Genomic DNA, 185,992 nt, shown 5'->3' with positions numbered 1-185,992 from the left:
AAAATCATTTTCCCAATTAGAAGAGGTCTGACCACTGCTTCTTTACGAAACTGTCAGGTGAATACTATACTAGCACAATCTATTCCAGCGCCATCGGATCGCAGCGTAAATCCTTTCCTGGAAGGAAAGATTGGAGCGAAGAGCCGGTTCGATTGTTTAAATAAATTGTTTATCATAAAAATCATTGCGAGGCGCCCATACTAAAGTATAGAATGTTCATATAATGAATCTTAATCGGGAGAGAAAGCTTCTAGCGGTGACGAAGGCCAAGGATGGCCGAAGTTCGTTTGTCATGACAGGAGGTCATGCAAACGAGAGCTGGAAGCGAATCTCGACTTTTTTTGTGTTGCCAAATGACTACAGATAAATATATAGTCAAATGGCTACGTAATGAATTTAAGAAGAGATGCATTTCAGGCAATTGCTGATCCTACAAGAAGGGCCATCCTTCTATTGGTGGCTTCGCAGTCTATGACTGCTGGCGCGATTGCCTCCAATTTTGACACGGCAAGGCCGACCGTTTCCAAACATTTACAGATTCTCACGGAATGCGAACTGCTGAAGCAGGAGCAGAACGGCAGGGAAGTTTATTACCATTTGAATCCAGGAAAGATGAAAGAAATTGCCGATTTTGTGGAGCCGTTCCGTAAAATGTGGGATGATCGATTCAATGCGTTAGAAGCTGTGATGAAAAAATACAAATCTAAGAAGTGAAGCACTATGGAACGTAAAACAAAAATCAACGCGGAAGACGGCAAACAAGAATTAAGTATTGTTAGGGAATTCGATCTGCCGGTGGATTTACTTTTTAAGGCACATGTAGATCCTGAAATCGTTACTCTGTGGATGGGAACGAAGGTGTTGAAGCTGGAAAGTAAAAAACACGGAAGTTGGCAATTTGAGACTTCCGATCCGGATGGAAACGTGATGTTTCGAGCACACGGTGTCTTTCATGATGTGATTCCTAACGATAAAATCACTAGAACCTTTGAAATGGAGAATGCGCCTTTCGGAGTACAAATCGAATTTTTCGAATTCGAATCATTGGGTGAGGAAAAAAGCAGGCTGTCGATTCATACCGTGTTTCAATCCGTTTCTCATCGGGATCAGATGTTGAAACTTCCTTTTGCGCATGGTTTGAATATGGCGCATAACAGACTAGAGGAGATTGTAAAATCTCTTTGATCCGCAAACGAAGGAAACGTAAGAAAGACATTCACGATTTATAAAGATAAGGAATCATAAAGATAGGAGAAAGATATGTCTGAAAAAGTAAAAAAAATAATTTATTGGATTTCTACCCTTTGGTTGGCATTGGGAATGACTTCTACAGGGATCGTGCAGTTGCTTCGAGTGAAGGAAGATGTAGAATTCGTTTTGAATCTGGGTTATCCTGTTTATTTTCTTACCATACTTGGAGTATGGAAACTTTTGGGTACTGTTGCAGTGTTGGTTCCTCGATTTCCTCTCATCAAAGAATGGGCCTATGCAGGTTTTTTCTTTTCTATGTCGGGAGCGGCTTTTTCCCATATCGCAATGAACAATTGGAGTGAAATATTTCCCTCGTTGTTGCTTCTTAGTTTAACTGTGGTATCCTGGTATTTCAGACCTGCGGATCGAAAAACATCTTCGCCCGTATTCAAATAAGGCAAAATTACTACGAGTTTAGAAATATAACTTTAATTCTGCGGAGATAAAACGAGAGATATGAGCAAAGGCAAAAGCGGCAAAAAGAAACTTTCACAGGAAGAAATCGCTGATTTATTCAAAATATGTAAGGCTCGTTTTGAGAAAAATAAAAACCGTCATAAAGGTTTGGATTGGTCGAAAGTTCAGGCGAAATTAGAAGCTAACACGGATAAACTTTGGTCCCTTTTTGAAATGGAAAGAACCGGAGGCGAACCTGATGTAGTCGGTTTCGACCAAAAGAAAGGAGAGTTTATTTTTTTCGACTGCTCTGCTGAAACTCCCAAAGGCCGCAGAAGTCTTTGTTTTGATCGGGAAGCTTTGGAATCCAGAAAAGATCATCCTCCCGAAGGCAATGTTTTGGATATGGCTGACTCGATGGGAATCGAACTTCTATCGGAAGAAGAATACAGGGACTTACAGAAGTTGGGAAACTTCGATGGTAAAACATCCAGTTGGATCCAAACTCCTGCGGCGATTCGAAAACTTGGCGGTGCTCTCTTTGCCGATTTTCGTTATGACACCGTTTTTGTCTATCACAACGGAGCTCAGTCGTATTACGCTGTTAGGGGATTTAGAGGTTCTTTAAGAGTTTAGTTTTCCGATAGAACAATCTATTTGAGTTCTTTGGAACCGTTCCTTGCGAAAGGGATGTGCAGGGCTTGGTCCCGTATAACGGGACGGTAGCGAAGCGCACCCCGAAGCAGCCCGACCCGAACGTGATAGATGAGCTGCGAATATCTTGCAATGTTCGTTCGGGGTTCGCCCATTTTTATTGATTTGTCATTTTTGCCTGCTTATCTTAGGATATGTACCCTTTCTTTTCCCGTTAAAAACTTCAAGCCACATGAACTCGTCCTCATAGAGTTGTTTAAAATGCTATTTTCTAACAAGGCCTGGCTATGATCGAAAGACTTGTAGAGTTCTCCATCCGTAGAAAAGGAACCGTTTTACTCATCACATCCGCTCTTTGTCTGATCGGACTGATCAATGCTCTGAAACTTCCTATCGATGCGGTTCCCGATGTAACAAACGTTCAAGTTACTGCTGTGACTTCTTCTCCCGCTCTCACTCCTTTCGAAGTGGAACAGTTCATCACTTATCCGATCGAATTGGAATTGAACGGGATTCCCGGTGCGAAAGAGATTCGCTCCATTTCCAGAGCGGGTGTAAGTTCCGTTTCCGTGATCTTCGAAGACGGCACGGATGTTTGGTTTGCCAGACAATTGGTGAACGAACGTTTGAAGATTGTAGATGCTTTGATTCCTCCCGAATACGGCAGTCCTGAACTGGCTCCTGTCGCCACTGCCTTGGGAGATATTTATGAATTCGTTCTTACTTCCGATAAACATTCTCCTGACGAATTAAGAAGTTATATGGACTGGGATTTGTCCAAAAAACTCAAATCCATTCCAGGTGTGATCGAGATCAATACGTTAGGTGGAACGCTTCGTCAGTATCAGATCCTTATCGATCCGAAACGAATGGTCGCCAATCATTTGACTGTTTCCGAAATCCTGGAAGACATTAAAGCCGCCAATTTCAATACGGGAGGCGGTTATGTTCAGAAAGGTGCGGAACAACTTGTCATTCGAGGTGAAGGTCAGTTCGAAAGTATAGAAGAGATCAAACGGGTTGCCGTTCGCACTTCTTCCGACGGAATTCCTCTTCTGCTCGGCCAAATTGCTAAGGTGGAAGTGGGTCCTGCTCTTCGTTTCGGAATCGCAACTCAGAGAGGTAAAGAAGTTGTTGCCGCGACGGTGATTATGCTTCTCGGTCAAAACTCCCGAGAAGTAGTGGACAGTGTCAGGGAAAAAATCAAGACCATTCAAGCGGGACTTCCCGAGGGAATGAAACTTGAGCCTTTTTATGATCGTTCCGAATTCATCAACAGAGCTTTGAAGACTGTGTTTATGAATCTAAGTGAAGGCGCTCTTCTCGTATTTTTAGCCTTGGTTCTCACTTTAGGTACTGCAAAAGGCGGTGCACTCGTCGCTGCCGCTATCCCCATCTCCATGTTAGTTGCTGTTATCTTTATGAGACAGATGGGTGTTGTGGGAAATTTAATGTCTCTTGGTGCGCTTGATTTCGGTCTGCTTGTGGACGGCTCCATAGTGATGCTCGAATCGGTTCTTGCCGGTTTTTATCTGGGGCGTATGAAATTCGACCGCCCTATGAATGAGGAAGAACTTAGGATCGCTACGGAAGAAATCATTTTGGATCGATGCAAAAGAGTTGCAAAGGCTGCCGTTTTTTCCGTCGCAATCATCATGTTAGTTTATCTTCCTTTGATGGTTTTGGAAGGTGTGGAAGGGAGAATGTTTCGTCCTATGGCGATCACTGTCGCTTTGGCTTTGGCGAGTGCTCTCGTATTTTCCATAACCGTTTTTCCTGCCAGCCTTGCGTATGCATACAAACGTCCTTTCATTCATAAAGCGCATGCTTGGGAAAAAATTGAACAATACTATGTTAAATTATTGGATTGGGGTTGGAGCCGAAAGAAACAAATCTTGATTTTTTCTTCCGGCTTAGTCGTTGTTTCGTTTCTATTGGGAAATTTTTTAGGCTCGGAGTTTTTACCTAGGATCGATGAAGGAGAATTGGAGATCGATGCGAAACGTCTTCCTTCCACTGCCATCAATCATTCCAGAGATTTGAATATTGAAATCGAAAGGGTTCTTGCCGGTTTTCCCGAGATTGCAAGTGTCGTTTCCAGAGTCGGTAGAGGCGAGTCCGCTGCAGAGCCTTTGGGAACGGAAGAAACCTCGGTGATGGTGAAATTAAAACCTAAGAGCGAATGGGTGAATGCGGATTCCAGGGAAGAGTTGATGGATCAGATCAAAGCCAAGTTGGTTTCCGTCATTCCTTCCACTTATTTCAGTATGTCTCAGCCCATTGAAAATCGAATCAATTCCCTTCTGACCGGCTCCAAAGCGGATGTAGTCGTTAAAATTTACGGAGACGATCTGAAGGTCATCAAAGCGCAAGGCGATAAAATCGCTTCCGTGCTTTCCAAGATACAAGGTACGGGGGATCTTCGCGTACAGCGTGTGTTAGGTCTTCCTATGCTTCAGATCAATACGAACTACGATAAGATGGCAAGATACGGAGTGTCCGCTTCCGAAATTTTAAGAACAGTGGAAATGTTGAGAGTGGGTGCGAATGCGGGAAAGATCTTCGAAGGAATGAGAAGATACGATCTTGTGCTTCGGTTGGATTTGGAAGCGGATGAGATAGGAGAAGTCGAGAATATTCCCATTATGTCCGCTTCGGGAATGACCATTCCTCTGGGGCAGGTTGCGGACGTGGATGTTCTGGATTCCGCTTCCGCCATTTACAGGGAAGATCTGAAGAGACGTATCTTTGTGGAAGTGAACATCCGAGGCAGGGATTTGGGAGGTTATGTGGGAGAAGCGAAGAAAAAAGTGAAACCGATCATCGATGCTCTTCCTCCCGGTTACGAAGTGGAATGGGGCGGTCAGTTCGATAACTTTATACGTGCTAGGGACCGTTTGATTTTGGTCGTTCCTGTGGCGCTTGCGATCATCTTTATTATGTTAATCGCAGCATTCGAAAGCGTTTACTATGCATTAGGTGTTTTTGCTGTGGTCCCTTTGGCGGCGGCAGGCGGAATTTTAGGCCTATTTTTGAGAGACCTTCCTTTTAGTATTCCTGCCGCAGTGGGTTTTATCGCTGTGAGCGGGATTGCTGTTTTGAACGGAGTCGTGTATGCATCCACTTTAAAAGAAGAAATTCGCTCTGGAAAACAGATCGGAGATGCGGTTCTTTCCGCTGGGATTCTTTCTCTTCGTCCCGTCCTAACGACTGAGCTGATTGCCGCAATCGGATTTTTGCCTATGGCTCTTTCCAGTATGGCAGGTGCGGAAGTGCAAAGACCTTTGGCAACAGTAGTGATCGCAGGAGTTCTGGTTGCCACTGCTTTGTCTCGTTTGGTACTTCCTATCGTAATGGAAACATTGTTAGGTTGGGACGAATCCAGACAAAGAAAACAGGAAGAAATCCGTGAGAAAAAAAAGAACACTTATATTCGAATCGATATAGGGCATCACGATCCTTCTCACAAACAAACCGGTTCTTCCGAAGATTCGAATCCTACGGATAAAACGATAAAAAATAGAAAGAAAAAAGGCGAAAGCGAGTCATAATTTTTTTTCTTGAAGGGAATGAGCGACTCTCTTATTTCATCAGTTGCGAGGTGATTTTCGGATATGAATAAATTTTGGGGCGGATCCGCTAAGAAGATGTTGGGCCATTGCCTTGCCGTAGGTATATTTATTTCTGAAGAAGGAAGCGATGTTTGGACGGAAGAAGAAAAAAAAGAAAGTTGGGCCAATTTAGAGAAAGCCTTAGCTTGGCTTACGAAACAAGCGGAAGAATACGGAGTTACCGTTCAATTTGAAACACATTGTCCCAATTGGGAAGAAGATATCGTATTGGAAAAAATTCCCGGATACGAAGATTACGATCCGGAAGAAACCAAAGTCGTCGTCAATGAGATTGCCAGCCAATTAGGATACGATGATATCACCGCAATGTATCATGGCATCAAAGAAGAATATGAAGGTTATAATATTCATTTTATGTTTTTTGCGAATGCGGACGACCGGGCTCACATGAGTTCCGTGGATGTAGCGGACGAAATCAGACTTTTAGAATACAATATGTTATATAGAGCTCCAGGAGAGCCGATCGATAGTTTTACCTTCGCACATGAGTCTCTTCATGCATACAGCGCGATGGATCTTTATAACGTTTATCAAACGAAACAAGGAGCCGCTTCCGAAAAGATCGCAAAAAAAAGATTTGAAAGCGAAGTAATGTTAGTTGATACGGGAGAAGGGATTGAAAAATCGGAACTTTCCGAATTTACAGCTTTTCTTGTAGGATGGCATGACGATCCTAAATCCTGGTATGCCGCTATGGTGCAGCCTCATGACGAGGAGGCATTTGCCGAATTTTTAAAAAACCATCAGCATTTCGACGAATCCGGCAATGTGATCATTGAGGAAGAAGAGGAGGTCCTTCGATACAGTTTCGAAGAAGGAACAATCGTTCGTTATACGATTAACGGGAGCGAAGATTTGATCCATTGGAGAAGATTCGATGCGGAAGGTGAGGAAGAATACGGATATTGGGAAAGTTATACGGATGAAAATTATTATTGTTTGACCGATAAAAATTCCGCGGAAGAACTTGCCATTCCTTTCGAAGGAGGAATGGCTCTCATCAAATACAGTCCGGATCAGGAATATGAAGATTGGCTCGAAGTATCCGAAGAAGAGGAAGAGTGATTTTCTAAAACCGATACAGCCAGTTTTTGATTCGTTTTGTATAGATCGGCATAATGAGATAGACCATTAAGGAAACGATCGTTCCCGTGATAAGTAGAGAATCCAAAAGTTGGTTTTGGGGAATTTTAGAAAACCTTAATATGGGAAGAAGCCCTAAAGGAACCAAATTGACCAAGGGAAAGATGGCAGACCAAGTCACTAGAAATTGTTTCCATCGAACAGGAACTTTAGGTGTCTCTTCGCTGGGTGCTGCAAAGAGGAAATCTAATCCTTTTTGTATCGAATAACGATCTACTGTTGTTAGAAGAGAGGACACCTCTTCAATCAGCTTGCTTCTTTCCAAAGAAGTCATCCATCCTGACAAATTTTCAACCGAATCAAAACGAATCACCACCGTATATGTTGTTGTTAAATGAGAAATGGGGCGGATGATTTGCCAGTCCAAATGTCCTTTCGATTGTTTGCAAATCGGTGCGATTCGATTCAGCCAGGCTTCGTACTCGTTTTCTTTTCCTTCCAGTATCTGATGAGTGATGACTGCGGATGCACCGGACGTTTTTTTTTCCTCATATTGTTTTGTCATATAAAACCTTTTTTATGGTTCTAGGAATCTACTTACATTCTGCAAGTCCAATTGTGGCGCTTGTTTCAGGTTATTATTTTTTTATTGAATTCTGCTTCTATCTCTGTAGCATTTGCAAAATCGAAATATAATGCACTGTTTTCGTTTTTCCTCGGAAAACAATGAGCCATCTTGGGCTCACAGTGAGAGAAGGAGATAAGAATGCCGATCAGAATGACAGATGACGATGATGACGGACAAGAGGAAGAGAAGAAGAAAGGGGACGATAGTTCCGGCTCTGGTGGTTGGATCTTTGCGATTCTTGCACTTGTAGGAGGGCTTATCTTTCGTTATCCGAAAGTAATGATCCCTATTTTGCTCCTTGGCGGTTTGAGTTTTATTTGCCTTGCTGATTTTGACGATAACACGAACGATTCCGACGATGTGGAAGTGGAAGAATCCTATAATGATGAGGATGAGGGAGTGGAGCGTAAGTCCAGTTCCTCCGGAAGGTTAGGTGCTAAGTTTGACGATAAAAAATACAGAGCCACTCCCGTTTACGAACAATTGGCGAGCAGTTACAACGAACTTCCTGCAAAGTCTTCCATGTTGAAGTATGCTCCCAAGAGAAAGAACCAAGGGGATCAAGGTTCTTGCACTGGTTGGGCGATCTCTTACGCCGCTAGAACCATTCTACAGGCAAAAATGACGGGGGAAAATCCCGATAAAATCGCATTTAGCCCCGCTTATCTTTTCAATCAAAATACGGATTCCGAGTGCGACGGCGCTTATCCGATCGATCTTTTGACTACTTTGAAAAAGGAAGGAAGTCTCCCTTTTTCTGATTTTCCATATAACGAAGAAAGCTGTAGAAAAAAACCAAGTTCTTCCGAACGATCCAGAGCGGGCGAATTTAGGATAGAAGGGTTTCAGCGCCTAACAGAAGACGGTGAAAAATACGATACTGATTTGGAATCCGTAAAACAATATTTGGCGAACGGCTCTCCCGTAGTGATCTCGATGGAAGTGGGCGGATCGTTTATGGGACTTGAGGAAGCCGTTTGGCATCCGTCTAAACAAGATTATTCGGAAATCAAAAAATATAAAAAAGGAAAAGAGGTAGGGGATTGGGGGGGACACGCCATGACAGCCATCGGTTACGATGACGATAAGGACGGCGGTGCCATTCAAATCATGAATTCTTGGGGAGAAGAGTTCGGAAGTAAGGGTGTGTTCTGGCTTCGTTATGAAGACTTTAATACATTCGTTCGGGAAGCATACTCCGTGTATCCTCCAGTGCAATCTTCTAGAAAAGATGTCCGTAAGTTAAAATTCGGCCTCATCGAAAATAAATCCGAAGAATACATTCAACTTTCCAAAGAAGACAACTTCACGTATAGAACAACTGATCCGATTAAAAAGGGGACTAGGTTTAAGGTTTCCGTAGAGAACGATTCTCCTACCTATGTTTATATCTTCGGAAAAGAAACGGATGGAAGTTCTTACGTATTGTTTCCTTACAACGACAACCATTCCCCTTATTGCGGAACCAGTGGTGTGAGAGTGTTTCCTAGAAAACAAAGTTTGGAAGCGGACAATGTAGGAAAAAGAGATTCGATCGCAGTCGTTTTTTCATCCGAAAACCTGGATTATAAAAAATTGAATTCTCAAATCAACTCCAGCAGCGGAAAAACATACGGAGATAAAATCAAAAAAGCGCTTTCTTCCCGACTTAGCACCTCAGCGAAGTTAGGTAGCGGAGGCGATTTCATCGAACTGACTAGTAAAGAAAAAGACGCATCCAAAGTGGATGCATTGATCATAGAATTCGATAAAGAATAATCGATTCTATGATCTAAGAAAAATTCATTCGAGCCTGAATCATCCCGCAGGAAGACCGGCTCGGATGAATATCTTTTTTAAATCCTCCGGGATCGGCATAGGAGTTAATATTCCCACATTTGCGCCTCCCGTATTTCCCATAGGTGCTCTTCCTAAAATAGAACCGATCCCTGCCACTGCAATCCTAACGATCTGACCTAAAACTTCCGTATGATCTTTGTTACGAACTCCTACTTTCAACATCCACCAATGATTGATTGTATGAGGAACCGCATCTCTTTGACCTAGGATGTGCGCTCTTTCCAAATGAAGGAAAGATTTTTCCCAATCTTGGGAACGATATGATTCTTTTGCATGATGCATCTCAGTTTCAAATGCTTCTTTGAGAATCGGATTCATAATCGTAGTTTGTCGGGAGAGATGATAAATTTCATTCTTTTTTTAGTAAATATATTATCTTTTTTTCTACTGAATGAGTCTATAACTCCATATGTGCATTTCAGAGTTAAAAGGCCAGAACGTTCCCATCAAACTATGGACTGATTATAACGAAGTAGAGTATTCTGCGTTAACTCAGTTGAAGAACATAGCAGCGCTTCCTTGGACGTTCAAACATGTCGCTGTAATGCCTGATGTGCATTACGGTAAAGGGGCAACTGTGGGTTCCGTCATCGCAATGAAGAATGCGGTAAGCCCTGCGGCCGTAGGCGTGGATATCGGCTGCGGTATGGCTGCAGTGAAAACGAATTTGAAAGCGGACAGGCTTCCCGATTCCTTAAAAGAGATTCGCAGCCAAGTGGAACGTGATATTCCTGTAGGTTTCAGCGGACATTCTAAGGAAGTTTTCGCTTCCTTATTCAAACACGGTCCTAACTTTACTTTTTGGCGCGATCTATTCAATGAGTTCAAGACCCTTTCCGAGATCGTTCAAAAACAATATTCTAAGGCAACACAGCAAGTTGGTACACTCGGAGGAGGAAATCATTTTATCGAGCTTTGTTTGGATACGAACGATACCGTATGGATGATGTTACACTCCGGTTCCAGAAATATAGGGAAAGAATTGGCTGAATACCACATAGGCATTGCCAAAAATTTATCTCATAATGTGTATTTGCCGGACAAAGAACTCTCCGTCTTTCTTGCAAAAACGAAGGAGATGGATTCTTATCGAAGAGATTTATTTTGGGCACAGAGATACGCTTATTTGAATCGAATCACTATGCTTGAACTTTATAAAAATGCGTTAAAAAGATTTTTGCCCGATTTGGAAGAGGTCGATCGAGTTGTTTGTCATCATAACTATGTATCCGAAGAAAATTATTTCGGAGAAGATTTGGTGATCACTCGTAAAGGAGCCATCTCTGCAAAGAAGGATGAAAGGGGAATCATTCCCGGTTCCATGGGAGCAAAGTCTTTTATCGTAAAGGGTTTAGGGAATGAAAATTCTTTTTGTTCCGCTTCTCATGGCGCAGGAAGAAAGATGAGTCGTTCCGAGGCAAAGAGAATTTTCTCAGAGGATGATCTTGCGATTCAAACGAAAGGGATCGAATGCAGAAAAGATAAAGCTGTGATCGATGAAATTCCCGGAGCCTATAAAGACATCGAGCAGGTGATGGATTACCAAAAGGAATTGGTAACGATCGAGTATGAATTGAGGCAGGTGATGTGCATCAAAGGATAGACGATAGGGAAGAGAAAATCATTTTTGAATCGGTAGATAGATGTCCGTGATTTTTTCTTCCTTTTCCTTTCCTAAAGGATTCATATAAATTTCGAACGGGGGAGAGTTACGAAGATGGATTTTTTCCGCAGGAATATAATCTTGCATTAAAAATTCATAAATCGAAGGAAGGTTCGTATAACTTCCCCTATATCGAACCTGTAAGTATTTCCCGCCCGTTACCGTTTGTTTTCCTAAATGAGGAACGGAATGGATCTTATTTCCTACAGTGATTCCCAAATCGAATCTGATCTTATCTTCCGGAGAAATATTAGGATCGTCCAAAGAAATTCCCACCCATTTGTGATTTTCAGGTAAGGAAGAAATCGTATTTATGAACGTTAACAAAAGTTTAACTTCCTTGGAATCGGAAAGAGGGCCGGGGAGATCGGAATAGGATCCTATATGGCGGACATAAACGATTTCAAACGGAGCAATTTCTTTTTTCCTAAATTCTTTCTGTTGTATTCCCTCAGGAAAAACCAACCCTTTTAGATTCACCTTAGGTTTGTTTGTTTTCTTTAATTTGGATCTGTATTGGGAAGGAGTCGCTCCCATATATCTTTTGAAGGCTCTTGTAAACGCTTCGTTGGATTCGTATCCTGCTTCCATTGCGATTTCCAAAATAGGGAAGTCGGATATTTTCAGTTCATAGGCCGCCTTTTCTATCTTCAGCCTTTTGATATAGTTTTGAACGTTTTCTTTTTGGTGTTTTTTGAAGAAACGATGGAAGTGCCAGGGAGATAAATTGCTGAAAAAGGCAATTTGGTTCAGTCCGAATTGCCCTTCCAGGTTTTGTTCAATGTATTCCCAAACGGGATACAGCCTTTCCCTTCCTAGTTTTGTCACTCATACACATAGGACGGGAGGCGTTCTCTGATTTCAAGAACGTAATTGCACTATATCGATTCCGATTCCGTTGGGATCAACCAAAGTAAAATGCACATCTCCCCATTCTTCTTCCGTCAAAGGCAGATCAATGGGTGCTCCTTTTCGTTTCATTTCTTCATAGAGGGAGTGAACATTTTCCGATTCGAAGATCAACCAAACACCTTTTCCGGAGTATTCCTCTTGAAAGTATCTTTTTCGAACCGCTTCCATTCCTGGCAGCATAAATGCAATTTCTTGACTAGGATCATCGGGAAGATGCATAAGAAGAAACCAATCCGTTTCGAATTTGATTTCCATTCCGAACCAGGCTTGGTAAAACTCTTTGTTCTCCGATAGTTTTTTAGTGATGATTCCCTTTTGAATTTTGCTTACTTTCATATTCAATTCCTTATGAAATCAGTATATACCGCTTCGAATCTCAGATTGGATCGTTTTTGCTATTTTTACCGTTATCCATCCGCAATTTCCGTATTTGTTTTTGTAGGTTCGATCAAGATTACATTTCCATTTCTCATCTCACCGGGAAGATTTTTCTTGCGACGATTCATTCCCCAAAAATGATTTCATTACCGGCGGTCGGATTTGCCCGAAAGACGATTCCCTGGTTTTCCATTCTCTTTGTTTTTTCTGACAGTCATTCTGAAACGTTTTTAATAATAAAATTCAAGGAAATCTAAGTGAATTTCAAATTCAATTCCTACCAAATTTTCGTAATCGCCCTTTTGGCGTTTTTACAGTTCACAATCGTTCTCGATTTCATGATATTGTCTCCGTTAGGTGTGATGGTTCTCGAAGAACTTAGAATCACCACCACCCAATTCGGACTGGTAGTATCCGCCTATGCATTCAGTGCGGGGGCATCCGGAGTGATTGCGGCAGGTTTTGCGGATCGTTTCGATAGAAAAAGACTACTTCTGTTTTTTTATACTGGTTTCGTTCTGGGAACGGTATTCTGCGGAGTCGCTCCCAATTACAAATTCTTATTAGCTGCCCGCATCATTACGGGGATTTTCGGAGGAGTGATCTCTTCCATCAGCTTCGCTATCATCGCCGACCTATTTCCTTTGGAAGTCAGAGGAAGGGTGATGGGGTTTGTGATGACTGCATTTGCGGCAAGCCAGGTATTCGGGCTTCCGTTGGGAGTTTATATTTCTAACTTATGGGGATGGCATTCTCCTTTTTTGATGATCGCAGGAGTGAGCGGAATCGTTGGAATCATCGCATTCGTATATTTACAGCCGATCAATTCCCATTTGGAAGCAGCCAGACATCAAAATGCATTTTTGCATCTTTGGAACACTTTGACCAATGTGGGTTACTTTCCCGGGTTTTTGGCAACGACTCTTCTTGCAACAGGAGGGTTTATGTTGATGCCTTTCGGAAGTGCATTCACAGTTCATAATTTAGGAATTTCTTTGGAGAAACTTCCTCTGATTTATATGATCACCGGAATCGTTTCCATTGCAGGAGGACCTCTCATTGGAAGATTGAGCGATTCCATCGGAAAGTATAAAATGTTCGCAATCGCATCTTTTTTAGCGACTACAATCATACTCTACTACACCCAGTTGGGAATTTCCCCTCTTTGGTTAGTGATAGGGATCAACAGTTTGTTGTTTGTGTTCATTACAGGAAGGATGATTTCTGCGAACGCATTGACTTCTGCGGTTCCCGAACCGAAAGATAGAGGAGCGTATATGGCGATCAGTTCTTCCCTGCAACAGTTGTCAGGTGGGATTGCGGCAACTTGCGCAGGGCTTATCGTGGTTCAGACACCCAGCGGATATTTGGAAGGATACGAAGAACTTGGTTTTGTAGTGGGTCTTGCGATTTTAGCAACTGTCGTTTTTATGGGGAATGTGAATTCTCTCGTGGAAAAAAAGAAAAAACAGCACAAACCCCTTTAATGATGGTGATGTTCGTGGTGGTGGTGCATTTCCTCCTGAGAGGAAGTGCCTGCCGCAGGAGAATGGCCGGAGTGATCGTGTCCGAACCGAAATAGAATCATAAAAATGGATACCATCACCACGACTCCTCCCGCATAACGAACCAACTTTCCTCTCCATTTTGAAAATACTGTTTTAAAACCAACCCCGAAGAGAAACAATAGGGGAAAGGTTCCCAGAAAAAAACACATCATGATTCCTGCACCTAACAAAGGATTTCCGCTGGCAAAAGCGGTCACAAATGCAGGATACAAAACACCGCAGGGAAGAAAGCCCGTTACGAATCCGAATCCGAACCCTAGAAGTATTGTTTTGGAAAGGCCAGGTTTGGAGGAGGTAAGTTCACCTAAAAATGGTTTTGCGATTTTACCTATGATTTTTCCTAGGAAACCTGCGGAAAGAGGTGTTTTCCCGAAAAGAAGAGAGATTCCCAAAAACATCAATACGGAAATTCCGATCCATGCTGTAACTTCCTGAACAGGAAGTAAAAAAGAAAAAGTCAGATTGGTTCTTTCCCCTAAAGCCCCCAAAAGCATTCCTATTAAGGAATAGGAAAAAAGTCTGCCGGAATTGTATGCAAATTGGAGGAAGATGTTTTTGGATTTGTCCGAGGAAAACAGGGAAATTGTTCCTGCAAGAGGTCCGCACATTCCCACACAATGCAGGGAACCTACCAAACCAGTGACAAATGCGGATCCTAAAAGTGTAAGTGTGATGTCCATTTAAGTTTCCTTCTTTTGGCTGGGAGAATCATCGTCGAATAACATTCTATATTTGGGGCCTTCGATGTCTTCGTATTGTCCGGAGCGATAGGCTTTATAGAATACATAAAATGCTCCCATCGCAATGAGAAGTGCTATGGGAATGGTAAGATACAATGCGTTCATAAAGAGACCCTCCTTTTCATGGAAACGGAATTTAGAACTACTGTAAAGGAGCTTAATGTCATAAACCCGGCACAGATGACAGGAAGCATATACCCGAATGCCGCCAAAGGGATCATGATCGAATTATAGATCAAAGACAATACTATATTTTGAAGTATGATTGTTCTTGTTTTGCGGGAGATGGCAATGGAACCGGGAAGGGAATCCAAACGGTTTTGGATGAGTATCATATCGGAACGATCCAAAGAAAGATCGGAACCCATTCCCATCGAAATTCCCAGATTCGATTGAGCGATACAGGCAGAGTCGTTGATCCCGTCTCCCAACATAACAACTATTTCTCCATTGTCCTGTGCTTCTAGTATGCGATCCCTTTTTTCAGAAGGAGAAAGTTGAGAGGAGTAGTTTGCGATTTCCAGTTCGTCTGCGAGAGATTTCACTTTGGGTTCTATATCTCCCGATAGAATTTCCAAATGAGGGATCATTTCTTTGAGTTTGCGGATCGTTTCTTTCGCATCAGTTCTAGGTTTGTCGCCGAATTCCCAGGAGAGAAGGGGAATTCGATTTTTACTGAAATAAATTTTACCGTCATTTTTGTAGTTCGATTCCGTTGCGAAATTTTTAGTTCCTATATGGTAAGTATTTCCTTCCCGATCCTTCGCAGACATTCCTTGCCCTGCAATCTCTTCCAGATGCTGCCAATCAAAATTAGAAGAAGATCTGTTTTGTGAGAAAGTTTTTACGAATGCTTTTGCTATCGGGTGACTGGAATGTGTTTCCAAGTCTATCGCTAAATCCAAGTAATGTTCCTTGTTTTCCGAATCTGCTATAACGATTTCTTCCTTTAATTCCAGTTTGCCGGTGGTTAAGGTTCCCGTTTTGTCGAAGAAGATGCGATCCGCTTTGGCAAGTATTTCCGCAGTCTCCGGGTTTTTGACTAAAACTCCCTTTTTCGATTGGAGCAGGTGGCCTACTACGAGAGCGGCAGGAACACTCAAACCTAATGCACAAGGACAGGCTACGATGAGTATGCTGATCGTATTGAGAATGGCAGTTTCCAAAGAACTTACATAAAACCAATAGATGAACGTTCCTATTGCAAACAGAAGAACGATTTTGATAAATACGGATGCGAGTTTGTCTGTGAGTCTTTGGATTTTCGGTTTGGCGAGAAGAGAATCTTCCAGTAGTTTTCCTATTTGTGCCAAAGAACTTTCTTTGGCAGTTCCGTAGGATAGAAGTAAAACCCCGGAAGAAAGAGAGAGGGAGCCTGCCTTTACCGTATCTCCTTTTTCTTTACGGATGGGATTACTTTCTCCAGTCAGAAAAGATTCATCGAAGAAAGATTCTTCCGTTAAAAGTTTCCCGTCTACGGGAACTCTGTTTCCGTGCACCAAACGAACCGTATCTTCCTTTCGGATGGATGAGGTAGCTTTTTTTTCCCAACCGTCTTCCGTTTTCACATCATATTCTTCCGGAAGAGAAGAAAGCAGTTCTCCCATCTTCGCACCCGCCTGATAACGAATCATCGCTTCCAAATACTTTCCCAACAGAATGAAAAAATAAATCGTGCAGACTGAGTCGAAATAAACTTCACCTTTTCCTGTTAGGGTCACATAAACGCTGTAAAAATAAGCAAGGCTCACTCCTGCAAAAAGCAGAGTATCCATGGAAAGAATTTTCCTTTTCCAGGATTCATAAGCTCCCTTCCAGAAAGGATAACCGGAATAAAAGTAAACAGGTGTGGCTAAAATCCAAGAAAGATAATGAAATAAGTTTTTGATATTCCACTCCATCCCTTCGAAATAACCCACATAGAGACTTGCGGAAAATAACATGATATTCCCCCAGCAAAAACCTGCAGTGGCCATACGAAATGCCAGATCTCTAAAAGGCTGAGAAACCTTTGATTCTTTCAGACGGGAATATAAATGGGGAGTGTAGCCAAGGGAACGGATTTGGGAAAAAATCTCACCTAGGGTGGCGAAGCCGTTTCGGAAAACCAATTTCAATCTTCCTGTCCCGAAGTTGATTCTGGCTTCGGAAATTCCTTGGGTCTGTGTCATTGCGGTTTCGATTAACCATACACAGGCGGAACAATGGATCCCTGAGATTGTGATCAGAACGGAACTTTCCGTTTCAGAAACCTTATCCACAAACTCTTCATAAACGGAAGCAGTATCTACATCTTCCGAATCTTTCTCCTGGTTTGTGCGTTTCGGTTCCAATACTTGAGTGCCTCGGATTTGATAAAATTGATCCAATCCGTTTTCCAACAGTAAGGCGGATACAGTGGCACATCCCTGGCAGCAATACTCCCTTCTGACACCTTCCTTTTCTACGGAAACAAGAGTTTCGATGGGAGAATTGCAGTGAAAGCAGGACTGTAAGGTAGATACTGTCAAGGTTCGATCCGAAGTTGTCTTGTCTTTTCCAGACTGCCATCTTTCGTATTCGCAGTGAGAACCGCTCTCCAAGAACCTGCAAAAGGAATTTCAATCTCTCCCGTATATTTACCGTTAGATGTTTCTTTTAATACTGAATTCACGTTGAAAGAATCAGTAGCACTTCTTTCCCATCTGAGTTTGACCTCAGCTCCTGAAACAGGATTTTCATTTTGTTTCAAACGGACTGTTATGACTTGTTTTCCCTGTCGCAAGCTGCTTTGGTTTTGAAACCAATCCGCTTCGAAATCGTATCCTTTTGCGATCATTTCCTTTTGGCTGGCAACCGCTTTGTCGTAGTTCAAACCTTTTTCGTAATAATTTGCATCCATAGGAGGAGTGTGCCCGCTCAATGCGATCTTGATGGTAACCGCAGTCGCTAGGAACAATGTCAGAAATGTGAGGCCTATGAAAAAAAACGCTCTCTTTAGACTAACGTGCATATACGATCCTCTCTTTCAATTGAATTTTATTTTGGACGATTCCTTCCGGCAAAAGGAAAGGAACTTCATTGACTTTAAAAAAACGGGAATCTTCGGTGTCTGTGACTTTTAAGAAAATGGAATGGCTTCTTTTTTTAGAGTCTTCCTTCGTAGGGCGAAGTTCGATGAACAGTCTGTATCTTTGGTTCGAATTCGCAGGCAGTTCAATGACTGCTTCCTCCGTTCCTCCTATTAGGATTTTTCCTTCTCCTTCCAAATCTTTCTTTTGGATTTCGAATTTAAGAGACCTGTTTGTCATCGTTAGGTTTTGCATCTGTACTTCGTAAAAATTACGGATGGTTCCCTCTCCGAGAGAAATGGGTTGGATGTTTCTATCCGGCAGAACGGAAAGATACAAAGGTACTCTGTTCCATAAAAGCAGACTGAGTGAGGATAAAACGAGTAGAAGTCCGCTTGCATAGATGATCGTTCTGGGACGTATCCAACGCACTGAAAAATCCCTGGTTTCGATTTGGTTTTCGGAAGAGTAACCGATCAATGTTTTTTTGTTTTCTTTTGCCATCACTCCCGTGCAGGCATCGGAACATTTACCGCAGGCGATACATCCTACATTGGTTCCTTCCCGAATATCGATTCCCGTAGGGCATACCACAAGACACATATTACACGAGATACAGTCTCCGATTTTGACTTTACCGTCTCTTCTAGGTTCTCCTCTTTTATGGTCGTAAGTGATGTTGATTGAATGAGCATCCATCATCACTGTTTGAAATCGAGCGTAAGGACATGCATATTTGCAGAATTGTTCCCGAATGAATGCCATATCCGCATACATCGCCAAACTAAAAAAAGCGAGATAGGGGCTCCATGAAGGCAAACCGCTTCCTAAGTCGGACAGATCGTTCCACATCAGATAAGGGTCTGCAAAGTAAGAGATCCATGCGGAGGAGGCGATGGCACTCACCAGAATCCAGCAGACGTGGGTGATGATTTTTAGAAAAACAGAGGCATCTTTTTTGCCGTATTTGTTTCCTTGGATTTTCCTTCCGATGAAATCGAATAAATCTGTATAGATGGTTTGAGGACAAGCCCATCCGCACCAAACCCTTCCTACTAAAGTTGTAAAAAAGAATAGGGCCAATCCCATTCCTATCAGGAACAAATGTAGAAAATAACCTTCTTGAGGTGTGAATATGTTTCCTAAGAGAAAAAATTTCCTTTCGGGAATATCCAATCGGATGAGAGGCATATTTTCCCATCGGAGCCAGGGGGCCGTGAAAAAAAGCAGTATCAGGAAGAACTGCACGTAGTTACGTGCAGTTCTGATCTTTCCTGTAATCGGGCGTGAGATAATCATTTATTTCTCTGCCTTTCCCGGAAAAATCCGGGAGTTCGTTTAATTACCGGACAAAACGTTCGGGTTTTTAGAAGCAATCCAAGCTAACACTTGATATACTTTTTCGGAACCTAGGCTCATTTCATGAGGAGGCATTGGTCCTCTTCCCATTTTGGCTCGGTCCATTGCGATTCCTTTCATTACGTTCTCATAGAGTTCGCTGTCCGTATTTCCGTGAAGCCATTCCTTGTCCATTAGGTTCGGACCAACGAGTCCTTCCCCGGTAGGGCCGTGGCAGGCAACACAATAGGTTTTGAAAGTGGTTTCTCCCGCTGCGATTGCATCTGCGTTCCCTCTCAGAGGATTGGATCCGTCCGTAGACTCCAAAGCCACGTTCTTATTGGGAAATTGTTTGGTGTATTCCTCTACTTGAGAAGAATAGTAATCCGCCATTTCTTCTCCCGAAAAAACGTGAAAGTAAACAGCATAGATGATTCCCACTATGATTCCAAGGAGAAAGCCCCATTTCCACCATCCGGGAAGCGGATTCTCCGCTTGTCTGATTCCGTCAAATTCCTTATTTGGGTCGCTCATCTTTAATCTTCCTCTAACATCCTATATTTGGGTTCTTCGATCCTGTCCTTACGTGATTTTCGATAAACATAAAGACTGATGACGGCGATTGCGATCATCATTACAGGCAAACGCAACGCTTTATAAATTTGTAAACTATCTAAGTCCATATAGGCCTCACTGTAAGTTCTTGGATAAGGCAGCGCTGTCTTTTCCCAGTTTCAAAAGGTAAGCGATCAGTGCGTCTCCTTCCGTTTTTCCGTTTACCAATGACTGCACCGAATGGATGTCCGCATCCGTATAAGGAACTCCTATCTTTTTCAGACCTTTCATATGTTCTGCGATAAGAGCAGGATCCAGTTTTGCCGATTCTTCGAATAACCAAGGATAGGCTGGCATTACGGAACCTTTCGCAGTATCCCTAGGATTGATTAAGTGCGTTTTGTGCCATGCGGCAGACGGTTGGATCTGGGATTCGTGCGCCAGATCCGGCCCGGTTCTTTTTGAACCCCAAAGGAAAGGATGATCGTAAACGAATTCTCCCGCTTTGGAATATCCGTCCTTTCCATAGGCTTGTTGGGGATCGAAACGATCCACTTCCCATTTAAAAGGTCGAACCAGTTGCGTATGACAATTGTTACATCCTTCTTTTTGGTAAACGTCTCTTCCTGCAAGCTCCAAAGCGTTGTAGGGAGTGACGCCTGAGATCGGCTCCGCAGTTTTGGAAAGAAAGAAGGGAGGGATGAGTTCGAAAATACCTCCGATGAGAATCGCAATCATCGTATAAAGAGTGAATTTGACTCCGTTCTTTTCCCACTGATCCGTGAAGCCGGAAAACCAATCCAATAGTGCATCAAACCAATTCATGCTTTTTTCTCCTCTTTTAATCCCATTCTCAGATCGATTTCTTTAAATCCTGAACCTGATGTTGCCATGGTTTTGGCTAAGTTGTAGATCATAATGATGAGTCCGATGAAGTAGAGACCGCCGCCGATCCCTCGGAACAATCTGTACGGTTTTAATGTTTCCGTAATTTGTACCCAGTTCGGATATTTTAAAGCTCCCGTTTCATCGATCGCTCTCCACATAGAACCTTCCGTAATTCCGGAAACCCACATGGAAACCACGTAGAGTAGAATTCCCAAAGTCGCCAGCCAGAAGTGAGTATTTGCCAATCTTTCCGAGAAAAGATTCGTGTTCCATAAACGAGGGACCAGGTAGTATAACACTGCAAAGGACATCATTCCTACCCATCCTAAGGTTCCTCCGTGTACGTGTCCTACGATCCAATCCGTATTGTGACCGAGTCCGCTGACGGCTCTGATGGAAAGAAGAGGGCCTTCGAATGTGGACATACCGTAGAAGGTGATACCTACCAGGAACATCTTTAGGGTGGCATCCGTTTTGATTTTTTCCTTAGCTTGTGTGAGAGTTAAAAATCCGTTCAACATACCTCCCCAAGAAGGCATCCAAAGCATAATACTGAATACCATACCTGTTGTTTGAAGCCAATCAGGGAGCGGAGTATAAAGAAGGTGGTGAGGACCTGCCCAGATATAGATGAAAATCAAACTCCAGAAGTGAATGATGGACAATCTATGGCTGTAGATCGGTTGTTTGATGTGTTTAGGAAGATAGTAGTACATCAAACCTAGGAAAGGAGTCGTAAGGACGAAAGCCACTGCATTGTGACCGTACCACCACTGTATGTTTGCATCATAAACGCCCGAGAATATTGAGTAGGATTTGATCCAGCTGACAGGGATGGAGAGATTGTTTACGATAAACAGGATGGGGATAGTGACCCATGATGCGATGTAAAACCAGATGGCCGCATATAATTGTTTTTCGTTTCTAGTGAATATAGTTGCGAAATAATTGAAGATAAAGATTACAAACCAAACAACGATTAATAAATCGAGCGGCCATTCCAACTCGGCGTATTCCTTGGATTGGTTCATCCCCAAAGGAAGGGTGATCGCAGCAAGGGCAATCGTTAGATTGTAAAGAACGAAGTGGACCTTTGCCAAAGTGTCACTCCAAATTTTTACTCTACAAAGCCTTTGTACCGTATGATAGCCGGTCGCAAAGATGATGCTGAGTGCAAATCCGAAGATGGCTGCGTTCGTGTGCAGCGGTCGAAGTCTTCCGAATGTGAAATAAGGCCCGATGTTTAGTTCGGGGTAGACCATTTGAAACGCGATCCAGACTCCGACTAACATCGAGGCAACTCCCCATACCAGTGCGGATATCAGAAATGCTTTCACAATTCCGTTGTTATATGTTTGTTCCATTGAACTCATTCTTGGTTTCTCCGGTTCTTCCTTGAAGATTGTCTTCCATGTTTTCATGAGAAGACTCGGAAGCAAGAAATCCAACGGCTCTTTGCTTTTTACACTGTATGATAATTGTCAATCGAAGCAGTCGATTTCATACTGGTTCAAATTTACTTCTTATGTGAAATGATGCATTCCTGCATTGTATGATTATTCTGAGAATTAGAATCTTTATAATAATTGAAGTTAGAGGGCGAGTAGGGCTTTCATGGATCGTCTGTACATAAAAAAAGTAGGCAGAACGATCTCTGCCTACTTTTACCTTTACTCAGTTAGGAAAAGGTATTTATATCTCTTTGGGGTTTTTGATGTAGTGGAGTGCCAACCACAAGGTTCCAAAGAGGACGCCTGCGTATGCGAGAACTGCGGTAGTGACGTCTATCGCCGGAAGTAAATAGGCGAGGAAAGAGATTTTATCCGCTGTAATCCTAGTAGCTTCTCCTACTAACATAAACAGACCGCCTAATCCAATCAAGTGATAGTGAACTATCGCCTCTCGTGATACTTTTGCAAATCTAGCAAAAACAGGAACCGCTAATAAAGCTAACGCAAAAATTGTTATAGCATTCATTTTTGGTCACCTCCTTTTGCAATTTAGACTTTTTGGGTGTGTCAAAATGTTCGCAAAAAAGTAAAAAAATTGCAAATTAGTTTCTTTCTATTTGTCCGCGCCTTTCACAGGCCATAAATATGTCAAGAAAAATTCTGTAGTAGTAAGTTTATCTTCCTTGTCGTTTGGCTCGGATTGCCTTTAGATCCTACCTTTTACGGTTTCTACGCCAATCCGATTCCACCGATTCCCTTTTGTCGGACACAAATCTAATTGACTCATTGTCGGAAATCTGACTACTTCTTGAAGAGATTCCCGAAAAAGGCAGTTCTTTCTCGTCTTGTATAGGGAGAACGGAGTCCTAACCCAGTGCCAGAAAATAGTGAGAACCCTGATTGGGAACTTCAAGTAGACGGTCCTCCTCCATCGTTAGAGGAATTCGTAAAAGTAGATGCGGAATCCGCATTTTTAGTTCTTCCTAAACATTCCACAAGCTTCTCCGCAGCGGCGCAAGCCATCTTGGAAGAACTTCGCATTCGCCAGAGAAGATACGAGATGCACGGAAGTTCCGAAATCACTCCTTCTCTTTTTCTCACTTTGGATCAGGTTCCGGGAGTTTTGCATAAGGAAGTTCATCTTCCAGAAACTCATAAAACGGAAAAATCGATCAGCGAAGCTATATCGGAGCTTTCCAATAAAAAAGAAGGATTTAAGAACCGTTATGTGTATTTGTATCCTTTTTTTCTACAATTGGAGAATCGTATTTCCGTAAGGATCGCAATCATTGCACCGCAAAACCAAGAAAAGACGGATATCGTTCCCTACAGACGTTCTTGTTTCCGTTATTCCACCGATCTTTTGAACATCCTTCTGAAGAATCGGGCCACAAAAGCTCCCTTGTTGGAAGAGTTACATCCAGGAAGATTCTTAATTTCGGAAGTCGTGAAAGGAAATGTGACTTATTCACCATTGAAGTTCTCTTATGAATTTGAAATCGATTCCATCATTAAAAAAGGTTTCGAGCCTTATGATCCTGTTCCCGTTCCTGATTTCATCCAAGATGCGGTATCTTACGGAAAGGATACCGGCAAACTTTGGCAGGTGACAAACGACTATCATATCATTGTTCCAGGGGCTTCTTTCGTTTCCGAATTGGAAAGACATATCGCAGTTCAATTGGATGCGATTTGCATTTTTGCGTTTCAATTCCTGAAACAAATCGCCAAGGAAAATAATTTCCATTTGTTTCTTGACCAAGCCGAAACTTTGGAATCCAAGGTTCCTCAAAAACTCTCCGCCTTACTTTCCGAAGGCTGGAAGTTTACTGATTCCGTTTCTGCCATGATCGGTCATTTTCCTTTCGACCGATTGAATCTCCCCGAGGCGAAAGTTTGGGCGGAATCCTCCTTGAAGGGGATTGAAATTTTAGCGAAACTCTCTGCCGCATTGAAGAAAAACGGCAAAAATGAATTGGATGCGGTCGTTGTAGACTATCTTTCCTCGGTGGAAATCAGAATCAGGGAAAATACTTCGAAAACTTTAACGATGACTGAGATCAATCTGGACACAGAGGTTGCCGCCTTTACTAAGTTAAGTGTAGATGAGAAAAAGGAAGCGAAGGAAAGAATTCGTTCCGCACTTATTGCCAGGTTCGGCGTTTTCGAAGAGATCAGAGACGCCAATCAAAAGATACTTTTCGTTTTGGATCAAAGATACTTCTCCGAAGTTTTCAATCATCTCCAGGATCTTCAAAAGGCGGATTCCTCCCTTTCCAAAGATATTTATAGGCTTGAGGAAATGAAAAAAAGCCTTTTGGAAAGAAAGGACGACCAATTGGATCTGCTTTCTTCCAAGAAAGAGGCAAAACAAAATGAGACTGCTCCTTCCGATGCGAAGCAGACAGCCAAACTTGACTTAGATGCAATTCATTCCCGTTTTAATATCCCAGCGGGAGCGATCGGCTTTTTATCCGGCTCTGTATTATCCTTCGTTCTTGCGATTTCCTTAAACCAAATTCAGTTGTTGCTCATCGGTTTCGTTTTGAGTCTGGGTGTTGGAGCGGCGCTGGCTTATTTTTTAAGAAAAGACGCTTTTTCCAAATCGGAAAAGGCGGGCGGCAAACGTAAGAATGCGGAAAGGGAAGAGAGTTTTTTAAGTTTCATTAAGGCTTCCGAAAACTTGATTTATCCCAAGAAGTTCAATGATATATTGGAAAAGGTCTACGATTCGAAACGATTGAGATATAAGATAGAGGAAGAATTGGAAAACATCAAATCTCTCCTTCCCTTAAAAGATCGCAAAAAGGAAGACGAGAAGATGATTTCCGAAGTAGAATACGCTCTTCTTCAGATTTCAGTTGTGATTCGGGTTCCCAACTCCATACAGGTGAGAAACCGGCCAAAGGAATTGATCGTGAGTAAGGCCGATTTTAAAACGCCTCTCTGTAGGGAAAAACTGGCGGAAAATTACAGAAAGGAAGCTAATCTTTACAAATCGGACAGAGAAGTCATGGAATATATCAATTACATGATCAAAGAAATTGAATTCGGTTATTCTAAATATTTGAAGTAAGATTTGGCCTATTCTAAATTGACGAAAAGGAGATAACTATGTCGGCACTTTATACTGCAAAAGCAACAGCCAGTGGAGGAAGGGAAGGGAAAGTTCTTTCCAGTGACGGAGTTTTAGATTTAACTCTTGCTATGCCTAAGGAGCTGGGAGGTTCCGGCGGAGAGTTCACGAACCCCGAACAATTGTTCGCTGCCGGATATTCCGCTTGTTTTCATAGCGCTTTGAAACTAGTCGCTAGATTTGCCAAAGTTTCTTCCGAAGGATCTACCGTTACTGCGGAAGTGAGCCTGCATAAGGAAGGAGCGGGTTATAAACTTTCCGTAAATTTGGCAGTTCATCTTCCCGGTTTGGAGCGTGCGGAAGCACAGTCTCTTGTGGAAAAAGCACATCAAGTTTGTCCTTATTCCAATGCCACTCGAGGAAATATTGAGGTAACTTTAAACATTGTTTAACGTTTTTTCTCTTTCTTCTCTGCAAAAGAACAACTAGTTATGAATCTGATCGTTGGTTGGAAAAATCGAATTCGGCTGGCCAGCGGCCTAGTTTTATTTTTTTACTCTTTCACTCATCTTCTCAATCATAGTTTCGGAATCGTTTCCTTGGAAAGTTTGGAACAAGGCAGATCCGTATTTTTATTTCTTTGGAGAAATCCTTTTTCTCATTCCCTTTTGATTCTTTCTTTTCTCGCTCATTTATGTTTTGCCATATTGCCTTTGTTAGTTAAAAAAACTTGGAAAATGTCTGCGGGGGAGATCCTTCAGATTTCTTTCGGATTTTTAATCCCTCAGGTTCTTATCGGGCATATTTTCGCAACGATAGGAATGTCCGGTTTTCTGGGAATCAAAGACAGTTATACTTATTTGATGCTTGTTTTCGGTCCTTGGGTGATCGCTACCGATATCTTTCTTTTGGTCTTGGTTTGGGTTCACGGATGTTTGGGAATTTATTATTGGATTCGATATCAATCCTGGTTCGTAAAGTATTCGAATTTGATTTTGGTTTTTGCCGTTCTGTTTCCTTTTTGTGCAGTGATGGGAATCATATCCGCTGAAAAGGAAGTGAATTTAATTTTTGCAGATCCTGTTCTGTATTCCGAATATCTTTCCTCTTTGCCTTTGCCTCCTGAGGAAATCAAAGCCTATTCGATGGCTTTGGGAACAAATGCAACGGTCGGATTGAATCTTTTGTTAGGTGTTCTTTTCCTCGTCAGATTCATCCTGCTGAAATCATATAAGAAAAATAAAACGATAAAGGTTTCGTATCCTGGAGGGGTGATTTCAATCATTTCTCCTGGCACTACAATTTTGGAAGCAAGCAAACTGGGAAAGGTGGCTCATGCGAATGTATGCGGAGGAAGAGGGCGATGTTCTACTTGCAGAGTGCATGTGGAATCGGGACTTGCGGATTTGGATCCTCCCAGTCCCGAAGAAGCTGCCGTTTTATCACGCATCTCCGCGCCTCATTCGGTTCGACTTGCCTGTCAAACCAAACCAAAGTCCGACATTCGGATCGAACCTCTTTTGCCTTCCCAAGCGAATTTGGAAGATGCAAGGCATAAACCCCGTTATTTGTACGGGGTAGAAAAAGAAATCGTTGTTATGTTCGCCGATTTGAGGGGTTTTACTTCTTTCGCCGAACATTTGTTGCCTTATGATGTGGTATTCGTTTTGAATTCTTATTTTTTGCAAGTGGGCAAGGAAGTGGAAAAAGCGGGAGGAGTGATCGATAAATACATGGGAGACGGTCTGATGGCAGTCTTCGGTATGGAAGAGAGTTTGGAGAACGCCAGCAAACAAGCGGTTCTTGCCGCAAAGAATATGAGCGAACAATTATTTCTTCTCAACTCACGTTTGAAAAACGAGATCCCTTCTCCTTTGAAAATGGGAATCGGGATTCATTCCGGACTTGCTATTTTGGGAACTTTCGGAAATTCCAAAACTCCCACCGCCATAGGAGATGCGGTCAATACGGCAAGCAGACTCGAATCTGCCACGAAAGACTATCGATGCGAATTGATTTTGTCCACCGATGTTGCGGAACATACGAATTTGGATTTTACTTCTTTCGATAAACATCAAATTTCCGTTAGGGGGAAGAAGGAAACTATGACTATTTATGCGATCCCTTCCGGCTCGCAATTGGAGAGCCTTTTCGTTTCGAAATAGATTCCTCTTCAGAACTCTGTCGTTTTATCCCCTAAACGAGTAGCCTTTTTTATCTACACTTCATTAGGCGGGTTTACTTCCTGCCGAATTATTCAATAAAATCTGTAAAATTGTTTCCCGATTTGCTTTCCCAAATTAAGACATTCTTTGGAATGCAAAGAATCCTAAATCATCTGACTACCCGATTCTGGATCCTTTTCCTTTTTTCCTGCTTGGTACATTGCAATCTCTTCGTTCTCCCGGAACGTTCCCCTTTGGTGGAAAAAGGCGTTTTGTCTTTAGGCTCCGGCCATGATTTCGAAGAAAACGGTTTTCTCAGTTTGGATGGGGACTGGGAATTTTATTGGGAAAAACTGGCTTCCGATCTGAAAAACGATCCGAATTTCGCTCCTCAATTCGAATATGTTCCGGATGCATGGAATCGTTATACGGTAGACGGTAAAGAACTGCCTAGTTTCGGTTATGCGACTTATAGAATGAAAGTTCTTTTGGAAGAACCTATCGAAGGTATGGCGGTAAAGATGTTGGAAGCATCCACTTCCTACAATTTATATCTCAATGGGGAGTTGTTATTGTCGAGCGGAGTCGTAGGAAGAACCTCAGAAACAAGTTTTCCTCTGTATCGTCCTAGAGTCAGCATTCCCGTTCGTTTGGAAAAAACGAATGAAATCGTTATCGAGGTCACTAACTTCTCCCATTCCAAAGGAGGTGTTTGGGCTAAGGTGCTTCTAGGCACTCATAAAGATCTTATCTATCTAAGAGAACGTACGATTTGGCTGGATCTATTCATCACGGGAGGTCTCTTTATCGGAGTTTTGTATCACATCAGTTTATTCATTCTTCTTAAGAGGGAAACTTCTCATTTTTACTTCGCACTGATCGGGATCGTTGCCATCGTTCGGATCATACTTACGGGGGAAAGGTTTTTATTCACTCTGCTTCCTGACTTCGATTTCATTCTCAGTTATCGATTGGAATTACTTTCCGTTTATTTAGGTGCCTTGATTTTGGCGTTTTTTATCCGTTCCATGTTTCCTGATGAATTCAGTAAAAAAATTATTTTACTGTTGTCCGTTTGTTTTTTGGCTTTGTCCGGAGTCATTTTATTTACGGATCTATTCGTATTCTCCAGAACTCTTCCCGCTTTCAGTATTGCCGTCTTTTTAGAATGCATTTATATCGTGTATGTTTTGATCCAAGCTCTTAAAAACAAAAGGGTGGGCGCTTGGATCGGTCTTCTTATCTGTCTACTTCTTTGTCTTATTGTTATAAATGATTTACTATATGCGAATATGATGATTAATTCTGCATATTTTATATCATACGGCATTTCCTTTTTCTTTTTGGCACAAGCCTTTATCATCTCCAAACAATTCTCCAGTTCCTATTTTTTGGCGAAAAAACTGAGTGAGGATATGCAAAAGTCGAACGAACGTTTGATTTCTTTGGACAAACTGAAAGATGAATTTTTAGCCAAAACTTCCCATGAATTGAAAACTCCTCTACAAGGGATCATAGGAATTGCAGATTCCTTGAGAAGAGGAGTCGGAGGCCCTCTTTCCGGTTTTGTGGAAGATCAATTGACAATGATCACTGCAAGCGGGCAAAGGCTTTCCAGTTTGGTGAATGATATTCTGGACTTTTCCAAGTTCAAACACAGTGACTTGATTCTGAAAAAAATTCCCGTGGATCTATTTCAATCGGCTAACTTCATTTTGGAATTCAACCAAGTGAATGTTAATTTGGATCAAATCAAAATCGTAAATCTAATTCCTTCCGATTTTCCGTACCTGCTAGCGGATGAAAACCGTCTACAGCAGATCTTGCAAAACCTGGTCGGCAATGCGATTAAGTTCACTGAAAAAGGTAGCATAGAACTCAGTGCAAAATTGATCGCAGCGGGTATGGCTGAAATCAGTGTGAAAGATACTGGCATTGGAATCGAAGAAAAAGACCATCATAAGATTTTCGAGTTCTTCGAACAAGCCGACAGTGGAGATTCCAGAAACAGTGGGGGAACCGGACTAGGACTTTCCATCGCAAAGGCACTTGTTTCTCTTCATGGAGGAAAGATCGGAGTGGAATCGCAATGGGGAGAAGGTGCCAGGTTTTATTTCACGATCCCTCTAGCTCCCTATAAAAAAGAAGATCCTTTCTTAGAAGCGCCTAAGGAATGGATGGTGGCAAATGAATTGGTTCGCTCCGAAGTTTCCGATTTGGAATTTTCCCAGAAAAACGGAGAGAGTCGCTTCGAAGGAAGAATCCTTGTCGTTGACGACGAACCGATCAACCTTCAAGTAATCAAAAATTATCTTAGATTGAAAAATATAGACTGCGTAACTTCATCTAATGGACCACAGGCGATATCGATCTTAAAATCAGACCAGATGTTTCATGCGGTCATTCTGGACATGATGATGCCTCGTATGTCCGGTTTGGAAGTGGCCAAGGAAATTCGAAAAGATTACAGTGCGCTTGAACTTCCCATACTTATGTTGACCGCAAAAAATCAAGACAAGGATTTGATGGCTGCGATCAATGCGGGAGCCAACGATTATCTTTTGAAACCTTTCGACTATGAACAGTTGATGTTGAGGGTGAATCATATATTAAGAATGGTTTGGGACTATAAACACAAACAGCAGATGGAAAGCGAAAAAAGAATCGCTGTCAATCATGTCCGCCAAAAAATCAATTTGGATCTTCATGATCATCTAGGCGCCAAACTTATCGATTTGAAGTTTTTGTCGGAAGAACTTGCTTCTAAAGAAGTTCACGATTCCGGTCTTTATGAAAAAATAGTAACAAACGTTAATTCTTCTATTCAGATCTTACGGGATCAGATGCTTAAAATCGAAGACTTAGGACTCCTTTCCGAAAATTTCATCAAAGGAATCAATTTGGTTCTACTTAGACGTTACTCGGGGGCGGAAAGGGATTTGGACTTTCAAACGGATGAAAAATTGGTTCAGTTTTTCGATTCCAATCGAAATGAAAACAGCATGATCGAATTGTACAGCATCGTAAATGAAATCACTAGTAACGATCTCAAATACGGGAAGGGAATCTCCCGATGGAATTTTTTGTTAGATAATTCAAATATAGTGATGGATATGAAATCGGGATCCGACTATAAACTTCAAAAACACCGTACAGGCAGGGGAACGGAAAACATTGTTTATCGAACTGCGAAACTAGGCGGCAAAACGGAACTTCTTTTGGAGGAAAACATCTATCATATCAATCTGAAATTAGGACTCGATCATTTTTTGACGGAATAGGGAAAAGAGTATATAAATATGGAAACGAACATGGAAACTAAAAAGACAAAAATAGGCATTGTTGAGAACGACGAAAACTTCCGAGAACAAATCCTTAAAATCCTTGAATCAACACCTAATATCGAATCGGTGCTGCAATGGGAATCCGCAGAAGCTTATTGGAAGGACGATAAAGGACGTTCTTTAGATATTCTTTTTTTGGACATTATGCTTCCGGGAATGAACGGAGTGGATCTTGCAGGTAAAATCTCTGAGAGAGACCCTTTGATCGGTAAAATCATGCTTAGTAATATGAACTCTGACGAATTGATCTATAATTCTCTTCGTAACGGAGCGATCGGTTACATTCTGAAGTCCGAATTGAAAGATATTTCCGAAGTGATCGATACGATTCTCCGAGGGGGAGCGATCATCACTCCCACGATCGCCTTTAGAGTGTTCAATCATTTCAAACAAAAATCCAGTCCGAATGCGGTTCGACTTACTGAAAAGGAAAATCAAATTTTAGACCAAATGGTGATGGGAAAAACGATCAATCGAGTGGCGGAGTTTTTGGGAGTGAGTAAATATACGATTCAGCATCATGTGAAAAATATTTACCGTAAACTCAATGTGCACAATCGAGCGGAGCTGATTAAAAAGGCGAACGATATCGGTCTGGTAAATCCCTTTGCCCCGGAGACAAAAAACTAAGGATTGAATCGTTTTTTACATTTTGATCTTACTTGACAATATTTGTCTTTATTGTCAGGTTTGTCTAAATGGCAAACCCCGAGATTGATCCTTCTTCCGGTCAGGACAAACGTAAAACAGATATCCTGGAAAATTCCATTTCTGTTTTTCTAAGATACGGCTTTAGAAAGACTTCTATGGACGATATCGCCCGCGCAGCGGGGATTTCCAGACAAGGTTTGTATCTTTATTTTTCCGCAAAAGAAGACCTTTTTAAAGCCTCGGTATCCTATCTTTTGGAAACTTCACTTTCCTCCGCAAAAGCAAAACTTTCCGACAAAAACTACGACATCCAAGACAGGCTTGTGAACGGTTTCGAAGAGTGGATGGGGCGTTTTATCGGTGTTATGGGGGAAGGTTCCGGTGATTTAGCTGAGGCGGGCAGAACTTTGGTAGGAAACATGATAGAAGACTACGAAGTTTTGTTTCAAAATTCAGTAGGAGAAACGATCGATTCCTCTTATCTCAAATCATACTACAAATCCAATCAAATTTCAGTAAAACAACTGTTGGAAAATTTATACGCAGTTTCCAAAGGTCTGAAATATATTGCCAAGTCCAAAGAAGATTTCAGAGAACGTTTTGCCAATTCTGTCAATATTATATGTAAGCCTGCCAGGAGACAAAAAGCATGATCCGATTTAAAAAACGAATTTTTATTTCTGCTTTGATTTTATTGTTTTTGTTTGTTTCCGGAAGCTGCTTGTCCGATTCCGAAACGGAAAGAGAAAATAGAATCCATCACTCACCTAATTGGAAAGAAGGATCTTTCGTAAACCCTCAACCTCTCCAAAATGATATATGGCAGATGTTGATCGGAATGTTTCGTCAAAGCGATTATGTTACACCAAATTCTGATTTGGTGATTCCCAAATCAGATGCAAGTTTGTTTTTTAAAAAACCTCCCTCCGGTCTTCGTGTGACTTGGTTCGGGCATTCTTCGAGTTTGGTGGAAATGGACGGATACAATCTTCTCATTGATCCCGTATGGTCGAACAGAACTTCTCCGATCAGTTGGATCGGACCAAAAAGATGGTATGATCCTCCCTTATCTTTGGAAGAACTTCCTCGTGTCGATTTCGTTCTAATCTCTCATAATCATTATGATCACTTGGATTACGATACTGTGATCGCTTTGGGTAAAAAGGGAGTCAGATTCGTCGTTCCTTTGGCTGTTGGAAGTCATTTGGAGGATTGGGGAATTCCAAATGAGAATATCATCGAATTGGATTGGTGGGAAAATTTCAAAACGAACGACTTTGAGATCGTTTGCACTCCTGCCAGACATGCATCAGGAAGAACCTTAACAGATAAAGACGAACATCTTTGGGCGGGTTATGCCGTTCTGGGCACAAAACATCGATTTTATTATTCCGGTGATACTGGCCTTTTTCCCGCAATGAAGGAGATCGGTTCTAAATACGGTCCCTTCGATCTGACTTTGATCGAGGTGGGCCAGTATCATGAATCCTGGAAAGATTGGCATATCGGTCCGGAGCAGGCGGTGATCGCTCATACTTGGGTGAATGGAAAAAAGATGTTTCCTGTTCATTGGGGTTTATTCGGTCTTGCTTATCATGGCTGGACAGAACCGGTGGAAAGGGTGCTTGAAAAAGCGAAAGAGATGAACGTGAAGGTTTTGACTCCTCGTCCGGGGCAGTCCATTGAACCTGAATTAAATGAAACAGGAACCAAATGGTGGCCGGAAGTTCCTTGGGTTCGAGGTAAAGACAATCCGATCCGTTCCACTCAAATCGATTGATCAGAAATAGGAGAAAGTAATATGAAAGGTAAAATTAGAGCGATCATTACCGGAGCCAGCGGAATGGTAGGAGAAGGGGTTCTTCATGAATGTTTGAAATCCGATTCCGTCGAATCCGTATTAGTTGTAGGAAGAAAACACTGCGGAACCACTCATCCGAAATTGAAAGAAATTTTAATTCCCGATTTTAAAGACATTTCTTCTCTTCGGGAAAATTTAAAGGGATACAACGCCTGTTATTTTTGTTTGGGAGTTTCTTCCATCGGACTTACGGAAGAACAGTATTTCGATCTTTCTCATAGAATCACTTTGGATTTTGCAAAAATTCTTTCCGAACTCAATCAGGAGACAACGTTTTGTTATGTGTCCGGTTCCGGCACAGACAGCACTGAAAAAGGTTCCGTAATGTGGGCGAGAGTGAAGGGCAAAACGGAAAATGATCTTATGAAACTACCTTTGGCACAGGTATTCGCTTTCCGTCCGGGGTATATGCAACCTACGAAAGGCCTGAAAAATACTTTAAAGTATTATAAATACATTTCTTGGACGTATCCTTTTTTGAAGGGAATTTTCCCTGGCTTTGTATCCAGTTTGGAGGAAGTGGGAATTGCGATGATTCGTGCGACGTTACAAGGTTATCCTAAAAAGATCGTGGAAGTGAAAGATATAAAAGTTCTGGCCGGTTCCTGATTGGTTTGACTCTCTTTTGCAGTCAGGAAAGATATGGGACTATGAAGAAATTTTTTGCCATTTCTCTTTTACTAGGATTCTACTCTTACCTCTCCGCAGACAATTGTGACCATCCGAAAGACGATTTCGACGGATTGTATTGTCTAAATAAAGTTTATCTTCAAGCGGACAAAGATCTGAATGAAGCATATAAAAAATTGAATTCCTCTTTGGACGGGGAAGCGAAAAAGAAATTGAAACAGTTTCAGCTTTCCTGGATCCAAACAAGAAACAACGAATGCAGCTGGAAGGACGAAAGAGGTTTTTTCGTAAACATGTTATGCGCTACTAACAAAACCGTCGATCGAACGAATTTTCTCAATTCCAGAATCAGAGAATGCAAAAGCACCGGGTGCCAACCTAGCAAACTCGAATAAAAAACAATCTTTTTAAGCGACTGCTGCCTTAAGTGCAGCAATGTCAATTTTTTGCATCTTTAACATGGCTTGCGTTGCACGTTCCGCCTTTTCAGGGTCTTTATGGGATATAAGCTGCAATAGAATTTTAGGAGTCACCTGCCACCACATTCCATACTTATCCTGAAGCCAGCCGCACATGGCCTCTTTCCCACCTCCAGCAAGAAGAGCATTCCAGTAATAATCGACTTCTTTTTGCGTTTCTACGCTGATCATAAATGAGACACCCCAACTGAATTGAAACTCAGGTCCGCCGTTGTAAGAGGAAAATTTCTGACCATTTAGAATGAAGTCTGTCCTCATAGAGTTAGAGACAAGAATTTTGGATTTTTTAAAAATCGATACATAGAATTTCGCAGCTTCATCTGTGTTTGCATTGAACATAAGAAAAGGTGTGATGCTGTGAGTGGGGGAACTTGAGATCTTAATTTTTTTAGTCTTAGATTTAGTTTTTTTTACACTGCTTTTTTTCTTTGGTGCGGCCATGTTCTTCTCCTGTATTCGGACAGATTTATGATTTGGTTTTAGAAATAGTGAGGATGATTGTTTCTAATTCATTCTCATTAAATTGCAACAGAAAAGATTTTTAATTTGTCATTTAATTTAATATAAGGAATGTTCCTCACCTGGTTCAAGTAAGTGAATGTTAAAAAGAAGAAAATTCTTTTTTCATCCTTTCTCTTTCTTTTGCATTCGGTAAATTTCCTAAACCCGCCTGCATATTCTCTTCCAAATGGGAGAGTTTACTTGTGGCAGGAATCACAAACTGAACCTTTTCTGAAGCTAAGATGAATTTTAAAAAATATTCCGCCCAGGTATTGATTCCTATTTCTTTTGCGAATTCGGGCAGATGTTTTCCTTTCGTTTTTCGGAATAAATTTCCTTTGTCGAAAGGTTCGTTGGCTATGACAGTGACACCTTTATCGTATGCTATCGGAATCAAACGATTGTCAGCTTCCGTTTCCGAAATGGAATAAGGAATTTGCAGAAAATCGATTTTTTCGGATTTGAGAACCGCTTCCAATTCAGGGAAAGCGGAAGGAGTGTAATGGGTGATTCCTATATACTTGATTTTTCCTTTTTCTTTCCAATCTTTAATAGTAGTTAGTTGTGTCTTCCAGTCCACCAAATTGTGGATTTGCATCAGTTCCAGATGTTTACGTTTCATTTTGGATAAAGAGGAGGTCATTTGGTTTTCCCCTTCCTTTTTTCCTCGAATCCAAACCTTGGTAGCTAAAAATAATTGAGAATTGATTCCCAATGTTTGGGATACATTCCCCAAAACTTCTTCCGAACTTCCGTACATAGGGGAAGAATCTACCATCCTCCCTCCCCATTCGTAAAAGCGAAGCATAACTTTTTCCAGTTCTTGGATTCTATCTTCTCTTCCTATTGCATCAAATGTTTGATAGGTGCCGAGTCCGATTCTGGGGACGGACTCTCCTCCTGAAATAATTTTCGCTAAAAATTGTTTGGATCCAGTCATACTTGGTTTATTTTCCGAAGAAGGAGAAGGAAGAATATTTCGACTCAGTAAAGGAATCATCAGACTTCCCCATAAAAATCGTTTTCTGGAAAGGAGCATAGTCCACCTCCCTATGGTTCTTCCTTATATTCTGAAGAAAGAACTTTTTCCTTTTTCCCCAGCCAGACGGAGTTCCACAACCAAAGTGCGGATACAAAAACACCTAACATGGAAATTTGCATGGAGTTCATTCCGATCCATCCGAATAGGGTTTGCATCCAGGCACCGCATTGATCCCCAAGTCGGTAGAGAGCAGTGTCCATAAAGTTCTTCGCTTTGAATTTATCCTCTTTCGAAACCAAAGTAAATAATATTTCTCTTGTGGGTTTGGCAAAAGCGAACTGGCAGATTCGTCTTAGAATTTGAAAACAAATAAGGAAGATGACGGAAGGATAAAAACTGAGAAAACCGAAACCCAAAAGACCTAAAAAAGGCAGTACTATGAGTGACCCAGTGACCCCGATCCAATGGATGATTCTTGCAGTTAAAAACACTTGCAGGAAGAGAGTCGCAGCGTTGACCGTGAGATCCATTTTAGCAAGTACAGCCGTTCTTTCCCCCGAAGAGGAAAATGCTGTTTCGAATATACTAATCTGCTGAAAATATAAAAATGAGGAAGTGATCGTATAAATGAAGATATAGGCTGCAGAATTCAAAAGATAAGGGGACTGGAACAAACCTTTGAGTCCTGAAAATAAAGAGCCGTTATCCAGCACCGTTTGATCCAATTCTCCCGAGGATACTCCCTGTCCGAAATCCGTATCGTACATTCGGAATCCTGTTTGAGTGGCCGCTTCCAGAAAGAATGCGGAGATGAGGATCATTGCATAGTGGGGGAGATGTTCCGCAGTAAAAACCGCAATCAATGAACCTGCGATCGCTCCTAAGGAACCTCCCGCAGAGATCATTCCGAAAAGTCTTTTTCCTTCCTCTTCTTTGAAGAGGTCAACTAACAAAACCCAGAATATGGAAACGACAAACAGATTGAAGACGGAAACCCATACGAAGAAAATTCTGCCAGTCCAGACAAAATCGGGAAAAGAGCGGAAACAGACTGCGAATAGAATTAGATTGATGGTAAAAAAACGGAATAAAAAACGAAGGAGAGATCTTCTTCCTAATTTTTGAGTCAGCCAAGAAAAGGGGAAATTCAAAAGGATGATGGCAATCAGAGTCGCACTGAAAAGCCAAGGAAGAGTATTCGTTCCCGTTTGAATTCCCAGTTCGTCCCGAATCGGTCTGAGTATATAATAAGAACAAAGTATAAAGAAAAAAGAAAAGGAGGAGTAAAGAAAAACCGGAAGTTCTTTCTGACGAAATTGAAATAATTTATTCACAAATTCCGCCTACGGGTAATCCATATTTGGCGGAAAGATAACATTGTATTTTTTCATAATCGGTATAGTTCGTAGCCGGGGTAGTATTGTCGATCCCGGTATTATAGAAAATAAGATTCCCCAATCGACCTGCAAGAGAATTTCCCACTTGCGCATAGGTTGTGGTTCCTACTGTGAACGAGGCTATGCAAGAATAAGCGGTTCCTGTAGGTGTTACGGATTGGGTTCTGTCGATTCCATCTTTACTAACGATTCCTGTGCTTCCTCCTCCGTGACTGAGTGCAAAGATCATATTTGAAAAACCGGAACCTAACAAAATATAATTATTCGAACTGGCGACCGCAGGTCCATTGAGTCCGGGAGATTCCTGAAAAGCGGTAAAGTTATTTGTAGGGCCTCCCGTCATATACAGCAGTCGATTCCCATGATGGAAGAGTCCTTTGAAACCACCCCCGGTAACGGAATGGTTCATCGCTCCGAAGTAAGATCCTTGGTTCGTGTTGAAAGACGGAATACAAACCGCGTTCTCGAAATATCTATTTGTAAAATCCAATCCCGGTTTTCCATTGACTCCATTGGATTCGAAAATCGGTTCGAAACCCGCAGGTGCATTCATATCCTGATTGCTTCCGCTGGCATCTTCCAGGTTAGCGACACTTGATAAATGAGTGGTTGTAGTTGCAGTAGCATCCAGAAAAAATCTCAAAGTGGCAAAACCGGTGCCGGATGCATAAGCTCCACCGAATTGGTACGGATGTGGTCCGGCTAACGCTTGTATTTCCGTAGGGGAGAGTGTTCTGTTATAAACCAATACTTCGTCCACATCTCCTATAAAACCGTTCGGATATCCCCCTGAAATTTTGGATCCTATGAAAACTCCGTTAGTCGGGGTGGTTCCTTGTGTAACCGCATAAGAACCCATCATGGCGCCGTTGATATAATGTCTAACTCCTGTTCCGTTAGAGATCGAGACTTCGCATACATGATTCCAGGAATACATCGGCAGTCTGAATGTTGTGTTGGAACTCACCCCTTGGGAATTGTTCGTAATATAATTGGTTCCTGCCGTATTGGTCAGTTCAAAATGGAAAAAGTCGGAACCGCCGTATCCGAAAACTGTCTGGACGTTGAAAGATGGCCGGGAAGTGTTTCTAATCCAAGCGCAAATACTTCTATCCATGGTTTGGTAAGGTAGGTGGTTGTAGGAAGATCCGCTTAGAGTGGAACTTCCCCCAAAACCTGCGGCACGATTTGCATTTCCGAACCTGTCCGAGACGAAGTTGACCGTCCCGTTCACTGTCGCCAGCGTATCTCCGAAACCTGTATGTTCTTTCGTGTCTCCGTTCAAACTGTAATGTGCCACAAGCCCTTCCGGGATCTGCGCGGATAATTTTGCAATTTGATCCGCATTCAAAGCATGATTGTATATCTGCAGTTCGTTGAGTTTTCCTACTAAACCTTCGTTAGATGTAAAGTTTCCGAGCGCAATCCTCGAGTTCGCATGAGAACAATTTGTACTTAATGTTTTGGCCACAGGAGTTCCTGCTTGTGTGCCGTTAAAATAAGCGGTCAATTGTGATCCGTCATGGGAAACACAGATATGGCTCCAAGTATTCAGAGGAATGTTGGCCGCAAAATCATCGTTTGTTCCTTGAGTGGAAACTCTGATTCTTGTCGTGCCTGCCACGGTACCGATCCCGATTCCGAAAAGTTCATTGGCAGCAAAGTTTCCGTAACTTGTGAAATAACGAAACGTTGTGTCTATTTGGGAAAGATGCACCCAGCCGCAAACGGTTCTAGGAGAGTTTCCGTCCGGAATTCCCAAAAGCATGCTTCCACCGCCCGTAGTCAAAAGAACACTGGTCGATTGTTCAAATCGTACGGAGCCGTTCGCATTTCCGTTTCTACTTAAACCGAGGGATCTGGTTCCTGCTCCCGCCGAGTTCGCTATAAAATTATTCGGGCCGTAATCAGGAACGAGAGTCGTGGATGTGAGCTTATGATGGGAAACAAGTCCTAATTCTCCGTCGGAATCGGCAAGCATATTGATTTCAGAGTCGTTCAAAGTTCTGTTATAAACTCGAACATCAGCAATGGAGCCTATAAATTGTTGTACATTTCCTGCTTGAGTTCCTATTTGGATCGTAGAAGCGATCAGATTCCAGCTTTTTGTCGTATAACCGATTATTTTTCCGTTTAAATAAAGTTTTGCGGTAGTGTTTTCGAACGTTCCGCAAAGATGATTCCAGTTCCCCGGAAGTAATCTTTGAGATACGATCAGATCGTTGCTGTATCCTACCAAAGAAATCAACGTTTCCCCAGCAGCAGTTCTTTCCAAACCTAAGCCGAATTGGTTGGAGAAACTTGCCTGGCCCATCACTGCAATCATTCGGAAACCGCTGTTTATCGGGAGATTGTGTTTGATCCAGGCACATAAAGAGCGGGGGCCTGTTCCTGTAGGAAGTCCTGTGCTCGTAGCGGATGTCAATGCGTTGGTTCCGTCAAAACTCAAACTTCCATTGGCGGCTCCGTTTCTTGCCGTATCGAAAAGGACTCCTGTAGTTGAAGTTAAATTATTTTGAGACGCATTATTACTGTTATAATCATTGAAAGTGGAATTGATCGCTGAGTTTGCGGGGAGAGTCGGATGTCCATTGAGCGGCCAGTAGGCGACAAGTCCTTTTTCCTCAACTTTTTTGATCTTTTGGTTTAGATTGTCCGCTAAAAATATCCTTCTTCCATCCGTAGCGATTCCCTGAAGAATTGATTGAAATCCCGCATAAGACCCGTTCGATCCCAAATTTTCTATGGTATTCCCTCCTGCAATCGTATCCCAGAAGTTTTTGCTTTTACTCACTCTTCTGAGAGTGTTCAGGGCTTGGTTGGATCCGTTCGAGTTCGTGATGTAAACCGAATTTTCATTGTCGAAGAAAAGAGCACCCAATCCTGTAATTTGGGCGTTAGAGCCGTATCCGTTTGCGATCGATCCTCCTGCTGAGGATAAAATCGGATTCACTGCTGATGTCCCTAAATTGACTTGCTGCACCGCATTTGTTTCGCCTACGTACAGATAGGTTCCGTCGGAAGCCAAAGCAACCGGTGCTGTGAAAGTGGAGGCAGTGAAAGTAGAAACCTCCCCGGTAACTAAATTCAGTTTTCTAACTTTACCGTTCCCTGTGTCCGCAATGTACAAATTGGAACCGATCAATGCCAGCCCGGAAGGTGAGTTGAACTGGGCTAGTTTTGGGTTCACATTGTCCACATAACCGGAAGGAGATGCAGTGGAACATGTGCTGCTTCCGTCTCCTCCTGCCAAGGTAAAGGAACGTCCCGAACTAATTATGATTTTACGGATTCTATTCCCCGCCGATTCGGAGACGTAAAGATTGGTTCCGTCGCTTACGATCCCGGAGGGAGAATATAAACCTACACCTGTTCCAACGGATGCATCCGCACAGCCGGAAGTGGGAATCCCTGCTAGCAATGTTCCGGCAAGAAGAGTGACCGCACCTGTGCTCGGATTAATTCTTCGGATCAGATGGTTTCCTTTGTCCGTTACGAATAAATTAGTTCCGTCGAATGTGATTCCGTTCGGATTTTGGAACAAGGCTGCCGCTCCCGTTCCGTTGGCATATCCTGAGTTATTTCCTGCACCGAGTGTCACCAAACCCTGGTTTGTATTGTAACGAATCGGAGGAAGCACTCCCGGAAAAAACTGAGTTCCGTTTACGATCTGCCCGGAATGACAGACAAAACTAAGAGGTACATTCGTATTATAAGGAGGGTAACCGGATTGGCCGGGAGAATCGTCTCCATAACTGATCCCTGCAATGGAACAAACTTTTCCAGGGGGATGAGAAGTGATTTCTATCTGGTAATTGGTTCCTGAATCGAGATTGATCGGCAAACTAGCATTCGGTGTCCCGTCGTATGCGATCGTATAGGAGGAAGAAGGGTTTCCTCCGTAGGCAAGTGAAATGCCAATCGTTTCTCCGGAGTTCATCCCGGAAGCATTTCCCGTACTAACCAAGTTGAATTTACGAGGAGAGCAGTTGACCGCTACATTGCTGATGTCCGCAGTAGCGACTGTTCCGCTTCCATTCGTAACAGAACAATCATACCAAGGATTTTGAGGATAGGAAAGAACTTGAACGTTATAGGTCGCCCCGGAGCCCACTCCTGTGCCGAAAGTAAAACTGGCAGAACCTGCGGCGATGGTAAGGTCTATACTTCCATTCAACTGCAAAACGAAAGTTCCCAACCCGAAACTTGCAGGAAGGCCGGTGACCGTACCTCCGATATTATGCGTTTGAGGAGTATAGTTCTGAGTTGTTTGACCGGACGAAGTGTATCCTATCTTACATCCTACAGCTCTCAGACTGATATTTCCTCCTGCGTAAGAATAGGAAGATCCTGGATTTCCAGTAGAACAAGTATTTACTGATCCTCCGCATACGGGGGTGGTTGCGGTGGAAGAACAAAACCAAGCGCTTGTAGTGGTGGTTGAAAAAGCAATGTTATCTCCCGAATATAAGGAAGATGCCGCAGGAGTCATGGAAACGGAAGCTACCTGCAGACTGGAATAGGTGTCTGAGGAAGGAGTAGAAGAAGTCAAAAGGTTTCCACATCCGATGGCGCGGATGGGAGTGGCGCTGTTTTGGGTGACAGTCACACCGCTTGCATATAAAACTTCGGAACCATCCGCCTGGCAACTGGGCGTTGTATTGTCTGTCGTATAATAGATATGAGATGCATTTGCTGAAGATAAAGTGACGGTAACATCGTTATAAAAAGGGCCTGCACCTGTAGGAGAAAAACCGACCGTATTCACCGTTCCTGTGAATGTGGAAACAGTCGCCGCTTCAGTGGAAGGAATGAAGCCGGACTTACAGCTAACCGCTCGAACATTCGCAGTCGCATTGAGCACTAAACTGGTGGAACCTCCAGCGGAACCGTTCGTAGTACCTCCTCCACAGGCTCCTGTTGAGGGAGATGCATCGCAACTAGGAGCCGAGCCGTTTGTCGTATAACAAATCGTATTCGTAATCGGAGCAGTGATGGTAACCACATTGGCAGGGCCGGTCGCCACACTTACTGTAGGTGTGGGGGACTGGGAAGCACAGTTGACTGAGATCGAATTGATATGTCCGCTGACACCGGAACCTGAGCCGGATGAAATTGCACAAACGATTCCCCCTGAAGGCTGAGTGTCTACAGTCACATTATAATTAGAACCGCTTGTAACCGTATTCGGAAAATTAAAGTTAGTTGCTCCGGAAGCGATCGTAACGGTGTCTCCGGAAATTTGATCCCTTAAAACCAAACCGGAAGAAGTCAGCCCAGTAATGGTTCCTCCCAATAAAAATTGAGTGTTGTTGCACGTGATAGGAAGATTGAGAATGGTTCCTCCCACGGTACCAGTGCTGAGAAAAGGAGCGCAAGTCCCAGAGCTAGGTTGTGTCTGTACGGACAAACTGTAACTGGATCCGCTCGCTACTTGAGTGGGGAAATCATACGATCCGTCCGATCCGATCGGAATGGTTTCCGAGTTTTGATTGATGACTACAAGTCCTCCGCCTGACAATCCAGTGACGGAAACCCTCATAATATAAGTGTTAGTGACGCAATTGATATTGGCGATAGGAGATGCATTTTGAGGAAATGTTCCCGAAGTGGGAGTGATCGAACACACTTGCGTAGGAGAAACAGGCTGGGAAAAGACGCTTAAGGTGTATGTGATTCCCGCGACTTGAGGTTTAGAGAGACTGTAACTGCCTAAAGAGGAAACGGGTCTTGTCTCCGTGTCTCCGTTTGAATAAACGGCCGTTACTTGAAGATTGGATCCTGCAAGACCTGTCACCGTACCGGTAACCGTATACTGACTGACTCCACAAATCACTGTTACCGTAGTGACATCGGAAAGAAAAGTACCTTTGGATCCTTCCACTCTGCAGGTTTGGCCAACAGGTTGTTCCTTAATCGTAACTTCGAAAGCGTCGTCCTTTTTGTAAGTGGAACGAAATAAAAAATTTCCGTTCGAACTGATCGTAAGTTCTTCACCTGAATTGAGTAAGACGATTTTTTTACCAGAATCCAGGCCGGAGATGGTTCCCCCTAAAAAATAGCGGGTTGTAGTGGAGAGTAAAAAACGGGTAAATCCTAGGCTTTCCAAAAGGGAACGTTCTAGGGAAGGAAAACTGCAGTTTGAGAAAGCTGCGGCAAGGAAACCAAACAAAAGGAAACGTTTCATCATTGGAAATCCCTTTTTTGACTGCAAGCCTAAGCAATGAAGACACAGCCTCCGCCCTTGGAAATAAAAAATTTCATTAGGCGGAAAATATTACAAAATGTAACTACCTACTCGTTTGGTGTAGCGGTGATATTTACGTGTTAGAAACTTAAACTTTTCTGGACCGTCTAGTGAGAAAGATGCGTTTGTTTCTTAAAAAAACGGAAATCCACAAAGAGGCGATCAAAAAGAAAGAAATAGGGAAGACTCTTTCTGCGATTTCAATGGCGGCCGCCCCGCCCAGATAAGAACATAAAAACAAAAAGCCCAGTTTATAGGTTTTCGGGGAGAGGAAAAGTAAAACGAACATAAGTTCGAAGAAGGCCACAGTTCGGATGTAAGGACCGTAACCTGCTTGTGTGAGACTGGCGACCACAGTTTCATTACCGACGAACTTTGCAATGGCGCTGCCTATCAGAATCACCGCAGGGAAAAACTTAAACGCAAGAGAGAGCTTTTTTTTCCAGTCTTCTGACATAATGTCCTCGCTTCAAAGAGCGACATCATATTAACCGCATGTTAAATTAAAGCAAGCACGAATTGACTGTATTTCATTTCGAGAACCCAATTCTCTTTTGGAAGAATTTTAGGGCGTTCCCCTTCGGGTCGGACTCTCCGCTCCCATCTTTGCTTCGCAAAGTATGTCCGCTGCGATTCCTAACGCAGGAAAATCCTTTTTTAAAAAGATTGCCGTTCTTTCGCAAAGGGGTTTTATGGAAGAGGAGTTTTTTCATGTCTAATCCTTTATCTTCATCCGAACCTTGGTCTCATGTTGCGATCGGTTATAAAAAGAATACGCAGGCATTTCTGGAACCTTACTCCTTGAAGGCGATCGAAATTATAAATCCGCAGTTAGGTGACTACGTTTTGGATGTTGCCACAGGACCTGGAACATTATCTTTACCGCTTTCTAAAATCGTGAAACGAATCGAAGCGATCGATTTCGCTGAATCTATGATCGAACAACTCAAAGGCGGGATTCAAAAAGAGAAAATCGAAAACATCTTTCCTCATTTGATGGACGGCCAAAACCTGCAATTCCCCGACCAAACCTTCGATCTCGCTTTCTCAATGTTCGGTTTGATGTTTTTTCCGGATAAAATGAAAGGTTTGAAAGAAATTTACAGAGTTCTCAAACCGGGAGGAAAAATCGCAATTTCCAGTTGGGCACCAGTAGCAGATTCGAATATGATGCAGCTTGTATTCGGAGCTTTGAGAGAAGCGGTTCCGGAAATCCCTCCTGCACAGGAGAACATCGCCAGTTTGGAAAACCGTGACTATTTTTTATCTCAATTGAAGGAAGCCGGTTTTTCCGAAATAGAAGTGATTCCTTTTTCTCCCGAATACGAAGTGAAAGATCCGGATGAATTTTATCATTCTATGGTAGAAGGAAATGCCCCCATCCAGTGGATGAAAAAATCGATGCCGGAAGAGGTATGGAAACAGAAAAACGAAATTATGTTAGGTTATGTACGTAGAGAATGGAAACTGCTTCCTTCTAAGCTTACTTCCAAGGCGTGGATCGGAATAGGAAGAAAGGCGTCTTAAAAAAATAAATTGACTGTCTTATTTTCATCGTCTTATATCTAAACAACTATTATGAAACTAAGACTATCACTTCTTATTTTACTCGCTTTCGTTTGGAACTGTGCCGGTGCCCAGGAAAAAGACGCTTCTTCCGATGGAAAAGGCGGACTTGTAGAAACGATCATCGAAAAAGCTCAGTCTGAAGAAGGCCAAAAGGCAATTCAGGCTGCAAAAGAAAAACTGCAAGAGAAAGAAACCCAAGACAAACTGAAAGGTTTGGTCACAAAAGAAAAAAAGAAATAATTGATTTTATTTCCATTTCCTGCGGGAAAACCCGCAGGAAAATTCTTTTAAGTTAGGTGGAAGCAGAACTTACTTCATAAAACGGAAACGTTTCGAAGTAGTTTTGTTGAAATGTTTCTATCCTTTCCTTGTGGATGAGTGTGACATCTATATCGTCCCATCCGTTTTTGATTCTTTGTTTGGCGTTTTCTTCCAATCGAAAAGAGTAATCTTTTCCTCCCACTCTGACAGTCTCTTGTTCCAAATCAATCTCTACCGATTCTCCTTCCTTGGTTCGTAGAAAGTTTTTGATCTCTTCCAGTTCTTCTTCCTGCAAACGAATCAATGCGATTCCGTTTTTGGGAGCATTGATGGAAAAGATATCCGCAAAAGAAGCAGCTAAAACCGCTCTAAATCCGAACCCTGCCAAGGCCCAGGGAGCATGTTCTCTGCTGGAACCGCAGCCGAAGTTGCTCCCTGATACCAAAACAGTTGCCTCGGTGAATGGAGGTCGATTCAAAACAAAGTCTGGGTTTTTTACTTTTCCTTCCGAGTCCGAATATCTCCAATCAAAGAAAAGGTGATCACCAAATCCCTGTTTGTGAATCAATTTCATGAATTGTTTCGGTAAAATCTGATCCGTATCGATATCGTTTCTATCTATAACCGCAGCGATTCCCTTATGTTGTTTCCAAGATTTCATAATTCTCTCCAAGTTCTAACGTCCGTAAATTTTCCTTCTACTGCGGCTCCCACCGCCATCGCAGGACTTACCAAATGGGTTCTGCCTCCTTTCCCTTGCCTTCCTTCGAAGTTACGGTTGGAAGTGGAAGCACATCTTTCTCCCGGCTGCAATACATCGTCGTTCATGGCAAGACACATGGAACATCCCGGTTCTCTCCATTCGAAACCGGCATCGATAAAGATTCGATCCAAACCTTCCTGTTCCGCTTGGCGTTTCACTCTTCCTGAGCCTGGGACAACTAACGCTTGTACATTTGGATGTACCTTTCTTCCTTTGGCTAGTTTTGCGGCGGAACGCAAGTCTTCGATCCTGGAATTCGTACATGATCCTATAAATACCTTATTTATTTGAATCTCCGTCATTTTTGTCCCTGGATTTAATCCCATATAACTCAATGCAGAGGATACTGTATTTCTTTCCGAAGCAGGGATCTCTTCCATCTGAGGAATGGTTCCTGTGATGGAAACCGTTTGTGACGGTTTGGTTCCCCAAGTCACTTTCGGTTCCAACCGGGAAATATCTATCTCAACTATCTTATCAAACACTGCGTCTTTGTCGGAACGAAGGGATTTCCAAAAGGAAACCGCCTCTTCCCATCTTTCTCCCTTGGGAGAAAGTTCCTTCCCTTTCAAATAAGAAAATGTGGTTTCATCGGGAGCGATGAGTCCCGCTCTGGCTCCTGCTTCGATGCTCAAATTACAAAGAGTCATTCTTTCTTCCATAGTCATGGAATCGATTGTTTCTCCGGAATATTCTACGATGGAACCTGCACCTCCGTTTGTGCCGATTGTTTCGATCATAAACAATGCCAAATCCTTTGCAGTGGTACCTGCCGGTCTTTTTCCTACAAAACGAATCAACATGGACTTAGGTTTTCGTTGAACAATTGTTTGTGTTGCAAAAACATGTTCCACTTCGCTTGTTCCGATTCCGAAGGCGATTGAGCCGAATGCTCCGTGAGTGGCGGTATGGGAGTCTCCGCAAACGATCACGTTTCCGGGAAGTATGAACCCAAGTTCCGGGCCGACCACATGCACCACACCTTGGTCCGGATGATCCCATCCGAATAATTTTAAGCCGAACTCGTCCGCATTCTTTTCCATAGTATCCATTTGTGTTTTGGAAACAGGTCCGCTTGCATTCTTGTTCTTTCTGTCCTTCGTAGAGACATTGTGATCGATGACGCATAAGGTGAGTGAGGGAAATTTCACCTTTCTCGATTTTTCCCTCAAACCTTGGAAGGCTTGTGCGGAGGTGACTTCATGCACCAAATGACGATCCACAAAGAGAACGGATTCTCCCTGATCCAAAACCTGAATTTCATGTCTGTCCCAAATTTTATCCAATAAGGTCTTCATATTTATCTTTCCTTATGAATAAGGGTAACAAATCTATTGCTATAATGCAAATAAATAGGAATTATATAATATATAAGCAAAATTTATATTAAGTGGCAGGAATATGGAATTCAGACAAGTTCGTTATTTTTTAGAAATCATAGAAAAGGGAAGTTTTCAAAAAGCTGCCGATTCTTTGGGCCTCACTCAGCCGGCTTTATCCTCTCAAATCGCAATTTTGGAAAGAGAGTTCGGAGAAACGATTTTAGAAAGGGGGCCCAGGGAAATCAAACTCACATACAAAGGAGAGATTTTTCGAAGTTATGCGGAAAAAATGAAAGAACTTTGGAGAAACTGCGAGGAAGATATGAACCGTATCGATTCCGAAATCAACGGCAAATTTTCAGTCTCTGCAGGAGGAACCGTTTCCGCATGGATCCTTCCTAAAATCATCAAACAAATATTAAATGAAAATCCTCGTCTCAGTCTTTCCGTGATCGAGGGAGATGCATCCGAAACCAAAGATCTTGTATTGAGCGGAAAAGCGGATCTGGGAATTTTAACAGGCCCTGTAAAAGACCCCCATTTGGTCACAAAAGAATTTTTAGTGGATGAGATTGTTCCTGTAGTTTCCAAGTTTCATCCTCTTTCCGGAAAAACGAAAATCACGGAAAAGGATGTAAGGAAGGAACCTTTTATTTTTTTTCATCCTGCATCCGCAGTCCGAATCGCATTGGAAAAAAAATGGAGAGCGGAGAAAATATCTTTCGATCCCAAGATATTGATGGAACTCAGAAGTGTGGAATCCATCATAAAATCAGTGGAAGAGGGGTTGGGGATCGGGTTCATCTCCCGATTTTCCGTTTCTGAAAATTTAAAAGTGCTGCCTTTGCAGGAACTAGCTGCGGAGAGAAAGTTTTTTCTTTGTTATAAAAAGAACTCCCGCTCCGGTTTATTATTGTTAGTGGATGCTATCCTGAAATGGAGAGATAGTTTGTGATTAATCTTTCCAAACTTCGAATTCAGGAAGCCATTTTACGGGAACCCATTCTATGATTTGATATTCTGCCACTCCTTCTTTACAGAAAGGGTCTCCGTTGCAAAAGTCTTGGATTTCTTCTCTCGAATTGCCTCTTGCTAGAAGCACCCCTCCCGAACGAGGGTTTTGCGGTCCTGAGGCCAATAAAACTTTTTTTGCATAGCCGGTGGCAAGATACTCTCTATGTACAACTACGAACTTTTCTACGGTTTCCAAAGGAACCAGGTAACGAAGTAAAACTACAAAATGTTTCATGAATACCAGCCTTTTCCTGGTTTGTTTCGAAACGTAGCAAAAAATTAAAACTCTGTAGTGAAAGACTGCCCGTTTCCTTGGCCTAAAGTCTGAGACAAAATTCCATGCGCGGAGGCATTCAATAGTAGAGAATAAACCGATTGGTCACAGAAGAAAAAAAGAGAAATCTCCAAATGAGAACGATCTCCTACAAAATAAAGCCTATGGTTTTCTATATCGATGGATTCGATTTCGGAATAAAGAATGGATTTTCCTGAGTAACGAACTTCATCGGAAGTGAAGACGATCTCTTTTTTTCTAACGCCTTGGTAATATACATAAGCGATCGGAAAGATCCCTGCGAACACAGTGACTGCTAAAAATATAATTTCGGTTATGCTAGGTGGAAAATCTTCCCAATAAAAAACGGAAAGCTCCAGCATAGAACCTAAACTTAAATTGGCGATAAAAAACAACATTACCCCGAATACGATCCCTAAAATCTTCAAAAAACCAGGGTTATATGTGGAAGAGATGATATTGTTTCCGTTTTCTTGCCGCCAGTGCAGGGATTCTGAAGCGGGGAAATTCGGTATGGAGAATGAATCGTAGTTCGGATGATTTCTTTTATGAAAAGGAACATCCAATTCGTGTGATTCCCTTTTCTCTCCTTTTTCATCCGTCAAAGAAAGCCGCATCGTTTTTGCGAAAACTTCGGCATAATTTCTGATCTTCAATCGATCCGTTGATTCCGCCAAAACGATTTCTTTGTTATGCGGAGATACTACCGTATAAACGGTAACTGTTCTGGATCCGTTTTTGCTTTTCACCGTATAAGTGTATCTGGATTGTTCTAAACCGGAAATTTCGGAAAAGGAAATAGAACCGATTTCCTTTTTTCCTTCATAGAAGGTGATTTTTTTTTGGCTCGGGTCTAATATCGTTTTTTTGCTTCTGCCTGCGATCATCCATGCGATGAGTGCAGGTAAAAGGAAAAAGGCAAAAAATACAGGAATGAAGATGATGAGACCTGAATCCAATTCCTCCAGGTCGGAAAAAAAAGAGGAGATGAAAAAGCCGATCCCTGCCGCAGCTACGATAGAAAATACAACCGCAAAACTTTTGGCGATTTTACTTTGGGAATGTTTATGGTCGAAGAATGTGATCGTATCTTTCATACTGCTTCGCTCGGCTCCATAAATAAATAACCTTGCGAATATTCGATTCCCATATCTACGATCGTTTTTTGGATTTCTTCGTTGGAGACGAATTCTGCCACAACCTTGGCTCCTATCCCATGCGCTAAATCGACGATTCCTTTGACGAGTAGGGTGGCGGTTTTGTTATGTGGCAGCTCTTTTATAAATCGTCCGTCGATTTTGATATAGTCCGGATCGATTTCCAGAAGTCTGGATAAATTAGAATATTGGACTCCGAAATCATCGATTGCAATTTTGCAGCCTAATTCTTTCAGATCTCGAATCGTAGTCACACTGTTGATGTTTTCCGCAAAACTCACATCCTCCAGAATCTCAAAGGTTACCCTTTTCGGGTCGATTCCGTAATGGGCAAGCCTTGCCTGCACCCATTTGCTGAAACTTTTGTATTCCAGTTCCGCTTCCGTTAAATTGATCGAAAATTCGTAGTTTTTGTCTTTAAAATAATTCATAGAACCATCGATCATCTGTAAGCCGATGAGTCTGATGGATCCGGTCGCTTTGGCTAAATCTAAAAATACGGAAGGAGCTAGAAATCCGTTTTTGTCTCTGATTCTTGCCAAACATTCGAACTTTGTAAAAGTGTTCGTTTTGTTGTCTCTAATCCCTTGAAAAAAAGGAACGATTTCCTTATTCTGGATGGCGTTTCTTATCTTTTGGCTCAATTGAAAGTTTTGTAGATGGTGATCCGTAGAAAGTTCGTCACTGTAAGATACGAAGGATGAGGAATTGCTTCCTTCCGCCTGAAATAACGCCAGCTTCGCCTTGTAATACGCATCTTCCCTTCCTGTGGCCGAGGAAAAAAAACAATTGAGGTGAAAACTCACTTCTTCCAGAACGATGTCATCCGCTTTCAAAAGCAGTCTGAAATTTTCCACATTGGCGACTAAGTTTTCTTCTTTCTCCATGGAGAGGATGGCAATTTCGTCCTCGTACAGGTGATATACGGTCCCTCCTGCCTGCAGATGAACGGATAACATTTGTAAAAACCTGGATATGATTTTTCTGTAGATTTCGATACCGAAATTTTTGATGATGGTGGGGTAGGTTGTGATTTTGATCAGAACCAACGACAAGGAATCGAAGGTTTTTTCCGGATCTGCCAGCAGTTTGATCAGGCTTTCAAAATTAGGAAAGTTTGTCTCTGGGTTGAAATAGAGGGACTTTTCGAGCTCTTTGTTTTTTTCTTCCAGGGATTTATCCATATAAAAGGAATCAATCGCCTGTTTTATGGTGAGTTCCAAATCGCTCGCATCCCAGGGTTTAGGAAGGTAACGGTAGAGGCAGCCGTGGTTGAGCGCATTTCCTACTGCTTGTGCGGGAGCTTGTCCGGTCAGCATGATTTTTTTCGTATTCGGGTTGGTCGCCTGCAATTCGATGAGAAATTCGTCTCCTTTTTGCCCCGGCATCACCTGATCGCATATAACAACTGGTATGTCTTCACCTGCGGAATTGATTTCTTGAATGATTTCCTTTGCAGATTCCGCACTTTCGGCGGTTTCAATCGTATATTCGTTTCCAAATACTTTTTTGAGTTGTTCTTTTAAGTTCCAGAGGATGAAAAACTCATCATCTATGCAAATTATATATCGTTTCTCTTCCAATGATCATTCCTAATTGCGGGCAGGTTGATATGACTTCTCAAATTTGCAAATTGGCAAGAAATATTTAAGATTGACATTTTTTCGAGATCGGATTTAATCTATCCGTTCCATTCGCTGTGGGACATGTTTCAATCTACGAGGACAGGAATGAGTTCTAAAAAAATTTACGTGGGTAACTTAAAGTTTTCCCTAAAGGAAGAAAATATCAGACAGATTTTTTCTGTGTATGGTGCGATCCAAGATTTAAAAATGATCTATGATCGTGAAACAGGAAACTTTCGAGGTTTTGCATTTATAACATATGCTAGTAATGAGGCTGCTGAAGATGCGGTAGCTCAAATGAACGGGCAAGAAGTTGATGGGCGGAATTTAAAAGTTACCTTTGCTGAAGATAAAAGAAAAGAAAAACAACCTTAAATTTCTCTTTTCTCCTATTTGCCTTTTATTATAAGAGGGAGGATGTCTCCCTCTTCCTCCTTTTCCTCTTCCCCCGTACATCTCTTGGAAGATTATTCTTCCCCTAATTGGGTCACTCCCAAAGCGCATATCCGATTCGATTTGGATGTGGAGAACACCATAGTTCGTTCCGAATACACCGTTCGCTGGAATGGCGTACAAAATGTCACAACTTTGCCATCGTTATTCCTGAACGGGGAGGGGATGGAGTTTCTTTCTCTCCGAGTGGATGGAGCGATCTGTGATCCTGAGGAGTTCGAACTGACGCCGACTGGCCTCTTGTTACGTGAACCTCCTTCTAAAGAATTTCTTCTCGTAGTGGAAAATAAAATCTCTCCCAAAAGAAACACCGCTCTCGAAGGTCTTTACCTTTCCGGATCTATGTTGTGCACTCAGAACGAACCGGAAGGATTTAGAAAAATCACTTATTCCATCGATCGCCCGGACAATATGATCGCTTTCACTGTCAGTCTGGTGGGAGAAAAAGAACTTTTCCCAGTGCTTCTTTCTAATGGAAATCCTGTTGCAACCAGGGATTTAGGAACCAAACAGGAGGCCGTTTGGGAAGACCCTTTTCCTAAGCCGAGTTATCTTTTCGCAGTGGTTGCTGGGGACCTAAAAGAGGTCTCCGATACATATACCACACTCTCCGGAAGAACCATCCAATTGAAGATTTTTGTGGAGTCTGGGAACCAAGAAAAAACCGAATTTGCCATGTATTCTCTTAAAGAAGCAATGCGCTGGGATGAGGAGACCTTTGGGTTGGAATACGATCTAGATCTGTATATGATCGTTGCCGTAGACGATTTCAATATGGGAGCCATGGAGAACAAAGGGCTCAACCTATTTAATTCCAAATTGGTTTTAGCGGATAAAAAATCGGCAACGGACGAAACCTTCGAATCCATTTTGGGAGTGGTTGCTCATGAATACTTTCACAATTGGACGGGGAACCGAGTCACTTTGCGAAACTGGTTCAATCTTACCTTAAAGGAAGGATTGACCGTCTTCAGAGACCAATGGTTTACGGAAGATAAAACCGACCCAAGCGTCAAAAGAATCAAAGACGTACTTTTTCTAATAGACCATCAATTCCCGGAGGATGCAGGACCCATGTCCCATCCGATTCTTCCCAAATCGTATGTAGAGATGAATAATTTTTATACGGTCACAGTGTACGAAAAAGGTTCGGAAGTGATTCGTATGTTATCCGTTCTTTTGGGAAGGGACGGTTTTAAAAAAGGTCTCAAATATTATCTTTCCACCTATGACGGGCAAGGTGTCACTTTCGAAGAGTTTGTTTCTTCTATGGAAAAGGCGAACGGTAAGGAGTTGCCTTTGTTTCGAAATTGGTATCATCGAAAGGGAACTCCTTTGATCCAAGTTCGCGAAGAATGGAAACCAGAAACGGGGGAGTTCCGTCTTCATTTTTCGGACTCGGAAGATTCAGAACTCGGACTTATGTTTCCTATTCCTGTCGCTTTATTCGATGCAGAAGGCAAAACTTTGCAGGATGAGACTCTTACGATGCAAGGTAAATCTCTCTCTCATACTTGGAAGGGATTTGTTTCCAAGCCGACTGCCTCCGTCTTCCGGAATTTTTCCGCACCTGTGAAAGTTTCTTTCGAGCGAAATGAAAAAGAGGCCGCCTTTTTGGCCAGAACGGAAACGGACGGTTTCTCTCGCTTTTTTGCCTTCCAAGAAGTGATTCGGGAAAAGTTCGGAATTTCCTTGGGTTCTTCCAAAAAAATCGACAAACAAGTGATATTCGATATCTTTTCCCATACTTTGCAGAAAAAGGACAGTTTCCCCAAGGACTATCTCAGTTATTATCTGAGTTTTCCCGGACTCACCAATTTGGCGGAATCCCTACAAACCTTCGACTATGAAGAGATTTATGCACAAAGGGTTTTGTGGCTGAGAGAAATTGCAGATCATTTTCTTCCTGAGTTTCAGGAACTTTACGAAGCAAACAGAAATCACAATCCGAATCAGAACAGAGAGGAGATCGGCAAACGAAAACTGAAAAACATCGCTTTGTACTATTTATTTCATTCTTCTTTGGATTCCAATCGATTGGGAAATTTGGCGCTCAGCCAACAGAAAAATGCGAAACATATGAGCGAAGAGCTTGCCGTATTGCGTTTGTTCAGCGAGATGGGACATCCTCTTCAAGAAGAAAGTTATCTTACTTATTTTGAAAAATGGAAAAACGATTCTTTGGTGTTGGACTATTGGTTTTCCGTGCAGGTGAGTTTTAGAGACAATGCGCTTTTGAAGGCGAAGGAACTTTTAGAACATTCCAAATTCAATTGGAGTAATCCCAATAAGGTGAGATCTCTCATCGGTGCTTTTGCGAGAAACCCTTTGTCCTTCCATAAAGCGGATGGAAGCGGTTATCAATTTCTTTCCGAGTCAATCATTCGGCTGAATGCGATCAACCCTCAAATGGCGGCGGCTCTTGCTAAATTGTTCCAAAGTGCTTGGTTGCAGTCCGGAAAACGACCTACATTCGCTTCGGAGCAATTGAAGAAGATTTCTGAAATTCCCAACCTTTCCAGAGAATTGGGGGAAGTTGTTTCCACCATTCGAAAAGGTTGGGGCGAAAAAGTGTAGATCTAATACATGGAAGAGATCAGTGATTTGTATTTATCATGAATCACATTTCTCTTCATCTTGTATAGATTGGTGAGTTCGTCTCCCACTTCCATCGCTTTCGGTAGAAAGCGGAAGTCGGTGAGTTTTTCGAACGATTTGAATCCGTTTTCAGAAGAGATTTGTTTTTTGATGATGTTCTGATAGAAGTTTCTCACTTCCTTGTTTTGGTTCAAGTCTTCCCCTTCCTGGAAAGTGATTCCTGATTCTTTCAATCTTTCTTTGTCGGGCCAAATCAAGGCTGTGAGTGATTTTTGATCCTGACCCACAACGATCACTTGGTTGATGTGTCCGTTTTCCAAAAGAAGGTTTTCTATCGGAACCGGTTCTACGTTCTCTCCACCTAATAAAACTACAGTGTCTTTGACTCTTCCTCGGACGGAAAGAGTGTCATTGAAAGAAATGAAACCTAAATCTCCAGTGTTCATCCATCCGTCTTTTAGGGTTTTGGAAGTGGCTTCCTCGTTTTTATAATACCCTTTCATGACTTGAGGTCCTTTCACATGGATGACCCCCATCTTTCCTCTAGGAACCACTTCTCCTTGCTCATTGAGGATTTTCACTGCAGTTCCTTCCGGCCAAGCACCAACGGAACCTTGGATCACTTTTCCTACGGAACGAACGGAAATGATAGGAGCGCATTCCGTCATACCGTACCCTTCGTACACCGGAATTCCTATGACATTGAAAAATTCATCCACATGAGAAGGAAGAGCTCCTCCACCCGAAATCGTTCCGTGCAATTCTCCTCCCAATACCTCTCTGATTTTTGAGAATACTACTCCGTCCAAAATTTTCGCAGGAATGAATAGATTGATGGAACTAGCGAGAGCTACTGCGGTATTTTTCGCTCTTTCGAAAGGAGTTTCCTCCGTAACGAATAGTTTGTTGCCGGAGAGGTAATCGGAACCGTCTCTCCATTTTTTGCAGACATCGTATGCGAATTCGAACAACTTTCTTTTGTTATCCGGCGCTTTTTCCAGCTTTTGTTTGATTCCCAAATAAAGGTTTTCCCAAAGCCTAGGTGCGGATGCCATAAAAGTAGGTTTGATTTTCACGAAATCGTCTCTTAGGTCTCTTACGTTCGTATAAGCGATGCTTGCTCCTTCCGAAAGAACGGAGTAATCGATCGCTCTTTCGAAGATGTGCCAAACGGGGAGTATCGATAAGGTTCTGTCTCCTGTTGCTAAACCCACTTTAGGCGGAACTTTTAGAACGTTATAAACCATATTCTGGTGAGTGAGCATCACTCCTTTCGGCATCCCTGTGGTTCCTGAAGTATAAATGATTGTGAACAAATCGTCCGGTTTGACTTGTTTGGCTCTCAGTTCCAAAGAAGGCAGATTTTTTCTAAGAGATTCTCCGTCCTTGATGAGATCTGCCATGGAGTAAACATTTGCATCTTTAGGTTTGAAGTTGGGATCTAAGATGATTGTTTTTTCCACTTTTGTGGAAGGCAGAATCGGTTTTAAGGATTCGTACAATTTTTCATGTTCAACGAAACAGAATCTGCTTTCCGAATGTTCCAAGATATATTGAATTTCTTGAGGAGTGGAGTCGGAACCTCTCGGAACATCTATCGCTCCGTTCAAAAGCACCGCCATGTCGGCAATCGCCCATTCTGTACGGTTGTCCGCCATAAGACCGACTCTGTCTCCCGGCTGAAGGCCCAATTGTAGAAGAGATAGGCCTAGGTTTTCCGCTTGGTGGAAAGCGTCGCCGAATGTAGTTCCCTTAAATACTTTCTTTTCGTCCTTAGCAAGGAAGGTTTCTCTCGAACCGTAGTTCTTTTTTGCGTAGTAGAAAATATCATTGAGGGTAGTGAAATTTTTCATTCTGAAAATGGCTCCGAATTTGATTCCTAGAAGTTTTTACTATTTTGTTCTCTGTTCAAGTAATATTTTATTTTCAATTTCTTTCCTTCTTTGGTTTCGAAGAAGGAGAAGAATGCTGTTTCTTTTTCTGCCCAGGGAAGAAGTTCCGGATCGGATTGAAGTGCCTGTTCCAAATAGAATTTCCCTTCGGATTGTTTTTGAAGTTTGTAGTGCGCCAAAGCCAATTTGAAGGAAAGTACGGATTGATATTCCTTTTCCCAACCGAAATCCCAAGATTTTTTCAAATCAGAGAGTGCCGCTTGGTCTTTTCCCAAAGAAAGGGAGCAGGAACCTCTGTAATAATAATAAAAGAATTTTGCAGCGGGCTGCAGCCTTCTTTCGTTTAATCTTTCTAAGCTGGCAAGACAGGAAAGAGGATCGTTGTCCTGGTATTCTGCCAAGGCTAAGTTCATCACTAGTTCCGGGTTTTCTTCTCCTTTATCTTTTTGATAGACCTCTGCTGCCTGCCTATAGGTTTTTTTGGCACCTTTGGAATCATTGGAAAGATAAAGCTGATAGTAACCTTTGTAAACGAGTATATCTAAGGAAGTTTTTTCACATATAGGAATATTCAAAAATTCATCCAAACTACTTTTGAAGGATGTATAGTTTTTCGTATTGTATTCGATTCTGGCTAAGTCTTTGAGAAGGGAACAGGTTCTGGAGGATGGTTTGTTGAATTCTTTTTTTAAGGAGTCAATGGCTCTTCTGTACATGGTTCCTGCCAGTGCGAAATTTTCTTTGAGTTCCGCTTCTTTGGCTTCCTTTTCCTCTTTTTCTCCCACACCGTCGCAATGAGTCGGTTTTCCAGATTCGAAATAACAAACTCTTTCTTTGAAACCGTTTTCATTTTCATCATATTCGATTTTGGAAACCAGACATTTATCGAAATACCACCATTCGTCGATTCCACCGATCTCGTTTCTGTCTTTTGTGATTTCTTTCGGGCAAGATTTCCCCTCGTATCTTGTGAAAGAGTCTTTTTTACCTGATTTGGATTCGTCCTCTTCCGAAAAATAAAGATTCCAAGATTTATCAAAATGATCCCAACGATAGGGTTGAAAGGTTTTTCTATTATAATAAAAATCGATTTTAAGGAACGGCTCGTCCTGCCTGAGTCTAGTGAAACAGGAAAATAAGTTTTTTCCAGCCATGATCTGAAGACTGATGTCTCCGTAGGCATCACTTAACGCATAACGAATGTCTTCTCTCAGTTTGGGAGCAGGGTAGTTCGTATGATACTTTTCCAGAAACTTCTGGCAGAAGGAAAAAATTTCGTGATTGGTCGTGTCTTTGGTTAGGACTTGAGGTGCTTCATCTCCGAAACGAAATTCCAAACGTTTGGGAGATTTATCCGATAAAAGAAATTCTTCTTTGGTGTCCTGAAGAGAAGACCAAAGTTCATTCAAGGAAATGGATTCCGCTCTTGTGGAGAAAAAACAAACGAGAAAGAACCATACAAAAAATGAATTTTTATACGGAGAAAGAGAGAACAAAGTTTTATGTTTTGTTTTTCAGATAGAGATCGAAAAGAATCGGGTTCTCATAGGGATTTCCTATCTTACGAATCGAAAACAGTTGAAGGAGAGGTAGACCGTTTTCCAGGTAGAACGCCGCATGATCATTGTTATAGCGTATAACTCCTATCTCTTGAGTTAAGTTTCCGCCTTTGGCAATCGTATGTTCGATGATGTCTTCTTCGTAAAGTTCTTTGTCGTATTTGTCTTTTAAGCCGGTAAAAGCGTGCAAAACGAAATTATCGTCCTTAGGAACCGGCTGACCCAATCGAAGTAGTTTTCCATCGAGTGTCAAAGTGAAGCCTTTTTGTGAAAATTCTTTGGCGGTTTTGTCCCAAACCCTGAATTTGATATCGTATGCCATAACTCTACGCCAATCATTTCTCCTCCCTAAGAGAAGACCAAGGAAATTTCAAAAAATTCCTTGGTAAATCTACTAAAGTTTGCAAAATCGGTTGGTATGAAGGTGGTCACTGTTTCAAATATCAAAGGGGGAAGTGCCAAATCCACTACGGCCATCCACCTTGCCGATTCCCTTTCCCGCCGAGGTAAAACACTCGTCATCGATATGGATATGCAGGCAGATCTTACCGATTTTTTTCTGCCTCATCATTCTACCGAAGCCATTGAAGAAAAAAATGTAATGAGCCTGCTTCTCGGCAGATCCAAGATAGAAGACGTACTCATCAAAGGGAAAACGATCGATATCATTCCTTCCACTCTTACTCTTTCCAAATTGGTTCGCATTGCGGAAGATCCTTTTTTTCTTTCTCAAAATTTAAAGAAGGCGATCGATTCCGTCAGCAAAGAATATTCCTATGTGGTTATAGACACTCCCGGTTCCGCAAAATACGAACTAACAAGCGCTTTGTACTGTGCTAATTTGGTTTTGATTCCTGTTACTCCGAGCAAATGGGCCATTCGTGCAGTCAATTTATTATTGGATGAAATCTCTCAAACCGAGTCTCTTTTCAGTGCCTCTAAAAAATCCGCCTTTCTTCCTTGTCTTTTCGGAACCTCCAAAAAACACAGAGAGATATTGGAACGTCTGCGTTCCATTGAAGAAATCCCTACCTTAAACGAAATTCCCAAATCGGAATCGATCAAAACGAAAACAGAAAAACACGAATTTTTAAAGAAAGATTCCAATCCTTGGCATGCGTTTGACGTGTTAGCCGATGAGGTGATTCGAATCGTAGATCCGGAAAATCGATTTCCTTTTTTGGGATAAAAATCCCTTTTCATGAAAACGAAACCCTTCCAAGAATTATATCTGACTTTGGAAAACGTCAAACTTCGTTTTCGAAAGTATCCTGGCAAAACTTCCAAAAATCCGATCCTGCTCATCCACGGGCTTTCCGGCAACTTACAGTTCATGCATCGAATTGCTACCGCACTCGCTCCTTTAGGGAGAGATGTGTATTCTTATGATTTAAGAGGAAGGGGGAAGTCGGATAAACCGGAAGGGATTTATGGACCTGAAATCCATGCGGAAGATCTGAAGCAGTCAATCGAAGCTTTAAAGTTAGGTGCTGTAAGTATCGTCGCTCACTCTTTGGGCTGTTGGATTTGTTTGGCTTTGGCTGAAAAAAATGCAAACCTCATTTCTAAGTCGGTTCTTCTCGACGGAGGTGCCGTTCAGCCTATTTTGAGAAAATGGCGCAATCTACAAATGGTGCGTTTGTCCCTCACTCGCATAGGAAGATTTTTCTCTCAAAAGGCCGATTATTTTCAAGAGATCCAAGATTCTCCCTTTATTTCCGCTTGGAATGATTCCATTGAACAGATGTTTGCGTATGAGTTGGAGAAAACGGAAAAAGGATATACTTGCAGTCTTCCTTCTTATGTGATGGAAGCGGAATTAAACGCATTGGGAGGAAGTTTAACCAATCGAACGCTGGTTAAGAATATATTCGTTTCCCCGTCTGAATTTTTAAATAAGCTGAAAAAAAATAAAAATCTTCCTTACTCCAAGCTTACCTGTCCTACTTTACTTGTTCGTGCTTTGCGGGAAAACCTTTCCCCATCGGATGAGATGATTCCCGATCCTTCCTACCAGAGAATGCTGTCAGAGATTCCGAACGTAAGAGGGCTGACTCTTCATGAATGCAACCACTATCAATTCATCATAGAGGATTGCCCCGTTTTAGATCGGGAAATGATTTATTTTTTGAGATGATAGTGTTGTTGCGTCCTAGTTGTTCTATATACTTTTACGAAATTGTATTCGAAAAACGATAAAATTCTATAGCTTGGAAATAAAAATATGAACCAAACGATAATCACTTTCTTTTTGCTTATTTTAAATATTAGTTTATATGCTCAGTCTTCAGACTTAACTTCCCATTCCCCTTTAAATGAATTTCCGAAACATTTCAAAAAAGGTATTCTTAATTGGGGTGTAGATTGTGAACATTTTGAATTCAAAGAAAATGGTTCGTTCATTTATAAATTTACCGGCGATTGTAAAGGCTGGGGGAGAAAAATTGAAGGTAAATGGAGTAAAAATAAAGATAGAATGATTCTTTCTGCTAAAATGATGGAAGGCCCAAGTGAAGAAAATGGTCAATGCGCTGGCTCCTACTATCATACAAATACGAAAAAAGAAAAAAATGAATGCATCAAAAAATACAAAGCAGGAATTCTGAAAAATTTTCAAGTGTATCCCGCAATTTTTGAATTCACAGGATTTATCCATTTGGATGAAAACAAAAAAGCAATTGTAACAATAAAAACTAATTTAAAGAATAATAAAAATCTAAAAGATAAACCAGGCTTTCTCAATATTGATGCGGATTCATTCGGAGAATTTGATGGCCACTCAATGGAGTAATTAAATCAATTCAAAATTTATTCTTCGCTTAACAAAAGGTTTTAAACATGTCTTTTATAATGATTTGCAATGACCCCGGATTTAAAAGTTTTCGAACTCAGAAGATCTAATTGAAAACCCTCCTGCAACTTCAGAGTATCGAATAACTTAGGGCCGTTTCCTACGATCACAGGATGGATTACGAAATGATATTCATCAATCAGATGGAGTTGAGAGAGTTGAGAAGCAATACTCAAACTTCCTACTAGAATATCTTTTCCTGTTTGTTGTTTCAATACTGTGACTTCATCAGCCAGATTGCCTGTCGCTAATTTCGTATTTTTATCTTCAATTTGTTTCAATGATTTTGAAAATAGAACTTTCTCAAGAGAGTCGAACACCAGAGCAAACTCATTCGAGGAAGCATCTTCGCTTTGGCTTTTGGCGATATCTGGCCAATAGGGTACCATCAATTCGTATGTAACCCGCCCATAAAGGATGTGGCTTCCATGAGACAAGAGGGCAGTGAAATATCTGTGCACATCTTCATCGGGGAGCATTCCCGTATGGCCGAAATAACCGTCCAAGGAAAGATTGATTCCAAAAATGACTTTTCTCATAGATTTGTTTGTAAAGGAATCACTAAAAAGGGAAAGCAGAAATTGGCAGCTTTCGTAGCGAACTACTTAAAATTTTAGTAACCTAACCTAATTTAAATAAATAAATACACAGAGGGATAAATCCGATGGAAAGAGCCATAAAAATGGAAACTCTCAAGTAATTGAGTTTCTGCCAAACGGATGCCTTCGATAGCAAGTTTTCTTCCTTGGATTGTGTTTCTGCAATTTTTTGAAACCGTATGATGTTCGGTGCGAAATAAGAAACTGTCCAGATACGGACTGCAAAATGAATTGCAAATAAAATCAACAGCCAATGTCTTATAAGTTCTATTTCCCAGCAAAAAACAATGGCAAGAATGAAAGTAATCTCATGTATAGAATGAAATACGATCCAGAAAGTTTTCAGACCGGTTCCTTGTCCGTCCAGTAAAAGTTTGAAATTGTTTGGAGGAGAGTCTGTCCATTTGGGAACAAAGACTAAGGTTTCAAAAATTTGGGCTCCATTCATTAGAAAATAAACGAGTGTAGTCGTAAAAAGCCATAATTCTGCTTTAGATAAACAAGATATTGTTATATTTTCCAATTGAATCTTCCTCTGTATTGTTTAATTTATTCGTTGTTTCTTTCATGATGAGAGTCGCTTCAGTAAAGTATTTCTCAATGGTTTGAATTTCTGCATCGCTAAAAGAAGAGATTAGGGCGGTCGTTTTTTGTTGCAATTCGTTGAAAATCGGCTGAAAGAGTTTCATGCTGTTTTCCACATTGGGAACGATCATTACCTTTCTTCTGTCATCTTTGGTGAACTGCCTTTTCAATAGTTTTTTCTTTTCCAAACGGTCTACTAAACCTGTAACCGCACCTGTTGTCAGTCCTGTCATTTTGGCAATGTCACCTGCAGTCAATTCTTTGTGCGGAAGTATAAGTCCTAAATATTTATGATCGGTGCCCGATAAACCTGCTTTTCTCGCAATCGCTTCATGCATAAAAATGGAAGCATCTGAATACTGTCTGCTTGCGATCCTAAACTTTTCGATTGTTGCATTCGACTGTTTTTTTCTCATTAGATAAATATCTTAGTAACAAAGATATTTAGTTTGTAAACAATATTTTTTGAAGTTCGTAATCGATTTTTCTGAAAACTGAACCGTCCATTTTTGGCCGGATGTCCTCGTCGGAAATGGTTTTTGAAAGGGTTTCTTGGACGAATCAGATGTTATTGAATGCTAATTGGATTCTAGGTATCTTGGGGAAAGGTTCATATAGGATCGGATCCTGCTATCATACAGTCGTTTTTTGAATTGAATTCTTCCTATTTTTCAATTGCCAGATGATGCGGTCATAATTTGATGAAAGCTATCGTTCCAGTAAGAGGTAATTATGTTCGGTGGCGGCGGCGGAAATAAATTTGAAATGTTAAAACAAATGAAGAAAATGCGATCTCAGGTGAAAACCATGGAGAAAGAACTCGCAGGATTGAATTTTGTGGGAATTGCAAAAAATAAACTTCTTTCTGTTACACTCGATGGAAAATTCCAAATGAAATCCATTCAAATCGAAGACGAATTGATCGAGAAAAAAGACAAAAAACTTTTGGAGAAGTCAATTCAAGAAGCTTATGCAAAGGCTCTGCAAGATGCACAAGCAGGAGCTGCAAAACAAATGCAGGCGATGGGCGGTTTTCCCGGTTTAGGAATGTAACAAAAACAAACGCACTTGCCTCCGGAAAAGAGGCAAGTTTTTCTTTCGATTACCCTGCGGCTACGATTTCTACTTCTACTCTTCTGTTCGCACCATCTTCCGGCTTTAATCCAGTAGCTGGTTGAGAAGATCCAAAACCTTTCACTTCTCCGATTCTTTTCGTTTCGATTCCGTTTCCTAAGATCGCAGACTTAGCAGTTTCTGCTCTGGATTGGGACAACTTGACGTTATTGTCTTCCGCTCCCGTTCTGTTTGCGTGACCTGCGATATTGATTTTAGTTTCAGGATAAGCAGCAAGAGCTTCCGCTAACTTGTCGATGTTTTCTTTTCCTTTACCTTTTAGGTCGGCTTTTCCGTCTTCAAAGGAAATTCCTCCGTCCATTTTTACGAGAAGGGCTTCTGTTTCTCCGCTGCCGCCTTTAGAGGCAACTTTTTCCAATTGAATTCCTTCTTTGGACATTTGCTCGGACATATTGTCGTACATAGTATTCAGATAAAAGCCTGTTCCCAAACCTGCCAAACAACCGGCGCCTAGTCCGATAATTTTACCCTTGTTTTGCGGCTTTTTCTTTTCTAAAGCAAGCGCTTGTTTGATTTGTTTTTGAAAGTCGTTCTTTGTGTTTTTGCTTTCTTTTTTTCTTTGAACTTCGTCGTAAACGGCACCTAATGCAAGTCCTGTGGCACAACCGATGGAAGTACTGAGGATCAAACGTTTTGCATTGTCCGAAAGGGAACATGAAATGGAAGAAATTAAAGAGAGCGTTGCCACTCCAGCGATGATTTTGTTCAAGGGGAATCTCCTAAGATATTTGGTAGATGATTGGAAACATTTTGTATGGATTCGCCCATTGGGCAAGAGGATTTCTGGAAAAAGGGGGAATTTATCCCCCTTTTCCAATCTTAGTATCGATCGGTGAGTAGTTTTACTACCGACTCGGGTCTTAGATTTGCTTGAGCCAGCATAGCCACTCCGGATTTGGTGAGGATTTGATTTTTGGAATACTCAACCATTTCCGTTGCCATATCGGCGTCTCTTACCTGAGATTCTGAGGAAACCATGTTCACATAATTGTTTTCCAAAGAACGCATGGTAAGATCCAACCGGTTGTAGTAAGCACCTAGATCGGCACGCAATTGATTCACTTTCGTGATTGCATCGTCTAGTACCTGTAAGGAGCTATTCGCTTGTGCCGCAGTTGACAAAGTGAATCTGCTTCCTGTCGATTTCAGTTTCAAAGAAGACCCGTTCATCGTATTGATGAAGATGTCTATCTTTTCTCCTGCATTCGTACCTACCTGAACCGTCATCGGATTTTTTCCCGCTTTAGAGAACCTTCCGTCCAAAGGACGAATTTTATTGAACTCTGCGGTGTTTCCGATCCTCTCCACTTCTTCGACTAACTGTGATACTTCCATTCCGATCAATTTGCGGTCTTCGTTGGAATAAATTCCGTTCGAAGATTGGATCGAAAGTTCGCGTAATCTCTGTAAGATGGAGTTTACTTGGTCGAGAGAACCTTCCGTTACTTGCAGAAAGGACATACCGTCCTGTGTGTTTCTTTCTGCTTGGCTGAGTCCTCTGATTTGGGATCTGAGTCTTTCCGAAACGGCAAAACCGGGGGCATCGTCTCCCGGGCGATTGATTCTAAGCCCTGTGGACAGACGCTCCATGGATTTGTCCATGTCACGACTAGTGTTGCTGAGCGATCGTTTCGCAACGAGCGCACTGACATTGTGATTGATAATCATAGTCACACCCTCCTGTGTGTACATGACCCGCTTGTTTCCCTACAGGCGGAAAAAGACAAAATACAAGTGGAAGCGGTGAAGACCGGCTTCGGCTCGGGGGAGGGTTGCCTTCCTCTGGTCCCGAAATGAATTTTGCCTTTCCCTTTGAATCTACTCCCTTCAAACTGTGTCTGTAAAGAAAATTTAGGAAAAGAGCGGATCATTTTGAAGATTTATACCAAAGCAGGTGACGGGGGAGAAACCTATCTCGCATCGGGAATCAAAGTTAAGAAGACGGACAGCAGGGTGGATTTGTACGGAACCTGTGACGAATTGAACTCTTTTCTGGGGCTTGCCCTAACACACTCCAGCGGGTTGGAAGAGGAGTTTACTGAATATCTTTCCTCCATTCAGCATCTACTTTTTGAAATCGGATCTGAGCTGGCGGGGTATGTGCCTAGGGATGCGGAAGGTTCGATTCTTACGGAACAAGATATTGAGAATTTGGAGAAAGAAATCGACAGACTCACTCTTTCTTTACCTCCTATCAAAAATTTTATACTTCCTGGAGGAAGTGAAATCGCATCCACTCTTCATATCGCCAGAACCGTTTGCAGACGTCTGGAAAGAGATGTGCTTCGTTATGTGGAGTCACAAGGAGAAATTGCGGGCAATGTCCGTAAATATATCAATCGTCTTTCCGATTATCTATTCACTGCGGCCAGATATGCGAATCTAAAACAAGAGAGGACGGAGACCACTTGGAAGTCTCGAACCAAAAAATAGCCGATAAACATCCGCAAGGTGTTCCTTATCTGTTTCTCACGGAAATGTGGGAAAGACTAAGTTATTACGGAATGAGAGCTCTTCTGATTCTGTATCTTGTGAGCGAACTTCATTTTTCGGACGAAGATGCTGCGCAGGTCTATGCGGTTTATACGGCACTCGTCTATTTGACTCCCATACTGGGAGGGTATCTTGCTGATCGTTATTTAGGATACAAAGCAGCGATTTATCTGGGCTCATCCTTAATGCTGCTGGGACATTTGAGTTTGGCATTTCCCGAATTACCTTTCTTTTACTTGGGACTAGGTCTTTTGATTTTCGGAAACGGTTTTTTTAAACCGAATATGTCCACTGTTTTCGGCAAACTGTATCGAAATAAACCGGAGTTACGCGACAGCGGGTTCACTATTTTTTATATGGGGATCAACTTGGGAGGACTGATCGGTCCTATCATCTGCGGCTCCTTAGGCGAAGGAAAAAACTGGCATTATGGATTCGGTGCTGCAGGTATAGGAATGGCGATCGGTATGATCGTTTTTTATTTCGGTTCCAGAAAACTTCCCGCTTCTCTTTGGGAAAGAACTGCCTTTGTAGAAAATATTCAATCCGGCGAAGCCTCCCTACAACCGGTGGATACTCATATCAAAGAAAGAATTGCTCTCATCGGTATTCTTTCTTTTTTCAGCATTTTCTTTTGGATGGCCTTTGAACAAGTGGGCTCTTCCATGAATTTGTTCGCCCTGAGACATACCGACAGAAATTTGTTAGGTGTAGAAGTTCCTGCATCTTTTTTTCAGTCCATCAATCCTTTGTTTATTCTGATCTTCGGACCGATCGTTGCTTATTTATGGAGCAAACTTGCGGAACGAGGAAAAAATCCTGACCCTATTTTAAAGTTCGTGATGAGTTTGTTCTTATTGGGATTCGGATTTTTAGTGATGGTATTTGCCTCTTGGGAGGTAGCCTCAGGACTCAAAGCAGGAGTATTGTTTTTATTTGCCGCATATTTTTGGAATACGATGAGTGAATTGTTTTTGTCCCCCGTGGGACTTTCTTTCGTCAGTAAAACGGCTCCTTCTCGATATGCGGGGATGCTTATGGGGATTTGGTTTCTTTCTACTGCCGCGGGTCATTATTTAGCGGGCTATTTGTTCGGATGGGCTGGAAAATTTTCAGATCTTTCCCATTTCTTTTTATTCTTTGTAGGAACTTCCTGGGGAGCGGCGGCTTTGCTTTTTGGACTTTGGTTTTTCCTTCGAAAGTGGCTTTGGAAGCTGAATTAATTAACCTTGGGTTTGGTTCACTAAAGAATCGATCTCCGCAAATTTTTCCTCTCCTGCTAATTCTAGCACTTGTTCTGCGAGTAACTTCGCTTTCCATACAGTCGTTTCTGCGACTCTTTTTTTAACTTTCTGCATCAGAGGAAGAGCGCAGGATAAATCCCTGTAGCCTAATCCTAGTAAAACGGGAGTAAACAAAGGATCGCTTCCTATTTCTCCGCAGATGGAAATTGGTTTCTTTTGGGACTTTGCCACTTCCGCAATGGTTTTGAGAAGAAGTAAAAACACTACCTGCCAAGGGTTGTACAAATCGTTCACTACGTGGTTGTTTCTTTCCACTGCCAGAAGGTATTGCAGAAGGTCGTTCGTTCCTACGCTGTAAAAATCAACGTGTTTCCCCAAAAAAGGAAGATTAAGAGCGCAGGCGGGAGTTTCCACCATAATCCCCATCGGGATTTTTTTATTGATTTCAATTCCTGATTCTTTCAGTTCCTCGACGCATTCTTCCCACAAAACCTTTGTTTGTAGAATTTCGGAAAGAGTTGTGATCATTGGCAGCATCACCTGTATGGTTCCGAATTCACTGGCTCGAAGCAAAGCTCTTATCTGTTCTTTAAAAAAATGAGGATGTCTGAGAAGATAACGGATTCCTCTCGAACCCAAAAAAGGATTCGCTTCTTCGTATCCGTTCTCCATTTTATCTGCGCCTATGTCCCAAACTCGGAAAGTGACGGGACGACCTTCCATTTTTAATAGAATTTGTTTATAGGCTAAGAACTGTTCTTCTTCCGTAGGTTTCAGTTCTTTGTATTGAATGAAAAGAATCTCAGTTCGAACAAGTCCGATCCCTGCAGCACCTTTTTCGAAGGCGGCTTGCACTTCTTCCTGGGAATCTATATTCACTTTGATGGAGAAAGGAACGCCGTCCTTAGTTCTTAGATCTTTTGTATCTTCCTGGAAGGGGACGGATGAGGATTTGATTTCGCTTTGCAACCCGAATAGTTTGATGTCTTCCAAGCTGGGAAATCGATTTAACAAACCTTTGGTGGCATCCAGAAGTACGTAATCTTCGTCTTCCGTATGTGATGTTATATTTTTGAGACCTACGATGGTGGGGATCCCGAAGTTACGGGCGATGATTGCCATATGTCCCGTTTTTCCTCCGAAGTCTGTCGCTATCCCTTTGATTTTGGATTTGTCGATCGTGATCATCTCGGAAGGAGTGATTTCCTTTGCAATCAGAATGATGTTATCCGGCAAATGATTGTTTGGTTCCGTTTTTTGATTCGGTTCTAGGTTGCCTTCTAATCTTTTTCCTATATCCAGGATATGATCCGCTCTTTCTCTGAAAAATTCGTCGGGGATCGCTTGGAATTCGTCGTAGAGGGAACTGACTGTGGTCTCTAAGGCTAAGTTGGCGCTTTCTGCACTTTGGGTGATTCGTTCGAAAACTCTCGCACGAAACAACGGATCGTTTAGAAAAACGATTTGGGATTCTATGATTTCTACTAATTCTCTTCCGTTCGGATCTTGGCTGTGTTTTTGAACGATTTCTGCAAGTTCCGATTCCGTCCGATCCAAACTATGTTTGAACAGATCCAATTCGATTTTGATTTCTTCGGGAGTGAGAGCGGTTCTCGACTCCTTTTTTTTACGAGGAGGGCGCCATTTGTAGACTTGGCCGTATACTACACCCGGGTAGGCAGAAATTCCCTTGAATATGCTCTTTTCTTCTACCATGGCTTTCTACCTTGGCAGAAGTGTCTCTCAGAGGAAGTCTATTGAAAAGAAAAAAATAATCGTACTTATCTAGCTGCTTCTTTTTTGGAGAAAAGAGGCACTCTTTTGCTCTTGAACTTGGTCAATTCGTCTCCTGTGACCTGGCTCATGATGCATTTGGCAAGAGAGATATCCAAAGCATGGCCTGCTTTAGAAGCGATCAAATGTCCGTAGAACGGTCTTCCCATCACTGCCAAGTCACCGATTAGATCTAGGATTTTGTGGCGAACACATTCGTTTTCGTAGCGAAGGCTTTCGTTCAAATACCCGTCGTCGGTAAGTACCACAGCATTGTCCAAAGATCCTCCCATCGCCAGTCCTCTGGCTTGGAGAGCTTCCACATCTTTCAAAAACCCGAAAGTACGGGCAGGAAGGATGTCTTCGGATAGGATGTTTTCGTTTAAGGTAGTGGTGTAGGATTGGCCTCTGAGAAGAGGATGGTTGAAATCGATATTATAAGTAACTTTGAGTTCATCGGAAGGGAGCATCACTAGATATTTGTCCCCATCTACCACCCACATTGGGTTGGCAATTCGAATCGGTTCGATGGTTTCTTCCAATTCTTGGATTCCTGCGGAGCGGATTCCTTCCCAGAAAGGAGCGGAAGATCCGTCCATGATGGGAACTTCTACTGCATCAATTTCCAAGATACAATCTGTGATTCCTAAGGTATGTACTGCTGCTAAAAGGTGTTCGATGGTTTGGATTCTGTTGGAGCCACCGTCTCCGATGGTAGTTGCGTTGCTGGTATCTACCACATGGTCCAGAGATACCGGAATTCTCACTTTGGAGAGTCCCTTATAAAGAAAGAAAATAAGGCCGGTTCCTGCCTCGGCGGGGTGCAAACGAAGCGTTACCGTCTTCCCCGAATGAAGTCCGATTCCCTTCAAAGTGATCGAACTTTTGATTGTCTTTCTATGAATTTGCTGTATCATCTATTTTCTCTTCTATACCTTTCTCAAAGCGGCTTTCGCTTTTTGCCGGCGTATCTACCGTAGAAATGCAAACTCCGTGCCAGATCTTCAGATCAGGTGAAAAACCTACCAAATCCCTAAAAGAGGGCTGGAAGGCCGAAATTTGTAGTTCTTTTGTTATCTAGTCGGGCAGGATCGGCGAGGGGCAATCGGAAATCCGTAAATGGAAACAGAAAAACTGTCTCCTTTTTACAACAGTGTTGTTTCCCTGCAACAGGGCTAAAATGCGGAAAGTGCGGACCGAATGAAGCTTGTAACAGGCGCTTGTTCCCTGGTATCCTCCAATCCTTCCCTAATTTCTTTGAGAACGATCTGCGCATCTCCTAACGTAGTGTTTACGGACTTATGAACATCGTTCTCGTTGATCAGCTTTCCCAAGGTTCCTTGTCCGTTGTTGATTTTTCCGGTGATGCTCGCTATATTTTGGACCGTTTTACGGATGTCGGAGCGATTTTCTGCAATGAGTTCTGAGAGAGAGACAAGAGGGTCTTGCGTGACCTTTCCTTGGATGGGAACGAGTTTCCCTCCTTTAGGAAGGATCGTAAGTTGGGAGTGTTCTTTCTCTCCCATGATGTATTGTTTGGTTTTGGGGTCGACAGGGTATTTGGAACCTGGGTCTAGTGCGACCACTCTTCCTGAGAGTAAACTTTCGTTTTTGATGGTGATTTGGTAGTTGTCGAAAAGCTGAACCGGGCCTTTGAGAAGAAGGACCAATTCTACCTTGGTTCCAATGCCTGTGTCTCCTTCAGGGAGGATGTTTCCTTGTTCATCGATTTGAACGAGCCTGATTTTGGATACATAGCCGAAGGGAACTCCGTGGATAGTGACTTTGCCTCCCACTTTGATCCCTTCTGCGTCCGGAAAGTAGACGGAAAGTCGAAAACCTTCTTTTTGAAAGGGGCCGCCTTCCGTAACGATTGTGAAATAACCGACTGCTACAAAAGCGAAAACAAATAGAAACCCTACAATGAGGGTGCGTCCAAAAGAAGACATTGTGGCTTGATGATCTCCGTTCCCTGAAGGAAAGTCAATTATTTTGTTTGTTTGAGTTCCGAATGATCCAGAATCATCGGTCCTTCCGTTCTTCCGTGTATGAATTGTTGTATGATGGGATTGGGAGAGTTTTGGATCTCGTCGGAGGTACCACAAAACAACACTTGTCCTTCATAAAGAAAACTGATCCGATCTGCGATTCGATATGCGGAACTCATATCGTGAGTGACTACGATGCTTGTTAGACCCAGTTCTTTTTGCATTCGGATGACAAGATCGTTGATGACGTTGGACATCACAGGATCCAATCCCGAAGTAGGTTCATCATACATTACGATTTCCGGCTGAGAGGTGAGAGCTCTTGCCAAACCGACTCTTTTTTTCATACCACCGGAGATATTACTGGGAAGAGTGTCTTTGGCGGGAATCAAATCCAGCCATCTTAATTTTTCCATCACGATTCGATCGAGCTCTTCTCCATGTGCGATTTTATGTTCTCTCAAGGGAAGTGCTACATTTTCATAAACGGTGAGCCAGTTGATGAGAGCGCCTGACTGGAATAAGACGCCTAGTTTGGATCGAAGCGCCTTTTTTTTCTTTTCATCCGCATGAACAATGGATTCTCCGAAGATATAACAGTCTCCTTCGTCCGGATCGAGTAAACCAGTGATGTGTTTTAGACTGACTGATTTTCCGGTTCCGGAAGGTCCCAGGATGACCATCGTTTCTCCTTTTTTTACTTTAATGTTCATTCCTTTCAGGATCTTTCTATGTCCGAAAGTTTTATGAACGTTTTTCATTTCAATTGCGATGGTTTCCATAAAGCCTCACTTATAAAAAACGGCAGTCAACACATAACCGAAGAATATGACCATAAGAAAAGAAGTCACTACCGCTTGTCTTGTGGTTTGACCCACACCGATCGCACCTCCGCTGGTGCGAAGACCTTGGCTGCAAGATACAGTGGAGATGATGAGTCCGAAGATATATCCTTTGAAGACTCCCACATAAAGATCTTTTAATCCGGGAAGAGAAGAAATGCGGTAAAACACATCTTGGAAGTAGGAGATCATATCGATTCCAAATTGAAAATGGCCTACGATGGCACCGCCTAATATTCCTAAAGTGGAAGAATAGATGCAAAGTATGGGAACCATAATCGAAAATCCGAAAATGCGAGGCATCACCAGATAACGAACAGGATCAATCGACATCACTTCCAAGGCATCTATCTCTTCGGAAACCTTCATAGTTCCTATCTCCGCCGCCATTGCGGAACCTACGGAGGCCGCTAAAATCAAAGAGGTCATAAAAGGAGCCATCTCTCTTGTCAGAGTGATCGTAAGTAGGAGACCGATCTGACCTTCCGCACCGAAGTCGCGAAGTCCAAGCCCCGTATTCAAGCCCATGATCATTCCCGTAAAGATGGAAACGACGGAAACAACGAAGAGGGAACCGACCCCAGCGATAAACATCTGATCCAAAATTTCTCTTCTTTTGAAAAAGGCGTGATGGGATTGGGAGAATGTTCTGAATAAAAGTAATACAGTGAATCCTACCGCATAGATGGTAGGTTGGATCGTTTTCTCAAAGAATGATTTCATATTTTTAACCATAAAATTTGATATTGAGTGCGTTCTTCTCTCGTATCGATTCCCAATAAGCCGTAAAAAAATTGGTATTCGAATCCTGTTGCCGTTTTATTGAATTCCGCAAGAAGAGGAATGTGGATGCTGGTTTCTTTTTCCGTCCATCTTTGCGTATAGAGTCTACTGAGCAGATGGATTCGTTTTTCTCCGTTAGATGACTTCCTGAATTCAACGATGGAAAAAATCGGTTCCCAGGTTTCTTCCATTCCCTCGAAACGGATGGGAATGATCGAAATCGTATTCCAAACCGAATTTCCTTCCGAATCTCTATGATACCGAAGAAGAGGCCAGAATTTCCAATAGAGATCTGTCCTTCCTGTTTCCACAAACTCTTGTTTGATATGAGAGAAAAAAGGAATCAGGAAGTAGGATTTCGATTTCAAATGATTCGTGTTCTGCGCCAAACTGAAATAAAAGGGAGATATGAATTCTGATTCTTTTTTTGCAAAATACGAATATCCGTAGAAGGGAAACAGTATAAACTTTTCCGTATCTTTTTTCACGGACGTTGTGTATTGAAATAGAATGAACAAAGCGGAATAATTGGTTTGCCCTGTTTTGCGGTCGTATCCGTAAGAGAAAAGGGAATTCAAAACGGGAAACCAAAGATAGGCGCGGCTTTTCATATTTCCGTCTTTGGAATCTTTCGTATTGTAGAAAGGAAAAAACATAAAGTATCTAGAAGGTTCTTTTTTATCCAGCCTTTCTTCTCCCCATTGCAGAAAGGGCCAAAGGATGGATTGCCTTTTGTATTTTCCGAAATGTTCCTTCTTCGAATAAAACGGGAAAATTCGGAGATCGTCTCTGGATTCAGATTTTCCCCTCATCGTCAAAGGCCAAAGAATGGATCTGGCTTCGTAGGTTTTGTATTTCCAATCAGTATAAATAGGAAACAAAAAGTAGTTTAACTCTTGATAGCTGAGTTTGTTTCTGATCTTTCCATAGAAAGGAAAGATGCTGAAATAATTTTCTCTGGGAGAATCTCCCTTACCCCAAAGAAAAAGAGGAGTAAGTAGAATGTCTTCATCCTCGTCGCCTTCTTCATGTTTAAAACCGGTTCCTGTAAAAAAGAAAAGAGAGGACCAAGTGTACCAATGATTTGTTTCTTCTTTATAATAAATGGGCGCCAGATAACTTCGAATTCGAAATGCGGTCGTTTTGTCCTGAAAATCGATATAAAAAGGACGAACTGCCGTGAAAGTTTGGTTCCCTCTTTTTTCGGATTCATATAAAAACCAAAATTGATGATAATCGGAAGGGATATCTTCCGTAAAGGAATTTGGCAATTTAGCGGAGAGAGGAAAGGAGGATAAAAACAGGCAAAATCCAAGAAGGAATTGTTTTTTTAATGCGGATCTCACTTGATTCCTTATTATAGATGGAATTGGAAAGGAATCAAGTGATTTCATGATACGCAAAAAACTAGGCCTGATTTTCGGAGGAGTTTCGTCTGAGCACGAGATTTCAATCCGCTCTTCTTACTTTATTTATAAGACGATTGATCGTACAAGGTTTGAAGTAAAACCTATTTTCATCGATACGAACGGAACCTGGTACATTCCTAATGGATTCGAATCGAACTTCCCCGATCCTCTGCAACTCAAAGGAAGTTTTCTTTCCGAATTCACTTCCGGAAATCAAATATTACAAGACAGCGACAAACATTTATTAGTGAAACTCGGATTGGATGTAGTCTTCTTAGGTCTTCACGGAGGACAGGGGGAGGACGGTTCCATACAAGGTTTTTTGGAAGTGATCGGCCTACCATATACCGGTTCAGGAGTGCTTGCTTCCGCATTGGCAATGGATAAATACAGATCCAATCTGCTTTTCGAAAAGGCGGGAATTCCTGTCGCTCCTTTCGTAGAGGTTTCGAAAAAGGAAATAGATGTGAAACGTTTCGTTTTGCAGCTTCCTATTTCCTTTCCAGTCTTCATCAAACCGACGCTTGGCGGATCAAGCGTAAATACAGGTCCTGCTAAAACCCCGGAAGAAGCGATTCTACTCATCGAAAAAATATTCGTTACGGAAGACCGAGTTTTCGTTCAGGAATTGATTTCAGGAACGGAAGTTTCCATAGGAGTTCTTGAGAAAAAAACGGGAGGACAGTGGGAACCATTTCCATTGGTTGCGACTGAAATTCGTCCTAAATCCGAGTTCTTCGATTTTACCGCCAAATATACGAAAGGTGGTAGCGAAGAGATCACTCCCGCACCTGTTTCCCAAGAGATCATGGAAAAATTACAGGCATACACTCTCGTTTGTCACAAAACATTGGGTTGCCGAGGTTATTCCAGATCCGATTTCATCATCAGAAACGGGATTCCTTATGTATTGGAAACGAATACTCTTCCCGGAATGACTGGAACAAGTCTAATCCCTCAGCAGGCACAGGCTCTGGGAATTCAAATGAAAGATGTGTTCAACTGGCTTTTAGATCAGTCTCTCTCTTTGTAGGAAAAAGGACCATTCCTAACAATATCCCCAGAAGGCTGGCAATGGTTCCGTAAAAATGGCTGGTGGTTTCGTCATGAAACCACTCCAAAATTACCCATGTAGTCATACCAAAGACTAAGGAAAGTAAGGCGGCTTTTTGGTTCGGTCTTTTGGAAAGAAGACCGAAGACCATCGGTATGAACAGGGAAACCAAAGAAATTCCTCCCGAGTCTTCCACCAAAGCATAGATAGACGGTTTTCCTACCGCCAAAAGAAAGGAAGTCACCGATATGATGATGACGGATGTTCTGGACAACCAAAGTAGTTTTTGATCCGATTTGTCTTTTAATAAATATTTTAGAATATTCTCAGATAGTATGGATGACGGAGCGAGTATCGCCCCGGAGGCAGTGGAAAGAATGGCAGAAATCAAAGCCGAAAAAAATAGAATTTGAACGACAGGAGATGCAAATTTAGAAACCATTTGAGGAATCAGCAACTGACTGTTTTCTCCGTTCAAATCGAAATCCGTCAATAGTTTGGATGCTTGTAGTCCTAAAAACAAAGGAATCATCGCAAAACTGATGTAAATGACGGAAGATAAATAAGAGGCAAGGATGGCCGTTTTTTCCGATTTGGCGGACATCACTCTTTGGAATATATCCTGCTGGGGAAGAGAACCCAGTCCCACAACCATCCATGCGGATATATAAACCACCCAGGAACGGTATTCCGCTTTCGGGAAAAAATGCAAGAACCCGTCCGGAGTGGATGCTAATGTAGAAGTGATCGGTTGGATCAAGTTGATCTCATAGAAAACCACGATCAGACCTATGATGATGGAGATGGATTGAAAAAAGTCGGTAAGGGAAACGGACCACATACCGCCTAAGTAAGTATAGAAGACAACGAGTAATGCACCGCAGGCAATTCCCATAAATTGGGACATCCCGAAGATGACCTGCATCATAATTCCCAAGGCTACAAACTGTGCCGCCACCCATCCGAAATAGGAGAAGATCAAACAAATCCCTCCTAAAAATTCCATCCATCTTCCGTAACGATCTCTGTAAAAATCACCGAAGGTAAGGATCTGCATTCGATACAATGATTTTGCAAAGATGAGCCCTAAAAGAAAGAGGCAAAGTGCACCACCGAACGGATCTTGTATGACGGAAAGATAACCGCCTTTAGCGAATTCTACGGAAGAACCTAAAATGGTTTCACTGCCGAACCAAGTGGCGAATAGAGCCGCAGTGGAAATGGGAAGGGGGAGGCTTCTTCCTGCGAGAATAAAGTCTTTCGCATTTTTTACCCTTCTTGCCGCAAAGATTCCTATCGCTACAGTAGTCAGCAGATAGGCGGAGATAAAAAAAGCCTGCCAGTTCATTCTGTAGGATTAAAACAGATCGTCTTCTTCTTTGGAGTTCGTTTTGGAAGATTCTTCTTTCTTCTTTTTCACAGTGGATTTTACGATTTCTCCGTTTCCACCTTTTGCTAAAAATTCGATTTTGGCTTCCGCTTCAGTGAGTCTGTCGCTGCATACTTTTTTGAGTTCCATTCCTCTTTCGTAAGCTTTGATGGAATCTTCCAGAGAGAGTTGTCCTTTCTCCAATTTTTCAGCGATTTCTTCCAATTCTTTTAAAGCATCTTCGAATGTTGTGTTTTTATTGGACATAGTTATTCCTTCGTTTTACCGGTAACTTCTATTTGGAGACGACCGTCGGAAAGAATGAGTTCCGCGGTTTCTTTTTCTTTGATTTGATGTAATGAGGAAATGACTTCCTTTTTCTGATTTCTCAAAACGGAATATCCTCTCTTTAAAGTTCCCAAAGGGGAAAAATGTTCCACTCTGGATTGAATGAGTTCGTAATCCTGCTTCTTTTTTCGGATATATTGTTCCATTCTCATTTTGAGAATTTCCGTTCTGGAAAATTCACTTTTTTTTTGGATCAAAAAGTTTTTTCCCAGAAGGCCGATTCGATTCATCACTTCATCCACATGAATGGAGCGGGTTTCTAAAATCGTATAAGGATTTTGGAATATGGAACGAGTGATGAGGCCTTGGTATTTTTCCTTTCCTATTTTGGTTCTGTTGGAAAGGGAGTGTTTCAATCTTTGCCCCATTTCTTCCAATCTGGAAATCATATCCGTTACGTTGGGAATGGCCAGTTTTGCGGCGGCGGTAGGAGTAGGTGCTGTCGCATCCGCTGCCAAATCGGTGAGGACTCTGTCGATTTCGTGGCCCACTGCGGAAATTATGGGAACCTTGGAATGATAGTATGCCATCACCACGGCTTCCGTATTGAATGCCATGAGATCTTCGAAAGATCCTCCTCCTCTTCCTGCAATGATCACATCCACTTCCCATTTAGGATCGTTTAATTCTCGTATTGCGCCTGCGATGGAGCCTGCCGCTTCATCGCCTTGTACCAAACAAGGAGAAACTAAGATTTGAATGGAAGGATTTAGATCGGTCGCAATTCGGATGATGTCTTCCACTGCGGCGCCTTTGGGAGAGGTGGCGATCCCCAGTCGTTTGGGAAATTTAGGAAGAGGTTTTTTTCTATTCGGATCGAAGATTCCTTTTTCGGAAAGACTTTGTTTCAGTCTTTCGATCTGAAGCAAAATATCTCCTTCTCCCAGTTCTTCCACTTTTTGAACGGAAAGACTGTAGTAACCACCCGGTTCATAAACGGAAACGGAACCGAAGAGTCGAATCTCCATTCCGTTTTTCAAAGGCCTCCCTTTGTATGATTTGGACTGGAAGGAGAAAAAGGCACACTTGATGACGCTTGTGGCATCTTTCAGGGAAAAATACATATGCCCGGAAGATGCCGTTTGGGAGAAGTTGGAAATCTCTCCCTTGACCCAGATGTTTTTTAGACCATCTGACTCTTGTAACGTGGCCTTGATGATGCGATTGACTTCGCTTACGGAAAGGGAATTCGGTTCAGCCATTCTTCGAGTTTTGGAAACCTGTCTCTTTGAATATTTTCCAAAAATCCCATAAGATGATGATGAGAGTGAGCGCCATCGGCCCGATGATGATCCCTGCAACTCCGAATTCCTGCAGACCTCCGATTAAGGAAAGAAAGATCAGGAAGGGATGGGTTTTTAGTTTTTTATCCAGGATTTTCGGTTTTACCAAGTTTTCTAGAATCAAGTAGGCGGAAGCACCGCCTATCATAAATAAGATTCCGTAAGACCATGCATTTTGCACAAGGCCCAGATAGATTCCTACAGGGAGCCAAACCACAGAAGTTCCTATCACAGGAATGAGGGAGAAGATTGTGGCGATGCTGGATAATAAAAATTTATTGGAAACGGAAGTGAAGAGAAGCAATACGTAAATCAAAGCACCTTGCAAAAGTGCGATAAATAGATTTCCCAACATCACAGTACGAATGGCTTCTTCTATCCTTCTTCCCAGTCGTTCTTCTATTTCTTGAGGGAAGGGGAGATTTACGAATAACGCATGTTCCATTCTGTTCCCTTCTTTGTAAAAGAAAAACAAAAGAATGAAAGTGAAAAAGGCGTTGAATACGATCGTTCCGGGAAGTTCCATCGATCCCAATAAAAAACCGGACGAGTTTTTCAAAAGGCTGTAGATGGAATCCAAGTTCAAAACGTCCATGTGTTGGCCCACATATTCTCTGTAAAGAGCGGGAAGTTTGATCCAGAAAAATTCGTTCTCTGTGAAAAAATCTGTCAACATAGGAGAGTTGAGGAGTAGAGAAACGATGGATTCTTCGGAGAGTTGGTTTCTAACATAACTCACCAGGTTTAGTGACTCCCTAATGATCGTAGAGAGAATGAGATAGGAAGGAACGAACACACCGGCTAACATCACGATCACCATGATGTAGGGAGAAAGAAAAGCGATCTTAACTCCCAAAAGGTTTCGTAGCCGTTTATGAAGTTTTCTTGTCGTTAGATAAAATAGAAGGGCTAAGAAGGCGGCCCAAAGATAAGGTTTGAATACGAAAAAAAGTGTAAAACATGTGGCTACAAAAAGAGAAGCCAGAATGATATAGACAATGATTACGTTTTTGTTTTCCAGCCACTTGGTCATATCGTTTTGTTAATAACTGCTTTGTTTTTTAAAAAAATACTTAGCGTATCTTTTGTCTCCTTGATCGGTCACAAGAACCGACATGGACTTGTTGAGAAAACCTTCGAAGAGATACACCGTTTTAGAACCTTCGCTGTCTTTTTGGATGAGTTTCCAGTCTCCCATTGCACTTCTTGCTTCCAAGGTTTTTTCAATCTCTTCTTTGGTGTTCGTAGATTCCAAAAGAAGATAAGATTCCCTTGCATTCGCAAATCCGGATCTCAGTTCAGAAGAATCGATAAACACTGCCGATTCCGGCAGAAAAGAGCGAGGGATGGATGGGGGAATCTTTTCCGGATAATGAGCCAGATTCAACCGATCGAAAGAATAAGATTCGGGGGCGGAAGAAGGGGTTCCGCTACAGTGAAGCAAAAGTAGGAAAAGGAACAAAAACGAAAAGAGACGCATTACGGAAATCAAATCCGACCGAGACCATAGTTCCAATCATTTTTTAAAAACTTTCTTGCTAACTCATTTTATCTTTGCGATAAATTTGCTTTGAGTGGAGATCTTTTCTAGTATTCCTCGTTTCATCGAATTCGTTTCGGGAATGCCCGGCTGGGCGTTGTGGTTGTTTTTTGCCTTTTCCAATTTTTTGGAGAATGTATTTCCCCCTTGGCCGGGAGATAGTTTCACAGCCTTTTCCGGTTTTTTGGCCGCCCAGACTCATCCTGCCATTTCCTTATTTTCTGTGATCACTGCCAGTTTGACGGGAAACTGGTTGGGAGCTTTTCTTATGTTTCGATTCGGAGCAAGGGTATTGCAGTTTTTAAAGAAAACGAAATTGCCCTTTTTGAAAGCTTTGTATGAAGAAGAGTCTTTGGAAAAAACTTTCCACTGGTTTCGTAGAAATTCCATTTTAGTGGTCATTTTGTCCCGATTTTCCGCAGGGATTCGATTCTTCGTTTCTATCGTTGCGGGGATGGCCAAAATGAACATCATTCAATTTATGTTCCTTTACACGGTAGCCATTGTGCTGTGGTGCGGACTACTCATCGGGGGAGGGTTCAAACTGGGAAAAAATTGGAACCAAATTCTTGTTATATTATCGGTTTATAACAAAATTATTACTATTGCGATTGTGTTTTTTGCGGTCGTCTTTTGCATTTTTTATTATCTAAAGAAAAGAAGAACGAAGTTGACACCGTAATTTAGTTTGGTTAATTTTTTACCACCATGGCAAATTGGGGCTCCGTTTCTTTCGATTTCTACTCTTTTGGTTCGCTGATCGGCGTAATCTTCACTTTTTACAACGCACAACTCTTTCTTACAGTGAAAGAAAAATCCAAAGCTACGTATCTGCTTGGAATGGGAACTCTTTGGCTCGGTTTCTTTCACCTGGCCTATATGATCAATTTTTCCTTTATGGGCCCATCTTCCGCTTACCTTCGTTGGCTTGTCATCACTTCCGCTTTGATGGGTGCCACTTATCTTACCAGCTTCTTTCTCTCTTTTCCGGAAGAGTATTTTGTAAGAACCAGAAAGTATCTGTTCATCACGATGACTTCTTTCGTAGTGATCGTGACTTTATATTTTGTTTATATAAGTTTGAATGCGGGAAGGCTTTACTTCTTTTCAGGGCATTATTGGGATTTTCCGTTGCCTCAATTCTATAAATTCTATGCGCTGAACGTACTTTCCTTTTTTGCCATCTTTATCATTTCAGGAATCGTACAAATTGTCCGAACAACGAAGGATATGAAATTGGTTTTGGGAAGCATTCTCATGTCGTTCGCTTTCCTCACGATCGTTCCTGGAATTTTAAATGCACAGTCCAGAGACGGAGCCATTGACCGAGGGATCTATCAAACTTCTACGGATTTGTTTTTGGTGATCGGTCTTTTCGCATCCACAGTGATGTACATTAACAACACTAAGGATAAAACCACCATTCTTTCTCGCATCATAGGAATCTCCCTCGCTTGTTTCCTTCTTATCATTCAATTGGTGGCTTATGTTTCGATCCGCCAAACGGAAAAAAACTTCGATCTGGCAAATTACCAAAGAGCTAAAAATGCAGTCATCCAGCCGGGAGATTCTAAATCCGCATTTCATTTCACTTACGACCTAACAACAAACTCAGGTAAGTCCTTAAAAGACCCTGAAAAAAATTCATTTTCTCCCGCTTCTTATACTGCGGAATTTTGGAACGCTTGGTTGTACGAAAAAATCGTTTCCATCAAGGATTCCGATTCTTTGCAAAGAAGCCTTGAAACCTATTTGAAACAACTTCCTTCCGACAGTTTGGGTTATGCGGAGGAAATCCGTTATGCAGTGAGAGAAGAAAAAATCGCTACATCCTCCGATTTGATCGAATACATCGATTCCTTAAAAAGAAAGATATTATATACCAGAAATAAGTGGAGAGAAATTCTCCCTGCGGATGTGAAAACGAAAGGGAAGGCTCTTTTTACAATTGCAAACGGCCCTCTCAGCGGCTTTCACAAAACGGCCGTTTCTATCATAGATTCTTCTCTTCCGGAACAGGAAATTTGGAATCGAATCGAATTGTTACTTTCGCCTATTCCTCATACGGGAGAAAGAAATTACAGAGGGAAAGTCCGTTTCGAAGAGAATGCTCCCGAATTTCAGTTTTATATCAGTTATTTTGTGACCGATGAAAGCAGAAATCTGGTGCATGAAGTGGGTTTCCCGTACCAATCGTACAGAGACTTCCAACATGAAGTGGTGCTTCCTTGGATGTATGCGGGAATCGCTCTAGTTGTTTTGGTTGTTTTCGGCTTCCGTTTGTTTTTCTTGGGTGCACTGATTCGCCCCATCGAACAAATCATAGAAGGTTTGACCGAGGTGAATTCCGGGAATTTGGAATACAAACTCACCATTCATGTGGAAGATGATATCGGATTTATGGCTCGTTCTTTCAACAGAATGGTGCGTTCCATCCAAGCCGCCAGAAAAAGACTGCAACAATATGCAAATCAATTGGAACTAAAGGTTCAGGAAAGAACCAAAGAGTTGGAAAACACTTTGCAAGAAGTGCAGGCGCTCAAACACCAGCAAGACGGGGATTATTTCCTCACCTCTCTATTGTTACAACCTTTCTCTGCCAATCATGCGAACCACGACAATGTCCAGGTAGATTTTTTACTGGAACAAAAGAAAAAATTCACATTCCGTCAACATGAAAAAGAGATCGGAGGGGATTTAAACATCGCCAACCAAATCTCTCTCAATAACAAAACTTATACGGTCTTTTTGAATGCGGATGCTATGGGTAAATCCATGCAGGGAGCAGGAGGAGCTTTGGTTTTGGGTTCCGTGTTCGAATCTATCATCACTAGAACTCAACTTTCCAATGAAGCGAGAAGAACCTATCCGGAAAGATGGATCAAAAATACATTCATAGAATTGCATAAAGTTTTTGTGGGATTCGACGGTTCCATGCTTGTGTCCTTGGTGTTGGGACTCGTAGACAACGAAACAGGGCTTTTATATTTCATCAATGCGGAACATCCTTGGATCGTTTTGTATCGTGATGGGATCGCCAGTTTTATGGAAAACGAACTGATGTTCCGCAAACTGGGAACATCAGGGGTTGCAGGAGATATCTACATCCGAACCTTCCAATTGGAACCTGGAGATATCGTCATCGCCGGATCCGACGGAAGAGACGATTTACTCATCGCACATACGGATGATGGAAAAAGAATCATCAATGAAGATGAAAAACTTTTCCTAAAAGTCGTAGAGCGAGGGAAAGGTGATTTGGAAGTCATCTATGAAGAACTTCATAAAATAGGAAGTTTGACGGACGATTTGTCCTTACTCCGTGTATCTTTCGTGGAAGAGAGAGAAAAGGCAAGGATTGAAAAAGAGAAATTGAAAGAGATCCAAATTTTACTGACCAAAGCAAAACAAGCCTCCGATTCCCAAGATCTGCAAGAAGCAATTTCTTATCTCCAACAGGCAAATACTGTGGAAGAAAATATCCCCGAGATCAAAAAGAAATTCATCCAATTGTATCTGAAACTGAAGGACTACGGAAAGGCAAAAACCGTGGCGAGAGACTACAGCGAACTCAAACCGATGGATACGGAAATTATGTACATCACCGCTTTCTGTGCGAGAAAGGTAGCCGACCTCAAAACAGCAGTCGACTTCGGGGAAAGGGTTCGTTTGAGAGATCCGCATCATGTCAAAAATCTCATCAATTTGGGGCAAACCTATCTGGCGGAAAAAAATTATATCCGTGCGGAGATCATTCTCACTTCCGCGGTCGTTTTAGATCCTGATAATCCTAGTTTACTTCGACTTTTGGAACACATTCGGAAAAAACAAAGTAAACTGGAATCGGCAAGCTGAGTCTAATGTTTAAGTGACGAGTTTTACTTCCCCTTTATCTTTAGAGACCAGCTTTTTCGCCTTTTCTCCAGGAGAGTGGAACCGTTTGGTTCCTTCCGATTCCGTATTTCAGGAATGGGAATTTCTTTCCACCTTGGAATCTACCGGTTGTGTCGGAAAAAACGACTGGGTGATTCGCATCCTCCGTTTTCAAGAAAACGGAGAGTTGCTGGGAGTTCTTCCTTTCTACAAAAGATTCGATTCTTACGGAGAATACATCTTCGACTTCCAATGGGCCAACGCATTTCACCGTGCAGGCATTCCTTATTATCCTAAGTTTACCGCAGCTGTTCCTTTTACGCCTGTTACTGGGGCGCGCATATTGATATCTCCCTCTCTTTCGGAAGAGAAAAAAAAGGAAGTGATTCTTTCTCTTTTGTCCGCTTTGAAGGAATTGGGAAAAGAGGAAGGAGTTTCTTCCCTTCATGTTTTATTCTGTAAAGAAGATGAATTGAAGTTAGGTGAAAATGCAGGATACGTTCCCAGACTCAGTCATCAATACCACTGGTTCAACAGAGGGTTCGAAACTTTCGAGGATTATCTTTCCACTTTGGTAAAAGAAAGAAGAAAGACGATCCGACAGGAGAGAAAAAAGGTAAACTCTTTAGGGCTTACGATCGAAACCTTAACGGGAAATTCCATCGAAGAGAAACACCATTCCATTTTCTATCGATTCTACGAAGACACTCACTCCCGAAAATGGGGACAGGCTTATTTGAACCGAGCTTTCTTTCAAAAGATCTTTGAAGTGATGAAACATAGAATCCATCTGGTACTTGCCAGTGATGCATCCGGCAGACCCGTCGGAGGCAGTTTTAATTTTTGGAGAGACGACTATCTATTCGGTCGTTATTGGGGAGCTTTGGAGCAGATCCCCAACCTTCATTTCGAGTGTTGTTATTATCAGTTGATCGATTATGCAATTAAGAATAAAATGAAACGAGTGGAAGCGGGGGCTCAAGGGGAACATAAATTCCTCAGAGGATACGAAGCGGTTCCTATGCACAGTCTTCATTATATCTATCATGAATCGGGAAGTAAGGCGATTTATGATTATTTAGAGAGAGAAATCAAAATGGAAGAGCAAAACATTCAGGAATACAATTCCCATTCCCCCATCAAATCTCTCAGGGAGGGAACATAGATGGCTGGAAATAAAAAATTAACCCAAACGGAAGAAGATCTACTTCTTCTTGAGAAGGAAAAGATCCGCCCTAAAAAACCGGGAAGATACAAAGTCATTTTACTCAACGATGATTTCACTCCTCAGGAGTTCGTGGTTTGGGTTCTTGCCAATGTCTTTCGGAAATCCGTTGGAGAATCTCGTCAAATTATGTGGACGGCACATACCACAGGTTCTGCCGTCTGTGGAGTATATCCTTTGGACATTGCCAGAACCAAAGTGGAAGAAGTGCATCGTTTGGCGGAAGAAGCAGGACATCCTTTGCAGTGTCAGTTAGCGAAAGAAGAGGAGGGGGATATATGAATTTATCTAGTGATCTGGAGAAATCTCTCGAAACGGCAAAAAAAGAAGCTGAAAAATATCATCACGAATTCATTACCTTAGAACATGTATTATTTGCTTTGAGTTTCAATGAAAAAGCGAAAGAAGTCCTTTTGAATGTAGGATGTGATTTGGATCTTCTCAGAAAAGATCTGGAAAAATATTTCGAAGACGATCTGGCGACTATTTCCGTCCCTCATTTGAAACTTCAGCCCAGATACACCGTAGGAGTTCAGTTCGTCATCCAGTTTGCCGCATTCCATGTGCAAAACAACGGCAAAACGGAGATCGACGGAAATAATGTTTTAGTGGCTCTTTTTAGAGAAGAAGATTCACAGGCTTGTTATCTTCTCGCCAAACAAAACATCAATCGTTTGGATGTGATTCGTTTCATTTCCCACGGAATCAAAAAGAAAAAAGAAGAAGAGCCTTCCGGTTTTGAAGATGAGGACGATTCCGTTCCATCCGAAGAAGGTTCCAAATCCGCATTGGAAAAATTTTGCCTCAATCTCACTGAGAAGGCCCGGTCCGGCAAACTCGATCCTTGCATAGGAAGAGATGCGGAAATCGAAAGAACCATTCATATCCTTTCCAGAAGAAGAAAAAACAATCCTGTGTTTGTCGGAGAAGCGGGAGTGGGAAAAACCTCAATCGTGGAAGGACTTGCCCAAAGAGTTGTAGAAGGAAAGGTTCCTTCCAGTCTTTCTAAAATTGAAATTTATTCTTTGGATATGGGACTCATTATGGCGGGCACCAAATTCAGAGGAGAGTTCGAAGAACGATTAAAATCCATTCTGAAGGAAGTCGTAGGAGATCCTAATAAAATCATCTTTGTGGACGAAATTCATACCATCGTAGGAGCGGGTGCGGTTTCCGGGGGAAGTTTGGATGCTTCCAATTTGATGAAACCTGCTCTAGCCAATGGAGAACTCAAGTGTATCGGAACTACTACTTATAAGGAATACAAAAGCATATTCGAAAAAGATCATGCTCTTTCCAGAAGATTCCAAAAAATAGAAGTGGGAGAACCTTCTATTGAGGATGCGGTGAAGATCCTTCAGGGACTCAAACCTCGTTATGAAGATTTCCATGGGGTGAAATACAGCACCAAATCCCTGCAAGCTGCTGTAGAACTTTCTAATCTTCATATCAGAGACAGGCACCTTCCCGACAAAGCGATTGATTTGATGGATGAAGCAGGTGCTTTCGTCAAACTCAGGGACGAAAAAAAGGAGAATGCGAAAAGACAGGTGAGCACTCCTGAAATAGAAAGTCTCGTGGCGAAAATCGCAAAGATACCCGCTAAAACGGTCAAAACGGACGATAAGAAAAAACTGGAGTCCCTCGGTTCCGAAATGAAAACAGTCGTTTACGGACAAGACCACGCCATCGAACAAATTGTAGACGCAATTCTGTATTCTCGTTCCGGTTTGGGGGAAGAAGGCAAACCCATAGGAAGTTTCTTGTTCGTAGGTCCCACAGGTGTGGGTAAAACGGAAGTTGCGAAAACCTTGGCCGAAAAAATGGGGATCGAATTTCTTCGTTTCGATATGTCCGAATATATGGAAAAACATTCCGTATCCAGACTCATCGGTTCCCCTCCCGGTTATATCGGTCATGACCAAGGAGGGCAGTTGACGGATGCAATCGCCAAAACTCCTCATTGTGTTTTGCTTCTCGACGAAATCGAAAAGGCACATGAAGATATATACAATATACTTCTTCAGGTGATGGATCACGCCACTCTTACGGATAGCACAGGCAAAAAAGCGGATTTCAGGCAGGTTATTTTGATTTTGACTACGAATACAGGAGCCGCAGAAAGAACGAAACCCCTCTTGGGATTCGAACCGAGTTCTTATGATGATAGAAGCATGAAGGCGATAGAAAGAACCTTCACTCCTGAATTCAGAAACAGGCTCACCGCCATTGTGGAATTCAATTCCCTTTCTCTCTCCATCGTAGAAATGGTTGTGGAACGTATGTTCGGCACCTTACAGAAAAAAGCGAAGGCGAAAGGAATCCAACTTGATCTGTCTCCCGAAGCAAGAGTGTATTTGGCGGAAACCGGATACAATAAGGAAATGGGAGCAAGGCCGATCCAAAGGATCATCGATACGGAAATAGGAAAACCTCTTTCTAAGAAGATCCTTTTTGCGGAACAGGGCTCACCGCATTATATTGTGATTGTGGAAGAAGAAAACGGACGTAAAAAATTAAATTTAAAGTCCGTTTGATTTTTATTAAATGATCAACCTTGGAATACCTCATCTTCCTTTTGGAAGGTGAGAAAGCCGATCCCGAAACAAACAAGAGAAACTCCACAAAACACGTAAAATACGTGGTTGTATTGGATTTCGTTTTTATTGACCAGGTCGTAATAATAACGATTCGGTTCCAGATAGCCCCAGATCATGATGATGATAAGAAGGATTTGAGTGGAAAAGAACCAAATTCTCACCCATGAACTTTTCCAAAATCCCAAAAAGAAAAAATTAAAAAGACTCACTAGAATGAAAAAGAAATTCCATTTTGGCCCGATGTTCACCGATTCCGGAGAATCGAAAAACTGAACTTCATAACGAAACCAAGGAAGAGCACTTAAAACCAATTGGAAAAACAAAAGCAGAAAGAAGATTTTATCAAGAACGATCTTTTTGTTCCAAAACTGATACAGATACAACAAACCCGTTTTGGAAATATGAAACCATCCTAAAACAATCAAAGGAATGGATAGAATCGTAAACCGAAAGAATTCGGTGAAACCGTTGAGAATGGATGTGATCATTCGACCTCTACGGTCAATTCCAACTCTACACAGGCATCCAAGGGAAGAGAGGAAACTCCTATGGCAAACCGAGCATGTTTTCCTTTTTCTCCGAAAATGTTTCCGATGGTTTCTGAAGCACCGTTAGCAACTAAGTGTTGTTCTGTGAAGTTTGGTGTGGAAGCTACGAACACTCCCAACTTTACGATTTGTTTGATTCTATCCAAGGAATCAATATGGAGCAGAAGCGTGGCTAGTGCATTTAAGACAGCTTTCTGTGCTTCTTTCTGAGCCGTTTCCAGGCTTACATTATCGCCTAACTTTCCTTTGACTTCAATCACTCCTGCTACGGAGGGGAGTTGTCCCGAGGTAAGGATTAGGTTTCCCGTGCGGAGGGAGGGCTGGTACAAAGCCACTGCCTTGGGAATGGGAGGCAAAACTAGCCCCAAAGACTCAAGTTTAGAGGTGATTTCCATGTTTTTAGCATCTTTCGGGGTGGTTCTGGTTTGGCAAAAAATTTAAAATTCGGGAGAAAAAATCATTTTTTTCTTGCTTATTGGCAGTCTATCATGTAGAGTGCTGATTTAGTTGGCACTAAAAATGAGAGAGTGCTAAAGGAGAATCATGATGCTTTTTCGAATCCTAGACAACCCTACTAGAAACAACAGCTTCTGGAGAGACTTTGACCGTTTGAACGATGAGATCACAAAATCCATCTTGGACTCCCAGTTCGGAAATTCCGCCCGCAGTTTCCCTCCTGTAAACGTTTACACCAAGGAGGATGAAGCGCTTGTAGCAGCTTTGGTGCCTGGTCTGGAAGCGGATCAAATTGAAATCTCCGTAAAGGACAATCATCTGACCATCCAAGGTAGAAAAAAAGCGGAGGATTTAGCGGAAGGAACGGAAGTTCTGAGAAGAGAGATCTTTTCGGGAGAATTCCACCGCACTGTAGAACTTCCATTCCGAGTGAATCAGGATTTGGTGGTCGCTAAATATACAAACGGAGTTTTAAACATTCATCTTCCTAGAAGAGAAGAAGACAAACCTAAAAAAGTCACAATCACAAGAGGAGCATAATAGGAGTAAAACATGGTAGCAGCAACAGAAACAAAACAAGAATTAAGTGTAGGAGTTCCTACATCCGAAAAGAAAGAAACCGTGAAAGTTTACTCACCGAATGTGGACGTTCACGAGACAGCGGAATCTCTTCTCTTTTTCGTAGAGATGCCGGGCGTAGATCCTTCTTCGGTGGATGTTACCATCGAAAAGAACCAACTGACCATCGAAGGTAAGTTTGTGGAAGGAATTGTGGAGACGGGAAAACCTCTCTTTCAAGAATTCAAAGAAGGAAACTACTTCAGAAAGTTCACAATCGGAAAAACGATCGATTCAGAGAATGTGAAGGCGGTAGTGAAAAACGGATTTTTGGAACTTGTGATCCCTAAACTGGAACCAAAGAAGAAGAAAATAGACATTCAATAAGAGAAAAAAAACATCTATCCAGAACGAAGAGTGGGCTCCTGAAAAGGGAGCCCTTTTTTTACGGCTGTAAAATGGATTTTAATTCTTTAAGCAGGGAATTGTTTTCTTCTTCGGTTCCGATGGAAATTCTTACATAATCTTTGGAGATTCCTGTAGAAAAATAACGAACCAGAATGTTTTTATCCTTCAAAGTTTTATAGATTGCTTCCGGGGAAATTCCTTGTTTCGGTTTGCAAAAAATAAAGTTAGCCGAACTTTCCGGGATGGAAAAACCCAATTTTCCTAGTTCCTCCGTCAGCCTTTTTCTTTCGGAAACAACCAAACCCAGACATTTTTGAAAATAGTCTTCGTCTTCCCAAGCAGTCAAAGCGATCCTTTGATCCAAAATACCCACGTTATACGAATCTTTGAGTTTTCGGATGAGATCGATAAGTTTACTTTCTCCTGCGATGAAACCTACCCGCAGACCGGCCAAGGAATAAGATTTCGAAAAGGTTCTGGATACGATCAGATTGGGATGATTTTGAATTTCAGTGATCAAACTTTGATTCGGTTTGGCAAAATCGATGTAAGCTTCATCCGACAAAACCACACCTTCGAAATTTCGAATCAAATCGAGAAGTTTGTTTTTATCTTCCAGAATCCCCGTAGGAGCGTTCGGATGAGCAAAACAAAGTAGTTTTCCTTTTTCTTTTTTTAGGGACTCGAAATCGAAATGAAGGTCGGAAAGGAGAGGGATCTTTTTATAGGTCACACCTAACATTACTTCTTCGGATAAAACCGGGTAGAAGGAGTAGGTAGGATCCGGCGCGACCACAGTGTCTTTAGGAGAAAGAAGTGCGTAAAATAAAAGACGAAGCGCCTCATCGGAACCATTCGTGACCAGGATTTGGTCCGGTTTGAGTCCGTATCTTTTTGCAATCGAATTTTGAAGTTCCGCAGAATGGTAGTTCGGATACTTTCTCAGAACTCCTTTGGAAAGAATTTCCCGTATCGACTCTTCTATTTTAGGAGAAGGAGGATACGGATTTTCATTCGTATTGAGTTTTATTACGGATTCACCTAACCCTGGTTGTTCTCCCGGAACATAGGGCTGGAATTCGATCACTTCTTTTCGTATGAGCTGCAGCGGATCTATCATCTTATAGCCTGTTCAGTGCATTGATGTAAGCCTTTGCACAAGCTTCTATGATGTCAGTAGAATCTCCCTTTCCAACGACTCTTTTTTCTTCGTATTCTATGGTAACGGAAGCTTCTGCCATTGCATCTGTTCCTTCCGTAACAGGGGAGATCACCAAACGGGATAAAAGCGGATAAATTCCGGTGATTTTATCGATCGCTTTGAAGATACTGTCTACCGGTCCGTCTCCTTCCGCATTGGCTTCCTTTTTTTCTTGGTTCACTTTGAGAGTGAGTCTGGAAGAGGGAGTTTTTCCGGAACCTGTTGTTTGTTCGAAAGAAACTAGTTCGTATTTTTCTTCCACTTGGGTCTTTCTCGTTTCGGATTGAAAAAGAGCCGCAATGTCTTCGTCGAAGACTTCCTTTTTTTTGTCTGCGATCTCCAAAAATCTTTGGTATGCATTGTCCACTTCCTCAGGTTTCGGGTCGAAACCTAAGCGGATGATCCTATCTTTAAACCCTGCGCGGCCTGAGTGTCTTCCTAGAACCATTCGATTGGATTTGAGCCCCACGGATTCCGGAGTCATAATTTCGTAAGTTTGTCTATTTTTAATCACTCCATCCTGGTGGATTCCTGATTCGTGTGCGAATGCATTCGCTCCCACAATTGCTTTGTTAGGTTGAACTACCATGCCGGTGATTGTTTTGACCAGATAGGATGCTCTAGAGATCAAAGTGGAATCGATTTTGGTTTCAACTCCGAATTTGTCTTTTCTTGTACGAAGTGCCATCACCACTTCTTCCATGGCGGTGTTTCCCGCTCTTTCTCCGATTCCATTGATGGTACATTCGATCTGTCTTCCGCCTGCAAGAACGGTTGCCAAAGAGTTCGCCACCGCCAAACCCAAGTCATTGTGACAGTGTGCACTGAAGATGGTTTTGTCGGCACCTTTCACTTTGGTTTTTAAAAATTGGAACAGTTCCAGGTATTCTTGAGGAGTCGTATAACCTACGGTATCCGGAATGTTGATGGTAGTGGCGCCTTCTTCGATGACAGCTTCTACCAGTTCTCTCAAAAATTCCCATTCGGAACGAGTGGCGTCTTCCGGGGAAAACTCTACGTCTTCCACAAAACCTCTCGCCATTCGAACCGCTTCTCTTGCCATCGCCAAAACTTCGCTAGGTGATTTGCCGAGTTTGTGTTTCATATGAATGGGGGAAGATGCGATGAAAGTATGAATTCTTTTTTTTGCGGCAGGTTTCAATGCATCTCTGGCCGCTTCCAGATCGGGGCGGAGGGATCGGGCGAGCCCGCAGATGATCGGGCCTTCCACTTCTCTGGCGATTCTTTCTACTGCTTTGAATTGTACGGGAGAAGAAACAGGGAAACCTGCTTCAATGATATCTACCTTCATTTTTGCCAAATGGAGAGCGATTTCCACTTTTTCGTCTTCGCTCATGGCAGCGCCTGGGCATTGTTCTCCGTCTCGGAGGGTGGTATCAAATATGCGAACGTAATCTTCCATCTCTTTCCAGATCACTACCTAGAAGTCCTTTGTCAAGGAGTTAGGAATCCATTCGACCCATTCCTGCCGTGAGGAATCGATTTGCCGGGTGAGTTCTTCCCCTGGATTCCAAAAAGGATGTAAGTAGGCTCCTGTCACCCAAAGATAAGGACGTTTGCGAGCATCCACAGGAAGGGGTTTGAGTTTTCCTTCGCTCCAAAACCTAAGAGGTTTTTCGTGGGAATAGTCGGTGATTAGAATTTTTCCCCGGCTTCTGCCTTCCCATTCTTTGGCTAAAAACAATGCTTTGTTTCTCGGCAGTTCTTTATCCCAGAACATGGAATACAAAAACACTAAATAGAAGCAGGTGATCGATAGAAAAAGAAAGGAGGAAAGGGATGTTCCCAGTCTTTTGAAAAAAGTAAAAGAAAGAGTGTTATAAATTCCGAATGCGAAAAAACAAAGTATCGAAGGAGTGAGATAACGAACGGGAAATGGATGTTGGTATAAAAATCTTCCGATCAGCCCCGTAAAACAAACACTATAGAGAGTCAGAAATAGGAAAAAAGATTTTTCCTTCGTAGGGAGGTATAAGTTCTTCTTTTTTCGAAAAAGAAGAAGTAAAAGAAAGAGGATTGCCTGAAAGTAATACCCCGTCTGGGAAATAAATAGTTTCAAAAAATCGTAATAATAATGAATTCCTAAAAAAAATATTTTGGATACAGGAATAGATAGAATTCTTGCGGATAGATCTCCGAAAGAATCGGGGATAAGGAAATAAGCTTTTGTCCGAATTTGTAAAATTTCTCCTAAAAAGATGGCAGTAATACAAAGAAAAAAATAATAGAGTTTGTTTCTTTTTTTTAAAAGAAACAAGGAAGATAAAAGAGGTAGAACCAAAACCAAAAGCAGATATCTGTCGGAGCCATAAAACAATCCTAAGCTGATGCATGCGACAAACGTGAAAAAATAGTTTCTGCGATAAGAGGTAAGTGAAAATAAAACTAAAATGGAAAGGATAAATCCTGTTATGTGGTGTCCGTTTGTGAGTAAAATTCCCACTGGGTTTTTCTTTTCTCCGTCGAAAAAGAAAAGAGATGAAACCAGTAAAAACAGAAATCCGAAAATGCTGAGACCTAAAATCGCTTTTTTCTTTCCTAAATGCTTTTTATAGAATAAGTAAACAGTCGTTTGTAAAAGAAAAAAGACCAAACAACCGTAGATGCTGGGAAGATACAAAAACGGAAAAACACGCTCTAATAAAAATAAAAACAAACCGTCCGGGAAAAAATAAGAGGAAGGAGGCAGATGCCAATGAGAAACGGAACTTCCTAAGTCCCTGATAAAGAGAGGCAAATAAAGATTATCAGGATGATAGACGTAAGAGAAATAAACGGTTTCTGCCGCAAGAAAGGAAATAAAAAATCCCAATAAAAAATTTAGAAGAAGTAAAAATCGAATCTGCATCGTAAGAAGGCTGCCGATTCATTTCCTGATTTCGAAATTAGATTTCTATACAAATTTAAGAGTTTTTCTAAATTTTGTTTATGCAAAAGTTTTATTCCGTGAATTTACACGGAGGAGAAGATACTGCAAAGGCCGCCGAATTTTACAAACAATTGTTTGGTTGGCAGGAGGGGACTTTGAGTGAGGGGCACTCCGAACTCTGGGCAAACGATTCCCTTCGCATCGTTTTTTCCAGACCTACAAAAAATTGTCCCGTTTCTCCTGGTACCATCACTATGGAGTTTTACGATCTCCCTGATTTTTCGAAATCGGGGCTTGTGCGGGAAGAGGGAACTGGAAATTCCTCTTCCTACCTTTCCTATTTAGATCCTTGGAAAAACCGTATCTGGGTTTACGTTCGTTAAAGTGTCAGAAAAAAATTTACAAACCGTCTCTTCGGAAAAATTTAATCTATGCTCTTTCCCTTTAATTATGGGAATGGATGAAGTAAGCGGGTAAATTTTTAGATGAAATTTTTTTCCTTTCTTTCCCTTTCTGGAAATGTTAAGTTTTGGTCTTTTGTTTTCTTTTGTTTTTTACTTTCTCTCCCCATTTTAGGGGAGGATGAAAAAAGTCCGGTTCCTCTTTCCATTTCCGACCGGAAAGGAAGATGGAACATCCAATGGGGTTATAACCGTTCTTCCTATACCCAAAGCGATATCAATTTTCGGGGACCTGGTTACCATTATACGATGAAGTCGGTGGATGCCAAAGACAAACCTGAAAAATTCAATCCTTCCGTTTATTTCGATCCTACCAAGTTCGAAATCCCTCAATACAACATCAAATTCACCTACTTTTTCTCGGATCGTTTTTTCCTTTCTTTCGGCCAAGATCATATGAAGTATGTGGTCTCGCAGGGCCAGTCAGTCAATTACGCCGGTTATATCGATCCTCTCGTTGTGGCCAAAAATCAGTTGGCGATTTCCATGGAAGCACTTCCTTTCATCTATTTATTTCCTGAGCATGTGGCGCAGATGGCAGGTTATCACGGAGGGGAACAAACGATACAACTCACTCCTGACATACTTAAATTCGAACATACGGACGGATTGAACCTTTTGTTCGTAGACTTCGGAACCATCACTCCTCTTTGGACTGCGGAAGACGGGCTAAGCGGGCTCAGTTTGATTTCTTCTATCGGTGCAGGTGCGGTAGTGTGTAGAAGCGATGTGAGGATGATGGGAAAGGGGCAGAACAATAACTTTCATCTTTCCGGTTACGGAGTGTCCGGTTATGTGGCGGGAAGATACGACTTTAACCGAACCTACTTCTTGGAGTTAGGTGCTAAGGGCGGATATATCGATTTGACGAATATACTTACCACGGGAGGCTCCAATCGTGCCTCTCAGAATTTCGGATTTTTAGAACTCGTTTTTTCCGGCGGTGTGTCGATTTAAAACGGCTTCATTTTTCCAGATAAGAAAGAAGCAGATCCGGCCTGTCCGTGATGATTCCGTCGACCCCTGCTTCTTTCAAGCGGATCCAATCCGCTTCTTCATTCGCAGTATAAGGAATCACCAGATAACCTTCCTTATGAAGTTGGCTGATCCATTCTTTTGTGACGGATCTATGATTCGGTAAAATCAAATCTGGTTCCGAGACTTTCCAATCTTCCTCTTTCCAAACGGAATCCAATAATTGTCCTCGTAAAAGAGAAGGGTTTTTCTCTTTTACTTTTCCCAATAAAAAAGAATCGAAAGAAGATATAAAAACCCTATTTTCTATTTTTAATTCTTTCAAAAGAGGGATGAGAGCTTCTGCCAAACGGATTCTTTCTTTTTCCTCTCCTTCCGATTTGACCTCTATATCGAAAATGCAGTTTGAAGGCATTTTTTCAAATAACTCACGTAAGCTGGGAATGGATTCTCCTACGAATTCCTCCGAAAAAAAAGCGCCTGCATCCAAACTTTGGATTTCCTCAAGACTTAGGTCGGACACTCTTCCTTTGCCGTTCGTAGTGCGGTCTACCGTTTCGTCGTGGATCACTACCAGTTCTCCACTGCCGCATAACATTGTATCCAGTTCGAAATAGGGAGTGAAACGATTGGCGATTTGAAAAGAGACCAATGTATTTTCCGGAGCCAGCCCTCTGGTTCCCCTATGCCCCATATTGATAAATTTATTTCCCAAAAGGGAGCGGATGGATTCGGTTCTAGGTTTCCAGTTCACTTCTTTAACCCGGTTGTATTGTGGTTTCTTTGCCTTCTTCCATGGCAAGAGAAGCTAGTTTTTCTTTCAGTTCTACACCTAGATACTTGTCGATATAGTTGTGGATCAAATAAAGAAGAGGAGTAATCAAAATCGCTACCGCCATTTTATAGAGAAAGTTGGTGTTGGAGATGGAAACCAACTGACCTAAGGAATGGGTCTTCCAAAGAACTATAAAAATCACCACATAAGAATCGATAAGTTGTGATAAAATTGTGGAACCTGTGGCACGGAGCCAGATATGTTTTCCTGCCGTTTTCTTTCGCAGGATATGAAACACTTGGATGTCCACCAATTGGCCGATGAGATAGGCGATGACGGATCCTGTGATCACTAATCCTGAGTTTGCAAAAACGGAATTGAACGCTTCGTCAAGGACGGGAGAATCCGGGCTTGCTGGAATTTGGATGTCGATCACGATCAGAACATAGGCCAAACTGATCATCGCCATTCCGATGACAGTAGTGGCTCTTACGATTTTTCTTCCGAAATATTCATTTAACAGATCGGTAATGATAAACGTTACCGGAAAGGGAATGACCCCCATCGTCATTGTGAATCCGAATGCCACAAAGAGTTTGCTTCCTGTTAGCTCCGCCATCAAGAGAAAGGTTAGAAACAAAGATAATAAAACTACGTAAAGAATTACCGGTTTTTGGTTGAGATAGGTCATTTCTGAAAATCCTAAGTTGGAAAAAAATTTACGCTAGGAGAGCGCCCCCGTCTCAAAATTATGGACAGAGCGATCAAGACCCAAGTTCGCATTTTCTTCTCTATTCTTTTTTTCAATGAATCGATATATAAAACAAGTATAAACTCTATGTCCGAACAACAACCTGAATCCAAATCGAAATTACCCAAACTTTCCGCAAAGGCGAAATATACATTCCTGTTTGCTTCTTGGGTGTTTTTATCCGCTTTTTCCTTTTATCTCGGAATGAATCTAATGGGAAAAGAGGCTCCGGCCAGCTTAACCCTAAAAAATACTCCTCCATCTACGGTAGAGGAAACCGCATCCGAAGAAACCACTCTCTCAACAGAAAACGGAGAAACCCCTTCGGAAACAAAAGCAGAAGAATCCAAATCTGTTTTGGAAGAATCTTCTTCCGAAAATTTAATCCCTTCCGATTTTGCTGCAGAAGAAAATCCTTCTTTTCGCGCTTCCGCCTGGTCGACCGATTGGTCCGCCATGAAAAAAACGGTTCATTTGTACAATGAGATTCATCCTTTTATCTACGTGATGAAGGGGGGACTTTCCAATAACGGAGAGTTGATTTCTTCCTGGTCTTCCACTTCCAGAAAGGAAAGAGTGCAAGAGCTAAGAGCTTTGAATCCTAAAGTGAAAATCATTCCTACCATCTTTCGTTGGGAAAATCCGAAAGAAAAGATTCAGGAAAACATAGGAATGGGCGGACGCAACGACATCCGAGACAAACACATTCAGATCATTGTGAATGAAGTGGAAACTTACGGTTACGACGGAATCGATATCGATTACGAAGGAATGAGCTGCGACAAAAAGGAAAAGTTCGAAGAGTTTTTCGTCCTTCTCGCCAAAGAGATCCATAAAAAAGGGAAATTAATTTCAGTTGCAGTGCATCCTAAAACTCCTGCGGAAAAGAAAAAAGACCTCAATTGCAAAGGTCTTTCCAAACCGATTCATTTGGACTTCCGCGAAAATTGGAGAGGACCGACAACTCACGATTATGCGTTCTTGGCAAAACATGCGGATAGAGTGAAGATCATGGCTTATGAACTTCATCCTAGAAAGTATCACAACCCCGGTCCTGGTCCTCAGGCTCCCAATGTTTGGTTGAAAGACATCATTGCTTATGCTAAAAAAAGAGTTCCTACGCATAAACTGTATATGGCGATCCCTACTTACGGTTACGATTGGGCTTTGAATTGTAAAGCTTCCGCCAAAGCAGTGTATCATTCCGACGTTTTGAGAATCAAAGGCGGCACTCATAAAAAACATCAGCCTACGGATATCAATCAAATCATCGCATCCGAAAACAAAGTGGCAAATTGGAGAAATCTTTCCAAGTTTTCCGACATCCATAAAAACAGAGCTTATGAAGATCCTACGCTTTGGTATTCCAGCGGTGGATGTGATAGAGTCGCTTTTTACATGAACAGAAAAGCCTTCGAAGAAAAAATGAACCTTCTTCGTAAATTCGACTTAGGCGGCTTTTCCTTTTGGCAGCTTGTTACTGACAACGATCCTGAAATCAACGACTACTTGAGTCTTCTCGTGCAAGGCAAACTCCCTCCCGTACAAAAGGTGAGTGATAAGGAATTGGAAGAGATGTTGAACCCTCCTAAAAAAGTAGAAGAAGTTAAGGAACTGAAAGTAAGCAAAACGAAAGATAAATCGAACAAAAAACAATTGTAATATGAAGCCTCCCGCTCTCATCACGGAAGATGTCCTTTCATTGGGACAGATTTTAAGAGAGGGAGGTTTGGTCGTGTTTCCAACGGAGACAGTTTACGGAATCGGGGCATCGAGTCTTAATTTCGAATCTTGTCTTCGTATCTATCAAATCAAAAACAGACCGAGCGATAATCCTTTGATTGCTCATTTTTCCGAAATCGAAGAGATCGATCGGTACTGCATCCTAACTTCGGAAGCAAGATCCCTCTTGGAAAAATTCTCTCCAGGACCCATCAGCCTGGTATTAAATCAAAAAGGAAATTCCCTTTTTCCTCCCGACCGCAAAACCATAGCAGTACGAATTCCTTCTCATGAAAAAGCAAGGGAACTGATCCGCGCTTCCGGTTCTCCCATATCCGCCCCTTCCGCAAATATTTCCGGTAAACCTTCGTTAACCAGAAGAAAGGATGTGATCGATACATTTCAATTTTCAGTGGAAGGAATTCTTTTAGGAGAAGATCCAGAGATAGGAATCGAATCTACAGTTGTGGATATGACCGGAAATCCTCCCGTTCTTTTGCGGCCAGGGAAAATCCGTGCGGAGGAGATAAAGCAGTTGATTCCCGATTTGGTTCTTCCTTCTTCCGTTTCGGAAAATGTTCTTCCCCAAAGTCCGGGAATGAAATACAGACATTATTCTCCTGAGGCGGAGGTGAGGATCGTATCCGATACCGAATTTGAGAGTTCACTTCGTAATGCGAATGAAACGCAAGGTTTAACGTTTGAAGGAAAAAAGACCGCTTGGATCGGATTTTCGTTTTCCAAGCTTCATTCCGAAGACGTAATTCTTTCCTCTAACGAAGAGTATATGAAAGAACTGTATGCTTTTTTTGTGGAAGCGGATAAAAGAAATATTGAGCTTTGTTTATGCCAAGAGCCAAAAAAGGACGGCCATTATCTTTCTTTGATGAACCGCTTGGAAAAAGCGGCCAGCAAAAGATAAAAAACGTTCTTAGTTCTTTCTGTTATTCCAATTAATTTTAATATTCGAATAATACAGAGGTCTTTCCGACATTTCCTTTAAAAAGAGAATTTCTTTCGGTAAAAAAGTTTTCATCATCTGTTTCAAACCGAATCCTTTTAGGAAGGGAATTTCCGAACGGAAATTGTATTCTGGAAGTTCGTAACTGATCATGAACTTATCTTTAGGGAAATTATTTTTGATGGTTTGTAACACATCCAAAATCCCTCCCAAAGAATCGACGATTTTGTTTTCCGTTTTGGGAAGATACACTCTTCCTCCTCCCCATTTCGTTTTCAATTGATCCAAGGGAATCTTTCTTCCTTCGCTGACTCTTGCATAAAACTGAGATTCTATTCTGGCAATTTCTTTCTGCAGGAACCCGACGGATTCTTTTTTTAAAGGGGTGTATTCGGAAAGAATCTCCCTAAAAGGATAAAAACCTACCGTTTCTTTTTGCACCTTAGCTTTGTTATATAATTTTTTTAAATTGGCTCTGACCATCACGGCTCCTATGGAGCCTGTAATACAAACGGGAGAGGATGTGATTGTTTCTGCCGCAGAAGCGATGTAGTATCCTCCTGAAGCGGCAGTGTCTTTAAAGTAAACGAAGACTGGTTTTTCTTTTTTTAATTCTGAAATTTCTCTGTGGATGAGTTCGGAATGAAATGCGGATCCGCCTGGGGAATTGATTTCCAAAACGACTACATGTACGTTTTTATCTTCTTTCAGTTCTTTTAAGAGGGAGATGGTAGGATAGGCTTCTATTTTACCTGCTTCTCTTTCTTTCCCTGAATACTCACCCGAAGAGATTCCTCCTTCCAAAGGAAGTATGGCGATGTTCTTTTTTCTTTTGGAAACGAACTTAAAGTCTTCTATTCTTTGAATCAAATAAGAATGATTAGGTGAAAGTGCTTTTTCTTCTTCCGGGAAAAATTCTTTTTCCGATCTAATGGAATCTAGAAAACCAGCTTCCTTCAAACTTTCTGCGGTAAGTATGGGTTTGTAGAAGGTTTCTTTTTTGAATTTCCCCTTTTCGGTTAACGCATCTAAGATGATGTTTTGGAGATCTAAAATCAGGTCTTCTATGTTTTTTTTGGCTTCTTTCGAAAAACCGGTTCGGGTGAATGTTTCTGCAAAGGATTTATAAGGACCACTCGCATAAGCTTCCACTTCCACTCCTAAATGTTTCAAGAGTCCTCCGTAAAAGGAGGATTCTGCGGAAGGAAGTTGGATGTGAAATTCAGCTTCTTTGTCTGCGGATCTTTCGTTGCTTGCGGACATAAGAAGTAAGGTTCCCAAACCACCTTCCTGAGCATAAGATTCGATTCGAATTCCTTGTTCTTTCAGTTTGATCAGTTCTTCTTTCACTTCCCAAAACTCGGAAAGACTCCAATCCATAGGAGGCAGAAATATCTTTAGGGTTTTGAGTTGTTTGATTTTTCCTAAGGATCGTAAGACAAGAAGGAAATCGAGTCGAGTCATCGAACTTTGTTTTCCTTGGAATTTTCTGACAAAAAAGGATTTATGAGAGGTTTCGAAATAACTAGGGAATTCGAAATGAAGGACGGTTCTTTTTCTCCGTAAAAAAGCCCTTAGACGCAGGTAAAAGTAGTAAAGCAGTCGAATCGGAGAAAAAAGGATTAGAAAAAAATATCGCAACAAACTGGGATCCTCCCGCCTTCCATCTCTTAAAATTCTTTCCAGAAAGAAAGAGGAAAACAATCTGTTCGATGTGGATTCCTTCATTCGTATTCGCGGCGCCCGCGAGCATAACCTTAAAAACGTAAATTTAGACATCCCTAGGGACAAACTTGTGGTAGTTACCGGACTTTCCGGTTCAGGGAAATCTTCCCTTGCTTTCGATACCATTTATGCGGAAGGACAGAGACGTTATGTAGAATCTCTTTCCAGTTATGCGAGGCAGTTCCTAGGGCAGATGGAAAAACCGGAAGTGGATCTTATCGAAGGTCTTTCTCCTGCCATTTCCATAGAACAAAAAACGACTCATAGAAACCCCAGATCGACTGTGGGAACTGTCACGGAGATCTACGACTATTTGAGACTTCTGTATGCCAGAGTGGGCAAACCCCACTGTCCTAAATGTGGAACTGCGATTACTTCTCTTTCCGTGGATCAAATTACGGATCGAATCAATTTATTTCCGGAAGGAACCAAACTCCAGATCTTAGCTCCCGTCATCCAAGGGAAAAAGGGAGAACATAAGGAAGTTCTGGAAAAATACAAAAAGGAAGGATTCAGCAGAGTTCGTGTTAATGGAGAAGTGTATTCTTTAGAAGATGAAATTCCTCTGAAGAAAAATTTCAAAGCGGACATCGACGTGGTGGTGGATCGTATCGTAATGAAACCTGGGATTCAATCCAGACTTTCAGACTCCGTAGAAACCGCCTTACGAACCGCAGATGGAATCCTCATTGTGGAGGACGGAGAAAAAGACCATCTCTATTCCCAGAAACTTTCCTGCCCGAAATGTGACGACGTATCCATTCCAGAGCTGACTCCCAGACTTTTTTCTTTCAATTCTCCTTTCGGTGCCTGTGACGTATGTGACGGATTAGGTGCTATTCTTGAATTCGATGAAGCTCTTCTTGTTGCGGATGAAGAGGCCTCTCTTGCGGATGGAGCTATCGAAGCTTGGGGCGGTTCCAAATCGAATTCTTATTGGTATATGGCAACCATCACGGCTTTGTCCAAAAAATTGAAATTCAATTTGAACACAGCTTGGAAAGATCTTCCTGCTAAAACAAAAAAAGTGATTCTATTCGGAGACGAATCCATCCAGATCGATTACGATTTTCGAGGAGCGAATTCTCATTACGAATTCTCACGTAATTTCGAAGGTGTGATTCCCAATTTGAAAAGAAGATATAAGGAAACCAAATCCGACTCTATGAGGCAGTGGTTTGAATCTTATATGACCAATCATGATTGCGATGTTTGTAGCGGCAAAAGACTTCGTCCCGAGGCTTTGGCCGTAAAAGTGCAAGGAATCGGAATCGACCAATATACTAACTTTTCCATCGCCAAGGCATTGGAATTCACAAAAAGTTCCAAATGGGCAGGTGCGGATGAAATCATCAGCAAACCCATCTTAAAAGAGATTCTGCAAAGATTGAATTTTCTTTTCGATGTAGGAGTGGGTTATCTCAACCTGAGTCGTTCTGCGGGAACTTTATCCGGTGGAGAGATGCAGAGGATCCGTCTTGCCACTCAAATCGGTTCCCGCCTAATGGGAGTTTTGTACATTTTGGATGAACCTTCCATCGGCCTACACCAAAGAGACAATACCAAATTGGTGAACACCTTAAAAGGGCTGCGTAATTTGGGAAATACGGTTCTAGTCGTGGAACACGACAAAGAAACCATGGAAGAGGCGGATTTCATCGTAGATATGGGGCCTGGTGCAGGTGTGCACGGAGGAGAAATCGTTTCCTTCGGAACTCCTGAAGAAATCAAAAAAGACCCCCACTCGGTGACAGGGAAATATCTTTCCGGTGAAAAAAGAATCTTAATGCCTTCCGAGAGAAGGAAGGGCAACGGAAAATTCCTTAAAATCGTAGGAGCGACGCATAACAACCTAAAGAACGTGGATGTTTCCATTCCTTTGGGAACCATGACTGTCGTTACGGGAGTTTCCGGTTCGGGAAAATCCACTCTCATCAATGAAATTCTTTATAAGGATTTAGCGAGCACCATCCAAGGGTCCAAACTGATCCCAGGAAAACATAAAAAGATTCAGGGAAAAGAACATCTGGATAAGGTCATTAATATCGATCAGTCGCCGATCGGTAGGACTCCTCGTTCGAATCCCGCCACCTATACGGGTTTATTCACTCATGTAAGAGATTTGTTTAGTAATTTAGAAGATGCTAAAGTAAGAGGATACGGTCCGGGAAGATTCAGTTTCAATGTTTCCGGAGGGAGATGTGAAAAATGTGAAGGGGACGGAATCTTAAAAATCGAGATGCACTTTCTTCCCGACATCTATGTGGAGTGCGAAGTCTGTAAGGGAAAAAGATACAACCGAGAAACTTTGGAAGTCAAATACAAAGGCAAAAATATTTCCGATGTATTGGAGATGACGATCGAAGAAGGAGTTGTATTTTTCGAAAACATTCCTTCCTTAAAAAGAAAGTTGGAAACTCTGATGGATGTGGGTTTGGGATACATCAAACTCGGTCAGGCAGCGACCACTTTTTCCGGAGGAGAAGCCCAAAGGATCAAACTTTCCACCGAACTTTCCAAAAGGCCTACAGGAAAAACTTTGTACATTCTCGATGAACCTACTACGGGACTTCATTTCGAAGACATAGAGAAATTACTTCATGTGCTTCAGGTTTTGGTGGAAAAAGGAAATTCTATGGTTATCATAGAACATAACTTAGATGTCATCAAGGCAGCCGATCATATCATCGATATAGGTCCGGAAGGTGGGGACGGAGGGGGAAGGGTGATTGCGGAAGGAACTCCCGAAGATGTTGCCTCCGTAAAAGAATCTTTTACAGGTCAGTATTTGAAAAAGGTTTTGGCAGAGGAAAAAGCCTTGGATGCCAAACCCAAAAAGAAAAAATCTTGAGTCTGTTTTCAGAACGATTAAAGACGAAATTGGAACATCTTTCCAACAGGGAAGATTCCGATCTCTTCTATAAAAATAGAAAACCTCTTTTGATAGAGGAGGGTTTTTATTCCGTGTTAGATGCAAAAAAAAACTCCTATCTGGAATTCCAACATAGGCTTCAGGAATTGGTTTCTTTCAAAGACGGTTTGAGTTTGGCTCTTTCCTCTATGGTAGAGGTGAATGTGGCAGGAGGGATTTTATCCAAATCGGAAACGAATAAAGGAAAAGAACTTCTGCAGAAAATAACAAACAGTGATTTCGTTGTCGCTACAGGAGTTTCCGAACCTAAATGGGAAGGGCAGCTTAAAAACCTCACATCCTCTTTTGACGAAACATATAAACTAACGGGAATTAAATCTTTTGTTACGAACGGAACCTCTGCAAACACGATCCTTTGGGTGGTTCCTTATCAAAATAAATACTCTGTTTTTGCAGTGGATGTGTATTCGCAAGAAGACAAAATCGTTAAGGAAAAAATTACGACTCCTTTTGCATCCTTGGCCTCCCATTTGAAGATAGAACTTACGAATTATTCTCTTTCTTCTTCCGATTTGGTTTTGGAGGATTACGGAAAATTGGGAATTGAACTTCGTTTAAAGGAACTTTTTAGTTTGGTCTCACTTCTTTTAGGATTTGTAAATTTAAGCTTTTCTTATGGGTTTCCTTCCGAAATCAAACAAGAATGGGAATCTTTATCTTTATGGAGAGACAAGGCTGCGGTCGAGCTTACGAACGAAAACTTCAGCGAGCTTTTGGAATCGTTCTTTCCTTTTCCCATCTCTCCTTTATTGGAAAGTTTGAAACATTTCCACGGATTGAATTCCGTTTCCGAACTTGTATCGATTCACCCCGATTACTCTCTATTCATTTGGGAAGACGGCTTTACCAAATATCTAACTAAAAGAAAAAACAGATCCCCTCAAACTTAGTGGTGATGGTGGTGTCCGTGAGAATGGGAATGTCCTATATGATGTTCTTTCTCTTGGAGTTCTATATTTTGCAATTTTCGTAAAGCTGCATCAGAGATAAGTTCTACGGAAACAAAAGGGACTCCGAAATGGGATTTGGAAAGAGTGTGTGTTTGAAAGATCAATTCATCTCTATCCGCATCTTCCTTCACTACAATCTGTACTTCCAAAGAGAAAACTCCTGAAGTGAGTTTTCTTACCGTCAGCCCTGAAACTTGGGAAACACCAGGAAATGCCTGCAAGTGTTCTATAAAATGTTCTCTTTCGAAATCCTGCGGCTCAGACTCTATCAGTATTTCTATGCTTTCTTTTACGATAGAGGAAGATGTTTTTAAGATAAAAAGCGCAATGAAGACGCTTAAAATAGAGTCTATTTCTTGAAACCCTGTCGTTTGCATCAATAGGGCACCGCTAGCGACCGCAATGGTTCCTAACAAATCGCTTAATACGTGTAAGTATGCTGATTTTAGATTTAAACTTTCCTTGCTGACTCTAAAAAGAAGTCCCACAGAAATGAAATTGATGAGTAGCCCTACTAAGGAATAGGCCAACATGGATTCCGTATGGATGGAATGCGTACTCGTAAAACGCTCGTAAGATTCCCATAGGATAAAAACGGAGATTACCACAAGAAGGAGTCCGTTTGCCAAAGCGGCAAGCACTTCGAATCTGTGGAATCCGAACGGATATTTACGACTCGGTTTTTTCGCAGAGATATAGATGGCAGAAAAGGAAATCAGATGAGCGAATACATCCGTAGCGATATGGCCTGCGTCCGCAAATAGAGCCAAACTACCGCTTTTTTCGGAACCGATCCATTCGATTACGAAGATCAGCAGCGAAAGAAGGCCGGAGATTCCTAGATAGGTAAGAAGTTTTTTCCTTCTGTTTCCTTGGGAATGGTGCAATTCGAAAGATTCGCTCATTCCGTATCCGAAACGGTTCCGCTGAGTGCTCTAGGAACAACCACGATATCGACCCTTCTATTGAGTGCTTTGTTTTCTTTCGTGGAATTCGGAACGATCGGCTGAAACTCTCCGTAACCTGCGGAGGAAAAGTTTTTAGGATTCAAGTTTTTGTTGGAGAGTAAATGCTCTAACACGGATAAGGCTCTTTCGGAAGAAAGCTGCCAGTTGTTCCTGAATTTCGTTTTGATGGGAACATTGTCCGTGTGTCCCTCTATGACGATGTAATTTTCTGGATAGGAAGCCAAAATTTCTTTGATTTTATCGATTGCAGGTATGATCGCAGGTTTTAATTCCGCAGAACCACTGTCAAACGAGATTTTGTCGTCTATATTGATGACTAGTTTATTGTGAAAACGTTTCAATCGAATTTGACCGGAAAGAATTTCCTTGGAAAGTTTTTCTTCCAGTTCCTTGGCTTGGTCCGCCAAACGATCCAATTCTCTTTTTTGATTTTTGTTCATTTGTTTGAGATTGGAAATTTCGTTTTCCAGATTGCGGATCCTTTCCTTCAACTCATCCAGTTTAGATTCGTAACTTTCACGTAATGTTTGTTCTTTGGTCAAACACTGCCTTTCCTGATCTTCCAGTTTTTTCTTTAAGGCATCGATTTCTTTTTTATCTTTCTCTTCTCTACGTCTGGCTTCTTCGGAAATCGTTTTTTCCTTATCGGTTCCTTTCTTTTCGATGCTTCTCAGACGCATGTCATAGTCTCTGATTTTATCCGCAAAGTCGTCTTTTTCGGAAGCCCTGTTTCTTTTTTCCAATTCCAAATCTTCGTTTAAATTTCTGATTTGAGATTGAAGGTCTTTTTTTTCATCTTCCTGGCGGGCCAAATCGTTTTGGTATTGTTTCTTCAAATCCTGAAGTTCCAATTCCAAAGCATATTTTTCCTTATAGAGGGTGTTGTATTCGACGGGAAAATAAATCCAGTCGGCAAACAGGGAAAAGGGGAGAAATAAAAAGGCGGTAAGTGATAGGATGGGTTTACGCATAACTACCTCGATTCTTCGTAAGTGTCTTCCAAATTGATTTTTGGAAGTTTCGCTGCTTCATTTTTCACTCTTTCCCATTCCGTTGTTTTTCTTCTGGAATCCGATTTACGGCTGCTGTATTGAGTTTCGAAAATTTCTTTTTTTACAAATTCAGGATCGGAAGGAACTTTTCCCTGAGACTCCTGAAATTTCACTGCGACTTCCGCACGAACCAATTCCAATTCAGCGATATTTTCGGAGAGCATCGCTTCTTTCATCTGGAGAAAAGCAATGTCTTCTTTTTCTTTTTGAATCCAAGTGAGGTATCTTGTTTCTTCTTTTTGTTTTTCCAAGTCGGCAGCTTGAGATTCATCTAAGTAACGTTTTGCGTTGGAACTTTCGTCTTTGATCAAAGAAAGTTTTTCTTTCTCTTTGAGAAGGTCTCTTTGAGAGGTGTGTTTTGCAATCTTCGCCTTGGAGATTTTGATAGATTGAGATGTGATCTCATTTGTCTTTTTCTGAGTGGCAATTTCGTTTTTAAGAGTGATGATTCTTTGTTTGATCACCTTAATGGCCGATTTTTGTTCCTCATTCATGACTTCTTCCCGAACATAGGTATCGGAAATGGTGCTCAGTTTTGGTTCAAATAGGGCGCATTGAGAAAAAACAAGTAGGAGAAAAACCACTGTATGAAAAATTCGAATGTAAGAAGCCATAAGCAGAGATTAAGTTTTTGGTGACATAATCGTCAATTGTAAAATTTCAGGAAAAAAACTGATCCATGGAAGAAGAAGCAAGGAAAGATACGGTTTTTAGGCTGAAAATTGACCGTGAAAGCGAGACTTACGAAGAGTTCTTGGAAGAACTTCGTAATCAAATCCAAAGCGGTTCCGAAAATAGCCTCAAAGCGATGTTAGAGGGTGCTCACCCTGCCGATATCGCCACTTTGTTTAGAGATCTTTCCTTGGAGGAATCTCTTTATCTTTTCAGGCTACTGTCTCACGAAGAACAATCCTATACTTTGATCAAAATGGAAGAAGAGGGTCTGGACAAGTTTCTGGACGAACTTTCCATCGATGAAATTTCCCTCACTTTGGATTTCAACGAGACGGACGAAACCACTTATTTATTATCTTTTTTGACTCCGGAGAGAAGAGATCAGGTTCTTTCCAAACTCAGTAAATCTGACTCTTTTGAAATCCGTTCCCAGTTGGGATTTAGGGAATCGAGCGCAGGGCGTCTTATGTCCAAGGATTTCGCAACTGCAAAGTTAGGTGATAATGTCCGAAAGGGAATCATCAACGTAAGAAAAAAAGCGAAAGAAATCGAAGACATCTATCAGATCTACGTAACGGATGAAGACGGTGTATTAAAAGGTTTCATTCCTCTGAAAGATCTTTTCCTCACTCCGATCAATACTAAAATTTCTAAAATTACGAATTACTCCGTTTATTCCTTTCATTATGATACGGATCAGGAAGAGGTCGCTAAGTCTTTCAAGAAATACGACCTTGTCAGTACTGCGGTTGTGGATGATTTAGGTAGAATCATCGGCAGAATCACGTTAGACGATGTTTTGGAGATCGTAGAAGAGGAAGCTTCCGAAGACATCTTAAGGATGGCGGGGGTTTCGGAAGATGAAAGACTTTCCACTCCCATCTTACAATCCGTAAAGAGAAGGATCATCTGGCTGAACGTAAATCTTCTGACCGCATTTTTATCCTCCACTGTCGTCGCCTTTTTCGAAGATACGATTTCCCAAATCGTGGTGCTTGCCACCTTGATGCCCATCGTCGCAGGACTGGGAGGAAATGCCGGAACTCAATCCGTGACGGTAGTCATTCGCAATATCGCCACAGGGGATCTTACTTTTTCCAACTGGTGGGATGCGGTTCGGAAAGAATTCACGATCGGATGTCTCAACGGTCTCGTATTGGGATCGATCACAGGCACTATGATTTTTTTAGTCAAAGGAAATCCCGTTCTGGGGCTAGTGGTGGGAGCTGCGATGTTGGTGAATATGTTAGTCGCTTCTTTGACAGGTTCTCTTGTTCCGATTCTTTTGAAAGCGGTTCGGATTGATCCTGCCATAGCTTCCTCTATTTTCGTGACTGCAATGACGGATGTCTGCGGATTTTTCTTTTTTTTGGGACTGGCGACTCTGTTTTCCCGTTATCTGATCGGCTAAATTTATCTGTAAAATTCTTGCCACAACCCATATTGCCAAAAGAATTATTTCAAATGAACCTCTCTTTCTTTCGAATCTTAGGATTTCTTCTATTTTCCCTTTCTATTCTTGCCAATTGTAAATCCTCCCAACAGCAAAGTTCGGTATCAGAATCGCAAGCAGTCGAAAAAATCGTCGGCGATCTTTTGCCTCCTCCTGGAGGGGAGGGTGAGATCATCTTCAACGAGAAAGGGGAAGAGGTTCAAAATTCAACGGGAGAAGTTCCTTTTTTCCAAAAAAAATCGGATATGCCGAACGAGCTGTACAGAGTGTTCATGGGTTCGGATACATATCAGGTGCGTCAAATTCGTTCCAGCGATAAAATCAAAAGAAAACCAGATCCGGGCGGGGACGAGCTGACAAAAGAGGAAATGAAACGTTTCGATTTATTGAACTTCGTTGACGACGGTTATGTGACTGTCGGATTAAACTCGAATACAGGCAAACTAGAGACTATCTCTTTCGACAGAAGAGTTCCTAGGATCAACGATATCGCCAAACTCATCCAAAACGATGCATCCAGATGGAATTACGAACATCTTTCCAAAGACGGTCTTCCTTTAGTCACTAAATTTTTGATCAATTATCAAATTCGTCTTTATGCGGGAAAATCAAGGGACGAAATCAAACAAATGTTACAGAAGAAAAAATAAATGTCATCTGCGAAAAGAAAATTCGCATTCTTTCCTTGGATCGTTTTTTTTATCTTAAATTGTTCAACGATTTCCATCATTCCGGAACCTTTTGTGGGAGAGAACCCGGGTTTGGTTCTTTTCGGAATGGTTCATTTTCACGGAAAGATCAGTTTCGGAGTAAGAGACCCTTTTCATTATACCACCTATCGCAAAGATTTTTTTCTGTTTCGGGAAATCGAAGAAAAGCAGGACGGAACCTTTTCTGAAATCGGGTATTCTTTACCTCTTACCGCAAAAGATGTAGTGATCAGCGATACGGAAGGAATTTATTTCGGAATCACATCTCTTCCCACAAACAAAAAGTATGCGATGGTCAGATACGGTTATATGGAAACCCGTTCCAGTGGAAGCGGTGCGAACCGAGTTACTTATACCGTTCCTGTTTATTTTTCTGTCAAATCCGCTGTCACCTTTCCTCTTCTCCCGATTCATGTGGAGGAAGGTAAGGCAAAATTTGCAGGAGTATTAGGTGTCTCCGAATCAGGAATGATCATCGACGGTCTTCAACATGTGATAGAGAAGGGTTACGACGAAGATTGGAATCATTTTTTCGGCCCTTATGAAACCACACGTAAAGGAGCAGCCTGGCAGATCAGAGATAAGATCTTGACCTATCAACCTAACGGATATTGGACGACTCTTTTGAAGAAAACGCAGGCGGATGAAAAACTGAAAAGGGAGAAAACTTTTTAAAAATCGATCGGCATGTACAATGTTAGGTCAAAGTTCCTGAATTCCGCCTTATAGTTCCCGATGTTCAAAATGGGACCTCCGAAGGAAAGTCTTAAGTTCAGATCTCCCATAGGCACCTCCCAAAACAACTGCCACACGAATGCCCTTGCTCTGGCTATCGAAACTTCCGTTCTGGAGATATTCGATAGGGTGATCACTTCGAAAGGAGTGAGGTTTTTGTTCAAAGCCAATGCTGCGAAAGTGACAAAAGGATCTCCTATCGTGAAATCCCCTTTTGCCATTGAATAAAGACCATAGAGTGTTAGGTTGTCTCCCGAACTTAAATTCAACAACAAAGAGGATTGGATGGGATCTTGCTGAAGACCTCCGAATGCAGCATTATAACCTAATAAATTGATTAAATTGTCGTTTGGATTGGCGAGTAAAAGAGGATACATGATCCTTGCGATCGGATTGGCATCGAAGTTTCCTCTCATGCTTATGGTTCCCGGCCCTGCGCCCAGTCCGATTCGGAAATGATCGATTCCTTTTTTTCCAAAATAAACTGTGGGAATTGCGAAACTTTGGAATCCTTTGATTCTGGTTCCCAAATTGACTCTTTCCGTATTCGAATCGGAAGAGCTGCTGGAGGAACCGGGGGAACTTGCTAGATTTGTATTACTTCCTAATGGTTTTTCCACTGTTTGGCGGTTAAGAGTATACTCCGAATTGCGAAAGAGTAAAGTCGCTCCGAACCATTCCGTAAACTGCCAGTCGGGGGTTTTTAAATCGAAAGAAAACTGAACTTCTCCCAAAGAACTTTGGGACATGATTGCGTTGCCGGAAGGGCCTTTGATATGCAGGTTTGTGCTTTCGAACTTCACACCTGGATACAGTCGAAAGTAACGAGGCCCGAAAGTTCTTCTTTGAGAAAAAGAACCTTCTCTTGCATCCGGATCGATCGCTTTCAATTGTTTTTCTTTGAGAAGAGGATCGCGGATGCGGGGAGGCTCCTCTTCCCAATGATCGAATGCGGATAGGGAAGAGGAGATATAAAATAGAGTTAAAAAAAGTTGAAGTTTTTTCCTCAAAGAAAAATTACCAAGAGAATTTCCCGTTTTTCGTATAATTAAAGTTCATCGACTCGTTGAGTCCCGGAACTTTCAGTCCTGAGTTTCCGTTCAAATCGAATCCTGCCGATTTAGATTGAATGGTTTTGTAAAGACCGGAACTGATAGATGCTACAGGGAAAGCCGTTTTCACTTTAATGATGGATTCTTTTCCGTTATTGATGATTTCTTTAGGAGCACCTGCTAGAAATTTTTCCCCGCCTAACTTTAAATCGTAGTTTAAACCTTGGAACATCAACTCGGAAGCCGCTTTGTTTTGAAAGTTCAGATCGAATTCTGTATTTAGATCCAAATTAAGTCCAGATAAACCGGCACTTGCTGCCGATTTTGCGGATTGAGTGGTCGATTTGCCGGAAAGAAGACCTTCTAAAAAGCTGACTGCTGTATTTGCCATCGTTCCTGTATTTGCAGAAGAAGTGATTTCCTCTTTGCTAGGCATTAGGATCTTAAAGTTTTTGATGTCTACGGAAGGAAGAACTGCCGGAATTTCTCTGCTTTTTTGGAATGCGAAACTCATCGGTTGGCCTCCCACTAAGGGAATAGAAGCAGGAACCGGAACCTTCAGATTTCCATCAACCATAACGGATAACAATGATTTTCCGGGAACTTTTTGATACAACTTCAGCAAATCATCATATTTGATTTTAATTTCGAAAGGAAGTTGTTTTGATTTTTTGGATTCGATTTCTCCCAAGTCTGTCGAGATATGAGAAAGATTGGTTCCTTCTATTTTTAGATCCATTTCCAAAAGGGATTTGGGAAGCCCTACCGGATACGGATTTTCTACGGAAGTAACCATTTTTAACGTAATGTCTGTTAGTGTAATTTCTTTGATGCTCAAGGATTCGAAACTGAATTCAGGGCGGGGAACTCTGTCTTGTAAAACTCCCAGAATCGAGCAGTTGATGGATGTTAGAAGAAGGAATAACAGGCTAAGAATGCGTTTCATGACAACATAAGCTCCTAAATAAATTTCTTTGTCAAGTGAATTGGATTTCCAAGGTAACTGGAGCATGATCGGAAAGAGCAGGTTCGTTTACGATGTTTGCTTTCTTTATCATAGGCAGTAAGGATTTGCTTCCAAGGAAATAGTCGATTCTCCAGCCTTTGTTATTTTTTCTCGCTTGAAAGCGATAGGTCCACCAACTGTAGAGATCTTTTTTATCGGGATGAATTTCCCTAAAACAATCGATCATTCCTGATTCCAGAAACCGGGTCATCCAGGCTCTTTCTTCCGGCAAAAATCCGCTGTTCTTTTCGTTCCCTTTCGGGTTATGGATGTCTATTTCTTTGTGGGCAATGTTCACATCCCCGCAGATCAGAAGCGGTTTTTTCTTTTTTTTCAATTTTTTGACTAATTCGTCCACTTCGTTTAAAAACTCGTATTTGATTTTTTGCCTTTCCTCTCCGCTTGTTCCGGAGGGGAAATAAATATTCCAAAATATAAAATTAGAATATTCTAATAAAACAGATCTTCCTTCCGATAGAAAAATTCCCCCTCCGTAGCCGACTTCCACAGATTTAGGCTTTTCCTTAGTGAAGACTGCCACCCCGCTGTACCCAGGCTTTTCCGCAATACAGGCATAGGATTCGTATCCCATTTCCGCCCAATGGGGCTTTTGGATTTCGGAAAGAGGGGCTTTTGTCTCCTGAAAGGCAAAAACATCAGGTTTTTCCTTACGAATTAAATCGAGTAAACCTTTTGAACTTGCCGAACGAATTCCGTTGCAATTTAAGGTAAGAAATTTCATATAGAAATGGAATCGATTAAATCGCTCAATCAGTCGATACTAAAAATGATATGTTAGAAATTTCTCCAGAAATTCCCTTTGTCAGCGGGTCAAAAATTCGCTTCCTTGTTTGGGATAGGTCTCCTCAGGCCTTAGAAACTTGGAATTGGTCTCAGGGACTCTACTGTTTTCTGCAATCCAGAACGCTTACAATAGGAAAAGAATTTCGATTCGGAAGTCCTCTTTGGGGAATTCCGAATCATGTGCAACATATCGAATATCCTTTCTATTTTTCTAATGATTTCGATTCCGTTTCCAGTGTTGCTTTGGCTTGGAAACAAAATTTATCCGGGAAAAATATTACCGTCCTCGTTTCTTCGGAAGAGGAAGAAACTGCAAGATTAGAATTTGCAAAAATTTTGCTTTCCTCCTCACAGGAAGAGAGTTGGGAAACCATTGCCAAACGATTCGGGTTGATCGGTGAAAAATACCAAACCCTAAACGAGTTTCATAAGACGATGAAACGAGTGGCTCCCGAAAAACATTCCTTATTTTTTAATCCTCCTCCGATTCTGATCTGCGGCTCTTCCGTACCCAATCAATCTGTAAAAAACGAATCTTCTCCTTCCATTTCCGTTCAGGAAAAGAAAAATCCGATTTCAGTCGTTTCAGAAACAAAGCCTTCCGAGGTAGTTTCTTCACAGGCGGTAGTCATCGAAGAAAAACCTGCTAGAAAATCGGAAGCGGAAGAAATAGAAGCAAACGCCAGTATGGTGGAGAATGCCTTTGTTGTTCCTGAACCTGAAGTTTCCAAAGTGGAAACCCCAGCCTCTAAGGAAGAACCTTCCTCGGCCGTGAAGGAAGAGGCGAAAGTAATTCCTCCTTCTACGACTTCAAAACAAGAAGCTCACTCTGAATCTCTTCCTTTGAATTCCGGAAATGTCCAAACGAAGTTTTCTCTTCAATTGAAAATGATGGGAGTGATCTCTCTTTTATTCGTTTTATCCGTATCCACGATCATTTTTTTCGCATCCTATTATTTTAAACAAACCGCAGAGCTTCAGTTAAGAGCAAATAACTTAAGATTGGCGGAAATCGTTGGACTAAAGGTGAAATCGGACGTATTGAGTTCCGTCGAAAAAGGCCGCCAAATTGCGATTACACTCACTTCCCAAGGTCTTCCCGAAGATCAAAGAAAGATGCTTTTGAAGACTTTTTTCAAAAACGACCGTGAGTTTATTTATATGGGGATTTTTGAAAAACAAGGCAACGAGCTTAGAATGAAGAAAGAAGTGTTCAACGAGGAGGAATTGAAACAATCCTCCGTGACGGAAGAAGACTTTCATAATGTAGTTCTGAGAAATAAAGAAGCATTGAGCGAAGCTTTCAACGGACAATCCGTACTTTTAAATTCCAGTCCAGGGTTCCAAGAACCTTCTTTTGCAATCGCAATTCCCACTTCCGAAAACGGGGAGTTGGACAACGTCCTTGTGATGGTCATCAAACTCAGCAAAATCATAGGAGCCTTTCAGGATAGAGGGATCGAAACCACTTTTATGGTGAACGGTCAAGGTGTTGTAATCGCCCATCCTAAAGAAGATTTGATTTTAGCTGCGACCAATCTTTCCTCCATGCCGATCGTGAGGTCGATGGTGACGAATCCTACCAATAACGGTCAGAGCAGTTATTTCGATCAAGAATTGAATGCTCAATACTTAGGTTCTTTTCAGAAAATCGGTTTTGCGGATACAGGCGTCATCACTCTCGTTTCAGAGGATAAGGCATTTGAGGACGTTTACAAAAGCCAAAGAACCAATCTTTACATTATGGGAATCGGGCTTTGTTCCGCACTCATCTTCGTATTCTTCTTTTCCAAAACGATCACTAAGCCGGTATTACAGTTGTTAACTGCTACACTCGAAATCGCCAAAGGAAATTTTCGAGTTCCCATCAAACCTACGACCAAAGACGAGGTGGGGCTTCTTACCAGATACTTCATCGACATGGGTCACGGTCTGGAGGAAAGGGAAAAGGTAAAAAACATTTTGGGAAGTATGATCGATCCTGTGGTGGTTCAGGAGGCGATGGTCGACTTAGCTGCGTTAAAGAGGGGATCTGAAACCATGATCACCGCATTCTTTTCCGATGTTGCCAGTTTTTCCACAATCTCCGAACAGTTGAAGTCCGCGGATCTTGCAGCTCTTCTCAATGAATATCTTTCCGCTATGACATTGATCTTGAAACAACACGAAGGTGTTTTGGATAAATACATCGGGGATGCCATCGTAGGAATCTTCAATGCTCCTGTTTCCGTTCAAGACCATCAATTGAAAGCCGCTCGTGCCAGTGTGGATATGGTTCAGAAATTGGAAGAACTGCGTAAGTATTGGACTAGGCATAATCTTTATTCCAAAGAAGCACAAGGAATGGATGCAAGGATCGGTTTGAATGCCGGACCGGCTAAGGTCGGTTTTATGGGAACGGATGCTCTAGCTTCTTATACTATGATGGGGGACACTGTCAATTTGGCGGCACGTTTGGAAGCCGCAGGAAAAGACTACGGAGTGAACATTCTCATCACGGATGCTATTTGTAACGAAGTAGGTGCGGAGATGCTGACTCGTTATGTGGATTTGGTGCGTGTAAAAGGAAAAAATGAACCTGTTAAAATACACGAACTGGTAGGTTACCGTTCTCAAATTTCTTCTCAAGTTGCCGAGTCCGCACAGCTTTATGAAGCGGGTTTTTCCTCTTACTTGAACCAAGACTGGGATAAAGCTGTTTCCTTGTTTCAACAAGCGGAAGCGGCAAAAGGCAAAAAAGACAAAGCAAGTCATGTCATAATCGAAAGATGTTTGGAATATAAACTTTCTCCTCCTGGCTCCGATTGGGACGGGGTCTTCACTAGAACACATAAGTAATTCGGTATATGCGCCTTCTCAACGATACTAAGTATGTAATTCCTTTTCTGATCTTCCTCATAGGGGTGTTTTCATTCCTATTGTACAGAAATTTAGCCAATCGAGGAGGCGGTTCCGGAAGTCCCAGCATCGGAGTCATCACTTTTAAAAACAAAACTGTTTTGAGGAAATACAACGATCAGGTGGTTTGGGATACGATCGAATCCAAAACGGAAGTTAAAAACAGGGATACGATTCGTACGGAAGGTTTGTCGGATGCCGTTCTGACTTTAAACGACGGAACTAAAATCAATATATCCGAAAACTCGATGATCCTTTTGGACATATCAGATAAAAACATCAATATCAATTTCGCATACGGATCTTTCGAAGCCGCCAGGGAAAGAGACGGAGAAGATTCCAAACTTAACATCACTGCCGGTGACAAAATCGTAGAGGTCGGTAAAGGCGATATCAAACTGGATAACACCAAAGGGGAGTTAAACCTCAAGGTGGGAGAAGGGGAAGCTAAGATATCCGCGAACGGAAAACAGGAGATCGTAGGAAAAGATCAGGTAGCGAGTGTGACTGGAGATGGAGTTCGAGTCAGCAAACCTAAGTTCGGTTTGGTGTCTCCTGAAGACAAAAAGAACTTTTTGACTGAAAGCGGAAACGAAACGATCCAATTCTCTATCGCTGGAGTTACTTCCGAATCCCTTAAAGATACGAATGCGATGATCGAAGTCGCAACTTCCCCCGATTTCGGTAAACCGATCGTAAAAGAGAAAGTTAAATCCGCTTCTTATTCCAAAAACCTTTCCGGAGGCTCTTACTATTGGAGGATCAGTTATGTAGATCCAGAGTCCAAAAATAAACAGTCTACGGAAACGGGAAGATTCAGAGTGTTGGCAGACCCTTCTTTGAAGTTGTTTTCTCCTAAAGAGGGAGAAAACTATTCTTATACGGACGGTCTTCCTATCGTAAAGGTTTCTTGGCAGAATTTAGATCTTTATTCCGGTTATACGGTGCAAATCTCGAAAGACCAAGGTTTTTCTGGAGATGTGAAATCGAAACAGACACAAAATCAGTCCGTCGCATTTGACGGATTAGGTGATGGCGCTTATTTCGCAAGAGTGATCGCCAGATCCAGCATTCCGGACGTTCCGGAGAAAGTATCTTCGCCAGTTAAATTTTCCATCGGAAAAAGGCTGAACCTGGAAGCTCCCGTTCTTTTGGAGCCTGCTAAGTCCAAGGTTTTCACTAAAGAACAAGTCAAAAATCAGATATTCTTTACATGGAAAGACAACCAAGATTTCAATCAGTTCTTTTTCGAATTGAGTTCCGATTCTTCCTTTTCGAAGATTCTCACCAAACAATCTTTACAAGCAAACTTCATTAAAACGGGAGAATCCCTCTCAGAAGGAAATTATTTCTGGAGAGTGAAAGGTTCTGCCAGCGGCAAAGAGGATTTAGTGTCTTCTGTAAATTCCTTCTCTATTGTCGCAAAGGAAGATATGAATTTGATTTCTCCTTCCGTAAATTCGGAAGTAGAGATGGACGAAAAGGGTTCCGTTACTTTGCGTTGGAAAAAATTAAATTCTAAAGCCACTTATACTGTCGAAGTTTCCAAAACGAACGATTTTACTTCAGCAGTTTTGAAAGAAACCACTCAAAATCAATATTATGAAGCCCATTTGAAAGATTTCGGAAAATTCTATTGGAGAGTGAGTGCGGATACTTCTTCCGGGGAAGCCGTAAGTGATGTTTGGTCTTTTGTATTGAACAGTTCTACGGAAGCGCCTGTTTTGAGTTCTCCCGCAAAGAATGAATCCATCGACATGTCGAATCGTTCTTCTATTTCTTTTTCTTGGAAACCTACCGAAAAATCCTCTTCTTATCGAATCCGAATTTTGGACATCAGCGGAATCAAAGAAAAGATCGTTCTGAATGAGAAAACCTCCAAACCTTCTTATAATCTCACCGATTTACAAAAGTTAAGTGAAGGTAGATACCGCTGGGAAGTTTGTTCCGTTTATAATACGAGTGCGGGAGAAAAGGAATCTGTTTACAGTCGGGCCGATTTCTTTATTTCTCTTCCCAGCTTAAGAATTCCTAAAATTCTCACTCCCGGGAAAATCTATGTCGAATAAGACTCTATTCGTTTCGATTTTCATTTTTTTTGGAATTTGTTGCGGTTCCCTTTTGGCGGAACCAGTCACTACGGAAGACACAATGCCGCAGCAATTGAGCTGGCAAGAAGTTCCTGGAGCCTCCGGTTATATTTTGGAAATTAGAAATTCCAACGGTTACCAAGTATTGTCCGAAAAAACGACAGCCAACGCTTATACTCTTGTTAATTTTACTTCGGGGATGTATGAACATAGAGTAGGTGCCGTCAATAAATTGGGAAAGGTGAGCGGATACTCGGAATGGGTTCCTTTTGAAGTGATCGTTTCCCGAATTCCCAGCCTAACAAAAAATAGTGTATTTTCTTTTTCCAAAGAAGAAAAACAGAAGGTTCTGATTCTGGAAGGAAAAGATTTCATAGATTCGATGAAAGTCTATATGGTGATCGGGAGTAAAAAAATCCCCGCTAAAAAAGTGGTTTTGGAGTCTGGAACGGTAGCTAAAGCGACTTTCGATATAGATCCCGATCTGGATACCGGAATTTACGATTTGGTTTTGGAAAACCCTCGTAAAAAGACGTTAACCGCCAAACAAAGAGTTGTTGTATCCGATTCCAAAGAAAGAGCTGCGAGGTTTGCCAGCCGCCAGGAAAGAATCATCAATAAGGAAATCCCGGAAGACTATTACGAAACTCCTTATTGGTCCACATTCTGGAGATCCTCCATTCTGCCGGGATGGGGACAGACTTATATAGACGGTCAGAATTGGAAGTTGTACGTTTATCCGGTAGTGGCTGCTGGGATTTTGGGAGCTTATGCGAGTTCTTATTCCAAGTTCCAATCCGCCAAGTCCTCGTATGAATCTACGGTATTGATGGGAGTGTTTCTTGCCGAGGATCCGAACACTCAGTTTTTATGGTTATTGAATCGAAATTCAGCACAGGCAAATTTCAATTCAGCAAAACAACAGTTAAATGTAATTCAGGCGGGAGCGGGAGTATTCGGTTTATTCATCCTTTATAACCTTGTTGACTCTTATTTTTCCGCAAGAAGGAACATTGCTTGGGAAGAACCTAAGCCTGGTTTTCCTATTTTAGAAGAGAACGTGAGAGTTTCCGCCAGACTGGGTGCGGACTCGATTTATTCCTATTCCTCACAGCCGATTCAGTATAAAACTTCCGCTTCCAACTACCAATTGGAATTCTCACTTCGTTACTAAACAAAAAGCTTGAGACTAGAACATCGTTTAGGATAGAGTATTTCTATGCCGATTTCTATTCTCAAAGCGGATCCTGCGAAACCGGAAGGGTACAGCCATCTTTTAAAGAAGGCAAAGTCGGATCTTTCCGTTGCCACGGAGAAAGTCATTCCTATTTTGCGTTCCGTTGAGAAAGAGGGCGACAAAGCTTTATTCGAATTCACAAAAAAGTTCGATTCGATCGAACTATCTTCATTAACGATCGATCCTCGTTCTGTTCGAACCAATGTCCCTAAGGATATCCAAGAAGCATTTTTAACCGCTAAAAAGAATATAGAAACATTTCATAAAGCCCAACTGAGAGATTCTTGGTCTGTCAACGTCGATGGAAATAAGTTAGGCGTTAAATACACTCCCATTCCTTCTTTGGCTGTATATGCTCCCGGAGGAACAGCTCTTTATCCTTCCAGTGTGCTTATGGGAATCATTCCTGCTAAGATTGCGGGAGTGAAAGAAATTCAATTGGTGACTCCTCCTCAAAAAGGAGGTCTTCCCGATATTTTGGTCTGGCTTGCGCAGATTTTAGAAATCGACCGAATCGTTACAGTGGGAGGGGCGCAAGGAATTGCAGCGGTCGCTTATGGAACCGAATCCGTTCCTAAATCTGAATTCGTAGTCGGCCCCGGAAATTCTTACGTAGCAGCGGCTAAGTCTTATTTGGCGGGAGTAGGTCTCATAGGAATCGACAGTCCTGCGGGTCCCAGCGAAGTGGGAATTCTTGCGGATGAAACAGCTAATCCTATGTGGATCGCCTGCGATATGTTATCTCAAGCGGAACACGGGGAAGATTCTTCCGCTATTTTGATGACTACAAGCCAATCCCTTGCGGATGCGGTTTCTGTGGAGTTGGAAAAGGCATTCGTAGAAAGACCGAAACGTCTGAAAATGAAACAACATGCGATTTATGAAAATTCCTGTATTTTAGTATTTCCTAAAATGGACGATTGCATTCATTTCTCAAATTTATTGGCGCCAGAACACTTGGAGATCCAAACGGCAGATCCTTACAAAGTATTCGAAGGGATCGAACATGCCGGTTCCGTATTTTTAGGACCGTATTCTCCTGTTGCGATGGGAGACTATATCAGCGGCACAAATCATATACTTCCCACTGCGGGAGGAAGTCGCATTTATTCTTCCTTAGGCGTCGACACCTTCTTGAAAAGAGTCACTTATCAGGAAGTCACAAAAGAATCTCTTAACCGTTTGTATCCTCATGTGAAATTGATGTCCGAGCTGGAAGGTTTGGACGAAGAACATGGAACCAGTGTTAAGGTTCGATACGAGGAAAAGAAACATTGATCGTTGTTAGAACTGTAGAAGAACTGAAGTCCCAAATTTCTCTTTGGAAAAAGGAAGGAAATTCGGTAGGATTTGTTCCCACGATGGGGTATCTACATGAGGGACATATTTCTCTTGTGGAACGTTCCAAAAAACAGACGGATAAAACAGTATTATCTTTATTTGTAAATCCCACTCAATTCAACGATCCTGAAGACTATCTGAAGTATCCTGTGAACATAGACGGAGACTTGGAAAAATGCAAAACTGCATCCGTCGATTTGGTGTTTCTTCCCAGCAAAGAAGTGATGTATCCAAAGACCGAATCTACGATCACTATGACTCAAAGTCTGCTTCAGACAAATCTCTGCGGGCGCACTCGTCCGGGTCACTTCGAAGGAGTAATGTTAGTCGTTTCTAAATTTTTCCATTTGGTAGAGCCTAACTTTGCTTTCTTCGGACTGAAAGATTACCAACAGTTTCGAATCATAGAAGAGATGGTTTCTCTTTTAAATTTTCCTTTGCAGGTGATCGGTGTGGAAACTTTGAGAGAACCGGATGGTCTAGCCATGAGTTCCAGAAACGTGCGATTGAGCGAGAAGGAAAGAGAAACTGCCAAACTCATCCCCAGAATGTATTCTTTAGCAGAAAAACTCCTGAAAGACGGAGAGAAGAATCTTTCCAACTTTAAGGAAATTCTAAGGGATTTTCTTCTTACGGGACAAGACGTAAAAATCGATTATCTGGAGACGGTTGACCCCGGAAACTTACAAGAAAAATTGGCATTGGAAGGAAAAATCCTTTTGGCCGTAGCCGTATTCGTAGGAAAAACAAGACTCATAGACAACCGCATCTTTACTCTGCCGATCAGTTAATACTTTGGACAAAAAACAGAAAGAAACTCCGTCAAACATCGATTATTCCGGAATAATCTCGTCTCTTAAAAAAAAGGAAGTGCATCTGAGCGGTGTGCCCGACAGTGCCGCCTCTTATCTTGTTTCCGATTTATTCCTTCATTTAAAATCAACCGATCATTTTTTCGTGGTTCTTCCAACGAACAGTGAAGCTGAACTTTTTTCCAGAGAGTTGGTCAGTTTTTTGCCCGCAGAGGACATCTTTCATTTTCCAGGCCCTGAGAATATCCCTTACGAATATACGAAATGGCAGGCGGAGTGGAAAAGGGATCGTATCCTTTGCATCAATCGCATCTTTTCCCAAAGAAAAGCGGTCATCGTTTCTTCCGTATCCGCTTTGCTTCGAAAAATTCCCCATAAGGAAAGTTTAAAAGGAAAGTCTTTGGTTTTAAAAGCCGGTTCCGATTTTCCTTTGGAAAAACTTCTCTCCGAATTGGTTCGGTTAGGTTATCATAGGGAAGAAGTGTGCGAACAATTCGGTCATTTCAGTTTGAAAGGAGGGATTTTAGATATTTATACTCCTTTTTTAGGTCAGCCGGTTCGTATCGATTTTTTTGGTGATACCGTAGATGAAATTAGAACTTACGATCCTAACACTCAAAAGTCTCTTCAGAAAATCAAAGAGGTGATGATCACCGCTGCCAATGAAACTGTAATCACTTCGAAGGAATGGGAAGATTATGGGTCTTTACTTTTATCTCATGAAGACAAAAGACTTCCGATCCAAGAAGACAACCTTATCCTAGAAGAACATCTTCCTTTTGTACGCAAACACGAAGGTCTTTTGAGTTTATTCGATTCTCCTCCGATCGTTATTTTTCCAAGGTCTTCCGAAACCAGAGAAAGAGCTTTCGGAATGAAACGAGAATACCAAACTCTTTTCGATAAAAAAAAGGAAGAGTCTCTTTGTTTGGAGCCGGGGGAACTCATCTCTCTAGGAAAAGAATGGAATCTACTTACGGAAGATGAAGAACCTTCCATTCACCTCGGACTACTTCCCGCAAAGGAAAACGATTTTCCTGTTTTTCCTATAACTGAAGTAAGAAGTTTTAGAGGAAAGATCCGGGAAGCCAAAGAACATTTCGATGAAATCCTAAACGAAAATCCGGAAGCAAAAGTATTTATCACTTCATCTTTTTCTGCTCAGATGCAAAGGCTGAAAGGACTTTTTCCTCAGGAGAAAGTGAATGTTTTGAATCCTGATTCGGAAGAACCGCAAAGAGTCGATCTTTTAGGTCAGTCTTCCGGAGTTCATTTAGTGATTTCCGATTTGAGAAAGGGATTCTCTTTCCCCGAGAAAAATCTTCATATCTTTACGGACAACGATCTATTCGGAAGACAATACAAACGCAAAACAAGGTATAAAAAACAAGCCTCTCAAATGATCGAATCCTTCATCGATTTGAAGGAAGGAGATTACATCGTTCATGTCAATCATGGAGTAGGAAAATTCGTAAAGATTGAACGAACGAAGGCGGACGGAAAAGAGAGAGACTTTCTAAAATTAGAATATTCTGGAGGAGATACTTTATTCGTTCCTCTGGATCAAATCTCTCTCGTCCAGAAATACATAGGGGGAACAGATTCCCCCAAACTGGACACTCTGGGAAAAAATTCCTGGAAAAAGGCAAAGGACAGAGTTCAGGAGTCCGTAGACAAACTTGCGGAAGACTTGGTTCATATGTATTCCAACAGAATGAAGTTGAACGGGTTCGCATTTCCTCCCGATACGATTTGGCAGGAGGAATTCGAAGCGGCTTTCGAATTCGAAGAGACCCCTGATCAAATCTCAGCGATCGAATCCGTAAAACAAGATTTGGAATCTGCAAGACCGATGGATCGACTCGTCTGCGGAGATGTGGGTTACGGAAAAACGGAAGTGGCTATCCGCGCCGCCTTTAAGGTGATTATGGCAGGGAAACAAGTGATGCTACTCACTCCTACCACCATTCTCGCATTGCAACATTATAATACACTAAAACAAAGATACGAAAACTATCCGATTAAAATCGCATTCGTTTCCAGATTTCGTTCCGCTGCAGAAGTTAAGGAAGATCTAAAGAATTTTTCTGAAGGCAAAATCGATATGCTTGTGGGAACCCATGCTATTTTGTCTTCCAAAGTGAAACCCAAAAATTTGGGACTTCTTGTAATTGATGAAGAACAGAAGTTTGGTGTCACTCATAAGGAAGCGATCAAAAAGTTCAAACAATTGGTGGATGTTCTCACTCTGACAGCGACTCCCATTCCCAGAACACTTCACATGGCACTTACAGGCATTCGGGAATTGTCCATCATCTCCACACCTCCTAAAAACAGGCAAAGTGTGGAGACCTATGTTTTGGAAGAGGACGATATACTCATTCAGGAAGCGATTCGTAAGGAAACGGAAAGAGGCGGCCAAGTTTTTTATCTCTACAATCGGGTGGAATCGATTGAAGAAGAAGCAAGTTACGTTCGTTCCCTTGTTCCCGAAATCGCAGTGGGAATTCTACACGGTCAGCTGACCGAAGATGAAATTGAAGAGACTCTTGTCGATTTTTACAATCGGAAATACGATATACTTGTGACTACCACAATCATAGAATCCGGAATCGATATGCCCAATGTGAACACATTGATCGTAAAGAAAGCGGACATGTTCGGTTTATCCCAGTTGTACCAAATTCGGGGAAGAGTGGGACGGTCGGATAAAAAAGCGTATGCCTATTTGTTTTATCCTTCCAAAAAATTGATCACAGAGCAGGCCGAAAAACGCCTCAACACTATATTCGAATATCAGGAATTGGGATCGGGTTTCAAAGTCGCAATGAGAGATTTGGAAATTCGGGGAGCGGGGAATCTTCTGGGAAAGGAACAGTCGGGAGATATCATGGAGGTTGGATTCGATCTTTATGTGAAGATGTTGGAAGAAGCCATTTCCAGAGTCAAAGGCGAAGAAGTCACCGTTGAAGTTCGAACAAGTGTTAACTTATCTGCCAACTTTTACCTTCCTGAAGATTATATTCCCGATACGAAACAGAAAATCGAATTTTACAAACGATTCGAAGGTGCCGGAAACCTGGACGAAATCGAAGAATTGGCACTGGAAATGGAGGATCGTTTCGGAGACCTTCCCTCAATCGCCAAAACCTTTGTGGAATTGGAGAAAATTCGCACTTTATCTTCCAATTTGGGATTCGAATCCGTTTCGGAAAAGGGAGAAGAGGTATTGTTTAAATGTGGTACCTACTTCCGAGGCAATCCGGATCGGGTGATTCAGGCTTTGGGAAAATTTCCAGGCCTTTTCATTCATCCTCAAGAGCCATCCATACTACGTTATTCGACAGCGGAAAAAGACGATCTCAAGAAGATTCGAAAGCTATTGTCTTTACTTCGTTTCTTAGGGGAGTAACTTCTCTTTCTGTCAAAAAAATGATGGACATCGGCCTAATTTTTCCCATTATCATCACAAAATATAATTTTATAAGCGGTCGGATCCTCTTACATGGCAAAAAATTTACTACTCGTTTCCTTATTGGGCATTTCCTCTTTTTTACTGAACTGCAACGACAGTCCTGTCATTGAAACTTTTGATAGACATCAAATCACTGTTAAGGATTTCGAAGCGGCTTACGACACAGCTTTGGATTCCATCAGCAGATTGCAAAATATTGAAAAAAAGACTCTTTTAGAATTCATCGAAAAGGATGTAACCGAAGTTCCTCAACAGTTCCAAGATCTGAACTATCAATTACAAAAGAAAAACTTTTACCAAACCTACCGCCAGATGTTGATGACCAAACTAGTCGCTGAGAAAAACGGCTACTATTCCAGACCGGATGTGCAAGAAGTTTTGAAACAAGTAGAGATGCAAACCATCGCTCAGATGTACGTATCCGAGCAAGTTGAGAAAAAAATCCAAATTTCCGACCAACAAGCGAAATCAGAATGCGAACGTATGCGCGGTTTGGATAAAAACATCGCTACTCTAACAATTGATAAATGTTTGTCCTTTGCAAAAGCACAAATCAAACAATTGCAGACTAGAGAACAACTGCCTTTGATCATTGAAGGTATCAAAGAAGAAGTAGTCATCAAAAAGAATCCTAAATTCGACTTAGATGCGTATCTTGCTCCTAAAAGAAAAGCGGCAGCAGAAGAAGAAAACAAAATCGATCCTGCTCCGGAATCCAAATAATCGATAGAGAGTTTTTTCCTCTGGACAATACACTCAATGCGTTCCTCCGTGGTGTGATCGAAGCTGCCACGGAGTTTCTTCCTATATCCTCAACAGGTCATCTTTTTTTATTCAGTTATTTTTTTCCCTTTCAAGGCTTAGGGGAAATATCAGAATCTTTCGAAGACTTGTTCGATATTTTCATTCAGTCAGGAGCGATCCTCTCCGTATTTTTCCTCTACTATCAAAGATTGTTTTCCCATGCGAAAGAATCATTTCGTTATCTAAAAGGGGATTCTACCGCAAAACAAGGGTTTGGTTTTTATAGAAACATTTTAGTGGGAGTTTTCCCGATTCTTGTTTTGGGTTTCGTTTTTAAGAAACATTTGGATGTGATCAAATCCAGTCCTCATTTGCTTTTGATTTTGGGCGGAAGCTGGCTTGTCGGAGGAATCATCATGATCGTGGTGGAAATCCTTCGAGAGAAAAAGGAAAAACAAGAGCAGGGAGAATCAATGGAACACAACCTTGGTTTGAAAGAAGCTCTTTGGATCGGAATTTTTCAATGTTTTGCATTGATTCCGGGAGTTTCCCGTTCTGCCGCTACTATCATCACTGCAAGGGTTTTGGGAGTTTCCAAAAAAGAATCGGCAGAGTTCTCTTTTTTTCTAGCTCTGCCCGTTTTGACTTTGGCAGGTCTTTATAAACTCTATAAGCACAGGGCAGTTTTGAATTCGGAGACCGTCGGACTTCTGTTATTTGGAAGTGTCGTTTCTTTCGTGATTTGTTATTTTATCATCAAACTTTTTATCGCTTTCTTGCGACGAAGAAGTTTTCTCTCCTTCGGGATTTACAGAGTGATTTTAGGAATTTTAGTTACAGTCTATTTTTACAGACTGTAACTAAAAAGTTTCCTTAAGTTAAGCTTCCAGTTTATTTTTCAGATCGTTTAGAAATCCGTCATCTGGATTGGCTTCCCAGGCCTTTCCTATGACGGACTGTGCCTTTTTTAAATTTCCGGACTTCCAATAAAGATTTGTTAAATGGAGAGTATTCTTTTTATGAAGAGGGTTTCTGATAAAAAGTTTTTCGCCCCAAGTGATTGCGGAAGAAATATCGTTTTGTTTGCCGTACGCGATGGATACAAGTAGAATCAATTCTTCTCTGTCTGGGCGGGAAAGAATCGCTTTTTCCAAAGAAAGAATCGCTAAGTTCCAAAGTTTCAATTTGTAATAAACTTGGCCGAGAAGGGCGAGGATCGATTCTTGTTCCGGGATTTCTTCTATGATCGTTTCTAAAATTTCTTTCGCTTTTTGCGTTTGGGAAGATTTTGCGAAGTTTTTGGCTTCTTCCCATTTTCCCTGCAAGTGAGTAGGGATGTCCGCTTTATTTTTAGCACCCAAAAAACTTACTTTAAGGAAAGTTAAATCATCCGTCACTTCTCCGAAGTTTTTGATTTTATCCACGATGGTATTCAGGTCCGCATCCGATTCTTCTACCCATTTAAGGATCAAAGTTTCATCTTCGTTGATCACCCTTTGGTTTTCCGCACTCACTGGAAGAGCGATATCGTCTCTTCCGTCCGAACCGCAAATGATGACGTCCCCCGGTTGAAGTTGAAAGGTTTTTACGGAGAAGTTTTGATCGTTCTTCGGGAATCCCAGTTTACGGAGCCAAAGTTCGTTTTCGATAAAAGAGGATTTTCCGTCTCTGTAAAGAATGGTCCAAGGGTGTTCCGCGTTCAAATAGTACATGAACCCGGATTGTTCTTCTACAAGTCCTAGGGCGATGGATGTAAGCATGGAACCGTCGAAACTTTCGAAGATGGTTTGTAGTTCTAAGAATAGTTCTTTCAGCCAAATTTCAGGAGGTTTTGTTTTTGCCAGGGACGTACGAGATCTTGCTAGAACTGCATGAAAAACGACTCCTAATACAAGAGCTCCTCCTGCTCCTTGGATGGATTTCCCCATGGCATCTCCGTTGACGAAGACCGTATATTTATTACCGGCTAACTCTAGATTGGAGGAAATACAGATATCTCCGCCGATTTCGTTTTCTTTCCCTCGAAATGAAAATTTCTTTTTCTGTTTCGTATAAAATTCCGTTAAAATCGTTTCGCTTTGATTTTCGTTTTTTGCAAGAGGATTGATGAGAAGGGAGGTTAAAAAATAGTCCCCGTCTTGTTGTTCTTTTAGGCTGTTGACCTGTTTTAAGGATTGGTTGAGAGCTTCCGTACGATCCGTAACTTTTTTTTCCAGATTTTTGTTGAGGTCTTCCACTTCTTCGTTCAGCTTTACGAAGGAGTTCGCTAAAATAGTCGCCAAACTTACGATAAATGCTAAGAATGCGTAACCTAAAATTCTAGGAAATACGATGACTCCTCTTGTGGAAAGCACATCCAAAATACTTGCGGAGATCACCACCAAAAGTCCGCAGAATATATACATTGCCTGCCTGTCCTTTTGGATGATCTTTTTAATCAGATAATAGAGGATGATGACGACGTAAAATAGCCAGGTAGGCTGGATGACGTTATTTGTCAGAAAATTATAAAATTCGATATTGGAAGAAAATACGAAAATCAAAATAAATCCGAGCTGAATCGCATCTACGATTTTGGAAACGAGCAGGTATTTATAATCGAATAGTTTACGAATGAAGTGAAACATAAAAGGAATTTGCATCACTAACACTGCGTATTCGAGGCGTTTCATGGGAAGAAAAGGGACACCGAACTCGTATTTGATTTGGTTTCTAAAAAGATTATAAATCACAAGGGAAAAGGAAAACAATGCGAAGAAAAAGTTTTCAGATTCCCTTCTTCTTCTCACGAATAGGAATAAAAAATAACCTCCTACCGTCAGATAGACCATAAGGAAGAGAAGTTTGGTGAACTCGTCAAGATAAAACTGTTTGTAGATTTGTGTAGCGGAACCGATTTCCGTTCTATCCTGTTCGACTCCTACAGTGTAATCAAAGTAAGGCTGTATTTGGATGAGAATGAGATTTTCCTTATCGTATTTGACATCTCTGTCAGGGATGGGATAGATTCTAACTTTATCGTAACATTGTGCATCCGGGTCGTCCCACTTGCCGCTTCCTCCCAAATACCTTCCGTTCCAGTACGTTCTGTCCCGATCGTTGATGACACCCAATCGTACTGCAAGGCTTCCTGTTTTTTCTCTGGGAACTTTCACCCATTTTGCCAAAAGGATGGTCTTTTTGCCGTTGAATTCTGGTGCATCCTTCACGATGTTTCCGGGCACTCTCACCGGCTTCCAAGAGTAACTGTGGAAATTGGAAAGATTGATGTTTTTGATTTCCTCTTCCGTAAGATCTCCCGAACTCGCCAGCCAAGGAGTGGAGGAGTCGGGAAGAGAATCTAGGCTGACAGGAGAAGATAGATTCTCAATCTGGAAGACGGGAACTGTCTCCGCTCGTAAAACGGAGAGGAAAAAAGAAAAAAGGCCCAAAAAACAGAAAAAAAGAAACTTCATCAAGAATCATCTTTTCATAGTTTTATAATAATTAAATGACATTTTGGTCAAAAATATGTCGATTCGACTTAAAAAAAATAAAGAGAAAGCCGTCCTAAATTACCACCCCTGGATCTTTTCCGGGGCTATAGAAAAGGAAGAGCCAGGTCTCACTCCCGGACAAACTGTTCGGGTTCTTTCCTATGAGGGCAAATTTTTAGCTTGGGGTCATTATGCTCCTGATAGCCAAATCCGTATCCGCCTGTTTTCTTTCGAAGAGGCTGAGTCCGACCTAAATCCTGGATTTTGGACCCGCAGATGGGAATCTGTCTACCGTTCCAAAAAGGAATGGCTCGATCCTAAATTCACTAATTCCTTTCGTTTTTTGCATTCCGAGGGAGATCTTTCCCCAGGCTTCATTGTTGATTGTTATGCGAATGCGGCAGTGATGCAGCTTCGAACTCCCGGAAGCAAACTGCATAAAGAGGAACTTGTCTCTTTTCTAAAGGAGAAGGGTTTTACTACCGTTTTGGAAAAAGGTGAAAAATCGGACTCAGGAGAACCTGCCCACTTACAATGGTATTGCGGTGATGAAAAGCAGGTTCGATTCTTGGAGAATGGTCATTCTTTTTTGGCGGATCTGGAGAACGGTCAGAAAACCGGCTTCTTTTTAGATCAAAGAGAGAACAGAAGTCTTTTAGGTAAATTTGCAAAAGGAAAAAAGGTTTTAAATACTTTCGGATATTCGGGTGCTTTTTCCGTTTATGCACTTGCTAACGGCGCCGAGTCGGTCCATACATTGGACATTTCCAAATCTGCAATCGATCTTTGCGCTCAAAATCTCGGTCTGAATTTTTCGGAAGAATGGATTCAATCCAAACACAAGGGACTTGTTTCGGATAGTTTTCGTTATTTGAAAGAGATGGAAGCGGGCGCCTACGATTTGATCATTTTGGATCCTCCTGCATTTACGAAACATATTTCCACAGTGAATCAGGCAACAAGAGGATATAAGGACATCAATTTGAAGGCGATGTCCAAAATCAAACCGGGAGGAATTATATTCACTTTCTCCTGTTCTCAACATATTTCTCCCGATTTATTCAAAAAGATAGTGTTCGGTGCCGCAAAAGACGCCGGAAAAAGGGTGCGAGTTCTTTACCAAATGACGCAAGGTCCCGATCATGGATTTTCCATCTTCCATCCGGAAGGGGAATATTTGAAAGGGTTAGTGATTCAAGTTGATTCGTTCGTTTCCGATTGATAGGGTGGCCGTAATTTAAAATGAAATTTACATCTCTTAGTTTTCTTTTGTTCTTTTTGGTGGTTTATGTGCTCAATTGGAGCATTCGAGGGCAATGGAGGCTTGTATTCCTATTTGTCGCCTCTTTATTGTTTTACGCTGCTTGGTCCATTCCTTTCGCATTCCATTTCCTGGGTTTGGTCGCTTTCAACCATTTTTGTAATCTCAAAATTCAAAAAAATTCCAAGTCTTGGGCATTTCCTATTCTTCTTTTCGTAAACTTGACCAATCTCTTTTTATTCAAATATTTTTATTTCTTCTGGGACAGCCTTCTGTATCTGACAGGTTCCTCCATGTTCCAGCCGGAAGTGATTCGAAACTTTTTGGATTCCCAATTCGGATTCGAATCCATCACGCTTCCTTTGGCTATCAGCTTTTACACCTTTCAAATGATCGCATACTCCGTGGATGTGAAAAGAGGAGAAGCAAAAGAAAATCCTAATTTTCTAAAATATGCTTTGTTCGTATTCTTTTTTCCTCAACTGGTTGCAGGGCCGATCGTGCGTCACGGGGAATTTTTCTACCAACTGGACAGATTGTCCGCTACCAAACATCAGTTATTCGAAGGTTTTTATTTGGTTTTTCTAGGACTTTTGAAAAAGGTAGTGGTTGCGGACAATCTGTCCCCCGTCATCGACCCTGTCTTTTTAAATCCGGATCAGTACGACGGACTCACCAATTTTATGGTGCTTTTCGGTTATGCGGCACGTATTTTTTGCGATTTTTCAGGATATACGGATATGGCTAGAGGTCTTGGAAAATTGTTAGGAATCGATCTTCCTGAAAACTTCAGAGCTCCTTATCTTTCCGTTTCCATTCGGGAACTTTGGACTAGATGGCATATTACCTTATCCAGCTGGATCAAGGACTATATCTATTTTCCGTTAGGCGGATCTCGTGTTTCCGAATTTCGTTCCTATATCAACCTTTTGATCACATTCTCTCTTGCCGGGATTTGGCACGGAGCCAATATCACATTTTTGGTCTGGGGATTTACCCACGGCGTGGTTCTCAGCATAGAAAGAAAATGGGAGTTGTATCGAAAATCGAAGGGAATCGATGTAAGGCTGCCCCTTCCTACTTACAAAAAGGTTTTGGGAACCGTATATGCCTTCCTGTTTTTCTGCCTGATGATTCCTTTTTTCAACGCACCGGATATGCCTAGAGCCATTCAACTGCTTCAATTCACTTTTTTCGGTCATGCAGGAGAAAGAAGCCCTAAATTGGAATTCATCTTTTATTCCATGCTGATCACTTTTTTATTCAATTATATGCAGATGAAAGAGGATTTCCCCAGAAAGGAATGGTCGACAAAGAAGAGTTTGGTGTTTTTGACCGCTTTCGGTTTCGTATCCTTGATTTTACTCGGTTATTTGGCTCCAGGAGGAACGGAATTTATTTATTTTCAATTCTGAAATACTTATGATCTGGAAAGAAAAATTTTTACTGTACCCTTTATTTCTTTGTTTCGTTCTCTTTCTGATCGATAAGATCTTTTTTCTTCCCATCATTGTGGAGAATACGCATAGCTGGAAAAAGATAGAAAGAAGTTTTTACGATCTAAAAGAAGATCTATTCTCCGTAATGCTCGAGGAAAATAAAAAATTTCCTAACAAAAACATAGGTTTGATTTTGGGAAGTTCCAGATCCGGGGAATTCGATTCGGATCATATCGCAGGTTTGATGCAAAATACATCCACATTCAATTTTGCAGCTCCTATGGGACCTCCTTCTTTCGAATACTATTGGTTGGAACGTTCTCTGAATGCGAATCTTCCCATTTCGTATGTGTTAGTGGAGGTGGATCCTCTTCTTTTTTCTAAAAGTTCCGTTGAGTATTCGTTAAACGGATCATACGATGCGGGTTTTATCCTAAAAAACATAGATTTTTACAGATCTAAGATTTCCGATCCTTGGAAATCGGAAGGAACCGGTTTTTCCGTAGATGAAACCGAAACCTATTTTCTCAAAAAGCTATTCGCATTGTATAAGTATCCTGTCGATCCTTCCGCCATCAAAGCCAATAATAAGGAATTGGAAATGGGATTCATTCCCGGAGTGAGTACAGGAATCACAGGCAAAGAACACAAAAAAGGTTTTATCGAAAAAATCAAACTGGCGAATCGAAAAAAATTCGGAGCTCTTCCGAATGAAATCAAATTCGCCAATGCGGATTTCTTTTTGGAAAAGGATGCCGAAAATATTTTCAACCAACATTTAAGACCTTTTCGCATTTCTCTCACTCAAATCCATTTCTTCAAAAGAATCGTGAAGTTGATGGAAGGCCGTAAAATCCCTGTTATCTTTTATGTTCCCGTCGTTGCGGAACCTTTGCGTAAAAGAATGGTTGATTCTGGAATTTGGGAAGATTTTAATCTGAAATTGAAAGAGATTGTTGAGAACGGTAAAAAAACTCCCGGCTCTCCTTTTTATCTGATCGATCCGAGTAGAAACCCTACTTGGGCCTGCAAAGACTTTGTCGATTCTCTTCACCTAAGTGGTGCTTGTTTTTCGAATATACTTCCGATTTTATTTCCGGAGGAGATTCGGGAAAAAAAGGACTAATTTAATTTTCTGGATTCTTTTCTTTTTCGCAGTTTAGGATTCAGAAAAAACTTTCTTAGGCATAAGTAACCTAAGGCAGAAACTACTATATATACAGGGATGAGATAATTTCTCCATTTTGCATTTTTTTCGACCCAGGATTCCGGCAAAAAAGAAATCGATAAAACCAGAAGCGAATACACAAGCAGACTCAAAACCAAATAGACTGTAGTCGTTTTAAGAAGCCATAAGGTATCTCCCAATTCGTCCTTAAAAAAACTGAATTCGTTTAGAATCTCTTGGTATGTTTTTTTATGAGTGCTTCTGTATACGTCGTAAGCCTCTTCCATGTCAGGGTCTTTGGTTTTACCGTCTAACAATACGAATTCAAAATCGAGGGAGAGGTCGTATTTTTGCCTTTCTTCCGGATCGGAAAGTACGGAGAAGGCGCGGGTGATCTCCAGAATTTGGGCTTCCGCTTGAGAGGCGTTCGCACGAGCCATTTGGCTCCAAAATCTATGCAGATCCTGAAATTGAGAACGAATTTGTTCTACGGAGGAATTCCGATCTATCCCCAGGATCTCGTAATAAGTTGCCTTTCTCACTCTGGACATGATATTTTGATCCTAAAATGCCAGACCTCAGGGAATCAGTCAATTCCTAGATGATCTTTGCTTTACACTAGGATTTTTCTAAAAATCATAGAATTATGAGCCTGACCTTACCCGAATCTTCCCCATTAGTTTCCTCTCAGTTGGGAAAGGTATTTGTGGAAACCTACGGTTGCCAAATGAACGAATACGATTCGGGGATCGTAAGGGAATTGTTTCGACAAGAGAAATACGATTCCGCAGAAACCATTGAAGATTCCGATATTATCTTTCTAAATACATGTGCGGTTCGTGAGAATGCTCACGCAAAAATTTACGGCAGACTTCAATCTCTAGGTTATCTCAAAAAGAAGAACCCGAATTTGGTGATCGGCGTATTGGGATGTATGGCACAGAACCTGGGAGAAGATCTTTTTCACCAAGAACTTCCTTTGGATCTGATCGTCGGGCCGGACAACTATCGCAATCTTCCCGAACTCATTCGTAAAATCAGAGAAGGGGAAAGAGACGTCCAACTCACTCGTCTTTCCAAAACGGAAACCTACGACGAATTGGAACCTAAGGTAGTGAATGGAATCCAAGCATTCGTTACCATCATGAGAGGATGCAATAATTTCTGTACTTTCTGTGTGGTACCTTATACAAGAGGAAGAGAAAGAAGCAGAGAGCCGATTTCCATCGTTCACGAAATTCAAAAGCTGGTGGATATGGGAGTGAAACAAGTCACTCTTCTCGGTCAAAATGTGAACAGTTATTCCTACGAAGATGCCGATTTCTCTCGTTTGGTGGAAGACATCTTAAACAAAACGAAAATAGAAAGAATCCGATTCACTTCTCCTCACCCTAAAGATTTTCCAGTTCATTTGATCGATTTGATGGCAAAGGAAGATCGTTTTTCTTCTCAGATCCACATGCCTCTTCAGGCAGGAAACGACAAAGTTCTGAGAGACATGAAACGAAGTTATACGAAAAAGGAATATTTGGATTTGGTGGAAAGAATCCGTTCTCAAATTCCGAATATCGGAATTACCTCCGACATCATCGTAGGTTTTCCGGGAGAAACCAAGGAAGAATTCGAAGAGACTCTGGAAGTAGTAAGAACGGTAGGATACGATATGTCCTATATGTTTAAATATTCCGAGAGAGAAGGGACAATCGCCAAAAGAAAGTTCATCGACGATGTTCCCGAAGAGGAAAAATCCCGCAGGTTGATCGAACTAGTGGATCTTCAAACCAAAATTTCCTTGGAACGAAACAAGGAAAAAATAGGGCAGACCTTCGACATTCTGATCGAAAATACTTCTAAAAAAAGTAAACTTGAGTTATGCGGAAGATCCCATTGCGGTAGAATGGTAGTGTTTCCTATACCTGAAAATGAAAGCACCGATCTGAAGGATTGGATCGGCAAAACGGTGCCTGTTGCGATCGAATCTGCGACAAGCGCCACTTTGAGAGGAAAGGCGGTTCGTGGCTAACGAAAAGAAAGTCGACCTAAGAACCGTTAGGGTATTTTCGAAGGACGATTTACCTCCTGATTTTCAGGTTCATACGGACAAAGGAGGGCGATTCAAAAAATTCAAACCCCCTATCCTCAGGCTTTACATTCTGAAAGAAATCTTAAGTCCATTTTTAGTGGCATTGTCTTTTTTTACGATGATCTATATGGCGGTCGCCATTCAGAAGATGATCGGTCTTTTTGTGGGAAAGGGAGTGGATATCTTCCGTCTTCTCGATTATATGGGGTATGTATTCGGCAATACTCTTCCCATGACCATTCCTATGGCTTGTCTGATGTCCGGGATTATGGCAGCGGGAAGGCTATCCGGAGATTCAGAAATCACTGCGATGAGGGCATCCGGAGTTTCTTTTCCTTATATCTATTCCAACTTTTTAATGTTCGGCTTTCTAATGACTCTGATCGTGGGGTATCTGAACTTTTATCTTGGACCGGAAAACACCCGTAAGATGAAAGAATTCGACAATTGGATCGCCACATATAACCCATTACTTGCCATTCAGCCGGGACAGTTTTCCGGCGATAAAACCCAGGATCTATTCGCTGAAAAAGGAAGAACCATGTATTCCGGGGGAGTGGATGAAAACGGGAATCTAAGCAATGTACAGATTCGGGAATGGCAGATCTCTTCCGAAGGAACCGATTTTATCATGATGAATAATTTGGCCATTCCTATGGGAGGTTCCAAAGTCATTCAAATCATCAATGCCAAAGAAGGGATGTTAGTTGAGAAAAAAAATCTTAACGGCGATTATGAAAAATCCATTCGTTTGAAAAAGGGTTTCGTACTGGAATGGAATCCTGATACGAACGGGATCAGTCTTACCAATTTTTTAAAAGGGGAGATGGACTATAACGTTCCTGCGAAAAAGGAAACGAAAACCTTAGGAATCAACGTAAAACCCGATACGTTTTCCCTTCCTATGCTCATCCATATCCGTAATTCCATCGAAAGCGAAGGATTGGAAAACATCCCCGGACTTGAAATTTTAAAAGAAATGGGATATTCCATCAAAGGGGTTAAGGGACTGCACGGAATCGTAGAGCAGTTGAAGATGGAGATCCTTATGGCAGGCACCAGCGGGACGGGAGATCAGACAGAACTGACTCAGAAGTTTGCCATCTTCACTCAGTTAAGTGAGCTGCTTACCGAATCCAAAAAAACGCTCACTTCTTTCAATGTGGAGATACACAAAAGGTTCGCCACTCCTCTTTCGTGCCAGATCTTTTTCTTTCTTTCTTTTCCCTTGGGGCTTGTCGTCAAACGTTCGGGTAAGGGAATGAGTTTCACTTTAGCTGTAGTGTTTTTACTGATCTACTACCTTTTCTTTATCTTCGGCTCAGGAGTCTCTTATAAGGCGAATGTCCCGGACTGGGTGGGGCCATGGTCTGCCAATATTGTGATTGCACTCATTTCGGTTTATATCATGATTTCTAGGACGGATGCGAAACTCCCCGAATCGATTCGAAGCAAACTCTCTTTTTATTTTAAAACAAGAGATCGAATCTCTGATTGGATGGAGATCGTAAAAAATCGATTCAAGAAATCGAAATAAGGTAAAATTTTGCTGGAAAATTCCATATTCAGCCTGTTGAATCAGATAGAAGACCGGTTTGGAGTAATATCGTTGAAAACTTCCTTGATTTGGAATCTCTCGCAGGATCGCCCCTTTCCCCTTGAATTGTGGAAACACCCAAAAATAAAAATACAAGTGAATCAAATTTCTTTGAAGGATCTGGAAAAAGTCCAACCTTCCCCAAATGATATCAATATTCTATTTTTACAATTGACCTTACAGGAATGGAAATCCCTTCCTCCCTCTTTCCGAAAGGATTTCGACCTTCATCCCTTTGTTTCTTTGATCATCGTTTCTTCCCCAGACGGAGTGGATTCCATCCAGGAGGATGTGAAGTCCAACTCCAAATATTTGGTTTTGGAAAACCCTCTCCACCAAAGAGAGCTGAGACTCATTTTGGACCGAACCATCCAAGCCGAATTTTACAGATCCGCTGCTTTGGATATAGGCAACAGTTGTTTGGAGAACGTAGGTTTTTTCGAAGGGGTTTTCTCGCTAGCACACAGGGAATATGAAGACTCCAAAAAGGAAAATGACGCATTAAAATCCATCCTTCAATACGAAGAACATGTGAAAAAATCCCAAGAAGGGATCAATCATGCGATGGAAAAAGTGACGGAACTGAAACACCAAGAACTTATCGAACTTCATCAAAGGGTTCGTGCCAGTGAACAATTGGATGCTTTGAGAGAAAGAGAACTCAAACACGCTTTGGAACTGCAAAAGGCCACAGAAGAAGTGTTAAACTACTCTCGTATCGAAGAAATGAATCTGGATAAAATCCTAAGAGCGCAGGACAGATTGTTCGAATATACGGAACAAGAGATCAGAGATTTGATCGAAGAAAACAAATCTTTGAAAAAGAAATTAGGACTTTCTTAAATATCCTTCGCAACTTTCTCTTCTATGGCGGTGAATTCTTTGGAATCTCTGCCATAGTGTAGCTCCGCAAAACGGAGCAAATGTTTCTTTTTTGCTTCCTTCCATTCTTCCGCAATGCTTGTGTTTTTTCCCTTCCAGGCGTTCGTTTCTAATTTCTCATAAGCAAGTGCCAAAAGTCTATGTGGTTCGGCTTCCTTTTCGTGTTTTTCGGAAAGGCCGATGTATCTTTCCAAAAAATCGGAAGACTGCATGTAGTTTTTAAAAGCGTCCTGGTGTTTGATGTATTCTCTGTACAATCCCGCTTTTAAATCCAAATAGGGCGCAGATTCTTTCACCTTAGGATTTTCTATTTTATCCAAATAGGACATACCTTTGATGAGTCTTGCTATTGCTTGGTTTCTAGCTTCCGCCAATTGTCTTTGGAAGTCTTTTTCTTTGGTTTCCCATCGGGTCTTTTTTTGCCATTCGTAACGGTCTTCATAGAAGATTTCTTTTTTGGATTCTTCCCGTTTCTTTTCGATCGATTTGGAAACCACATCGAAACTTTCGATGGCAAGAGAGTATTCTCTGTTCGCATCCTTCCAGCGTTTTTGGGAAGAGGATTCGTCCACTAAATCTAAGATTTCAATTTCCTGGAATCGCTCCGGTCCATCTCCCCAAGGTGAGGTTTTGTCCGTACTTCCCGGCAGGATTTGCTCCAATTTGGATTCCGAATTTCTATTTTCCGTTTTGGATGCGTCCGAGAAGAGAGAAGGCGTTAAAAATAAAAGGAAAAATAAGGAGGAAAGAGTAAAAAGAACAAACTGCATATCGTTTCCTAAATCGGTTTATATAAACTTTCCTTGAATCTAGGAACTTGGCAAGAACTATCATTCTATGACCTCGATTCAAAGAAAAATGGAATTGGCTAAAAACATAGTTTTGATCGCTCATGATAACAGAAAAGAAGATCTTCTGGAATGGGTGATGTACAATAAGGGGACACTCTCCAAACATCATTTATCCGCCACAGGTACCACTGGAAAACTCATCCAGGAAAGGACGGCACTTCCCGTATTTCGTTTTATTTCCGGTCCGCTCGGAGGAGACCAGCAGATTGGAGCTAAAATCGTGGACAACGGAATCGATTTTATGGTTTTTTTCTGGGATCCTTTGACTGCCCAACCCCACGATCCGGATGTAAAGGCGTTGCTGAGAGTGGCCGTACTTTATAATATTCCGATGGCATGTAACAGATCCAGTGCCGATTTTCTCATTTCTTCCCCTTTGATGGACAAGGAATATGGCAGACAGCTCATCGATTATAGCAATCGTCTTCCCGCAAAACATTGAAAGGCTGGATTTCCTCTCTTTTCATTTTTAAAAAGAAAAAACTCTCCTTCGATTTTGCCGCAAAAAGCAGGTATGGGAAGGAGGGAAAATCGAATTCGAATCTGACTCATTTGAAGATTCGGGTCAAAAGAAATGCGAGCGGATTAGGAAATGTATATGTAGGATTTGGAGAAGGGGAATGGAACGGGCTTATATTAGACGGTTTACCTTTGGATATCTCAGAAACAGATATTGGGATTTTGGAAGGAGGTGAAATTTCCTATTCATTGGAAGAAGGTAGCTTTCTTTATTTTACGAATGCGGATTTATATTGGAAAGACACTCCGAACCCGCGCATCAAACGCATCCTTTCCAATAAAAAATTTACCGATCAGGAAATTACTTTTACCGCAGAACACCACAAAACATCCATTCTGCCTATACTTAGAATTTTACGAAAAGAAGAAGTGGTTTCTTTGTATGCAAAGGGCAAAATGATGCAGATCGAATTTAAGGAAACTCAAGTCCCTGAAAGTTTGGAGTCTGAAATCTCAGAATATCTGCTCAGTTATTTTTCCGGGCTTTATCCTCGTTTGGACGAACGGTAACAAAATCACCGGTTGCCAATTCTTTCTCCCAACCTCTTTGTTTCGGTTTCACCAAACTCATATCTTTTCCCAGCTCGATGATTTCCCCCTCCGTGACAAGGGCATCGTTTTTGATAAATTGAATCACAGATTTAACGGAAAGTCCGTCCGATTTACCTAAAGAAATCAGAACTTCATCCGTTTTGACTCTTAGAATTTTTCCTTCTATAGGAAGGATGTTTTTGATCTTCTCTGTCACTCTGGAAATGATCGTAGAAAGACTGTCTCTTCCTTTTTGACTTGTTTTCCACTGGCCGATGTCTCTGGACAGCTTTCTGTCATAAAGTCTGATATCGATTTCTATATTGTCATTTACATATTGATAACTTCCATGCACCACATAACGAATCTTTGTTACGTTTCTTCTGTCCTGATCCAAATTGTGAAGACTTTCTACGGAAAAAGGAATGGTCTTTGTGAAGGGATGGAAGTTGGTTTCAGAAAGGGAGTTTCTGATTTTTGCCAACTCACCGTTGTTTGTCACTCTTACATTCTGAATTTGGGAGAGATCATAACGAATCGCTTTGGCAAGAAGTCTCCCCGCAGGATAATTTTCAGGAAAAGCAAGTCTAGATTCCAGGTCGAATACGAACACTTCTGGGCTAGTGGAAGTAGGCTTTTTCTGGATCCCATGAAGTTCCACATTGAGATAACCTTCTTTCGATTCCAAAGACTGTTTCAATTTCTGAATGGCAAAGTCCAGTTTGTTCTGCAGTTTGAAATGGCTAGGGTCTTCTTCTCTCAAACGAAGAAGAAGATTCACATACTGGATCGATTCTCCGCTTAGATCGTAAAACTCGAGTAATTCGGAACGGACGGATGGAGTTTGAGGACTTAAATCTTTGGCTCGCAGAAGATGGAACTTCGCACTTTTGAAATAAAGGGAATGTTTTTCCGCAATGTATCTTTCTCTTCTGTATTCGCCCAGTTCTCTTCTCAGTTTGGAATCTTCTTTTTCCGATTTTACCGAATATTCTTCTGCAGCAAAACGAACGATTTCATCCAAATCGTCCAGACCCAAAGTTCTTCTATAATGATAACTTGCAAATTGGGTTCTGCCTAATTCTTCCGCAAGACTTGCCTCTAACGAATGATAGTGTTTGTTCTCAGGGAATTCTCTTGCCAATTCGTAAATGATCCTAAAGGCGGATTCCAAAACCGCCTTCTCCTGATTTCCCGAAATATTGGCTTGGATCATTTTGAGTTTTACCAAAAGAAGGCGAGACGCTTCGTGTTTGGAGTTCAAGCTCAAAGCATTGTTTATATTCTCTTCCGCATCTTTTAGCGAATCGATAAGCTTAGGAACATGAAAGTAATTTTGAAAAAGATTCAGTTGGGCTTTTAGATAAAATCCGTCCGGATCACTGGGAGAAAGGCTGGTGTATCTGGAAAGGCTTTCTTCCGAATCTTTCCATTTTCCTGTCAGTAGATAGAGTTCACCTAACATCTTTTCCACATCCGTAGGATGATTCAATTTTTCACTCAATCGCTGTAATTTATGGATGGCCAATTCCTTTCTGCCTTGCGCAAATAAAAAACGGGACTCTAAGATGCGAAGCCCTGTATGGTTCGGGTATTCTTCAAGAAGAGGGTCGATCCTTTTGGGAACCTCAGAGAACTCTCCCAGCTCGATATTGATCTCAGTAAGACCGATCACTGCATCGAAGTTTTTGGGATCTCTCTTCAAAACTTCGGAAAAGGCACGTTTACTGTCCGTAATGGAGCCTAATATTTTGGAACATTGTGCGTATCCGATCTTTGCTTCAATCGAATTCGAATTTCTTTGTAGGGCTGTTTGGAAATGGATGATTGCCTTTTTACAATCGTTTGCTGATTGTTTTTCCTTTCCTAAGGAAATTTCATCCAGTGCTGATTGTGCGGAGATCCCAAGTGCGATCAGCAGAGAAATAAGAATAAGATAGAGGGTTCTAATTTTCACCAGGAACAAAATAACCTCCTTCGTCTTTTCCCTTTACGTTTCTATGTTCCACATCCACCACCAATTTGATGTAACGATCGATCAAATCGGGATTGGTATCCGTTTTGTAGGAAAGAATGTATCTGTAGTCCAAATAAGATCTAAGAGTGGAATAAAGTTGTCTTTCTTCTCCTTCCCCGTCCAAAACGATATAATTTCCGTTTGTCGGTTCTGTGATATCCAACCAAGACCTTCTAACGGATTGTTTGGGGGAAGTGGAAAGAACAAAGATAGGAATGGAATGGGAACGTGCGTATTCTACGATCCTGGTTTTGGAATATTGTAAAAAACTTTGTTCTCTGCTTTCTCCGGATACTAAAAGCACGAGCACTCTCGGACCTACATTCGTCGTCAGTTTGTTCAATGCCATAACGGAAGCTTTGCCGAAATTCCATTTTTCTTCCTTTGAAGAATCTCTGATTTTAGCCAAAATCTCAAGAAGGGACTGTGTTTTAGGAAGAATCAAATTTGCATCTTTCCCTGCACGATACAAAGAAAGAGAATCCCATTCCGTAAGGGATTTGAAAAAGGGAGAAAGTCCGTCTTCCAAAATAGGTCTGGCTTTTGCCAATGCCTCGCTGTTTTCATAAACAAAAGCGACATTCATCTTTTCATTCAACTTCTCTTTTTTTGCCAAAGAGAATAGGGGAGTCATGTTGTCGTTTTCATAGACTCGGAAAGCGAGTCTGTCTGCGCCTATCACTTCTTTGCCGGAACGATTGCGAAGCCTTGTATAGATATGAACATTAGGAAACTCTGCCGTATCGATGGCTTCTATCTTCAGATCTAAGTTGGATAGAAGTGTGTTTTTGGCTACGAATACGTCGACTCTATGTCTTCCGTAGTCCACTGCATAGAAGGATCCTGTGGAATCGACATTGACTGCAAAGGGGCGAGTCAATACTCTATAAACCCCTTTTTTATCTCTGAATCTGGGAAGTAATTTCCATTCTCCCATATCCATAGAATAGGACCAAATCCCTGTTAGTTCATCGGTAAGATGGATTTGATTTTCGAAAATACGTATATTTCTGGGTTTTTTCCAATCGTCTTTGCTGATTTTTGAAACTACGTTTCCATCAGTATCGAATACTAGAACTCGCACATTGTCTTTGTCTACTACATAGATCTTTTGGTCGTAGACGCAGATCCCTGCGGGATTTTTCAGACGATTCCCATCCATTCCTTCGAATTGGATTTCGAATTCTCCTGTAGGACTGAATTTTTGGATTCTATTGTTCCCCGAATCGGAAACATAAAAACTTCCCTTAGAGTCGAAGCTGATTCCTGCAGGGCCATGGAATTTTCCTTTTCCGTTCCCTGTTCCTCCTACGGAACTCAACAATTTTCCTTTCAGATCGAAAATTAAAATCTCATCTTTGGCGAAGTCACATACGTATATCTTTTTATTGTGATATGCGAGTGCTACAGGCTTTTCTATTTTTTTAGTGAAACTTCCTTTCCAGTTTGAGATCGGTTCTCCGTTTGAATTGAATTGAACTATGTTGGAAGTTTCGAATCCTGCGATATAAAAATTACCGTCTTCATCGAAAACGATATCCACAGGATTTCTAAAACGTTTCCCCCGGAAACCGTCTCCATCCAATGTCTTGAAATAAGTTCTTTCTAACGAGGAACTTCCTCCTGCAATGCTGAGGCGGAGGACTTCGATTTTATTTTGAAGGAGAAGATCGTTCTTATTCAGGGAGGAAAGTATTTCCAACTCTTCCAAGGACTGTTCCCATTCGCCTAATAGAAAGTAGTTGTTTGCTAGTTCCAGCCTTGCTAGGTGGAAATCTTTCTTTAGAGAGACCGCTTTTTGAAATCTTTCCTTGGCGGCGGAATATTGTTTTAGGTTTTTATAGGTGATCCCTTTTTTGAACTCTTCTTTGGCTGCATCTTCCCCTAATTGGAAATGGGGGAAGTCGATGGAGAAAATCCGAGTGGTCAGGATTAGAAAAAGAAAAATAATGACTCGTCTCAAAACAATCTCCCCTCCCTATCTAATGGGACATAATGGGAAAGTCAATCTCTTCCCCATAGAATGACTACAATTCTGGCCGATTCTTCTTTATTCTCGACAGAATCCCGATTTTTCCCAGAATGGAATAGCATTTATGTCCCCTGAATTGATTGAAAAAGAGGTAAAACGTCGCAAAACTTTTGCCATCATTGCCCACCCGGATGCCGGAAAAACCACCCTTACCGAAAAGCTTCTCCTTTACGGAGGCGCCATCCAACTTGCTGGAGCGGTAAAGGCCAGAAAGGAAGGTAAATCCGCCACCTCAGATTGGATGGCAATGGAAAAGGAAAGGGGAATTTCCATCACTTCAGCGGCTCTTCAATTTGAATACAACGAATCCATTCTCAATTTACTAGATACACCCGGTCACGAAGACTTTTCGGAAGACACATACCGAACTCTCATGGCTGCCGATACTGCGGTCATGGTTTTGGATGCGGGGAAAGGGGTAGAACCTCAAACTGTAAAACTATTCCGTGTTTGTCGGGATAGAGGAATCCCCATCATCACTTTTATCAATAAAATGGACCGTCCCACCAAGGATCTATATGCTCTCTTGGACGAAATCGAAAAGGTTTTGGGTATCAAGGCAGTGCCGGATGTTTGGCCTTTGGGAACCGGTTACGATTTTAAGGGTGTTTACGATTTGAGGGAAAAACAACTTTTCCTATTCGATCGAACTCCCGGAGGAAAACAAAAATCCAGCTTTAGAGTGTCCGGTCCCGCAGATCCTGAGTTAGATGAACAATTCGATGCGGAGATAGTTTCCGCTTTCCGTGAGCAAATCGACTTAGTGGAAAACGGAATCGGTTCCGTAGACATCAATTCCTTCCTGGCAGGGAGAGAAACTCCCGTTTACTTCGGTTCTGCGGTAAACAATTTCGGTGTGGAATTGTTTCTGAATAAATTTTTGCAACTGGCTCCCGCTCCGGACTATGTTCCTCTGAGAGACGGGAACCTTTTGGATCCGGTTCATTCTCCTTTCAGCGCATTTGTATTCAAAGTACAAGCAAACATGAATAAGGCGCATAGAGATAGAATCGCCTTTTTACGAGTTTGTTCCGGAGTCTTTGAAAGAGGACTCAACGTAAACCACAACCGTCTGGACAAACAAGTTAAGTTATCTTCTTCCTTCGCATTTTTCGGTCAAGACCGCAACACTGTGGATCTTGCTTATCCGGGAGACATCATCGGACTAGTGAATCCGGGAACATTCAAAATCGGAGATATTCTTTCCAGTGGAAATGCTCCTCTTCTCAGACCTCTTCCCAGTTTCGCTCCGGAACTTTTCGCTACGATTTCTTGCAAAGACACGATTCAATTGAAATCCTTCAAGAAGGGATTGGATCAATTGGCAGAGGAAGGCATCTTACACTTGTTTACTTCCAGAACCATCGGAGGAGGAGTTCCCATTATAGGCGCCATGGGAAAACTTCAGTTCGAAGTGTTTCAAAGAAGACTGAAAGACGAATACAGCGCTGATACGAATTTACACATTCTGCCTTATGCCATCTCTAGGTGGATTTCTCCTGACGATAAATCGAAAGTTCCATCGAATGCGAATTTGGTGGAAGACATGCACGGCAACGCTGCTTTGCTTTTCGATACGGAATGGGATATGAATTATTTTCAGAAAAACAATGAGGAAATCAATCTACTCGCTTCTCCGCCTCTGGAAAGTTAATTGATGTGAAGTCCGATCCATGTGATGTCATCCGGATAGGTGGCACCTTGGGAATACATTTTTATTTTTTGAATCAGTTCGTCTTTCACTTGAGTCATGGGGGAAGAACTCCTCTCCAGAAAGAAAGAAACAAGTTCATCGTCTCCCAATTCTTCCTTTTTTAGGTTTCGCACATCTCGCAATCCGTCCGTAAAAAGATAAAACCTGTCCTCTTTCCGAATCGGAAGTTCTAAAATCTTGGGAGTGAAATTGGGAAGCATTCCTAACATAGGATTCAATCTTTCCGGAATGGAAATTTGATTCTGAGAAATATGGATCATTCCAGGATGGCCTGCATTTCCATATTGAATCACATTCGTTTTGAAGTCGAAACAAAGGAAATGGAGAGGGACGAAGGAATAAGAATCGGGGAGATTGTTCCTAACCCCTGAATTCATTTTTACCAAAATTTCTCCAGGGACGGTCGTTTCTTTTACGATTTGATGAAACAAAACACGCACTACCGTCATCATCATTGCAGCCTGCACTCCGTGACCGACGATATCCGCGATAACAAATATATAACGATCGTTACCTAGATCCAGAAAATCGTAATAATCCCCCCCTACTTGGATGAGAGGTTGATAGAAATAATCATAAGACAGATTGGGGATTTGTATTCTTGCCTGAGGAAGGTATTTTTTTTGAAGCGTTTTTGCATAACCCATCTCTTTTTCAAAGACTAGTTTTTTACTGGTGATGTCCTGAACCAATACGAGAGAACCTCTCGCATTATTTGTGTTATTGTCCAGATACCAAAGATGGAATTGGATCTCTAAAAATACCGTTTCTTCGTCTGTGCCGACAGTTTCCCATTCTTCTTTTCTTGTATTGGCGATTGAGTCTTTGTTCTTTCTTGCATTGGAAAGAAATAAAACCGCTTCTTCATTCAGAAGATCATAAACTGACTTATTCGATACGAACAAGTTTCGAATCGATATTTTCGATTCCAGAATGGGATTGATCAAAAGGATTTTTCCATCCAGATCGTACAATGCGGCTGCATGGGGGAATTCATTGAATACTATATTGAGTTTTCTTTTGTCCTCCATTTCTCTTCCTGCAATCCAAGCGGAGAGACCTATGGACAATACACCTAACAATGATAGGAAAATGATATTTTGAAATAGTTCCTTTCTGATGGGGATAAGAATGGATTCTTTCGGGCTAGCAACGAACAGATGAAAGGGAAGTCCGTACAAAGGGAAACTGGAGAGAAAGTAAGTTTCTTTGTTCGTCACTTCCCTGATTTTAGGAAGTTTCCCCGCTTCTTTTATGGAAGAAAGAATCGATTCTGACCAACCTTGGTTGATCTGAAAACCGTCTTCTATCAAACTGGAGATTCCGTAAGAGCCGTCGTTATTTACGATAAAAATAGTTTCGTTCGGCTCGCTATAGGGAGTGTCCAGAAGCAAGTCTTCCAGAAAATCGGCGGAATAAACCCAGACAGATTTTCCTTCCAAGAGCAAAATCCAATTCGTTTCCTCCGAAGAGTCCACAACGCAAGGGAAAAAATAAGCGGATCTTTCTTCCAAAAATTCTTTAGGAATCGTATTCGGAAAACATTTGGAAAGAACCGGATGAAGGCTAAGTTCCTCCGGATTTCCTTTGAAGTAATGGATTTTATCTTTGGATTGAACGAGCAGATGGTCTCTGATGTGGTTTTCCAAATCGATAGCTAACAATTGAACTCTTGTTAATTGAAATCTGTAGTTCCAATCCAGGGACTCCGAATAATTGGAGTAAAGAACCGAGGTGATATAAATCGCATAGGGAAGTATGATGAGAAAAAAGAGGGAAAAAAACAGTTTTAGAAACGATTTTGATCGTATGATCTCAAAGATCGATTGAAAGGAACGGAGATATCCCTTGAGTTTTTGCATTTCGTGTATATTAAGGAAGACGAAAGGTGAGAGTGGAAACGGATTCTTTATTCCCCACCTTATCTACGCTATAGTATTCCAGATGGATTTCATTTTTGCAAGATTTTTCCGATAAAATGGAAAAAGGAATAGGGGATTTATATTGAATCCAGTCTCCAGGAGATTCTCCTTTGCAGTAATTTCTAAAAAGAGAATAGTCTAGCCCCGATCCTTCTTCCTCTACGGAAAAGCCGATTTTGAGTTTAGGAGATAAATACAAAACTTCTCCTTTTCGAAAACTTTCCGATTGGAATTGCAAATCCGTTTTAGGAGGAGTTTGATCCACATAAAAGCTGAGATAGTTCGATTTTTCGACGTTACCCAGTGCATCCTCAGCTCTGTATTCCAGTTCGTAAAACCCGTCTTTGGCGATTTCCAAGGAAGGTTTGGCTTCTTTTTTCCAAGGTTCTCCTGAAAAACGGTAGTGTACGAATTTCGTCTCAGTGTCGTCAAAACTTTGCAGGATGACGTTTTGTCGTGTAAGATAAGTTAAGTTTTCATTCTTGGAATTGGTTATACTTAGAAAAACGTCCGGTTTCGTTTGGGGACGAGGCACAAATACCTGTTTGGGAGTTTGGCTTGTTTGGTTCGTAAGAGGATACCTTCGGATTTGGTTGAACTCTGTCCAAAAACCTCTGATATTCATTCTTGCTACTGCCCTAACTCTGAAGAATTGATAGTCTTGAGGAACAGAAAGCACAACCCTCCCCGGTGGCACCAGTTTTGAAATGGGAAAGTTTTTTCCGTTCAAAACGTTCCCTTCTTTTTCTCTCCAAAACTCCACCTCATATTCCAGGATGATCGGATTTTCTGAATCCAAATAGGCAGTCATACGAAACTCATCTGGGGGAATTTCCGTTTCTGCGAAAAGAGGAGATAGAAAAAAGAGAATCCCAAAAAAGAAAAGGGAAAAAATATTCATGGTTTGATTTCGGGAGCTTTCGGGATCAAAAAAGGAGTCGTTGGAGGTTTTCCTTTTTCTACGAATGTCGCATAACCTGCATTGAGTTCGACGGTAACTTTCTGGGCGGATACTTCTACTTTTCCTTCCAGACAGCCAACGCTTGTATTTTCTTTTTCATCCACTTCCGTAATGAATTCGGTTCCCTTTACTTCCGCAGTTGCGGCAGGGGTCTTCAGGATGAACATCTTTTTGGGAGGAGTCGATTGTTCTTTGGAGATGATGGCCCTCAGTCTTCCTTTTCGTAATAGAAAAGAGTCCGGCTCGGAATCGGTTTTTACTTTTTCCATTACCACATGACTGTTCGGTGCTAATTCCAGAAGCGAGCCGTTGTTTAAAATCAATTCTAGGTAGGATTCTAATTTGGTTCTTGCTTCGTCTCTCAGATAGAGTCCAAGTCCTAAGGATGGATTTTCCCAAGATGTCTTTTTTTGAGAAGCAAGCAGAACTTCCGTTTCTCCTTGCGTTCTTGCAATTTCTGCGATCGGTTTTTTTCCTAAACTGGCAGGAACCCAAAGTTTCATTCCAGGAAGAATTAAATTGGGGTTATCTATTTTGTTCGATTTTAGAAGTTCTTTCCACTTTCTGGGATCATCCAAATAAGTTTTGGAGATAGTGGATAAGGTTTGTCCTTTTTCTACAGTGATGACGATCCCATCTTTGGGAAATTCAGTAGGATTGGATTCGGAAAGAAGAGGGAAAAAATTCAGTAAGAGAAGTAGAGATAAGAACAACCCGAAGGAGGGAAGATACATATTGAATCTTCTTGAGAATCCAGTATGTATTCCTCCTTCAGGGGACATGAGTTAGTTTAAATTTTCCGCAACTAACTCAGCAATGTCTTTTACTTTTACAGAATCGATCTTTTCTGCAGCTTTGACGCCGTCAGTAATCATCGTAATACAGAAAGGACATGCGGTAGCAATCGTAGTCGCACCTGTATCCAAAAGCTGACCGGTCCGTTTGCTATTTACACGCATACTTTCCGGATTGGATTCATCCACGTGTTCTTCCATCCAATACTGAGCCCCGCCGGCACCGCAACAGAGTCCTTTGCTATGATGATCGACTGCTTCTTCCAGTTTTCCGCCGGAAACTTTTTTCACAACGTCTCTAGGATTCTCATAATTGTTGTTATATCTACCGATGTAACAAGAGTCATGGTAAGTGTATTTTCCTGCATTCGCATCATCCGCAACTTTCACGTCGATTTTACCGTCTTTGGAAAGCTGGTTGATGTATTCTGAGTGATGGATCACTTCGAAATCCCCGCCAAATTGAGGGTATTCGTTTTTGATCGTGTTGTAACAGTGAGGACAAGCTGTTACGATTTTTTTGATTCCGTAACCGTTGATCGTATCCACATTTTGTTGAGCTAACGTTTGGTAGAGGTATTCATTTCCTCCTCGTCTTGCGGAGTCTCCAGAACAACCTTCTTCCGTTCCAAGAATTCCGAAGTTGACATCCGCCTTTTGCATGATCTTTACGAAGTCGCGGGAGATTTTTTTGTTACGTTCGTCGAAAGCTCCTGCGCAGCCTACCCAATAGAGTACGTCTACGTTTTTGTCTTCCGCTTCGGAAAGAACTTTTACATCTAAACCTTGTGCCCAATCGGCACGAGTGTGAGCGCCCACACCCCATGGATTGGAATTGTTCTCCATATTGGTAAAAGCTTTTTGGAGCTCTGGACTCATTTTGGATTCGGCAAGAACTAAGTGTCTTCTCATCTCGATGATTGCATTCACTTGGTTGTTGCCTACTGGGCAAGCTTCTACGCACGCATAACAAGTGGTACATCCCCAAATGGATTCTTCGCTGAGACCTTCATGAGAGTTGATGACTCCTGTTTCCAAAGCGGCAACTGCTTCCGCAGCTTCTTCTCTGGTTTTGCCGGCACGAGCTTGGTCCACTTCAGGCATTTTTTCGAGCAATTGGTGTTTGAGTTCTACGATGATCGCTTTCGGGTTTAACATCTTACCCGTTCTGTTTGCAGGACATTCTACTTGGCAACGACCACACTCGATACAAGACATACCGTCTAAAAGGTTCGGCCAAGGGAAGTCTTCCACTCTGTTCGATCCCCAGACAGCATTTTCATCATCCAAATTAAGTTTGGACAACTGACCTTTAGGAGTATCTGTTGCGAAGAAGTAATTGATAGGTGCAAAGATTAAGTGGGCATGTTTGGAAGTAGGAACATACAACATGAAAGAGAATACAGTGAGGATGTGACCCCACCACATAATTTGGAACACTAGATCCGCAGAAGAATTACTTACTCCTACAGCTTCCCAAACTTTACCGATGGCACCGTCGATGAGACCTGCATGAGAAAAATAAGTAGCGGCTACCGTTTTCGCACCGTTCCCAAGTAGGGTGGTGATCATAAGAGTTCCGATCATGCTGATTACTACTGCGGAAGCAGGAGAATGAACATCCAAACCTTTCGCTTTTTTGATCCATCTTCTCCATGCAAAGAAACCTAGACCGGTAAGAACCAGAAGGGAAACGTAATTTACAGTCTGTTCGTAGATGTGATTTACCGTTTCGCCTAACAAAAATTCAGGAAGAGCGAAATGATAAGGATCATCCATTAGGTATCCGAAGACACCCGCAATCATTTGGCTGGTTGTATGGATGGTATAAACAAGAAACCCGTAGAAAATAAACGCGTGCATGATTCCACGAAGAGGTTCTCTGAAGTTCTTCTTTTGAAGAACTACGTTTTCAAAGAAACTCTTGATTCGGAATGGAATGTTCGGGTTCTTTTGAATGTCTTCGTTAAACGATGCTGGTCTTCCTTGGAAGATCAGACGCAAACGGTAAAGGATGGCTCGCACAAATACTACGTTTGCGGCGATGAAGAAAACTGTAAAAAGAAGGTGAAAGATGATTCTTCCGATATCCATTTATATTTTTGCCCTTGAGGTGTGTTGTATTTCCTAGGATTTTCATAGAAAAATGAATGTCCAGGAAAATTCGATTTTTACAATGATTAGAAAGGACGTTTCTTTAGTCCCACGCAGGTAATCTATGCTTCCTAACTCGTTCTCATTCTCAGAATCCGACCCGGTAGACAAAATACTGATCCAAGCAGTAGGGGGAAAAAGGATTTCCCAAGAAGAGGCGCTTCTTCTCTATGAGGAAGGCGATTTTTTAAAAATACAGATGGTCGCCAGACATTTGAGGGAAAAAATCCGACCTCATACCCAAGCTTCGTACACAATGTTCCGAGTGGTGAACTATACCAATTACTGCAATGTGGAATGCAATTTTTGCTCTTTTATGGATGAAATCGGGAATGGAAAAGGCTACATTCTCTCTCTAGATGAAATTTTAGAAAAAATGGACTACGCAGTGGAGATGGGAGCCGATCAACTCTTCCTCCAAGGCGGTGTCTATCCTGATATTGAGTATCAGTATTATAAAGATGTGATCTCCGGAGTGAAAAAAAGATTTCCCGACATGCACATACGGGCCTTTTCCCCTGTCGAAATCATCAATTTGGAAACCATTACCGGTCGTCCATTGAAAGATGTTCTTCAGGAATTAAAATCCATCGGTTTGGATTCGGTTCCTGGAGCGGGGGCAGAGATACTAACGGAAAGAATGCGGCAAATCATTTCGCCTAAAAAAGCGAGTGTAGAAGAGTGGGTGCGTGCCATGGAAACTTGTCATGAAGTGGGTCTCCCCGGTTCCGCCAATATAGTGTTCGGTTCGGAAGAAACGAAAAAAGAAGTAATCGATCATCTGCAGGTGATAAGAGATTTGCAAGACCGCACGGGAGGATTTTTATCCTTCATTCCTTGGACATTCCAACCGCAAACAAAACGATTTAAAGTTAGGCCTGTTCCCACTCATGAATACTTAAAGGTTTTGGGAATCAGCCGTATCTTTTTGGACAATATCTCCCATATTGAAACTTCCGTTATGGTTCTAGGAAAGGGTGTGGGGCAATTGGCACTTTACAGCGGTGCGGATGATATCTCTTCCGTGGTCATCGAGGAAAATGTACTTCGCTCTTTCGGGTTAAAGACGGAAAAAGAAGCTCATAAGTTCCTTTCGGAAGGAGGGTTTGAACCTGTGAGAAGGGATTTATTGTATCAGGAGAGATATTCGGGAGCACCTGCGGTTTAGAGAGATCTAAAAAAATAAGGGGAGAAATCCCCCCTCTAATCTTTACACCTTATCCGTCAAGGGACAAAGACTGAGAATCAGTCTCATTTGTAAGCTTGCAACTCTCTCCCATTCTTGTCTAGTTTTTTTATAAAAAAAATGACCGTTTTGGTTTTGACTGAGGGGAAGGAATGATGGGGAACAGGAGGATTCCCTTCAGATCTCATTGACTTTATTGTCTTTCGAGATACATGCTTTCACAGAATAAATACAAGTTTGATAATTTTTAGAACAGACTTCCTGGTTTTCTAAATTACCTGCGGAACATTCTTGGTTTTGATCCTTGCAGTATATGTACAAAGCACCGCATACCTTTTTATCCGTTTCTTTTTTCTGATGTAATGGATTGTAAAACTCACCGTCTTTATTGATGCAATGTGTAATGCTGGCAGTGAATACGATGAAGAATAAAATTTTACGCATGTTTACTCTCAAATCGACAGATAAGCACCAAACAAATCGTTAGCGAAGATTAAACCGGAAGGGAATCCGAAGGAGGGAGAATTGTAATTCTGTTTCTTCCTTCGTTTTTGGAAGTGTAAAGAGCTGTATCTATTTTATGATAGAGTTCGTCAAAAGTGGTTTCTTCGTTCGGACCGAACATTGTGGCTCCTATGGAAACTGTAATGCGGATGGTCTCCCCTGCTTGGTTATAAACGGGAATTCTCAATACTTCTATTTTTTCCCGGATACTTTCCGTTAGAGTTTCTAATCCTACCGCATCGATAGGAGAAGCTAAAATACAAAATTCATCTCCTCCGATTCTTGCTGCAATATCAGTGGAACGAACACGAGAACGAAGTGTACGCCCGAATGCTTGGATCGCTAAGTCACCTTGTTTGTGGCCGTATTGGTCATTGATGAATTTGAGTCTGTCCAAATCCAAAATCACTAGACCGATCGCAAGTCCTTCCCGTTTCGATCTTCTTCTGTATAAATCAAACTGTTCTAACAGATAACGACGATTAAATAGATCCGTCATGGAATCGATTCTGGATAAATCTTGGATCTTTTGATTGATTCTTAAAAGTTTACCTACGGTAATGCGTAGTCTTATCTTTGAGCGGAACTCCTCGAATCTCCAATAATTAATAAGAAGGTTTGCAGTAAAACCCATACCTAACAAAAATATAACGATCAGTATATCTTGGTAGAATATGAAACGATCGAATCCCATAATTTGCGAGAAGTTCAAGTGTAAAGGGATGAACAAACAGAGAAATAATATGGAAAGCAGGAAGATACGGACTGGTTCAATCCAAAGTATGATGGAAGCACTGGCAATGACGATGGCGGAACCGTAAAGATAGTAAGAGTGGTTCGGTTTATCATAGATCATCATAGGAATGTATATCAAAATTAGGGAAGCAATGAAGAAACCGGTGAACGAAAAGATATGTCTTTCAAAAAAACGGATTCGCTTTTTTGCAGAGGCATAGGCGGTGAAACAAATGAGCAATGTGGAAATGCGGAAGAATACGATCCAGAAGCTGGCTTCTTTGGTTCTCACCAAAGAATCGACAAAAAGTAGGGAAACGATGGACGTAAATGCTGATAGTACGGCAAAGATCATGACGGAAGAGCGAATGTCAGAGATATTTGTAGCGATAAAGGTAGGGTGGTAGGTACGTAAAAACAACCTACGTAAGATAAAGAAGGCTCTTTTGAATGAATACCTACGCATGGTGAGTGAATCCTTCAAATATTACAAGATCCATGGAATCTTGCAAGTAATAAGAAAAATTTAGAACAAAATGACCTTTCTTGGGTTTTTCGCTAAGATTTCGGGGAGGCTCATTCCGTCTCCTCCCAGGCTTCTCAATTTGGTTTTGCCGATGTATACTGAAATTCCTTTGACTCCGAAGTTTCCAATCAGGCTGTAAGTGATTTGATCGATTCTGTCTTTGAGGATTTCAGGGCTTCCACCTAATTCTAAATCTCTGGAAAAAGAAAGATGTAAAATTCCGTTCTCAAATTTATAATTTGTGTCAAATTTAAGTCTTCTAGGAATCGCATTCAAAATTCCTTTTGATTTTTCTTCCGCACTTGGCCCTTTCAGAAGCTCTTCCATCACAAAAGGAATAGGATCTCCTCCCTTAAACTCTCGACTAACTTTAACTAGCTGAGATTGAGTGTTCTTTCCTTGTCCGTAAAATTTCAAAAAGTAAACGGGAAGATAACCGGAAGTTTCCTGGATTTTTTTTCCCGAAGAAGGGAATCTATCTTCCGGTAAAGAAATTTCAGGAATGGAAAAACCGTCTTCCGTATCGGCAGAGGCAACTTTGGTTTTTCTTTTCTTTTCTTCTCCGATGAGAATCGGATCTTCCAAAGCTTCTTCTTCCCAACTTAAATCGTCTTCCCATTCGTTAGAAGTTAGAGGATCGCTGGATTTGAATAATGAATTTTTCTTTTGAGGTTGGGAATGAGAGCTTATATTTTTAAAACTATCTGTCCCGAAACCTTTGGGGAATTGGTTTCCCGAATACCCTAGGGACTTTTCGATCAAAACAAGAACGAAAAAAAGACCGCCAATCACATAACTCAGTGATTTCAATCGATCGGGTGATTGTGGAGGAGAGATTGCCACTCTATCAATTTCGGAAAGATTTTATAAAATGGATTTAAAAAAACTGTTTTAATTCGGGCAATTCGTCAAATTTCCAATCGAAATCGGGGATTTCTCCGTTTACGGAGTGTCCGTAGGTGCAAAATCCGAAAAGGCATTTATTCTGTCTGGCAGCTTCCCAATCGCTGTAACGATCTCCCACCAAAATGACGGACTGAGCCGCATATCCGTATTTTTTCAGATACTCGGAGATGATATCTCCTTTGGTGCATATATTTTCTTGGTTGATCACCAAAATAGGTTCGAAGTATTGCAAGACTCCTGCTGTTTCCAAAACAGTTTCCACATACTGCTTTCTACCGTTGGATGCACAAGTGATCGTATATCCCTTTTCTTTGAGATAATGGATGGTGGAACCGACTCCTGCATAAAAATCTCCCCCTCCGTTGCGGATGGAATCGCAGAGAAGCTCCAAAACTCGAGAAGAGATTCCCTCTCTTTCCTGCTCGGGGAGTTCCGGGAGAAGGTTGGCAAAGATCTCCCTCACCGGTTTTCCGATCTGCATCATGATTTGGTCGTGGGTAGGTAAATTTGTAAGTTTTCCCTTCTTCGCAGCAAACTCTTCGATTGCCTGGACATAGGTCTTGAAGATTATGGATTCTGAGGAAAACAAGGTACCGTCGACATCGAAGGCCACCATTTTTATTTCTCCAAGACGATTTTCTAGCATTACCACCAAAAAAGAAATTGGCGGTCTGTTGGCAAGTAAGGAATTCAACGTTATGTTATCCAATTTCTCCCCAGAGGAGATTGAATCGAATAGAAAGGATCTATTTTCCCGCACGATTTGGGAAGATCCAACCTCCCAATTGGCTCATAGGGTCAAGGGAAACGATTTAAGCAGATATTTCCTCCTTACGGATTCTGAAAAAAAAGGAATCGAAGAAACCATTCGTTTGAACGTTTCTGTAACTCCTTATTATTTAAGCCTTTCCGACCCATTTGATCCTCATTGTCCCATTCGCAGGATGATCGTTCCCGATTCCAGGGAATCCGTTTTTTCCGCAGAAGAGTCTCCCGATCCCTTGGAGGAAGAAAGACTCTCTCCCGTAAGAGGGCTCACTCATATGTATCCCGGGAAGGTTTTATTATTTTCCAATCATTCTTGCAGCGTCTATTGCCGCCATTGTATGCGGGGAAGAAAGGTTTCTTCACCTAATGAGAGAATGGCGAAAGAGGATCTGGAACTTGCTTTCGACTATATCCGTTCCCATCAGGAAATCGAGGATGTGGTCATCAGCGGAGGGGATCCTTTGAACTTGGCAGATTCCCGAATTGACTGGATTTTAGGAGAACTTTCTTCCATTCCTCATGTGAAAATCTGCAGGCTGGGAACCAGAAATCCTGTGACCCTTCCATTCCGTGTAACGGAAGAACTATGCAAAATCATAGAATCACATAACAACGATTCCTTATCTATTTTTTGTAACACTCAATTCAATCATCCTAAGGAATGTACGCAGGAAGCGAAAGCGGCAGTTTTGCGTTTACTCAAAGCGGGGGTTTCCGTAGGAAATCAATCCGTTCTACTCAAAGGAATCAATGATGATCCCGAAATTATGCTTTCTCTGCATAAAAAACTTTTGGAGATGAGGGTAAGGGCATATTATCTGTATGATCCGGAACTCATTCCCGGCTCCAGAGGGTTTCGTACTCCGTTAAACAAAGGTTTGGAGATTGTGGAATATATGAGAGGGAAAATCGCAGGAATGGGAATTCCATCCTTTGTGAACGATCTTCCCGGCGGAGGAGGAAAAATCACTCTTTCGCCAAATTGGTATTTGGGATATTACCCGAAAACAAGGCAGCATGCATTCCGTTCCGCACTGACAGGGAAAGTGCATTATTCCTTCGAACCTGTGGATTCCGAAGAAGAATCCAAATACCCTATTTTGGAAGAATCTATTTGGGAGAAGTTGAATGAAAACAATACTTCTCGCCTGTGATTTGTTTGACGAAAAAAATCCCCGATTGACCCAAGAATGGGAATCCTCCGAGTCGATTCAAAATCTAAAGAATACGATTTTAGGTTTGGGATACGATCCTGTGATTTTGTCGAATCCTAAGGAGATCGTTCATTTTATACTCGATTTCATCGAAAGAAAAAACAGGGATGATTTGATCGTTTGGAATTTCGTAGAAGGTTATTTTTCCAGAAATAGGGAAGGATACATCCCTTCTTTATGCGAATATTTGGGGGTTTGTCATACAGGCTCTGATGGTTTTTCGCAAAGCCTAACATTGAATAAGTTCCAAACCAAATTACTTGCGAATCATCTAGGCATTTCCACGCCTAAGTTCGAACTGATCGGCCCGCAAAACTCGGAATCGAAACCTGCTTCATTATCGTTCCCTTTGTTCGCCAAACCGAACGGAGAAGGGTCCAGCCTGGGAATTTCAGAAACAAATATCATAAAAAATGAAATTCAATTCAGGGATCGAATTCCATCCTTACTGGAAGAATTCGGAGAAGTCCTTTTGGAAGAATACATCGAAGGAGCGGATCTCACTTTAGGTGTGATCGGGAATCATCCGAATTATGAAGTCACTCCCATTGCAAGAGTGGAATATCCGGGAGCAGTGTATTCGGAAGAAGTCAAAACGAAGGATGGAATGCCCGAGACATTGGTCTTCGATGTTTCGGAAGAAATTTTTAGACAGGCAGAAAAAAAATCGATTCACCTAGCGGAAATAATTCGATTTTCCGGATATGCTCGGATCGATTTTATCCTCAAAGAAGATCGTTTGTATTTTTTAGAGATCAATCTGACCCCTGGTTTTTCCAATATATATTCTTCTCTTCCGGAAGTTTGGGAAAAGTCAGGAAAAAAATATTCCGATTTGATACGATCCGTTTTGGATTTGGCGGAAAAAGAATACAAATCCCATCCCAGATACAGATATGGTAAGGAAAATTTGAGTTTATGAGTTCTATCGTTTCCCAATTGAAATCGGATGTGCAAAATCACTCCGTTTTGAACCATCCTTGGCTTCTTAGCAGATCCTTAGAATTGAAGTTCGACGATCTTTTGCTCTGGCTTTCTCAGGAATATTTCGTTTCTATCGGGTTTGTGGATTGGTTTCTCATTGTCGCATCGACTACGAGAAACCAAAAGGCGAAAATCGTTCTTGTGGAAAATATCTGGGAAGAGTTAGGGGAAGGAAAAATCGAAGACACTCACGTTTCCATTCTGGAAAGTTTTTTGGGAAAACTAGGTTTCGATCTGAATACGAATCGAATTTTGCCTGAGACGGAATCCTATCTGAACGATATGAAAAAGGTCATTGAAAAGGGATTTTTTTACGGATTAGGCGCCTTGGGTCCTGCGAACGAATATTTATTAAAATTAGAATATTCTAAAATTTCTGATTCTTACCAAAAACTGAAACTTAAAACGGATCTGCCTGAAGGAAAATTTTTTCAAGTGAATCTGGAAGCGGATGAAGGGCACAGCAAAAGAATGTTCGATTTAATTTCGGAAACTGCAGTTTCTTCGGAACAAAAAGAGGAAGTGATTTTGGGAAATCGTTTGGCTTTGGATGCGAGAGAAAAATTTTATGAAGGATTGGAAAAGATTTCTCCCAGCGTCAAATTCGTTTCCTAGACTTCAGATACTTTAAAAAATACATCACTCCCATCCCTAAAAAAGGAATTAAAGGCAAATAAAGAAGAGGGGCAAAGTAACGATAGGTTGTTGCCCAAAACAACATTCTTCTGACTCCGAAAAAACCGGGAAGTCTAGTTCCGCCTGTCACTAAATTTACTTCCGCCTCACATCTATTCCATGTTAAATCTGGATGGATTTTTTGCAGTTCTGTCTCGGAAAGATCTCGAAAAGATATAAATTCCAAATTTTTTTCATCGATCCTACTTCGAAAATGGTCTGCCAATTGAGTGCAGAAAGAACAATCTCCGTCGTATAAAAACTTTGCTTTCATATCAATGGGGCAGGGTAAAAATCTTCAGGAAGATTTTTTAGATAATCGATGATGCCGGGGATATTTTTATAGTCTTGGCCGAGCCAATAATAAAACCAATTTTCATCCTTTTCCACTCCTTGTGCGATTTGCATGTACCATTTATTGATGTTGTTGTTCGTTTTGGAACGCCAAAACAAAGGAGTGTTTTCTTCCAATAGAAGATCCCAAATGTCTCTTCCTACACCGGCACCTCTTGCAATTTCGTTTACTGCAAACTTAGAAAGAAGATGACCGAATTCCGTTTTTTGCAGCCAAGCGCAGGCCCAGTAAGATTCCTCCAAATACAAAAGATCGAATTTGGATTCCAAAAAAGAAGGTTTAAGCTTTTTGGAAAAAGAAGATTCGATCAAATCGAAAACTTTTCTAGAGTCTACCGAATGAAAGTCAGTGTATTTTCCTACTTTGTTTTTTCTTTTGACGAGTGTCCCGCTTCCTTTCACCGTAAAAAGCTCTCTTAACAAAGTATAGGCGTAAGTAAGAACGACAGAGAACTTAGGATTGGAAACGGAAGGGACCAGATGGGAAGCTAAAGAAAGAAATTGTTTCTCTTTCGGAGAAAGGTTTTCTTTTGTTTGAAACTCATCCAATGAGGAGTCGGCTGCGATCATAGAAACGATTTTTCCCGTTTTTTCATCCCGAATGGGGCCGTTAGAATCTACGATGATGATTTTGTTCGATTTTAAAATGGCTCTTGTTTGTTCCAAAAAATGAACGAAGCTGTATTTATCCGGATTCCAAATCAATATGGGAATTTTCTTTTTTTCTATGGATGTCTTTACGTCGGAGAGCAAGTCGTCCCGTTTCACTATGATTTGAAACGGAAATCCGATTCCGAATTTAGATTCTCCTCCGTCGGATTTATGTTCTGTGTTGAAAAAAAGTTTGAGATAGTGGTAGGAGTTTTCTTCCAAAACCACAACGGGAAAAAGATCCAATTGATGGAGAAGTTTGATGTCGGAAAACAAGGCTTCCGAACTTTCTAAAATCGTTTCCGAATCGGCAAAGAGTAAGGCAAAACTTTCCGGAGATAAGGATTTGAATTCTTGTAAAAAGAGAAGTCCGTCTCTGGGATCTCTAGTGATTTCAAATACTCTGGAAAGTATGTCTTTGGAATTCATTGTTTTAAAGTTTGTTCTTTTCCCTTGATTTGGTAGTCTACGATCTTTGCTTTCAGATTGGCATGTCTTAATGGAAGATGATTTTTTTCTTTCATTGCCAATTTGCCTAGCAGGGAAAACTCACCGCATAACACTGTTAACTTCCATCCTGGAAATTCGTTTTTAAAAACTCTTCCCATTTGAAAGTACATCTCTCTTAAATTTTCGATCGGTTTTCCCAATCTATCTCCGTAAGGAGGGTTGGTGATGATATGACCATTTTCACCGAAACGATTCTGTATGTTCAGAACATCCCCTGTGTCAAATTGGATCCAATCTTCCACACCTGCTTCATACGCATTTTCTTTAGCGATTCGAATCGCTTCCGGATCGATATCGAATCCGAAGAAATGAGGAGTTTTCGGTTTTTGTTTTTGAGCTTCCGAAAAAACATAATCGGGAAATAAACCGGTGAAGATGGGAGATTCCGCCAGAATGAATTTATTGATTTCGCCTAACAGTTTTTCTCTAAGTGCCGCCTCAATGAGGATGGTTCCTGAGCCGCACATAGGATCGACGATCGTGGAACCAGGTTTCCATTCCGAAATTTCCAACATGGCTTGTGCGATCGGCTCTCTTACGGGAGCTGCTCCCGATTCCAGACGATATCCTCTTCTTCCCAGAGATTCTCCCGTTAAGGAAAGCTCAATGCTGAATTTGTCCAGGAAGGATCGTAAAACTATGGTTATATCGGAAACTCTTTTTTGGATATCGGGAAGAGGAACCTTTTTTTCTCTCAACGCATCTAAAATCGCATCCTTGAGTTTATGGGTTGCGAATTGAGAATTATGAAGGCTGTCTTTGGTTTGGGCGTCGATTCGAAAGGAAAGGTCTTCGGTGATCCATTTTTCCCAGTTTATCTTTTTTGCCTTTGCATAAAGATCTTCGTAGTGTTCCGCTTTTTCTTGGAGAAGTTGAAGATTGATTCTGGAAGCGAACTTGGAGGAAATGCAGAAGTTAATGACTTTATCGGTTTTGCCGGAGAAAAAAACTCCTCCTCTATTGGAGCTGACAACGTTGAGGTGGTTGTCCAAAATTTCCTGAGTCAAAAGCGGGGAAAGACCTTCCCCGCAAACCGCATGATAGACAGAAGTAGAAGTTTTTATTCGGATTCTCCCAGTTTTTCAGCCAAGTATTTATCGAGACCAATGTCTGCGATGATGCTTTTCTGAGTTTCGATCCAGTCGATATGTTCCTCTTCGGAAACGAGGATTCTTTCGAACAGTTCTCTGGTTCCAAAATCTTTCAGCGCAACGCAGATGTCAATCCCTCGACCTAAACGTTCCACAGCATTGTATTCCAATTGCAGATCGTTTTCCAAGAGTTCCGGAACCGTTTTTCCTACGTTCAGCTTCATGTATTTTTGAAGATCGGGAATCCCGTCCAAATATAAAATTCTTTCTATGATATCATCCGCATGTTTCATCTCTTCGATGGACTCTTTTCTGAGATAATCCGCAAGTACAAGGTAACCCCAGTTTTTGCAAAGTTTGGCGTGAATGAAATATTGATTGATTGCTGTTAACTCTGCGGACAAAACTTCCGCAAGAATTTCTAAGACTTCTTTTTTTCCTTTCATGACGAATCCTTCCTTTCTGTCTTTAGGGAAGCATAAAATGCTTTCGCAATAACTGCAAGCTTAAACTATATTCTTATGGCGAAAGTTTTTATTCATGGTCCAAGTCTCAGTCATTTCGGCAAATTTACTGGCAATCATCTTGAATTATCCTATCAAACCACCAAACAATCAGTAAATGAGTTTCAATCTCACAAGATAGAGTTTCTCATTTATGCCGGTTTTTCGCCTGACGTATACACGAAAGACTATCATCTTCCTGCAAAACTAGCATCTTCTTTGGGTTTAAAAAATCCTTATTCTATAAGGGTGGAAACAGCGTCTTCTTCAGGAGCTTCCGCACTGCAACTAGGTGTGAATCTCATTCTCAGCGGAAGATTTAAACATGGGTTAGTCGTAGCGACTGAGATCATGTCTCAGTTGAATCGGGAAGAGAATAATCTTTTGTTAGGTTCCGTTCTATCCGACCAGCAAAGAAGGTTGGGCATGTCCATGGCGCAAGGCGGTGCTATGTTCACTCGACGTTATCTAGAGTTATACGGTTATAAGGCAAAAGACTTGTTTGCGATCTCCAAAAAACTGCACGATAACGGTTTAAAAAATCCGAAGGCCCAAATCAAAAAAAATCTGACTTGGGAAGATTATGAAAAACAACCTATGATCACCAGCCCTTTGGGACTTTACGATATATCTCCTCTTTCGGACGGATGCGCTTCCGTGATCCTTTCCGCAGAAAAAAGTAAGGTGAGCGTGAAAGGGATGGGACATGGAACTGCCGCATTTCTTCCCTCGGGTGATCCCAGTTTTTCCTCCAGTGTGACTGCCTTCGGCAAAGCCTATGAAGAAGCGGGAGTCGGTCCCAAGGATGTGGATTTTGCGGAACTTCATGATGCATTCACTCCTTTCGAAATCATAGGTGCGGAGGATGCAGGGCTTTTTGGAAGAGGAGAAGCTCTTGCCAAGGTGGTAAGCGGGCTTACTCATCCGGAAGGGCAGCTTCCCATCAATGCGTCCGGAGGGCTCAAGTCCAGAGGACATCCGGTAGGAGCTTCCGGGTTGGCACAGATCGTAGAAATCTGCAGGTTTTTCGATCTTTGGCAGGAGAAACGAATCGCTCTCTCTCATAGTATTGGTGGACTGGCAACGAACAATTTTGCTACCATCCTAGAAAGAGAGAAATGAACCAAAAGATACTCATCATACAAACTGCCTTTTTGGGGGATTTGATTCTATCGACTCCTTTCTTTAGGGCGGTTAAAAATTTGTTTCCAGATTCGGAAATTCATCTCATTGTAAATCAAGGAACAGAACAGGTATTAGATGGAAATCCGGACATTCAAAAACTGATTCCTCTCGATAAAAAAAGAATTAAAAAAAATATCTTCCGTTTTCTGGAATTCGCCTTTTCTCTGAGAAGGGAAAAATACGATCTTGTTTATTCTCCTCATTTTTCGTTTCGCTCCAGTATCCTCAGTCGTCTGACAGGCGCTCCTATTCGAATCGGATACAAAGAGTCAGGATTCTCATTTTTACATACAAAATCCGTCTCTAGACCCAGACTGGGTCCTCATGAAGTCGATAAATTATTTTCCTTATTGTTTTCCTCCGAATCGGAATACCCCAGGGGAAGGGAAAGAAGGCCGTATCTCTATCTCAAGGAAGCGGATGAAAAAAAATTCCAAACCCTTTCTTCTTCTTTGAAGATCGCTGAAAAAAATTATATACTCATCGCAGCGTCCTCTTTGTGGGAAACCAAAAGGATGCCGGAAGAAAAGTTCGCCAGTGTCATCAGTCTGATTTTAAGAAAACGAACCGAGAATGTGATCCTAATCGGCTCTAAAGCAGATCTTCCCATTGAGGAAAAAATCCGTTCTCTCTTAGGGATAGAGCCTTTGAGGGAGAAAGAAAGATCTCGTTTTTTATCTCTCATCGGGAAAACAAGTTTATCGGAACTTTCCGTTTGGATTCAAAATGCCAAGGCGGTGATTTCCAACGACTCCAGTCCGATCCATTTCGCATCGGCATTTAACATCCCTACTGTGATGATCTATGGAGCGACCGTTCCCGCTTTCGGATACTCCACACTTTCCGAAAAACAGAAAATCATGGAAATCACAGGTCTAAAATGTAGGCCTTGCGGAATTCACGGAGGAAGGATTTGCCCTGAATCCCATTTCCGATGTATGTTGGACCAACAACCACAGAAAATTTTTGACTCTTTAGAGGAGATATTGAAAGAAGAATGAAATCCGCAATTAAAATGAAAGAAGTAAGTGATTCCGTCTATATCAAAAGAATCGAAGAAGTAAAATCAAAATTAGGTGATGGAGAGATTCTTTTCCTCTTTGCCGCACAACATAAAATCCGGAACAGAGATGTGGAATATAAGTTCCGGCAGGATTCCGATTTTTATTATCTGACCGGAATTGTAGAATCGGACGCGATTCTGTTTATTTCGAAAAAACAAGCGGGGATGTTCTGCCTTCCCAAGGATAAGGAAAAGGAAATTTGGACGGGAATCCGCCTTGGAAAACAGAAAATTAAAGAAAAACTAAAGTTAGATGTTACTTACGATTTGTCCGATTGGGATTCCCAAAAAACGGAACTTCTTTTGGGAAATCATACTCTTTATTATTTTTTCGGAATCGATTCGGATAGAGACAAAGATCTGATCCAAACAGCGAAACTTGTTTCATCCAGAGCCAGGGAAGGAAATTTCGGACCTGAAAAAATCATCGAACCTGCATTTCTTCATGAAATGAGAATGCAAAAGTCCAAGGAAGAGATCCAAATCATCTCTCAGGCCGCTCATATCACTCATTTAGGACACGAAAGAATCATCAAAGAATCCAAACCGGGAATGTACGAATTCGAATTGGAATCCATTTTGGAAGCGGAGTATCTGAAACACGGCTCCTGGGGTGGAGGATACGGACATATCGTTGCTGCAGGTAAAAATGCGTGCATTTTGCACTATGTGGACAACAACTGCGTTTTGAAAGACAACGATTTAGTGTTAGTCGATTCCGGTGCGGAATGGAACTATTACACCGCAGACGTAACCAGAGTTTTCCCCGCAGGGAAAAAATTTACGGAAGCACAAAAGACTATCTATGAAGTTGTGCTTCATTCCCAAAAGAATGCGATTCAATATTCCAAAGAAGGAGTCGAATTCAATGAAATTCATAAAAAGACGGTCTATTTTTTGGCCGATTGTTTGAAAGAAATGGGATTTTTAACGGGAAGCATCGACAGCATCATCGAAAAAGGAACTTATCGTAAGTTTTATATGCATAGAACAGGACACTATCTGGGAATGGATGTGCACGACGTTGGAAAATACTATATCGAAGGCAAAAGCAGACAGTTAAAGAACGGCCAAATCATCACTGTGGAACCTGGACTTTATTTCGATCCGGAAGACGAAACCATCCCGGAAGAATTCAGAGGGATAGGAATCCGAATCGAAGACGATATTTTGATCGACGGTAAAAATCCTGTAAACCTAACCGCTGCAATTCCTAAAGAGATTTCGGAAATAGAAGCGTTAAAATCATAATAGGCGATCGGATTTCTTCCAGTGAGAAAAAACGACCGATTTAATTCCGTTCAATTCATAGGGAGACTGTCCGAATTTTTGACGGATACAATTGAACAGGAATTAAAGAAAGTGGGATATCCTTCCTTATCCGCATCTCATTTCGAGATTTTAACCTATCTCATCCGTAAAAAAGACTCTCAGAATATGACCAACATCTCCGAGGCGATTCATAGAAAAAAACCTACCGTCACCATTTTAGTCAATAAATTGGAAAGTATAGGTCTTGTGAATAAGGAGATTTCAGAGGAAGACAAAAGGGAATATAAAGTCCATCTTACGAAAAAGGGCAGGGGATTTCGTCCCATTGCCCTTCGCATCAGCTCCAGAGTTTTTTCCCTTTCCCTCTGGGGAGTGAATGAGAAAGAATCAGAAGATTTGTATCTGCTTTTGGAGAAAGTATATCTCCATACCAGAAAAAAGCTTTAAGCTGTTAGTTGAAGTTCGGCCTTCTTCCTTCTACAGCTGCGTTCACTCCTTCTATCGCATCCTTTGTCTTCAAATTGGAAAAAGTTTTTTCCAAATCCAAAAGAATCGTGGCTTTGAGATCCGTAGATAAGGATCGGATCGCTTCTTTCGTTGCTGCAGTGGCCTCTTTCGAATTTTTTGAAATCTTCACTGCAAATTTAGAAACGGATTCCTTTAGTTTTTCAGGATCCGAATACAATTCGTCCAAAAGTCCTATTTCCAGAGCTTCCGAAGTTTTATAAGCATCTCCCAAAAGAACATGTTCTTTCGCTTCGTTTTTTCCAATAACATCCGCCAATAATTGAATGATGAATGCGGGAACTCTAATTCCTATTTTTACTTCGGGAAGCCCGATCCTTGCGTTTTCCAGGCCGTAACGAAAATCGCTGACCAAAGCCAACATCGCTCCGTAACCCATCGCATGGCCGCCTAATTCCGCAATGACGGGAGCAGGAAAAAAATATATCTTTTGTAAAATCTCGTAGAAGTATCCCAAAAATGTTCTTAAAACGGATTCGTCTTTTTCTCCGTTCAATTGGCTTAGGTTGAGTCCTTGGGAAAAAACTTTAGGACGGGAACTTCTTAAGATCAAAACTTTACCGTTCTCTTTATAAGCGGCATCCAGTCTCTCGTTTAATTCCCGGAAACTATTCAAATCGAAGCTGTTGGATTCGTTCGTATCGATGGAGATTGTGATGATTCCTGATTGGTTTTCGAAATGGATCATTTTTGATTCCTTGCAAAAAGATTAGATATCTAACTAATTTCTCGGATAAAACTTATGTAAAGGATAATTTCCAAAATTTGAAAAAAAGGATTTAGCCTGTTTCTAAATAGGTTTTGATGACTTCTTTCATCACCGAAAGTCCGATGGGAAGGGAGTCTTCATCGAAATCGAAAAAAGAACTATGATGAGAATGTACATAACCTTTGGATTCGTTTCTGGAACCGATGAAAAAGTAACAGCCTGGGCGTTTCATCAGGAAGGCGGAAAAATCTTCCCCTCCCATGGTTCGTGTGTTTTCTTCCGTAATGGAGTCCGGACCTAGGATTTTTTTTCCAGCCTTTCGAACGATGTCCGCCATCTCAGGGTCGTTGATCGTCGGTTTGTCGACTCGAGTGTAATTGAACTCCACTTCGGCTCCGAAAGAAGAGGCGACTCCTTTCACTAGTTTTTCCAGTTTTAAAGGAACAGATTCATAAACTTCTTTGGAATAGGTTCTTACTGTTCCTCTGAGTTCAGCCGTTTCCGGAATGACATTGAATGCGTTTCCCGAATGGAAAGACCCTACAGTAACAACACAAGGTTCTAAAGGATCCACATTTCTGGAAACGATCGTTTGTAAGGCGGTAACGATATGAGCACCGACTACGATAGGATCCACAGTATGTTGCGGCATAGCGCCGTGACCGCTCGTACCTTTGACAACGATATGAAATTCGTCTACGGAAGCCATCATCGTTCCGTTAACTACGCCTAACTTTCCTAAATCGATATGATTCCATACATGCAGCGCAAAACAAGCATCCACATTGTATTTCTCCAAAATTCCAGCTTCGATCATCTTATCCGCGCCGGAACCGCCTTCTTCGGCTGGTTGGAAACAAAGAAGAACTCTTCCTTTGGGAACGAAACTGGAAAGAGATTCTTTGAGCTCGGAAGAAAGCCCCATGAGAACGCTAGTATGACCGTCGTGACCGCAGGCATGCATTTTGCCGTCTACGGTGCTTTTGTAATCGTGATGATTTTCTTCCAGAATGGGGAGAGCATCCATATCCGCCCGCACGAGAACCGTTTTTCCAGGAAGACCTGAATCTACCAGGCAGACGATTCCGGTTTCCGCAATATTTTCTTCGAAACTATAACCTAATTTTCGTAAGTGGGAAGAAACAAAGGCAGCAGTTTGTTTTTCTTCGTATTTCAGTTCGGGAAGTTTATGAATGGTTCGTCTGTAACGAACCAGTTCTTCTTTTCTTGCGGAGGAGATTTCCATAATTATAACTTATCTGTTTCCAATTTGGCTCTTTTTTCTACTTCGGCAAGAATTCCATAGAGATCGACACCGTATTTGTCGAAAAGGGAATTTTTTGCCAGCTCGTAACGAACCAAATTGATATTATAATTAATTTTTGCCTGAGAAACGCTTAACTCTGATTGTGCGAGAGAATCGAGTGCGTTTTTTACGTGAAGGGCGGTGAATCTTCCTTGGCGGAATCTGGTCATCAAACCTTCGTAATATGTTTCCGTTTCTTTTCTCGTCTTTTTCAGATCTTCTAAAAGTTTATGACTGGAGACTACCATCTCATAACGGGTATCTATTTCCTGGGTGATTTCTTGTTCTAAATTGGAAATCTGCAGATCGATCATTTTTTGATTCGTTTCCGCTTCCTTGATTCCCGCTTTCACTCCTAAATCCCAAAGAGGATAACTCATTTTCATTTCCGCATAAAGTTGAGGAAATGCCGTAAGAGAAGTCACTCCGTTGGCTCTTGCCAAAAAGTTCTCTTGAGGAGACATGAAATTTTGTCCGATGGAACTGTATGTGATGCTTGCTTTTAAAGAAGGATCGTCTTCGGCAAGGGCTGTCGATAACAACAGTTTTGCCACCTCTCTTTGTCTGAGTAAAATCAAATAGTCGATTCGATTGGCAAGTGCGTACTTTTTGTCCGCTTCCTTATTGATTCCTGTAGGAAGAGTTTCACTTAAATCCGTGACTCCTTCGACGCTGGAACTAGGATCTACATTTAATACGCGAACTAAATTTCTTTCCGCTTCCAATCGATCCACTTTCGCTTTTTCCAAAAGGGAAGAGGTTCTTAAGTAAGCTTGATTCCATTGGTTGACTTCGAAACCTTCAGAAAGTCCTAAACCAGCTTTGCGCGCAGTGAGTCTTCTGATTTCGTCCGTATTTTTTAGGACTTTTTCATAGGTGACGATTTGCGAATCGACGATTCCTAAACTCCAGTAATCTACCAGAATTTTTACGACTAACTGAGTAAGTACGTTGATATAATTTTCTCGAATGAGTGCCGTTTGGCTTTTGAGGATTTTTTCTTTTTCCTCTTCGGTTTTTCCGAATCCGTATTTCAAAAGCTCTTGTGAAAGAGTGACGGATACAGCTCCCGTATACATAGGAGGAGCTGCCAAAGGAGCGAAGGAGGCCGCATTCGGATCGTTCGGATTTTCAAATGCGTTCGTATCGTAACGAACCGTTGAAACTTCCGTTTTAAAATAGGTGCCCATTTTAAACTGTTTTTCGATCCCTGCGGAAATCTTATCTTGGCCTCTGATCGTTCCTAGAAAGATGTTGTTTCTGTTATTCGGAAAGTATTGTTTGGAAGATTGAATTCCCGCCAAAGCTCTCCAAGCAAATTTGGATTCATTTTTCAGCTCTGGAGTATCCGCTTTGATGATCTCAAGTTTTGCATTTTGAACGATGATATTGTTTTCGATTACCTGCTCGATTGCTTGAGAAATCGTAAGGCGAAGTTTTTTTGTTTCGGAAGTATTTTTTTCCTCGGGAAGATTCGCCAAGCCCACTTCCCATTCGGAAGTATTCAGCCTTCTCATTTGTTCTTCGAAAGAGTCTTCGGAGAGAATCGGTGTGACCAGAACGGATAAACCTAAGAATACTAAACACTTGGTCAACATTTGGGTCTGGATGAAACGTAAATTAAAAAGGGAAAGAACTGGTTTCAATGGATTTTCTTTTTCTACCCCTCATTTGACAGGATCGAAAAATCAATCTTGTCAATCAACACAAAATAGGAAAAGTTTACTCAGGCATCATTGTTTTCAATGATGAGGGGAAATTTCTTGCAAGCCGACCGAAAACCTAACCATCTCATTCACGAGAAAAGTCCATATTTATTACAGCATGCTTACAACCCGGTCGACTGGTACGCTTGGGGGGATGAGGCTTTCGAAAAAGCGAGAACCGAAGACAAAATCATTCTGTTATCCATTGGGTATTCTACCTGCCATTGGTGTCATGTTATGGAAAAAGAGTCCTTCGAAGATGACAAAACTGCGGAAATTCTAAACAGACATTTCGTTGCCATCAAATTGGACAGAGAAGAGAGGCCGGACATAGACAAACTGTACATGGATGCACTACATGCCATGGGGCAGCAAGGAGGATGGCCGCTCAATTTATTTCTTACCCCTAACAAAGAACCGATCTTGGGAGGCACATACTTTCCTCCGGAAAATCGATACGGAAGAAAGGGATTTAAGGAAGTATTGTTGCTTGTTGAGCAGGCTTGGAGAAATCAAAGAGAAGAATTGATACAAGCGGCAGCAGACCTGGCTGATTACCTAAGAAATTCAGAGAAAACGGAAGAAGGTTCCGAACTTCCCGACAAAGACGTTTTCGAAAGAACCGTTTCCACATACAAAAAGGTTTATGATCCGAATTTTTTCGGATTTAAGATGAACCAGCAGAATAAATTTCCTCCCAGCATGGCTTTATCCTTTTTGGTACATTACCATCATTTTTTCAGGGACGAAGCCGCTCTGGAAATTGCATTTAATACTGCGTATGCGATGAAGTCGGGAGGCATTTACGATCAAATCGGAGGAGGTCTTTGCAGATATTCCACCGACCACGAATGGCTTGTACCTCACTTCGAAAAGATGTTGTACGATAATTCCCTTTTCCTTTCCGCATTATCAGGACTATTCATTGCAACAAGACATTCTTTTTTGGCGGAATCGATCGAAGATATCGTTCATTATATCCGAAGGGACATGAGTTTGGACCAAGGAGGAATCGCAAGTGCGGAAGATGCAGATTCCGAAGGGGAAGAAGGCAAATTTTATGTTTGGTCCGAAAAGGAATTCGATTCTCTCGTTGCGGACGAGGAAATTAAAAATTACTGGAATGTGACCGAAGAAGGAAATTTCGAGGAAAAGAATATTCTAAATATCTATTTTTCCGGAAAAAATCCTTACCGGGATAATATTTCCTTAACGGAAACGTTCCAAGAAAAACTGAAACTCAAAAGACAGATTTTACTGGACGAAAGATCCAAACGAATTCGACCTCTTCGGGACGATAAAGTCATCACTGCATGGAATTGTCTTTATATCAAAGCATTGGTGCAGTGTTTTCGTGCGACAAACAATGAAACCTATCTGAAGGATGCTTTGCATGTGTATCATTTTTTACTCAGCCATCTGAGAGATAAAAACGGATTTTTATTCAGAAGATACAGAGAAAAAGAAGCGAGGTTCCCCGGAAATTTGACGGACTATGCAGAGTTCGTAATGGCATCACTTATGCTCTTTCAGGAAACCATGTCTTCCCAGTTCTTTCATACTGCTATGGAAACTCTGAATATAATCGAAACACATTTTGCTTCTCCTGCTGGAGCCTATTATGAATCGATTTCAACAAACAACGATTTGATTGTTCGGTCGATAGAAGGTTATGACGGGGTGGAACCTTCCGGTAACTCCACATTGGCACATGTGTTTTTACTTCTTTCCGGCTTAGGAATCGAACCTTCGAAACATTGGGATAAAGCCGGCAAAATATTCTCTTATTTCCGGAAAGAAATCAATACGAATTCTCTCAGTTATCCTTCTATGTTGGATGCGTATCTGATTTGGTCGAAGGGGTTGGTGGAAGTGGCAGTCATCTACAAACAAGATCACATCGAAGATGTGAAAGAGATTTTGGACGGATTGCACTCTCATTCATATCCGAATGTGGCTTGGGTGATTATGGAAGAGGAACATGCGAAACATCTTTCTTCCGAAATTCCTCTGCTGCAGGGAAGGGGTGCGGGGGATACCCACCTAGTTTATGTTTGTAAAAACCTGGCTTGTGCGGCCCCCGTCACGGGATGGGAAGCCACAAAACAATTGATTACGCAATCACTTTAGCATCTCCCCAAAGGCGGTCTAGGGAGTAGTAGTTTCTCATTTCTTCCGTCATGATGTGAACGCAGATCTCACCGTAATCCAGAAGGATCCATCCGGTTGCATCTTTGGGAAGATCTGTTAGATGGTTTCTTGTCACGGAAAGTTTGAGAGGTTTCATGAATTTTTCGATGTCTTTCGCAACGGATCTGCCTTGTGTTTCCGTTTTTACGGTAGCGATGATGAATATGGAAAGATAAGAATTCACATCCTGAAGATCCAACACTTGGATTTGATCGCATTTTTTATCAGCGAGCGATTGTTTGATTTTTTGAATATGGGAAAGCGTTTCTTTGCTGATTTCTGTCATTCTTATTCCTTTGTTCCTTGGAAATCTTCTCCTAAAACGACCGTAGCATCCAGTCCCAAGTCTTTTCTGAGTGCATAAAATACCTTTCTTCCTTGAAAGGTTTCCGATATGGAATCGGTGTATTGTGTGTTTCCGGAGCGGTTTAAAATCACACTTGTAGTAAAATTATTTTCCCAAGCATTGTCTACTGTAAGTACTTTGAGTCCTTTATCGTTTAAAAGTGCTTTCCCGTATCTCGCCAAACCGTTTTTAGCTGTTCCATTTAGAACCTCGATTCTCGCTCTTTCCCCATCGGAGAAATAAATGGAACGAACATCGGAGGAAAATTTTGTGAACGCTACTTTTACAGTGTCTTTCTTCGCTTTAAGGATTTCATCTTTTTTCTTAGGTCTGCCAATAGGTTCTCCTGGAAGTTCGGAAACGCCGTATTGAATCTTTTCTTTTTTTAGAAAATCGATCAGACTCTCCCAGTCTTTCGCGGAAAAATTGTTTTCGATTCTTTCATGGAGAAGGGTGACTCTTTGTTTTGTCAGAAAATCTTTCTTCAAGTGCAGGGATTCCAAAAGAGTTAAAATCACGCTTTCTTGGGTTTCCAAACGACGGAAGTAAGAAAGAGTTTTTTTATCTTCCAGATGGGAAATGACGTCGAAACAATCTTCTCCGTCCAAGTTGTACACTTTTTCCTTTCTTTCGTATCGATCCGTGATTCTGCTGGACTTAGGTTCGAAGAACACTTCTAGGCCGCCTAACAAATTGATTAGATCTTTGAAGTTGGTTTCCGAAATGGTAAGTTTGTATTGGATGGAATGATCTAAAATATCTTCCAAGGAGGATTCCAAATGCCCTGGGGCGCTGTTCCCTCTTTCTTCCAAAGATTTTTCCTCATCTTCAAAACTGGTCAGAGGATTTACGAAAAATAGAGCCGCCTTTTTTTCCTGAGGATATAACTCCGAATAGAAGGAAAAAAGATATTTCTCAGAATCTGAAAGTATATGAACTAAGATGGAAATTTTTTTCGAGGAGGATAGTTTTTGATCCACATAAAAATTGCCTCGGTTCTTTAAGCTGAGAATCAGAAGTGCTAAGACTAAAAACCCTCCTGCTGCGATCAAAAGATAAACTGGTTTTTTGGATGGATGGGTAGGTTCTTGTATCATTTATATTTTAACTTTCTTTTAACGCAAGTACTGCCTGGTTGTAGGTGACAATAGTATCGTCGTGGATGGTATTTCTGGTTTCAATCAGATTATTCAATGTTTTCATCGCTTTGAGATAGATTCCGAAATTCAGATTTTCCTCCGTTTTTCGAATCCAAACGGGCAAATCGGTCTGTTTTTCGGCGTATTCAGAGCCTAAAAAATCGCTGGCATAGATGATTTTTTGGAGGAGGCTCATGTCTTTTTTGCCAAGAGTGTGGATGCGCATCGCGGATAAAACTTCTTCGTCATGATAGCCGAAGTCGTGTTTCAAATAAATAGGAGCGCTGAAAGCATGATACGCTTCTTTGGGAATTTTATCATACTCCGGAGACGGTTCTTTTTCGAAATATTTCAAATGGAATTCGTTTTTCTTTTGTTTGGTGATATCATGCAGAATCCCTACCAGATACGCTTTTTCCGGATTAGGATAGGAATGAATGCTTGAAAGAGTCTCCGCAAAACCTGCGACTCTCAGACAATGTTCCCATCTTGTGGAAGTGATCTCTTCCGGAACGATCGTTTTGAAATATTGAATCCATTCGAAGTCGGTTTTCACGAATCTAAAACCAGCCCTTGTCTGCCAAATACCGCAGAGCATTCGGATTCATCCATTGTTTTGCATATTCTAAATCTCTATCATTTCTGATACGAGAGGAAGAAATGTCCCAAAGTTCATTGTCCAACACTTCCGATTTGTTTTGAATTTCCAAACTGGGGAAGGTAAGAGGAAGGGGAGATGGTGTATGTCTTCTCAATACGAAAAAAGAACTGAGGATGGAATTCAATTCTTCGAATCTATACCATTGGTGGAGACCAGTGAGGCTGTCTTCCCCGATGCAAAGACCGATCGTTTCTTTCGGATGGTTTTCTTTTATTTTGGCGACAGTATCGAATGTGTAGCTGATTTTTTGATCTTTGATTTCCACATCGGATAATAGGACTTTTTCACCTAACAAAGATTGAAATGTCAATTTGCATAGTTCCCAAATATCGTCAGCGGAAAGGGATTTGCTTTTTTTAAATGGAGAAATGGCGTTCGGAACGATCCATATTTTTGATACGGATGTGATCTTGGATAAAATTGTCTCTACGATTCGAAAATGACCTAAATGAGGAGGGTCGAAACTTCCGCCGTAGACGACAATCATCTCATCCTCTCGTTTGCCCGGATCCGGTTACAAATGTAGTTGTAGTCGTTAAGTGGATGAGCCCCATCGGTCCGCGAACATGTAGTTTTCCTGTCGAGATTCCCACTTCCGCACCTAATCCGAATTCTCCTCCGTCGTGAAAACGTGTGGAGCAGTTCACAAAAATCGCAGCGCTGTCTAGTTCCGATTGAAATCTTCTCACGGAGCTTATGTCCTCGGAAAGAATACATTCCGTATGTCCTGAACTATGAATTCGAATGAAATCCATGGCTTCATCCAAGGAAGAGACAGTTTTTACGCTAAGTCTTAGGTCTAAAAATTCAGTAAAGTAATCTTCGTCTGTGGCAAGTTCTGCGGAAGGAAGAAGTGTTTTTGTATCCGTATCCAAAAGAAGACGAATTCCTTCTTTTTCCAAAGAAGTGAGAAGTTCTTTTCTATGGGGATAATCTTTATGTAAAAGAAGGTTTTCCAAAGCGTTACAGACTCCCGGTCTTTGTGCTTTGGAATTCAGTAGGATGGGAAGAACGATTTTAGGATCTGCGGAAACATCTACGAATAAATTGGTAACGCCTTTATCGTGTTTTACGACAGGCACTTTACTGTTCTGAGATACGAATTGGATGAGAGCTTCTCCTCCTCTAGGGACGATAAGATCGATGTAACTGTCCAAGTGAAAAAAAGGAACCATTGCTTCTCTTTCCGTATTTTCTACGAAAGAAACACAAGCCTTGTCGATATTTTCCTCTTCCAATGTTTTATGGAAAAGTCCGCTGAGAAACAGATTGGAATGAAACGCTTCCGATCCTCCCCTTAAGATACATGCATTTCCCGATTTAAAGGAAAGCGCTGCGATATCGATGGTGACATTCGGTCTGGATTCGTAAATGGTCATTACGACTCCGATCGGAACTCTTTTTGTGACAAGCTCCAATCCGTTGGGAAGTGTAGTACCTCTTACAACCTCTCCCACAGGATCGGGCAAAGATTTGATTTCTTCCAAACTTTTGATGATATTTGCGATTCGTTTGGAATCCAAAAGAAGACGATCCAAAAGAGCATCGGAAAGCCCTTTGGTTTTTCCGTTTTCCATGTCTTTTTTGTTTTCCGAAATGATTTGGGTTTCAGAGGCCTTTAAATTTTGGATGAGTCTTTCCAAAACCTTATTTTTGCGCATTGTGCTTAAGGATCTGATTTTTTGACTGGCAGCTTTTGCTTGTTTAGCGACACTCAGAGCCGTTTCCGAAAATGAATTCGTGGTCATACGGATTCTCCTTCTTCTTTTGTAATGGCAAAAAATTGATTTTGGATTTCTCTTTCCGTAGGTGTTTTGCGGGAGTGATTTTCGTTGGCGACAAGCGTTCCGAAATCTTCTTCCTGAAAAAAGCGGGAAACAGAGGATTTGATTTCTCCGTTCAAAATCCCTGTGATGATTCCGAAAGGGAGTAGAAGTTTCGCCGCCTTCAATTTGGTGGCCATTCCTCCCGTGCCTGGACCGGAGGGACCGGTAGCAAAAGATTCCTCTTTTTCTCCGATCTCTTCCAACAAGGATTGTTTTTTGCCTTCGATTAAAAATCCGTCCACACCTGTGAGAATCATCAACAGATCGGCTCCTACAATGGAAGCGACTATGGAAGATAAAATATCATTGTCTCCGATTTTAATCTCTTCCGTGGCAATGGAATCGTTTTCGTTGACGATGGGCAAAATCCCCCAATCCAAAAGTTGGCGAAATGTGTTTTTCAAATTGGAAAGATGTTTTTCCTCATAAAGATCATGGCGGCCGAATAAAATCTGTGCGATAGGAAGATTCACTCTGCTGAAAAAACTGTCGTAAAGATTAAGAAGTCTGTTTTGCCCCATAGCAGCAAACGCTTGTTTTTCGGAAAGGGTGACTGAGCCGTTCACTTCCTTTCTGTATATTTCATTGTATAATTTTTTGCCTTGTGCTATGGCTCCGGAAGAAACTAAAATCACTTCCTTACCTTGGTCTCTGAGAGCGCGGATGTCTCCCGCCAAACCGAAAAGGAAATCGTTGATTTTGGGACTCTCACCGGAAACTCGCGCGGAGCCGATTTTGATCACGATGGTTTTTGCGGATCTTATTTTTTCTAAATAATCCTTTCTAGTTCTCATACGCAAGTTTGGATCTTTCCCATAAAAAAACTTTATCGATCCTTTCCATCAGATATTCCAGATTCATCTCTTTGTCTGCGGAAATGAAAACGATCTCTCCCAAATGAGAGTAGGTTGCTTTGATTTCTTCGGTAAACGCAGGATCATCCCAAATATCCATCTTATTGATTACGATCAGAAACGGTTTCTCAAGAAGAGTTTTGTTATAGGATCCCAATTCGTTTCGGAGCATTTCCAATTCTTCTTCCAGAATGAGGTTTCCTCCGTCGAACAGGAACAAAATCCCTTGCACTCTTTCGATATGCTTCAAAAAGGAAAGACCAAGTCCCACTCCTTTAGACGCCCCTTCAATGATTCCTGGAATGTCCGCTACGGTATAACGAAACATATCATTGAAACGGTGAACGACTCCTAAATTAGGAGAAAGTGTAGTGAAAGCATAACCTGCGATCTTGGGATGTGCATGAGTGATTTTAGAAAGTAGGGTGGATTTTCCCGCATTCGGAAGACCCACGATCCCTATATCCGCCAGAAGTTTCAACTGAAGGATGATGGATAATTCTTCTCCGTCTTCTCCCGGCTGCGCAAAACGAGGTGTTTGGTGAGTGGATGATTTGAAAAATACGTTTCCTTTTCCTCCTCTTCCTCCCTTGGCGAGAACGAAAGTTTCCGCATCTTCGGTAAAGTCGTGGAGGAGTTCCCTCGTTTGTTCGTCGAACACTTGTGTGCCGACAGGGACTTTGAGAACTAGATCTTCTCCGTGTTTTCCCGTTCTATTTTGGCCGAGACCAGGATCTCCGTCCGCTGCAGAGTAGAGTCTGTCGGGGAGATAATTTTCCAAAGTCATCATTCTTGCTTCGGCAACTAACGTGACATTGCCGCCCATTCCTCCGTCTCCTCCGTCGGGGCCTCCGAATTCCACGAATTTTTCTTTGTGGAAATGTACGGAACCTGCACCGCCGTGTCCGGCTCTCACTCGAATGGGAACTTCATCAATAAAACTGCTCATGGGGTTTTAATAAAAAAACCCGTCGGAGGTTTGCCTCGAACGGGTTTTCATGCTCACTGATTTTGTGAGCAGATTAGTTTTTTGGGTAAACGGAAACTTGTTGTCTTTCTTTCGTTACATGTTCGAAAGTTACAACACCGTCAGTCAAAGCATATAGAGTGTGGTCACGACCAATCCCTACGTTCTTTCCAGGTTTGAATTCAGTTCCGCGTTGTCTTACGATGATGTTTCCGGCAATAGCCAATTGACCGCCGTAAACTTTTACGCCTAAACGTTTCGATACCGAATCACGACCGTTCTTTGTGGATCCCCCGCCTTTCTTTGTAGCCATTTCCTTACCTCTTTATTATTTCTTCTTGGATTCGAATCGCATCCGGATATTGGGAGGAGAGTGCTTTTAAGCCGAACTCTACCATTTGGAGTAGATTTTGATAGTTCTCTTGTTTTTCTGAAGAGATCAAAAACTCCAAATCACCATCTTCCTTTTTTTCTTTTTCCAATGCTTTTTGCCAGCTTAAGTAAGAGTGAGCACTCTGAACTAGAGTGGAAACTCCTGCACAAAGAAGATTTTCTCCTTTGTTTCCCCATTCTTTAGGGGAATGACCTTCTACATGGAAACCTGCGATACGACCTCCTTGGTAGTATACTTTTGTATGAATCAATTAACCGCTGATAGAAACTACTTGCAGCTTTTGGAGTTGTTGTCTGTGTCCCCAAGCTTTTTTGTAGTTCTTACGCTTTTTGTATTTAAAACCGTGGATTTTATTTGCTTTGCAGTCTTCTAGGACTTTCAAAGTAACTTTTGCGCCGGCAAGTGCAGGAGCTCCGATGTTTACTTTGTTATTGTCGGAAAGGAGAAGAACCTTTGCATCCAATGTATTTCCTACAGTAATTCCTGTTTTATCAGCTGTAAATACTTGTTCAGGAGCTACCTTAAATTGTTTTGCTCCGAGTTCAATAATTGCGAACATAAACCTTTCCTAATCTCAAACTAGTGGTTCTTACCAGGATTTCTATGTCTACCACCTTGTCAAATATAAATCTACATCGACATGAAAGAGCTTTCTTAATTTTTGGTAAAAATAATGGAAATCCGGAACATCGCAATTATCGCACACGTAGACCATGGGAAGACCACCCTTACCGATTGTATCTTACGCCATACAGGCGCGGTCACAGCCAAAGAAGATCGAGAAAGAATCATGGACTCGAACGCTTTGGAACAGGAGAAAGGGATTACAATCCTGGCAAAAAACACTTCTGTAAAGTATAAAAACACAAGAATTAATATCGTAGATACTCCAGGCCACGCCGACTTCGGCGGGGAAGTAGAAAGGGTTCTGTCCATGACGGACTGTACACTTCTTCTGATCGACGCTTTTGACGGCCCTATGCCTCAAACTCGTTTCGTTTTGGGTAAATCCCTCCAGTTAGGCCACAAACCGATTGTGGTAGTGAATAAAGTGGATAGAGACGGTGCCAGACCGGGTTTTGCTGTAGATAAAGTATTCGATTTATTTTCCGACTTAGGTGCTACGGAAGAGCAGTTGGACTTTCCTATCATCTACGCATCCGCAAAACAAGGTTGGGCGGTGAATGAGCTTTCTGAAGCTCCTGGAACCAACATTGAACCTCTTTTGGATAAGGTTTTGGCTCATGTTCCTCCTGTGGAAATCAACGACACAAGACCTCTTCAATTCCAGGTAACTGCTTTGGATTACAATGAATACGTTGGTCGTATCGCCATCGGCAAGATGTATGCCGGAAAAATCCGTAAAGGGGGAGATGTCACTCTCGCTAAAACAAACGGAACTACTGCTAATTATAAAATCACCAAACTTTACGGTTACGAAGGACTCACTCGTTACGAAATCGAAGAAGCATCTTCCGGAGATATCGTAGCTCTTGCGGGAATTCCTGACGTGTTTATCGGAGATACGGTTTGTGATTTAGGAAATCCTCTTCCTCTTCCTGCCATCCAAGTGGAAGAACCTACCGTTTCCATGTTCTTTATGGTAAACAACTCTCCATTCGCAGGAAAAGAAGGTAAGTTCGTCACTACTAGAAACTTGCGTGAAAGATTGGACAGAGAATTGGAAACGAATGTGGCTCTCCGTTTGGAAGAAACAGAAGACAAAGATCGTTTCAAAATTTTGGGAAGAGGAGAACTCCACTTATCCATCTTGATCGAAACCATGAGAAGAGAAGGATACGAACTTCAAGTTTCCAGACCGGAAGTAATTTTGAAAAAAGATGAAAACGGAGAAAAAACAGAACCTTACGAAACTTTGGTGATGGATTTACCGGACCAATACTCCGGTGCTGTGATCCAAGAACTCAACCGCCGTAAAGGGGAAATGCAAGGAATGGATGCTCATACTTCCGGAATCACTCGTGTGGAATACATCATTCCTACAAGAGGACTCATCGGTTTCAGAGGTCATTTCATCTCTGAAACAAGAGGGGAAGGAGTAATGTCCAGCCGCTTCCTTAAATTCGACAAATACAAAGGTGAAATTCCTGGAAGAAAGAACGGAGCTTTGATTTCTATGGACTCAGGAGAAGCGACTGCTTACGCTCTTTGGAAAGTTCAGGAAAGAGGGGATCTTTTCATCGAACCGCAAATCTCCGTATATCCTGGAATGATCTTAGGAATCAACAGTCGTGATTCTGATTTGGAAGTAAACCCAGTGAGAGAGAAAAAACTCACAAACGTTCGTGCTTCCGGATCTGACGATGCGATTCGTCTCACTCCTCCTAAAAAACTCACTTTGGAACAATCCATCGAGTTTTTGGATGATGATGAACTATTGGAAGTGACTCCTCAGAACTTGCGTCTTCGTAAAAAAGTGTTGGATGCAAGCATGAGGAAGAGATCTAACAAGTAATAGTTGTTCAAAGATCTTTAACTTTTAAATGATTTAAGAAAAAGGCGCCGTAAAGAGCGCCTTTTTTATGTACGAGAGAAAATCATTGGGAGAGCTACGGATAGGGATTAGTGCGGGGCTTTTCGCATCATTTACTTAATTTTAGTTCACTTCGATGGTAAGAAGTGTGAGATCATCCTGCAGACCTCTCGGCCCTACATAATGTTTCACTTCTGAAATCAAATCTTCTGCGACTCGATCGATAGGATCATTTTTGCTTAAACAGGAAAACACTCTTTCTTCTCCGAATTCCTTTCTATTTTGATCGAATTCTTCGAACACTCCGTCAGAAAAGAAAAAGATTCTATCTCCTGAAGAGATAGGAACATCTACCGCTTGGTAGGATACGTCTTTTTTTAAACCGATGATCCTTCCTTGGGCTTTCAAGGGAGAGGTAACAGAGGATTGGCGGATGATCTGAGGAGGATGGCCTGCAGATGAGAAGGAAAGTGTTTTTTCGTTTAGATCAATATCCGCTAGAATAGCGGAAAAAATCATATTCATCGATCTGTACTTTCTGATGCACTCATCGTTTAGAATTTCCAAAATATGGGAAGGCTTGGAACGGATGTTTTTTAAACTTTCATACTCCGCCTTGATTGCCATAGTCAGAAGTGCCGCCTGGACTCCGTGCCCAGTGGCATCGACTAGGAAAAATCGAAAATGCCCAGGAGCTAACTCATGTATATCGTAAAAATCCCCTCCGATTTCCGCCATAGGAAGGTAGTAGGTGAATATAGAGAGTGTTTTAGCTTCGAAATCCAGCTTAGGCAAGGTCCTTTGTTGGAGTTTTTGAGCCATCGCTAAATCGGCTTTCATCAATTTCAATGAATCGTTTAGGTCTCTGGTTCTTTCCTCAACGATTTGTTCCAATTTCACATTGATCGATTTATAAGAATCTGTAAGTAGAGTCTGCATTTCCAAGGCTTTCGCTTGGGCTTCTTCTTTCTCTTGTTTGATGGTATTGATTCGGGAAGCAAGTGCGAAGGAAAGCAGAATCACCTCTAAGGCGGCTCCTATCTGAAGTCCGTAATTGGTGATAAATACAGCAGGCAATAGTCCGAAAGATTTGAGACCATATAGGATTCCTCCTGTAAGAAGAGTCAGCCATGCGATCAAATAATACATCGCAGGACGGTATCCGCTGGCAAGGGAATTCATCGCAGCTCCCAGGACGATGGGAACATTTAACATTGCATAAATGGCAAGTATGGAGATGATTGTTGAGATTTTAACGAATAAGGAAACGACAGTAAGTATGCTTCCCAAAATAAGGGAAAATTTTAAAAACTTATCGATGATCGGGGAATTCTGAGAAGTGAGTAGAAAGTATCTTGTAAATAGAAGTACGGTAATGGGAAGGAGCGGGATCAGAAAAGTAGGAGCATAACTGGCGAGCCAAACCGAATCAGGCCAGACAAACTGGAATGCGAGTCCGTTCAAACTCATCTGCAAAAGCCCGAAACAGGCGATGTAGATCACATAGAAAAAATAACTTAAATCTCTTACTGCAAAGAATAGAAATAAATTATAGAGAACCATTACGAAAATCAATCCGTAATAAATTCCAAAGACGAACTGTTCGTAGACGATTTGATTGGTAAAAGAAAGTTCGCTTAGGATGGTAAGAGGGACGGAAACTGTACTTTCCGATTCTACTCTTAGGAAATAGACGTTTTTCCCTTTCGGGTTCGGTAAGGAGGATGCTTCCAAATCGAATACGAAATTTCTATATTTGATTGCCCTTTCCCGAAAAAGATGGGAGTCTCCTTCTTTTTTTACCAAGTAACTTCCGTTTGCTCTGGGAATGTAAAGATCTACATGATCCAAAACAGGGTGACCTACTTCCAAATACCATTTTTTAGTTAGGTCGGATTCGTTCATGAGAACGATTCGAATCCAATAGGCGTTTTGAGAGAAACCCAGATTCAGATCCTTATAGATTTCAAAATCGGATTCTTTCAGAAGGGAAATTTCCTCGATCGTTTTGGATTTGTCCGCATCCACATAAATAGAAACATTCCCACCGATTTTGTATTCCGTTTCCGTCGGTTTGAGAAGAATTGATTTTAAATCGGAAGTTTCTTGGCTCCATAGGGAAGCAAAATTGAGGAAAAACAAAAAGGTTAGGATGGATTTGGATCTGAAAAAAGAAGGCATTTCTTTATTTTCCAAAGGAAGAAGGATCATTAGGTAGTAGTTCTGCGCCGCTTCTGTTGTCAACAGCAAGAGGGTTCAGAACGGCGTACAGTCTTTTTAAATAGAGCTGAGTGGCTTTGTCTTCCGGATTGGTTCGAATTACTTGATCAAAATGGAGCTTTGATTCTTCAAAATTCTTTTGGTGGAAAGAATGGACACCTTTTTCATAACTTTCTTTCGTTTCCAGTTTCAGGTCTTTTTCCTGAGGTTCGTCTCCGTCTATGATTTCATAAATGGAAACAGGCTTTTGTTTTCCTTTCACAGTGACTCTGTCCAAAAATCGAAATTGGAACTGGTTTTCCTGAATTTCTCCCACAGTGATGTCGCTGACAGCGATTCTTGCTCCATATACTTTTGTTAGACTTTCAATGCGGGAGGCCAGATTCACTGTATCGGAAATCACTGTTCCTTCCAATCGTTCTTCTGCTCCGATGGTTCCCAACATCAACGAACCTGAGTGGATCCCGATTCCGATCTGAATCGGATCGTAATTGCGGGTGGATCTGTATTGATTGTATTCTTTCAGATACAATTGCATTTCCACTCCTGCTGCAACAGCATCCAACGCGTTTCTTTGGAATAAAGCCATAATCGCATCCCCGATGAACTTATCTATGAAACCGTTGTGTCTTTGGATGATGGGACTCATTCTGCTCAGATACGAATTGATGAAATTGAAATTTTGTTCCGGTGTCATTTGTTCGGATAACGTGGTAAAGGAGCGGATGTCGCAGAATAAAACAGCCATCTCTTTTTGGATTTGGTCTCCCAATCGTACATCTAAGATGGATTCTTTTCCCAAATTCGCCAAAAAGTCCCTTGGCACAAAACGAGCGTAAGACTCTGTGAGTATCTTCTGCATCTCCAAGGTTTTGGCTTGCGCATCTTCCTTTTCTTTTTTGATCATATTGATCCTGGAAGCAAGAGCAAAGGAAAGTAAAACCACTTCCACCGCCACACCGATTTGCAGACCGTAGGTGGTTACAAAAACGGCGGGGAGAATGCCAAAAGATTTTAGTCCGAAAAGAACTCCTCCTGCCAGAAGGGTCATCCAAGCCGTGAGATAATAAATGGCAGGTTTGTATCCTTTTTTCAAAACATAGATGGCGATTCCCAAAACCAAAGGAACATTTACCATCGCATACACTCCCAAAACCCATAAAATAGATGAGATTTTGACGAAAAGGGAAATGACAGTGAGGACGATTCCGAAGAATGCTGAGGTTTTTAAAACTTTGTCGATAAAAGGAGCATATTCAAACGTTAACAGAAAGTATCTGGAGAACAGAATGACGCATACGGGAAGAAGGGGGATAAGAAATGTGGGGGCATAACTTGCCAGCCAAGGAGAATCCGGCCAAACGAATTGGAAAGCAAGCCCGTTCAAACTCATCTGCAGAAGACCGAAGGTGAGTATATAAAAAACGTAAAAGAAATAACTGAGGTCTCGGATGGTAAAAAATAAGAATAAATTATAGATCGCCATCACCAAAATCAATCCGTAATAAAGACCGAATATGAATTGTTCTGCGGAATTTCTATTCGTGAATTCTTTTTCACTGAGTATGGTCAAAGGAAGATTGACTGTGCTTTCCGATTCGATTCTCAGATAATACACCAACACATCTTCTTCTTTTCCCTGATTGTTTTCGTTCCAAAGATCGAAAACGAAATTACGATGGTTGATTTCCCTTTCATAAAAAGGAAACTTGTCTCCTAAACTTTTTTTAGTATAAAAATGGTTTTTGGGGATGTATAAGTCCAGTTTGTCTAGAACAGGATGACCCACTTCCAAATACCATTTTTTAAAACCTTCCGACTTGTTTTGAACGGGAATTTTCAGCCAATAGGCAGAATCTGAAATTCCGAAATTGAGTTTTTCAGGAAATACAAACCGGCTGTCTTCCAGTCCCAATATATCTCCTATCTCCATTTTTTTTTGTTCGTCGATGAAAACGGAGACGTTAGGGGAGATTTCATAAGTCTCTTTTTCATCAGTGATTGTGATGGGATTCGAAATTGTTTCCGAGAAAACGGAAAAGGTCGTACAGAAAGAAAAAAGGAAGAGCAGTAAGTGGGTCTTGGTTTTTATCATGGGCGGGCTTATGTAACTATGCCTAATGTTTTTGCAATCATACGATCAAACCATCTGGTAGGGAAATATTCTCCCAAAAGAGTATCCGTAATGAAACTACTTTTTAAATAATATCGAACTTTTGGATGAGGGGAATACAAAGCCTTTAGAATGGTTTGAATCACTAGATCCAAAGGAACCCCTGAATTTGCTTTTTTTTCATTCATTCTGATGAACTTGAGGATGGATTCCCTATATTTCGAATCTTCCGCACTGGTTTTTAACCTTTCGTTGATTTTGTCCGTCAGAGAGGTTTTGATCGGTCCCGGCAAAATGGAAATCACATCGATTCCGTCCCCAAAAAGTTCTCTTCTGAATCCGTCGTTCAATGCTTCCAATGCGAATTTGGAAGAGGAATAGGCCGCTAGATAAGGGAAGGTTCTGACTCCGCTTAAAGAACTGATGTTGATGATCCTTCCCGGCGATTGAGATTTGTTATGTGTCAAAAGAAGAGGGTGAAATGTTTTTATCATCAAAAAAGGGTTCAGAACGTTCACTTCCCATTGGTTGCGAAAGGATGAGGACTCCATTTCCAAAAGAGGACCGGGGATCACTGTTCCCGCATTATTGATAAGTCCTTTTAGATTCTGTTCTCCCAATTTTTCCCGGACCTCATCGAATGAGGAAGCGATTTCTTTTTCGGAAGTGACATCGAAGTAAAGAGGGTGAAAGGATGCTCCGAATTTTTCTGTTAGTTCTTTTCCTTTTTCCTTGGAACGAAGGCTTCCGAAAACGAAACTTCCTTTTGCCATCAAACTCTCTGTCAGAGCTTCCCCGATCCCTGAGCTAACACCGGTAACTAAGAAGTGGTCCATAGTCTGAATTTCAATAAATCAGTTCGGAAAGTAAATTATATATTGCAAAAAAAAATATGATTTTGTTTTTTATGGAACCATGACTGGAATCGGACATTTATCTTCTGCGTTTTTGATCAAATCCAAATTTAAGAACATCCCCATCTGGCAATTGCTAATCGGTTCTGAGATTGTGGAACTGTTTTGGGTGATTTTGAATTGGAATCCACTTTCCATAGAGCCTCCTCTTGAGTTTATGAAAGTAAATCTCCCTTTTGCTTACATCGGAGACATGCGTCTTCTGAACCAACCTTACTCCCATTCTTTGTTAGGAGGGGTGATCATAGGAATTTTCCTATTTTTAGTGTTCAAAGCATTTCGTTTTGTCACATGGAAAGAATATTTAGGGTTTGCCTTAGTCGTTTCCAGTCACTTTCTTTTGGATTATTTGGTGCACGACCACGATTTGCAGATCTTTCCATCTGAGTCTGCGGAAAAGATAGGTCCTTTTTTATCTTTAGATCCGACAAACCCTAGTTTAGGGGTGAGCACTGTTGCTCCTCTTTTGGGACTGGCCTTTCAAGTTGTATTCTCTTTGCTTTGTTTTGCGGTATTTTTGAAACAATTTCGTTTTGATGACACAAAAGATCGAAAAAAGTTTTTCTGGGTGATTCTATCTTTGCATTTGTTTTCGATTCCCATTTTCCTCAAAGGAGCCATGACATTTTTCATTCGATCCGAAATGGCGATGGTTCTGATTGTACTTTTGGATATGTTATTTGCGGGAGTGATGTTGTATTATTTTTCTAAAAAAGCGAAGGCTGCTACCGCCTAATCTTGCGAAACACAGGTGCTGAAGAACTCCAGCACCTGAATCGAAATTTCTATTTCCCCTGACTGTATTTTTTCAAAAACTTTACGATTTCAGGAAATACATCCTTATCACTTTGTTTTCCCATCAATGTATCTTGGTG

At 41.6% G+C, this 185,992-nt stretch carries 165 protein-coding genes (1 of these 165 cut by a window edge); 74 read left to right on the top strand and 91 right to left on the bottom strand.

The window, feature by feature from the left end; translation table 11 throughout:
* The first annotated feature begins 390 nt into the window (after positions 1-390).
* From EHS15_RS15540 to EHS15_RS15515, 6 genes are all read left to right on the top strand, one after another.
* Entirely contained in the window at positions 391-714 is a 324-nt protein-coding gene (locus tag EHS15_RS15540) for an ArsR/SmtB family transcription factor (protein ID WP_135761461.1), read from the top strand.
* A 6-nt stretch (positions 715-720) separates the two neighbouring features.
* Positions 721-1,185: an SRPBCC domain-containing protein gene (locus EHS15_RS15535; protein ID WP_135761460.1), complete on the top strand. Its 465-nt coding sequence runs from the start codon at positions 721-723 to the stop codon at positions 1,183-1,185.
* 75 nt (positions 1,186-1,260) lie between these two features.
* Positions 1,261-1,647, top strand: a complete 387-nt coding sequence (locus EHS15_RS15530; RefSeq protein ID WP_135761459.1) for a DoxX family protein — start codon at positions 1,261-1,263, stop codon at positions 1,645-1,647.
* A gap of 60 nt (positions 1,648-1,707) precedes the next feature.
* Positions 1,708-2,283, top strand: a complete 576-nt coding sequence (locus tag EHS15_RS15525) for a DUF4256 domain-containing protein (protein ID WP_135761458.1) — start codon at positions 1,708-1,710, stop codon at positions 2,281-2,283.
* Between the two features lie 305 nt (positions 2,284-2,588).
* Entirely contained in the window at positions 2,589-5,852 is a 3,264-nt protein-coding gene (locus EHS15_RS15520) for an efflux RND transporter permease subunit (RefSeq protein ID WP_135761457.1), read from the top strand.
* Positions 5,853-5,915: 63 nt separating this feature from the next.
* Positions 5,916-6,998: a hypothetical protein gene (locus EHS15_RS15515; protein WP_135761456.1), complete on the top strand. Its 1,083-nt coding sequence runs from the start codon at positions 5,916-5,918 to the stop codon at positions 6,996-6,998.
* Between the two features lie 4 nt (positions 6,999-7,002).
* On the opposite strand, the gene EHS15_RS15510 is transcribed toward EHS15_RS15515, so the two are convergent.
* The gene (locus tag EHS15_RS15510) at positions 7,003-7,581 is read right to left on the bottom strand and encodes a putative antibiotic biosynthesis monooxygenase (RefSeq protein WP_135761455.1); all 579 of its coding nucleotides are present in this window, start codon (positions 7,579-7,581) and stop codon (positions 7,003-7,005) included.
* A 201-nt stretch (positions 7,582-7,782) separates the two neighbouring features.
* On the opposite strand from EHS15_RS15510, the gene EHS15_RS15505 reads away from it, so the two are divergent.
* Positions 7,783-9,402 (top strand): C1 family peptidase, encoded by a 1,620-nt coding sequence (locus tag EHS15_RS15505; protein ID WP_135761454.1) that lies wholly within the window; start codon positions 7,783-7,785, stop codon positions 9,400-9,402.
* Between the two features lie 39 nt (positions 9,403-9,441).
* Here EHS15_RS15505 and EHS15_RS15500 read toward each other — a convergent pair whose 3' ends face one another.
* Positions 9,442-9,801 carry a DUF3703 domain-containing protein gene (locus EHS15_RS15500; RefSeq protein WP_135761453.1) on the bottom strand — a complete coding sequence of 120 codons (360 nt, stop codon included), beginning with the start codon at positions 9,799-9,801 and terminating at the stop codon, positions 9,442-9,444.
* Positions 9,802-9,892: 91 nt separating this feature from the next.
* On the opposite strand from EHS15_RS15500, the gene EHS15_RS15495 reads away from it, so the two are divergent.
* Positions 9,893-11,086 (top strand): RtcB family protein, encoded by a 1,194-nt coding sequence (locus EHS15_RS15495; RefSeq protein WP_135761452.1) that lies wholly within the window; start codon positions 9,893-9,895, stop codon positions 11,084-11,086.
* An 18-nt stretch (positions 11,087-11,104) separates the two neighbouring features.
* Here the strand turns inward: EHS15_RS15495 and EHS15_RS15490 are convergent, their stop codons facing one another.
* Both EHS15_RS15490 and EHS15_RS15485 read right to left on the bottom strand, forming a co-directional pair.
* On the bottom strand, positions 11,105-11,974 hold the full coding sequence (locus EHS15_RS15490) for an AraC family transcriptional regulator (protein WP_246052197.1): 870 nt from the start codon (positions 11,972-11,974) through the stop codon (positions 11,105-11,107).
* A 33-nt stretch (positions 11,975-12,007) separates the two neighbouring features.
* Positions 12,008-12,394, bottom strand: coding sequence for a VOC family protein (locus EHS15_RS15485; protein WP_135761451.1), 387 nt, complete (start codon positions 12,392-12,394; stop codon positions 12,008-12,010).
* 299 nt (positions 12,395-12,693) lie between these two features.
* On the opposite strand from EHS15_RS15485, the gene EHS15_RS15480 reads away from it, so the two are divergent.
* The gene (locus EHS15_RS15480) at positions 12,694-13,923 is read left to right on the top strand and encodes an MFS transporter (RefSeq protein WP_135761450.1); all 1,230 of its coding nucleotides are present in this window, start codon (positions 12,694-12,696) and stop codon (positions 13,921-13,923) included.
* On the opposite strand, the gene EHS15_RS15475 is transcribed toward EHS15_RS15480, so the two are convergent.
* The 10 genes from EHS15_RS15475 to EHS15_RS15430 all read right to left on the bottom strand — a co-directional run bounded on the left by EHS15_RS15475 (position 13,920) and on the right by EHS15_RS15430 (position 22,552).
* A complete protein-coding gene (locus EHS15_RS15475) occupies positions 13,920-14,684 on the bottom strand; it encodes a sulfite exporter TauE/SafE family protein (protein ID WP_246052195.1) in 765 nt (254 codons plus the stop codon). The genes EHS15_RS15480 and EHS15_RS15475 overlap by 4 nt on opposite strands.
* Positions 14,685-14,849, bottom strand: a complete 165-nt coding sequence (ccoS, locus tag EHS15_RS15470; RefSeq protein WP_135761449.1) for a cbb3-type cytochrome oxidase assembly protein CcoS — start codon at positions 14,847-14,849, stop codon at positions 14,685-14,687.
* Positions 14,846-17,254, bottom strand: coding sequence for a heavy metal translocating P-type ATPase (locus EHS15_RS15465; protein ID WP_135761448.1), 2,409 nt, complete (start codon positions 17,252-17,254; stop codon positions 14,846-14,848). The genes ccoS and EHS15_RS15465 overlap by 4 nt, the downstream gene beginning before the upstream one ends.
* On the bottom strand, positions 17,251-17,736 hold the full coding sequence (locus EHS15_RS15460) for a FixH family protein (protein ID WP_135761447.1): 486 nt from the start codon (positions 17,734-17,736) through the stop codon (positions 17,251-17,253). The genes EHS15_RS15465 and EHS15_RS15460 overlap by 4 nt, the downstream gene beginning before the upstream one ends.
* The gene (ccoG, locus tag EHS15_RS15455; RefSeq protein WP_135761446.1) at positions 17,726-19,093 is read right to left on the bottom strand and encodes a cytochrome c oxidase accessory protein CcoG; all 1,368 of its coding nucleotides are present in this window, start codon (positions 19,091-19,093) and stop codon (positions 17,726-17,728) included. Before ccoG ends, EHS15_RS15460 begins: the two co-directional genes overlap by 11 nt.
* Before the next feature lie 39 nt (positions 19,094-19,132).
* Positions 19,133-19,666, bottom strand: coding sequence for a cbb3-type cytochrome c oxidase N-terminal domain-containing protein (locus tag EHS15_RS15450; RefSeq protein ID WP_135761445.1), 534 nt, complete (start codon positions 19,664-19,666; stop codon positions 19,133-19,135).
* 2 nt (positions 19,667-19,668) lie between these two features.
* Positions 19,669-19,815 (bottom strand): cbb3-type cytochrome c oxidase subunit 3, encoded by a 147-nt coding sequence (locus tag EHS15_RS15445; RefSeq protein ID WP_135761444.1) that lies wholly within the window; start codon positions 19,813-19,815, stop codon positions 19,669-19,671.
* A gap of 7 nt (positions 19,816-19,822) precedes the next feature.
* The gene (locus EHS15_RS15440; RefSeq protein WP_135761443.1) at positions 19,823-20,512 is read right to left on the bottom strand and encodes a cbb3-type cytochrome c oxidase subunit II; all 690 of its coding nucleotides are present in this window, start codon (positions 20,510-20,512) and stop codon (positions 19,823-19,825) included.
* Positions 20,509-21,948, bottom strand: coding sequence for a cytochrome-c oxidase, cbb3-type subunit I (gene ccoN / locus EHS15_RS15435; protein WP_135761442.1), 1,440 nt, complete (start codon positions 21,946-21,948; stop codon positions 20,509-20,511). The genes EHS15_RS15440 and ccoN overlap by 4 nt, the downstream gene beginning before the upstream one ends.
* 319 nt (positions 21,949-22,267) lie before the next feature.
* Positions 22,268-22,552: an LIC10816 family protein gene (locus tag EHS15_RS15430; RefSeq protein ID WP_135761441.1), complete on the bottom strand. Its 285-nt coding sequence runs from the start codon at positions 22,550-22,552 to the stop codon at positions 22,268-22,270.
* Positions 22,553-22,900: 348 nt separating this feature from the next.
* On the opposite strand from EHS15_RS15430, the gene EHS15_RS15425 reads away from it, so the two are divergent.
* The 9 genes from EHS15_RS15425 (at position 22,901) to EHS15_RS15385 (ending at position 34,148) form a co-directional block, all read left to right on the top strand.
* Complete coding sequence (locus tag EHS15_RS15425) at positions 22,901-25,102, top strand: hypothetical protein (protein WP_135761440.1); 2,202 nt, start codon at positions 22,901-22,903, stop codon at positions 25,100-25,102.
* Positions 25,103-25,140: 38 nt separating this feature from the next.
* The gene (locus tag EHS15_RS15420; protein WP_135761439.1) at positions 25,141-25,554 is read left to right on the top strand and encodes an organic hydroperoxide resistance protein; all 414 of its coding nucleotides are present in this window, start codon (positions 25,141-25,143) and stop codon (positions 25,552-25,554) included.
* Positions 25,555-25,593: 39 nt separating this feature from the next.
* Positions 25,594-27,267 carry an adenylate/guanylate cyclase domain-containing protein gene (locus tag EHS15_RS15415; protein ID WP_135761438.1) on the top strand — a complete coding sequence of 558 codons (1,674 nt, stop codon included), beginning with the start codon at positions 25,594-25,596 and terminating at the stop codon, positions 27,265-27,267.
* Positions 27,268-27,419: 152 nt separating this feature from the next.
* A complete protein-coding gene (locus EHS15_RS15410; protein WP_135761437.1) occupies positions 27,420-30,548 on the top strand; it encodes a hybrid sensor histidine kinase/response regulator in 3,129 nt (1,042 codons plus the stop codon).
* Between the two features lie 30 nt (positions 30,549-30,578).
* Complete coding sequence (locus tag EHS15_RS15405; RefSeq protein ID WP_135761436.1) at positions 30,579-31,241, top strand: response regulator; 663 nt, start codon at positions 30,579-30,581, stop codon at positions 31,239-31,241.
* A 68-nt stretch (positions 31,242-31,309) separates the two neighbouring features.
* Positions 31,310-31,915: a TetR/AcrR family transcriptional regulator gene (locus EHS15_RS15400; protein ID WP_135761435.1), complete on the top strand. Its 606-nt coding sequence runs from the start codon at positions 31,310-31,312 to the stop codon at positions 31,913-31,915.
* Complete coding sequence (locus tag EHS15_RS15395) at positions 31,912-33,042, top strand: MBL fold metallo-hydrolase (RefSeq protein WP_135761434.1); 1,131 nt, start codon at positions 31,912-31,914, stop codon at positions 33,040-33,042. Before EHS15_RS15400 ends, EHS15_RS15395 begins: the two co-directional genes overlap by 4 nt.
* A 21-nt stretch (positions 33,043-33,063) precedes the next feature.
* The gene (locus EHS15_RS15390) at positions 33,064-33,732 is read left to right on the top strand and encodes an NAD-dependent epimerase/dehydratase family protein (protein ID WP_135761433.1); all 669 of its coding nucleotides are present in this window, start codon (positions 33,064-33,066) and stop codon (positions 33,730-33,732) included.
* Positions 33,733-33,773: 41 nt separating this feature from the next.
* Entirely contained in the window at positions 33,774-34,148 is a 375-nt protein-coding gene (locus EHS15_RS15385; protein ID WP_135761432.1) for a lysozyme inhibitor LprI family protein, read from the top strand.
* A 12-nt stretch (positions 34,149-34,160) separates the two neighbouring features.
* On the opposite strand, the gene EHS15_RS15380 is transcribed toward EHS15_RS15385, so the two are convergent.
* From EHS15_RS15380 to EHS15_RS15360, 5 genes are all read right to left on the bottom strand, one after another.
* Positions 34,161-34,673 carry a VOC family protein gene (locus EHS15_RS15380; RefSeq protein ID WP_135761431.1) on the bottom strand — a complete coding sequence of 171 codons (513 nt, stop codon included), beginning with the start codon at positions 34,671-34,673 and terminating at the stop codon, positions 34,161-34,163.
* 160 nt (positions 34,674-34,833) lie between these two features.
* A complete protein-coding gene (locus tag EHS15_RS15375) occupies positions 34,834-35,772 on the bottom strand; it encodes an aldo/keto reductase (protein ID WP_135761430.1) in 939 nt (312 codons plus the stop codon).
* Between the two features lie 11 nt (positions 35,773-35,783).
* Entirely contained in the window at positions 35,784-37,049 is a 1,266-nt protein-coding gene (locus EHS15_RS15370; RefSeq protein ID WP_135761429.1) for an NTP/NDP exchange transporter, read from the bottom strand.
* The gene (locus EHS15_RS15365; protein WP_135761428.1) at positions 37,042-43,302 is read right to left on the bottom strand and encodes a LamG-like jellyroll fold domain-containing protein; all 6,261 of its coding nucleotides are present in this window, start codon (positions 43,300-43,302) and stop codon (positions 37,042-37,044) included. Before EHS15_RS15365 ends, EHS15_RS15370 begins: the two co-directional genes overlap by 8 nt.
* 145 nt (positions 43,303-43,447) lie before the next feature.
* The gene (locus EHS15_RS15360) at positions 43,448-43,816 is read right to left on the bottom strand and encodes a hypothetical protein (protein WP_135761427.1); all 369 of its coding nucleotides are present in this window, start codon (positions 43,814-43,816) and stop codon (positions 43,448-43,450) included.
* A gap of 254 nt (positions 43,817-44,070) precedes the next feature.
* On the opposite strand from EHS15_RS15360, the gene EHS15_RS15355 reads away from it, so the two are divergent.
* Both EHS15_RS15355 and EHS15_RS15350 read left to right on the top strand, forming a co-directional pair.
* Entirely contained in the window at positions 44,071-44,886 is an 816-nt protein-coding gene (locus EHS15_RS15355) for a class I SAM-dependent methyltransferase (protein WP_135761426.1), read from the top strand.
* A 51-nt stretch (positions 44,887-44,937) separates the two neighbouring features.
* Positions 44,938-45,168: a hypothetical protein gene (locus tag EHS15_RS15350; protein ID WP_135761425.1), complete on the top strand. Its 231-nt coding sequence runs from the start codon at positions 44,938-44,940 to the stop codon at positions 45,166-45,168.
* Positions 45,169-45,220: 52 nt separating this feature from the next.
* Here the strand turns inward: EHS15_RS15350 and leuD are convergent, their stop codons facing one another.
* Positions 45,221-45,850, bottom strand: a complete 630-nt coding sequence (gene leuD / locus EHS15_RS15345) for a 3-isopropylmalate dehydratase small subunit (RefSeq protein ID WP_135761424.1) — start codon at positions 45,848-45,850, stop codon at positions 45,221-45,223.
* A complete protein-coding gene (leuC, locus tag EHS15_RS15340; RefSeq protein WP_135761423.1) occupies positions 45,847-47,250 on the bottom strand; it encodes a 3-isopropylmalate dehydratase large subunit in 1,404 nt (467 codons plus the stop codon). The genes leuD and leuC overlap by 4 nt, the downstream gene beginning before the upstream one ends.
* Positions 47,251-47,353: 103 nt before the next feature.
* On the opposite strand from leuC, the gene EHS15_RS15335 reads away from it, so the two are divergent.
* Entirely contained in the window at positions 47,354-48,229 is an 876-nt protein-coding gene (locus tag EHS15_RS15335) for a LysR family transcriptional regulator (RefSeq protein WP_135761422.1), read from the top strand.
* Here the strand turns inward: EHS15_RS15335 and EHS15_RS15330 are convergent, their stop codons facing one another.
* Genes EHS15_RS15330 through EHS15_RS15320 form a run of 3 tightly spaced genes read right to left on the bottom strand, consistent with a single transcriptional unit; the run spans position 48,230 to position 51,323 of the window.
* Entirely contained in the window at positions 48,230-48,523 is a 294-nt protein-coding gene (locus EHS15_RS15330) for a YciI family protein (RefSeq protein ID WP_135761421.1), read from the bottom strand.
* A gap of 44 nt (positions 48,524-48,567) precedes the next feature.
* Complete coding sequence (locus EHS15_RS15325; RefSeq protein ID WP_135761420.1) at positions 48,568-49,680, bottom strand: hypothetical protein; 1,113 nt, start codon at positions 49,678-49,680, stop codon at positions 48,568-48,570.
* Positions 49,677-51,323 carry an EAL domain-containing response regulator gene (locus EHS15_RS15320; protein ID WP_135761419.1) on the bottom strand — a complete coding sequence of 549 codons (1,647 nt, stop codon included), beginning with the start codon at positions 51,321-51,323 and terminating at the stop codon, positions 49,677-49,679. Before EHS15_RS15320 ends, EHS15_RS15325 begins: the two co-directional genes overlap by 4 nt.
* 147 nt (positions 51,324-51,470) lie before the next feature.
* Here EHS15_RS15320 and EHS15_RS15315 point away from each other — a divergent pair, with 147 nt between their 5' ends.
* A complete protein-coding gene (locus tag EHS15_RS15315) occupies positions 51,471-51,740 on the top strand; it encodes an RNA recognition motif domain-containing protein (RefSeq protein ID WP_135761418.1) in 270 nt (89 codons plus the stop codon).
* Between the two features lie 42 nt (positions 51,741-51,782).
* Positions 51,783-54,395 (top strand): aminopeptidase N, encoded by a 2,613-nt coding sequence (pepN, locus tag EHS15_RS15310; RefSeq protein WP_135761417.1) that lies wholly within the window; start codon positions 51,783-51,785, stop codon positions 54,393-54,395.
* A gap of 2 nt (positions 54,396-54,397) precedes the next feature.
* On the opposite strand, the gene EHS15_RS15305 is transcribed toward pepN, so the two are convergent.
* The 3 genes from EHS15_RS15305 to EHS15_RS15295 all read right to left on the bottom strand — a co-directional run bounded on the left by EHS15_RS15305 (position 54,398) and on the right by EHS15_RS15295 (position 58,189).
* A complete protein-coding gene (locus EHS15_RS15305; RefSeq protein WP_135761416.1) occupies positions 54,398-56,269 on the bottom strand; it encodes an AMP-dependent synthetase/ligase in 1,872 nt (623 codons plus the stop codon).
* 26 nt (positions 56,270-56,295) lie between these two features.
* Entirely contained in the window at positions 56,296-57,717 is a 1,422-nt protein-coding gene (locus EHS15_RS15300) for a tetratricopeptide repeat protein (protein ID WP_135761415.1), read from the bottom strand.
* A gap of 91 nt (positions 57,718-57,808) precedes the next feature.
* Positions 57,809-58,189 carry a YopX family protein gene (locus EHS15_RS15295; protein WP_135761414.1) on the bottom strand — a complete coding sequence of 127 codons (381 nt, stop codon included), beginning with the start codon at positions 58,187-58,189 and terminating at the stop codon, positions 57,809-57,811.
* 60 nt (positions 58,190-58,249) lie between these two features.
* On the opposite strand from EHS15_RS15295, the gene EHS15_RS15290 reads away from it, so the two are divergent.
* The 3 genes from EHS15_RS15290 to EHS15_RS15280 all read left to right on the top strand — a co-directional run bounded on the left by EHS15_RS15290 (position 58,250) and on the right by EHS15_RS15280 (position 60,658).
* Positions 58,250-59,056 carry a ParA family protein gene (locus EHS15_RS15290; protein ID WP_246052193.1) on the top strand — a complete coding sequence of 269 codons (807 nt, stop codon included), beginning with the start codon at positions 58,250-58,252 and terminating at the stop codon, positions 59,054-59,056.
* A gap of 12 nt (positions 59,057-59,068) precedes the next feature.
* Complete coding sequence (locus EHS15_RS15285) at positions 59,069-60,004, top strand: alpha/beta hydrolase (RefSeq protein WP_135761413.1); 936 nt, start codon at positions 59,069-59,071, stop codon at positions 60,002-60,004.
* An 87-nt stretch (positions 60,005-60,091) separates the two neighbouring features.
* Positions 60,092-60,658 carry a hypothetical protein gene (locus EHS15_RS15280; protein ID WP_135761412.1) on the top strand — a complete coding sequence of 189 codons (567 nt, stop codon included), beginning with the start codon at positions 60,092-60,094 and terminating at the stop codon, positions 60,656-60,658.
* Positions 60,659-60,699: 41 nt separating this feature from the next.
* On the opposite strand, the gene EHS15_RS15275 is transcribed toward EHS15_RS15280, so the two are convergent.
* From EHS15_RS15275 to EHS15_RS15265, 3 genes are all read right to left on the bottom strand, one after another.
* On the bottom strand, positions 60,700-61,257 hold the full coding sequence (locus tag EHS15_RS15275; protein WP_135761411.1) for a dihydrofolate reductase family protein: 558 nt from the start codon (positions 61,255-61,257) through the stop codon (positions 60,700-60,702).
* A gap of 82 nt (positions 61,258-61,339) precedes the next feature.
* Complete coding sequence (locus tag EHS15_RS15270; RefSeq protein WP_135761410.1) at positions 61,340-61,840, bottom strand: transposase; 501 nt, start codon at positions 61,838-61,840, stop codon at positions 61,340-61,342.
* On the bottom strand, positions 61,809-62,318 hold the full coding sequence (locus EHS15_RS15265; protein WP_135761409.1) for a MarR family winged helix-turn-helix transcriptional regulator: 510 nt from the start codon (positions 62,316-62,318) through the stop codon (positions 61,809-61,811). The genes EHS15_RS15270 and EHS15_RS15265 overlap by 32 nt, the downstream gene beginning before the upstream one ends.
* A gap of 316 nt (positions 62,319-62,634) precedes the next feature.
* Here EHS15_RS15265 and EHS15_RS15260 point away from each other — a divergent pair, with 316 nt between their 5' ends.
* Positions 62,635-62,955, top strand: a complete 321-nt coding sequence (locus EHS15_RS15260) for a YbaB/EbfC family nucleoid-associated protein (protein WP_135761408.1) — start codon at positions 62,635-62,637, stop codon at positions 62,953-62,955.
* A 49-nt stretch (positions 62,956-63,004) separates the two neighbouring features.
* Here EHS15_RS15260 and EHS15_RS15255 read toward each other — a convergent pair whose 3' ends face one another.
* Both EHS15_RS15255 and EHS15_RS15250 read right to left on the bottom strand, forming a co-directional pair.
* Positions 63,005-63,745: an OmpA family protein gene (locus EHS15_RS15255; RefSeq protein ID WP_135761407.1), complete on the bottom strand. Its 741-nt coding sequence runs from the start codon at positions 63,743-63,745 to the stop codon at positions 63,005-63,007.
* 110 nt (positions 63,746-63,855) lie between these two features.
* On the bottom strand, positions 63,856-64,704 hold the full coding sequence (locus EHS15_RS15250; protein WP_135761406.1) for a flagellin N-terminal helical domain-containing protein: 849 nt from the start codon (positions 64,702-64,704) through the stop codon (positions 63,856-63,858).
* 204 nt (positions 64,705-64,908) lie between these two features.
* On the opposite strand from EHS15_RS15250, the gene EHS15_RS15245 reads away from it, so the two are divergent.
* Complete coding sequence (locus EHS15_RS15245) at positions 64,909-65,469, top strand: cob(I)yrinic acid a,c-diamide adenosyltransferase (protein ID WP_135761405.1); 561 nt, start codon at positions 64,909-64,911, stop codon at positions 65,467-65,469.
* Positions 65,445-66,752, top strand: coding sequence for a peptide MFS transporter (locus tag EHS15_RS15240; RefSeq protein WP_135761404.1), 1,308 nt, complete (start codon positions 65,445-65,447; stop codon positions 66,750-66,752). The genes EHS15_RS15245 and EHS15_RS15240 overlap by 25 nt, the downstream gene beginning before the upstream one ends.
* Here EHS15_RS15240 and ptsP read toward each other — a convergent pair whose 3' ends face one another.
* The 6 genes from ptsP to EHS15_RS15210 form a co-directional block, all read right to left on the bottom strand.
* Positions 66,753-68,489 (bottom strand): phosphoenolpyruvate--protein phosphotransferase, encoded by a 1,737-nt coding sequence (ptsP, locus tag EHS15_RS15235; RefSeq protein WP_135761403.1) that lies wholly within the window; start codon positions 68,487-68,489, stop codon positions 66,753-66,755.
* Between the two features lie 65 nt (positions 68,490-68,554).
* Positions 68,555-69,463: a UDP-3-O-acyl-N-acetylglucosamine deacetylase gene (gene lpxC, locus EHS15_RS15230; RefSeq protein WP_135761402.1), complete on the bottom strand. Its 909-nt coding sequence runs from the start codon at positions 69,461-69,463 to the stop codon at positions 68,555-68,557.
* Between the two features lie 258 nt (positions 69,464-69,721).
* Positions 69,722-70,495 (bottom strand): mammalian cell entry protein Mce, encoded by a 774-nt coding sequence (gene mce / locus EHS15_RS15225; protein WP_135761401.1) that lies wholly within the window; start codon positions 70,493-70,495, stop codon positions 69,722-69,724.
* A 38-nt stretch (positions 70,496-70,533) separates the two neighbouring features.
* Positions 70,534-71,316, bottom strand: coding sequence for an ABC transporter ATP-binding protein (locus EHS15_RS15220; RefSeq protein WP_135761400.1), 783 nt, complete (start codon positions 71,314-71,316; stop codon positions 70,534-70,536).
* A 6-nt stretch (positions 71,317-71,322) separates the two neighbouring features.
* On the bottom strand, positions 71,323-72,099 hold the full coding sequence (locus EHS15_RS15215; RefSeq protein WP_135761399.1) for an MlaE family ABC transporter permease: 777 nt from the start codon (positions 72,097-72,099) through the stop codon (positions 71,323-71,325).
* Positions 72,096-73,505 carry a hypothetical protein gene (locus tag EHS15_RS15210; protein WP_135761398.1) on the bottom strand — a complete coding sequence of 470 codons (1,410 nt, stop codon included), beginning with the start codon at positions 73,503-73,505 and terminating at the stop codon, positions 72,096-72,098. Before EHS15_RS15210 ends, EHS15_RS15215 begins: the two co-directional genes overlap by 4 nt.
* Before the next feature lie 46 nt (positions 73,506-73,551).
* Here EHS15_RS15210 and EHS15_RS15205 point away from each other — a divergent pair, with 46 nt between their 5' ends.
* Complete coding sequence (locus EHS15_RS15205) at positions 73,552-74,601, top strand: D-alanine--D-alanine ligase (protein ID WP_135761397.1); 1,050 nt, start codon at positions 73,552-73,554, stop codon at positions 74,599-74,601.
* Here EHS15_RS15205 and EHS15_RS15200 read toward each other — a convergent pair.
* From EHS15_RS15200 to EHS15_RS15180, 5 genes are read right to left on the bottom strand one after another with little or no spacing between them, the layout of a single operon-like run.
* On the bottom strand, positions 74,567-75,970 hold the full coding sequence (locus tag EHS15_RS15200) for a high affinity choline transporter 1 (protein ID WP_135761396.1): 1,404 nt from the start codon (positions 75,968-75,970) through the stop codon (positions 74,567-74,569). The two genes, EHS15_RS15205 and EHS15_RS15200, sit on opposite strands and share 35 nt — an antisense overlap.
* 9 nt (positions 75,971-75,979) lie before the next feature.
* Positions 75,980-76,258, bottom strand: a complete 279-nt coding sequence (gene xseB, locus EHS15_RS15195; protein ID WP_135761395.1) for an exodeoxyribonuclease VII small subunit — start codon at positions 76,256-76,258, stop codon at positions 75,980-75,982.
* A 2-nt stretch (positions 76,259-76,260) separates the two neighbouring features.
* Positions 76,261-77,541, bottom strand: coding sequence for an exodeoxyribonuclease VII large subunit (gene xseA / locus EHS15_RS15190; RefSeq protein WP_135761394.1), 1,281 nt, complete (start codon positions 77,539-77,541; stop codon positions 76,261-76,263).
* Positions 77,534-78,655, bottom strand: a complete 1,122-nt coding sequence (locus EHS15_RS15185; RefSeq protein ID WP_135761393.1) for an AI-2E family transporter — start codon at positions 78,653-78,655, stop codon at positions 77,534-77,536. The genes xseA and EHS15_RS15185 overlap by 8 nt, the downstream gene beginning before the upstream one ends.
* Positions 78,656-78,664: 9 nt before the next feature.
* On the bottom strand, positions 78,665-79,102 hold the full coding sequence (locus EHS15_RS15180; RefSeq protein WP_135761392.1) for a hypothetical protein: 438 nt from the start codon (positions 79,100-79,102) through the stop codon (positions 78,665-78,667).
* Positions 79,103-79,196: 94 nt separating this feature from the next.
* Between EHS15_RS15180 and EHS15_RS15175 the strand changes: the two genes are divergently transcribed.
* Genes EHS15_RS15175 through clpA form a run of 5 tightly spaced genes read left to right on the top strand, consistent with a single transcriptional unit; the run spans position 79,197 to position 86,797 of the window.
* Positions 79,197-79,844, top strand: coding sequence for a DedA family protein (locus tag EHS15_RS15175; RefSeq protein ID WP_246052190.1), 648 nt, complete (start codon positions 79,197-79,199; stop codon positions 79,842-79,844).
* Positions 79,845-79,870: 26 nt separating this feature from the next.
* The gene (locus tag EHS15_RS15170) at positions 79,871-83,017 is read left to right on the top strand and encodes a SpoIIE family protein phosphatase (RefSeq protein WP_135761391.1); all 3,147 of its coding nucleotides are present in this window, start codon (positions 79,871-79,873) and stop codon (positions 83,015-83,017) included.
* Positions 83,018-83,030: 13 nt separating this feature from the next.
* Positions 83,031-84,200 carry a GNAT family N-acetyltransferase gene (locus tag EHS15_RS15165; protein WP_135761390.1) on the top strand — a complete coding sequence of 390 codons (1,170 nt, stop codon included), beginning with the start codon at positions 83,031-83,033 and terminating at the stop codon, positions 84,198-84,200.
* Positions 84,201-84,542 carry an ATP-dependent Clp protease adaptor ClpS gene (locus tag EHS15_RS15160; RefSeq protein WP_135761389.1) on the top strand — a complete coding sequence of 114 codons (342 nt, stop codon included), beginning with the start codon at positions 84,201-84,203 and terminating at the stop codon, positions 84,540-84,542.
* Complete coding sequence (clpA, locus tag EHS15_RS15155; protein ID WP_135761388.1) at positions 84,539-86,797, top strand: ATP-dependent Clp protease ATP-binding subunit ClpA; 2,259 nt, start codon at positions 84,539-84,541, stop codon at positions 86,795-86,797. Before EHS15_RS15160 ends, clpA begins: the two co-directional genes overlap by 4 nt.
* A 14-nt stretch (positions 86,798-86,811) precedes the next feature.
* Here the strand turns inward: clpA and EHS15_RS15150 are convergent, their stop codons facing one another.
* A complete protein-coding gene (locus tag EHS15_RS15150) occupies positions 86,812-87,348 on the bottom strand; it encodes a hypothetical protein (RefSeq protein WP_135761387.1) in 537 nt (178 codons plus the stop codon).
* Positions 87,345-87,803: a RidA family protein gene (locus EHS15_RS15145; protein WP_135761386.1), complete on the bottom strand. Its 459-nt coding sequence runs from the start codon at positions 87,801-87,803 to the stop codon at positions 87,345-87,347. Before EHS15_RS15145 ends, EHS15_RS15150 begins: the two co-directional genes overlap by 4 nt.
* Positions 87,804-87,951: 148 nt before the next feature.
* On the opposite strand from EHS15_RS15145, the gene EHS15_RS15140 reads away from it, so the two are divergent.
* Together EHS15_RS15140 and EHS15_RS15135 are read left to right on the top strand one after the other, a co-directional pair.
* Positions 87,952-88,404 (top strand): Hsp20/alpha crystallin family protein, encoded by a 453-nt coding sequence (locus EHS15_RS15140; RefSeq protein ID WP_246052187.1) that lies wholly within the window; start codon positions 87,952-87,954, stop codon positions 88,402-88,404.
* A gap of 12 nt (positions 88,405-88,416) precedes the next feature.
* Positions 88,417-88,809: an Hsp20/alpha crystallin family protein gene (locus tag EHS15_RS15135; protein ID WP_135761385.1), complete on the top strand. Its 393-nt coding sequence runs from the start codon at positions 88,417-88,419 to the stop codon at positions 88,807-88,809.
* Between the two features lie 58 nt (positions 88,810-88,867).
* Here the strand turns inward: EHS15_RS15135 and hisC are convergent, their stop codons facing one another.
* Genes hisC through EHS15_RS15120 form a run of 3 tightly spaced genes read right to left on the bottom strand, consistent with a single transcriptional unit; the run spans position 88,868 to position 92,900 of the window.
* Positions 88,868-89,950, bottom strand: a complete 1,083-nt coding sequence (hisC, locus tag EHS15_RS15130) for a histidinol-phosphate transaminase (RefSeq protein WP_135761384.1) — start codon at positions 89,948-89,950, stop codon at positions 88,868-88,870.
* Position 89,951: 1 nt separating this feature from the next.
* Positions 89,952-91,454 (bottom strand): 2-isopropylmalate synthase, encoded by a 1,503-nt coding sequence (locus tag EHS15_RS15125; RefSeq protein WP_135761508.1) that lies wholly within the window; start codon positions 91,452-91,454, stop codon positions 89,952-89,954.
* An 18-nt stretch (positions 91,455-91,472) separates the two neighbouring features.
* Positions 91,473-92,900, bottom strand: coding sequence for a hypothetical protein (locus EHS15_RS15120; protein WP_135761383.1), 1,428 nt, complete (start codon positions 92,898-92,900; stop codon positions 91,473-91,475).
* An 80-nt stretch (positions 92,901-92,980) separates the two neighbouring features.
* On the opposite strand from EHS15_RS15120, the gene EHS15_RS15115 reads away from it, so the two are divergent.
* Positions 92,981-93,304 (top strand): hypothetical protein, encoded by a 324-nt coding sequence (locus tag EHS15_RS15115; protein WP_135761382.1) that lies wholly within the window; start codon positions 92,981-92,983, stop codon positions 93,302-93,304.
* 102 nt (positions 93,305-93,406) lie between these two features.
* Positions 93,407-94,339 (top strand): hypothetical protein, encoded by a 933-nt coding sequence (locus EHS15_RS15110; RefSeq protein WP_135761381.1) that lies wholly within the window; start codon positions 93,407-93,409, stop codon positions 94,337-94,339.
* Between the two features lie 7 nt (positions 94,340-94,346).
* Here EHS15_RS15110 and EHS15_RS15105 read toward each other — a convergent pair whose 3' ends face one another.
* Positions 94,347-95,111, bottom strand: a complete 765-nt coding sequence (locus tag EHS15_RS15105; RefSeq protein ID WP_246052186.1) for a glycerophosphodiester phosphodiesterase — start codon at positions 95,109-95,111, stop codon at positions 94,347-94,349.
* A 4-nt stretch (positions 95,112-95,115) separates the two neighbouring features.
* Positions 95,116-95,823: a queuosine precursor transporter gene (locus EHS15_RS15100; protein WP_135761380.1), complete on the bottom strand. Its 708-nt coding sequence runs from the start codon at positions 95,821-95,823 to the stop codon at positions 95,116-95,118.
* A 147-nt stretch (positions 95,824-95,970) separates the two neighbouring features.
* Between EHS15_RS15100 and EHS15_RS15095 the strand changes: the two genes are divergently transcribed.
* Positions 95,971-97,545, top strand: coding sequence for a glycosyl hydrolase family 18 protein (locus EHS15_RS15095; RefSeq protein ID WP_135761379.1), 1,575 nt, complete (start codon positions 95,971-95,973; stop codon positions 97,543-97,545).
* A 1-nt stretch (position 97,546) separates the two neighbouring features.
* Entirely contained in the window at positions 97,547-98,527 is a 981-nt protein-coding gene (locus tag EHS15_RS15090) for an L-threonylcarbamoyladenylate synthase (protein ID WP_135761378.1), read from the top strand.
* A 9-nt stretch (positions 98,528-98,536) separates the two neighbouring features.
* On the opposite strand, the gene EHS15_RS15085 is transcribed toward EHS15_RS15090, so the two are convergent.
* Positions 98,537-100,030 (bottom strand): S49 family peptidase, encoded by a 1,494-nt coding sequence (locus EHS15_RS15085; RefSeq protein ID WP_246052182.1) that lies wholly within the window; start codon positions 100,028-100,030, stop codon positions 98,537-98,539.
* A gap of 250 nt (positions 100,031-100,280) precedes the next feature.
* Here EHS15_RS15085 and uvrA point away from each other — a divergent pair, with 250 nt between their 5' ends.
* Both uvrA and EHS15_RS15075 read left to right on the top strand, forming a co-directional pair.
* Positions 100,281-103,142 carry an excinuclease ABC subunit UvrA gene (gene uvrA / locus EHS15_RS15080; RefSeq protein ID WP_135761376.1) on the top strand — a complete coding sequence of 954 codons (2,862 nt, stop codon included), beginning with the start codon at positions 100,281-100,283 and terminating at the stop codon, positions 103,140-103,142.
* Positions 103,139-104,113 carry an acyl-CoA dehydrogenase gene (locus EHS15_RS15075; RefSeq protein ID WP_135761375.1) on the top strand — a complete coding sequence of 325 codons (975 nt, stop codon included), beginning with the start codon at positions 103,139-103,141 and terminating at the stop codon, positions 104,111-104,113. Before uvrA ends, EHS15_RS15075 begins: the two co-directional genes overlap by 4 nt.
* Here the strand turns inward: EHS15_RS15075 and EHS15_RS15070 are convergent.
* Genes EHS15_RS15070 through EHS15_RS15060 form a run of 3 tightly spaced genes read right to left on the bottom strand, consistent with a single transcriptional unit; the run spans position 104,110 to position 106,687 of the window.
* A complete protein-coding gene (locus EHS15_RS15070; RefSeq protein ID WP_135761374.1) occupies positions 104,110-105,078 on the bottom strand; it encodes a cation diffusion facilitator family transporter in 969 nt (322 codons plus the stop codon). The genes EHS15_RS15075 and EHS15_RS15070 overlap by 4 nt on opposite strands.
* Positions 105,075-106,112, bottom strand: coding sequence for an OmpA/MotB family protein (locus EHS15_RS15065; protein ID WP_135761373.1), 1,038 nt, complete (start codon positions 106,110-106,112; stop codon positions 105,075-105,077). The genes EHS15_RS15070 and EHS15_RS15065 overlap by 4 nt, the downstream gene beginning before the upstream one ends.
* Before the next feature lie 2 nt (positions 106,113-106,114).
* Positions 106,115-106,687 carry a hypothetical protein gene (locus EHS15_RS15060; RefSeq protein ID WP_246052180.1) on the bottom strand — a complete coding sequence of 191 codons (573 nt, stop codon included), beginning with the start codon at positions 106,685-106,687 and terminating at the stop codon, positions 106,115-106,117.
* A gap of 185 nt (positions 106,688-106,872) precedes the next feature.
* On the opposite strand from EHS15_RS15060, the gene mgtE reads away from it, so the two are divergent.
* Genes mgtE through EHS15_RS15045 form a run of 3 tightly spaced genes read left to right on the top strand, consistent with a single transcriptional unit; the run spans position 106,873 to position 109,706 of the window.
* The gene (gene mgtE, locus EHS15_RS15055; protein WP_135761371.1) at positions 106,873-108,279 is read left to right on the top strand and encodes a magnesium transporter; all 1,407 of its coding nucleotides are present in this window, start codon (positions 106,873-106,875) and stop codon (positions 108,277-108,279) included.
* 53 nt (positions 108,280-108,332) lie between these two features.
* Positions 108,333-108,971: an LA_2219 family laminin/E-cadherin/plasminogen-binding protein gene (locus tag EHS15_RS15050; protein WP_135761370.1), complete on the top strand. Its 639-nt coding sequence runs from the start codon at positions 108,333-108,335 to the stop codon at positions 108,969-108,971.
* Entirely contained in the window at positions 108,972-109,706 is a 735-nt protein-coding gene (locus tag EHS15_RS15045; RefSeq protein WP_135761369.1) for a hypothetical protein, read from the top strand.
* Here EHS15_RS15045 and EHS15_RS15040 read toward each other — a convergent pair.
* Genes EHS15_RS15040 through EHS15_RS15030 form a run of 3 tightly spaced genes read right to left on the bottom strand, consistent with a single transcriptional unit; the run spans position 109,703 to position 112,566 of the window.
* Entirely contained in the window at positions 109,703-110,776 is a 1,074-nt protein-coding gene (locus tag EHS15_RS15040) for a hypothetical protein (RefSeq protein ID WP_135761368.1), read from the bottom strand. The genes EHS15_RS15045 and EHS15_RS15040 overlap by 4 nt on opposite strands.
* Before the next feature lie 7 nt (positions 110,777-110,783).
* Entirely contained in the window at positions 110,784-111,764 is a 981-nt protein-coding gene (locus tag EHS15_RS15035) for an LEA type 2 family protein (protein WP_135761367.1), read from the bottom strand.
* 31 nt (positions 111,765-111,795) lie between these two features.
* Positions 111,796-112,566 (bottom strand): exodeoxyribonuclease III, encoded by a 771-nt coding sequence (locus EHS15_RS15030; RefSeq protein ID WP_135761366.1) that lies wholly within the window; start codon positions 112,564-112,566, stop codon positions 111,796-111,798.
* Between the two features lie 50 nt (positions 112,567-112,616).
* Here EHS15_RS15030 and EHS15_RS15025 point away from each other — a divergent pair, with 50 nt between their 5' ends.
* The 8 genes from EHS15_RS15025 (at position 112,617) to EHS15_RS14990 (ending at position 126,085) form a co-directional block, all read left to right on the top strand.
* Positions 112,617-115,466 (top strand): adenylate/guanylate cyclase domain-containing protein, encoded by a 2,850-nt coding sequence (locus EHS15_RS15025; RefSeq protein WP_135761365.1) that lies wholly within the window; start codon positions 112,617-112,619, stop codon positions 115,464-115,466.
* Positions 115,467-115,474: 8 nt separating this feature from the next.
* Positions 115,475-117,595 carry a FecR domain-containing protein gene (locus EHS15_RS15020; protein ID WP_135761364.1) on the top strand — a complete coding sequence of 707 codons (2,121 nt, stop codon included), beginning with the start codon at positions 115,475-115,477 and terminating at the stop codon, positions 117,593-117,595.
* Positions 117,585-118,790: an LIC11435 family protein gene (locus EHS15_RS15015; protein ID WP_135761363.1), complete on the top strand. Its 1,206-nt coding sequence runs from the start codon at positions 117,585-117,587 to the stop codon at positions 118,788-118,790. The genes EHS15_RS15020 and EHS15_RS15015 overlap by 11 nt, the downstream gene beginning before the upstream one ends.
* A gap of 45 nt (positions 118,791-118,835) precedes the next feature.
* Complete coding sequence (gene hisD, locus EHS15_RS15010) at positions 118,836-120,131, top strand: histidinol dehydrogenase (RefSeq protein ID WP_135761362.1); 1,296 nt, start codon at positions 118,836-118,838, stop codon at positions 120,129-120,131.
* Complete coding sequence (gene panC, locus EHS15_RS15005) at positions 120,128-120,985, top strand: pantoate--beta-alanine ligase (protein ID WP_135761361.1); 858 nt, start codon at positions 120,128-120,130, stop codon at positions 120,983-120,985. The genes hisD and panC overlap by 4 nt, the downstream gene beginning before the upstream one ends.
* A gap of 52 nt (positions 120,986-121,037) precedes the next feature.
* Positions 121,038-124,418, top strand: a complete 3,381-nt coding sequence (gene mfd, locus EHS15_RS15000) for a transcription-repair coupling factor (protein WP_476737714.1) — start codon at positions 121,038-121,040, stop codon at positions 124,416-124,418.
* Between the two features lie 93 nt (positions 124,419-124,511).
* The gene (locus EHS15_RS14995; protein WP_135761360.1) at positions 124,512-125,204 is read left to right on the top strand and encodes a lipoprotein LipL31; all 693 of its coding nucleotides are present in this window, start codon (positions 124,512-124,514) and stop codon (positions 125,202-125,204) included.
* 20 nt (positions 125,205-125,224) lie between these two features.
* Complete coding sequence (locus EHS15_RS14990) at positions 125,225-126,085, top strand: undecaprenyl-diphosphate phosphatase (RefSeq protein ID WP_135761359.1); 861 nt, start codon at positions 125,225-125,227, stop codon at positions 126,083-126,085.
* Positions 126,086-126,103: 18 nt separating this feature from the next.
* On the opposite strand, the gene EHS15_RS14985 is transcribed toward EHS15_RS14990, so the two are convergent.
* Positions 126,104-128,680: a SpoIIE family protein phosphatase gene (locus tag EHS15_RS14985; protein ID WP_135761358.1), complete on the bottom strand. Its 2,577-nt coding sequence runs from the start codon at positions 128,678-128,680 to the stop codon at positions 126,104-126,106.
* 55 nt (positions 128,681-128,735) lie between these two features.
* Here EHS15_RS14985 and EHS15_RS14980 point away from each other — a divergent pair, with 55 nt between their 5' ends.
* From EHS15_RS14980 to EHS15_RS14970, 3 genes are read left to right on the top strand one after another with little or no spacing between them, the layout of a single operon-like run.
* A complete protein-coding gene (locus tag EHS15_RS14980) occupies positions 128,736-129,923 on the top strand; it encodes a class I SAM-dependent rRNA methyltransferase (RefSeq protein WP_135761357.1) in 1,188 nt (395 codons plus the stop codon).
* 20 nt (positions 129,924-129,943) lie between these two features.
* Positions 129,944-131,377, top strand: coding sequence for an MBOAT family O-acyltransferase (locus EHS15_RS14975; protein WP_135761356.1), 1,434 nt, complete (start codon positions 129,944-129,946; stop codon positions 131,375-131,377).
* Between the two features lie 7 nt (positions 131,378-131,384).
* On the top strand, positions 131,385-132,527 hold the full coding sequence (locus EHS15_RS14970; RefSeq protein WP_135761355.1) for a DUF1574 domain-containing protein: 1,143 nt from the start codon (positions 131,385-131,387) through the stop codon (positions 132,525-132,527).
* Here EHS15_RS14970 and EHS15_RS14965 read toward each other — a convergent pair.
* Complete coding sequence (locus EHS15_RS14965; RefSeq protein WP_135761354.1) at positions 132,524-133,120, bottom strand: DnaJ domain-containing protein; 597 nt, start codon at positions 133,118-133,120, stop codon at positions 132,524-132,526. The two genes, EHS15_RS14970 and EHS15_RS14965, sit on opposite strands and share 4 nt — an antisense overlap.
* 95 nt (positions 133,121-133,215) lie before the next feature.
* Between EHS15_RS14965 and miaB the strand changes: the two genes are divergently transcribed.
* From miaB to EHS15_RS14950, 3 genes are all read left to right on the top strand, one after another.
* On the top strand, positions 133,216-134,592 hold the full coding sequence (gene miaB / locus EHS15_RS14960) for a tRNA (N6-isopentenyl adenosine(37)-C2)-methylthiotransferase MiaB (RefSeq protein WP_135761353.1): 1,377 nt from the start codon (positions 133,216-133,218) through the stop codon (positions 134,590-134,592).
* Positions 134,585-136,189: an LptF/LptG family permease gene (locus EHS15_RS14955; protein ID WP_135761352.1), complete on the top strand. Its 1,605-nt coding sequence runs from the start codon at positions 134,585-134,587 to the stop codon at positions 136,187-136,189. Before miaB ends, EHS15_RS14955 begins: the two co-directional genes overlap by 8 nt.
* A gap of 66 nt (positions 136,190-136,255) precedes the next feature.
* Entirely contained in the window at positions 136,256-137,092 is an 837-nt protein-coding gene (locus EHS15_RS14950) for a hypothetical protein (protein ID WP_210416359.1), read from the top strand.
* Here the strand turns inward: EHS15_RS14950 and EHS15_RS14945 are convergent.
* The gene (locus tag EHS15_RS14945) at positions 137,089-137,901 is read right to left on the bottom strand and encodes an FcpA-related putative periplasmic flagellar protein (RefSeq protein ID WP_135761350.1); all 813 of its coding nucleotides are present in this window, start codon (positions 137,899-137,901) and stop codon (positions 137,089-137,091) included. The two genes, EHS15_RS14950 and EHS15_RS14945, sit on opposite strands and share 4 nt — an antisense overlap.
* Before the next feature lie 67 nt (positions 137,902-137,968).
* On the opposite strand from EHS15_RS14945, the gene EHS15_RS14940 reads away from it, so the two are divergent.
* Complete coding sequence (locus EHS15_RS14940) at positions 137,969-138,424, top strand: methylglyoxal synthase (RefSeq protein ID WP_210416351.1); 456 nt, start codon at positions 137,969-137,971, stop codon at positions 138,422-138,424.
* The gene (locus EHS15_RS14935) at positions 138,421-139,011 is read left to right on the top strand and encodes a hypothetical protein (RefSeq protein WP_135761349.1); all 591 of its coding nucleotides are present in this window, start codon (positions 138,421-138,423) and stop codon (positions 139,009-139,011) included. Before EHS15_RS14940 ends, EHS15_RS14935 begins: the two co-directional genes overlap by 4 nt.
* Here the strand turns inward: EHS15_RS14935 and EHS15_RS14930 are convergent.
* Together EHS15_RS14930 and EHS15_RS14925 are read right to left on the bottom strand one after the other, a co-directional pair.
* The gene (locus EHS15_RS14930) at positions 138,968-140,989 is read right to left on the bottom strand and encodes a tetratricopeptide repeat protein (protein ID WP_246052179.1); all 2,022 of its coding nucleotides are present in this window, start codon (positions 140,987-140,989) and stop codon (positions 138,968-138,970) included. The two genes, EHS15_RS14935 and EHS15_RS14930, sit on opposite strands and share 44 nt — an antisense overlap.
* Entirely contained in the window at positions 140,979-143,012 is a 2,034-nt protein-coding gene (locus EHS15_RS14925) for a 6-bladed beta-propeller (RefSeq protein ID WP_135761347.1), read from the bottom strand. Before EHS15_RS14925 ends, EHS15_RS14930 begins: the two co-directional genes overlap by 11 nt.
* 133 nt (positions 143,013-143,145) lie before the next feature.
* Between EHS15_RS14925 and EHS15_RS14920 the strand changes: the two genes are divergently transcribed.
* Complete coding sequence (locus EHS15_RS14920; protein ID WP_135761346.1) at positions 143,146-144,735, top strand: peptide chain release factor 3; 1,590 nt, start codon at positions 143,146-143,148, stop codon at positions 144,733-144,735.
* On the opposite strand, the gene EHS15_RS14915 is transcribed toward EHS15_RS14920, so the two are convergent.
* Genes EHS15_RS14915 through EHS15_RS14900 form a run of 4 tightly spaced genes read right to left on the bottom strand, consistent with a single transcriptional unit; the run spans position 144,732 to position 150,566 of the window.
* Positions 144,732-146,657: a PP2C family protein-serine/threonine phosphatase gene (locus EHS15_RS14915; protein WP_135761345.1), complete on the bottom strand. Its 1,926-nt coding sequence runs from the start codon at positions 146,655-146,657 to the stop codon at positions 144,732-144,734. The genes EHS15_RS14920 and EHS15_RS14915 overlap by 4 nt on opposite strands.
* A 10-nt stretch (positions 146,658-146,667) precedes the next feature.
* Positions 146,668-147,618 (bottom strand): LBF_2017 N-terminal domain-containing protein, encoded by a 951-nt coding sequence (locus tag EHS15_RS14910; protein WP_135761344.1) that lies wholly within the window; start codon positions 147,616-147,618, stop codon positions 146,668-146,670.
* Positions 147,615-148,412 (bottom strand): FecR family protein, encoded by a 798-nt coding sequence (locus EHS15_RS14905; protein ID WP_246052177.1) that lies wholly within the window; start codon positions 148,410-148,412, stop codon positions 147,615-147,617. Before EHS15_RS14905 ends, EHS15_RS14910 begins: the two co-directional genes overlap by 4 nt.
* A gap of 51 nt (positions 148,413-148,463) precedes the next feature.
* On the bottom strand, positions 148,464-150,566 hold the full coding sequence (locus EHS15_RS14900) for a heterodisulfide reductase-related iron-sulfur binding cluster (RefSeq protein ID WP_135761342.1): 2,103 nt from the start codon (positions 150,564-150,566) through the stop codon (positions 148,464-148,466).
* Between the two features lie 124 nt (positions 150,567-150,690).
* Here EHS15_RS14900 and mqnC point away from each other — a divergent pair, with 124 nt between their 5' ends.
* Positions 150,691-151,794: a cyclic dehypoxanthinyl futalosine synthase gene (gene mqnC, locus EHS15_RS14895; RefSeq protein ID WP_135761341.1), complete on the top strand. Its 1,104-nt coding sequence runs from the start codon at positions 150,691-150,693 to the stop codon at positions 151,792-151,794.
* A gap of 195 nt (positions 151,795-151,989) precedes the next feature.
* On the opposite strand, the gene EHS15_RS14890 is transcribed toward mqnC, so the two are convergent.
* The 4 genes from EHS15_RS14890 to EHS15_RS14875 are packed head-to-tail and all read right to left on the bottom strand — an operon-like array spanning position 151,990 to position 155,099.
* Positions 151,990-152,256 carry a hypothetical protein gene (locus tag EHS15_RS14890; RefSeq protein WP_135761340.1) on the bottom strand — a complete coding sequence of 89 codons (267 nt, stop codon included), beginning with the start codon at positions 152,254-152,256 and terminating at the stop codon, positions 151,990-151,992.
* 49 nt (positions 152,257-152,305) lie between these two features.
* Positions 152,306-153,517: a GGDEF domain-containing protein gene (locus EHS15_RS14885; protein WP_135761339.1), complete on the bottom strand. Its 1,212-nt coding sequence runs from the start codon at positions 153,515-153,517 to the stop codon at positions 152,306-152,308.
* 60 nt (positions 153,518-153,577) lie between these two features.
* Entirely contained in the window at positions 153,578-154,420 is an 843-nt protein-coding gene (locus EHS15_RS14880) for a GerMN domain-containing protein (RefSeq protein ID WP_135761338.1), read from the bottom strand.
* A 34-nt stretch (positions 154,421-154,454) separates the two neighbouring features.
* A complete protein-coding gene (locus EHS15_RS14875; RefSeq protein ID WP_135761337.1) occupies positions 154,455-155,099 on the bottom strand; it encodes an HAD family hydrolase in 645 nt (214 codons plus the stop codon).
* An 82-nt stretch (positions 155,100-155,181) separates the two neighbouring features.
* On the opposite strand from EHS15_RS14875, the gene EHS15_RS14870 reads away from it, so the two are divergent.
* From EHS15_RS14870 to EHS15_RS14860, 3 genes are read left to right on the top strand one after another with little or no spacing between them, the layout of a single operon-like run.
* Positions 155,182-156,405: a KamA family radical SAM protein gene (locus tag EHS15_RS14870; RefSeq protein ID WP_135761336.1), complete on the top strand. Its 1,224-nt coding sequence runs from the start codon at positions 155,182-155,184 to the stop codon at positions 156,403-156,405.
* Positions 156,380-157,387, top strand: a complete 1,008-nt coding sequence (locus EHS15_RS14865) for a D-alanine--D-alanine ligase family protein (protein WP_135761335.1) — start codon at positions 156,380-156,382, stop codon at positions 157,385-157,387. Before EHS15_RS14870 ends, EHS15_RS14865 begins: the two co-directional genes overlap by 26 nt.
* Positions 157,384-158,064: an iron-containing redox enzyme family protein gene (locus EHS15_RS14860; protein ID WP_135761334.1), complete on the top strand. Its 681-nt coding sequence runs from the start codon at positions 157,384-157,386 to the stop codon at positions 158,062-158,064. Before EHS15_RS14865 ends, EHS15_RS14860 begins: the two co-directional genes overlap by 4 nt.
* Here the strand turns inward: EHS15_RS14860 and EHS15_RS14855 are convergent.
* The 4 genes from EHS15_RS14855 to bfr are packed head-to-tail and all read right to left on the bottom strand — an operon-like array spanning position 158,048 to position 161,176.
* Positions 158,048-158,398, bottom strand: coding sequence for a DCC1-like thiol-disulfide oxidoreductase family protein (locus EHS15_RS14855; RefSeq protein ID WP_135761333.1), 351 nt, complete (start codon positions 158,396-158,398; stop codon positions 158,048-158,050). The two genes, EHS15_RS14860 and EHS15_RS14855, sit on opposite strands and share 17 nt — an antisense overlap.
* Positions 158,395-159,558: an acetylglutamate kinase gene (locus EHS15_RS14850; RefSeq protein ID WP_135761332.1), complete on the bottom strand. Its 1,164-nt coding sequence runs from the start codon at positions 159,556-159,558 to the stop codon at positions 158,395-158,397. The genes EHS15_RS14855 and EHS15_RS14850 overlap by 4 nt, the downstream gene beginning before the upstream one ends.
* Entirely contained in the window at positions 159,555-160,703 is a 1,149-nt protein-coding gene (locus tag EHS15_RS14845; RefSeq protein ID WP_425460651.1) for a THUMP domain-containing class I SAM-dependent RNA methyltransferase, read from the bottom strand. The genes EHS15_RS14850 and EHS15_RS14845 overlap by 4 nt, the downstream gene beginning before the upstream one ends.
* Positions 160,700-161,176 (bottom strand): bacterioferritin, encoded by a 477-nt coding sequence (gene bfr / locus EHS15_RS14840; protein ID WP_135761330.1) that lies wholly within the window; start codon positions 161,174-161,176, stop codon positions 160,700-160,702. The genes EHS15_RS14845 and bfr overlap by 4 nt, the downstream gene beginning before the upstream one ends.
* 75 nt (positions 161,177-161,251) lie before the next feature.
* On the opposite strand from bfr, the gene EHS15_RS14835 reads away from it, so the two are divergent.
* From EHS15_RS14835 to EHS15_RS14820, 4 genes are read left to right on the top strand one after another with little or no spacing between them, the layout of a single operon-like run.
* The gene (locus EHS15_RS14835) at positions 161,252-162,355 is read left to right on the top strand and encodes a thiolase family protein (RefSeq protein ID WP_135761329.1); all 1,104 of its coding nucleotides are present in this window, start codon (positions 161,252-161,254) and stop codon (positions 162,353-162,355) included.
* Complete coding sequence (gene waaF, locus EHS15_RS14830) at positions 162,352-163,419, top strand: lipopolysaccharide heptosyltransferase II (protein WP_135761328.1); 1,068 nt, start codon at positions 162,352-162,354, stop codon at positions 163,417-163,419. The genes EHS15_RS14835 and waaF overlap by 4 nt, the downstream gene beginning before the upstream one ends.
* Before the next feature lie 14 nt (positions 163,420-163,433).
* The gene (locus EHS15_RS14825) at positions 163,434-164,732 is read left to right on the top strand and encodes an aminopeptidase P N-terminal domain-containing protein (RefSeq protein ID WP_425460650.1); all 1,299 of its coding nucleotides are present in this window, start codon (positions 163,434-163,436) and stop codon (positions 164,730-164,732) included.
* A 21-nt stretch (positions 164,733-164,753) separates the two neighbouring features.
* Positions 164,754-165,200 (top strand): MarR family winged helix-turn-helix transcriptional regulator, encoded by a 447-nt coding sequence (locus EHS15_RS14820; RefSeq protein ID WP_135761326.1) that lies wholly within the window; start codon positions 164,754-164,756, stop codon positions 165,198-165,200.
* A 4-nt stretch (positions 165,201-165,204) separates the two neighbouring features.
* Here the strand turns inward: EHS15_RS14820 and EHS15_RS14815 are convergent, their stop codons facing one another.
* The 3 genes from EHS15_RS14815 to EHS15_RS14805 form a co-directional block, all read right to left on the bottom strand.
* The gene (locus EHS15_RS14815) at positions 165,205-165,966 is read right to left on the bottom strand and encodes an enoyl-CoA hydratase/isomerase family protein (protein WP_135761325.1); all 762 of its coding nucleotides are present in this window, start codon (positions 165,964-165,966) and stop codon (positions 165,205-165,207) included.
* A 91-nt stretch (positions 165,967-166,057) separates the two neighbouring features.
* Entirely contained in the window at positions 166,058-167,233 is a 1,176-nt protein-coding gene (locus EHS15_RS14810; RefSeq protein ID WP_135761324.1) for a M20 metallopeptidase family protein, read from the bottom strand.
* 2 nt (positions 167,234-167,235) lie between these two features.
* Entirely contained in the window at positions 167,236-168,891 is a 1,656-nt protein-coding gene (locus tag EHS15_RS14805; RefSeq protein ID WP_246052213.1) for a TolC family protein, read from the bottom strand.
* A gap of 150 nt (positions 168,892-169,041) precedes the next feature.
* Here EHS15_RS14805 and EHS15_RS14800 point away from each other — a divergent pair, with 150 nt between their 5' ends.
* Positions 169,042-171,129, top strand: a complete 2,088-nt coding sequence (locus tag EHS15_RS14800) for a thioredoxin domain-containing protein (RefSeq protein ID WP_135761503.1) — start codon at positions 169,042-169,044, stop codon at positions 171,127-171,129.
* On the opposite strand, the gene rsfS is transcribed toward EHS15_RS14800, so the two are convergent.
* From rsfS to rplU, 10 genes are all read right to left on the bottom strand, one after another.
* Entirely contained in the window at positions 171,113-171,475 is a 363-nt protein-coding gene (gene rsfS / locus EHS15_RS14795; protein ID WP_135761323.1) for a ribosome silencing factor, read from the bottom strand. The two genes, EHS15_RS14800 and rsfS, sit on opposite strands and share 17 nt — an antisense overlap.
* Positions 171,476-171,477: 2 nt before the next feature.
* On the bottom strand, positions 171,478-172,632 hold the full coding sequence (locus EHS15_RS14790; protein WP_135761322.1) for an LCP family protein: 1,155 nt from the start codon (positions 172,630-172,632) through the stop codon (positions 171,478-171,480).
* Positions 172,633-172,639: 7 nt separating this feature from the next.
* Positions 172,640-173,230 carry a bis(5'-nucleosyl)-tetraphosphatase (symmetrical) YqeK gene (gene yqeK, locus EHS15_RS14785; RefSeq protein ID WP_246052176.1) on the bottom strand — a complete coding sequence of 197 codons (591 nt, stop codon included), beginning with the start codon at positions 173,228-173,230 and terminating at the stop codon, positions 172,640-172,642.
* A gap of 4 nt (positions 173,231-173,234) precedes the next feature.
* On the bottom strand, positions 173,235-173,822 hold the full coding sequence (gene nadD, locus EHS15_RS14780; protein WP_135761320.1) for a nicotinate (nicotinamide) nucleotide adenylyltransferase: 588 nt from the start codon (positions 173,820-173,822) through the stop codon (positions 173,235-173,237).
* A 1-nt stretch (position 173,823) separates the two neighbouring features.
* Positions 173,824-175,083, bottom strand: coding sequence for a glutamate-5-semialdehyde dehydrogenase (locus EHS15_RS14775; RefSeq protein ID WP_135761319.1), 1,260 nt, complete (start codon positions 175,081-175,083; stop codon positions 173,824-173,826).
* Complete coding sequence (proB, locus tag EHS15_RS14770) at positions 175,080-175,955, bottom strand: glutamate 5-kinase (protein ID WP_135761318.1); 876 nt, start codon at positions 175,953-175,955, stop codon at positions 175,080-175,082. The genes EHS15_RS14775 and proB overlap by 4 nt, the downstream gene beginning before the upstream one ends.
* The gene (gene obgE, locus EHS15_RS14765; protein ID WP_135761317.1) at positions 175,945-176,964 is read right to left on the bottom strand and encodes a GTPase ObgE; all 1,020 of its coding nucleotides are present in this window, start codon (positions 176,962-176,964) and stop codon (positions 175,945-175,947) included. Before obgE ends, proB begins: the two co-directional genes overlap by 11 nt.
* A gap of 73 nt (positions 176,965-177,037) precedes the next feature.
* Positions 177,038-177,295 (bottom strand): 50S ribosomal protein L27, encoded by a 258-nt coding sequence (rpmA, locus tag EHS15_RS14760; RefSeq protein ID WP_135761316.1) that lies wholly within the window; start codon positions 177,293-177,295, stop codon positions 177,038-177,040.
* Positions 177,296-177,299: 4 nt separating this feature from the next.
* On the bottom strand, positions 177,300-177,626 hold the full coding sequence (locus tag EHS15_RS14755) for a ribosomal-processing cysteine protease Prp (protein WP_135761315.1): 327 nt from the start codon (positions 177,624-177,626) through the stop codon (positions 177,300-177,302).
* Entirely contained in the window at positions 177,627-177,935 is a 309-nt protein-coding gene (rplU, locus tag EHS15_RS14750) for a 50S ribosomal protein L21 (RefSeq protein ID WP_135761314.1), read from the bottom strand. It abuts the gene before it with no gap.
* A gap of 114 nt (positions 177,936-178,049) precedes the next feature.
* Here rplU and typA point away from each other — a divergent pair, with 114 nt between their 5' ends.
* Positions 178,050-179,852 carry a translational GTPase TypA gene (gene typA / locus EHS15_RS14745; RefSeq protein ID WP_135761313.1) on the top strand — a complete coding sequence of 601 codons (1,803 nt, stop codon included), beginning with the start codon at positions 178,050-178,052 and terminating at the stop codon, positions 179,850-179,852.
* 141 nt (positions 179,853-179,993) lie between these two features.
* Here the strand turns inward: typA and EHS15_RS14740 are convergent, their stop codons facing one another.
* Genes EHS15_RS14740 through EHS15_RS14730 form a run of 3 tightly spaced genes read right to left on the bottom strand, consistent with a single transcriptional unit; the run spans position 179,994 to position 185,039 of the window.
* Positions 179,994-182,051, bottom strand: coding sequence for a 7TM diverse intracellular signaling domain-containing protein (locus EHS15_RS14740; RefSeq protein ID WP_167884241.1), 2,058 nt, complete (start codon positions 182,049-182,051; stop codon positions 179,994-179,996).
* 4 nt (positions 182,052-182,055) lie between these two features.
* Entirely contained in the window at positions 182,056-184,185 is a 2,130-nt protein-coding gene (locus EHS15_RS14735; RefSeq protein WP_135761311.1) for a 7TM diverse intracellular signaling domain-containing protein, read from the bottom strand.
* Positions 184,186-184,193: 8 nt separating this feature from the next.
* Complete coding sequence (locus EHS15_RS14730; protein WP_135761310.1) at positions 184,194-185,039, bottom strand: SDR family NAD(P)-dependent oxidoreductase; 846 nt, start codon at positions 185,037-185,039, stop codon at positions 184,194-184,196.
* A gap of 79 nt (positions 185,040-185,118) precedes the next feature.
* Here EHS15_RS14730 and EHS15_RS14725 point away from each other — a divergent pair, with 79 nt between their 5' ends.
* The gene (locus tag EHS15_RS14725) at positions 185,119-185,853 is read left to right on the top strand and encodes a hypothetical protein (protein ID WP_135761309.1); all 735 of its coding nucleotides are present in this window, start codon (positions 185,119-185,121) and stop codon (positions 185,851-185,853) included.
* Between the two features lie 49 nt (positions 185,854-185,902).
* On the opposite strand, the gene EHS15_RS14720 is transcribed toward EHS15_RS14725, so the two are convergent.
* Positions 185,903-185,992, bottom strand: partial view of an alpha/beta hydrolase family protein gene (locus EHS15_RS14720; RefSeq protein ID WP_135761308.1) — the final stretch only. Its footprint extends 1,722 nt past the window's final position; the window shows 90 of its 1,812 coding nt (coding positions 1,723-1,812); its start codon lies beyond the right edge, outside the window; its stop codon occupies positions 185,903-185,905.

This window comes from Leptospira idonii (genome assembly GCF_004770995.1).
GTDB lineage: Bacteria > Spirochaetota > Leptospiria > Leptospirales > Leptospiraceae > Leptospira_A > Leptospira_A idonii.
The sequence above is the reverse complement of the archived record's forward strand: the minus strand, read 5'-3'. Positions and strand labels throughout refer to the sequence as shown.

What these genes read in the sequence shown, in the direction of transcription:
- EHS15_RS15305 (WP_135761416.1), bottom strand. Translation starts at nt 56,269, where the DNA reads ATGAAAAATTTCACTACCCTCAATGATATTTTCTACTACGCAAAAAAG.
- EHS15_RS15205 (WP_135761397.1), top strand. Translation starts at nt 73,552, where the DNA reads ATGATACGCAAAAAACTAGGCCTGATTTTCGGAGGAGTTTCGTCTGAG.
- EHS15_RS15215 (WP_135761399.1), bottom strand. Translation starts at nt 72,099, where the DNA reads ATGAAATCATTCTTTGAGAAAACGATCCAACCTACCATCTATGCGGTA.
- EHS15_RS15060 (WP_246052180.1), bottom strand. Translation starts at nt 106,687, where the DNA reads ATGAATGAGGAACAAAAATCGGCCATTAAGGTGATCAAACAAAGAATC.
- EHS15_RS15365 (WP_135761428.1), bottom strand. Translation starts at nt 43,302, where the DNA reads ATGATGAAACGTTTCCTTTTGTTTGGTTTCCTTGCCGCAGCTTTCTCA.
- EHS15_RS15025 (WP_135761365.1), top strand. Translation starts at nt 112,617, where the DNA reads ATGTTAGAAATTTCTCCAGAAATTCCCTTTGTCAGCGGGTCAAAAATT.
- EHS15_RS15120 (WP_135761383.1), bottom strand. Translation starts at nt 92,900, where the DNA reads ATGCAGATTCGATTTTTACTTCTTCTAAATTTTTTATTGGGATTTTTT.
- EHS15_RS15275 (WP_135761411.1), bottom strand. Translation starts at nt 61,257, where the DNA reads ATGAGAAAAGTCATTTTTGGAATCAATCTTTCCTTGGACGGTTATTTC.
- EHS15_RS15170 (WP_135761391.1), top strand. Translation starts at nt 79,871, where the DNA reads ATGGCAAATTGGGGCTCCGTTTCTTTCGATTTCTACTCTTTTGGTTCG.
- EHS15_RS15045 (WP_135761369.1), top strand. Translation starts at nt 108,972, where the DNA reads ATGTCATCTGCGAAAAGAAAATTCGCATTCTTTCCTTGGATCGTTTTT.
- EHS15_RS14965 (WP_135761354.1), bottom strand. Translation starts at nt 133,120, where the DNA reads ATGTCCAGAGTGAGAAAGGCAACTTATTACGAGATCCTGGGGATAGAT.
- ptsP (WP_135761403.1), bottom strand. Translation starts at nt 68,489, where the DNA reads ATGGTAGAAGAAAAGAGCATATTCAAGGGAATTTCTGCCTACCCGGGT.
- EHS15_RS15260 (WP_135761408.1), top strand. Translation starts at nt 62,635, where the DNA reads ATGTTCGGTGGCGGCGGCGGAAATAAATTTGAAATGTTAAAACAAATG.
- EHS15_RS14945 (WP_135761350.1), bottom strand. Translation starts at nt 137,901, where the DNA reads ATGCAGTTTGTTCTTTTTACTCTTTCCTCCTTATTTTTCCTTTTATTT.
- EHS15_RS15525 (WP_135761458.1), top strand. Translation starts at nt 1,708, where the DNA reads ATGAGCAAAGGCAAAAGCGGCAAAAAGAAACTTTCACAGGAAGAAATC.
- lpxC (WP_135761402.1), bottom strand. Translation starts at nt 69,463, where the DNA reads ATGATACAGCAAATTCATAGAAAGACAATCAAAAGTTCGATCACTTTG.
- rpmA (WP_135761316.1), bottom strand. Translation starts at nt 177,295, where the DNA reads ATGGCTACAAAGAAAGGCGGGGGATCCACAAAGAACGGTCGTGATTCG.
- EHS15_RS15515 (WP_135761456.1), top strand. Translation starts at nt 5,916, where the DNA reads ATGAATAAATTTTGGGGCGGATCCGCTAAGAAGATGTTGGGCCATTGC.
- EHS15_RS15200 (WP_135761396.1), bottom strand. Translation starts at nt 75,970, where the DNA reads ATGAACTGGCAGGCTTTTTTTATCTCCGCCTATCTGCTGACTACTGTA.
- obgE (WP_135761317.1), bottom strand. Translation starts at nt 176,964, where the DNA reads ATGAGCAGTTTTATTGATGAAGTTCCCATTCGAGTGAGAGCCGGACAC.
- proB (WP_135761318.1), bottom strand. Translation starts at nt 175,955, where the DNA reads ATGAGAACTAGAAAGGATTATTTAGAAAAAATAAGATCCGCAAAAACC.
- EHS15_RS15495 (WP_135761452.1), top strand. Translation starts at nt 9,893, where the DNA reads ATGTGCATTTCAGAGTTAAAAGGCCAGAACGTTCCCATCAAACTATGG.
- EHS15_RS14920 (WP_135761346.1), top strand. Translation starts at nt 143,146, where the DNA reads ATGTCCCCTGAATTGATTGAAAAAGAGGTAAAACGTCGCAAAACTTTT.
- clpA (WP_135761388.1), top strand. Translation starts at nt 84,539, where the DNA reads ATGAATTTATCTAGTGATCTGGAGAAATCTCTCGAAACGGCAAAAAAA.
- EHS15_RS15330 (WP_135761421.1), bottom strand. Translation starts at nt 48,523, where the DNA reads ATGAAACATTTTGTAGTTTTACTTCGTTACCTGGTTCCTTTGGAAACC.
- EHS15_RS15030 (WP_135761366.1), bottom strand. Translation starts at nt 112,566, where the DNA reads ATGAAATTTCTTACCTTAAATTGCAACGGAATTCGTTCGGCAAGTTCA.
- EHS15_RS14850 (WP_135761332.1), bottom strand. Translation starts at nt 159,558, where the DNA reads ATGAATTCCAAAGACATACTTTCCAGAGTATTTGAAATCACTAGAGAT.
- EHS15_RS15520 (WP_135761457.1), top strand. Translation starts at nt 2,589, where the DNA reads ATGATCGAAAGACTTGTAGAGTTCTCCATCCGTAGAAAAGGAACCGTT.
- EHS15_RS15360 (WP_135761427.1), bottom strand. Translation starts at nt 43,816, where the DNA reads ATGTCAGAAGACTGGAAAAAAAAGCTCTCTCTTGCGTTTAAGTTTTTC.
- EHS15_RS14890 (WP_135761340.1), bottom strand. Translation starts at nt 152,256, where the DNA reads ATGCGTAAAATTTTATTCTTCATCGTATTCACTGCCAGCATTACACAT.
- leuC (WP_135761423.1), bottom strand. Translation starts at nt 47,250, where the DNA reads ATGAAGACCTTATTGGATAAAATTTGGGACAGACATGAAATTCAGGTT.
- EHS15_RS14970 (WP_135761355.1), top strand. Translation starts at nt 131,385, where the DNA reads ATGATCTGGAAAGAAAAATTTTTACTGTACCCTTTATTTCTTTGTTTC.
- ccoG (WP_135761446.1), bottom strand. Translation starts at nt 19,093, where the DNA reads ATGATTATCTCACGCCCGATTACAGGAAAGATCAGAACTGCACGTAAC.
- EHS15_RS15420 (WP_135761439.1), top strand. Translation starts at nt 25,141, where the DNA reads ATGTCGGCACTTTATACTGCAAAAGCAACAGCCAGTGGAGGAAGGGAA.
- EHS15_RS15285 (WP_135761413.1), top strand. Translation starts at nt 59,069, where the DNA reads ATGAAAACGAAACCCTTCCAAGAATTATATCTGACTTTGGAAAACGTC.
- EHS15_RS15405 (WP_135761436.1), top strand. Translation starts at nt 30,579, where the DNA reads ATGGAAACTAAAAAGACAAAAATAGGCATTGTTGAGAACGACGAAAAC.
- EHS15_RS15265 (WP_135761409.1), bottom strand. Translation starts at nt 62,318, where the DNA reads ATGAGAAAAAAACAGTCGAATGCAACAATCGAAAAGTTTAGGATCGCA.
- EHS15_RS15355 (WP_135761426.1), top strand. Translation starts at nt 44,071, where the DNA reads ATGTCTAATCCTTTATCTTCATCCGAACCTTGGTCTCATGTTGCGATC.
- EHS15_RS14875 (WP_135761337.1), bottom strand. Translation starts at nt 155,099, where the DNA reads ATGGTGGCCTTCGATGTCGACGGTACCTTGTTTTCCTCAGAATCCATA.
- EHS15_RS15020 (WP_135761364.1), top strand. Translation starts at nt 115,475, where the DNA reads ATGCGCCTTCTCAACGATACTAAGTATGTAATTCCTTTTCTGATCTTC.
- EHS15_RS15440 (WP_135761443.1), bottom strand. Translation starts at nt 20,512, where the DNA reads ATGAATTGGTTTGATGCACTATTGGATTGGTTTTCCGGCTTCACGGAT.
- EHS15_RS15475 (WP_246052195.1), bottom strand. Translation starts at nt 14,684, where the DNA reads ATGGACATCACACTTACACTTTTAGGATCCGCATTTGTCACTGGTTTG.
- ccoS (WP_135761449.1), bottom strand. Translation starts at nt 14,849, where the DNA reads ATGAACGCATTGTATCTTACCATTCCCATAGCACTTCTCATTGCGATG.
- EHS15_RS15115 (WP_135761382.1), top strand. Translation starts at nt 92,981, where the DNA reads ATGCAAAAGTTTTATTCCGTGAATTTACACGGAGGAGAAGATACTGCA.
- EHS15_RS15065 (WP_135761373.1), bottom strand. Translation starts at nt 106,112, where the DNA reads ATGCGTAAACCCATCCTATCACTTACCGCCTTTTTATTTCTCCCCTTT.
- EHS15_RS15035 (WP_135761367.1), bottom strand. Translation starts at nt 111,764, where the DNA reads ATGAAACGCATTCTTAGCCTGTTATTCCTTCTTCTAACATCCATCAAC.
- EHS15_RS14855 (WP_135761333.1), bottom strand. Translation starts at nt 158,398, where the DNA reads ATGAAAGCAAAGTTTTTATACGACGGAGATTGTTCTTTCTGCACTCAA.
- EHS15_RS14860 (WP_135761334.1), top strand. Translation starts at nt 157,384, where the DNA reads ATGAGTTCTATCGTTTCCCAATTGAAATCGGATGTGCAAAATCACTCC.
- EHS15_RS15530 (WP_135761459.1), top strand. Translation starts at nt 1,261, where the DNA reads ATGTCTGAAAAAGTAAAAAAAATAATTTATTGGATTTCTACCCTTTGG.
- EHS15_RS15250 (WP_135761406.1), bottom strand. Translation starts at nt 64,704, where the DNA reads ATGATTATCAATCACAATGTCAGTGCGCTCGTTGCGAAACGATCGCTC.
- EHS15_RS15395 (WP_135761434.1), top strand. Translation starts at nt 31,912, where the DNA reads ATGATCCGATTTAAAAAACGAATTTTTATTTCTGCTTTGATTTTATTG.
- EHS15_RS15510 (WP_135761455.1), bottom strand. Translation starts at nt 7,581, where the DNA reads ATGACAAAACAATATGAGGAAAAAAAAACGTCCGGTGCATCCGCAGTC.
- ccoN (WP_135761442.1), bottom strand. Translation starts at nt 21,948, where the DNA reads ATGAGTTCAATGGAACAAACATATAACAACGGAATTGTGAAAGCATTT.
- xseA (WP_135761394.1), bottom strand. Translation starts at nt 77,541, where the DNA reads ATGGCTGAACCGAATTCCCTTTCCGTAAGCGAAGTCAATCGCATCATC.
- miaB (WP_135761353.1), top strand. Translation starts at nt 133,216, where the DNA reads ATGAGCCTGACCTTACCCGAATCTTCCCCATTAGTTTCCTCTCAGTTG.
- mce (WP_135761401.1), bottom strand. Translation starts at nt 70,495, where the DNA reads ATGTCTTCTTTTGGACGCACCCTCATTGTAGGGTTTCTATTTGTTTTC.
- EHS15_RS15445 (WP_135761444.1), bottom strand. Translation starts at nt 19,815, where the DNA reads ATGGACTTAGATAGTTTACAAATTTATAAAGCGTTGCGTTTGCCTGTA.
- EHS15_RS14730 (WP_135761310.1), bottom strand. Translation starts at nt 185,039, where the DNA reads ATGGACCACTTCTTAGTTACCGGTGTTAGCTCAGGGATCGGGGAAGCT.
- mqnC (WP_135761341.1), top strand. Translation starts at nt 150,691, where the DNA reads ATGCTTCCTAACTCGTTCTCATTCTCAGAATCCGACCCGGTAGACAAA.
- EHS15_RS15375 (WP_135761430.1), bottom strand. Translation starts at nt 35,772, where the DNA reads ATGCTCCTTTCCAGAAAACGATTTTTATGGGGAAGTCTGATGATTCCT.
- xseB (WP_135761395.1), bottom strand. Translation starts at nt 76,258, where the DNA reads ATGTCCAATAAAAACACAACATTCGAAGATGCTTTAAAAGAATTGGAA.
- EHS15_RS14910 (WP_135761344.1), bottom strand. Translation starts at nt 147,618, where the DNA reads ATGAATATTTTTTCCCTTTTCTTTTTTGGGATTCTCTTTTTTCTATCT.
- EHS15_RS15430 (WP_135761441.1), bottom strand. Translation starts at nt 22,552, where the DNA reads ATGAATGCTATAACAATTTTTGCGTTAGCTTTATTAGCGGTTCCTGTT.
- hisC (WP_135761384.1), bottom strand. Translation starts at nt 89,950, where the DNA reads ATGATAGATCCGCTGCAGCTCATACGAAAAGAAGTGATCGAATTCCAG.
- EHS15_RS15535 (WP_135761460.1), top strand. Translation starts at nt 721, where the DNA reads ATGGAACGTAAAACAAAAATCAACGCGGAAGACGGCAAACAAGAATTA.
- EHS15_RS15350 (WP_135761425.1), top strand. Translation starts at nt 44,938, where the DNA reads ATGAAACTAAGACTATCACTTCTTATTTTACTCGCTTTCGTTTGGAAC.
- EHS15_RS14995 (WP_135761360.1), top strand. Translation starts at nt 124,512, where the DNA reads ATGGCAAAAAATTTACTACTCGTTTCCTTATTGGGCATTTCCTCTTTT.
- EHS15_RS15450 (WP_135761445.1), bottom strand. Translation starts at nt 19,666, where the DNA reads ATGAGCGACCCAAATAAGGAATTTGACGGAATCAGACAAGCGGAGAAT.
- EHS15_RS14790 (WP_135761322.1), bottom strand. Translation starts at nt 172,632, where the DNA reads ATGATACAAGAACCTACCCATCCATCCAAAAAACCAGTTTATCTTTTG.
- EHS15_RS14885 (WP_135761339.1), bottom strand. Translation starts at nt 153,517, where the DNA reads ATGCGTAGGTATTCATTCAAAAGAGCCTTCTTTATCTTACGTAGGTTG.
- EHS15_RS15485 (WP_135761451.1), bottom strand. Translation starts at nt 12,394, where the DNA reads ATGAAAGTAAGCAAAATTCAAAAGGGAATCATCACTAAAAAACTATCG.
- rplU (WP_135761314.1), bottom strand. Translation starts at nt 177,935, where the DNA reads ATGTTCGCAATTATTGAACTCGGAGCAAAACAATTTAAGGTAGCTCCT.
- EHS15_RS15185 (WP_135761393.1), bottom strand. Translation starts at nt 78,655, where the DNA reads ATGACCAAGTGGCTGGAAAACAAAAACGTAATCATTGTCTATATCATT.
- EHS15_RS15100 (WP_135761380.1), bottom strand. Translation starts at nt 95,823, where the DNA reads ATGACCTATCTCAACCAAAAACCGGTAATTCTTTACGTAGTTTTATTA.
- EHS15_RS15380 (WP_135761431.1), bottom strand. Translation starts at nt 34,673, where the DNA reads ATGGCCGCACCAAAGAAAAAAAGCAGTGTAAAAAAAACTAAATCTAAG.
- EHS15_RS14735 (WP_135761311.1), bottom strand. Translation starts at nt 184,185, where the DNA reads ATGATAAAAACCAAGACCCACTTACTGCTCTTCCTTTTTTCTTTCTGT.
- EHS15_RS14800 (WP_135761503.1), top strand. Translation starts at nt 169,042, where the DNA reads ATGAGGGGAAATTTCTTGCAAGCCGACCGAAAACCTAACCATCTCATT.
- EHS15_RS15145 (WP_135761386.1), bottom strand. Translation starts at nt 87,803, where the DNA reads ATGGAAATCACCTCTAAACTTGAGTCTTTGGGGCTAGTTTTGCCTCCC.
- EHS15_RS15085 (WP_246052182.1), bottom strand. Translation starts at nt 100,030, where the DNA reads ATGACTCGACTCGATTTCCTTCTTGTCTTACGATCCTTAGGAAAAATC.
- EHS15_RS15135 (WP_135761385.1), top strand. Translation starts at nt 88,417, where the DNA reads ATGGTAGCAGCAACAGAAACAAAACAAGAATTAAGTGTAGGAGTTCCT.
- EHS15_RS15460 (WP_135761447.1), bottom strand. Translation starts at nt 17,736, where the DNA reads ATGCACGTTAGTCTAAAGAGAGCGTTTTTTTTCATAGGCCTCACATTT.
- EHS15_RS14775 (WP_135761319.1), bottom strand. Translation starts at nt 175,083, where the DNA reads ATGACCACGAATTCATTTTCGGAAACGGCTCTGAGTGTCGCTAAACAA.
- EHS15_RS15070 (WP_135761374.1), bottom strand. Translation starts at nt 105,078, where the DNA reads ATGAGCGAATCTTTCGAATTGCACCATTCCCAAGGAAACAGAAGGAAA.
- EHS15_RS14815 (WP_135761325.1), bottom strand. Translation starts at nt 165,966, where the DNA reads ATGATCCATTTCGAAAACCAATCAGGAATCATCACAATCTCCATCGAT.
- nadD (WP_135761320.1), bottom strand. Translation starts at nt 173,822, where the DNA reads ATGATTGTCGTCTACGGCGGAAGTTTCGACCCTCCTCATTTAGGTCAT.
- EHS15_RS15335 (WP_135761422.1), top strand. Translation starts at nt 47,354, where the DNA reads ATGGAATTCAGACAAGTTCGTTATTTTTTAGAAATCATAGAAAAGGGA.
- waaF (WP_135761328.1), top strand. Translation starts at nt 162,352, where the DNA reads ATGAACCAAAAGATACTCATCATACAAACTGCCTTTTTGGGGGATTTG.
- leuD (WP_135761424.1), bottom strand. Translation starts at nt 45,850, where the DNA reads ATGAAATCTTGGAAACAACATAAGGGAATCGCTGCGGTTATAGATAGA.
- EHS15_RS15390 (WP_135761433.1), top strand. Translation starts at nt 33,064, where the DNA reads ATGAAAGGTAAAATTAGAGCGATCATTACCGGAGCCAGCGGAATGGTA.
- EHS15_RS14980 (WP_135761357.1), top strand. Translation starts at nt 128,736, where the DNA reads ATGTCGATTCGACTTAAAAAAAATAAAGAGAAAGCCGTCCTAAATTAC.
- EHS15_RS15295 (WP_135761414.1), bottom strand. Translation starts at nt 58,189, where the DNA reads ATGGCATACGATATCAAATTCAGGGTTTGGGACAAAACCGCCAAAGAA.
- EHS15_RS14940 (WP_210416351.1), top strand. Translation starts at nt 137,969, where the DNA reads ATGACCTCGATTCAAAGAAAAATGGAATTGGCTAAAAACATAGTTTTG.
- EHS15_RS15095 (WP_135761379.1), top strand. Translation starts at nt 95,971, where the DNA reads ATGTCCGAACAACAACCTGAATCCAAATCGAAATTACCCAAACTTTCC.
- EHS15_RS14835 (WP_135761329.1), top strand. Translation starts at nt 161,252, where the DNA reads ATGGCGAAAGTTTTTATTCATGGTCCAAGTCTCAGTCATTTCGGCAAA.
- EHS15_RS14870 (WP_135761336.1), top strand. Translation starts at nt 155,182, where the DNA reads ATGTTATCCAATTTCTCCCCAGAGGAGATTGAATCGAATAGAAAGGAT.
- rsfS (WP_135761323.1), bottom strand. Translation starts at nt 171,475, where the DNA reads ATGACAGAAATCAGCAAAGAAACGCTTTCCCATATTCAAAAAATCAAA.
- EHS15_RS15415 (WP_135761438.1), top strand. Translation starts at nt 25,594, where the DNA reads ATGAATCTGATCGTTGGTTGGAAAAATCGAATTCGGCTGGCCAGCGGC.
- EHS15_RS15410 (WP_135761437.1), top strand. Translation starts at nt 27,420, where the DNA reads ATGCAAAGAATCCTAAATCATCTGACTACCCGATTCTGGATCCTTTTC.
- EHS15_RS15540 (WP_135761461.1), top strand. Translation starts at nt 391, where the DNA reads ATGAATTTAAGAAGAGATGCATTTCAGGCAATTGCTGATCCTACAAGA.
- EHS15_RS15325 (WP_135761420.1), bottom strand. Translation starts at nt 49,680, where the DNA reads ATGAAAGATACGATCACATTCTTCGACCATAAACATTCCCAAAGTAAA.
- EHS15_RS15015 (WP_135761363.1), top strand. Translation starts at nt 117,585, where the DNA reads ATGTCGAATAAGACTCTATTCGTTTCGATTTTCATTTTTTTTGGAATT.
- EHS15_RS14975 (WP_135761356.1), top strand. Translation starts at nt 129,944, where the DNA reads ATGAAATTTACATCTCTTAGTTTTCTTTTGTTCTTTTTGGTGGTTTAT.
- EHS15_RS14905 (WP_246052177.1), bottom strand. Translation starts at nt 148,412, where the DNA reads ATGTATCTTCCCTCCTTCGGGTTGTTCTTATCTCTACTTCTCTTACTG.
- mgtE (WP_135761371.1), top strand. Translation starts at nt 106,873, where the DNA reads ATGGAAGAAGAAGCAAGGAAAGATACGGTTTTTAGGCTGAAAATTGAC.
- EHS15_RS15505 (WP_135761454.1), top strand. Translation starts at nt 7,783, where the DNA reads ATGCCGATCAGAATGACAGATGACGATGATGACGGACAAGAGGAAGAG.
- EHS15_RS14825 (WP_425460650.1), top strand. Translation starts at nt 163,434, where the DNA reads ATGAAAGAAGTAAGTGATTCCGTCTATATCAAAAGAATCGAAGAAGTA.
- EHS15_RS15150 (WP_135761387.1), bottom strand. Translation starts at nt 87,348, where the DNA reads ATGATCACATCCATTCTCAACGGTTTCACCGAATTCTTTCGGTTTACG.
- bfr (WP_135761330.1), bottom strand. Translation starts at nt 161,176, where the DNA reads ATGAAAGGAAAAAAAGAAGTCTTAGAAATTCTTGCGGAAGTTTTGTCC.
- EHS15_RS15385 (WP_135761432.1), top strand. Translation starts at nt 33,774, where the DNA reads ATGAAGAAATTTTTTGCCATTTCTCTTTTACTAGGATTCTACTCTTAC.
- EHS15_RS14985 (WP_135761358.1), bottom strand. Translation starts at nt 128,680, where the DNA reads ATGAAGTTTCTTTTTTTCTGTTTTTTGGGCCTTTTTTCTTTTTTCCTC.
- hisD (WP_135761362.1), top strand. Translation starts at nt 118,836, where the DNA reads ATGCCGATTTCTATTCTCAAAGCGGATCCTGCGAAACCGGAAGGGTAC.
- EHS15_RS15110 (WP_135761381.1), top strand. Translation starts at nt 93,407, where the DNA reads ATGAAATTTTTTTCCTTTCTTTCCCTTTCTGGAAATGTTAAGTTTTGG.
- EHS15_RS14915 (WP_135761345.1), bottom strand. Translation starts at nt 146,657, where the DNA reads ATGCAAAAACTCAAGGGATATCTCCGTTCCTTTCAATCGATCTTTGAG.
- EHS15_RS15500 (WP_135761453.1), bottom strand. Translation starts at nt 9,801, where the DNA reads ATGAATCCGATTCTCAAAGAAGCATTTGAAACTGAGATGCATCATGCA.
- EHS15_RS15090 (WP_135761378.1), top strand. Translation starts at nt 97,547, where the DNA reads ATGAAGCCTCCCGCTCTCATCACGGAAGATGTCCTTTCATTGGGACAG.
- typA (WP_135761313.1), top strand. Translation starts at nt 178,050, where the DNA reads ATGGAAATCCGGAACATCGCAATTATCGCACACGTAGACCATGGGAAG.
- EHS15_RS14865 (WP_135761335.1), top strand. Translation starts at nt 156,380, where the DNA reads ATGAAAACAATACTTCTCGCCTGTGATTTGTTTGACGAAAAAAATCCC.
- EHS15_RS14810 (WP_135761324.1), bottom strand. Translation starts at nt 167,233, where the DNA reads ATGGAAATCTCCTCCGCAAGAAAAGAAGAACTGGTTCGTTACAGACGA.
- EHS15_RS15220 (WP_135761400.1), bottom strand. Translation starts at nt 71,316, where the DNA reads ATGGAAACCATCGCAATTGAAATGAAAAACGTTCATAAAACTTTCGGA.
- EHS15_RS15140 (WP_246052187.1), top strand. Translation starts at nt 87,952, where the DNA reads ATGATGCTTTTTCGAATCCTAGACAACCCTACTAGAAACAACAGCTTC.
- EHS15_RS14725 (WP_135761309.1), top strand. Translation starts at nt 185,119, where the DNA reads ATGACTGGAATCGGACATTTATCTTCTGCGTTTTTGATCAAATCCAAA.
- EHS15_RS14805 (WP_246052213.1), bottom strand. Translation starts at nt 168,891, where the DNA reads ATGTTGACCAAGTGTTTAGTATTCTTAGGTTTATCCGTTCTGGTCACA.
- EHS15_RS15315 (WP_135761418.1), top strand. Translation starts at nt 51,471, where the DNA reads ATGAGTTCTAAAAAAATTTACGTGGGTAACTTAAAGTTTTCCCTAAAG.
- EHS15_RS15125 (WP_135761508.1), bottom strand. Translation starts at nt 91,454, where the DNA reads ATGGAAGATTACGTTCGCATATTTGATACCACCCTCCGAGACGGAGAA.
- EHS15_RS14900 (WP_135761342.1), bottom strand. Translation starts at nt 150,566, where the DNA reads ATGGATATCGGAAGAATCATCTTTCACCTTCTTTTTACAGTTTTCTTC.
- EHS15_RS14740 (WP_167884241.1), bottom strand. Translation starts at nt 182,051, where the DNA reads ATGCCTTCTTTTTTCAGATCCAAATCCATCCTAACCTTTTTGTTTTTC.
- EHS15_RS15280 (WP_135761412.1), top strand. Translation starts at nt 60,092, where the DNA reads ATGAACCAAACGATAATCACTTTCTTTTTGCTTATTTTAAATATTAGT.
- EHS15_RS15050 (WP_135761370.1), top strand. Translation starts at nt 108,333, where the DNA reads ATGAACCTCTCTTTCTTTCGAATCTTAGGATTTCTTCTATTTTCCCTT.
- EHS15_RS15400 (WP_135761435.1), top strand. Translation starts at nt 31,310, where the DNA reads ATGGCAAACCCCGAGATTGATCCTTCTTCCGGTCAGGACAAACGTAAA.
- pepN (WP_135761417.1), top strand. Translation starts at nt 51,783, where the DNA reads ATGTCTCCCTCTTCCTCCTTTTCCTCTTCCCCCGTACATCTCTTGGAA.
- EHS15_RS15160 (WP_135761389.1), top strand. Translation starts at nt 84,201, where the DNA reads ATGGCTGGAAATAAAAAATTAACCCAAACGGAAGAAGATCTACTTCTT.
- EHS15_RS15180 (WP_135761392.1), bottom strand. Translation starts at nt 79,102, where the DNA reads ATGCGTCTCTTTTCGTTTTTGTTCCTTTTCCTACTTTTGCTTCACTGT.